The 227764-nt window shown below is 66.5% G+C and carries 208 protein-coding genes, 1 tRNA gene and 2 pseudogenes (1 of these 211 cut by a window edge); 109 read left to right on the top strand and 102 right to left on the bottom strand.

Going from position 1 to position 227764, the window contains the following annotated elements; all coding sequences use genetic code 11:
• The 8 genes from FB548_RS13880 to FB548_RS13845 all read left to right on the top strand — a co-directional run.
• Positions 1-229, top strand: partial view of a nucleotidyltransferase domain-containing protein gene (locus tag FB548_RS13880; RefSeq protein ID WP_255470562.1) — the 3' end only. 413 nt of this gene lie to the left of the window's left edge; 229 of the gene's 642 nt are visible here — the last part of the coding sequence; its start codon lies beyond the left edge, outside the window; the stop codon is at positions 227-229.
• The gene (locus FB548_RS13875; RefSeq protein WP_142125367.1) at positions 213-620 is read left to right on the top strand and encodes a hypothetical protein; all 408 of its coding nucleotides are present in this window, start codon (positions 213-215) and stop codon (positions 618-620) included. Before FB548_RS13880 ends, FB548_RS13875 begins: the two co-directional genes overlap by 17 nt.
• A gap of 79 nt (positions 621-699) precedes the next feature.
• Positions 700-1710, top strand: coding sequence for an amidohydrolase family protein (locus tag FB548_RS13870; RefSeq protein ID WP_142125366.1), 1011 nt, complete (start codon positions 700-702; stop codon positions 1708-1710).
• 163 nt (positions 1711-1873) lie between these two features.
• Entirely contained in the window at positions 1874-3148 is a 1275-nt protein-coding gene (gene kynU, locus FB548_RS13865; RefSeq protein WP_142125365.1) for a kynureninase, read from the top strand.
• 15 nt (positions 3149-3163) lie between these two features.
• Positions 3164-4534, top strand: coding sequence for an NAD(P)/FAD-dependent oxidoreductase (locus FB548_RS13860; RefSeq protein WP_142125364.1), 1371 nt, complete (start codon positions 3164-3166; stop codon positions 4532-4534).
• Entirely contained in the window at positions 4531-5970 is a 1440-nt protein-coding gene (gene sbcB, locus FB548_RS13855; RefSeq protein WP_142125363.1) for an exodeoxyribonuclease I, read from the top strand. The genes FB548_RS13860 and sbcB overlap by 4 nt, the downstream gene beginning before the upstream one ends.
• A gap of 65 nt (positions 5971-6035) precedes the next feature.
• Positions 6036-6722: a DUF2461 domain-containing protein gene (locus FB548_RS13850; protein ID WP_142125362.1), complete on the top strand. Its 687-nt coding sequence runs from the start codon at positions 6036-6038 to the stop codon at positions 6720-6722.
• A 15-nt stretch (positions 6723-6737) separates the two neighbouring features.
• Positions 6738-7280: a DUF2939 domain-containing protein gene (locus FB548_RS13845; RefSeq protein WP_142125361.1), complete on the top strand. Its 543-nt coding sequence runs from the start codon at positions 6738-6740 to the stop codon at positions 7278-7280.
• An 18-nt stretch (positions 7281-7298) separates the two neighbouring features.
• Here the strand turns inward: FB548_RS13845 and FB548_RS13840 are convergent, their stop codons facing one another.
• From FB548_RS13840 to FB548_RS13825, 4 genes and pseudogenes are all read right to left on the bottom strand, one after another.
• On the bottom strand, positions 7299-8207 hold the full coding sequence (locus FB548_RS13840) for a 5'-nucleotidase (RefSeq protein WP_142125360.1): 909 nt from the start codon (positions 8205-8207) through the stop codon (positions 7299-7301).
• 48 nt (positions 8208-8255) lie between these two features.
• Positions 8256-8747, bottom strand: a complete 492-nt coding sequence (locus FB548_RS13835) for a hypothetical protein (protein WP_142125359.1) — start codon at positions 8745-8747, stop codon at positions 8256-8258.
• A gap of 115 nt (positions 8748-8862) precedes the next feature.
• Entirely contained in the window at positions 8863-9630 is a 768-nt protein-coding gene (locus tag FB548_RS13830) for an NAD kinase (protein WP_142125358.1), read from the bottom strand.
• A 156-nt stretch (positions 9631-9786) separates the two neighbouring features.
• Positions 9787-14676 (bottom strand): annotated as a pseudogene (locus FB548_RS13825) (NAD-glutamate dehydrogenase domain-containing protein); the annotation flags it as partial.
• A gap of 482 nt (positions 14677-15158) precedes the next feature.
• Here FB548_RS13825 and FB548_RS13820 point away from each other — a divergent pair.
• The 5 genes from FB548_RS13820 to FB548_RS13800 all read left to right on the top strand — a co-directional run bounded on the left by FB548_RS13820 (position 15159) and on the right by FB548_RS13800 (position 24891).
• On the top strand, positions 15159-15869 hold the full coding sequence (locus FB548_RS13820; RefSeq protein ID WP_142125356.1) for a TetR/AcrR family transcriptional regulator: 711 nt from the start codon (positions 15159-15161) through the stop codon (positions 15867-15869).
• The gene (locus tag FB548_RS13815; protein ID WP_142125355.1) at positions 15866-17047 is read left to right on the top strand and encodes an efflux RND transporter periplasmic adaptor subunit; all 1182 of its coding nucleotides are present in this window, start codon (positions 15866-15868) and stop codon (positions 17045-17047) included. Before FB548_RS13820 ends, FB548_RS13815 begins: the two co-directional genes overlap by 4 nt.
• 15 nt (positions 17048-17062) lie before the next feature.
• Positions 17063-20227: a multidrug efflux RND transporter permease subunit gene (locus FB548_RS13810; protein WP_142125354.1), complete on the top strand. Its 3165-nt coding sequence runs from the start codon at positions 17063-17065 to the stop codon at positions 20225-20227.
• Positions 20228-20508: 281 nt separating this feature from the next.
• Positions 20509-21705: an efflux RND transporter periplasmic adaptor subunit gene (locus FB548_RS13805; RefSeq protein WP_142125353.1), complete on the top strand. Its 1197-nt coding sequence runs from the start codon at positions 20509-20511 to the stop codon at positions 21703-21705.
• Positions 21706-21717: 12 nt separating this feature from the next.
• Positions 21718-24891, top strand: coding sequence for an efflux RND transporter permease subunit (locus FB548_RS13800; protein WP_142125352.1), 3174 nt, complete (start codon positions 21718-21720; stop codon positions 24889-24891).
• Positions 24892-25019: 128 nt separating this feature from the next.
• On the opposite strand, the gene FB548_RS13795 is transcribed toward FB548_RS13800, so the two are convergent.
• Positions 25020-25403, bottom strand: coding sequence for a helix-turn-helix domain-containing protein (locus tag FB548_RS13795; protein WP_142125351.1), 384 nt, complete (start codon positions 25401-25403; stop codon positions 25020-25022).
• A gap of 128 nt (positions 25404-25531) precedes the next feature.
• On the opposite strand from FB548_RS13795, the gene FB548_RS13790 reads away from it, so the two are divergent.
• Positions 25532-26434 carry an SDR family oxidoreductase gene (locus FB548_RS13790; RefSeq protein ID WP_142125350.1) on the top strand — a complete coding sequence of 301 codons (903 nt, stop codon included), beginning with the start codon at positions 25532-25534 and terminating at the stop codon, positions 26432-26434.
• Between the two features lie 60 nt (positions 26435-26494).
• On the opposite strand, the gene FB548_RS13785 is transcribed toward FB548_RS13790, so the two are convergent.
• A complete protein-coding gene (locus FB548_RS13785) occupies positions 26495-28372 on the bottom strand; it encodes a DUF885 domain-containing protein (RefSeq protein WP_142125349.1) in 1878 nt (625 codons plus the stop codon).
• 174 nt (positions 28373-28546) lie between these two features.
• Complete coding sequence (locus FB548_RS13780) at positions 28547-29695, bottom strand: acyl-CoA dehydrogenase family protein (RefSeq protein ID WP_142125348.1); 1149 nt, start codon at positions 29693-29695, stop codon at positions 28547-28549.
• Between the two features lie 128 nt (positions 29696-29823).
• On the opposite strand from FB548_RS13780, the gene FB548_RS13775 reads away from it, so the two are divergent.
• The 4 genes from FB548_RS13775 (at position 29824) to FB548_RS13760 (ending at position 35886) form a co-directional block, all read left to right on the top strand.
• Positions 29824-30753, top strand: a complete 930-nt coding sequence (locus FB548_RS13775) for a metalloregulator ArsR/SmtB family transcription factor (RefSeq protein WP_142125347.1) — start codon at positions 29824-29826, stop codon at positions 30751-30753.
• On the top strand, positions 30750-31835 hold the full coding sequence (locus tag FB548_RS13770; RefSeq protein WP_142125346.1) for a homocysteine S-methyltransferase family protein: 1086 nt from the start codon (positions 30750-30752) through the stop codon (positions 31833-31835). The genes FB548_RS13775 and FB548_RS13770 overlap by 4 nt, the downstream gene beginning before the upstream one ends.
• Positions 31832-34519: a methionine synthase gene (gene metH, locus FB548_RS13765; RefSeq protein WP_142125345.1), complete on the top strand. Its 2688-nt coding sequence runs from the start codon at positions 31832-31834 to the stop codon at positions 34517-34519. The genes FB548_RS13770 and metH overlap by 4 nt, the downstream gene beginning before the upstream one ends.
• 170 nt (positions 34520-34689) lie before the next feature.
• Entirely contained in the window at positions 34690-35886 is a 1197-nt protein-coding gene (locus FB548_RS13760; RefSeq protein ID WP_142125344.1) for an MFS transporter, read from the top strand.
• Between the two features lie 15 nt (positions 35887-35901).
• Here FB548_RS13760 and FB548_RS13755 read toward each other — a convergent pair whose 3' ends face one another.
• The 6 genes from FB548_RS13755 to FB548_RS13730 all read right to left on the bottom strand — a co-directional run bounded on the left by FB548_RS13755 (position 35902) and on the right by FB548_RS13730 (position 40480).
• The gene (locus FB548_RS13755) at positions 35902-36636 is read right to left on the bottom strand and encodes an alpha/beta hydrolase (RefSeq protein WP_221625963.1); all 735 of its coding nucleotides are present in this window, start codon (positions 36634-36636) and stop codon (positions 35902-35904) included.
• Positions 36633-37262, bottom strand: coding sequence for a DUF2058 family protein (locus FB548_RS13750; protein ID WP_142125342.1), 630 nt, complete (start codon positions 37260-37262; stop codon positions 36633-36635). The genes FB548_RS13755 and FB548_RS13750 overlap by 4 nt, the downstream gene beginning before the upstream one ends.
• Before the next feature lie 35 nt (positions 37263-37297).
• The gene (locus FB548_RS13745; RefSeq protein ID WP_142125341.1) at positions 37298-37534 is read right to left on the bottom strand and encodes a SlyX family protein; all 237 of its coding nucleotides are present in this window, start codon (positions 37532-37534) and stop codon (positions 37298-37300) included.
• A complete protein-coding gene (locus tag FB548_RS13740) occupies positions 37524-38876 on the bottom strand; it encodes a UDP-glucose/GDP-mannose dehydrogenase family protein (protein WP_142125340.1) in 1353 nt (450 codons plus the stop codon). The genes FB548_RS13745 and FB548_RS13740 overlap by 11 nt, the downstream gene beginning before the upstream one ends.
• 43 nt (positions 38877-38919) lie before the next feature.
• On the bottom strand, positions 38920-39855 hold the full coding sequence (locus FB548_RS13735; RefSeq protein WP_142125339.1) for an FKBP-type peptidyl-prolyl cis-trans isomerase: 936 nt from the start codon (positions 39853-39855) through the stop codon (positions 38920-38922).
• Positions 39856-39937: 82 nt separating this feature from the next.
• Entirely contained in the window at positions 39938-40480 is a 543-nt protein-coding gene (locus FB548_RS13730) for a glutathione peroxidase (protein ID WP_255470572.1), read from the bottom strand.
• Between the two features lie 156 nt (positions 40481-40636).
• Here FB548_RS13730 and FB548_RS13725 point away from each other — a divergent pair, with 156 nt between their 5' ends.
• From FB548_RS13725 to FB548_RS13685, 9 genes are all read left to right on the top strand, one after another.
• Positions 40637-40897 carry a hypothetical protein gene (locus tag FB548_RS13725; protein ID WP_142125337.1) on the top strand — a complete coding sequence of 87 codons (261 nt, stop codon included), beginning with the start codon at positions 40637-40639 and terminating at the stop codon, positions 40895-40897.
• A gap of 3 nt (positions 40898-40900) precedes the next feature.
• Entirely contained in the window at positions 40901-41263 is a 363-nt protein-coding gene (locus FB548_RS13720; RefSeq protein ID WP_142125336.1) for a GntR family transcriptional regulator, read from the top strand.
• The gene (locus tag FB548_RS13715; protein ID WP_142125335.1) at positions 41263-42138 is read left to right on the top strand and encodes an ABC transporter ATP-binding protein; all 876 of its coding nucleotides are present in this window, start codon (positions 41263-41265) and stop codon (positions 42136-42138) included. Before FB548_RS13720 ends, FB548_RS13715 begins: the two co-directional genes overlap by 1 nt.
• Entirely contained in the window at positions 42135-43133 is a 999-nt protein-coding gene (locus tag FB548_RS13710) for an ABC transporter permease (RefSeq protein ID WP_142125334.1), read from the top strand. Before FB548_RS13715 ends, FB548_RS13710 begins: the two co-directional genes overlap by 4 nt.
• A 62-nt stretch (positions 43134-43195) precedes the next feature.
• Positions 43196-43864, top strand: coding sequence for a hypothetical protein (locus FB548_RS13705; RefSeq protein WP_142125333.1), 669 nt, complete (start codon positions 43196-43198; stop codon positions 43862-43864).
• A 91-nt stretch (positions 43865-43955) separates the two neighbouring features.
• Complete coding sequence (locus FB548_RS13700) at positions 43956-44633, top strand: hypothetical protein (protein ID WP_142125332.1); 678 nt, start codon at positions 43956-43958, stop codon at positions 44631-44633.
• 80 nt (positions 44634-44713) lie between these two features.
• Entirely contained in the window at positions 44714-45550 is an 837-nt protein-coding gene (locus FB548_RS13695; protein WP_142125331.1) for a hypothetical protein, read from the top strand.
• A 15-nt stretch (positions 45551-45565) separates the two neighbouring features.
• Entirely contained in the window at positions 45566-46240 is a 675-nt protein-coding gene (locus tag FB548_RS13690; RefSeq protein ID WP_142125330.1) for a DUF2884 family protein, read from the top strand.
• A gap of 65 nt (positions 46241-46305) precedes the next feature.
• Positions 46306-46731 carry a hypothetical protein gene (locus FB548_RS13685; protein ID WP_142125329.1) on the top strand — a complete coding sequence of 142 codons (426 nt, stop codon included), beginning with the start codon at positions 46306-46308 and terminating at the stop codon, positions 46729-46731.
• A 15-nt stretch (positions 46732-46746) separates the two neighbouring features.
• On the opposite strand, the gene FB548_RS13680 is transcribed toward FB548_RS13685, so the two are convergent.
• Positions 46747-48183 (bottom strand): class II fumarate hydratase, encoded by a 1437-nt coding sequence (locus FB548_RS13680; protein WP_142125328.1) that lies wholly within the window; start codon positions 48181-48183, stop codon positions 46747-46749.
• 139 nt (positions 48184-48322) lie between these two features.
• Between FB548_RS13680 and purB the strand changes: the two genes are divergently transcribed.
• From purB to pilH, 12 genes and pseudogenes are all read left to right on the top strand, one after another.
• The gene (gene purB / locus FB548_RS13675; RefSeq protein ID WP_142125327.1) at positions 48323-49690 is read left to right on the top strand and encodes an adenylosuccinate lyase; all 1368 of its coding nucleotides are present in this window, start codon (positions 48323-48325) and stop codon (positions 49688-49690) included.
• Between the two features lie 23 nt (positions 49691-49713).
• Complete coding sequence (locus tag FB548_RS13670) at positions 49714-50112, top strand: VOC family protein (protein WP_142125326.1); 399 nt, start codon at positions 49714-49716, stop codon at positions 50110-50112.
• A complete protein-coding gene (gene bla / locus FB548_RS13665; RefSeq protein ID WP_142125325.1) occupies positions 50112-51017 on the top strand; it encodes a subclass B3 metallo-beta-lactamase in 906 nt (301 codons plus the stop codon). Before FB548_RS13670 ends, bla begins: the two co-directional genes overlap by 1 nt.
• Positions 51018-51102: 85 nt before the next feature.
• Positions 51103-52347: pseudogene (locus FB548_RS13660) on the top strand (cupin domain-containing protein); the annotation flags it as partial.
• A 2-nt stretch (positions 52348-52349) separates the two neighbouring features.
• On the top strand, positions 52350-53261 hold the full coding sequence (locus FB548_RS13655; RefSeq protein WP_142125323.1) for a GNAT family N-acetyltransferase: 912 nt from the start codon (positions 52350-52352) through the stop codon (positions 53259-53261).
• Positions 53262-53448: 187 nt separating this feature from the next.
• On the top strand, positions 53449-56277 hold the full coding sequence (locus FB548_RS13650) for a 2-oxoglutarate dehydrogenase E1 component (RefSeq protein ID WP_142125485.1): 2829 nt from the start codon (positions 53449-53451) through the stop codon (positions 56275-56277).
• 41 nt (positions 56278-56318) lie between these two features.
• Positions 56319-57545: a dihydrolipoyllysine-residue succinyltransferase gene (gene sucB, locus FB548_RS13645; RefSeq protein WP_142125322.1), complete on the top strand. Its 1227-nt coding sequence runs from the start codon at positions 56319-56321 to the stop codon at positions 57543-57545.
• Between the two features lie 185 nt (positions 57546-57730).
• The gene (gene lpdA / locus FB548_RS13640) at positions 57731-59167 is read left to right on the top strand and encodes a dihydrolipoyl dehydrogenase (RefSeq protein WP_142125321.1); all 1437 of its coding nucleotides are present in this window, start codon (positions 57731-57733) and stop codon (positions 59165-59167) included.
• 131 nt (positions 59168-59298) lie between these two features.
• Complete coding sequence (locus tag FB548_RS13635; protein ID WP_142125320.1) at positions 59299-59892, top strand: TIGR00730 family Rossman fold protein; 594 nt, start codon at positions 59299-59301, stop codon at positions 59890-59892.
• Between the two features lie 250 nt (positions 59893-60142).
• Positions 60143-60436 (top strand): GIY-YIG nuclease family protein, encoded by a 294-nt coding sequence (locus tag FB548_RS13630; RefSeq protein ID WP_142125319.1) that lies wholly within the window; start codon positions 60143-60145, stop codon positions 60434-60436.
• A gap of 111 nt (positions 60437-60547) precedes the next feature.
• Positions 60548-61543 (top strand): YhdH/YhfP family quinone oxidoreductase, encoded by a 996-nt coding sequence (locus FB548_RS13625; protein ID WP_142125318.1) that lies wholly within the window; start codon positions 60548-60550, stop codon positions 61541-61543.
• A 104-nt stretch (positions 61544-61647) separates the two neighbouring features.
• Entirely contained in the window at positions 61648-62040 is a 393-nt protein-coding gene (pilH, locus tag FB548_RS13620; protein WP_093297747.1) for a twitching motility response regulator PilH, read from the top strand.
• Positions 62041-62104: 64 nt separating this feature from the next.
• On the opposite strand, the gene cfa is transcribed toward pilH, so the two are convergent.
• The 3 genes from cfa to FB548_RS13605 form a co-directional block, all read right to left on the bottom strand.
• Positions 62105-63223 (bottom strand): cyclopropane fatty acyl phospholipid synthase, encoded by a 1119-nt coding sequence (gene cfa, locus FB548_RS13615; RefSeq protein WP_142125317.1) that lies wholly within the window; start codon positions 63221-63223, stop codon positions 62105-62107.
• Positions 63224-63230: 7 nt separating this feature from the next.
• Positions 63231-64076 carry a DUF3298 and DUF4163 domain-containing protein gene (locus FB548_RS13610; RefSeq protein ID WP_255470560.1) on the bottom strand — a complete coding sequence of 282 codons (846 nt, stop codon included), beginning with the start codon at positions 64074-64076 and terminating at the stop codon, positions 63231-63233.
• Between the two features lie 68 nt (positions 64077-64144).
• Positions 64145-64438, bottom strand: coding sequence for a GNAT family N-acetyltransferase (locus FB548_RS13605; protein ID WP_142125316.1), 294 nt, complete (start codon positions 64436-64438; stop codon positions 64145-64147).
• A gap of 198 nt (positions 64439-64636) precedes the next feature.
• Between FB548_RS13605 and FB548_RS13600 the strand changes: the two genes are divergently transcribed.
• Positions 64637-64840 carry a hypothetical protein gene (locus tag FB548_RS13600; RefSeq protein ID WP_142125315.1) on the top strand — a complete coding sequence of 68 codons (204 nt, stop codon included), beginning with the start codon at positions 64637-64639 and terminating at the stop codon, positions 64838-64840.
• A gap of 145 nt (positions 64841-64985) precedes the next feature.
• On the opposite strand, the gene FB548_RS18815 is transcribed toward FB548_RS13600, so the two are convergent.
• The 3 genes from FB548_RS18815 to FB548_RS13585 form a co-directional block, all read right to left on the bottom strand.
• Positions 64986-65705 (bottom strand): histone H1, encoded by a 720-nt coding sequence (locus FB548_RS18815; protein WP_185742113.1) that lies wholly within the window; start codon positions 65703-65705, stop codon positions 64986-64988.
• Between the two features lie 80 nt (positions 65706-65785).
• A complete protein-coding gene (locus tag FB548_RS13590; protein WP_142125314.1) occupies positions 65786-66403 on the bottom strand; it encodes a rhomboid family intramembrane serine protease in 618 nt (205 codons plus the stop codon).
• A gap of 9 nt (positions 66404-66412) precedes the next feature.
• Entirely contained in the window at positions 66413-68029 is a 1617-nt protein-coding gene (locus FB548_RS13585) for an MFS transporter (RefSeq protein ID WP_142125313.1), read from the bottom strand.
• A 149-nt stretch (positions 68030-68178) separates the two neighbouring features.
• Between FB548_RS13585 and FB548_RS13580 the strand changes: the two genes are divergently transcribed.
• Positions 68179-69933, top strand: coding sequence for a M14 family metallopeptidase (locus FB548_RS13580; protein WP_142125312.1), 1755 nt, complete (start codon positions 68179-68181; stop codon positions 69931-69933).
• Positions 69934-70006: 73 nt separating this feature from the next.
• Here FB548_RS13580 and FB548_RS13575 read toward each other — a convergent pair whose 3' ends face one another.
• From FB548_RS13575 to FB548_RS13565, 3 genes are all read right to left on the bottom strand, one after another.
• Complete coding sequence (locus FB548_RS13575; RefSeq protein ID WP_142125311.1) at positions 70007-70759, bottom strand: glutathione S-transferase family protein; 753 nt, start codon at positions 70757-70759, stop codon at positions 70007-70009.
• A 50-nt stretch (positions 70760-70809) separates the two neighbouring features.
• Positions 70810-71691 (bottom strand): ZIP family metal transporter, encoded by an 882-nt coding sequence (locus tag FB548_RS13570; RefSeq protein ID WP_142125310.1) that lies wholly within the window; start codon positions 71689-71691, stop codon positions 70810-70812.
• 148 nt (positions 71692-71839) lie between these two features.
• A complete protein-coding gene (locus FB548_RS13565; protein WP_255470559.1) occupies positions 71840-72424 on the bottom strand; it encodes a YdeI/OmpD-associated family protein in 585 nt (194 codons plus the stop codon).
• Positions 72425-72585: 161 nt separating this feature from the next.
• On the opposite strand from FB548_RS13565, the gene FB548_RS13560 reads away from it, so the two are divergent.
• Genes FB548_RS13560 through dbpA form a run of 4 tightly spaced genes read left to right on the top strand, consistent with a single transcriptional unit; the run spans position 72586 to position 75776 of the window.
• Positions 72586-73350, top strand: coding sequence for a YbaY family lipoprotein (locus tag FB548_RS13560; protein WP_142125308.1), 765 nt, complete (start codon positions 72586-72588; stop codon positions 73348-73350).
• 7 nt (positions 73351-73357) lie between these two features.
• Positions 73358-73927, top strand: coding sequence for a ribonuclease (locus tag FB548_RS13555; RefSeq protein WP_255470558.1), 570 nt, complete (start codon positions 73358-73360; stop codon positions 73925-73927).
• Positions 73924-74358, top strand: coding sequence for a barstar family protein (locus FB548_RS13550; RefSeq protein ID WP_142125307.1), 435 nt, complete (start codon positions 73924-73926; stop codon positions 74356-74358). The genes FB548_RS13555 and FB548_RS13550 overlap by 4 nt, the downstream gene beginning before the upstream one ends.
• A gap of 41 nt (positions 74359-74399) precedes the next feature.
• A complete protein-coding gene (dbpA, locus tag FB548_RS13545) occupies positions 74400-75776 on the top strand; it encodes an ATP-dependent RNA helicase DbpA (protein WP_142125306.1) in 1377 nt (458 codons plus the stop codon).
• Positions 75777-76007: 231 nt separating this feature from the next.
• Here dbpA and FB548_RS13540 read toward each other — a convergent pair whose 3' ends face one another.
• Positions 76008-76217, bottom strand: a complete 210-nt coding sequence (locus tag FB548_RS13540; RefSeq protein ID WP_055942770.1) for a cold-shock protein — start codon at positions 76215-76217, stop codon at positions 76008-76010.
• A gap of 309 nt (positions 76218-76526) precedes the next feature.
• On the opposite strand from FB548_RS13540, the gene FB548_RS13535 reads away from it, so the two are divergent.
• The 3 genes from FB548_RS13535 to FB548_RS13525 all read left to right on the top strand — a co-directional run bounded on the left by FB548_RS13535 (position 76527) and on the right by FB548_RS13525 (position 79959).
• Positions 76527-77084 (top strand): YaeQ family protein, encoded by a 558-nt coding sequence (locus FB548_RS13535; RefSeq protein WP_142125305.1) that lies wholly within the window; start codon positions 76527-76529, stop codon positions 77082-77084.
• Between the two features lie 4 nt (positions 77085-77088).
• The gene (locus tag FB548_RS13530) at positions 77089-78270 is read left to right on the top strand and encodes an NAD(P)/FAD-dependent oxidoreductase (protein ID WP_142125304.1); all 1182 of its coding nucleotides are present in this window, start codon (positions 77089-77091) and stop codon (positions 78268-78270) included.
• 69 nt (positions 78271-78339) lie between these two features.
• Positions 78340-79959 (top strand): carboxylesterase/lipase family protein, encoded by a 1620-nt coding sequence (locus FB548_RS13525; RefSeq protein ID WP_142125303.1) that lies wholly within the window; start codon positions 78340-78342, stop codon positions 79957-79959.
• Positions 79960-80065: 106 nt separating this feature from the next.
• On the opposite strand, the gene FB548_RS13520 is transcribed toward FB548_RS13525, so the two are convergent.
• From FB548_RS13520 to FB548_RS13500, 5 genes are all read right to left on the bottom strand, one after another.
• Positions 80066-81049: an LLM class flavin-dependent oxidoreductase gene (locus FB548_RS13520; protein WP_142125302.1), complete on the bottom strand. Its 984-nt coding sequence runs from the start codon at positions 81047-81049 to the stop codon at positions 80066-80068.
• 84 nt (positions 81050-81133) lie between these two features.
• A complete protein-coding gene (locus tag FB548_RS13515) occupies positions 81134-81805 on the bottom strand; it encodes a glutathione S-transferase (RefSeq protein WP_142125301.1) in 672 nt (223 codons plus the stop codon).
• A gap of 192 nt (positions 81806-81997) precedes the next feature.
• Positions 81998-83557 (bottom strand): YdiU family protein, encoded by a 1560-nt coding sequence (locus FB548_RS13510; RefSeq protein ID WP_142125300.1) that lies wholly within the window; start codon positions 83555-83557, stop codon positions 81998-82000.
• Between the two features lie 5 nt (positions 83558-83562).
• Complete coding sequence (locus FB548_RS13505) at positions 83563-84312, bottom strand: sulfurtransferase (RefSeq protein ID WP_142125299.1); 750 nt, start codon at positions 84310-84312, stop codon at positions 83563-83565.
• 34 nt (positions 84313-84346) lie between these two features.
• Positions 84347-84709, bottom strand: a complete 363-nt coding sequence (locus tag FB548_RS13500; RefSeq protein WP_142125298.1) for a DUF6164 family protein — start codon at positions 84707-84709, stop codon at positions 84347-84349.
• A gap of 86 nt (positions 84710-84795) precedes the next feature.
• On the opposite strand from FB548_RS13500, the gene FB548_RS13495 reads away from it, so the two are divergent.
• On the top strand, positions 84796-85230 hold the full coding sequence (locus tag FB548_RS13495) for an FKBP-type peptidyl-prolyl cis-trans isomerase (RefSeq protein WP_142125297.1): 435 nt from the start codon (positions 84796-84798) through the stop codon (positions 85228-85230).
• A 144-nt stretch (positions 85231-85374) separates the two neighbouring features.
• Here the strand turns inward: FB548_RS13495 and FB548_RS13490 are convergent, their stop codons facing one another.
• Positions 85375-86973 carry a serine hydrolase gene (locus tag FB548_RS13490; RefSeq protein ID WP_255470557.1) on the bottom strand — a complete coding sequence of 533 codons (1599 nt, stop codon included), beginning with the start codon at positions 86971-86973 and terminating at the stop codon, positions 85375-85377.
• Between the two features lie 97 nt (positions 86974-87070).
• Here FB548_RS13490 and FB548_RS13485 point away from each other — a divergent pair, with 97 nt between their 5' ends.
• Positions 87071-88333, top strand: a complete 1263-nt coding sequence (locus tag FB548_RS13485) for a TIGR03862 family flavoprotein (RefSeq protein ID WP_142125296.1) — start codon at positions 87071-87073, stop codon at positions 88331-88333.
• A gap of 178 nt (positions 88334-88511) precedes the next feature.
• Here FB548_RS13485 and FB548_RS13480 read toward each other — a convergent pair whose 3' ends face one another.
• From FB548_RS13480 to FB548_RS13470, 3 genes are read right to left on the bottom strand one after another with little or no spacing between them, the layout of a single operon-like run.
• On the bottom strand, positions 88512-88724 hold the full coding sequence (locus FB548_RS13480; RefSeq protein WP_142125295.1) for a hypothetical protein: 213 nt from the start codon (positions 88722-88724) through the stop codon (positions 88512-88514).
• A 3-nt stretch (positions 88725-88727) separates the two neighbouring features.
• Positions 88728-89072, bottom strand: a complete 345-nt coding sequence (locus FB548_RS13475; RefSeq protein WP_142125294.1) for a RidA family protein — start codon at positions 89070-89072, stop codon at positions 88728-88730.
• Between the two features lie 48 nt (positions 89073-89120).
• Positions 89121-89711, bottom strand: coding sequence for a DUF998 domain-containing protein (locus FB548_RS13470; protein WP_255470556.1), 591 nt, complete (start codon positions 89709-89711; stop codon positions 89121-89123).
• Positions 89712-89943: 232 nt separating this feature from the next.
• Between FB548_RS13470 and FB548_RS13465 the strand changes: the two genes are divergently transcribed.
• Positions 89944-91032: a diguanylate cyclase gene (locus FB548_RS13465; RefSeq protein ID WP_142125292.1), complete on the top strand. Its 1089-nt coding sequence runs from the start codon at positions 89944-89946 to the stop codon at positions 91030-91032.
• A gap of 24 nt (positions 91033-91056) precedes the next feature.
• Here FB548_RS13465 and FB548_RS13460 read toward each other — a convergent pair whose 3' ends face one another.
• From FB548_RS13460 to FB548_RS13435, 6 genes are all read right to left on the bottom strand, one after another.
• Positions 91057-92874 carry a GGDEF domain-containing protein gene (locus tag FB548_RS13460; RefSeq protein WP_185742112.1) on the bottom strand — a complete coding sequence of 606 codons (1818 nt, stop codon included), beginning with the start codon at positions 92872-92874 and terminating at the stop codon, positions 91057-91059.
• A gap of 49 nt (positions 92875-92923) precedes the next feature.
• Positions 92924-93199: a hypothetical protein gene (locus tag FB548_RS13455; RefSeq protein ID WP_142125290.1), complete on the bottom strand. Its 276-nt coding sequence runs from the start codon at positions 93197-93199 to the stop codon at positions 92924-92926.
• 143 nt (positions 93200-93342) lie between these two features.
• Complete coding sequence (locus tag FB548_RS13450) at positions 93343-94125, bottom strand: SAM-dependent methyltransferase (RefSeq protein WP_221625970.1); 783 nt, start codon at positions 94123-94125, stop codon at positions 93343-93345.
• 17 nt (positions 94126-94142) lie between these two features.
• Entirely contained in the window at positions 94143-94691 is a 549-nt protein-coding gene (locus FB548_RS13445) for a GNAT family N-acetyltransferase (protein WP_142125289.1), read from the bottom strand.
• A gap of 81 nt (positions 94692-94772) precedes the next feature.
• The gene (gene trxC, locus FB548_RS13440) at positions 94773-95213 is read right to left on the bottom strand and encodes a thioredoxin TrxC (RefSeq protein ID WP_142125288.1); all 441 of its coding nucleotides are present in this window, start codon (positions 95211-95213) and stop codon (positions 94773-94775) included.
• Between the two features lie 32 nt (positions 95214-95245).
• Positions 95246-96604 (bottom strand): M24 family metallopeptidase, encoded by a 1359-nt coding sequence (locus tag FB548_RS13435; protein ID WP_142125287.1) that lies wholly within the window; start codon positions 96602-96604, stop codon positions 95246-95248.
• A 147-nt stretch (positions 96605-96751) separates the two neighbouring features.
• Here FB548_RS13435 and FB548_RS13430 point away from each other — a divergent pair, with 147 nt between their 5' ends.
• Entirely contained in the window at positions 96752-97825 is a 1074-nt protein-coding gene (locus FB548_RS13430) for a tetratricopeptide repeat protein (protein ID WP_142125286.1), read from the top strand.
• Between the two features lie 54 nt (positions 97826-97879).
• On the opposite strand, the gene FB548_RS13425 is transcribed toward FB548_RS13430, so the two are convergent.
• From FB548_RS13425 to FB548_RS13395, 7 genes are all read right to left on the bottom strand, one after another.
• Positions 97880-98317, bottom strand: a complete 438-nt coding sequence (locus FB548_RS13425; RefSeq protein WP_142125285.1) for a hypothetical protein — start codon at positions 98315-98317, stop codon at positions 97880-97882.
• A gap of 181 nt (positions 98318-98498) precedes the next feature.
• A complete protein-coding gene (gene thpR, locus FB548_RS13420; RefSeq protein WP_142125284.1) occupies positions 98499-99092 on the bottom strand; it encodes an RNA 2',3'-cyclic phosphodiesterase in 594 nt (197 codons plus the stop codon).
• A gap of 120 nt (positions 99093-99212) precedes the next feature.
• Entirely contained in the window at positions 99213-101336 is a 2124-nt protein-coding gene (locus FB548_RS13415; RefSeq protein WP_255470555.1) for a M13-type metalloendopeptidase, read from the bottom strand.
• Between the two features lie 226 nt (positions 101337-101562).
• Positions 101563-108105 carry a fibronectin type III domain-containing protein gene (locus FB548_RS13410; RefSeq protein WP_221625962.1) on the bottom strand — a complete coding sequence of 2181 codons (6543 nt, stop codon included), beginning with the start codon at positions 108103-108105 and terminating at the stop codon, positions 101563-101565.
• 257 nt (positions 108106-108362) lie between these two features.
• Positions 108363-109529, bottom strand: a complete 1167-nt coding sequence (locus FB548_RS13405) for a HAMP domain-containing sensor histidine kinase (protein ID WP_142125480.1) — start codon at positions 109527-109529, stop codon at positions 108363-108365.
• Positions 109530-109961: 432 nt separating this feature from the next.
• A complete protein-coding gene (locus FB548_RS13400) occupies positions 109962-110852 on the bottom strand; it encodes a helix-turn-helix domain-containing GNAT family N-acetyltransferase (RefSeq protein WP_142125281.1) in 891 nt (296 codons plus the stop codon).
• A gap of 55 nt (positions 110853-110907) precedes the next feature.
• Positions 110908-111498: a DUF6151 family protein gene (locus tag FB548_RS13395; RefSeq protein ID WP_142125280.1), complete on the bottom strand. Its 591-nt coding sequence runs from the start codon at positions 111496-111498 to the stop codon at positions 110908-110910.
• Between the two features lie 394 nt (positions 111499-111892).
• Here FB548_RS13395 and FB548_RS13390 point away from each other — a divergent pair, with 394 nt between their 5' ends.
• A complete protein-coding gene (locus FB548_RS13390) occupies positions 111893-112186 on the top strand; it encodes a YkgJ family cysteine cluster protein (protein WP_142125279.1) in 294 nt (97 codons plus the stop codon).
• A 28-nt stretch (positions 112187-112214) separates the two neighbouring features.
• Here the strand turns inward: FB548_RS13390 and FB548_RS13385 are convergent, their stop codons facing one another.
• Both FB548_RS13385 and FB548_RS13380 read right to left on the bottom strand, forming a co-directional pair.
• On the bottom strand, positions 112215-112481 hold the full coding sequence (locus FB548_RS13385) for a DksA/TraR family C4-type zinc finger protein (RefSeq protein ID WP_142125479.1): 267 nt from the start codon (positions 112479-112481) through the stop codon (positions 112215-112217).
• Positions 112482-112576: 95 nt separating this feature from the next.
• Positions 112577-113503 carry a M14 family metallocarboxypeptidase gene (locus FB548_RS13380; RefSeq protein ID WP_142125278.1) on the bottom strand — a complete coding sequence of 309 codons (927 nt, stop codon included), beginning with the start codon at positions 113501-113503 and terminating at the stop codon, positions 112577-112579.
• A 149-nt stretch (positions 113504-113652) separates the two neighbouring features.
• Between FB548_RS13380 and FB548_RS13375 the strand changes: the two genes are divergently transcribed.
• Both FB548_RS13375 and FB548_RS13370 read left to right on the top strand, forming a co-directional pair.
• Positions 113653-114495, top strand: a complete 843-nt coding sequence (locus tag FB548_RS13375) for an MnmC family methyltransferase (RefSeq protein WP_142125277.1) — start codon at positions 113653-113655, stop codon at positions 114493-114495.
• An 81-nt stretch (positions 114496-114576) separates the two neighbouring features.
• Positions 114577-115176, top strand: a complete 600-nt coding sequence (locus tag FB548_RS13370) for a DUF1579 domain-containing protein (RefSeq protein ID WP_142125276.1) — start codon at positions 114577-114579, stop codon at positions 115174-115176.
• 15 nt (positions 115177-115191) lie between these two features.
• Here FB548_RS13370 and FB548_RS13365 read toward each other — a convergent pair whose 3' ends face one another.
• Together FB548_RS13365 and FB548_RS13360 are read right to left on the bottom strand one after the other, a co-directional pair.
• Positions 115192-116169, bottom strand: coding sequence for an AraC family transcriptional regulator (locus FB548_RS13365; protein WP_142125275.1), 978 nt, complete (start codon positions 116167-116169; stop codon positions 115192-115194).
• A 2-nt stretch (positions 116170-116171) separates the two neighbouring features.
• Positions 116172-116717, bottom strand: a complete 546-nt coding sequence (locus FB548_RS13360; RefSeq protein WP_142125274.1) for an OsmC family protein — start codon at positions 116715-116717, stop codon at positions 116172-116174.
• A gap of 229 nt (positions 116718-116946) precedes the next feature.
• Between FB548_RS13360 and FB548_RS13355 the strand changes: the two genes are divergently transcribed.
• From FB548_RS13355 to FB548_RS13345, 3 genes are all read left to right on the top strand, one after another.
• Positions 116947-117780 carry a class I SAM-dependent methyltransferase gene (locus FB548_RS13355; RefSeq protein ID WP_142125273.1) on the top strand — a complete coding sequence of 278 codons (834 nt, stop codon included), beginning with the start codon at positions 116947-116949 and terminating at the stop codon, positions 117778-117780.
• Positions 117777-118607, top strand: a complete 831-nt coding sequence (locus FB548_RS13350) for a class I SAM-dependent methyltransferase (RefSeq protein WP_142125272.1) — start codon at positions 117777-117779, stop codon at positions 118605-118607. Before FB548_RS13355 ends, FB548_RS13350 begins: the two co-directional genes overlap by 4 nt.
• A gap of 132 nt (positions 118608-118739) precedes the next feature.
• Complete coding sequence (locus FB548_RS13345) at positions 118740-120569, top strand: PHB depolymerase family esterase (RefSeq protein ID WP_142125271.1); 1830 nt, start codon at positions 118740-118742, stop codon at positions 120567-120569.
• Positions 120570-120590: 21 nt separating this feature from the next.
• Here FB548_RS13345 and FB548_RS13340 read toward each other — a convergent pair whose 3' ends face one another.
• Positions 120591-121910, bottom strand: coding sequence for an alpha/beta hydrolase (locus tag FB548_RS13340; protein ID WP_185742109.1), 1320 nt, complete (start codon positions 121908-121910; stop codon positions 120591-120593).
• A gap of 274 nt (positions 121911-122184) precedes the next feature.
• Here FB548_RS13340 and FB548_RS18810 point away from each other — a divergent pair, with 274 nt between their 5' ends.
• The 3 genes from FB548_RS18810 to FB548_RS13325 are packed head-to-tail and all read left to right on the top strand — an operon-like array spanning position 122185 to position 123135.
• Entirely contained in the window at positions 122185-122340 is a 156-nt protein-coding gene (locus tag FB548_RS18810) for a hypothetical protein (protein WP_185742108.1), read from the top strand.
• Positions 122337-122807: a YaiI/YqxD family protein gene (locus FB548_RS13330; RefSeq protein WP_142125268.1), complete on the top strand. Its 471-nt coding sequence runs from the start codon at positions 122337-122339 to the stop codon at positions 122805-122807. The genes FB548_RS18810 and FB548_RS13330 overlap by 4 nt, the downstream gene beginning before the upstream one ends.
• Before the next feature lie 16 nt (positions 122808-122823).
• Complete coding sequence (locus FB548_RS13325) at positions 122824-123135, top strand: DUF6122 family protein (RefSeq protein ID WP_142125478.1); 312 nt, start codon at positions 122824-122826, stop codon at positions 123133-123135.
• A 21-nt stretch (positions 123136-123156) separates the two neighbouring features.
• On the opposite strand, the gene FB548_RS13320 is transcribed toward FB548_RS13325, so the two are convergent.
• The 5 genes from FB548_RS13320 to FB548_RS13300 all read right to left on the bottom strand — a co-directional run bounded on the left by FB548_RS13320 (position 123157) and on the right by FB548_RS13300 (position 126815).
• A complete protein-coding gene (locus tag FB548_RS13320) occupies positions 123157-123579 on the bottom strand; it encodes a DUF1801 domain-containing protein (RefSeq protein WP_142125267.1) in 423 nt (140 codons plus the stop codon).
• 10 nt (positions 123580-123589) lie between these two features.
• Positions 123590-124009, bottom strand: a complete 420-nt coding sequence (locus FB548_RS13315) for a DUF1801 domain-containing protein (protein WP_142125266.1) — start codon at positions 124007-124009, stop codon at positions 123590-123592.
• Between the two features lie 120 nt (positions 124010-124129).
• Positions 124130-125179 carry an LD-carboxypeptidase gene (locus tag FB548_RS13310; protein WP_142125265.1) on the bottom strand — a complete coding sequence of 350 codons (1050 nt, stop codon included), beginning with the start codon at positions 125177-125179 and terminating at the stop codon, positions 124130-124132.
• Between the two features lie 108 nt (positions 125180-125287).
• Positions 125288-126523 carry a cation:proton antiporter gene (locus FB548_RS13305; protein ID WP_142125264.1) on the bottom strand — a complete coding sequence of 412 codons (1236 nt, stop codon included), beginning with the start codon at positions 126521-126523 and terminating at the stop codon, positions 125288-125290.
• 109 nt (positions 126524-126632) lie between these two features.
• Positions 126633-126815 (bottom strand): DUF2892 domain-containing protein, encoded by a 183-nt coding sequence (locus FB548_RS13300; protein WP_142125263.1) that lies wholly within the window; start codon positions 126813-126815, stop codon positions 126633-126635.
• 157 nt (positions 126816-126972) lie between these two features.
• Between FB548_RS13300 and FB548_RS13295 the strand changes: the two genes are divergently transcribed.
• Both FB548_RS13295 and FB548_RS13290 read left to right on the top strand, forming a co-directional pair.
• Positions 126973-127590, top strand: a complete 618-nt coding sequence (locus tag FB548_RS13295; RefSeq protein WP_142125262.1) for a dihydrofolate reductase family protein — start codon at positions 126973-126975, stop codon at positions 127588-127590.
• Between the two features lie 88 nt (positions 127591-127678).
• Positions 127679-128158 carry a VOC family protein gene (locus tag FB548_RS13290; protein WP_142125261.1) on the top strand — a complete coding sequence of 160 codons (480 nt, stop codon included), beginning with the start codon at positions 127679-127681 and terminating at the stop codon, positions 128156-128158.
• A gap of 12 nt (positions 128159-128170) precedes the next feature.
• Here the strand turns inward: FB548_RS13290 and FB548_RS13285 are convergent, their stop codons facing one another.
• On the bottom strand, positions 128171-128701 hold the full coding sequence (locus tag FB548_RS13285) for a hypothetical protein (protein ID WP_142125260.1): 531 nt from the start codon (positions 128699-128701) through the stop codon (positions 128171-128173).
• A gap of 144 nt (positions 128702-128845) precedes the next feature.
• Between FB548_RS13285 and FB548_RS13280 the strand changes: the two genes are divergently transcribed.
• The 3 genes from FB548_RS13280 to FB548_RS13270 are packed head-to-tail and all read left to right on the top strand — an operon-like array spanning position 128846 to position 131598.
• Positions 128846-129994 carry an SPFH domain-containing protein gene (locus tag FB548_RS13280; protein WP_142125259.1) on the top strand — a complete coding sequence of 383 codons (1149 nt, stop codon included), beginning with the start codon at positions 128846-128848 and terminating at the stop codon, positions 129992-129994.
• 18 nt (positions 129995-130012) lie between these two features.
• On the top strand, positions 130013-131335 hold the full coding sequence (locus FB548_RS13275) for a TFIIB-type zinc ribbon-containing protein (RefSeq protein WP_142125258.1): 1323 nt from the start codon (positions 130013-130015) through the stop codon (positions 131333-131335).
• A complete protein-coding gene (locus FB548_RS13270) occupies positions 131332-131598 on the top strand; it encodes a hypothetical protein (protein WP_142125257.1) in 267 nt (88 codons plus the stop codon). Before FB548_RS13275 ends, FB548_RS13270 begins: the two co-directional genes overlap by 4 nt.
• Positions 131599-131725: 127 nt before the next feature.
• On the opposite strand, the gene FB548_RS13265 is transcribed toward FB548_RS13270, so the two are convergent.
• The 3 genes from FB548_RS13265 to FB548_RS13255 all read right to left on the bottom strand — a co-directional run bounded on the left by FB548_RS13265 (position 131726) and on the right by FB548_RS13255 (position 134535).
• On the bottom strand, positions 131726-132247 hold the full coding sequence (locus FB548_RS13265; protein ID WP_142125256.1) for a hypothetical protein: 522 nt from the start codon (positions 132245-132247) through the stop codon (positions 131726-131728).
• A gap of 255 nt (positions 132248-132502) precedes the next feature.
• Entirely contained in the window at positions 132503-133342 is an 840-nt protein-coding gene (locus tag FB548_RS13260; protein ID WP_221625961.1) for an amidohydrolase family protein, read from the bottom strand.
• Between the two features lie 122 nt (positions 133343-133464).
• On the bottom strand, positions 133465-134535 hold the full coding sequence (locus FB548_RS13255) for a helix-turn-helix domain-containing protein (RefSeq protein WP_185742107.1): 1071 nt from the start codon (positions 134533-134535) through the stop codon (positions 133465-133467).
• A 187-nt stretch (positions 134536-134722) separates the two neighbouring features.
• Between FB548_RS13255 and FB548_RS13250 the strand changes: the two genes are divergently transcribed.
• The 4 genes from FB548_RS13250 (at position 134723) to FB548_RS13235 (ending at position 137856) form a co-directional block, all read left to right on the top strand.
• A complete protein-coding gene (locus FB548_RS13250) occupies positions 134723-135526 on the top strand; it encodes a DUF2306 domain-containing protein (protein WP_142125254.1) in 804 nt (267 codons plus the stop codon).
• A gap of 153 nt (positions 135527-135679) precedes the next feature.
• Entirely contained in the window at positions 135680-136663 is a 984-nt protein-coding gene (locus FB548_RS13245) for a hypothetical protein (RefSeq protein ID WP_142125253.1), read from the top strand.
• 519 nt (positions 136664-137182) lie between these two features.
• Positions 137183-137479 (top strand): autorepressor SdpR family transcription factor, encoded by a 297-nt coding sequence (locus FB548_RS13240; protein ID WP_142125252.1) that lies wholly within the window; start codon positions 137183-137185, stop codon positions 137477-137479.
• Entirely contained in the window at positions 137476-137856 is a 381-nt protein-coding gene (locus FB548_RS13235; RefSeq protein WP_185742106.1) for an ammonium transporter, read from the top strand. The genes FB548_RS13240 and FB548_RS13235 overlap by 4 nt, the downstream gene beginning before the upstream one ends.
• A gap of 274 nt (positions 137857-138130) precedes the next feature.
• Here the strand turns inward: FB548_RS13235 and FB548_RS13230 are convergent, their stop codons facing one another.
• Positions 138131-138961: an NAD-dependent epimerase/dehydratase family protein gene (locus FB548_RS13230; protein WP_142125251.1), complete on the bottom strand. Its 831-nt coding sequence runs from the start codon at positions 138959-138961 to the stop codon at positions 138131-138133.
• 98 nt (positions 138962-139059) lie between these two features.
• Between FB548_RS13230 and FB548_RS13225 the strand changes: the two genes are divergently transcribed.
• Positions 139060-139839, top strand: a complete 780-nt coding sequence (locus FB548_RS13225; protein WP_142125250.1) for a helix-turn-helix domain-containing protein — start codon at positions 139060-139062, stop codon at positions 139837-139839.
• A 432-nt stretch (positions 139840-140271) separates the two neighbouring features.
• On the opposite strand, the gene FB548_RS13220 is transcribed toward FB548_RS13225, so the two are convergent.
• The 3 genes from FB548_RS13220 to FB548_RS13210 form a co-directional block, all read right to left on the bottom strand.
• The gene (locus FB548_RS13220) at positions 140272-141366 is read right to left on the bottom strand and encodes a carboxypeptidase-like regulatory domain-containing protein (RefSeq protein WP_142125249.1); all 1095 of its coding nucleotides are present in this window, start codon (positions 141364-141366) and stop codon (positions 140272-140274) included.
• A gap of 162 nt (positions 141367-141528) precedes the next feature.
• Positions 141529-142059 carry a transposase gene (locus tag FB548_RS13215; protein WP_142125248.1) on the bottom strand — a complete coding sequence of 177 codons (531 nt, stop codon included), beginning with the start codon at positions 142057-142059 and terminating at the stop codon, positions 141529-141531.
• Positions 142060-142415: 356 nt separating this feature from the next.
• A complete protein-coding gene (locus FB548_RS13210; protein ID WP_142125247.1) occupies positions 142416-144692 on the bottom strand; it encodes a hypothetical protein in 2277 nt (758 codons plus the stop codon).
• Positions 144693-144932: 240 nt separating this feature from the next.
• On the opposite strand from FB548_RS13210, the gene FB548_RS13205 reads away from it, so the two are divergent.
• Positions 144933-145808: a type II toxin-antitoxin system RelE/ParE family toxin gene (locus FB548_RS13205; RefSeq protein ID WP_142125246.1), complete on the top strand. Its 876-nt coding sequence runs from the start codon at positions 144933-144935 to the stop codon at positions 145806-145808.
• A gap of 161 nt (positions 145809-145969) precedes the next feature.
• Here the strand turns inward: FB548_RS13205 and FB548_RS13200 are convergent, their stop codons facing one another.
• From FB548_RS13200 to FB548_RS13185, 4 genes are all read right to left on the bottom strand, one after another.
• Positions 145970-146560 (bottom strand): hypothetical protein, encoded by a 591-nt coding sequence (locus FB548_RS13200; protein WP_142125245.1) that lies wholly within the window; start codon positions 146558-146560, stop codon positions 145970-145972.
• Between the two features lie 122 nt (positions 146561-146682).
• Positions 146683-150252 (bottom strand): methylmalonyl-CoA mutase family protein, encoded by a 3570-nt coding sequence (locus FB548_RS13195; RefSeq protein ID WP_142125244.1) that lies wholly within the window; start codon positions 150250-150252, stop codon positions 146683-146685.
• Positions 150253-150373: 121 nt separating this feature from the next.
• Positions 150374-151303: an alpha/beta fold hydrolase gene (locus tag FB548_RS13190; protein ID WP_142125243.1), complete on the bottom strand. Its 930-nt coding sequence runs from the start codon at positions 151301-151303 to the stop codon at positions 150374-150376.
• Positions 151304-151322: 19 nt separating this feature from the next.
• The gene (locus tag FB548_RS13185) at positions 151323-151946 is read right to left on the bottom strand and encodes a TetR/AcrR family transcriptional regulator (protein ID WP_142125242.1); all 624 of its coding nucleotides are present in this window, start codon (positions 151944-151946) and stop codon (positions 151323-151325) included.
• 219 nt (positions 151947-152165) lie between these two features.
• Between FB548_RS13185 and FB548_RS13180 the strand changes: the two genes are divergently transcribed.
• Positions 152166-153266: a Glu/Leu/Phe/Val dehydrogenase dimerization domain-containing protein gene (locus tag FB548_RS13180; RefSeq protein ID WP_142125241.1), complete on the top strand. Its 1101-nt coding sequence runs from the start codon at positions 152166-152168 to the stop codon at positions 153264-153266.
• A gap of 50 nt (positions 153267-153316) precedes the next feature.
• Positions 153317-154489 carry an isovaleryl-CoA dehydrogenase gene (locus FB548_RS13175; RefSeq protein ID WP_142125240.1) on the top strand — a complete coding sequence of 391 codons (1173 nt, stop codon included), beginning with the start codon at positions 153317-153319 and terminating at the stop codon, positions 154487-154489.
• A 74-nt stretch (positions 154490-154563) separates the two neighbouring features.
• Here FB548_RS13175 and FB548_RS13170 read toward each other — a convergent pair whose 3' ends face one another.
• Entirely contained in the window at positions 154564-155352 is a 789-nt protein-coding gene (locus FB548_RS13170) for a DUF2189 domain-containing protein (RefSeq protein WP_142125239.1), read from the bottom strand.
• Positions 155353-155478: 126 nt separating this feature from the next.
• Between FB548_RS13170 and FB548_RS13165 the strand changes: the two genes are divergently transcribed.
• From FB548_RS13165 to FB548_RS13130, 8 genes are all read left to right on the top strand, one after another.
• The gene (locus FB548_RS13165) at positions 155479-156654 is read left to right on the top strand and encodes a thiolase family protein (protein WP_142125238.1); all 1176 of its coding nucleotides are present in this window, start codon (positions 155479-155481) and stop codon (positions 156652-156654) included.
• A 170-nt stretch (positions 156655-156824) separates the two neighbouring features.
• Positions 156825-157169 (top strand): hypothetical protein, encoded by a 345-nt coding sequence (locus FB548_RS13160; RefSeq protein ID WP_142125237.1) that lies wholly within the window; start codon positions 156825-156827, stop codon positions 157167-157169.
• A gap of 164 nt (positions 157170-157333) precedes the next feature.
• Entirely contained in the window at positions 157334-157711 is a 378-nt protein-coding gene (locus FB548_RS13155) for a hypothetical protein (RefSeq protein WP_142125236.1), read from the top strand.
• Positions 157712-157882: 171 nt separating this feature from the next.
• Positions 157883-159490 carry a carboxyl transferase domain-containing protein gene (locus FB548_RS13150; protein ID WP_142125235.1) on the top strand — a complete coding sequence of 536 codons (1608 nt, stop codon included), beginning with the start codon at positions 157883-157885 and terminating at the stop codon, positions 159488-159490.
• A gap of 184 nt (positions 159491-159674) precedes the next feature.
• Positions 159675-160217 carry a polymer-forming cytoskeletal protein gene (locus FB548_RS13145; RefSeq protein ID WP_142125234.1) on the top strand — a complete coding sequence of 181 codons (543 nt, stop codon included), beginning with the start codon at positions 159675-159677 and terminating at the stop codon, positions 160215-160217.
• On the top strand, positions 160214-160579 hold the full coding sequence (locus tag FB548_RS13140; RefSeq protein WP_142125233.1) for a hypothetical protein: 366 nt from the start codon (positions 160214-160216) through the stop codon (positions 160577-160579). Before FB548_RS13145 ends, FB548_RS13140 begins: the two co-directional genes overlap by 4 nt.
• Positions 160580-160645: 66 nt before the next feature.
• Positions 160646-162340 (top strand): molecular chaperone HscC, encoded by a 1695-nt coding sequence (locus tag FB548_RS13135; RefSeq protein ID WP_142125475.1) that lies wholly within the window; start codon positions 160646-160648, stop codon positions 162338-162340.
• Positions 162337-163713: a J domain-containing protein gene (locus FB548_RS13130; protein ID WP_142125232.1), complete on the top strand. Its 1377-nt coding sequence runs from the start codon at positions 162337-162339 to the stop codon at positions 163711-163713. The genes FB548_RS13135 and FB548_RS13130 overlap by 4 nt, the downstream gene beginning before the upstream one ends.
• Before the next feature lie 9 nt (positions 163714-163722).
• On the opposite strand, the gene FB548_RS13125 is transcribed toward FB548_RS13130, so the two are convergent.
• The 3 genes from FB548_RS13125 to FB548_RS13115 are packed head-to-tail and all read right to left on the bottom strand — an operon-like array spanning position 163723 to position 166079.
• Positions 163723-163971: a DUF6587 family protein gene (locus tag FB548_RS13125; RefSeq protein WP_142125231.1), complete on the bottom strand. Its 249-nt coding sequence runs from the start codon at positions 163969-163971 to the stop codon at positions 163723-163725.
• Positions 163972-163974: 3 nt separating this feature from the next.
• On the bottom strand, positions 163975-165837 hold the full coding sequence (gene feoB / locus FB548_RS13120) for a ferrous iron transport protein B (RefSeq protein WP_142125230.1): 1863 nt from the start codon (positions 165835-165837) through the stop codon (positions 163975-163977).
• Entirely contained in the window at positions 165834-166079 is a 246-nt protein-coding gene (locus FB548_RS13115) for a FeoA family protein (protein ID WP_142125229.1), read from the bottom strand. Before FB548_RS13115 ends, feoB begins: the two co-directional genes overlap by 4 nt.
• A gap of 108 nt (positions 166080-166187) precedes the next feature.
• On the opposite strand from FB548_RS13115, the gene FB548_RS13110 reads away from it, so the two are divergent.
• From FB548_RS13110 to yeiP, 8 genes are all read left to right on the top strand, one after another.
• Positions 166188-166991 carry an enoyl-CoA hydratase-related protein gene (locus FB548_RS13110; protein ID WP_142125228.1) on the top strand — a complete coding sequence of 268 codons (804 nt, stop codon included), beginning with the start codon at positions 166188-166190 and terminating at the stop codon, positions 166989-166991.
• 4 nt (positions 166992-166995) lie between these two features.
• Positions 166996-167403 carry a VOC family protein gene (locus tag FB548_RS13105; RefSeq protein WP_142125227.1) on the top strand — a complete coding sequence of 136 codons (408 nt, stop codon included), beginning with the start codon at positions 166996-166998 and terminating at the stop codon, positions 167401-167403.
• The gene (locus FB548_RS13100; RefSeq protein ID WP_142125226.1) at positions 167403-169394 is read left to right on the top strand and encodes an acetyl/propionyl/methylcrotonyl-CoA carboxylase subunit alpha; all 1992 of its coding nucleotides are present in this window, start codon (positions 167403-167405) and stop codon (positions 169392-169394) included. The genes FB548_RS13105 and FB548_RS13100 overlap by 1 nt, the downstream gene beginning before the upstream one ends.
• Positions 169395-169402: 8 nt before the next feature.
• Positions 169403-170017 carry a hypothetical protein gene (locus FB548_RS13095; protein WP_142125225.1) on the top strand — a complete coding sequence of 205 codons (615 nt, stop codon included), beginning with the start codon at positions 169403-169405 and terminating at the stop codon, positions 170015-170017.
• Between the two features lie 14 nt (positions 170018-170031).
• The gene (locus tag FB548_RS13090; protein WP_142125474.1) at positions 170032-170937 is read left to right on the top strand and encodes a hydroxymethylglutaryl-CoA lyase; all 906 of its coding nucleotides are present in this window, start codon (positions 170032-170034) and stop codon (positions 170935-170937) included.
• Positions 170934-173492 carry an EAL domain-containing protein gene (locus FB548_RS13085; protein WP_142125224.1) on the top strand — a complete coding sequence of 853 codons (2559 nt, stop codon included), beginning with the start codon at positions 170934-170936 and terminating at the stop codon, positions 173490-173492. The genes FB548_RS13090 and FB548_RS13085 overlap by 4 nt, the downstream gene beginning before the upstream one ends.
• A gap of 225 nt (positions 173493-173717) precedes the next feature.
• Positions 173718-174488: an SDR family NAD(P)-dependent oxidoreductase gene (locus FB548_RS13080; RefSeq protein WP_142125223.1), complete on the top strand. Its 771-nt coding sequence runs from the start codon at positions 173718-173720 to the stop codon at positions 174486-174488.
• Positions 174489-174590: 102 nt separating this feature from the next.
• A complete protein-coding gene (gene yeiP / locus FB548_RS13075) occupies positions 174591-175157 on the top strand; it encodes an elongation factor P-like protein YeiP (RefSeq protein WP_142125222.1) in 567 nt (188 codons plus the stop codon).
• Between the two features lie 9 nt (positions 175158-175166).
• Here yeiP and FB548_RS13070 read toward each other — a convergent pair whose 3' ends face one another.
• From FB548_RS13070 to FB548_RS13060, 3 genes are all read right to left on the bottom strand, one after another.
• A complete protein-coding gene (locus FB548_RS13070) occupies positions 175167-176981 on the bottom strand; it encodes a DUF4105 domain-containing protein (protein WP_142125221.1) in 1815 nt (604 codons plus the stop codon).
• A complete protein-coding gene (locus tag FB548_RS13065) occupies positions 176981-177280 on the bottom strand; it encodes a DUF2388 domain-containing protein (protein ID WP_142125220.1) in 300 nt (99 codons plus the stop codon). The genes FB548_RS13070 and FB548_RS13065 overlap by 1 nt, the downstream gene beginning before the upstream one ends.
• An 86-nt stretch (positions 177281-177366) precedes the next feature.
• On the bottom strand, positions 177367-178755 hold the full coding sequence (locus FB548_RS13060; protein ID WP_142125219.1) for an FAD-binding oxidoreductase: 1389 nt from the start codon (positions 178753-178755) through the stop codon (positions 177367-177369).
• A gap of 192 nt (positions 178756-178947) precedes the next feature.
• Between FB548_RS13060 and serA the strand changes: the two genes are divergently transcribed.
• A complete protein-coding gene (serA, locus tag FB548_RS13055; protein WP_142125218.1) occupies positions 178948-180189 on the top strand; it encodes a phosphoglycerate dehydrogenase in 1242 nt (413 codons plus the stop codon).
• 30 nt (positions 180190-180219) lie between these two features.
• Here the strand turns inward: serA and FB548_RS13050 are convergent, their stop codons facing one another.
• Positions 180220-180768: an NUDIX hydrolase gene (locus FB548_RS13050; RefSeq protein WP_255470552.1), complete on the bottom strand. Its 549-nt coding sequence runs from the start codon at positions 180766-180768 to the stop codon at positions 180220-180222.
• Between the two features lie 187 nt (positions 180769-180955).
• On the opposite strand from FB548_RS13050, the gene FB548_RS13045 reads away from it, so the two are divergent.
• Both FB548_RS13045 and FB548_RS13040 read left to right on the top strand, forming a co-directional pair.
• A complete protein-coding gene (locus FB548_RS13045; protein WP_142125217.1) occupies positions 180956-182446 on the top strand; it encodes an amino acid permease in 1491 nt (496 codons plus the stop codon).
• Positions 182447-182521: 75 nt separating this feature from the next.
• Positions 182522-183952, top strand: a complete 1431-nt coding sequence (locus FB548_RS13040) for an amino acid permease (protein WP_142125216.1) — start codon at positions 182522-182524, stop codon at positions 183950-183952.
• 78 nt (positions 183953-184030) lie between these two features.
• On the opposite strand, the gene FB548_RS13035 is transcribed toward FB548_RS13040, so the two are convergent.
• Positions 184031-184402, bottom strand: a complete 372-nt coding sequence (locus tag FB548_RS13035) for a high-potential iron-sulfur protein (protein WP_255470550.1) — start codon at positions 184400-184402, stop codon at positions 184031-184033.
• A gap of 74 nt (positions 184403-184476) precedes the next feature.
• Here FB548_RS13035 and FB548_RS13030 point away from each other — a divergent pair, with 74 nt between their 5' ends.
• From FB548_RS13030 to FB548_RS13015, 4 genes are all read left to right on the top strand, one after another.
• Positions 184477-185118, top strand: a complete 642-nt coding sequence (locus FB548_RS13030; protein ID WP_142125215.1) for a methylthioribulose 1-phosphate dehydratase — start codon at positions 184477-184479, stop codon at positions 185116-185118.
• Positions 185119-185215: 97 nt separating this feature from the next.
• Positions 185216-185776, top strand: a complete 561-nt coding sequence (locus tag FB548_RS13025) for an acireductone dioxygenase (RefSeq protein ID WP_142125214.1) — start codon at positions 185216-185218, stop codon at positions 185774-185776.
• 95 nt (positions 185777-185871) lie between these two features.
• Entirely contained in the window at positions 185872-186576 is a 705-nt protein-coding gene (gene mtnC / locus FB548_RS13020; RefSeq protein ID WP_142125213.1) for an acireductone synthase, read from the top strand.
• Positions 186573-187451 carry an EamA family transporter gene (locus FB548_RS13015; protein WP_221625960.1) on the top strand — a complete coding sequence of 293 codons (879 nt, stop codon included), beginning with the start codon at positions 186573-186575 and terminating at the stop codon, positions 187449-187451. The genes mtnC and FB548_RS13015 overlap by 4 nt, the downstream gene beginning before the upstream one ends.
• 164 nt (positions 187452-187615) lie before the next feature.
• On the opposite strand, the gene FB548_RS13010 is transcribed toward FB548_RS13015, so the two are convergent.
• The 11 genes from FB548_RS13010 to FB548_RS12960 form a co-directional block, all read right to left on the bottom strand.
• Positions 187616-188191, bottom strand: a complete 576-nt coding sequence (locus FB548_RS13010) for a YdeI/OmpD-associated family protein (RefSeq protein WP_142125212.1) — start codon at positions 188189-188191, stop codon at positions 187616-187618.
• A gap of 2 nt (positions 188192-188193) precedes the next feature.
• Positions 188194-189774, bottom strand: coding sequence for a calcineurin-like phosphoesterase family protein (locus FB548_RS13005; RefSeq protein WP_142125211.1), 1581 nt, complete (start codon positions 189772-189774; stop codon positions 188194-188196).
• Between the two features lie 192 nt (positions 189775-189966).
• Complete coding sequence (gene hisIE, locus FB548_RS13000; RefSeq protein WP_142125210.1) at positions 189967-190593, bottom strand: bifunctional phosphoribosyl-AMP cyclohydrolase/phosphoribosyl-ATP diphosphatase HisIE; 627 nt, start codon at positions 190591-190593, stop codon at positions 189967-189969.
• Positions 190583-191359 (bottom strand): imidazole glycerol phosphate synthase subunit HisF, encoded by a 777-nt coding sequence (gene hisF, locus FB548_RS12995; RefSeq protein ID WP_142125209.1) that lies wholly within the window; start codon positions 191357-191359, stop codon positions 190583-190585. Before hisF ends, hisIE begins: the two co-directional genes overlap by 11 nt.
• Positions 191353-192090 carry a 1-(5-phosphoribosyl)-5-[(5-phosphoribosylamino)methylideneamino]imidazole-4-carboxamide isomerase gene (gene hisA, locus FB548_RS12990; RefSeq protein WP_142125208.1) on the bottom strand — a complete coding sequence of 246 codons (738 nt, stop codon included), beginning with the start codon at positions 192088-192090 and terminating at the stop codon, positions 191353-191355. The genes hisF and hisA overlap by 7 nt, the downstream gene beginning before the upstream one ends.
• Positions 192087-192689, bottom strand: coding sequence for an imidazole glycerol phosphate synthase subunit HisH (gene hisH / locus FB548_RS12985; protein WP_142125207.1), 603 nt, complete (start codon positions 192687-192689; stop codon positions 192087-192089). Before hisH ends, hisA begins: the two co-directional genes overlap by 4 nt.
• The gene (gene hisB, locus FB548_RS12980) at positions 192686-193759 is read right to left on the bottom strand and encodes a bifunctional histidinol-phosphatase/imidazoleglycerol-phosphate dehydratase HisB (protein WP_142125206.1); all 1074 of its coding nucleotides are present in this window, start codon (positions 193757-193759) and stop codon (positions 192686-192688) included. The genes hisH and hisB overlap by 4 nt, the downstream gene beginning before the upstream one ends.
• Positions 193756-194835, bottom strand: coding sequence for a histidinol-phosphate transaminase (hisC, locus tag FB548_RS12975; RefSeq protein WP_142125205.1), 1080 nt, complete (start codon positions 194833-194835; stop codon positions 193756-193758). Before hisC ends, hisB begins: the two co-directional genes overlap by 4 nt.
• Entirely contained in the window at positions 194832-196145 is a 1314-nt protein-coding gene (gene hisD / locus FB548_RS12970; protein WP_142125204.1) for a histidinol dehydrogenase, read from the bottom strand. The genes hisC and hisD overlap by 4 nt, the downstream gene beginning before the upstream one ends.
• Positions 196142-197056 carry an ATP phosphoribosyltransferase gene (hisG, locus tag FB548_RS12965; protein WP_142125203.1) on the bottom strand — a complete coding sequence of 305 codons (915 nt, stop codon included), beginning with the start codon at positions 197054-197056 and terminating at the stop codon, positions 196142-196144. Before hisG ends, hisD begins: the two co-directional genes overlap by 4 nt.
• Before the next feature lie 8 nt (positions 197057-197064).
• Complete coding sequence (locus tag FB548_RS12960) at positions 197065-197391, bottom strand: YerC/YecD family TrpR-related protein (RefSeq protein ID WP_142125202.1); 327 nt, start codon at positions 197389-197391, stop codon at positions 197065-197067.
• Between the two features lie 158 nt (positions 197392-197549).
• Between FB548_RS12960 and FB548_RS12955 the strand changes: the two genes are divergently transcribed.
• Complete coding sequence (locus tag FB548_RS12955) at positions 197550-199454, top strand: diguanylate cyclase (RefSeq protein WP_142125201.1); 1905 nt, start codon at positions 197550-197552, stop codon at positions 199452-199454.
• A 176-nt stretch (positions 199455-199630) separates the two neighbouring features.
• Here FB548_RS12955 and FB548_RS12950 read toward each other — a convergent pair whose 3' ends face one another.
• Both FB548_RS12950 and hisS read right to left on the bottom strand, forming a co-directional pair.
• On the bottom strand, positions 199631-201520 hold the full coding sequence (locus FB548_RS12950; RefSeq protein WP_142125200.1) for an aromatic amino acid ammonia-lyase: 1890 nt from the start codon (positions 201518-201520) through the stop codon (positions 199631-199633).
• A gap of 1 nt (position 201521) precedes the next feature.
• Positions 201522-202904, bottom strand: a complete 1383-nt coding sequence (gene hisS / locus FB548_RS12945) for a histidine--tRNA ligase (protein ID WP_142125199.1) — start codon at positions 202902-202904, stop codon at positions 201522-201524.
• Positions 202905-203021: 117 nt separating this feature from the next.
• On the opposite strand from hisS, the gene FB548_RS12940 reads away from it, so the two are divergent.
• The 5 genes from FB548_RS12940 (at position 203022) to pgaD (ending at position 209223) form a co-directional block, all read left to right on the top strand.
• Positions 203022-203098, top strand: a tRNA-Pro gene (locus FB548_RS12940).
• 440 nt (positions 203099-203538) lie between these two features.
• On the top strand, positions 203539-205617 hold the full coding sequence (gene pgaA, locus FB548_RS12935) for a poly-beta-1,6 N-acetyl-D-glucosamine export porin PgaA (RefSeq protein WP_255470548.1): 2079 nt from the start codon (positions 203539-203541) through the stop codon (positions 205615-205617).
• A gap of 2 nt (positions 205618-205619) precedes the next feature.
• Complete coding sequence (gene pgaB / locus FB548_RS12930) at positions 205620-207524, top strand: poly-beta-1,6-N-acetyl-D-glucosamine N-deacetylase PgaB (RefSeq protein ID WP_142125197.1); 1905 nt, start codon at positions 205620-205622, stop codon at positions 207522-207524.
• Entirely contained in the window at positions 207524-208771 is a 1248-nt protein-coding gene (gene pgaC / locus FB548_RS12925) for a poly-beta-1,6-N-acetyl-D-glucosamine synthase (protein WP_142125196.1), read from the top strand. Before pgaB ends, pgaC begins: the two co-directional genes overlap by 1 nt.
• Positions 208768-209223: a poly-beta-1,6-N-acetyl-D-glucosamine biosynthesis protein PgaD gene (gene pgaD / locus FB548_RS12920; protein ID WP_142125195.1), complete on the top strand. Its 456-nt coding sequence runs from the start codon at positions 208768-208770 to the stop codon at positions 209221-209223. The genes pgaC and pgaD overlap by 4 nt, the downstream gene beginning before the upstream one ends.
• A gap of 9 nt (positions 209224-209232) precedes the next feature.
• Here pgaD and FB548_RS12915 read toward each other — a convergent pair whose 3' ends face one another.
• From FB548_RS12915 to FB548_RS12865, 11 genes are all read right to left on the bottom strand, one after another.
• Complete coding sequence (locus tag FB548_RS12915) at positions 209233-210495, bottom strand: glutamate-5-semialdehyde dehydrogenase (RefSeq protein WP_142125194.1); 1263 nt, start codon at positions 210493-210495, stop codon at positions 209233-209235.
• A gap of 19 nt (positions 210496-210514) precedes the next feature.
• Complete coding sequence (gene proB / locus FB548_RS12910) at positions 210515-211663, bottom strand: glutamate 5-kinase (RefSeq protein ID WP_142125193.1); 1149 nt, start codon at positions 211661-211663, stop codon at positions 210515-210517.
• 9 nt (positions 211664-211672) lie between these two features.
• Positions 211673-211930: a YciI family protein gene (locus FB548_RS12905; RefSeq protein WP_142125192.1), complete on the bottom strand. Its 258-nt coding sequence runs from the start codon at positions 211928-211930 to the stop codon at positions 211673-211675.
• Positions 211927-213219 carry an argininosuccinate lyase gene (gene argH / locus FB548_RS12900; protein ID WP_142125191.1) on the bottom strand — a complete coding sequence of 431 codons (1293 nt, stop codon included), beginning with the start codon at positions 213217-213219 and terminating at the stop codon, positions 211927-211929. The genes FB548_RS12905 and argH overlap by 4 nt, the downstream gene beginning before the upstream one ends.
• Positions 213216-214178 carry an N-acetyl-gamma-glutamyl-phosphate reductase gene (gene argC, locus FB548_RS12895; RefSeq protein ID WP_142125190.1) on the bottom strand — a complete coding sequence of 321 codons (963 nt, stop codon included), beginning with the start codon at positions 214176-214178 and terminating at the stop codon, positions 213216-213218. The genes argH and argC overlap by 4 nt, the downstream gene beginning before the upstream one ends.
• On the bottom strand, positions 214175-214798 hold the full coding sequence (locus FB548_RS12890; RefSeq protein WP_142125189.1) for a GNAT family N-acetyltransferase: 624 nt from the start codon (positions 214796-214798) through the stop codon (positions 214175-214177). Before FB548_RS12890 ends, argC begins: the two co-directional genes overlap by 4 nt.
• Position 214799: 1 nt before the next feature.
• Positions 214800-216119 (bottom strand): acetylglutamate kinase, encoded by a 1320-nt coding sequence (locus FB548_RS12885; RefSeq protein WP_142125188.1) that lies wholly within the window; start codon positions 216117-216119, stop codon positions 214800-214802.
• A gap of 78 nt (positions 216120-216197) precedes the next feature.
• On the bottom strand, positions 216198-217280 hold the full coding sequence (locus tag FB548_RS12880) for an acetylornithine deacetylase (RefSeq protein ID WP_142125187.1): 1083 nt from the start codon (positions 217278-217280) through the stop codon (positions 216198-216200).
• Between the two features lie 149 nt (positions 217281-217429).
• Positions 217430-218635: an argininosuccinate synthase gene (locus FB548_RS12875; RefSeq protein ID WP_142125186.1), complete on the bottom strand. Its 1206-nt coding sequence runs from the start codon at positions 218633-218635 to the stop codon at positions 217430-217432.
• 74 nt (positions 218636-218709) lie between these two features.
• Positions 218710-219711: an N-acetylornithine carbamoyltransferase gene (locus FB548_RS12870; RefSeq protein WP_142125185.1), complete on the bottom strand. Its 1002-nt coding sequence runs from the start codon at positions 219709-219711 to the stop codon at positions 218710-218712.
• 260 nt (positions 219712-219971) lie between these two features.
• Complete coding sequence (locus FB548_RS12865) at positions 219972-220469, bottom strand: hypothetical protein (protein ID WP_255470547.1); 498 nt, start codon at positions 220467-220469, stop codon at positions 219972-219974.
• A gap of 140 nt (positions 220470-220609) precedes the next feature.
• Between FB548_RS12865 and cysS the strand changes: the two genes are divergently transcribed.
• The 3 genes from cysS (at position 220610) to FB548_RS12850 (ending at position 223831) form a co-directional block, all read left to right on the top strand.
• Positions 220610-221998, top strand: coding sequence for a cysteine--tRNA ligase (cysS, locus tag FB548_RS12860; protein ID WP_142125184.1), 1389 nt, complete (start codon positions 220610-220612; stop codon positions 221996-221998).
• 157 nt (positions 221999-222155) lie between these two features.
• On the top strand, positions 222156-222593 hold the full coding sequence (locus FB548_RS12855; RefSeq protein ID WP_142125183.1) for a SufE family protein: 438 nt from the start codon (positions 222156-222158) through the stop codon (positions 222591-222593).
• Positions 222590-223831 carry an MFS transporter gene (locus tag FB548_RS12850; RefSeq protein ID WP_142125182.1) on the top strand — a complete coding sequence of 414 codons (1242 nt, stop codon included), beginning with the start codon at positions 222590-222592 and terminating at the stop codon, positions 223829-223831. The genes FB548_RS12855 and FB548_RS12850 overlap by 4 nt, the downstream gene beginning before the upstream one ends.
• 72 nt (positions 223832-223903) lie before the next feature.
• Here the strand turns inward: FB548_RS12850 and dksA are convergent, their stop codons facing one another.
• Positions 223904-225010 carry an RNA polymerase-binding protein DksA gene (gene dksA, locus FB548_RS12845; protein WP_142125469.1) on the bottom strand — a complete coding sequence of 369 codons (1107 nt, stop codon included), beginning with the start codon at positions 225008-225010 and terminating at the stop codon, positions 223904-223906.
• 95 nt (positions 225011-225105) lie between these two features.
• Between dksA and yidD the strand changes: the two genes are divergently transcribed.
• From yidD to FB548_RS12830, 3 genes are read left to right on the top strand one after another with little or no spacing between them, the layout of a single operon-like run.
• Positions 225106-225363: a membrane protein insertion efficiency factor YidD gene (gene yidD / locus FB548_RS12840; RefSeq protein ID WP_142125181.1), complete on the top strand. Its 258-nt coding sequence runs from the start codon at positions 225106-225108 to the stop codon at positions 225361-225363.
• The gene (locus FB548_RS12835) at positions 225363-226709 is read left to right on the top strand and encodes a dihydroorotase (RefSeq protein WP_142125180.1); all 1347 of its coding nucleotides are present in this window, start codon (positions 225363-225365) and stop codon (positions 226707-226709) included. The genes yidD and FB548_RS12835 overlap by 1 nt, the downstream gene beginning before the upstream one ends.
• A gap of 44 nt (positions 226710-226753) precedes the next feature.
• On the top strand, positions 226754-227560 hold the full coding sequence (locus tag FB548_RS12830; protein ID WP_255470570.1) for a M23 family metallopeptidase: 807 nt from the start codon (positions 226754-226756) through the stop codon (positions 227558-227560).
• The last annotated feature ends 204 nt before the right edge of the window (positions 227561-227764 follow it).

Raw genomic sequence — 227764 nt, 5'->3', positions numbered from 1 at the left:
CGTCCGCAGCGACATCGACCTGATGCTGATCGCCGACGACGTTGACTACGCCGAGGTGATGCTGGCGCTGCATCCGGTGGCCGAACGGCTTGGTCGGCAGGTCAATCCGACTGTGTACGCGCGCGACGAACTGCGCAGCCGCCTCGACGCCGGCAACGGCTTCGTCACCCGCGTGCTGCAGCAACCGCGGCAATGGCTGATCGGGAGCGACGATGACCTCCCCGCTTGAGAAGCTCGCCACCCACAGCGGCCCGCTCAGCGCAGAGCCTGCGGACAGGAACGAAACCGCCGGCCTGCTGCGCTCAGGGCTGGCCCGGCTCGCCGATGCACACAACGATGCGCTGTCGCTGGAGAGCCGCTTCGACCTGGCCTACAACGCCGCCCATGCACTGAGCCTGGCGGCGCTGCGCCGCGAGGGCTTCCGCGCGCGCCACCGGTACATCGTGTTCCAGGTGCTACCGCATACCCTGGGGCTCGGCCCCGAGGTGTGGCGCGTGCTGGCCAAAGCGCACGATCTGCGCAACCTCGCCGAGTACGAAGGCCACGTGGAGGTGGACCGGCGCCTGGTCAACGACCTGATCGCGGCATGCGAGCGCGTCTCGGACGCGCTGGAACGATGAGCTCCGCTGCTCTGCACGCAAGCCTTCCATCGCGGCACTGCAGCGCGAATCCCCTGCAGGCAGCCCCTACAATCCCATGATGCTGAAGATCGACACCCATGCGCACTTCCTGCCCCGCGACTGGCCCGACCTGGCGGCCAAATACGGTGACCTGCGCTTCCCGGTGATCCACCATGGCGACGACGGCCGCCATCGCATCTACAAGGACGGCAAGTTCTTCCGCGAGATCTGGCCCAAGACCTGGGATCCGGAGGAACGCATCGCCGACTACGCCAAATTCGGCGTGCAGGTGCAGGTCATAAGCACCGTGCCCGTGATGTTCAGCTACTGGGCCAAGGCGCACCACGCGCTGGAACTGCACCAGGCGCTCAACGACCATACGGCCGCCGCCTGCCGCGACTATCCGCGCCACTATGCGGGCATCGGCACGGTGCCGATGCAGTCGCCGCGACTGGCGGTGCAGGAACTGGAGCGCTGCATGGACCAGTTGGGCCTGCAGGGCGTGCAGATCGGCAGCCATGTCAACGACTGGAACCTCGACGCACCGGAACTGTTCGAGTTCTTCCAGGCGGCCAGCGAACTGGGCGCGGCAATCCTCGTGCACCCCTGGGACATGATGGGTGCCGCGTCGATGCCGAAGTACTGGCTACCCTGGCTGGTCGGCATGCCGGCCGAACAATCGCGCGCGGCCTGTTGCCTGATCTTCGGCGGCGTGCTCGAACGGCTACCCGGACTGAAGGTCTGTTTCGCCCACGGGGGCGGCAGCTTCCCTTACACCATCGGCCGCATCGAGCACGGCTTCAACATGCGGCCCGACCTGGTGGCCACCGACAACCATCGCAATCCGCGCGAATACCTTGACCGGGTCTACTTCGATTCCTGGGTCGCCGATCCACGCGCGCTGCATTACCTGCTTGACACGGTCGGCCACGAGCGCGTGATGCTGGGCACCGACTACCCGTTCCCGCTGGGCGAACAGGAACCCGGCGCCGGCATCGCCGCGCTGGGCCTGGACGAGGTGCAGCAGGCGCGCCTGTATCACGGCACCGCGCTGGAATGGCTGGGCTTGCCGGCCGCGAGGTTCCTGTGAGGGTGCTCCCTGTAGGAGCGACGTCAGTCGCGACCGCACGGCACGATCTTGCGAGGACCCTCGGTATTTTCGTGGGAAACCAGCCCATCCAGCGTCATCTCTACCGACACTCCACGGTCGCGACTCACGTCGCTCCTACAACCTACCGACCATCTCCAGCCCGATGACCGACCCGCTGTCCCGCACCCACATCATCGCCCTCGACGCCGCCGACCCGCTGCGTGCGCTGCGCAACGACTTCCTGATCCCGCGCCACAAGCACAACGACCAGGTCTACTTCTGCGGCAACTCGCTCGGCCTGCAGCCGAAGGCCGCGCGCACCTACATCAACGAGGTGCTGGACAAGTGGGCCAACGAAGCCGTCGAAGGCCACTTCACCGGCAATGCGCAATGGATGACGTACCACGAACTGGTGCGCGAACCGCTGGCGCGCCTGGTCGGCGCGGAACCGGCGGAGGTGGTGGCGATGAACACGCTGACCGCCAACCTGCACCTGATGATGGTCAGTTTCTACCGCCCCACCGCGGAGCGCCCTGCGATTCTGATGGAGGCCGGCGCATTCCCGTCCGACCGGCATGCGATGGAATCGCAGGTGCGCTTCCATGGATTCGACCCAGCGACCGATCTGATCGAAGTGGAGCCGGACCTGCCCGATGGCACGCTGTCGATGGCGGCCATCGAGCGCGCCATTGCCGAACACGGCCCACGCCTGGCGCTGGTGCTGTGGCCGGGCATCCAGTACCGCACCGGCCAGGCGTTCGACCTGGCCGAGATCGCACGCCTGGGCCATGCGCAGGGCGCCGTCGTCGGCGTCGACCTGGCGCACGCGGTCGGCAACCTGCCGTTGCAGCTCCACGACAGCGGTGTCGATTTCGCCGTGTGGTGCCACTACAAGTACCTCAACTCCGGTCCCGGCGCGGTGGCGGGCTGCTTCGTGCATGCACGGCATGCGCATACCGACCGTCCTCGCTTCGCCGGCTGGTGGGGCCACGAGAAGGAGACACGTTTCCGCATGGGGCCGGCCTTCGTGCCCACGCCCGGTGCCGAGGGCTGGCAGCTCAGCAACCCGCCGATCCTTGGGCTCGCGCCGCTGCGCGCATCGCTGGAACTGTTCGAGAAGGCCGGCGGCATGGACGCTATCCGGACCAAGTCGCTGAAGATCACCGGGCTGCTGGAAGCGCTGATCCAGGCACGGCTGTCCGACGCACTGCAGATCATCACGCCGGCCGACACCGCCCAGCGCGGTGCGCAGCTGTCATTGCGGGTGATCGGTGGCCGCGAGCGGGGCCGCGAACTGTTCGAATACCTGCTGTCCGTCGGCACCGTCGGCGACTGGCGCGAACCGGACGTGATCCGCATCTCGCCCGCACCGCTCTACAACCGCTACATGGATGTCCACCGCTTCGTCGAGGAAGTCGAGACGTGGCGGGGGTTCTGATCCGGAGAGACGCTCTTGGGCATTGAGCCACAACGACACATCACCATCATCGGCGCCGGCCTCGCCGGCGCGCTGCTGGCCACCCTGATGGCGCGCGCCGGCTGGCGCGTGGAGGTGTTCGAGAAGCGCGGCGACCCGCGTGTGCAGGGCTATGCCGGTGGACGCTCGATCAACCTGGCACTGACCGAACGTGGCCGCCATGCGCTGCGGATGGCGGATGCGGACGATGCGGTAATGCGGCAGGCGGTGATGATGCGCGGGCGCATGGTGCATGCCCTCGACGGACGGCTGCAGTTGCAGCGCTACGGACGCGACGACTCCGAGGTCATCTGGTCGATCCATCGCGGCGACCTGAACATCACGCTGTTGGACCTGGCCGAACGTGCAGGGGCCGTCATCCAGTTCAACCGCCGGTTGGAATCCGTGGATTTCGAAGCGCGCATCGCCCGCTTCGTCGATGAGCGGGATGGTGGCGTCCATCCTGTCGGGTTCACCGCCCTGATCGGTGCCGACGGTGCCGGCTCATCCTTGCGTGGCGCCATGCAGCGACGGGAGGATCTCGGCGAACGCACCGAGTTCCTCGACCACTCCTACAAGGAACTGGAAATTCCCCCCGCCGCCGACGGCAGCTTCATCATGGAGCCGAATGCCCTGCATATCTGGCCGCGCGGCCACTACATGTGCATCGCGTTGCCCAACGACGAGCGCACGTTCACGGTGACGCTGTTCCTGCCCAACGAAGGCGATCCGGGCTTCGACAGCGTGCGCAGCGGTGCGGAAGCGAAGGCCCTGTTCCTGCGTGATTTCGCCGATGCGGTGCCGCTGATCCCGCGACTGGAGCAGGACTGGGACGCCAACCCCACCGGCCTGCTCGCCACGCTGTATCTCGAACGCTGGCACCTGCGGGGCCAGGCCGTGCTGTTGGGCGACGCCGCCCACGCCATGGTGCCGTTCCACGGTCAGGGGATGAACTGCGCTTTCGAGGATTGCGTCGCCCTCGCCCACCACCTGCAATCCACGCAAGACCTCGCGAAGGCTTTCGCCGCCTTCGAAGCCGAGCGCAAGCCAAACGCGCTCGCCATCCAGGAAATGGCGCTGGAGAACTACGTGGAAATGCGCGACAAGGTGGACGACACTGGCTATCTGTTGCAGCGGGAACTGGAGCTGTCGCTGCAGCAACGCCACCCGGACCGCTTCGTGCCGCACTACACGATGGTCAGCTTCATGCGCATCCCGTATGCGGTGGCGCAGCACCGCAGCCACGTGCAGCGCGACCTGCTGGTACGGCATACCGCTGGACGTGAAGCCCTCGATGGGATCGACTGGGCAGCGGTGGACGCCGATGTACTGGCGCGCTTGCCGGTGCTGGAGGAGACGGCCGGGTGAGCGCCAGCTTCCTGTTCTATGATCTGGAGACCTTCGGTGCGGATCCCCGCCGCAGCCGGATCGCGCAGGTCGCAGCCGTGCGCACCACGCCTGCGCTGGAGTTGATGGAGGAGCCGGTCAGCTTCTTCGTACGGCCGGCGGATGACTTGCTGCCTTCGCCCATCGCCACGCTGATCACCGGCATCACGCCGCAGCAGGCGCTGCGCGATGGCGTCAACGAAGCCGAGGCCTTCGCCCGCATTGCCGACGAGATGGGCCGGCCGGAAACCTGCACGCTGGGCTACAACAGCCTGCGCTTCGATGACGAGTTCGTGCGTCACGGCCTGTTCCGCAATTTCCATGAGCCCTACGAGCGCGAATGGCGTGGCGGCAACTCGCGCTGGGACTTGCTGGACGTGATGCGGCTGATGCATGCGCTACGGCCGGACGGCATCGTGTGGCCGAAGCGGGACGATGGCGCAACGTCGTTCAAGCTGGAACACCTGGCGCTGGCCAACCGCGTCCGCGAAGGCGATGCGCACGAGGCCCTGTCGGATGTCTACGCCACCATCGGCCTGGCCCGGCTGATGCGGCAGGCCCAACCCCGCCTGTGGGACTACGCATTGCAACTGCGCGACAAGCGCTTCGCCGCGCGCCTGCTGGACGTGACGGCCATGCAGCCGGTACTGCATGTCTCGCAGCGCTACCCCGCCAGCCGCCTCTGTGCCGCGCCGGTGCTGCCATTGACACGGCATCCGCGTATCGACAATCGCGTGGTGGTGTTCGACTTGGAAAGCGATCCGACCGCGCTGCTGTCCATGGCGCCCGACGAGATCGCCGATCGTCTTTACACCCCGGCCTCCGATCTGCCGGAGGGCGAGCAGCGGATCCCGCTGAAGGAAGTCCATCTGAACCGTGCACCGGCGCTGGTCGCCTGGTCGCATCTGCGTCCTGCCGACATGGACCGGCTGGGCATCGATCCCGCACGCTGCGAGCGCCACGCAGAGGTCCTTCGCGAGGCCGGCCCGACGCTTGCGGAGAAGGTGCGGCAGGTGTTCGCCGGCGAGCGGGAGTTCACTCCCGGGGACGTGGATGCCTCGCTTTACGATGGCTTCCTGGCGGACGCGGACAAACGCCGCTTCACCGAGGTCCGGACCACGCCGCCCGCGCTGCTGGGCCAGCGCGATTTCGGCTTCCGCGATGCCCGCCTGCCTGAACTGTTGTTCCGCTATCGCGCACGCAACTGGCCCGGCTCGCTTTCTCCGGTCGAACGCCAGCGCTGGGACGACTACCGCCGGCAGCGCCTCGCGACCGACAGCGGCATGTCCGAATACAGCTTCACCAGCTTCGATGCCGAACTTGCGGGCCTGCGGGCGGCGCACGCCGCCGATGCGGAACGACTGGCCCTGCTGGACAAGATCCAGCAGTGGCGCGAGGACGTGCAGGCCGGTCTCTAGTGCGAGGTCGACATCGAGGGCAGCCTTGTCGGCCTGATGACGCCGGCTTGTCTAGAATGGCAGCCATGGCCACCTACTTCTCCGATGCCAGCTTCAAGTTCCTGCGCGGGCTGGCCCGCCACAACGACAAGACCTGGTTCAACGATCACAAGACGCAGTACGAGGGTCATGTCCGGCAGCCGTTCCTCCGTTTGCTGACCGATCTCCAACCCGACCTCGCAGCGGTAAGCCTGCATTTCCGCTCGGATCCGAAGACCGTGGGCGGGTCGCTGTTCCGCATCTACCGTGACGCGCGTTTCTCCAACGACAAGTCACCGTACAAGTCCTGGCAGGGCGCGCGCCTGTTCCACGAGCGCCACAAGCAGTTGCCTGCGCCCTCGTTCTACCTGCACCTGCAGCCTGGCGAGTGTTTCGTCGGTGCCGGACTCTGGCATCCCGAGCCGGACACGCAGCGGCGGGTGCGGCAGTTCATCCTGGACAACCCGGGCAGTTGGAAGAAGGCGGCGCACGACGTGCCCTTCCGGCGGCGCTTCGAGTTCGAAGAGAGCGAAAAGCTGGTGCGTCCGCCGCGGGGGTTTCCCGCCGATTTCGAGTTCATCGAAGACCTGAAACACCGCAATTTCGTATTCTGGAGATCGCTGGACGATGCCACCATGACCGGTCCGAAGCTGCGCCAGACCGTGGCGGCCGATCTCAAGGCGCTTGGCCCGTTCGTCGACTACCTGTGCGCTGCGCTGGACCTGGAGTTCTGACCCGGAGGTTTGCCGATGAAGAAGTGGCTCGTGATCGGAGTGCTGGTCGCCCTCCTGCTCGGGTTGGCGGGCTATGTGGCCGCCGGTCCCTACCTGGCCATCCACGGCATCCGTACGGCGCTGGCGGAGCAGGACACCGGCAAACTGCAGAAGCATGTCGATTTCGCTTCGTTGCGGGTGAACCTGCGCGCGCAGGTGGAGGACTCGCTCGCGCGGCGGGCCGGGCCGGAACTCAGCGGCAACCTGTTTGGTGCCGCGGCACTCTCGATCGCCAACAGCGTGCTGGGGCGCGGGGTGGACACGATGGTCACGCCGATGGGCATCGCCGCGATCCTGGAAGGCCGCGCCACATGGAAACGCGCCGTCGGCGACACCGTGGGCGGCGACACCTACGCCCCGCCGACGCCGGCAGATCCACTCAGGCAGGCCAGCCACCGCTACGCGTCGTTGTCCCGTTTCACTGCCACCGTGCACGACGATGATGGCGACCCGGTGGTGTTCGTCTTCACGCGCCAGGGCCTGCGCTGGCGTCTGACCGACATCCGCCTGCCGCTGTAAGGCGGGCCAGCGCACGCCCTACGGGTTCGCCACCCCGTGCGGAACATGACCTGCGGCCACATGGTGGCGTGCGCTGTCGATGTTGTGTTGCGAGTCGTCGAAGAAGATGTCGGCGCCGAAGGCTTCCAGGAACGGCCCCTTGTGGCGGCCGCCGAGGAAGAGCGCCTCGTCCAGACGCACGCCCCATTCGCGCAGCGTGCGGATCACCCGCTCGTGCGCCGGCGCGGAACGCGCGGTGACCAGGGCGGTGCGGATAGGCGAACGCTCATCGGGCGGGAAGACCTGCTGCAACTGGTGCAAAGCCGACAGGAAGTTGCGGAACGGGCCGCCCGACAAGGGCTCGCGTGCACGCTGTTGCTCGTGCCGGCCGAATGCCTCCACGCCCTGTTCGCGGGAAATGCGCTCGCTCTCGTCGCCGAAGATGACCGCGTCGCCATCGAATGCGATGCGCAACTGGTGCTCGTGCCGCTGCTGCGGTGCGCCTGCCGGCAGGATGGTCGCCGCCGCGATGCCGTGCTCCAGTGAGCGCCGCACTGATTCCGGGTTGGCCGACAGGAACAGGTCGGTGCCGAACGGTTTGACGTAGGGCCAGGTTGGCTCGCCGGCCGTGAACGTGGCACGCACGATCCCCAGGCCGTAGTGCTGGATGGAGTTGAAGATGCGCAGGCCGGTATCGGCCGAGTTGCGCGAGAGCAGGATCACTTCGACGCGCGGCGCTTCCGGAGGCGCCCCCACGTTGAGCGCCAGCAGCTTGCGCACGACGGGATAGGCGATGCCCGGCGCCAGCACATCGTCTTCGTGCGTGCGCTGGTAGTCGGAATAGGCCTGTACGCCCTCGCGCTCGTACAGCGCGTGGCTTTCCTCCAGATCGAACAGGGCGCGCGACGTGACCGCGACGGTCAGCAAACGGGGGGTGTTGTCGGCCATGCGTACAGTATCGGCGATCTGTGGCGCACGACGCGAGACGCTGCGCCGCTATCCTCCCGGCGCCGCGGCAATACGTACCTGTGCCGGCGGCCCCCGGCGATTGTCGGGCGTGATGGCGCGCACTTCGACCAGCAGATCGATCGGCGACTGTTCCGAGGGCGGTCCATCGCGCCACAGGAACACGAACTCGCTGCGACGGCCCTCAACGCGCCCCGCCACCGGCTCTCGGGGAAAGATGGCAAGGGCGTCCTCGCCGAGCACGCGAAACTCGAACCCGAGTTCACGCAGCTTGTAGTCCGTGCCGCGAGGCCATTCCAGGCCCAGCGTCAACAATCCGCTGGCATCGCACGACGCGTGCCCGTCCACGCCGCGCGTCAGGCTGACCACCTCCAGCAAGGGCGGCTTCAGGGTACCGTCATCGACCAGCGCCGGCGATGCACCACCGGCTGCGAACGCGGTGGTTCCAGTGGACAGATTGCAGGCCGCCGCATCGGTCACGGCAAGAACGGCGCACAGCGCCAACGCGCACTTCAACTGCATCGTGACCCCTCCCCGGGTGGATGCGAACCGAATCGCCACGGGGCGCTGGATATCATGCGTGGGATGACCCGGCAAGCCGCAATGCGGCGAAATCACGATGTCGCCGGGACAATCCTCAGGTCATGAACTGCTCGCTGAGGATGCGTTCTTCGAGGTTGTGCTCGCGGTCGAACAGCAGCGTGACCGTGTGGTCACGCGACTCGCGGATGGTCACCTCCACCACGTCCCGCACCTCGTGCGAATCGGCGGTGGCGCTGACCGGGCGCTTGTACGGGTCCAGCACGCGGAACCGGATCTCGGTATCGGCCTTGAGGATGGCGCCACGCCAGCGGCGCGGACGGAACGGCGCGATCGGCGTCAGCGCAATGGTGTGCGAACCCAGGGGCAGGATCGGCCCGTGCGCGGAGAAGTTGTACGCGGTGCTGCCTGCTGGCGTCGCAGTCAGCACGCCATCGCAGATCAGCTCGTCCAGGCGGGTTTCGCCGTTGAGATCGATCTGGATATGCGCTGCCTGCCGCGTCTGGCGCAGCAGCGACACTTCGTTGTAGGCCAGCGATGACGTGGACGTGCCGGACTCGGTCAGCGCCTGCATTTCCAGTGGCCGCAGCTTGGCCGGTTCCGCCGCGGCAATCCGGTCGAACAGGCCGTCCGAGCGATAGTGGTTCATCAGGAAGCCCACGGTGCCCAGCTTCATGCCGAACACCGGCTTGCCGAGCGCGCCATGCCGATGCAGCGTCTGCAGCATGAACCCATCGCCGCCCAGCGCGCACAGCACGTCTGCCTGGTCCGGCGCATGCGCGCCGTGCTCGCGCTGCAGGGTCGCCAGCGCCTCCTGTGCCTCAGGCGTGGGACTGGCGAGGAAGGCGATGCGGGGTGTGGACATCCGTGGCTCCATCGTGGCCCGCACAGCGTACAGAAAAAAACGCCGGGAGCGCTTTTTGACAACGCACAGCGTTGGTCCACCGGGTGGCGGCCATGGAGGGCGGCCACAAAAAAAGGCGGCCCGAAGGCCGCCCCGTTTCTCTCGCATGACAGGCAATCAGCCTTGGGACGCCAACTGCCCCAGGCGCTGTACCGCCACTGACGCCGTGGGGTAGTCAAGCGTCTTCTGCGCGGCCAGCTCGTTGAGCATGTTCAGCGTGAAGCGCAGCCCGGCGTCGTCGCGGCCCAGCCAGGCCTTGACCTTGGCGTCGGCGTTGCCGCCCGGCAGCGACAGCAACTGGTTGGTCAACGTGCGCTGGTGCGCTGCCAGCTCATCGCGCAACACACCCCGCGCGACGGCATGCCAGCGGCCATCGACCTTCAACGCTTCGATCTGGTCCTGCAGCCACGGCAGGTGCAGCGCCTCGCCCAGGCGGTAGTGCGCCTTCGACACCTCGACCGGCTTGAGCTTGCGCGCCCGGGCCAGCTCGATGATGTCGCAGGAAGGCTCCAGGTACGGCAGCGCCGCGATCTGGCCGGCCAGCGCAGGCGGCAGACCCTTGTCCTTCCATTCCTGCAGGCTGGCGTTGTACGCCGGACGCAGCGAGTCCGGCAGCACGCCGTCGGCGGCACGGATTTCGTTGAAGCCGTCGTGATACCGCTCCACCGCTGTGGCGATCGCTGGAATCGGCCCCTGGCGGGTCAGCAGCCAGCGGGTGAAGTTGCGCTGCACCTGCCAGATCACCTGCAACGCGTCGATCTGCACCGATTCCGGCACTTTGCCATCCAGCGCGTCGATCTGGTTCCACAGCGCCCGCGCATCCAGCGTCTCGCGGGTGATGGTGAAGGCCTTGGCGACCTCCGCCGGCGAGCGGCCGGTGTCTTCCTGCATGCGCAGCAGGAAGGTGGCGCCCATCCGGTTGATGGTGGTGTTGGTCACAGCCGTGGCGATGATCTCGCGCTTCAGGCGATGCTTCTCCATCTCCGAGGCGTACTTTTTCTGCAGCGGCTGCGGGAAGTAGCGCTGCAACTCCTTGGAGAGGTACGGGTCCTCGGGCACATCGGATTCCAGCAACTGCTGGAACGCCACCAGCTTGGAGTAGGACAGCAACACCGACAGCTCGGGGCGCGTCAGGCCCTGCCCGCGCGCCTTGCGTTCGGCCAGTTCGGCGTCGGACGGCAGGAACTCGATCTGGCGATCCAGCAGGCCCTGCGACTCCAGCGTCTGGATGAAATGCTGCTTGGAGCCCAGGCGCGAGACGCTCATGCGTTCCATCAGGCTGATGGCCTGGTTCTGGCGGTAGTTGTCCCACAGCACCAGGTCGGCCACCTCGCCCGTCATGTCGGCCAGCAGCTTGTTGCGCGCGTCCATGCCCAGCTTCTTGGCCTGCACCACACCGTTGAGCAGGATCTTGATGTTCACCTCATGATCCGAGGTGTCCACGCCGGCGGAGTTGTCGATGAAGTCGGTGTTGAGCAGCACGCCATGCTGCGCGGCTTCGATGCGGCCCAGTTGGGTCAGGCCCAGGTTGCCGCCCTCGCCCACCACCTTGCAGCGCAGGTCGCGGCCATCGACGCGCAGTCCGTTGTTGGCGCGGTCGCCCACGTCGGCGTGAGTCTCGCTGGCGGCCTTGACGTAGGTGCCGATGCCGCCGTTCCACAGCAGGTCGACCGGCGACTTCAGGATGGCGCTCATCAGCTCGTTCGGCGTCATCGACTTCACGCCGTCTGCGATGCCGAGTGCGGCGCGCACTTCCGGGGTGATGTCGATCGACTTCGCACTGCGCGGATGGATGCCGCCGCCCTTGGAAATCAGCTTGGCATCGTAGTCGGCCCAGCTGGAGCGCGGCACCTTGAACATACGGTCGCGTTCCTTGAACGACTTCGCCGCATCGGGGTTCGGGTCCAGGAAGATGTGGCGGTGATCGAATGCGGCCAGCAGGCGGATGTGTTCCGACAGCAGCATGCCGTTGCCGAACACGTCGCCGGACATGTCGCCGATGCCGACGCAGGTGAAGTCTTCGGTCTGGCTGTCGCGGTTCATCGCGCGGAAATGGCGCTTGACCGACTCCCACGCGCCGCGCGCGGTGATGCCCATGCCCTTGTGGTCGTAGCCCACCGAGCCACCGGACGCGAACGCGTCGCCCATCCAGAAACCGTGCGCGATGGCCAGGCCGTTGGCGATGTCGGAGAACGTGGCCGTGCCCTTGTCGGCGGCGACCACCAGGTACGGGTCGTCCTGGTCGTGACGCACCACGTCGACCGGTGGCACGATCTTGTTGCCGACGATGTTGTCGGTGATGTCCAGCAGGCCCTGGATGAACAGCTTGTAGCAGGCGATGCCTTCGGCCAGCACGGCATCACGGTCGCCGCCTACTGGCGGACGCTTGACGAAGAAGCCGCCCTTCGCGCCGACCGGCACGATGACGGTGTTCTTGACCATCTGTGCCTTCACCAGGCCCAGCACCTCGGTGCGGAAATCCTCGCGGCGGTCGGACCAGCGCAGGCCGCCACGCGCCACCGGACCAAAGCGCAGGTGCACGCCTTCCACGCGCGGGCCGTACACGAAGATCTCGCGGTACGGACGCGGCTTGGGCAGGTCCGGCACCTTCGCCGAATCGAACTTGAAGCTGATCGTGTGTGCCGGCTGGCCATCCTTGCCGCGCTGGTAGAAGCTCGTGCGCAGCGTGGCTTCGATCGCGCCCATGAAACCGCGCAGGATCCGGTCGTCGTCCAGGCTGGAGACGCGGTCCATCAACTTGATCAGCGCGCGGTGCGCGGCGTCGATCTGCTGCTCGCGCTTGCCTCCGCGTGCTTCGACCAGCGTGGCCAAGGTCTTCGCTGCGGCTTCGTCATTGCCGGCCAGCGCCTTGAGTTCGGCGGCGAAACGATCCTGGCCCTCCTTGATCTGGGCCTTGCTCTCGCTACCGGTGGCGGGATCGAAACGCGCCTCGAACAGTTCCACCAACAGGCGCGCGAGCAGCGGATACCGGTTGAGCGTTTCTTCGACATAGCTCTGCGAGAACGGCACGCCGGTCTGCAGCAGGTACTTGCAGTAGCCGCGCAGCAGCGCGACCTGGCGCCACGCCAGGCCGGCCCCCAGCACCAGCTTGTTGAACCCGTCGTTCTCGGCATCGCCATGCCATACGCGGGCAAAGGCGTCTTCGAACGCGGGGGCAAGGCGTGCGATATCGAACTCGCCGCCCACCGGCTCCACCTCGAACTCCTGGATGTAGTGCGCGCCGCGCGCGGTCTCCAGGCGGAACGGATGCTCCGAGATCACGCGCAGGCCCATGTTCTCCATCAACGGCAGCGCATCGGACAGGGGAATGTCCGACTCCTGGCGATACAGGTTCAGGCGCAGGCGGCCCTGGCCGGGACGCTTGCGGCGCGATTCGTGCAGGCTCAGGCGCAGGTCATCCGCACCGGACAGCGAGGCGAGGTGTTCGACATCGCGCGCAGCGCCTTCCGGCGATACCACTTCGATGTAACCCGCCGGCAGCGCACGGCCATAACCGCCCGCCAACAGCAAGCCCTTCGACTCGCCGTGGCGCGTGATCAGGGTTTCGCGCAGGTCGTCCTGCCAGTTGCGCAGCAGGTGGGCGATGTCGCCTTCCAGCGCGGAGGTGTCGACCTCGACCTGCTCGCCCGCCTTCGGACGGATGGTGATGTGCAGCTGCGCCAGCGGCGACTCGCCGAGCAGCACGCTGCTGTCGACGTATTCGCCCCGCATGGCATCCTTCAGCAGCGATTCGATGCGCAGGCGCACGTCGGTGTTGAAGCGCTCGCGCGGGATGTAGACCAGTGCCGAATAGAAGCGGCCATAGCGGTCGCGGCGCAGGAACAGCTTGCTGCGCACGCGCTCCTGCAGGCCGAGGATGCCCATCGAGGTACGGAAGAGTTCTTCGTCGCTGGACTGGAACAGTTCCTCGCGCGGCAGCGTCTCCAGGATGTGGCGAAGCGCCTTGCCACTGTGGCCGCTGGGCGACAGCCCGGACTTCTGCATCACGTACTCGTGGCGCTCGCGCACCAGCGGAATTTCCCACGGACGGCGGTTGTAGGCACTGGAGGTGTACAGGCCGATGAAACGCTGCTCCGCGATGGGGTTTCCCTTCGCATCGAACTCGAGCACCCCGATGTAATCCATGTTGCCCGGGCGGTGCACGGTGGAACGGCGATTGGTCTTGGTGAGGATCAGCGCATCCACCGAACCGCCCTGCGGCAGGTAGTGCGCTGCCAGCGTCTTGATGTTGCGCGGTGGCGTGGTATCGCCCTCGCGCAGCAGGCCAAGGCCGCTGTCCTCGACAGCGCCGAGGATGCCGGTGGACTTCTCCACGCGGTACTCGCGGTAGCCGAAGAAGGTGAAGTGGTCGGCAGCGGCCCAGCGCAGGAATTCCTGCGCCTCGCGACGCCCGTCGTCGTCCACCGGCATGCGGCGGGTGGCCATGTCGTCGGCCAGCGACAGCATCTTTTCGCGCATGGCACTCCAGTCGCGGACGATCGCCCGGACTTCCTCCAGCACCGCGCGGATGCGCTTTTCGATGGCCGCCATCTCATCGGGCGGCAGGCGATCGATCTCCAGCAACATCAGCGACTCGGGCTTGCCCTCGCCCACGGCCTGCACCTTGCCCGCCTTGTCGCGCGTGAAGCGCACCAGCGGATGGCCCAGCACGTGTACGCCCACGCCCATCTCGGCCAGCGCCATGCTGACGGAGTCCACCAGGAACGGCATGTCGTCGTTGATGATCTGCAGCACGGTGTGCGGCGATTCCCAGCCGTGCGATTTCTGGCTGGCATTGAATATCCGCACGTTCGCGGTGCCGGGCTTGCGGTTGCGCGCGAATGCAAGCGTGTCCGCGGCGATCGCAGCCCATCCGTCCGCGCTGTGGTGCGGATACTCGTCTTCCTCCATGCGCTTGTAGAACGCTTCCGCGAAGGTCTGCGTTTCGGCCTGCACCGAGGCGCCCGGCACCCGCTTGCGGATCGCTGCCAGGATCGGCGCTAGCGAGAACGGGCCAGCCACCGCCTTCACCTTGCCCTTCTCCCCCGCGGCCTTCGCCGCCTGCACCGGTCGGGCCGCCACCTTCTTGGTGGGGGTCGCCTTCGGGGTCACCGACTTGGTGGCCTTGGAGGCTTCCGGTTTTGGCTTCTGTTTCGAGGCTTTTTTCGGGCTGCGTGCAGCGTTCATGCAGAGAGTGGCTCAACAATTGGTAGTCGAATGGTCATTGTATCCCCCGACGCCATGACAAAACTTGCTGCGAGGCGTCATAAGCAACGCTTGCAATCGCATCCGCGATTGACTAGCCACCCGCGCTTCTCCACCTGACCTGCTCGTACGCCACCGGCAAGAAGTTGCACCGTGCGGCAGCGCATGGAGAAAGCCTGACCTCGTCACGCGATCTTTACCGGCCGGGCAGCCTCTTTGTGCATGGAAATGTCCCGATTTCAAGGCTGTTATATTTCTAAACTGGACGGTATAGTCTAGCCCGCATGCAGCCCGCCACCCCCACCATCGCGCTCGATCAGCGTCGCAGCCGTGTCCATCAGGCTGTGCGCGAGCTCATGGCCGAGCAGGGCTTCCGCATCAGCATGGACGCCGTGGCCGCACGCGCGGGCTGCTCGAAGCAAACGCTGTACGCGCATTTCGGCAGCAAGCAGGAACTGCTGCGCAGCGTGATCGCCGAACACCAGGAACTCGCCACGACCCGCCTGTCGCCCGAGGTCGCGGACCCCCGCCAGGCATTGCTCGCCTTCGCGGAAGAGCATCTGCGGCACCTGTGCGATCCGTCCGTGGTTGCCACGCGCCGGTTGCTGATGGCAGAAGCGCACCAATTTCCGCAGGAAGCGCAGGCGCTCTACCGTGACGCCTGCGATACTCTCGTGCAGCGCCTTGCCGCCTGGCTGCAGCACGCGATGGACCAGGGCAGGCTGAGGCATGACGACCCGCACTACGCCGCGGAGTTGCTGCTCAGCATGATGACGGGACTCGATTTCGACAGGCAGCATTTCGGCGTACCGCATCGCGCCAGCGCGAAGGCGCGCGGCCGCTGGGCCGGATTCGCGGTCGATGCCTTCCTGCGTGGCTTCGCCCCCACGACGCCAGACCACGAAGTTCCCGCGCCTGCCGTGCCCGGCCGACGCCTGCGATCCCTGCATTCCCCTTCCCCGACATCAAGAAAAAGAAACGGAGCTTCCCCATGACCTCCCCCATCCGTTCCCTGGTACTGGCCAGCGCCCTGCTGGCGGCCCTGGCCGCCTGCAGCAAGCCCGAACAGCAGCAGATGCCCCCACCCGAAGTGGTGGTGATGAATGCGACGCCAAAGGACGTGCCGCTGGAGCGTGAACTGGTGGGGCGTCTGTCGCCGTACCGCAGCTCCGACGTCCGCGCCCGGGTGGCGGGCGTGGTGCAGAAGCGCGTGTACCAGGAAGGCAGCGACGTGAAGGAAGGCCAGACCCTCTTCCTGATCGATCCCGCTCCGCTGCAGGCCTCGCTGAGTGCCGCGCAGGCCAATCTCGCGTCGGCGCAGGCCACCTACGCGAATGCGAAGACGTCGGCCGATCGCGCGCGCCAGCTGGCGCCGCAGAAGTTCGTCTCCAGGTCCGACCTGGACAACGCGGAAGCCGCCGAACGCAGCGCCGCCGCGGCCGTACAGCAGGCCCGTGCCAACGTGCAGACCGCGCGCATCAACCTGGGCTATGCCAGCGTCACGGCGCCGATCTCCGGCCGTGCGGGCAAGCAGCAGGTCACGGAGGGCGCCCTGGTCGGCCAAGGCGATGCCACGCTGCTGACCACCATCGACCAGATCGATCCGCTGTATGCGAATTTCTCGATGAGCTCGAGCGAGCTGCAGACGCTGCGCCAGGCGCAGGGCGCAGGCCAGGTGCAACTGGCTGCCGAAGGCCAGCGCACCGTGCAGGTCCTTCTGCCGAACGGCCAGGCCATTGACCAGACCGGTACGCTTGATTTTTCCGACACGGTCGTCGATCCGGCCACGGGCAGCGTCTCGCTGCGCGCCACCGTTCCCAACCCGGACCGCGCGCTGCTGCCGGGCACGTTCGTGACGCTGCGTGCCACGCTGGGCGAACAGAAGGACGCCTTCCTGATCCCGCAGAGTGCGATCCAGCGCGACACCGTCAGCGCTTACGCGATGATCGTCGGCAAGGATGGCAACGTCGTGCGCAAGAACGTGACCACCCAGCAGGCCGTGGGCAACGACTGGCTCATCACCGACGGCCTGGCCGCCGGTGACCAGGTGATCGTCGAAGGACTGCAGAAGGTCAAGGAAGGCGCGCCCGCCAAGGGCATCACCGCCGAGCAGGCCGCAGCCGCCAAGGCGGCGCAGGCCAAGGCCCCCCCGGCGCAAGGCAAGGCCGAGTAAGAAGGACCCTCCCCCATGCCCAAGTTCTTCATCAACCACCCGATCTTCGCCTGGGTCGTGTCGATCCTGATCTCGCTCGCCGGCGTGATCGCGATCCTCAACCTCGGCGTCGAATCCTATCCTTCCATCGCGCCGCCGCAGGTAACGGTCAGCGCGACCTACCCCGGCGCCAGTGCGCAGACCACCGAACGGTCGGTCACCCAGGTGATCGAACAGCAGCTGACCGGCATCGACAACCTGCTGTATTTCAGTTCGAGTTCCAGCTCCTCCGGCCAGGCCTCGATCACGCTGACCTTCGAAACCGGCACCGACGCTGACATCGCCCAGGTGCAGGTGCAGAACAAAGTGTCGCTGGCCACGCCACGACTGCCCAGCGAAGTCACGGCCCAGGGCGTGGTGGTGGCCAAGGCCAACGCCGGCTTCCTGATGGTGGTGGGCCTGCAGTCCGACAATCCCAGCATCGACCGCAACCGCCTGAACGACATCATCGCCTCGCGCGTGCTGGACCAGATCTCGCGCGTGCCCGGCGTGGGCAGTACCCAGCATTTCGGTTCCGAGTACGCCATGAACGTTTGGCTGGACCCGGGCAAGCTGCAGGGCTACAACCTGTCGGCCACCGAAGTGCTTGCAGCGGTTCGCGGACAGAACGTGCAGTTCGCTGCAGGTTCCATCGGTGCGGACCCCGCTCCCGAGGGCCAGGCGTTCACCGCCACGGTGTCGGCGGAAGGCCGCTTCAATTCTCCTGAGCAGTTCGAGCAGATCATCCTGCGCGCCAACAGCGACGGCTCCACCGTGCGCCTGAAGGATGTCGCTCGGGTGGCGTTCGGTGCACAGGGCTATGGTTTCGATACGCAGTACAACGGCAAGCCGGTGGGTGCCTTCGCGGTGCAGCTGCTGCCCGGTGCCAACGCGCTGAACGTGGCCGAGGCCGTGCGCGCCAAGCTGGATGAACTCCAGCCCAGCTTCCCGTCCGGGGTCAGCTGGTTCTCGCCGTACGACACCACCACCTTCGTGAAGATTTCCATCGAGGAAGTAGTCAAGACGCTGATCGAAGCCGTCATCCTGGTGTTCCTGGTGATGCTGGTGTTCCTGCAGAACTTCCGCGCCACCATCATCCCCACCCTGGTCATCCCGGTCGCGCTGCTCGGCACGTTCTGGGGCCTGAGCCTGATCGGCTTCACCATCAACCAGCTGACGATGTTCGCGATGGTGCTCGCCATCGGCATCGTGGTGGACGACGCCATCGTGGTGATCGAGAACGTCGAACGCATCATGGCGGAGGAAAAACTGCCGCCGCGGGAGGCGACGATCAAGGCCATGGACCAGATCACCGGCGCGGTGATCGCGATCACCGTGGTACTGGCAGCGGTATTCATCCCGTCCGCGCTGCAGGGTGGCGCGTCGGGCGAGATCTACAAGCAGTTCGCGCTGACCATCGCCATCTCGATGGCCTTCTCGGCCTTCCTGGCGCTGGGCTTCACGCCGGCCCTGTGCGCGACCTTCCTGAAGCAGCACGAACACGACAGCCACGAGAAGAAGAACATCGTCTTCCGCGTCTTCGAGAAGTACTACGGCAAGGTCGAGAAGACCTACGTGGGCCACATCGGCTCGGCCATCAAGCATGCGCCGCGCTGGATGGTGGTGTTCGCCCTGCTGACCGTACTGTGCGGCTTCCTGTTCACGCGCCTGCCGAGCAGCTTCGTGCCCGAGGAAGACCAGGGTTACGCCCTGGCCATCGTGCAGTTGCCGCCGGGCAACACCCTGCAGAACACCAAGCAGGTGTTCAACCAGGTGCGTGGCACCCTGCAGCAGATGGACGGGTTCGAAGGCGTGATGGAGATCGCGGGCTTCAGTTTCGTCGGCCGCGGCGAGAACGTCGGCATGGCCTTCATCCGGCTCAAGGCCTGGGACGATCGCGACGTGACCGTGCCGGAGTTCATCCAGCAGGCCAACCAGCGCCTGTACGGGATCAAGGGTGCCCAGATCTTCGTGGTGAACCTGCCGACCATCCAGGGCCTGGGCCAGTTCGGCGGCTTCGACATGTGGCTGCAGGACCGAGCGGGCCTGGGCGAGGAAGCGCTGATGGCGGCCCGCAACCAGTTGCTGGGTGCGGCGGCACAGGATCAGAGCCTGATGGCAGTGCGTCCCAACACGCTGGAGAACGCGCCGCAGCTGCAGCTGCACGTGGACCGCGTGCAGGCGCAAGCGATGGGGCTGTCGGTCAGCGACATCTACAACGGCATCCAGCTGATGCTGGCGCCGGTGTACGTCAACGACTTCTTCTACGAAGGCCGCATCAAGCGCGTGAACATGCGCGCCGACGCCGCCTACCGCACCGGCGCCGATTCGCTTTCGCGCATCTACACGCCGAGCAGCCAGCAGACCGATGCCAGCGGCGGTCGCGCGATGATCCCGCTGTCCAACGTGGTGCAGTCGCAATGGGCCTCCGTGCCTCCTTCGCTGTCGCGCTACAACGGTTACTCGGCGGTGAACATCAACGGTTCCGCGGCGCCGGGCGGTTCGTCCGGGCAGGCGATGACCACGATGGAGAACATCGTCACCGACCAGCTGCCGCAGGGCTTCGGTTACGACTGGAGCGGCATGTCCTATCAGGAGATCCTGGCCGGCAACAGCGCCACCCTGCTGATGGTGCTGTCACTGGTGGTGGTATTCCTGTGTCTGGCGGCGCTGTATGAGAGCTGGTCCATCCCGGTGGCGGTACTGCTGGTGGTCCCGCTGGGCGCCCTGGGCGCGCTCGCGTTCACGCTGCTGCGCGGTCTGTCCAACGATCTGTTCTTCAAGATCGGCCTGATCACCATCATCGGGCTGGCGGCGAAGAACGCGATCCTGATCGTCGAGTTCGCGGTGATGGAGCGCAAGCAGGGCAAGACGCTGCGCGAAGCGGTGATCTCGGCCTCGCATCTGCGCTTCCGACCGATCCTGATGACCTCGTTCGCCTTCATCATGGGTGTGGTGCCGATGGCCATCTCGACCGGTGCCGGTGCCAACGCGCGCCATGCGATCGGCACCGGTGTCATCGGCGGCATGTTCTTCGCCACATTCCTTGGCCTGTTGCTGATCCCGGTCTTCTTCATCGCCGTGCGACGCATGCTGGGCGACAAGATGGACGAACCCTCGAAGGAATACCTGCTCGAGCAGGAAAACCCCGCTTCACGCTGAGGGGAATGAAGGAACAGAGAGCCCCGGCCATGCCGGGGCTCTTCCTTTTTGCAGGCCACGACATCGCGGACGCAGAGGTTGCCCGGCTGTCCGCGAAGCCCTCGCCCGGGGCCCGTTGAGCGCCCCTCACGCGCGACGGTCCGTGCCCGCCCACCCGTCATGCCTTCCTGCACTATGTGTGCCGGTCTCAATCCGTGATAATCCGGCGATTGATCATGTCGATCGCGACGCTGCTCGTTCGTCGACCTGACGACTTCCCCCGACTTGACGAAGACCACTCCATGACACGGAAAGATCCGACCGCAAGGAAAACGCCCTCCACCACTCGCCGCATGATCCTGATGCTGATCGCCGTCGTGGTGATCTTCGGCGGCGTGTTCGCCGTCAAGGCGATCATGGGCAAGGGCATGAACGATTTCTTCGACAATATGCCGCAGCCGGCCGCGGCGGTGACCGACTGGACTGCCAAGCAGGAGGACTGGGTCGACGCTCAGCAGGCCGTAGGTACCTTCGTGGCCATCAACGGCACCGACGTGACCACCGAGGCCGGGGGCGTGGTACGCAGCCTGTCCATCGACGTCGGCAAGCCGGTCAAGGCCGGCACCGTGCTGGCCCAGCTCAACACGGCCAACGAACTGGCCGTGATGAAGTCGCTGGAAGCCTCCGCCAAACTGGCGGCGGTGCAGCGCGACCGTTGGCAGGCCCTGGCGCGCGACAAGCTGGTCTCGCAAGCCGAAGCGGAAGAGCGCGCCACCGTGGCCGCCACGTCGCTCGCGCAGGTGGAGGCCCAGCGCGCCCTGATCGCGCAGAAGACCATCCGTGCTCCGTTCGACGGTGTGCTGGGCATCCGCAAGGTCAACCTGGGCCAGTACCTCACGCCGGGCGATGCCATCGTCAGCCTGCAGGCACTGGACCCGATCTACCTCGACTTCACCCTGCCCGAGCAACGCGTGGGCCAGGTGCTGCCGGGTGCGAAGGTCCGTGCAACCGTGGACGCCCTGCCAGGCCAGGTGTTCGAAGGCGAAGTCACGGCGGTGGAACCGCAGGTCGATCCGGCCACGCGCAACTTCAAGGTGCAGGCGACGCTGGCCAACCCGGAGTACAACCTGCGTCCGGGCGCGTTCGCGCACGTCGGCTTCGACACCGGCGACAGCCGGAAGGTGGTGGTGGTGCCGCAGACCGCGATCAGCTTCAACCCCTACGGCAATGCGGTGTACGTGATCCAGGAAGTGCAGCGCGCGGAAGGCGAGAAGGACATGCAAGGCAAGCCGCTGACCGGCAAGAAGCTCGTGGTGCGCCAGCGCTTCGTGAAGACCGGCGCCACCCGCGGCGACCTTATCGCCGTCACCGAGGGCCTGAAGCCAGGCGAACGCGTGGCCACCAGCGGCCTGCTGAAGCTACGCAACGATGCCGAGGTGGTGGTCAACAACAAGGTGCAGCCGGTGACCGAGGCCCAGCCCAAGCCCGAAAACCGTTGACGGAGCGACGGCATGAAATTCACCGACATCTTCATCAACAAGCCGGTGCTGGCGATCGTCGTCAGCCTCTTCATCCTGCTGTTCGGCCTGCGCTCGTTCACCGAATTGAACGTGCGCCAGTACCCGGAACTGCGCAACGCCGTAGTGAACATCAGCACCACCTACTACGGTGCCGACGCCGACCTGATCCAGGGCTTCATCACCACGCCGCTGGAGCGCGAGGTGGCCAGCGCCGAAGGCATCGAGTACCTCAGCTCGACCAGTTCGGCCGGTGCCAGCGTGATCCAGGCTTACATCAAGCTTGACCAGGACCCGAACGAGGCGCTCACCCAGATCGCCGCCAAGGTCAACAAGATGCGCGGCCAGTTGCCGCCGGAATCCGAGGATCCGGTGATCGATCTGCAGCAGGGCCAGCAGATCGCGGCGATGTACGTGTCTTTCGCCAGCGAGACACTGGACAACAACCAGATCACCGACTACCTGACCCGCGTCGTCCAGCCCAAGCTGGTCACCGTGTCCGGCGTGCAGCGCGCCGACATCCTCGGCGCCGGCACGTTCGCCATGCGCGTGTGGCTGAAGCCGGACCGCATGACGGCGCTGCAGGTGACCGCCAGCGATGTGTCCACGGCCTTGTCGTCGAACAACGTGCTGGCGGCGGTGGGCTCGACCAAGGGCCAGATGGTCGCCATCGACATGACCGCGCGCACCGACCTGCGCAATGCCGACGAGTTCCGCCAGCTCATCATCCGCGAGCAGAACGGCGCCATCGTGCGGCTCGGCGACGTGGCGGACGTGCAGCTGGGCTCGGAGAGCTACGGCACATCGGTCCGCATCAACGGCGAAGCCGCCACGTTCATGGGCATCTTCGTGTCGCCGGACGCGAACTCGCTGGACGTCATCAAGGACGTGCGTACGCTGTGGGACAACGAGATCGTCCCCCAGCTGCCGGAAGGCATCAAGGCCACGATCCCCTACGACAGCACCGAGCAGATCCAGGACGCCATCGACGAGGTCGTCAGCACCATCGTGGAAGCGGTGATCATCGTGATCGTGGTGATCTTCCTGTTCCTGGGCTCGCTGCGCAGCGTGCTGATCCCCGCGGTGACGGTGCCGCTGTCGCTGGTGGGCGCGCTGTTCCTGATGCTGTTGATGGGTTTCACCATCAACCTGCTGACCCTGCTGGCGATGGTGCTGGCGATCGGCATCGTGGTGGATGACGCCATCATCGTGCTTGAAAACATCCATCGGCACATCGAGGAAGGCATGTCGCCGTACGAGGCGGCCATCAAGGGCGCACGCGAACTGGCCTGGCCGGTCGTGGCCATGACCACCACGCTGGTGGCGGTGTACCTGCCGATCGGCTTCCAGGGTGGCATGACCGGGGTGCTGTTCACCGAATTCGCTTTCACCCTGGCCGGCTCGGTGCTGTTGTCCGGTGTCATCGCGCTGACGCTGACCCCGATGATGTGCGCCAAGATCCTCAAGCCGCACAGCGAAGGCGGCAAGGGCAAGCTGGAGAAGTGGCTGGACGAGCGCTTCGAGAAGATCAATGCCGGCTACCAGCGCCGCCTGCACGGCACGATGGAAACCAAGTCGGTGATCGGCGTGTTCGGCATCCTGGTGCTGGTGTCGTGCGTGTTCCTGTACATGACCGCGCCCAAGGAGCCGGCGCCGCTGGAGGACGAAGGCTTCATCTTCTCCGTCGCCAGCGCGGACCCCTATTCCACGCTGGACTACGTCGAGCGCTACACCGAGGAAGTGACCGCCATCGCCAAGGGCGTGCCGGAGGTGCAGGACTACTTCCTGTTCAACGGTGGTTTTGGCGGCAGCGGCGGCGGTGCAAGCCCGATGGCAATGGCCGGATTCGTGCTGAAGCCCTGGAGCGAGCGTGATCGTTCGACCAACGCGGTGCTGCAGCAGGAACTGCAGCCCAAGATGAGCCAGGTCAGCGGCCTGAACATCTTCGCCTTGGTCCCGCCCTCCCTGCCCAGCGCGGGCGGCGACGGCGGCGGCGGTGAGTTCGTCATCGGCGGCGTGGGCGACCTGAGCCAGCTGGCGGAACTGGCCGACCAGATCCTGATGAAGGCGATGGAGAGCAAGCGCTTCATCTTCCTGGACAAGGACCTGAAGATCGACAAGCCGCGCATCGAGGTCAACATCGACCGCGACAAGGCCGCCAGCCTGGGCATCGACATGCGTACGCTGGCGGCCGACATGGCGGCGATGCTGTCCGGTGGCTATACCAACCGCTTCGCGATGCAGAACCGCTCGTACCTGGTGATCCCGCAGGTGCAGCGCAGCGACCGCCTCAACGCCAGCGACCTGGAGAACTATTACACCCGCACCCGCGACGGCGAGCTGATTCCGCTGTCCACCCTCGTGACCCTGAAGGAAAGCGCGCAGCCTCAATCACTCAAGCGCTTCCAGCAGCTCAACGCGGTGTCCATCACCTTCGCCCCGCGCCCCGGCGTCAGCAAGGGCGAGGCACTGGCGATCCTCGAACAGGCCGCGAAGGAAGTGCTGCCACAGGGATACTCGGTGGACTACGCGGGCGAGTCGCGGCAGTACAAGCAGGAAGGCGCGGCGATGTTGGTCACGCTGGCACTGGCGCTGATCGTGATCTTCCTGGTGCTGGCGGCCCAGTTCGAGAGCTTCCGCGATGCGCTGATCATGCTGTTGACCGTGCCGATGGCGATCTGCGGCGCGCTGTTGACGGTGAACGTGCTGGCGATCCTCAGCGGCATCCTGGGCATGATGCAGATCGAAGCCTTCCCAGGCATGAGCATCAACATCTACACCCAGGTGGGCCTGGTGACGTTGGTAGGCGTGATCTCCAAGCACGGCATCCTGATCGTGGAGTTCGCCAACAAGCTGCAGATCGAGCGTGGCCTGTCCAAGCGCGAAGCGATCGAGGAAGCGGCCGCCATCCGCCTGCGCCCGGTGCTGATGACCACCGCCGCGCTGGTATTCGCGATGATCCCGCTGCTGATCGCCAGCGGCCCGGGTGCGGCGTCGCGCTTCTCGATGGGCGTGGTGATCGCCTCGGGCATGACCATCGGTACGTTGTTCACCCTGTTCGTGCTGCCGGCGTTCTACCTGTACCTGGCCCGCGACCACGCGCACGACAGCAAGGATGCGGATGATGCGTTGCCATCAGTGGATGCTGAGCCCGTGCACGGGCATTGACCAGGCATGCAGTCGATGGAATGAAGAAGCCCCGGCCATGCCGGGGCTTTTTTTGGAGCAGGGACTTCAGCCCCGACCGTCTACGTGCCGCGTCGGCCTTCCGGGCTGGAGCCCTTCCTGCAAAGCATCTACTTCGGCGCGTTCGCCGCCGGCGCGATGTAGGCCCTGCGCGCAGCGCGGACTTCGTCATGGTGATCGGAGGCCCACTGCGCCAGCATCTCCACCCGCTCGAAGAACGACAGCCCCAGCGACGTCAGCGCGTAATCCACGCGCGGCGGCACCGTCGGGAATACCTCGCGGCTGACCAGCCCGTCCTGTTCCAGGTGCCGCAGCGTCTGGGCCAGCATGCGTGGCGAGATGTCGGCGATGCGCTTGCGAATCTCCGAAAAGCGAAGCGTCCCCGCCGACAGCTCGTGCAGGACCAGAACCGTCCAACGGTCGCCCAGCCGGTCCAGCACATCGCGGATAGGGCAGTTTTCGACGAGGATCAGCGATTGGCGATGCAGGGTCATGGTCCGACTCGAGGGCATGGTTACTGACCGGTAACCCGGTTACTTCAAGCTCCCTGCTTGTGGGTGCGGCAGCCTTTACTACCATATCGTAACCAACGTCCTTTCCGTTACTGAAACAGGAGCCTGTCATGAATGCCCCCGCCCCCACCCTGCTGGTCACCGGCGCTTCCGGACAGCTCGGCAGCGCCGTCGTCCGCCATCTGCTGGATACGCTGCAGATTCCTGCCGACCGACTCATCGTCACCAGTCGCACCCCGGAATCGCTGGCGGACCTGGCGGCGCGCGGCGTGACCGTGCGTTCCGCCGATTTCGACCAGCCGGCCACGCTGGCGGCCGCCTTCGCCGGGGCCGACCGGCTGTTGCTCGTCAGCACCGATGCCTTGATGGAACCGGGCAAGCGCCTCGCCCAGCACCGCGCCGCCGTGCAGACTGCCGCAGACGTGGGCGTCGGGCATGTCGTCTATACCTCGCTGCCGTCGGCCGCCACATCGCACGTGTCATTCGCGCCCGACCACTGGGGCACCGAAGAGGCTCTGTCCGCATCGTCGCTGGGCTGGACGGTGCTCCGCAACGCCTGGTACTTCGAGAACCTCGCCTATTCCGTGCCGGGCGCCTTGGCGTCCGGTGAGTGGGCGACGGCGGCGGGCGAAGGACGCATCGCCTATATCGCGCGCGAAGATCTGGCCCACGCCGCGGCGGTAGCACTGTCATCCGAGGATACGTCGAACCAGATCCTCACCTTGACCGGCGAACAGGCGTGGTCGGCGCGCGACGTCGCCACGCGCGTCTCGGCACTCACCGGCAAGCCGCTTGCCGTCGTCGACATCACGCCAGAGAAGTTGATCGAAGGCCTGAAAGCGCACGGCTTTCCGCCGGTGCTGGCCGACGTGTTCGCCTCGTTCGACGCCGCGACCGCTGCCGGCGATCTCGGCGAGGTCACGGACGACTACCGCCAGCTCACCGGCCGCTCGCCGACCGCACTGGATGCGTGGCTGCCGGCAAACCTCGACCTGCTGACCAAGGCGCACTGAGTCCGAAAACAAGAACCCCGGCGCGACGCCGGGGTTCTTGGTACCACTGGAGATCGACGATCAGGCCGGCTTGGCCGCCTTCTGCTTCGCGATCCACTGATCAACGCGACGCTCCAGCAACGTCAGCGGAAGCGCGCCGCCACCGAGCACGGTGTCGTGGAATCCCTTGATGTCGAACTTGTCGCCGAGTTCGGTTTCCGCCTTCCTGCGCAGGTCCTGGATCTTGATCATGCCGATCTTGTAGGCCGTGGCCTGCCCCGGCATGATCAGGTAGCGCTTCACCTCGGACTCGATCGCCGCCCGCGGCACCGCGCTGTTGGCGTCGAAGTACTCCACCGCCTGCTGCTCGGTCCAGCCCTTGGCATGCAGGCCGGTGTCCACCACTAGGCGGATCGCGCGCCACATCTCGGAACTCAGGCGACCGAACTCGGAGTACGGGTCCTTGTAGGTTCCCGGCATTTCCTTCGCCAGCCATTCCGAATACAGACCCCAGCCTTCCGCATACGCGGTGACGCCGTACTGCGTGCGGAACTTCGGCACGCCGGTCAGCTCCTGCGCGATGGCGATCTGCATGTGGTGACCCGGCAGGCCCTCGTGGTACGCGATGACCTCGAGCTCCGGCTTGGGCATCGCGTTCATGTCGGACAGATGCGCGTAGTACACGCCCGGGCGCGAACCATCGGGCGTGCCCGGGTAGTAGTGCTGCGCCGCGCCGTCCTGCTCACGGAACGGCTCCACGCGCTTGACCACCAGGTCGGCCTTCGGCAACAGACCGAAGTAGTCCGGGAGCACCTTCTTGATGTTGTCGATGGCCGCCGTGGCGTCATCGATATAGGCCTGGCGGCCGGCATCGGTGTTGGGATACTTGAACTGCGCATCGCTGTCGATGAAGGCGAAGAAGGCATCCAGGTCCCCCTTGAAGCCCACCTTGTCCTTCAGCGCCGACATCTCGCCCTTGATGCGCTCCACTTCCTTCAGGCCCAGCGCATGGATCTCCTCGGCCGTCATGCCAGTGGTGGTCATCTGCCGCAGCTGATACTCGTAATACGCCTTGCCGTTCTTGTGCGTGCTGCCGACACCGGTGGCGTTGACGGCGGCCTTCGGCAGTTCTTCCTCGCTCCACGCGATCACGCCCTCGTACGCTGGCTTGAACTGCTCCATCAGCGCCTTGCGCGCTTCATCCTTCAGCGCCGTTGCGCGAGCGGCATCGATCTTGCCGGCCTTGACCAGCGCATCGGCCTTGGCCTGCGCGTCGGCCCAGATCGCGGAGTCCTTGCCGGCCGAGAACGGCGCACCGGTGATGACTTTCTTAGCCTGGTCGATCACGCCTTCGTAGGCGAACTTCGGCGGACGGATGTCCTGCCCGGCGGAGGCGCGCGCGCGATCAAGCAACTGTCCGAAGGCGCGCTGCGTCGCCTTCAGGCGGGCGATGTAGGCTGTGTAGTCCGCCTCTTCATCCACCTTGTGGAAGCTGATCAGGAACGTCGGCCAGAAACCCTGCGCACCGTTCATCTGGTCGAAGGCATAGCCGTCCTGCAGGAACTGCAGGCCATCACGTGCGTTCTCGTACTGCAGCTTCCATAGGTCGTAAGAGAACTTGGTTTCGTCGTCGAGCTTGGCGTAGTCGAAGGTCTTCTCCATCTCCTCGACGCTGGCCTTGGCCCAGGCCACCTGATCGCGCTGCGACTGTTCGGACATGTCGTCCACCTGGTCGTACAGGTCCTTGCGACCCTGGAAGGTCAGCTGGATAGGACTGAACTTCAACTGTTCCTCGTACTTGGTTTCGAACCATGCATTCAGCCGCTGGCTCTCGGCGGCGATGTCGGCGGCGGACGCGGCGACGGCAGGGGTGCCTGCAGCGCCGGTATCCGGCGTAGCGGCGCGGTCGCAGGCGGTCAGGGCAAGTGCGAGGGCACAGGCGATCAGGGTTTTGCGCATCGGGGTCTCCAGGAAGGATACGGAGGACAGACCCCCGCATTCGGACACTTTACCCAACCCGTCCCGCACAGTCCCATGACAAAAGATGGGGGTCGCGATGTGGCCCCGCTCACGGACCTGCGGACAAAAAAACGCCGCCCTTGGGGCGGCGCTCGTTCTCCGGAGGCGCTGGATTCAGCGCAGGCCGGTCTCGTTGCGTGCGATGACCAGGCGCTGGATCTCGCTGGTGCCTTCGTAGATCTCGGTGATCTTGGCATCGCGGAAGTAACGCTCGATCGGCATTTCCTTGGAATAGCCCATGCCACCATGGATCTGCAGGGCCTGGTGGGTGACCCACATGGCGGCCTCGGACGCGGTCAGCTTGGCGATCGCCGCCTCGTTGCTGAAACGCTGGTCCTGGCCCTTCACCCACGCCGCGCGCAGCGTCAGCAGCGTGGCCGCATCCAGCTTGCACTTCATGTCGGCGATCTTGGCCTGGGTCATCTGGAACGTGCCGATCGGCGCGCCGAACGCTTTGCGCTCCTTCACGTAGGCGATGGTGGCCTCGTAGGCAGCGCGGGCGATGCCGATGGCCTGGGACGCAATGCCGATACGGCCGGCATCCAGCACGCCCATGGCGATCTTGAAGCCCTCGCCTTCCTTGCCCAGCACGTCGTCCGCCGTGGCGACGTAGTCGGTGAACTCGATCTCGCAGGTGGCCGAGGCACGGATGCCGAGCTTGGGCTCGGTCTTGCCGCGATGGAAACCGGCCTTGGCGGTATCGATCAGGAAGGCGGTGATGCCACGCGCGCCCTTGTCGGGTTCGCTCATCGCGAACAGTACGATGTACTTGGCCACGGGGCCGGAGGTGATCCAGCTCTTCTTGCCGTTGATGACGAAGCTGCCATCGGCCTGCTTCACCGCGCGGCAACGCATCGCGGTGGCATCGGAGCCAGACTGCGGCTCGGTCAGCGCGAACGCCCCGATCTCGCGGCCTTCGGCGATGGCGCGCACGCAGGTCTGCTTCTGTTCCTCGGTACCGAACTTCAGGATGCCGTTGCAGAACAGCGAATTGTTGACCGACATGATGGTCGAATGGGCTGCATCGCCGGCGGCGATCTCGATCATCGCGAGCACGTAGGCGATCGGGTCCATGCCCGCACCACCGTATTCGGCCGGCACCTCGATGCCCATCAGGCCGTTCTCGCCCAGCAGGCGGATGTTGTCCAGCGGGAACTCGCCGGTCCTGTCGTGGTGCTCCGCGCTGGGCGCGATCTTTTCCTGGGCGATCCGGCGCGCGACGTCCTGGATCATCAACTGCTCTTCGGTGAATGCGAAATCCACGGGTACCCCTCGGCATACGTACTTGAATACCAATTGTAACCCGCGACCATCCGCGGGCGTATGCCGCTGGTTGACCTTGGCGGCGCCGCGGGGGCAGAATATCTCTATATCGCGATAGGAAGATATTTATGGATCTGGAAGCCTGGTCGACCCGGCTGAAAGTGTTTGCCGACGCCACCCGTGTGCGCCTGCTGGCGCTGCTGTCGCGCGAGGAGCTGACCGTCGCCGAGTTGTCGGCTATCACCCAGTTGGCCCAGCCGCGTGTCTCCACCCATCTGGCAAAGCTGAAGGAAGCCGGGCTGGTCCGCGACCGTCGCGCGGGCGTGTCGGCCTACTACCGTTTCGACGAAGACAACCTGGACACGGTACAGCGCGAACTGTGGCGCAGTCTGCGCGACGGCAGCGACGATCCGCTGCTGCGCCAGGATGCCGAGCGCGTGGCCAGCGTGCTCGCCAACCGCGCCTCCGACCAGAACTGGGCCGACAGCGTGGCCGGCGACATGGAGCGCCATTACTCCCCCGGCCGTACCTGGGAGGCGCTTGCCCGCACCGCACTACCGCTGCTGGAAACCGGCGACGTGCTCGACATCGCCTCGGGCGACGGCGTGCTGGCCGAGCTGCTCTCGCCGCATGCCAAGCGGTATGTCTGCATCGACACCAGCACGCGCGTGGTGGCGGCCGCCGGAGAACGCCTGCGCCGCTTCCCGAACGTGGAAGTGCGCGAGGGCGACATGCATGCACTGCCGTTCAAGGACGGCAGTTTCGACCTGGTCGTGCTGATGCATGCACTCACCTATTCCGCCAAGCCAGCCCAAGCCGTCGCCGAAGCGGCCCGCGTCCTGCGCCGCGGCGGCCGCCTGCTGCTCAGCAGCCTGGGCAAGCACGAACACAAGTCGGTCGTAGAGGCCTATGGCCACGTCAATCTGGGCTTCACCGAAAAAGAACTGCGCAGGTTCGCCGAGAAGGCGGGGCTGGACATCGCCAACGCCGAAACCGTCACCCGCGAGCGTCGCCCGCCCCATTTTGAAGTCCTGTCGCTGACCGCTGTGAAGTCATGAAGACCCTTCCCTGGTTGAACCCCACCCGCGCCGGCTTGCTGTCGAAGGCGCTGCAAGAACGCATCCTCATCATCGACGGCGCCATGGGCACCATGATCCAGCGCCACGGCCTGCAGGAAGCGGACTACCGCGGCGAGCGTTTCGCCGAGGGCTGCGACACGCAGCACGCGCATGAACATGGCGCCGGCTGCGGCCACGACCTCAAGGGCAACAACGACCTGCTGTTGCTGAGCAAACCCGAGGTAATCGCCGGCGTGCACACGGCCTACCTCGAGGCAGGCGCCGACCTGATCGAAACCAACACCTTCAACGCCACCTCGATCAGCCAGGCCGATTACCACCTCGAGCACCTGGTCTACGAGTTGAACAAGGCGGGGGCGCACGTCGCGCGCCAGTGCTGCGACGCTATCGAGGCAACCACGCCGGACAAACCCCGCTTCGTCATCGGCGTGCTGGGACCGACCAGCCGCACCGCTTCGATAAGCCCGGACGTGAACGATCCCGGCTACCGCAACACCAGCTTCGACGAGCTGCGCGGGACCTATCGCGAAGCCATCGAAGGCCTGATCGATGGCGGCGCCGATACCCTGATGGTGGAAACCATCTTCGACACCCTCAATGCGAAAGCCGCCCTGTACGCCATCGAGGAAGTGTTCGACACACGTGGCGGGCGCCTGCCGGTGATGATCTCGGGCACCATTACCGACGCCTCGGGCCGTACGCTGTCCGGACAGACTGCGGAAGCTTTCTACGCCTCCGTCGCGCATGGCCGTCCGCTCTCTGTCGGGCTCAACTGCGCACTGGGCGCGAAAGACCTGCGCGAACACGTCGAAACCCTGTCGACCGTCGCCGACGCGTATGTCAGCGCGCACCCCAACGCCGGTTTGCCGAATGCGTTCGGCGAGTACGACGAGACACCGGAGGAAATGGCGGCCACGTTGAAGGAGTTCGCACAGTCCGGCCTGCTCAATCTCGTCGGCGGCTGCTGTGGCACCACGCCGGCACACATCCGGGCCATCGCCGACGCCGTCGCGGGCGTTGCGCCCCGTCGCCTGCCTGCCCTGCTGGAGGCCGCCGCGTGAGTACCCGCGTCCGCCACACCCGCCTGTCCGGCCTTGAACCGCTGGTCATCACCCCGGACCTGCTGTTCGTCAACGTGGGCGAGCGCACCAACGTCACCGGCAGCGCCCAGTTCCGCAAGCTGATCAAGGAAGAGCGCTACGAGGAAGCGGTCGAGGTCGCCCGCCAGCAGGTCGCCAGCGGTGCCCAGATCCTCGACGTCAACATGGATGAAGGCCTGATCGATTCCGAGAAGGCGATGGCGCGCTTCCTCAACCTGATCATGTCCGAGCCCGACATCGCCCGCATTCCGGTGATGGTCGATTCATCCAAGTGGAGCGTCATCGAAGCGGGCTTGAAGTGCCTCCAGGGCAAGAGCGTGGTCAATTCGATCTCGCTGAAGGAAGGCGAGGAAGCCTTTGTCGAGCATGCCCGCAAGGTGCTGCGCTACGGCGCGGCCGCGGTGGTGATGGCCTTCGACGAAACCGGCCAGGCCGACACCTGTGCGCGCAAGGTGGAAATCTGCACCCGTGCCTACCGGATCCTGACCGAGGAAATCGGCTTCCCGCCCGAAGACATCATCTTCGACCCCAACATCTTCGCGGTCGCCACCGGCATCGAGGAACACGACAACTACGCCGTCGACTTCATCGAAGCCACCCGGATCATCAAGCAGACGCTGCCGCATTGCCATGTCTCGGGCGGCGTGTCGAACGTCTCGTTCTCGTTCCGCGGCAACGAGCCCGTGCGTGCCGCGATCCACTCGGTGTTCCTGTACCACGCCATCCAGGCCGGCATGGACATGGGTATCGTCAATGCGGGCGGCCTGCCCGTGTACGACGACCTCGATGCCGAACTGCGCGAGCGGGTGGAGGACGTGATCCTCAACCGCCGCAAGGATTCGACCGAACGGTTGCTGGAGATCGCCGAACGTTACAAGGGCAGGAAAGGCGAAGCGCCGGTGGAGAATCTGGCCTGGCGCGAGAAACCGGTGCGCGAGCGCCTGGCGCACGCGCTGGTGCACGGCATCGACGCCTTCGTCGACCAGGACACCGAGGAGGCCCGTGCGCAGGCGACACGGCCGCTGGACGTGATCGAAGGCCCGCTGATGGACGGCATGAACGTGGTTGGCGACCTGTTCGGCGCCGGCAAGATGTTCCTGCCGCAGGTGGTGAAGTCCGCCCGCGTGATGAAGAAGGCGGTGGCCTACCTGCTGCCCTACATCGAAGCCGAAAAGCTGCGCACCGGCGACGTGGGCAAATCGAACGGCAAGATCGTCATGGCTACCGTCAAGGGCGACGTGCACGACATCGGCAAGAATATCGTCGGCGTGGTGCTGGCCTGCAACAACTTCGACGTGGTGGACCTGGGCGTGATGGTGCCCACGCAGAAGATCCTCGACACCGCGAAGGCCGAGAATGCCGACCTGATCGGCCTGTCCGGCCTGATCACGCCGTCGCTGGAGGAAATGACCCACGTGGCGCGCGAGATGCAGCGGCAAGGCTTCTCCATGCCCCTGCTGATCGGGGGCGCGACCACCTCCCGCGCGCACACCGCGCTGAAGATCGATCCGCACTACGATGCGCCCACCGTGTGGGTGAAGGATGCCTCGCGTGCCGTGGGTGTGGCGCAATCGCTGATCTCCCGCGACATGCGCGCGGCGTTCGTCGCCGCCAACGATGCCGACTACGCGGAAATCCGCGAACGCCACCGCAACCGTGGCGATGCGAAACGGCTGGTCTCGCTGGAAAAGGCGCGAGGCCAGAAGTTCAACGGTGGTTGGGACGACTATTCTCCGCCTGCGCCCAACCAGCCTGGCGTGCATGTCTTCCACGACTACCCGCTGGCGGAACTGGTCGAGCTCATCGATTGGACGCCTTTCTTCCAGGCATGGGAGCTGGCGGGCAAGTATCCCGCCATCCTGACCGACGACGTGGTGGGCTCGCAGGCCAGTGAGCTGTACCAGGACGCGCGGACAATGCTGGGGCGCATCGTTGCCGAGAAATGGTTGACGGCGAAAGCGGTATTCGGCCTGTGGCCGGCCAACAGCGTCGGCGATGACGTCGAACTCCAGCACGAAGGGCGCACCGAACGCCTGTGCTTCCTGCGCCAGCAAGTGGACAAGCCTGCCGAGCGTCCGGACTTCTGCCTGGCGGACTTCATCGCACCGAAGGATTCCGGCAGGCAGGACTGGATCGGCGCCTTTGCCGTCACCGCCGGCATCGGCATCGATGAACATGTCGCCCGCTTCGAGGCCGACCACGACGACTACAACGCCATCCTACTGAAAGCCCTCGCCGACCGGCTTGCCGAAGCCCTCGCCGAGCGGCTGCACCAGCGCGTGCGCAAGGAGTTCTGGGGATTCGCGTCCGACGAAGCACTGGGCAACGAGGCCTTGATCGCCGAACAGTACCGCGGCATCCGTCCGGCGCCGGGCTATCCCGCCTGCCCGGAACATAGCGAGAAAGCCACCCTGTTCCGCCTGCTGGACGCACCCGGCAATGCCGGCATGTCGCTGACGGAGAGTTTCGCGATGCTGCCGACGGCGGCGGTGTCTGGCTACTACTTCAGCCACCCGCAGAGCCAGTACTTCGTCGTAGGCCGGGTGTCGAAGGAGCAGGCGGCCGACTACGCGAAACGCAAGGGCGTGGAGCTGGCGCAGGTGGAAAGATGGCTGGCGTCCAACCTGGACTACGACCCGGAATAAGCGCCATCGCGCGCAGCGGCGAGCCCACCCCCTGTCGACATGCCCGGGAGAGCGGAGCGCAATGCGCGCTCCGCTAGAATGCGTATCCCGCCCGTGCCTGCGTCCCTCATGCCACCCTCGCCCCCTGCCGAAGGCCGGACGTCACCCGTCGCTGCGCATGGAGCAGCGACATGAGGGATGCCATCCCGACGACCGCGTATCCCGCGGCCCGCCTGTCGAGTTTCTACTTTTCGTACTACGCGGTACTGGGCGCCTTTACACCGTACTGGAGCCTGTACCTGGAATCGCGCGGCCTCAGCGTGGCCGCCATCAGTGTGCTGATGAGCCTGTGGTACGCCACACGTATCGTCTCGCCCAGCCTGTGGACCACGCTGGCTGCGCGCTCGCCGAATCCGATCCGCTGGCTGCACCTGGGCTGCGCGCTGGCATTGGGCTGCTTTGCGCTGTTCCTGCTGCCGCTGGAACACGCAGGCCTGTTCGCGGTGATGCTCGGCTTCTGTTTCGCCTACAACGCCGTGATGCCGCAGTTCGAATCGATCACGATGTCGCATCTCGGTACGCGCAGCGACCGCTATGGCCTGATCCGCGTCTGGGGCTCGATCGGCTTCATCCTGGTGGTATCGCTGTTCGGCTGGCTGATCGACGTGCGCCGGCTGGGCGTGGGTGCATTGCCATGGCTGATGCTGCCGGTGCTGACGGGGGTCTTCGCATCCGCTTTGTCGAACCGCTACGCACGCGAGCCGGAACACCACCCGGTCGATCAGCAGGACGGCTTCCGCGCGCGATTGCGCAGGCCACAGGTGATCGCGTTCTTCGTGGCGGCGTTCCTTACCCAGATCTCGTTCGGCCCGTTCTACACGTTCTTCTCGATCTACCTCTCCGAACACGGCTACGCGACCGCGACACAAGGCGTGCTGTGGACGGTGGGCGTGCTGGCCGAGATCGGCGTGTTCTTCCTGGCCAGCCGCATCTTCCGGCGCTGGGATGCCAGCCGCGTGCTCATGGTCGCGCTGTTCAGTGCGTCGGTGCGCTGGCTGGCCACCGCCCTGTTCCCCGACAACACGCCGGTGATGGTGCTGGCGCAGCTGACGCATGCGCTCAACTTCGGCGCCTTCTTCGCGGCCGCCATGCAGTTGCTGGTGCGCTTCTTCCCGGGCCGCATGAATGGACATGGCCAGGGCGTGTTCTATGGTCTGTCGTCCGGCGTGGGCGGCGTAGCGGGCGCGTTGCTGGCAGGCCAGCTGTGGCGCTTCGGGGGCGAGACCGCATTCCTTGCTTCGTCGGTGATCGCGCTGATCGCCGCTTTCATCGTCTGGAACTGGCTGATCCGGCCCGGAACGTCTACGGCGCAGTTGGGCGACGACTGATCGATTCACCTCGGCCTAAGAGCCGTGGCGTGCACCCTCCAGGATGCATACTCTCTTCAGGAATCGCCCGATCTCGTCTGCCGCCGCCACCGGTGCCAACTGGAGCAGGAAGTGCGGTGCATCGATGACGACCTGCTGCGCATTGCGTGCCAGACGAACGATCTCGTCACCTGCCCTTGCTGCTACCAGCCTGTCCCGGCGGGCCTGAAGATGGAGCAGCGGAAGGTCCAGTGCAGCGAGTTGACGACGGACGTCCACGCGCAGCGCCGCCAGTGCCCGTTGGCGCAACACCTCGATCGGGATCGCCTCAAGGACGGCATCCAACTCCCTTCGCAATGGCGCCGGCAGCATGCCACCTGCCAGCACGCGTTCCAGTGCGAACACAGGCAACGATATGGCCGACAATCGATCCAGTACCGCAGCACAAGCGAGGCTGAAAGGGAGCGGTGCGCGGACGAAACTCGCCGCCAGCACCACGGCCCTGACATGGCACGGGTTGCGATGGGCGAGCATCACGGCCAGGGGACCGGCGAAGGACTCGGCAATCAGCACCATATCCGTGTTCCGCCGCAATGCCGGCTCGAGCGCTTCGACCAGCGCCGCATACCCGCTGAAGTACCCGCTGTCATAGGCGAGCACCTCGGCGTCGTGATCGCCCCGGAATGCATCGAGCAAAGGCGTGTAGAGCCGACCGGTGCCATCCAGCCCGGGCAGCAGGCAGAGACGGGGACGACGATCAGTGCGCGTCACCACACCAGGTCGTCGGGCACCTGGTATTGCGGGTCGGCATAGGGATCCTGATCGGCCGGGGCGTCCGGATCGACTTTCAGCGCGACGGCGGGCGCGAAGATCGCTTCGGCTTCTGCGAGCACGGCGGCAGTGACCAGCAGGTAGCGGCCGTTCTGCTGCACCACGCCGAGTTCGCCCGCGTTGAGCGCCTTCAGTTGCGTTGCGTTGACGTAGATGCGCTTGATCTTGCCGCCATACGGGAAGTGGCGCGCGATGTCGGCTTCCGCGTCGTTGAGGCCCTTGTCCTGCAGGAACGCGTCGAGTTTCGCCCTCGCTTCGCGGCGCAAGCGCGCTTCCTCCTGCTTCACACGCTCCGCTTCGATGCGCTCGTCCTTCTCGCGCTGGGCCCGGATGGCGTAGGCCTTGGCGAGGTCGATGTCTTCCTGGCTGCGCTTGGGCCTGGGCTTGCCTCCACTCTGCGGCGGGCGCGGCTTGCCGCCGTGGCCCGGCTTCGGGTGCGCGGTACCCTTGCCGGTCGGCTTCTGCGCATCGCGTCGCTGGTCAGGCCGGCGCTCGGGTTTGCGCTCGGGCTTCGGTGCGGGCTTGAAGCCCAGGCCCAGCAACTGGTCGCGGAGTGAATCGGTCATCGGTCTTTCGTGGGGACTGTTGTGTCCCAAGCGTATCAATAATGCGGCGGTGGCGGTTCGTTGGCAGGATCCTCGAACAGCGAGGTGCGCACCTTTCCCAGCTCCTCCACCATGTGCCGCAGCAGCAGCGCGGTGCGCTGGTTCTCCGCGCGCGCGTCCGCCAGTGCCTCGCTCAGTTCGTTGAGCGAATGCTCCTGGAACGCCAGGCGGGTTTCCATCTCCACCAGGCGGCGTTCAAGCGTGTCGCCCTGCAACGGCAGATCAGTCTGCATGTACGGACCTTCCGCGCCCGATGCCGTAGTAAGCGATACCCATGGCTTCCACCTCGCCCGGCTCGTACAGGTTGCGGCCGTCGAAAATCACCGCGTCACCGAGCGTATCGCGCAGGCGCGCGAAATCCGGGCTGCGGAACTGCTTCCACTCGGTCACCACCACCAGCGCATCCGCACCGTCGACGGCGGCGCGCGCATCATCGCAAAGCACCAGGTCGTCACGTTCACCGAAGATCCTGGCGGCTTCCTCGCCGGCCTCCGGGTCATAGGCGCGGACCTTCGCACCGGCGTCCCACAACTCCGCGAGCAGCCTGCGACTGCTGGCTTCGCGCATGTCGTCGGTATTGGGCTTGAATGACAGCCCCCACACCGCGAATGTCCTGCCACGGATGCCCTCGTCTTCGCCACGGTCATAGTGGCGCTGGATCAGTTCGAACAGATGCGCCTTCTGGCGGTGGTTCACCGCTTCCACCGCCTGCAGCAGTTCGGCCTGGTAACCATGCTGTTGCGCGGTGCGTGCCAGCGCCTGTACGTCCTTGGGGAAGCAGGAGCCGCCGTAGCCTGCACCGGGATAGATGAAATGCCAGCCGATGCGCGGATCGGAACCGATGCCCTGCCGCACATGCTCCACGTCGGCACCGACGCGTTCGGCGATGTTCGCGATCTCGTTCATGAAGCTGATCTTGGTGGCCAGCATCGCGTTGGCGGCGTACTTGGTCAGCTCGGCAGAGCGCACGTCCATGACGACGATGCGCTCATGGTTACGATTGAAGGGTGCGTAGAGACGGCGCAGTTTCTCCACGGCCTGCGGATCCGACGCGCCGATGACGATGCGGTCAGGGCGCATGCAGTCGTTGACCGCATCGCCTTCCTTGAGGAACTCGGGATTGGAGACGACATCGAACGCGATCTCCACGCCGCGCGCCGCGAGTTCGGCGTCGATGGCCGCCCTCACCTTGTCGGCGGTGCCGACCGGCACCGTGGACTTGTTGACCACGATGCAAGGCTGCTGGAGGTTGCGGCCGATGGTGTGGGCCACCGCCAGGACGTACTGCAGGTCGGCGCTGCCGTCCTCATCGGGAGGGGTACCCACGGCGATGAACACCACGTCGCCGTGCGCGATGGCCTCTTCCGCAACGGTGGTGAACCGCAGGCGCCCGGCGGCATGGTTGGCCTTCACCATCGGCGACAGGCCGGGCTCGTAGATGGGGACGATGCCGTGATTGAGGCCATCGACCTTCGCGGGGTCGATGTCCATGCAGACCACGTCATGCCCGACCTCGGCCAGGCAGGTGCCTGTCACCAGCCCGACGTAACCGGTACCGAAGATCGCAACGCGCATGAAAGCACTTCCTGGCCGGGGGAGCCGCGATTACACCAGCGACTTATTGCAGCACGCCCATCAATTCGACGTCGAAGGTCAGCGTCGCATCCGGGCCGATCTTGCCGCCGGGTGCACCATTGGGACCGTAGGCCAGGTTGGACGGAATCCAGAAGCGATACTTGGCACCCACGGGCATCAAGGCCACGCCTTCGGTCCAGCCCGCGATGACCTGGTTCAGGCCGAACTCGGCCGGCTCACCGCGCGCATACGAACTGTCGAAGACCTCGCCGTTGAGCAGCTTGCCTTCATAGTTCACCCGTACACGGCTGGTGGACATCGGCCGCTGTCCGTTGCCCTGGCGCAGCACCATGTACTGCAGCCCCGACGGGGTGGTGACCACGCCGGGCTTGGTCTTGTTGGTGGAGAGGAACTTGGCACCCTCGTCGCGATTGCGCTGCGAAGCACCGGCCTGGCGCTTGGCGATATAGGCCTGCATCTCGGCCTGCGCCTGCTCCACGCTCAGCAGGGGCGTGCCGCTCTTGCTGGTCAGCGTGCGCACAGCCTGGGCGAGCACGGCCGTGTCCAGCTCATCCTTGAACGGCATCAGCGAGGGGCCCACCACATAGGTGCCCAGGAACAGGCCGACCTTGGTCTTGTCGACCGCCGGCGGCGTGCTGCCCGGTGGCATGCCGGGGACCGGCTGGCCATCGGCCACCGCCAGGTTCACCCGCAGCAACTGATCGGTGGCCTGCGCTTCCTGCTCGGAGATCAGCGCGGGCTTGCCGGCGAACGTGTTGATGATCGCGCGCTCGAACGCAGCCACATCGAGGAATGGCCCCACCGGCTGCAGCGAATTACCCACATCCACACCAATCGCGTAGCTCACCTTGTCGCGCTCGGTGACCAGCGCGGTTTTTTCCTGTGCAGACACGCTGCCTCCCAGCATCGAAAACGAGATTGCCAACAACACGGCTGCGCCGCGGACCGACCGCTTCATCCTTTCTGCTCCTGGAACCTGCGCCACGATGGCGGCGCCAAACCCATATTGTGGCATGCCAGCCACCCGCGAAGGCACTGCATCAACGCGCGGCGCGCGGGGCCTTCAATTCGCGCTCGATCGCTTCCACCACGGCGGGGTCTTCAGGCGAGACCTTGCTGGGGAAGTTCGCCACCACGCGACCGTCGCGGCTGATCAGGTACTTGTGGAAGTTCCAGCCAGGCGCGGTACCCGTCGCCTGCGCCAGTGAGCGATAAAGCGGCGTCGCTTGTTCGCCCGTCACCGTCACTTTCTCGAACATCGGAAACTTGACGCCATAGGTCAGCGTGCAGAACTCCTGGATTTCCTTTTCGCTGCCCGGCTCCTGGCCCCTGAAGTCATTGGAAGGAAAGCCGAGCACCGCGAAGCCCTGTCCGGCGTAGCGCTGGTGCAGCGACTCCAGCCCCTCGTACTGCGGCGTGTAGCCGCATTTGCTGGCAGTGTTCACCACCAGCAGCACCTGACCCGCATACTTTTCCTTCAGGTTGACGGGGGCCTTGCCGGCCAGTGGACGGTAGGCGACGTCCAGCAAACCGGCTGCCAGCACGGTCGCGGAGACGCTCACAAGCGCAAGAAATGACAGCATTTTCAATGACTTGAACTTCATGACCTCACCCCACTATTACGAACATGACAAGTATGCCTTCAGTTGGGTGACAAAACCCGCTCACCCCGTTGACGGCCTGTGTTTTGGTGTTATAGTTGAATACAACACCACTCACCCAACTCACGGGGGGATGCCATGAACCAGAAATTGACCCACGCCCTGCCCAGCCTCGCTGTCGGTGGCCTGCTGCTGGCAGTGGGCGCGCTGGCGGCCGTCACCGGCGCACGCACGGCCGAGGTGGAGTCCGTCGCGCTGGTGGGCGCGCTGGAATCCGAAGCCCTCGAGATCGCAGGCGACGACGGCAAGCCCGAAGCCCGGCAGCACAAGCGCCGCGCGCGAGCATCGCTGGCCATGCCCTATTTCTCCTTTGGCCAATCGCTGCGTCCGAGGAGCTGAGCCATGACATCCATCCAATGGAGCGACGGCGCTCCCATCTACCGCCAGCTGAAGGATCGCGTGATCGCGATGATGCTGGACGGCATCCTGAAGCCGGGTGACGCGCTGCCCTCCGTCCGCCAGGTGGCGGCGGAGTACCAGCTCAACCCGATCACCGTTTCGCGTGCCTACCAGGAGCTGGCGGATGAAGCCCTGGTAGAGAAGCGCCGCGGCCTAGGCATGTTCGTCACCGACGAGGCGGCCAAGAAGCTGCGCGGCACCGAGCGCGAGCGGTTCCTGACCGAGGAATGGCCCGCCGTCGCCGAGCGCATCGAGCGCCTGGGCCTGTCCATCGAAGATCTGCTGCAATCCAAGGGGAAGAAGTGATGAATGCCGCAATCGCCAACGCCGTGGTGTCGGCCCACGGCCTGCGCAAGGCCTACAGGAACAAGCTTGCGCTGGACAACACGAGCTTCGAGATCGAAGCGGGCAAGATCATCGGTCTGATCGGTCCCAACGGGGCCGGCAAGACCACCGCGCTCAAGGCCATCCTGGGCCTGACGCCGTTCGAGGGCCAGCTGAAGGTGCTGGGCATGGATCCGCGCAAGGACCGCGACGAGCTGATGAAGGATGTCTGCTTCATCGCCGACGTGGCGGTGCTGCCGCGCTGGATGAAGGTCAAGGAGGCCATCGACTTCGTAGGCGGCGTGCATCCGCGCTTCGATCGCGCCAAATGCGAGCGTTTCCTCGCCAATACCCAGTTGAAGCCCAACCTGCGCGTGCGCGAAATGTCCAAGGGCATGATCGTGCAACTGCACCTGGCGCTGGTGATGGCCATCGACGCGAAGCTGCTGGTGCTAGACGAGCCCACGCTGGGCCTGGACATCCTGTACCGCAAGCAGTTCTACCAGCGCCTGCTGGAGGATTACTTCGACGAACAGAAGACCATCATCGTCACCACCCACCAGGTGGAGGAGATCGAGCACATCCTCACCGACGTCATGTTCATCCGCGACGGCAAGATCGTGCTGACCTCGCAGATGGAGGACATGGCCGAGCGCTACACCGAGGTGCTGGTCAGTGGCGAGGCGGTCGACCAGGCCCGCGCCCTGAAACCCATCGACGAACGCGCCCTGCCCTTCGGCAAGACCGTACTGTTGTTCGACGGCGTGCCGAAAGGACATCTCGCCGCCCTCGGCGAAATCCGTACCCCTGGCCTGGCCGACCTGTTCGTCGCCATCATGAAAGGAACCTACGCATGAACGCCGTGACTTCGACGTTGGGCAAATCCTCCAAGCCGGGCGCGTTCACGTGGTTGCTGAAGCGCGAGTTCTGGGAAAACCGTGGCGGCTTCTTCTGGGCGCCTGTCATCACCGGCGGCATCTTCGTGGTGCTCAACCTGATCCTGGCCGTCATTGGCAGCATCGCCGCACGTGGCCAGATGAACGGCGGTGGCTTCAGCGTCGAGGAGGCGCCGGAAAAAGCCCACCAGATAGTCGGTGGCATCGGCGACGGCATGCTGTTGGGCGGCGTGATCCTGGCCTGCGTGGTCCTGGCCTTCGTGGTCTTCTTCTACGCCTTGGGCACGCTGTACGACGACCGCCGCGACCGCAGCGTGCTGTTCTGGAAGTCCTTGCCGATCTCCGATACGCACATGGTGCTGTCAAAGCTGGCGTGGGCCCTGGTGCTGGCACCGTTGCTGGCGGTGGGGGTCGGCATTCTGATCGGCTTGGCCATGTGGCTGATCTCGGCGCTGACCATTTCCATCAACGGCCTGCCCGCGGGCGGTGCAGTGTTCACCCATTCGCATCCGCTGCGCATCATCGGCGGCGTGCTTGCCTCCCTGCCCGTCTACGTGTTCTGGGCATTGCCGGCGGTGGGCTGGCTGATGTTCTGCTCGGCCTGGTCGCGCAGCAAGCCGTTCCTCTGGGCGGTGCTGGTGCCGGTGCTGGCGTGCGTCATCATCAGCATGACCGACATCCTGCCGGGCCTGGAGGTCCGCCACGATCTGATCTGGTACACCGTGGTCTACCGCGGGTTGGCGAGCGTCATCCCGGGCGCTTGGTTCCCCACCCTGCCGGGGGGAGCCGCCAACCCGCATGCCGACTTCAACTCGCCGGACGAACTGGCCAATGCCATCGACCTGACCCGCAGCTGGCAGGCCTTCGCCACGGCCGATCTTTGGATCGGTGCGGTGATCGGTGTCGCCCTGATCGTCGGTGCGATCTACCTGCGTCGCTGGCGCGAAAGCGAATAAACCTCCCCGGGGCGGCGCCCCAACGCCGCCCGCTTTGATCCGACATGACAAGGGACATCTCCATGCGCAAGAACGCTCTACTGGTCCGCAGCGCCTCCATCGCCGCCGCCCTGTTGCTGGCGGGCTGCCAACCGCCACAGGACAAGCAGGACAACGCGCCCACGGGCATCGCCGCCGAAGCGATGGGCGAAGTGGCCAAGGGCCTGGGCGAGGCCAGCCAGGAAATGGAAAAGGCCCGCGAGGAAATAGCCACCGCGCGCGAACGCCTGGCTCGCGAGAATCTGTCGCTCAACCGCAACGAAAACGAATCCCTGCCCAAGGCCGAGATAACCCCGACCGGCGACCTGTTGATCGAAGGCAAGGCGGTCGCGACCACGCCGGAACAGAAGGCGCTGGTGCTTGCCTATCGCGGCGAGTTGCTGGGCGTGGTCGGCGACGGCATGGCCATCGGCATGGAAGGTGCCCGCGTGGGCATCGATGCCGCGGCCTCGGCCTTGAAGGGCGTACTGGCCGGCCAGTCAGGCGACGAGATCGGCCAGCAGGTCGGTGAACAGGCCAAGGCGAAGATCAAGCCCATGGTGGCGCAGCTGTGCACACGCCTGCCGGGACTGCTCAACGCGCAGCAGGCACTGGCTGCCGCACTGCCCGAGTTCAAGCCTTACGCGGGCATGGACCAGTCCGACGTGGATGACTGCGGCGATGCCAACGGCGACGGCAACTGGAGCTTCTGAGTTTTCCACCGTCGGCCGCATCTCGCGCGGCACGCAATCCCTGAGGGTTTCGCGAATGACGCGTGTATCCCCCATACAAAGGAGAACCGACATGCATTCCACACGCATCCGCCGCGCCCTGATGCCCCTGCTGCTGGCGAGTCTGCTGCCGCTCGCCGCACTGGCAGCGAACACGAAGGAAGGCAGCATCGACCGCGAGATCAGTGCCGACCTGGCGAGCGCGCGCAACGAAGTGCGGGCAGAACTGGCCGTTGCCCGCCGTGAGTTGGAAACCGGCAATCTGCAGCTGGGCGACAACATGCGCTTCGGAGCATCGTCCGGCAACCGCGCCGCCGACAAGGACACATCACTTCCGAAGGCGGAGATAACTCCCCTTGGTGACTTCCTGATCGAAGGCACGCCGGTCGCCATCGACGACCGCCAGCGGCAGGAACTGCTGAGTTATCGCGGCCAGATGATCGACATCGCCAAGGTCGGCATCGACATCGGCGAGCGCAGCGCGCAAGCGGCGTTGGATGTGGTGGACCGGGGCATCTTCAGCCTGGTGTTCGGCGCCATGACCGGCAGCCTGGAGCGCCGCGTGGAAAAGACTGTGAGGGAAACCATCGAGCCGGGCGTTCGGCAGATCTGCCACAGCCTGCCGGCGTTGCGGGACAGCCAGGAGCGCCTGTCCGCCAGCCTGCCGCCATTCCGTCCCTACGCCACGCTGGAAGCGGACGATGTCGAGGACTGCGAGGAGGAAGTCCGCCGCGAGTTTGCCAAGCGGTAACCCCCATCGAGTTCGCCGGGCGCGCCGCCCCTCGCCGCCGGCAGCTTCCGCATGACTGACCTGATTCCGGAGACCCGCCGATGCGTACCGCTCTTATCGCTTCCCCGCTGCTCGCCCTGCTCTCCCTGTCCGCACCCGCGCTGGCGTCGGACAGGTACTGCAAGCACGAAGCGCCACGCCAGCTGACGCTCGACATCGGCGACGCAAAGACCGTGGTGTTCGAGGTCGGCCCGCACGATCTGACGGTGGAGTCGCGCGCCGGTGCGCCTGCCGCGATGGATGGCAGGGCCTGCAGCAGTCACGCCGACCGGCTCGCTCGCCTGAAGATCGAACAGCGGCGTGCCGGCGACAAGCTGATCGTGCGGATGTACCAGGAAGGCGGCTTCAGCGGTCTTTCGTTCGGCAGCAACTACGCCTACATGAACCTGACGGCGACCCTGCCCGACCACCTACCCGTGCAGGTGAAGGTCGGCTCGGGCGAAGCCGAGGTCAGGGGTGCGCCGGTGTTCAGCGCCGATGTCGGGTCCGGCCATGCCGTGGGCCGCGATATCCGCGGACTCGCCGCCACCTCGGTGGGCTCGGGCGACATCGATATCCAGGGTGCCGGCAGCCTGAAAGTTGTGTCGATCGGTTCGGGCGATGTGGAGGCGGACAAGGTGCGTGGCCCGACCCACGTCGGCAGCATCGGGTCGGGCGGCTTCAGCCTGTCGGGCGGCGGTGACGTCGAGATCGGCTCGATCGGCTCCGGCGGCGCGGATCTGCGCGACATCACCGGTGACGTGGTGGTCGGCTCGGTTGGCTCCGGTGGCGTGGAGGTCCGCAACGTCAGCGGTGGCCTGACTGTTCGCTCCGTCGGCAGTGGCGACGTTGACCACGAAGGCGTCAAGGGCGCGCTCGACATTCCCAAGCATCACTGACTTCCAAGGAACGACATGAACCGCATCATTCCGATCGCGTCGGCACTCTCCCTTCTGTTGCTGGCCGCGTGCTCCCGGGGCCCGCAGCCAGGCGACAGCGCCGAAGTATCCGGTGCCTTGTGGGGCCAGAACCTCAAGCTCAACGCCACCGGTCACCCGAAGGCGGAGATCTCGGCCAAGGGCGACTTCATCATCGACGGCAAGACGGTCGAGGTGACCGATGCCCAGCGCGCGCTGCTCGTGGCCTACCATCGTGAACTCGGCGGCATCGCCGATGCGGGCATCGCGACGGGCAAAGAAGGCGCCAAGCTGGCGGGCAAGGCCGTCGGTGCAGCAGTGAAAGGCATCTTCAGCGGCAATCCGGACCAGATCGAGCAGCAGATCGACGCCGAGGCGAAGAAGGTGGAAGCAGAGGCGATGAAGATCTGCGACCGCCTTCCCGGCCTGTACAAGGCGCAGCAGGATCTCGCCGCGGCACTGCCCTCGTTTCAGCCGTACGCGACGATGGACCTGGATGACGTCGAGGATTGTCGCAGCAGCCAGAGCAGCAGCTATGCCGCAGGTGAAGACGTCGGACGCGCGATCGGCGAAACCATCCACGGTGATGCGAAGGACGGCTCGAACGTGAACGCGGCGGCGGAAGCCGATGCGGCCGCAGCCGCTGAGCCGGCGGAATCCCCCTCCCGTTGACGCCTCCCGCGCCGCCCGGGCGGCGCGCCAGCGCCCTAGTGCGCACCAACCCTGCGGGAAACGACATGAAGACGCTATTGCCTATCGCCCTGGCTGTCGCCCTGGGTATCTCCAGCGCGCATGCGGCGGATGTCGCTGATCCAGGGCGGGAACGCGCGTTCCAGGACCACATCGCCTACGTCGCGACGTTCGCGATGCCGGTACTGATCGAGAAATGCGCCACCACCGATGCCACCTACCTGCAGCGTGCGGCGCCGGCGTATTTCCGCTACGTCAACACACACCAGGACCAGATCGAGCGCGGGCGCCTGCTGACACTGGCCGAATTCGAACCCGGCGACACGCTGGCCGGATACCGGGAGCGCACGCTGGCCCAACGACTGGGGCGGCTGGACACCGGCACGCCCGAGCAGAAGCAGCAGATGTGCGAAGGCGCTCTGGCCATGCTGTCGGGGATGAAGATCCCCGGCGAATGGCCGCCGCGCGACTGATCCGCGGCGACACCCTCAACCGCCGCCGCCCCCCGGTTTGCCGTGGATGCCGCCCCTGGCCAGGACGGCCGGGTCCAACAGCGGCTTGAGGGTCTTTTCCGGCAGGCCGGTCACTTCACGCGCCACGTCCAGCACAGGCCGGTTCTGCTTGTAGGCCTGCTTGGCGATGGCGGCGCCCTTTTCGTAACCGATCACCGGGTTCAATGCCGTCACCAGGATCGGATTGCGGTCCAGCGCTTCCTGCACTCGGTCGCCACGCACCTTGAGGCCGGCGATGCAGTCATCCGCCAGCAGCCGCGTCACGTTCGACAGCAGTTGGATGCCGTCCAGCAGGTTGTTCGCGATCAGCGGCAGTGTGACGTTCAACTGGAAGTTGCCGGTCTGGCCGGCCACCGTCACGGCGGTGTGGTAGCCCATCACCTGCGCGCACACCATCACCGTGGCCTCCGGGATCACCGGATTCACCTTGCCCGGCATGATGGAACTGCCCGGTTGCAGTGCCGGCAGCTCCACTTCGCCCAGGCCCGCCAACGGCCCGGAGTTCATCCAGCGCAGGTCGTTGGCGATCTTGGTCAGCGCGACGGCCAGCACGCTGAGCTGGCCGGACAACTCGACCGCATCATCCTGCGCCGCAAGCCCCTCGAACTTGTTCTCCGCGCTCTCGAAGCGCGTGCCGGTCATCGTGGACAACACCTTTGCGACGCGCATACCGAAGCGCGGATCGGCATTGATGCCGGTCCCGATCGCCGTACCGCCCAGCGGGAGGCGGCGCACACGCTTGAGCGTGTCCTCGATGCGCGCCTGTGCCGAGGACAGTTGCGCCGACCATGCGGAGAACTCCTGGCCGAAGGTCAACGGCATCGCATCCATCAGGTGCGTGCGACCGGTCTTGACCACTTTCGCCAGCGCCTTGCCACGCGCGTCGATGGTCTTGCGCAGATGCCTGACGGCCGGCAGCAGGTCCTCCATCACCGCCAGTTGCGCCGCGACGCGCAAGGCGGTCGGGATGACGTCGTTGGAGCTCTGCCCCAGGTTGACGTGGTCGTTCGGGTGCACCGCCGCCTTGCCCGCACGCGTCGCCAGCGTGGCGATCACCTCGTTGGCGTTCATGTTCGACGAGGTGCCCGATCCGGTCTGGTAGACATCGATCGGGAAGTGCGCGTCATGCTCGCCTGACGCTACTTCCGCGGCGGCGGCCTGCACGGCCTTGGCGATGCCCTTGGGCAGCAGGCCCAGACCGGCATTGACGTCGGCTGCCGCGCCCTTCACCAGCCCGAGCGCGCGGATGAACCCGCGCGGCATCGGCCGCCCGGAAATCGGGAAGTTCTGCACGGCACGCTGGGTCTGCGCACCCCACAGAGCGTCAATGGGTACCTGCAGCTCGCCCATGCTGTCGTGCTCGATGCGGGTACGTGCGGTGCGGGCCTTGTCCGCGGTCTTCTTGCTGGTCATCACCGTCTCCTGAAGGGATTCACGGCTTGCACGACGGCAAGGAAGCCGGCGGCTGGCGGGGGCCACAGGATACGCCAGGCCGGATCGCCGCTTTCCCGGGGTAAAATGGAACGCTCCCTTTCAGCCCCTCCCCGCGCCCATGTCGGATTCGTCCCTGCTCGCCCTCTCCCCCCTTGATGGCCGCTACGCCGGCAAGGTCGATGCACTGCGTCCGATCTTCTCCGAGTACGGCCTGATCCGTGCCCGCGTGAAGGTGGAAGTCGAGTGGCTGCTGGCGCTGGGCGCCGAACCGGGCATCGTGGAGCTGCCCGCCTTTTCCGCGGCGGCGACGGCGAAGTTGCGCGCGCTGGCCGACGGCTTCAGCGTTGCCAACGCCGCACGCGTGAAGGAAATCGAGCGCACCACCAACCACGACGTCAAGGCGGTGGAGTACTTCATCAAGGAGCAGCTGAAGGACGATGCCGAACTGGCGCCGGCGCTGGAATTCGTCCACTTCGCCTGCACCAGCGAAGACATCAACAATCTGTCCTACGGGCTGATGCTGGAGCAAGCGCGCCGCGAGGTGCTGCTGCCGACGCTGGACGGCGTCACCGCCACCCTGCGCGCGCTGGCCCATGCGCAGGCCGCACAACCGATGCTCTCGCGCACGCACGGCCAGACGGCGTCCCCGACCACACTGGGCAAGGAGATCGCCAATGTCGTCGCGCGCATCGAGCGCCAGCGCGCCCAGCTTGCAGCCGTCGAACTGACCGGCAAGATCAACGGTGCGGTGGGCAACTACAACGCCCACGTGGCCAGCTACCCCGACGTCGACTGGCCGGCGTTCGCGCAACGTTTCGTCGAAGGCCTCGGCCTGGTGTTCAACCCGTACACCACCCAGATCGAACCGCACGACAACGTCGCCGAAATCGGCGATGCCGCGCGCCGCGCCAACACCATCCTGATCGACCTGGCGCGCGACATCTGGGGCTACATCTCGCTGGGCTACTTCAAGCAGCGCCTGAAGGAAGGCGAAGTCGGTTCGTCGACGATGCCGCACAAGGTCAACCCGATCGATTTCGAGAACGCCGAGGGCAACTTCGGCATCGCCAACGCACTGTTCGAGCATTTCAGTGCCAAGTTGCCGATCAGCCGCTGGCAGCGCGACCTGACCGACTCCACCGTGTTGCGTGCATTGGGCACGGCGTTCGGCCACACGCAGGTGGCGCTGGATTCGCTGGCCAAGGGCCTGGGCAAGCTGGAAGTGAATCCACAGCGCCTGGACGCCGACCTCGATGCCGCCTGGGAAGTGTTGGCCGAAGCTGTGCAGACAGTGATGCGTCGCCACGGCCTGCCGAACCCCTACGAGCAGCTCAAGGCGCTGACGCGGGGCCAGGGCATCACCGCCGAGTCGATGCGCGCTTTCGTCGAATCGCTGGATCTTCCGGCCGAGGACAAGCAGCGCCTGCGCGACATGACGCCGGGCAGCTACACCGGCCTCGCCGAACGGCTTGCCCGGAATATCTGACCTCGAGGCGCGAGGACGCGGCGATGCACGTGCTGATCAACATCGACGTTCCCGATCTGCCTGCGGCGGAAGCGCTCTACATACGCGCCTTCGGACTCAGCACCGGTCGCCGTTTCGGTGAAGATGGCGTCGAACTGCTCGGCGCACAGGCGCCGATCTACCTGCTGCACAACGCGGCCGGTTCTCCGGCCGCAACGGCGGCGCAGCGCGACTACACCCGGCACTGGACGCCCGTGCACCTGGACGTGGTCGTCGAATCCCTTGAACCCGCCCTCGACCGCGCCGTGCAGGCAGGTCTAGTGCAGGAATCCCCCATCCGCGAAACGAACTGGGGCCGCATCGTCCGCCTGGCCGATTCCTTCGGCCACGGCTGGTGCCTGCTGCAGTTCGTCAACCGCGGCTACGACGAGATCGCCATATGATGCTCCGCTCCACCCTGCTCTGCGGTTTGCTTGCCCTCGCGCTTCCGGTCGCCGCGCTCGCCTCCGACACGCCTGCCGCCAAGACCTGCGCCGATGACGCCGGCTGGAACGACCCGGCCACGCCGCTGCAGGTCTACGGCAACACCTGGTACGTCGGCACCTGCGGCATCACCGCATTGCTGGTGACGTCCGACGACGGCCACATCCTGGTCGACGCCGGCACGCCGCAGGCCGGCCCACTGATTCTTGCCAACATCCGCGCACTCGGCTTCAAGCCGGAGGACGTACGCGCCATCGTGTTCTCGCATGAGCACAACGACCATGCCGGCAGCCTGGCCGAGCTGCAGCGCGCCACCGGCGCGCCCGTGTATGCCCGCGCCCCCGCCGTGGGCACGTTGAAGCGCGGCATGCCGGACCGCCGGGACCCGCAGTTGGAGGTCGCGGAACCCATCGCCCCGGTCGAGCGTGTCGTCACGCTTGCCGATGACGGTGTGGTGCGCGTCGGTCCGCTGGCCCTGCAAGCGGTCGCTTCGCCCGGTCACACGCCCGGCGGCACCAGTTGGACCTGGCGGTCCTGTGAAGGCGACACCTGCCACCAGATGGTTTACGCCGACAGCCTGACCGCGATCTCCGACGACGTATACCGCTACAGCGACGACGCAGCGCACCCCGGTTATACGGCCGCGTTCCGCGGGACGCTGGCGCGGGTTGCCGCACTGGACTGCGACATCCTGGTCACCCCGCATCCGTCCGCCAGCGCGCTGTGGACACGGATCGGGCCGAGGGCGAACGCGCCACGGGTGGACCGCGGCGCCTGTCGTGCCTATGCGCAGAAAGCCTCCGGGCGCCTGGACCAGCGGCTGGCCGACGAAGCCGCGATGACCGCACCCTCATCACACCCTTGATTGGCATCAATGCCGCCGGAGCCTCCTTCGGCAACGCTGACCTCCCCTTTCCCTGTACGACGCATTCCTGCGCGGATACGACCCGATGACCAAGAAGACCTCCGCCCGCACCGCGTCGCTTCCGTTCGAGATCGAAGCCACCCACGCGTATCCGCTCGGCATGCCGGTCGAGCGCTTCCTGCGCGATTACTGGCACAAGCGGCCACTGCTGATCCGCAACGCTTTCCCGGACTTCGAAACGCCCGTGCAGCCAGAGGATCTTGCCGGCCTCGCCTGCGAGGAAGGCGTGCTGGCACGCCTGATCAGCCTGGACCGCGACACCGGCACGTGGGATGTCCGCACAGGCCCCTTCCAGGAAGAGGATTTCCCCGGCCTACCGCACCATGACTGGACCCTGCTGGTACAGGACGTGGACAAGTGGGATCCCGACGTGCGCGCACTGCTGGAAAAGTTCCGCTTCCTCCCGCGCTGGCGCGTGGACGACATCATGATCAGCTTCGCCGCCACCGGCGGATCGGTCGGCGCGCACGTGGACCACTACGACGTATTCCTGCTGCAGGCACAGGGCGAGCGGCGCTGGATGATCGATGCCAGCGTCGCGATGGGGAAACCCGCGCCCGATCTCGGCTTCCAGGACGACGTGGCGATCAAGCTGCTTCGCCGGTTCGACCCCACCCATGAGTGGGTGCTCGCGCCGGGCGACATGCTCTACCTGCCGCCGCTGGTGCCCCACCACGGCGTGGCGGAGAACGCGTGCCTGACCTTCTCGGTGGGTATGCGCGCGCCCTCGTCGGCAGAATTGATCGGCGACTACCTCGACACGCTGATCGCCGATGCAGACGACGCCGTCCGCTATCACGACGAAGACCTGACCGCGCCGCACGACCCCAACGAGATCGACGCCCGGGCGATGGAACGCGTGGTCGAAGCGCTGAATGCCCTGCGCATGAACGACCCCGACCTCGTGGGCGACTGGTTCGGCCGCTTCATCACCACGTATCGCGCGTCCGGCGATGTCATGCCCGCACCCGAAACGCCGTCCCGCATCGAGATGGAGTGGGACCTGCAGCAGGGCGCACGCCTGCTGCGTCATCCATTCTCGCGTTTTGCGTGGCGCCGCCGCCGCCAGGGTGCCAGCCTGTTCTGCAATGGCCTGGACTACGCCCTGCCGGTGAAAGACGCCCAGCTGCTGGCAGCGCTGGAAAGACTGGATGGCACCGCTTACGGCGCGCTGAGCGATGCCGGCCGCGACGCGGTGATGGCGCTCGCTGCGCAGGGCCACTACCAGCTGGCATTCGACGACGACGATCCCGACCCGCAGGACGAAGACGCATGAACGCCGCGCAGGCTTACCACGTTGAAGCCGTCGACTATGCCACCGCCTCTGCATCGTTGCACGAGGTGCGGGACGCTGTGTTCGTGCAGGAACAGCAGGTACCGCGCGAGCTGGAACGCGATGCGCTGGACCCGCTCTGCCATCACGTGCTCGCGCGCGACAGCGCGGGTCACGCCATCGGTGCCGCGCGCTTGACGCCTGACCACCGGATCGGCCGCATGGCCGTGCTGCCAACGTGGCGCGGCCAGGGCGTTGGCGAAGCGATGCTGGTCGCGTTGCTGGACGAGGCCCTCCGCCGCCACTGGCCTGACGTGTCGCTGCACGCGCAGGTGAGTGCGGAGGCCTTCTACACCCGTCATGGCTTTCTGCCCGAAGGAGACCGGTTCCTCGAGGCCGGCATCGAGCACCAGGGTATGCGCCGGACGCTGTCCGGGCCGACCACCATCGCCCATCGCGCCGAAGCGGTCGCCATCACCACGGCCATCGTGGCCCAGGCCCGGCGTACGCTGGTGATCTGCAGCCGCGCGCTGGATCCTGGCCTGTGGGATGCCCCACTGGTAATGGACGCAGTCCGCCGTTTCGCCACCCACCAGACAGGCGCACAGGTCCAGGTGCTGCTGCAGGATGCCGGCACCCCCCAGCGCATGCTGGCCCCCCTGATCGGCCTTGGGCAGCGCCTCCCCAGCGTGTTCGCCTTCCGCGAAGTGCAGGACCCGGTGGACCTGCCGTACACCGCCGCCTTCGTTGCCAACGACGACCAGGGCTACTACCACCGGCCATTGGGCCACCGCTTCGACGGTGAAGCAGGCTTGATGCATGCCGGACGCGCCCGCCAGTTGCGGGAAGAGTTCACCCAGATGTGGGAGCGCGCGCGCCCGGTGACGGAGTACCGCGCGCTGGGCCTCTGATCGGGTACCGCCATAACGGCACCGGACAACCTTCATCGGCCCGGGGCCTGCGCCTTTAGTCCAATCCGGTTACGCCCGCTTCCCGGCATGGGGGTATAATTTCCGGGTTTTCGTCCATGCGCGTGACACATAGCGCGATATGGGCCGCAAGCGCCCCCTCGACTACCCACAGCACGCCATCGCCATCGTGGACAATCTCCTGAAGCAGTTCGCGCAATCCTCGCAGCTCAACGGGGGCAACGCCTCCTACGTCGAAGACCTGTACGAGCAATACCTCGTCGCCCCGGACAGCGTGGGGCCCAAATGGAAGGCTTACTTCGACGGATTCAAGGGCCACGAGGCGGGGGATGTCCCGCATTCGGTGGTAATCCAGCAGATCACCGACGCCGCCCGCCAGGCCGCCAACAACGGTCATGTCGTGGCCGCTGGCGGCGATGAGCGCGAGCGCAACGTGGGCCGCCTGATCACGGCATACCGGTCGCGCGGCCACCTGGGGGCGCAGCTCGACCCGCTGGGCCTGACCCCGTCGGTCAATCCACCGGACCTGGACCTGGCTTTCCACAACCTGTCCGAGCGCGACCTCGACAGCGAGTTCAGCACCGGCAACGTGGGCGGCAACACGCGCATGAAGCTGCGTGATCTGTTGGCCCGCCTGAAGGCGGCCTACACCGGCCCCATCGGTGTCGAGTTCATGCATATCCCGGAAGTCGACCAGCGCCAGTGGCTGTACCAGCGCCTGGAGAGCGCCGGCGGTCAATTCGGCCTGTCCGCGGACGCCAAGCGCCGCACACTGGAACGCCTGACGGCCGCCGAGGGCCTGGAACGCTACCTGCACACCAAGTACGTGGGCCAGAAGCGCTTTTCGCTGGAAGGCGGCGACGCGCTGATTCCGCTGCTCGACACCATGATCCGCAGCGCGGGCGAAGGCGGGGTCAAGGACATCGTGGTCGGCATGGCCCACCGCGGCCGCCTCAACGTGCTGGTCAACACCCTGGGCAAGAGCCCGCGCAAGCTGTTCGACGAGTTCGAAGGCAAGTTCGAACACGACAACAGCCTGGCCCATGCCGGCGACGTGAAATACCACATGGGCTTCTCCGCCGATATCGCCACGCCCGGCGGCCCGGTCCACCTCGCGCTGGCATTCAACCCGTCGCACCTGGAAATCGTCGACCCGGTCGTGGCCGGCAGCGTGCGTTCGCGCCAGGAGCGCCGCACCGACGCCGCGCGCCAGACCGTGCTGCCGATCATCATGCATGGCGACGCCGCGTTCGCCGGCCAGGGCGTGGTGATGGAGCTGTTCCAGATGTCGCAGGCGCGCGGCTTCGCCGTCGGCGGCACGCTCCACATCGTGATCAACAACCAGATCGGTTTCACCACCAGCAACAAGGAAGACGCCCGCTCCACGATGTACTGCACGGACGTGGCCAAGATGGTCGGCGCCCCCGTGTTCCATGTGAATGGTGACGATCCGGAAGCGGTGGTCTTCGTGGCGCAGATGGCGTACGACTTCCGCCAGCAGTTCAAGAAGGACGTGGTGATCGATCTGGTGTGCTATCGCCGCCACGGCCACAACGAGGCGGACGAACCCGCTGCCACGCAGCCGGTGATGTACCAGACCATCCGCAAGCACGCGACCACCCGCGAGATGTATGCCGCCAAGCTGGAAAGCGCGGGCATCATCCCCACCGAGGGCGGCAAGGCGCTGGTGGACGAGTACCGCAACAAGCTGGATTCGGGCGAGTACACCACCGAGTTGGCCAAGCAGAAGGGAGACGAGCTGGCGATCGACTGGTCGAAGTACCTGTCGGGCAAGCTCAGCGATCCGGTGGACACCCGGGTCAAGCGCAAATCGCTGGACTCGCTGGCGAAGATCATCACCACCATCCCGGCCGGCGTGGCGCTGCATCCGCGCGTGGCGAAGATCTACGAAGACCGCGTGAAGATGGCCGCAGGCGACCAGCCGGCCGACTGGGGCTTCGCCGAGAACCTGGCCTACGCCACGCTGCTGGCGGAAGGCAACGGCCTGCGCCTGGTCGGCCAGGACGCAGGTCGCGGCACGTTCTTCCACCGCCATGCGATCCTCCACGACCAGAAGACCGACAGCTACTACCTGCCGTTGCGCCAACTGGTGGAACAGCCCGAGCAGGCCACCATCATCGACTCGCTGCTCAGCGAGGAAGCGGTGATGGCGTTCGAGTACGGCTTTTCCACCACCGACCCCAACACGCTGTGCATCTGGGAAGCGCAGTTCGGCGACTTCGCCAATGGCGCCCAAGTGGTGATCGACCAGTTCATCGCCGCCGGCGAAGCCAAGTGGGGCCGCATCAGCGGCTTGACCCTGCTGCTGCCGCACGGCTACGAAGGACAGGGCCCAGAACACAGCTCCGCGCGCCTTGAGCGCTTCCTGCAACTGTGCGCGCTGGAGAACATGCTGGTCTGCGTGCCGACCACACCGGCCCAGTGCTACCACATGCTGCGCCGCCAGATGCGCATGACCACGCGCAAGCCGCTGGTGGTGATGACGCCGAAGTCGCTGCTGCGCCACAAGCTGGCCGTGTCCACGCTGGACGAACTGGCCAATGGCGAATTCCAGCACCTGATCCCGGACGCCGCCGCCGACGCCAAGAAGGTCAAGCGCATCGTCGCGTGCTCGGGCAAGGTCTACTACGACCTGCTGGAAGATGCGCAGAAGCGCGGCCAGGACGATGTCGCCATCCTGCGCGTAGAGCAGTTGTACCCGTTCCCGCGCGCACAGCTCGCCGCCGAGCTCAAGCGCTACGGCAAGGCCACCGAGTTCGTCTGGTGCCAGGAAGAGCCGCAGAACCAGGGCGCGTGGTACCAGATCAAGCATCACCTGCAGGCCTGCCTGTCCGACAAGCAATCGCTGTACTACGCGGGCCGCCCGCGTTCGCCCTCGCCCGCTGCCGGCCATTTCGCCGAGCACGTCGAGGAGCAGCTGAAGCTCGTCGCCGATGCGCTGGTCAACAAGCTCGGCAACGACAACGTTGCCGAATAAGCCCCCATTCCTAGAACAACACCACCAGGACGTCCCATCCCATGGCCACTGAAGTCAAAGTTCCGGTTCTGCCCGAGTCCGTCTCCGATGCCACCATCGCCGCCTGGCACAAGAAGGTGGGCGACGCGGTCAAGCGCGACGAGAACCTGATGGACCTGGAAACCGACAAGGTCGTGCTGGAAGTACCCTCGCCCGTCGATGGCGTGCTGAAGGAAATCAAGTTCAAGGAAGGCGATACGGTGACCAGCCAGCAGTTGCTGGCCATCATCGAGGAAGGCGCCGTGGCCGCCGCCACTCCCGCCGCGGAAGAGAAGCAGCCCGCCGCCGGTGCGCAGGAAGTGCAGCCGAAGGCCGAGGCCGCCAAGGCCGATGCGGCTGCGCCGTCCAGCACCAAGCCGGCCCCGGCTACCGCCAGCACCGACGGCCTGCCGCCGGGTGCACGCTTCACGGCCGTCACCCAGGGCATCGACCCGGCCAACGTCGAAGGCACCGGCCGCAAGGGCGCGGTGACCAAGGAAGACCTGATCAATTACGCCAGCGGCAAGACCGCCGGCGTCAGCGGCGGCGCACGTCCGGAAGAGCGCGTGCCGATGACGCGCATCCGCACGCGAATCGCCGAGCGCCTGATGCAGTCCAAGAACTCCATCGCCATGCTGACATCGTTCAACGAAGTCAACCTGGCCAAGGTCATGGAGATGCGCAAGGAGCTGCAGGATGACTTCGTGAAGGCCAACGGCATCAAGCTGGGCTTCATGAGCTTCTTCGCCAAGGCAGCCGCCAACGCGCTGCAGCGCCACCCGGTCGTCAATGCCTCGGTGGACGGCAACGACATCATCTACCACGGCTACGCCGACATCTCGATCGCCGTCTCCACCGAGAAGGGCCTGGTGACGCCGGTGCTGCGCAATGTCGAGCGCATGGGCTTCGGCGACATCGAGAAGGGCATCGCCGACTACGCCAAGAAGGCGCGCGACGGCAAGCTGGGCCTGGAAGACCTGCAGGGCGGCACCTTCACGATCACCAACGGCGGCACCTTCGGCTCGCTGATGTCCACGCCGATCGTCAACCCGCCGCAGAGCGCCATCCTGGGCATGCACGCCATCAAGGACCGCGCCATCGTCGAGAATGGCCAGGTCGTCGCCGCGCCGATGATGTACATCGCGCTGAGCTACGATCACCGCATCATCGACGGTAAGGACGCTGTGCTGTTCCTGGTGGACATCAAGAACCAGCTGGAAAATCCGCACCGCATGCTGCTGGGCATGTGATGCACCGAGCCCCTCTCCCTGCGGGAGAGGGGTTGGGGTGAGGGGCAACGGAGTCACACCCTCTGGCCTCGCGATAGAACGCGGCAGCCCCACCTCTGATTTGGAGTCTCCCACTCCATCGCCCCTCATCCGCCCTTCGGGCACCTTCTCCCGAGGGGAGAAGGGAAAAGGCAAAGGACACAGAAATGGCAGAACAATTCGACGTCGTCGTCATCGGTGCCGGCCCGGCCGGCTATCACGCCGCCATCCGTGCCGCGCAGCTGGGCATGAAGGTCGCGTGCATCGACGCCGCGCTGGGCAAGGACGGCAAGCCGGCGCTGGGTGGCACCTGCCTGCGCGTGGGCTGCGTGCCGTCCAAGGCGCTGCTGGATTCCTCGCGCCAGTTCTGGAACATGGGCCACCTGTTCGGCGACCACGGCATCAGCTTCAAGGACGCGAAGATCGACGTCGAGGCGATGGTGGGCCGCAAGGACAAGATCGTGAAGCAGTTCACCGGCGGCATCGCGATGCTGTTCAAGGCGAACAAGATCACCCCGTACTACGGCTTCGGCCAGCTGCAGCCCGGCAACGTCGTCAAGGTCAAGCAGCACGACGGCAGCGAAGTCGAGCTCAAGGGCACCAACGTCGTCATCGCCGCCGGTTCGGATTCCATCGAACTGCCGTTCGCCAAGTTCGATAACGAGACCATCGTCGACAACGTCGGCGCGCTGGATTTCACCGAAGTACCGAAGCGCCTGGCCGTGATCGGCGCCGGCGTCATCGGCCTGGAACTGGGCAGCGTCTGGAAGCGCCTGGGCGCCGAGGTCGTGATCCTTGAAGCCCTGCCCGACTTCCTGGCCGCCGCCGACGCGGAAGTGGCCAAGACCGCCGCCAAGGAATTCAAGAAGCAGGGCCTCGACATCCGCTTGGGCGCCAAGGTCAACAAGACGGAAGTCACCGGCAAGGGCAAGAAGAAGGAAGTCGTGGTCACCTACGCCGATGCCGAAGGCGAGAAGACCCTGACGGTCGACAAGCTGCTGGTCGCGGTGGGTCGCAAGGCGGCCAGCAAGGGCCTACTGGCCGACGGTACCGGCGTGAAGCTCAACGAGCGCGGCCAGATCGAAGTGGACGACCACTGCCACACCGGCGTGGATGGCGTGTGGGCCGTGGGCGACTGCGTGCGTGGTCCGATGCTGGCGCACAAGGGCTTTGAGGAAGGCATCGCGGTGGCCGAACTGATCGCCGGCCTGCCCGGCCATGTCAATCTCGACACCGTGCCGTGGGTCATCTACACCGAGCCGGAAATCGCGTGGGTCGGCAAGACCGAGAAGCAGCTCAAGGACGAAGGCATCCCGTACAAGGCGGGCAGCTTCCCGTTCGCGGCGATCGCACGCGCCGTCGCCATGGGCGAGCCGGCCGGCTTCGTGAAGGTGCTCGCGCATGCCGAGACCGACCGCATCCTCGGCCTGCACCTGGTCGGCGTGGGCGTGTCGGAGCTGGTGCACGAAGGCGTCATCACGATGGAGTTCAACGGCTCCGCCGACGACCTGGCCCGCATCTGCCACGCGCATCCCACGCTGTCCGAAGCGATCCACGATGCGGCCATGGCGGTGGACAAGCGCGCGATCCACAAGGCGAATTGAAGCGGTGATTGGGGATTCGTGATGGGTGATTCGTAACAGCGAGCCCTGCACGACCCCAAGCATCACGGCACTGACGCCGGGCACCAGCCCGGCGTTTGCTTTTCACCCATCACGAATCCCCAATCACCGCCATGAAAAGCATCTGCGTCTACTGCGGCTCAAACGCCGGCAACAAGCCCGCCTATACCGAACGCGCCATCGCCTTGGGCGACCGCATCGCGAAGGAGGGCATGCAACTGGTCTATGGCGGCGGCAACGTCGGCCTGATGGGCATCGTCGCCGACGCGGTGCTCGCTGCTGGCGGTGAAGTCATCGGCGTGATTCCCGAACAGTTGGTGGGCTGGGAAGTCGCGCACAAGGGCGTTACCCGGCTGGAAGTGGTCGCCAACATGCACGAACGCAAGAAGCGCATGTTCGATCTGTCGGATGGTTTCGTCGCCCTGCCCGGTGGGTTCGGCACGCTGGACGAGATGTTCGAGATGCTGACCTGGCGCCAGCTCGGCATCGGCGACAAGCCCTGCGCCTTCCTCGACGTGGAAGGCTTCTACACGCCACTGATGGGCATGATCGACCGCATGGTGGAAGAGCGCTTCCTGCACCCTGAGCAGCGCAACGACCTCTGGCATGGCGACGACCTCGATGCGATGGTCGCGTGGATGCGCGCCTATACCCCGGCGCAGGCGGACAAGTGGATGGATGAGAAACGGCGAAAGTCGTTGCGCTGAGCTGCCTCTCCGTCGTCCCCGCGAACGCCGGGACTCTGAAGTCACTGGGTCCCGGGTTTCGCCGGGATGAAGGGTGGGTGGGCTGTGCTGCGTGGTGTAGCCGTCACGGGTATGCAGCAGCGAGGCTCTTCCACCCGCGAATGGATTACATCGTCATCCCGGCGAAAGCCGGGACCCAGCGACTTGGCTTGAAGGTGACACGCACGCAAGAGGAGGATGGCATTGATCTCATCCAGGCAAGGAATGCCCCATGCGAGAACGCACCCCATGCGTCTACATCCTGGCGAGCGAGCGCAATGGAACGCTCTACATTGGCGTCACCTCCCACCTTTCCGCACGCATCTGGCAGCACAAGAACGACCAAGTCTACGGCTTCACTCGCCGCTATCGCGTCCACACGCTGGTCTGGTACGAGGCGCACGAGACGATGGAATCCGCCATCGCACGGGAGAAGGCGCTAAAACAGTGGAAGCGAGGCTGGAAAATCAAGCTTATCGAGGACACGAACCCTTACTGGCATGATCTGTATGGCGAAATCGCATGAACCTGCCTGCCGTACCAATGTCGCGCATCGACGCTTTGGCTTTTATCCCGTGATGACCGCAGAATCCAAGTCACTGGGTCCCGGCTTTCGCCGGGATGACGGAGCAAATGCATGACCCTTTCCACCCCGTTCAACGCCTTCCGCATCCACAACGACGCCGCCGGCTATCGCAGCGGCATTGAGGCGCTGACGCTTGATGCGCTCAACCCGGGCGAAGTGGTCATCAAGACCGCGTACTCGTCGGTCAACTACAAGGACGCGCTCGCCGGCACCGGCGAGGGCAAGATCCTCCGCAAGTTTCCGCTGGTGGGGGGGATCGACGTGGCCGGGCATGTCGTGGCCTCCACCGATCCCGCTTTCCGGGAAGGCGATGCCGTGCTCGTCACCGGCTGCGGCCTGAGCGAGACGCGCGATGGCGGCTATGCCGAATACGCCCGCCTGGAAGCGAAGTGGGTCATCCTCCTGCCCGCCGGCCTCAGCCTGCGCGAGAGCATGATCCTGGGCACCGCTGGATTCACCGCCGCGCTGGCGCTGTTCCGCATGCGCGAGAACCGGCAGACCCCCGACCTCGGTCCGCTCGCCGTGACCGGCGCCACCGGCGGCGTGGGCTCCCTTGCAGTGGACATCTTCAGCAGGGCGGGCTTCGACGTGCACGCGATCAGCGGCAAGCCCGAGAACACGGACTACCTGAAAGCCATCGGCGCCCGCGAAGTGCTGGGGCGCGACGCATTGGCGACGGCGCGACCGATGGAGACCGCGCGCTTCGGCGGCGGCCTGGACAACGTGGGAGGACCGATGCTGGCCAGCCTGCTGGCCCAGACCGTGCCCTATGGCAACGTAGCCACTGCCGGGCTGGCCGCCAGTGCCGACCTGCCCACCACTGTCATGCCCTTCATCATCCGCGGCGTGTCCCTGCTGGGCGTGGCCTCGGCCGGCACCGCGCGCGATATCCGGGACGCGGTCTGGCAGCACCTGGCCAGCGACTGGAAGCCGGCCCACCTGGACACCATCTGCACCCGCGAGACCACCCTGGACGGGCTTCCCGACGTGTTCCGCACCATGCTGGCCGGTGGCTCCTTCGGACGTACGCTCCTGCGAATGGGATGAACGGCAGTGGCGGCACGACAGGCGTCACCGGCTGGCCGTCCCGACCATTTGTCTTGTCCCGAACACGCTCTACAATCGACGGCGGGGACAACTTGGGGAACTCCATGGCAAAAATTCTGATCGTCGACGATTCACCCTCGCAGTTGCTGGGCATCCAGCGCATCGTCGAAAAGCTGGGGCACGAATCCATCACCGCCGAGGACGGCGCCGCGGGCGTGGAAGTCGCCAAGCGCGAGCTGCCGGACATGGTCCTGATGGACGTGGTGATGCCCAATCTCAACGGGTTCCAGGCCACGCGCACGCTCAGCCGCGAAGCCACGACCAAGCACATCCCCGTCATCCTGGTGACCACCAAGGACCAGGACACCGACCGCATGTGGGGCCTGCGCCAAGGCGCCAAGGCCTACCTGACCAAGCCGTTCTCGGAAGACGAACTGGCCGAGGTGATCGAGCGCATCTTCAACGCCCGCGAGCTGCCGTCGCCGCCCTCCGCCTGAACCGGCAGGACATCCACCGACATGCGAAGAGCAGGCCCCGGCCTGCTCTTTCCGTTCCAGCGCTTCATCTCGGCGCCACGTAGCCGCCGGGGACGCCGCGCGGTGACAGCACGACCTGCCAGAGCTGGGACCGGCGGCTGCGGAAGGTGGCCATCGACACTGCAAGATAGAACCGCCACATCCGCCGGAAACGCTCGTCGTAGCGCGCATCCAGTCCATCCCATGCCGACTCGACGTTCTCACGCCACGCCTGCAATGTGCGGTCGTAGTCCGTTCCGAAGTTGTGCCAATCCTCCAGTATGAAGCGCCCTTCGATGGCCTGCGTGATCTGCAGCGCGGAGGGCAACATCGAATTGGGGAAGATATAGCGCGCTATCCAGGGATCGGTGCGGTTGACCGACCGGATTCCGCCGATGGTATGCAGCAGTAACAGGCCTTCCGCCGGCAGGCAACGGCGCACCACATCGAAATAGCCTGCGTAGTTCTTCACGCCGACATGTTCGAACATGCCCAGCGAGAAGGCGGCGTCGAACGACTCGTCCACCTCCCGGTAGTCCTGCAGCCGGATCTCGATCGGCAACCCCGCGCAGAGTGCGGTGGCGTACTCTGCCTGTTCGCGGGAAATAGTGATGCCGACGCCGCCAACGCCGTAACGCTCGGCCGCGAACTTCAACGCCTCGCCCCAACCGCAGCCGATGTCGAGCACGCGCATGCCCGGCTGCAGGCGGAGCTTGCGGCAGACAAGATCCAGTTTGGCTTCCTGGGCAGTATCCAGGTCCTTCGCCCCACGCCAGTAGCCGCAGCTGTAGACCAGTCGGCGGCCCAGCATCGCGCGGTACAGATCGTTGCCCAGGTCGTAGTGGCGTCGCGCCACCTCGCCGCTGCGGCGCGGCGACTGCAGGTTGGTCAGGCGAGCACGCAGCGCATCGAAGACCTCGCCTGCGCGGTGCACGCGTTCGTCCATCCGGGCTGCCAGCAGGCGGAACAGCAGCCCATCCAGCGAGACCGCGTCCCACCAGCCCTCCATGTAGCTTTCACCCAGGCCCAGCGAACCCTGCCCCAGGACGCGCGCATGAAAGCGCGCGTCGTGTACCTGCAGGTCCCAAGGCCGATCCCCTCCGATCAGCACATCCGCTTCGGCCAACAGGTCCGTGATCCTGCGCTGGAAGCGATGATGCGGCATCGTGGCATCAGCGGGCGAACAGCCCCGCGTATTCCGGCGCAACGTGCGGAAGCAGCACGGCAGCCGGCACGTCGACCGCCTGGGTACCGTCCGCGTAAGGGCCCACCTGGTAAGGCGGGAAGACGAACCGCAGCGCCGTGATGCGGCCCGCGGCATCCAGCACGGGTACGAATTCGCTGAAATTGACGGCGTCGGGCTCGGTACCTTCGTCGATCATGCGCGCAGTGCTCTTGATCAGCGCCGCCCGATCCGTCGGCGCCAGTTCGTCCTCATCGGCGCGGGTCACCACGCCGGTGTGGAGCTGCTCCCGCACGTAGTCGCTGATGGCGCGCCAGCCTTCCGGACCGGGCACCAATGCGGCGGCCGTCAGCCTTGCGTCCTGCTGCGGCAGCCACACGAAGCGCGCGATCAGCGGCTGACCGTGCGCACCCCCGGTATAACGGCTGCCGTCCGCCGCGACTGCCACGATCTGCGGCGTATCCACCACCTGCTCGAACGCCAGCGACAATTCATACGGTGCGGTGGGCTTGTCGTTGCCGAAGGCCTCTACCGCTTCCATCAGTTCGGCGCGTTCCGCCGTCGCATAGTCCGACAGCGCCTTGGCCAGGGCCGGATAACGGTTGACCGATGCCGGATAACTGATCCCCACGACATAACGGTCCGTACTTTCGATGACATCCTTCAGCTCGACTGGCAGAGCCGGTGCGTCCACGGGCGTCGCACTGGGCTGGGCTGCCTCTCCTGGGGGTGTGGTCGGGGCGGCGGCGTCCCGCTTGCAGGCGGACAAGGCCAGGATCGCCACCAACAGGAGGCTGGTGTGGCGGAATGGGGGTCGGGAAATGCAGGGGGACACGTTCGGGCTCCTTCCGGGTGTGTGATGGCCGTCATTCTAGGCCGCGCGTTTGCCATCCTCCAGACACATCACGCATCCACCAGATCGGCGTACTCGGGATGCCGCCGAACGTACGCCGCGGAGTACGAACACGCGGGCACGACACGCCACCCCTGCGACCGCGCGTGGTCCAGCGCGGCCTTCACCAGGGCGGCGGCCACACCGCGCCCGCCTATGGCGTCGGGCACGCCGGTATGGTCGATCACCATGCGGCCGTCGCGCAGCGAATACAGCAGTTCGGCTTCCCATCCATCCATCCGGGTGGCGAAGCGACGCGCGCTCGGGTCGTGATGCAGGTCGAGGGAGGGCGGGTCACCGGTCATGGCATCTCCGTGGCGGGGGGCTCAGGGGCATTGTGACCCAATGCCCACCTGCTGCCGCGGCAGAACTGGACGCATCGCGTCACATTCATGCTTGTGAAGGATTTCAAGCCAGCATTAAGCGTGACGGAGTTGGCAAAACACATGTTGGCACGATTGCTGCGTGATACGGCTCAAACGACCCGCAATCCGGAACCCGCCATGAGCCTGACCGAAGAACTGCCCGACGTCTCCAGCGCCAGCGATTTCACCCTGCTGGAAGGCCTGTACCAGCTCACCGTCACCGGCCATACCAAGGACTGGGAGTTCGAGCGCCTGAACAACGCCGTGTACGAGCGCCTGATGTCCACCTACTCCAGCAGCGACACCGCGGGCGTGCATGCCGTTCACTCGCTGGTGGATTGATCGCTCGGCCTTTCTACCGGGTGCTCCGGCGCGGCGCAGGGGTCCGCCTTCGGGTGTGACTGCCGCGCCGGAGTCCCGTCCCGGCTGCATCGTCTGACGCACGCAGCACGGAACTCCCTCCTGACTTTTCTCCTCGCCGTGGCGATCACTCGCCGCGATGGTCGCGCTTGCCCTGATTGCGCCGATCCTGCGTTCCAGAGCTGCCCTGGATGGCTTTCATCCGGCTTTCGGCAGCATGCAGTTCCAACGCCTTGCCCGCAGCTTCAGAAGAGACGAATCCCGCGTCCGGCGCCGCGCCGTGATCATGGTGATCGATCTGTTGCCACGGCGCAGGTTGCCGATCCAGTTCGTGCTTCTGTTCCAGCAACGCGCGTGCCGTTTCCAGCGCTTGCGTCGGCGTGATCCTGCGCGGTGCGCGTTTGCGGGCCGGCGTCTTGCGTGCTGCAGGCTTCCCAGCGGTCCGGGATCCTGCCGCGCTGCCCGCCGTCTTCTTCACGGGTGTTGCTGCGGACTTTCTCGCGACCTTCTTCGCAGCACCCTTGCGCGCGGGCTGGGGGCCGCCAACCTTGCCTGTCGTCTTCTTCGCCGCGACCTTCCTGGTTGCTGCCTTCGTTGTCGTTGCCTTCTTTGTCGCGATCTTCTTCCTGGCGGCGCCCGCCTTCCGGGTACCGACGCGCGGAGTCGCCTGCTTCGTGGCGGCCTTGCCGGTAGTGGTCTTGCGCGTGGCCTTCGTCGTACTGGCGGCGACCTTCGTGGCCACCTTCTTTGCGGTTGCTTTCTTCGCGACCTTCCTGGCGGGCGCTTTCTTCGTGGTGGCCTTGCTCGCGGTCTTGCGGGTTGCCTTGCGTGTCTTTGCGGTTGCCATGCGCTGCTCCACGTGTGAGACGTGGCACCGGGATAACACGCAGAACCTTCAGCGCAGGTGAGCGCTACCGCAATGATGGCTTAACCGAAGCTTGGCTGCGACAACGCTTCCAGGAAATGGCCCAGCACGCGAGGCTCCATCGCCGCGAGGAACAACACGCCGTAAGCAGCACCTGCCAGATGCGCGCCGTGGTTGATGTTGTCGCCGCCACGACGGTCCATCCAGATGCTGTAGGCGATGTAGAGCACGGCAAACACGATGGCGGGCATGGGGATGAAGAACACGCCTATCCGCGCCCACGGGTCGATCAGGATGTAGGAGAACAGCACCGCCGATACCGCACCCGACGCACCTAGGCTGCGGTAGTTGGGGTCGTTCTGGTGCTTCAGGTAGGTCGGCAGGATCGACACCACCAGCGCGGAGAAATAGAACGCCACGAAGGTCAGCCGACTGCCGCTTATCTGGGTGATCACCTGTTCCATCAGTCGCCCGAAGAAGAACAGCGTGAACATGTTGAACAGCAGGTGCCAGAAATCCGCGTGGATGAACCCGTAAGTCACGAGCCGATCGTACTGGCGGTGCCGGTGGATCGCGGGCGGCCACAGGATAAGCCGCATCAACAGTGACGGCGTGCGGAACGCGATGAAGCTGACCACGCAGGTCACTGCGATCAGCAGCAGGGTAATGGGTGCGCTCATCCCTCGTCCTTACGCCGCGGTGCGGTAGTTGTCCTGCATGGGATACGTACGCGCGTACAGCGCGAATGCCAATGCCGCCACGAAAGCGAAACCGGCGAAGAAGAACATCAGGAACGCGTTCTCGGTCCAGCCCTGCGTCTGGATCCAGCCGATCACCGCCGGGTCACGCACGCTGGCGTTGGTCAGCAAGACCCACAGCCCGCCGAAGGTGCTCGTCAGGTACCAGAACGCCATGATCACGCCCTTCATGGCCATCGGTGCCTGGCTGTACGCGAATTCAAGTGCCGTCGCAGACACCAGCACTTCACCGAACGTCAGCAGCAGGTAAGGCAGGGTCTGCCAGGCCAGGGACACCTGTTGACCATCGTCCATCTGCAACTGCAACAGGCCGGCCACGACCCACGACAGCGCGGAGATGGCGATGCCCCATCCCATCCGCCGCAGCGCGGTGACGTTGAAGCCCATCCGGCGCAGCGCCGGATACAGCACCAGGTTGTTGAACGGAATCAGCAGCATGACCATCAACGGATTCAGCGCCTGCATCTGGGTGGCGTCCTTCACCAGCCGGCTCGGCCACCACCACAGGTCATGCGGAATCTGCATCGCCTTGCCCTGGATGACCCAGGTCGATGCCTTCTGGTCGAACAGCGACCAGAACGGCGTCACCAGCGCGAACACGATCAGGATGCGCAGCACGGAACGCACGCCTTCGATGGCCGCGTCAGGGTGCATGCCGCGCGCAGACTCCAGCTGGAGCGATGCACCGAAACCGACGCCGGCGATCACCGCACCCAGCGCCAGGCAGGCGGTGATGACGAACCCCCATGCTTCGGGCCACAGCGCGACACCGGCGAACTTCAGCGCCCACAACAGCAACATCACCCCACCACCGATCACGCCCACAGCGGCCACCAGCGTGCCGATGCCACGCTCGTTGCCCAACAGGGCGCTGCGGACGATGTTGAGGAACGAATCCGGATCGTTGCCGCGTGACGGCGGCACATTGACGTACTTCCTGCGTCCGGCCCAGAAAATCAGCGTGGCGATGAACATCAGGATGCCGGGGATGCCGAAGGCCCACGCCGGACCCCAGCTGTTCAACACCAGCGGCATCAGCAGCGAAGCGAAGAACGAACCGAAGTTGATGATCCAGTAGAACGCATCGAAGACCACCTTCGCCTTGCTCTTGTTGGTCTGGTCGAACTGGTCACCGCAGAACGTCACCACGAGGGGTTTTATCCCACCCGAGCCCAGTGCAATCAGGAACAGGCCGGTGTAGAAGCCGGTCGCGTGGCTTTCGAACATCGCCAGGCAGGCGTGGCCGGCGCAGTAGATCAGCGAGAACCACAGGACGGTGTTGTACTTGCCGAAGTAGCGGTCCGACAGCCAGCCACCGAGCAGCGGGAAGAAGTACACGCCGATGACGAAGCTGTGGAACAGATCCTTCGCCGCGCCTTCGCGCGCCGCCTGGTCCGGCAGGTAGGCCAGCAGCACCGAACTGATCAGGAACGGCACCAGGATGTTGCGCATCCCGTAGAAGCTGAACCGTTCGCACGCCTCGTTGCCGATGATGTAGGGGATCTGGCGGGGCATGCGGCCCTGGCTGGCTTCTGCGGTCGTGCTCATCCGATCTTCCGGTGAAAAAGTCCCGGAAGGTTACCGTATCCGCCCGCGCAGGGTCGAACCACCCGGGTGCCGGGCACGCGGACAACGGGGACTGGGACTGACCGCGATTGCGCGGCATCATTCGCCCCTGCCCTGTTCAGGATTTTTCCATGCTGCGTCCCCTCTACGCCGTGTTGTTGCTGGTCCTTGCACCACTGACGCATGCCACGCCTCCCCTCGCCACCGTTTCAGAGCGCTCGGGGTTCATTGAAACCGGGCGTTACGACGAGGTCATCGCGTTGTGCGACGCGTTTGCGCGCCAGTACCCCAAGGCGGTGCGCTGCCACACCTTCGGCACCTCGCCGGAGGGACGCCCGATGAAAATGCTGGTGGCCACGACCAGTGGCGCGCTGACGCCGGACCTGGCACGCAAGCGCGGACTTCCCGTCGTGCTGGTGCAGGGCGGCATCCATGCCGGCGAGATCGACGGCAAGGACGCCGGCTTCCTGGCGCTGCGCGAGGTGCTCGAAGGCAAGGCAGCGAGCGGTGCGCTGGACAAGCAGGTGTGGCTGTTCGTGCCGGTGTTCAACGTGGACGGCCACGAGCGCTTCGGCGCATGGAACCGTCCCAACCAGCGCGGCCCGAAAGAGATGGGCTGGCGCACCACCGCGCAGAACTTCAACCTCAACCGCGACTACCTGAAAGCCGACACCCCGGAGATGCGGGCGATGCTGCAGCTCGTACAGCGCTGGGATCCGCTGATCACAGTGGACCTGCACGCGACCAATGGCGCGCAGTTCGAGCACGACATCTCCATCCAGGTGGAGCCCGTGCATGCCGGCGACGCAGGGCTGCGGCAGGCAGGCCTGGCCCTCAGGACGTCGGTGATCGGCGATCTCGCCGCGCAGGGTTCGCTGCCCCTCCCCTACTACCCATCCTTCGTCGTCACTGACGATCCGACTTCCGGCTTCGAGGACAGCGTGGCACCGCCCCGCTTCTCGCATGGCTACTTCCTGCTCCGCAACCGGATCGCGATGCTGGTCGAAACGCATTCCTGGAAGGAGTACCCGGTACGGGTGAAGATCACCCGCAACACGGTGGTGTCGGTACTCGAACAAGTGGCCGCGCACGGCAGCGACTGGCTCGCCAGTGCACGGGAAGCCGATGCCGCCGCCGCGCAACTCGCCGGCCACCCCGAACCGCTGACCTATGCGGCCGCGCCCGCCGCACGTACCGTGGATTTTCGCGGATACGCTTACACGCGGACCCGCTCGGATGTATCCGGCGCACTGATGACGCGCTACGACGAAACGACACCGCAGCTCTGGAAGGTGCCGCTGAAGGATGATGTTCGCCCTGCACTCGTCATTTATGCGCCCGGAGCGGGCTACCTGGTGCCTGCCGCGGAAGCCTCCTGGGTTGCCGATGTACTCAAGACGCATGGCGCGGAGTATCGCTTGCTCGGCAGGCCCTGGCAGGGTGACGTGGCCGCGTTTCGCGCCACGAAAACCAGCTTCGGCAGCGGTCCGGTGGAAGCCCGCCAGCGCCTGACGGTGGAAGGCGACTGGAAGCAGGAAGCACGCAGCGTGCCGGCCGGCACGCTGTTCGTGCCCATCGCGCAGGCGAAGTCGCGCCTGGTCATGGCGCTGCTTGAACCACAGGCGCCCGATTCGCTGCTCGCCTGGGGCCGCTTCAACAATGCGTTCGAGCGCAAGGAGTACATGGAAGACTACGTGGCCGAGAGCGTGGCACGCGAGATGTTGCGCGACCCCGCCGTGAAGGCCGAGTTCGAACGCCGGCTGCGTGAAGACAAAGCCTTCTCCGATGATCCCGCTGCACGGCTCGAATTCTTCTACCGCCGACATCCGTCATGGGACGAACGCTATCGGCTCTATCCGGTATTGCGCGTCGATACGAACCCGTGATGCCCCTATGGGATTGCAGGAGCGGGTCGTCACCCCTCGCACCGCTCCTGCAGAAGATGCTGACCGGAGTCCGTCACCCCAGCCGCATCACACCATAGCGCGGCGCCGCATTGCCGCAGGTGGTGTCGGTGAGCGGCGCCCCCATCTCCGCAAGTACCGCACGCTGCTCCGGGAGCGGCGTGCGCAGGGTCCGCTCTTCGTAGGCAGCCAGTGCCAGGAACGGCGGCAACGCCCAGGCACGCGCAAGGAAGGCGGCGGTACGCGGCCATCGCTGGGCATCGACGTGGTACTTCACGAACACCGCATTGCGGAACAGTGCAGCGATGCTGATGTCGGCGATGGAAATGTCACCGAACAGCCAACCGGCGACGGGCAGTCGCGCTTCCAGGTAATCCAGCGCAACCGGCAGTTCCTCGTCCCGGGCCCTCCGGACCACGTCTTCATCGGTGCCTTCGTTGAACAGGAACCGGCGCACGCCCTTCTGGAAGAACATGCGCCAGACGATCACATCGCCCAGGTAGGAATCCGCGTATTCCTCCAGCCAGCGTGCCTGTGCCCGCTTCACGGGATCGGCCGGATACAGCGACGGCTGCGGAAACCTGTCCTGCAGGTACTCGCAGATCACCGTGGAATCGTTGAGCACCAGGTCGCCGTCGCGCAATACGGGAATGCGACGCAAGGGACTGAGGCGGCTGAATTCCGCATCGCCCACGAAGGGCGCGATCGGATCGATCCGGTACGGAATGCCTTTCAGCTCCAGACAGACCAGCACCTTGCGCACGTAGGGCGAGATGTAGTTGCCGATGATCGTCAGCGGTTCGGACATGCCATTCTCCAGCAAGGACAATGGCAGGGTGGGCACGTCGCGCCTTGCGGTCAACCCAATGCCGTGTCCAGCACCATCATCAGGCAGAAGCCAAGCGCGAGCCCGAACGATGCGATGCCGCCGTGGCCATGCCGGTTCGACTCGGGGATCACGCTGTAGCCCACGGCGATCAGCATGGCTCCCGCCGCAAACGCCAGCCCCCACGGCAGCAGCACCGACGAAATGCCGACTGCCCATGCGCTGGGAATCGCGGCCAGGGGTTCGGCCACGCCCGACAGCGCGCCCAGGAAGACCGCCTTGCTCCGCGCCATGCCCGCCGTCGCAAGCACAAGGGCAACCACCAGGCCTTCCGGTACGTCCTGCAGGGCGATCCCGATCGCCAGCCCGGCCGCACCGCTGAGCGCACCACCGGCCGCCACACCCACCGCCATGCCTTCCGGGATGTTGTGCAGCACGATGGCCAGCACGAAGAGCATCACCCGCGAGGGTACGAGGCGACGCTGTGCGTCCAGTGGGTCGTCGACCAGTCCACGGTCGAGCGCGAGCAACGCGAATGCACCCAGCAGGATCCCGACACTCACGAGACCCGCCGCACTCCAAGGCGAGAAACCCTGCGTTTCCGCCGCCGCCAAGCCCGGCAACACCAGCGAGAACGCCGTGGCCGCCAACATCACGCCGGCCCCGAAGCCGAGCAGCCCGTCTGCCAGCCGCTGCGGAATCGTCCGCATCACCAGCACCGGCAACGCACCGATCGCCGTGGCAGCAGCACACAACGCACCGCCGCGCAGCGCGAGTCGCATGCCGCTCCCCTGCCCGGGCGGCACCAGCCACAGCACCCACAACGCCGCACACACCAGCGCGATGACGGCCGCGATGTAGGGCCAGGCCACCGCGGCACGGGTGTAGGCAAAGGGTCGCAGAACGCGATTCATGCCATGGGTCTCCGGCGCGCGCAGGGTCGTGCGCAGTGCGATGACGGGGATTCGCTGGCTTGCGACCGATACTAACCTCCGCAAACCACATCGTCATCGCAATGCTGAATCGCCGCGATGGGGGCGGCCCATGTCGCGCGATGCGGACTCAGCGTGCCTGGTACTTCCAGTGGCGCATCTTGCCTTCCGCCATCCAAGCGACCGCCTGCGTCAGTCTCCGCTCACGCATATCCGTCCGTTTGGCCCCGATGATCCACTCGATGTAGTCGCGCCGGGCGCTGGGGTTGAAGCCATAGAATGTCGCCTTCGCTTCCGGGTCGCCGGCAAGCGCATCGCGGAGATCCGCCGGCGTGCGCAGCACGGGACGCGCAGCGGCCCTGGCTGACGCGGGCGCCGATGACGCCGCAGGAGTATCGATCAGCGCCATCGCCTTGCGCACCCGTGCAATCAGTTCCTGCCTGGGTGGCAGATCTTCCAGCGACACCAGCTCGCCCAGGCTCCCCATGCCGTCGCGCGCCTTGCCGTCCGTGACCTGCGCGTGCTGCCAGAAGCCGAACGATGCGTGCCGCTTGAACGCCGCCATGTTGCACAGGATGCGGCCGCCGTACTGGAACGACGGCATGCTCCACTTGATGGTCTCTTCCACCTGCGGACACGCCTCGTGCACCACGCTCCGCAAGCGGTCGAGGACCGGGCGCGCGAACTCGGCCGCTTTCGCGATGTAGGCATCCACTCTCGGATCGTGCGACGGCATCCCGGCAGCCTGCATGTCCCGGCGCGACGGGCGCGTGGACGCGAACCGGGACCGCACCACGACCATTTCCGCGTTGACGAACCATTACACCGGCCACCGCTAAGCTTGCGGCCAGCCACGACCATCCCTAGGAGCGCGCGATGTTCCGTCCGCTGTTGATCACCGCCTGCCTGCTGGCACTCACTGCCTGCCAGTCGCCGCCCACTGGCAACGCAGCCCCGACCCAGCCCGCTGCTGCGATCCAGGGGCGGGCGATCTATCTCGAACGCATCGCGCCGCCGCCAGGCGCGACGCTCAGCGTGCAACTCGTGGACAACCAGCTGGCCGATACACCCGCCGCAGTGGTCGCGAGCGCCGACTTCAGCGACCTGAAGGGCCCGCCGTTCGCGTTCACCCTCCCCTATGACCCCGCCAAGCTGCGTCCGAACGGCATGTACGGCCTGCACGCTGGCCTTCGGGACGCGCAGGGCAAACTCTGGTTCGTCACCGATACGCGCGTGCCGGTGACGCCCGGCGCGTCTGCACCGGTTGAATTCCGCATGGTGCGGGCTGGTGGAGATCCGGCTCCTCCTGCGACGGGAACACCCTGGGAGCAGGCCAGGGCACGCGGCAGTGTCTTCCGTGGCATCGGAACCGAACCGGGCTGGTCCGTGGAAGTCGGTGCCGGCTCCACGCCGCGCCTGAGCGCCGACCTGGACTACGGCGAACGCAAGATCGATGTCGCACAGTCCCGGAAGACGGCAGAGGGTTATGTCGGCAGCACCGCCGATGGCCTGGCCGTGTCGCTGACGACGAAGAAGGAAGTCTGCAGCGATGGCATGAGCGACAACGAGTACCCGGCCTCTGCGACCCTGACGGTGGGTGGCAAGGTCTACCGCGGCTGCGGCCGCTTCCTGACGGAATGATCCACGCATGAGTCGACGTTCCCGCGCCCGCCGACAGAGTCGGCAGCGTCTCCCCCTGTTCGCCTTCCTCGCGCTACTGGTGCTGGGTGCGGGCGCCTGGTGGTGGTCCCAGCGCGACGAAGCGCCTGCCGCGCCGGCCATCGCGTCGCATGAAACCGCGGATCCCCGCCACACCAGCGCCGAACTTGCGCTGCCACCGGTCGAGCAGACGCGCCCCGGCAAACTCGCGGGTGACGTCCCCGACATCGCGCCACCCGTCGCCGCGCGATCGGGCGGCGACGGGACGGCGCTTCCCGCCTTCCTGCCGGCCGAGGCCCGGCAGACACTGGCGCTGATACAGCGCGGCGGGCCATTCCCGCATCGCCAGGACGGCAGCGTCTTCCAGAACCGAGAGGGACGGCTGCCACGGCAGTCGCGCGGTTATTACCGCGAGTACACGGTCGACACGCCCGGGCTCGACCATCGCGGTACACGCCGCATCGTCACCGGCGGCCAACCACCGCGCGAGTACTACTACACCGACGACCACTATGAGAGCTTCCGCCGGTTCGAGATCGGCAACGGAACCCTGCCATGAGCGAATCCGGTTTCGATCCCGGCCTGGCCGATCCCACGCGCGCGGGCGTCTTCTTCGTTACCGAGGATGATCTCGATCCGCTGGCAGCGGTCGGCCGCGATGCCGGGCTGCTGTCGCGCCGGATCGACCTGTCAGGCTGCGACAGCAAGGGCGCCCTGCTGTTGCGCATCGCCACGGTGCTGGACTTCCCGCAATCCTCCGGGCGCAACTGGGATGCTCTGTCCGACAGCCTGCGCGACCTGTCCTGGCTGGAGGCACCCGGTTACGTCCTGCTCTTCGAACAGGCCCACGAATTGCGCGAACGCACCGAGGCCGATTTCGACACCCTGCTGGACATCCTGGACGAAGTCTCGCAGTTCTGGACGTCCAACGAGGTCCCGTTCTGGTCGTTCATCGCGCTGCCCGAGGAAGATTTCCCCGACCTGCAATAGGTTTTCCCGACGGCAACCGCGCCGATCTGCGAAAATGCCGCATGCTCGATTTCACTTCTCTTCCGCTGGCACCCGGCCTGCAGCAGGGTGTCCAGGCGCTGGGTTACGCCCGGCCGACCCCCATCCAGGCCCGCAGCCTGCCCGCCATCCTCGATGGCCGTGATGTCATCGCGCAGGCACCCACCGGCAGCGGCAAGACCGCTGCCTTCGGCCTGGGCCTGTTGCACCGGCTCGATGTCGCCACGGGGCGCACGCAGGCCCTGGTGCTGTGCCCGACCCGCGAACTCGCCGACCAGGTGGCGCAGCAGGTGCGCAAACTGGCCGTGGGCATCCCCAACCTCAAGGTGCTGACGCTGTGCGGCGGCATGCCGCTGGAACCGCAGCTGCGCTCGCTCGAAGCGCACGACCCGCACGTTGTCGTCGGCACGCCTGGCCGCATCCAGGAACTTTTGCGCAAGAAGGCGCTGCACCTGGGTGGCATCCGCACGCTGGTGCTGGACGAGGCCGACCGCATGCTCGACATGGGCTTCGAGGAGCCGATCCGCGAGATCACCGGCAAGACGCCGAAGGATCGCCAGAGTCTGCTGTTCTCGGCCACCTTCACCGACGCCATCCGCGACATTGCCCGCAACACCTTGCGCGACCCGCTGGAAGTCACGGTGGACGCGCCACAGGAACAGGCGGTCATCGAGCAACGCTTCGTGCGCGTGGAACCGGAGCGCAAGCAGACAGCGCTGGCGGGCCTGCTGGCGCAGCGCGGCGTGGAGTCGTGCGTGGTGTTCTGCAACATGCGCAAGGACGTGGACGAAGTGGCTGGTTCGTTGCAGCACTTCGGCTTCTCCGCGCTCGCCCTGCACGGCGACATGGAACAACGGGACCGCGACGAAGTGCTGGTGCGCTTCGCCAACCGCAGCTGCAACGTGCTGGTCGCCAGCGACGTGGCCGCACGCGGACTGGACATCGAGGATCTGGCGCTGGTCGTCAACTACGACATGCCCAGCGACGCGGATACCTACGTGCACCGCATCGGCCGCACCGGCCGAGCGGGCCGCGATGGCTTGGCGATCAGCCTGTGCACGCCGCGCGAACTGCCGCGCGCCGCCGTGATCGAGGAACGCCTGGGCGCGCCGCTGTTGTGGGACCGCAATGTCCCATCAGCCCCCAAGGCCAATACCGCGCCGCCCGCCGCGATGACCACGCTGCGCATCGACGCCGGCAAGACCGACAAGCTGCGCCCCGGCGACGTGCTCGGCGCGCTGACCGGCGATGCCGGCCTGTCCGCTTCCGTGATCGGCAAGATCAACGTCTTCGCCACGCGTACCTACGTTGCGGTTGCACGCGAGAAGGCCGGCGCGGCGCTGGCGCGACTCAACGCCGGCAAGATCAAGGGCCGCAGCTTCCGCGTACGGAAGCTCTGAACCCGTCGTACGGGCGAAAGCCGGGACCCATCTTGCTGTTGATTTTCCGGCCGAGCGGCCAGAACTGTCTTGCTGATGGTCACTGGATTCCAGCGTGCGCTGGAATGACGACATCGGTTGAAGGTGCACGACCATCCATCGCGCCCGCGTGCATCATCTGGCGAGCACGCAAACAAAAACGCCGGTGCTTGCGCACCGGCGTTTTCTTGAACCGTAGGGTTCAGCGCTGGATTACAGCGGCTGCACCTGGTCGGCCTGCATGCCCTTCTGGCCCTGCACGGCGACGAAGGAGACCGCCTGGCCTTCCTTCAGCGACTTGAAGCCATTGCCCTGGATCGAGCGGAAGTGCACGAACAGGTCGGGGCCGCTCTGCGGGGTGATGAAGCCGAAGCCCTTGGCGTCGTTGAACCACTTGACGGTACCGGTCTGACGATCAGACATCTTTACTAACTCCTGAAACATGGATGAAAGGACCACAACCCCGGGGAAACCGGGACGGGACTGGGTTTGCAGGCGTTGGTAAAGCGGGAAGATGTAGCAGATGTATCTACCGCATCAGGCTCACGATTCACGGTGACCCTGGCAAGCACAGTGCCGGCACTCTACCGGGGTTTCAGGAGAAAAGCGAATCCTTCCCGCCCAAAAGCTGAACAGGGATGTCCGGGCGGTCCGGTTGACCGGCTGCCGGCATTCGGGGGGGGCGCCCCTCCATGCGGCGTATCATGACGCCCCCTTGCCCGAACCCCCACCATGGCCCTCAAGTCCACCGTCGTCAAAGCCGAACTCCAGATCAGCGACATGGACCGTCATTACTACGGTGCCCACGGCCTGACCCTGGCCCAGCACCCGTCGGAGACCGACGAGCGGCTGATGGTGCGCCTGCTCGCCTTTGCGCTGCTGGCCGAAGACCGGCTGGAGTTCGGCAAGGGCCTGAGCAACGAAGAAGAACCCGACCTCTGGCGCAAGGATTACACCAGCCTGATCGAGCAGTGGATCGACCTGGGCCAGCCGGACGAGTCCCGGATCCGCAAGGCCTGCGGACGTGCCCGCGAGGTCGTCGTGGTCAACTACGGCGGCCGCGCGGCCGATCTCTGGTGGGACAGGAACGCGGCGCTGCTGGCACGCCATCGCAACCTGACCGTGCTCGACATAGCGCCCGAGGCGGTAGACGCCCTCACCGCGCTGATGGTGCGCAGCATGCGGTTCAACGTGATGATCCAGGACGGCGAGATGCAGTGGATGACCGACGATCGCGTGGTCAGCGTCATCCCGGCCATTCGCCAGTCGGGGCTCGCGCGGGCCGCCTGAGCGCATGGCGCCCACCCACGACGTACTGGTGATCGGCGGAGGCGCGGCCGGTCTCATGACCGCACTCACGGCGGGCCAGCGTGGCCTGCGCGTGCTGGTCATCGAACATGCCAACAAGGTCGGGAAGAAGATCCTGATGTCCGGTGGCGGGCGCTGCAACTTCACCAATACCGGCACCACGCCTGCCAACTTCCTGTCGGCCAATCCGCATTTCTGCAAGTCGGCGCTGGCGCGCTACAAGCCGGGCGATTTCATCGGAATGGTCCAGCGCCATCGCATTGCCTTCCACGAGAAGGAACTGGGGCAGCTGTTCTGCGACGTGTCGTCCAAGCTCATCGTGAAGATGCTGGTGGACGAATGCGTCGCCGCAGGCGTACGCATCGAGACGGGCTGCAGCGTGCAGCAGGTCCGCCACGACAGCGGCGTGTTCCGCATCGATACGCCACTGGGCCGTTTCGCAGCACCATCGCTGGTGGTGGCCACCGGCGGCCTGTCGATCCCCAGCATGGGCGCCACCGGCTTCGGCTACGAACTGGCGAAGCAGTTCGGACATGCCGTGCTGCCCACGCGTGCGGGGCTGGTGCCGCTGACGCTCAGCGGCAAACACCAGGAGCGGCTGGCCGACCTGAGCGGCGTCGCGCTCCCGGTTGAAGCCCGATGCGGCAAGGCGCGTTTCCGCAACTTCATGCTGCTGACCCACCGCGGTATCAGCGGTCCGTCGATCCTGCAGATCTCCTCGTACTGGCAGCCGGGCGATGACCTGCGACTGGACCTGCTGCCCGACCACGACGCGCTGGACTGGCTGCAGTCGCAGCAGAAACAGCGCCCCGATGCCGAACTGAAGACGGTCCTCTCCGACGCGCTGCCGCGTCGCTTTGCCCAGCGCCTGTGCGAGGTCTGGCTACCCAACCGGCCGATGAAGCAGCTCAACACGCCGCAACTCAAGGAAGCGGCAGCGCTCCTGGCTGGCTGGCCGCTGGTCGCCAGCGGCACCGAAGGCTACCGGACGGCGGAAGTGACCCTCGGAGGTGTCGACACCGATGGCGTGTCCAGCAGCACGATGATGTCGAAGCACGTGCCAGGCCTGTTCTTCGTCGGCGAAGTCCTCGACGTCACCGGCTGGCTGGGCGGGTACAACTTCCAGTGGGCCTGGGCTTCGGGCCACGCGACGGGCATGGCGGTCTGACGCACTGCGGCGTTCCTGTCCCGACCGCCTTTGTTAGCCTTTGGAAACCGGTGTCATCACAGGTATTCCATGCGTCCGTTCCGCCCCGCTCCTTCCTCGCGCCGCGACTTCCTGCGGCAGCTCACCGCTACCTCCGCAATAGCGGGCCTGATCGGCCCCGGGCTGTTCACCGCGCAGGCGGCCTCGCGGTCTTCACGTGCCACTACGCGTAGCGGACGCATTGCCGGTACCGTGGATCGCGGCATCCACGTCTTCCGCGGCGTGCCCTACGGGGCCGACACCGCTATCCGCCGTTTCCAGCGCTCGGTGCGCGAAACCGCGTGGACGGGTACGCGCGATGCCACCCGCTTCGGCGCATCCGCACCCCAGCGCGGCGATGCCGACGGACAGCCCGTCAGCGAGGACTGCCTGTTCCTCAACGTGTACACCCCAGCGCTGCGCGATGGCGGCAAGCGCCCGATCCTGTTCTACATCCACGGCGGCGGCTACAACAACGGTTCCGGCTCCCACCCGCTGTACGACGGGGTGAACCTGTGCCGCCACGGCGATGTGGTCGTGGTGACCGTCAACCACCGGCTCAACGCGTTCGGCTACCTCTACCTGGGCGAGAGCGGCGACGAGCGCCTGCGTGACGCCGGCAACGTGGGCCAGCTCGACCTGATCGACGCCCTGCGCTGGGTGCGCGAACACGCGCACGAGTTCGGCGGCGATGCGGGCAACGTCACCGTGTTCGGCCAGTCCGGGGGCGGCGCCAAGATCGCCACGCTGATGGCGACGCCGGAGGCAGATGGTCTCTTCCACAAAGCAATGACGATGAGCGGCCAGCAGGTCACCGCTGCGGGTCCGCGTGCGGCGGCGCAGCGCACCGCGCTGTTCCTCGCCGAACTGGACCTCGGCCCGCGCGACACCGATGCGCTGCTGGCGATGCCGATGGCACGGCTGCTGGACGCCACGCGCGTGCGCGATCCGTCGCGAGTGGAGAACACCGCGCTCTACTTCGGGCCCGTGCTGGACACCCACAACCTGCCGCGGCATCCGTTCTATCCCGATGCACCTGCGCAGTCGGCGCGCATCCCGATGATCATCGGCAACACGCGCGATGAGACCCGCGCGTTCCTCGGTAACGACGAAGCGAACTTCGCGCTGACCTGGGAGCAGTTGCCGCAGAGGCTGCGCGAGCAGCAGTACGTGGACCTGTCGCCGGACGTGGTGATCGCCGAGTATCGCCGGCTGTATCCGGACTACACGCCGTCCGAGGTGTTCTTCGCAGCCACCACCGCGGGCCGCTCCTGGCGCGGCGCCATCATCGAGGCCGAGGAGCGGGCGAAGCAGGGAGCACCCGCCTGGGTCTACCAGCTGGACTGGCGTTCACCGGCCGAAGGTGGACGCCTGCGCGCCTTCCACACGCTCGACATCCCGCTGGTGTTCGACAACGTGGCGGCTGAGGGGTCGAAGACCGGCGACGACGCGCGTGCGCGCACGATGGCATCGCGCATGAGCGACGCCTTGATCGCCCTCGCCCGCCATGGCGACCCGAACCATGCGGGCCTGCCGGCGTGGGCGCCGTACACCCTGCCGCTGCGGCAGACGATGGTGTTCGACGACAAATCCAGCATGCAGGACGATCCCCGCGGCGCAGAGCGCCGGCTGTACGAGCGCGTGCCGTTCCTCCAGCGAGGCACCTCGTAGGGTGGGCCTTGGCCCACCATCGTGTCGCATCTGCTCGCGCGGAGGATGATCGGCGGCTCGACGCGCGCCGCGTCCGACCCCGTGCGACGGTGGGCCAAGGCCCACCCTACGATTGCATGACTTCCGCAGCGATCTCGAACGAGCGCAAGCGCTTTTCGTGGTCGAAGATGTTGGCCGTCAGCATCAGTTCGTCAGGGCGGTGCCTCTGGATGAATTCGGCGATGCCCTTGCGCACGGTGTCGCGGCTGCCGACGACCGCACAGGCCAGTGCCTGCGCCACGCCGGCTTTTTCGTGCGGCTCCCAGTATGTTTCGATGTCGTCGATCGGCGGTGGCACCAGGCCGGCACGGCCTCGCCGCAGGTTGACGAACGCCTGCTGCTGGGTGGTGAACAGGTATCTGGCCTCCTCGTCCGTTTCCGCAGCGACGACGTTCAGCGCGAGCATCGCGTGAGGTTTCGCCAACCGCTTCGACGGACGGAAGTCGCGGTGATACACCAGCAGCGCCTGGTCCATGGCATCGGGTGCGAAGTGGGAAGCGAACGCGTACGGCAAGCCGAGCGCGGCCGAGAGCTGTGCACCGAACAGGCTGGAGCCCAACAGCCATACCGGCACGTCGAGGCCCGCGCCCGGCACGGCACGCACCGCCTGGCCCTCCTGTACCGGCTCGAAGTAACGCAGCAGTTCCTGCACGTCCTGCGGGAACTGTTCCGCGCTGTCGAAATAGCGGCGCAGCGCACGCGCCGTCGCCTGGTCGGTGCCCGGCGCACGGCCGAGACCAAGATCGATGCGGCCCGGATACAGCGATGCCAGTGTGCCGAACTGCTCGGCCACCTGCAGCGGCGAGTGGTTCGGCAGCATGATGCCGCCGGCACCCAAGCGGATCGTCGACGTTGCACCTGCAACGTGCCCGATCAGCACCGCCGTCGCGGCGCTGGCGATGCCCGGCATGTTGTGGTGTTCGGCCAGCCAGTAGCGGGTATACCCCCAGCGCTCGGCATGCTGCGCCAGATCGCGCATATGCACGAACGCCTGGGTAGTATCGCTGCCCTCGCAGACAGGCGCGAGGTCGAGGAGCGAGTAAGGGATCATGGGGACACCGGCAATGACGATGCCATCGTCATGGGGACGCGGGCGATCCGGTTCCACCCTGTGGCATGGGATGCTGCATCCCGCCTAGCCCAGCAGGTCGAACGGCCCGCCCTGTTCCAGCGCACGCTGGTAGGCAGGCCTGGCGTGGATGCGCTGCAGGAATCCGGCCAGGTTCGGATAGGCCTCCAGTCCGGCGCGTACCGCCGCCGCTTCGACCGGAAAACTCATCTGGATGTCGGTTGCGCTGAACGCGTCCCCGGCGAACCACGGCGCCTTGCCCAGTTCGCTTTCCATGTAGCCCAGGTGGAGTTTCACCTGCGGCCCGACGAACGTCCGCATCGCCTTGTCGGCGATACCGCGCGCGATGGGACGGGCGAAGAACGGCATCGGCGCCTTCTTCAGGCGGGAGAACACCAGGCTGAGCAGCATCGGCGGCATCGCCGAGCCTTCCGCGTAGTGCAGCCAGTAGCGGTAGCGCAGATGCTCGGCGGTGCCCGGCGAGGGCGCGAACCGGCGCGCGGTGTCGTAACGCTCCACGAGGTACTCGAGGATCGCGCCGGATTCGGCCAGCACGTGCTCTCCATCCACCACCACGGGCGACTTACCCAGCGGATGGATCTTCCTCAGCGCCGGCGGCGCGAGCATGGTCTGTGGATCGCGCTGGTAACGCACCACCGTGTAGTCCAGCCCCAGTTCCTCGAGCAGCCAAAGCACACGCTGGGAACGGGAGTTGTTGAGATGGTGGACGGTGATCATGCCGGTGCTCCATGGGGGTGGGCCATGCTACCGCGCCTCTCATCCCTGTTGGAGCGACGTCAGTCGCGACCGCACGGCCAACACTCGCGGGAACGAACACTTAACACCGAGCCCTCGCGCCTGGAGCGGAGTCACGCACGGCCGCTGCATCCGGTCGCGACTGACGTCGCTTCTACAAGGAAACGATGCGACTCAGGAGCTGCACGACAGCATCGAACAACCCGCGCGATCGCGTGCCCAGTCGGGGCGACGCCCGGCATAGCGTTCGCGACCCGGCTGGTCGTCGTACGGCCGGCGCATGACGTCCAGCAGTTCATGGACGCCGGACAGGTCGCCCGCTTCCGCCGTATCGATAGCCTGCTGCGACAGATAGTTGCGCAGCACGTAGCGGGGATTGGCCAGCCGCATGCGCTCGCGGCGCGTGGCGGCGTCGAGCACGTCGTCCGCACGGCGGCGCGCATAAGCGGCAAGCCAGTCGCGCAGCCCAGGCGCGACGGTCTCACGCTTCCTCGCGTTATAGAACGCGTCATCGAAGGCCGACAACGAGGCATCCGACAGGTCCGCATCCATCAGCGCACGGAAGAACAGTGTCATGTCGACTTCGCCTTGCTGCAGCAAGCCCTGCAACACCGTCATGCATTCGATATCGTCGTCACGGCACTCGGCCAATCCCAGCTTGCGCGCGATGGTGTCGTGGTCGGCCCGCGCGTAAGCATCAGCGAAGCGCTGCAACCCTTCCTGCAGGGCCTCCACTCCGTCGAGCAGCGGCGACAGCGCCTGCGCGAAGCGGCTCAGGTTCCAGCCCGCGACGCGGGGCTGCCAGCCGAAGCGATAGCGACGGCCCTGCGCGTCGGTCGTGTTCGGCGTCCAGTCCGGGTCGTAGTCGTCGATCCATCCGTACGGGCCGTAGTCGATGGTCAGGCCGAGCACCGACATGTTGTCGGTGTTCATCACGCCATGGACAAAGCCCACGCGCATCCAGTGCGCCACCATCACCGCCGTGCGTTCGCAGACCTCGGCGAACCACGCGGCGTACAGCGTCTCGCCTTCCCCCGCCAGGTGCGGAAAATCGCGCCGGATCGTGAAGTCCACCAGTGTGCGCAGCAGGTCCGTCTCGCCGCGCGAGGCCGGCAACTGGTAATGGCCGAAGCGCAGGAACGACGGCGCAACGCGGCACACGATCGCGCCAGGCTCGGGTTTCGGATGGCCGTCGTAGAACATGTCGCGCACGACCGGCTCGCCCGTGCCGACTAGGCTCAGGGCCCGCGTGGTCGGGACGCCGAGATGGTGCATCGCCTCGCTGCACAGGAACTCGCGGATCGACGAGCGCAGCACCGCACGACCATCCGCGGTGCGCGAATACGGTGTCGGCCCGGCACCCTTAAGCTGCAGCTCCCAGCGTTCGCCACGCGCACTGACCACCTCGCCCAGGGTGATCGCGCGCCCGTCGCCCAACTGCCCCGCCCAGTTGCCGAACTGGTGACCACCATAGTTGCCGGCATAGGGCTGCATGCCCGGCAGCAACGCGTTGCCGCCGAAGACCCGGGCGAAGTCGGGCGATGCGACATCGGCTTCGCCCAAGCCGACCAGCGCCGCCACTTCCGGCGAATGCGCCAGCAACACCGGCGCGGCAACGGGCGTGGGGTCCACGGCCGACCACAGTGCGCCGCGGACTTCACGGCGTCGCGGGGAGCGTTCCGGATCGCCCGGCAGTTCGTTGACGTAGCGGTTGTCGAAATGCAGCGCGTGCATGCCGCTCACGCGGCGTCGGCCGCGTCGTCCACCAGCGGCGTGAGGTCGGGGCGCACGGCGACGCGCTCATCGAAGACGAAGCACGCACCGTCGTAGCCGAAGCCTCCGACCTGTTCGAAGTAGCCCAGGATGCCGTCGTCCAGCTGCAGCACGTTGTCCATGCCATCAGCCTGCATCCACAGCGCGGCCTTCTCGCAGCGGATGCCGCCGGTGCAGAAGCTGACCACGGTGGCGTCCCTCAGCACTTCGCGATGCGGTTCCAGCGCCGCCGGCAGGTCGGTGAACTTGTCGATGGGCAGCGTCAGCGCACCGGCGAACGTACCGTAGGCGATCTCCTGCTGGTTGCGGGTATCCAGCATCACCACGCGACGGCCGTCATCGTCGTGTCCCTGTTCCAGCCAGCGGGCCAGCGTGGGTGGTTCGACGACGGGGGCCCGCACGTCTTCCGGCGTGGTGCCGGGACGACGGAAGCTGATGATCTCCGGCTTCACCTTGACCTTGAGGCGCGCGAACGGTACCTGCCGGCTGGTGCTGTACTTCACCCGCAGGCCGGTGAAGCGCGCGTCTTCGCGCAGCGGGGCGAGGAAGGATTCGATTGCGTCGGCGTCGCCGGCCAGGAACAGGTTCACACCCTCGCCCGCCACCAACACCGAACCCCGCAGCGAGAGCGCCTCGGCGCGCGCGCGAAGCGTCGAGGCGAATGCCTCGGGATCGTCGATGGGCGTGAAATGGTAGGCCGCGATGTTGGTGATCATGCGCTGATTTTACCGCCCCCCGGCGGCTCGCGCCTCAGAGCAGCATCCAGGGCAGGGCGAGGGTCAGCACGATGATCGCGACCATCGCCGCCAACACCCCCACTACATACAGGGGCCGCGCGCGCACCTGGCCTGCGAAGGTCTCCGCACGCCCTTCGCGCTCCGCTGCAGTGCGGTCCTCACGCGCCTGCGTCCGGCGCCGGGCCTGGTAGTCCGCCATCAGGACCTTGGCCCGCGCCAGCTGGTCGACATCTTCGATCCACAGTCCGCCAGCGGAAATCCCCCACGGACTGGGTTGCGTCTCATAGAAGTCGATCGTGTTCGCGCGCAGCAGGTCGCGCACATCGTCGGCCTCGTCGCCGGGCACGTTGCGCAGATTCAGGAAGAGTTTCGCCATGCTGCCAGTGTAACCGCTGCGATCCAGGCCACCCGGCAGCCGGATGCGTTACCCTGCGCGCCTTTCGCCCCTTGGATGAACCCCCGATGCGTTCCCTGCTGCTCGCCGTTTCGCTGTTCCTGCTCGCTGCCTGCAACGCCCCCGCCCCACCGCCAAGCGGCAGCGTCGCCGAACTGGAACGCATCGACACCCTTGCCGGTACCGGTGCCGTGGCGACCAGCGGCAGTGATGTCACTGTCCACTACACCGGCTGGCTGTATGACGAGAACGCCCCGCAGCGGCGCGGCTTGAAGTTCGACAGTTCCGTGGATCGCGGCCAGCCCTTCACCTTCCTGCTCGGTGCCGGCCAGGTCATCCGGGGCTGGGACGAGGGCGTGGCCGGCATGAAGACCGGTGGCAAGCGCACGCTGCGGATCCCCGCCGACCTCGGCTACGGCAGCAATGGCGCCGGTGGCGTGATTCCGCCCGGCGCATCGCTGGTGTTCGACGTGGAGCTGCTGGACGTGAAACCGCACGAGTGAGCGCCGCGTCATCCCCGTAGGAGCGACGTGAGTCGCGACCGCACGGCTTGACCACCAGGGGCGGGAGTTCGTGCGCGACGTGGAAGGTCTGCTTGCCTTTATTTGTCGCGGTCGCGACTTCCGTCGCTCCTACAGAAACGCGGACTACTCCACCGGTGCCAGCCGCAGGTCGTGGAAATCGAAGCTGAAATCGGTCAGCGGCGAGATCGCTTCCATCCGGGCCTCGTGGATGCCGCCGTCCGGTTCCAGCGAGAACGTCAGGAAGGCGTCGGCGTTGAGCCAGCGCTCGCGCCAGCGCACCACGAAGGTGTCGTGCTGCCACGGCTGCAGGTCGCCCACCAGTTCCGGCGTACGGCTGAAACGCAACACCAGGCCCTCGCCTTCCTGCGTTACCACGACATCGCCATACCACGGGTCGCGCAACGTGCCGGCGTATTTCGCCAACGGCAACGAGGGCTTCGACGTGGCGTCGCGTGCGGCCTGCAGCTTTTGCCAATACTCGTCGGCGTTGCCCTTCGCCTGCGCAACCTGGGCCTGATAGGCAGCCAGCCAGTCGGTGCCACTGTTCGCCAGGTACGCGTCCAGCACCTTCAGCGTGATCGCGTTGAAGGCGGCACCGACTTCCTGGTTGGTGAGAACCACCACGCCCAGCTTCTGCTCCGGCACCAGCGTCACCCGCGAGACCATGCCTGGCCAGCCGCCGGTGTGCCAGACCAGCTTGCGACCCTGGAAGTCGGACACCATCCAGCCTTCACCGTAACCGAGGAAGTTCGGCTTCGCCGCCTTCAGCGCCTCCACCTTCGGCTCGGTGATCGGGATCGGCGTGACCAGCGACCACATCGCCTTCTGGCGGGCGGGCGTGAACAGCGCGTGCTCCCGACCCTGCGCGTCCCGATAGGTGCCGCGGGCGAGCTGCGCGTTCATCCACTTCGCCATGTCGTTGACGCTGGAATAGATGCCGCCCGCGCCGGCGACATTGCGCCACGTCATCCGCGGCGCCGGCTGCAGCGCGGTGAAGTCCGCCTTGGCATGCCCGGTGGCGACGTTGTCGCCCGGCTTCAGTGCGTCGCTGTTGTAGCGCGTCTCGCGCATGCCCAGCGGCTGGAAGAAGCGCGTGCGCAGGAACTGCTCGTAGGACTGGCCACTGGCCTGTTCCACCACCAGCTGGGCCACGCCGTAGAGGATGTTGTCGTAGGCATAGCGCTCGCGGAAACCGCCGTTGAGCGGCACGTCACGCAGGCGTTCGGCTACTTCGCGGTTGCTGTAGGTGGTGGTGGGCCAGTACAGCAGGTCGCCCGCGCCCAGTCCCAGCCCGCTCCGGTGGACCAGCAGATCGCGGATGCGCATCTCGCGGGTGACGTAGGGGTCGGCCATACGGAACCATGGCAGGTGGTCGATGACGCGATCCTCCAGTTCCAGCTTGCCTTCGTCGGCCAGCATCGACAGCGATGCCGAGGTGAAGGCCTTCGTGTTGGAGGCGATGGCGAACATCGTGCGAGCATCGACCTTCGCCGGCTTGCCCATCTCTCGCTCGCCCCAGCCTTTCGCCAGCACGACCTGGCCGTCCTTCACCACCGCCACCGCGATGCCTGGGACATCGAACGCCTGGCGTACGGATTCGACATAGGCGTCCAGGTCCTGCAACGCAGGCGGCGGCGTGGCCTCCTTCGCCACGACGCCGGTGGCCACAAGGCCGAGCAGCCAGAGTGCGCGGCCCGCAGCCGCCATCAGATTCGAACGCATCGCATGCCCCGTATCCAAAGTCCCGCGCGACGATACCGCACGCGGCGCGCGCCATGCGCCTGCCGGAAGCTCCGTGTCGGCGCGGCATACTATGCGGATGCATGCCCCACGCTCCGATGACCCGCCCTCCACACCCTCCGTCGCCGTCATCGGTGGCGGACCCACCGGGCTCATGGCTGCCGAAACCCTGCGTGCCGCCGGTCTGCGGGTGGATCTGTACGACGCCAAGGGGTCGGTGGGGCGCAAGTTCCTGATCGCCGGCAAGGGTGGCATGAACCTGACCCACTCCGATCCGTTCGATGTCTTCGTCGCGCGCTATGGCGACAGACAGGAGGGTGTCACCGCATGGCTGCGCGGCTTCGATGCGGACGCCCTGCGCGACTGGGCGCGCGGGCTGGGCGTGGAGACGTTCGTCGGCACCTCGGGCCGCGTGTTTCCATCCGACCTCAAGGCGGCCCCGCTGCTGCGCGGCTGGGTGCGGCGGCTGCGCGAACAGGGCGTGTGTTTCCATGTGCATCACCGGTGGTCGGGATGGACCGACGACGGCTACCTGCGCTTTGCGACGCCCGACGGCGAGGTCACCGTGTCTGCCGCTGCCACCGTACTGGCGATGGGCGGCGGAAGCTGGCCGGAACTGGGTTCGGACGGCGCGTGGGTGGATACGCTGCGGACGAAAGATGTCGCCATCGCGCCCCTGCAACCTTCCAACTGCGGTTTCGACATCGCGTGGAGCGAGCATCTGGCGACACGGTTCGCCGGCGAGCCCCTCAAGCCGGTCATCGCGCACTGGCAGGATGCGGATGGCATAGCGCGCCAACGCCAGGGCGAGTGCGTGGTCACCACCACCGGCATCGAGGGCAGCCTGGTCTATGCCCTGTCGCCGATGCTGCGTGGCGCCATCGCACGTGATGGCCACGCCACGCTGGTGCTTGACCTGCTTCCCGGCCGCGACGAACAGGATCTTGCGCGGCGACTGGCCAGATCACGCGGCTCGCGCAGCCTGAGCGAACACCTGCGCCGCGAGGCCGGCGTGAGCGGGGTGCGCGCGGCACTGCTGTACGAGGTGCTGGACAAGGCGGCACTGGCGGATCCCGTCAGGATCGCGCGCACGTTGAAGCGTTTCCCGTTCCGGTTGTTGCGTCCGCGCCCGATCGCCGAAGCCATCAGCAGTGCCGGCGGCGTGGCCCTGGCGGCACTGGACGACCGCCTGATGCTGCGCGCCCTTCCGGGCGTGTTCGCCGCCGGCGAGATGCTCGACTGGGAAGCCCCCACCGGTGGCTATCTGCTTACGGCATGCTTCGCCAGCGGCCGCCATGCCGCGCGCGGCGTGATCGACTGGCTGGCGCAACGCAACGCTTGAGTGTGGTCGTCCGCAGGGGCTGCGGCGCGCACCCCGGGAAGTGCGTGCCGCAGCGGCTGCGGAACGTGCGCGCACGATACGCGAGGCATTGTTGAAGTCCGGTTAGCTTTTCGAAGCAGTTTTATTACAGATGCTTACAGCCGGATGTGCATCCTCGCTCTCAAGCGGGGAAACGCACTCACTCCGCCTCGTCACTCGGCCCTTCCGCCGTCGCTCCTTCGCGTTTCGCCTTCGCGGCCACGTACATGTTGTCCACCAGGTTCGGATAGCGCCGGCCTGCCGCGAATGCACGGGCCCTGGCTTCCTGCACCTGTTCGGGCGTTAGTTTCTGGCCGCCCTCGCGACGCTTCGGCGCCGGGCGCCGCCACGGACCGGGTTTGCGCGCCGCCATTGTTCAGACCGCGGCGGTGACCACGATTTCGATCAGCCAGCCGGCACGCGCGAGATGCGCCTGCACGGTCGCACGCGGGGGCGCGTTGCCTTCCGGTACCCAGCTGTCCCAGACGCGGTTCATGCCTTCGAAGTCCTGCAGATCCTTCAGGAATATCTCGGCGCGCAGGATCTTCGATTTGTCGGTGCCCGCGCGCGCCAGCAGTGCATCGATCTCGCTGAGCACCTGTTGCGTCTGTCCGGCGATACCCTGCGTCGCGTCCTCCGCAATCTGGCCGGCGAGGTACACCACGCCGTTGTGGATCGCCATCTCGGACAAACGCGTGCCCACGTCGAACCGCTGGATCATGATGCTCTTCTCCCTGGTTGGAAGCCGCAGCTTAGCGCCGTGCCTGCGTCATCGCACCCGCGCTACGCGCCAGAGCCATGTTCCGGCAAGCAGCATGGCGGTGACGATCAGTGCGATCAGCAGCTTCTGCACCCAGCCCTGCCCAGCGGGTGGCCACAGTGCATGCAGCCATAGCAAGGCCTGGCAGCCGACAGACCACCCCGCCGCGAGGGGGAACCGGGACCGCCAGGCCGGGTCAAGCCGGAACCGCCACGCCTGCAGCACCATGCCACCCGTGACGCAGAGGAAGGCGGTGATCGCGCAGATGTGGTGGAACCAGCGATGGAAATCGGGCGCCACGGACGGCAGCCACGAGTCGCCGATCGCCACGCCTGCCAGCGCGACCGCGCCTGTGCAGAGCAGCAGGAGCGGTGCCGCACTGCGCGCATGTGCTGACAACTGCCGGTAGATGCCCATCGCCAACACCACGATGGTGATCGCCAGCGCGCAGTAGGCAACGCGCAGCAGCAATCCGCCGGGACCGAGCAGGTACTGGCTCATCGTAGCCCGCTGCCACGCAAGATCTGTCCGGACGAACTGCAAGGTGGTGCCTACCATCAGGAACAGCGACGCGCCTGCCATCGCAGCGAGGGCCGCCACGCGAGCGCGTGTTCGGAAATCCGGGGAAACGGGACGGCAGTGGGAATCAGGCATCGAGGCGCCCACGGGAAACAGGCCCCCGATTATCCGACACCGCTTCAAGATTTCCCGGCCGGGGCCGCTGACGTTGGCAGAGCTCCGTGACGTGCCCAGCGTCACGGTTTGGCCTACACTCCGCCTGCCCCCGGCGCACCGGGAATGGCCGTCACGAGCAAGGGGACTCCGCGCGCCAATGCCGTTCACCGCACCGCTTTCCGGCGCCGATCCGGCGCGCCAGAGCCAGCGATTGCCGCGCCGGATCTACCGGCTGCGCATGCTGGGGATGGGGCTGGCTGCGTTGCCGGTGGGGACTGTCCTGCTGGAGAACAATGCCGCCTGGAGCACGTGGGCATGGCTGGTCTTCACCGCAGTGCTGTGGCCGCAACTCGCGCTATGGCTGTCGCTGCGCCACCCCAAGCCTTTTCGGGGTGAGATCCGCAACCTGCTGTTCGATTCCTTGCTGGCCGGCATGTGGGTGCCGCTGATGGCATTCAATCTGCTCCCCAGCGTGCTGCTGGTGACACTGGCCACGGTCGACAAGATCAGCACCGGCATCGATCGTCTCTGGTACTGGTCGCTGCCGTTGATGTTGGCGGGAGCGCTGGTGGCCGGGGCGGCGACGGGATTCGAACTGCGTCCGGCCACCAGCATGCCGGTGATGCTGGCATGCTTGCCGATGCTGCTCATCCACTCCATCGCGGTCAGCCAGGCCAGCTATCACCTGGTCCGCAAGGTGAAGCGGCAGAACCGCCTGCTGGACGAACTGAGCCGACGCGATACGTTGACGGGACTGGACAGCCGCAGGCACTGGCAGGAACAGGCGACGCTGTTGCAGGACCAGTGCGCCGAGACGGGCGAACCGGCCACGCTGATGATGATCGACATCGACCACTTCAAGGCGATCAACGACCGTCACGGCCATGCAGTGGGCGACGACGTGCTGCGCGCGACCGCTGAGGTGATCCGCCACAGCATCCGCGGGCAGGATTGCGCGGGCCGGCTGGGTGGCGACGAGTTCGCCGTGCTGCTGCGCGGAACCGATCTGGTGGCGGCGGAGATCGTCGCCCAGCGCATCCGGGCTGGCGTGGAGGCCTTGCGGGTGCAGTCCGCGCCGGACCTGCGACACACGGTGAGTCTGGGGCTGGCGAAAGCGGACGCCGCGGCAGGCGGCTTGCGGGCCTGGCTGGAAACGGCCGACCGGGCGCTCTATCGGGCGAAGAGCAGTGGGCGCAACCAGCTAGCCATCCACGAAGGACCGCAGCCAGCCCTCGCCGCGCGCTGAGCCAGGCGATGCGGCGCTGCCGCGTCAGGCGCCCAGGTGTTCCGTGCGGCCTTCGCGCTGCGGCAGTTCCAGCACGTTGCTGCCGGCGGCACGCACGTTCTCGTGTTCGTTCTCGTGCACGCAGACGCGGTTGCGGCCCAGGTGCTTGGCGCGGTACAGCTGTTTGTCGGCATGCGACAGCAGCTTGGCCAGGCTGTAGCCGGACTGCATGCTGGAGGTCACGCCGAAACTGCCGGTAATGGCGAAAACATGCCCGGTCTCGCGGGTCTCGATCTGCGCCAGGCGGACGCGGCAGTCTTCGGCCACGCGGGCGGCAGCGCGCAGGTCGCAACCGTACATGAGGATGGCGAACTCCTCGCCACCTAGGCGGCCGAGTACGTCGATGCGGCGGCAGAAGCCCTTGCTGGCTTCGGCCACTTCCTTGAGCGCCCAGTCGCCGGTGCCATGGCCGAAACGGTCGTTGATGTTCTTGAAATGGTCGAGGTCGAACATGATCAGCGCGGCCTGTTCGCCATTGCGGGCGCACTCGGCCAGCGCGCGTTCGGCGCGCAGAGTGAAGTGGTGGCGGTTGCAGATGCCGGTCAGCGCGTCGGTTTCGGCCATCTTCTTCAGCGACAGCTGCACGCGCTTGATCTTGAAAGCCCAGTAGCCGATGGAGGCGACCAGCAGCACCAGCAGGATGACGATCAGCCGCGTGTTCTGCGCGGCCTGCTGGTCGACCGTGCGTTGCAGCTGCAGGACCTGGTTTTCCTGGTCCAGCATGCTGATCTGTTGGGTCTTCTGGAGGATCTGCTGGCGGACGATCTGATAAGCGAGCTGGCGCGTCTTTACGTCGTTGAGGTATGCCTTGTCGGCGTCGGCGTACTGCCGGTAGCGCGACAATGCCGCCTTGGAATCGCCACGCGACTCGGCGATTTCATAAAGTGTCTTGTATGCCACCACAAGTGGCAGCGAGGTCATGCCCACCCCTCGCTCCACCGCTTCGTTGGCGTGCGCATGCGCCGTGCCGATATCGCCCAGCTTCAGATACATGCTGGCCAGCATGGCGTGGTATTCACTGATGACCAAGGGGTAGCCCGTAGCCGTCACGGTGGGGAGGTAACGCTCGAGCAATTCGATCGCCTGATCGACTTTGCCGTCCTCCACCCATTTCCGTGCCAGGTACGTACGCGTCAATCCGCCAAGAATAGGCTCCTTCTGATCTTCGCAGACCTTGATGGTACGAAAGATCATTTCCTCCGAGGGCGCCTTCTTGAGTCCTAGCGCCGCTTCGGCAACCAGGTTGCCGGCGGCGCACTGGTTCCGCCCCTCGGGCGCGTCTGCCAGGACCTGGTTGGCGTACTGCTCGCCGAGCATGTACTCCCCTACCTGGTTGTAAAGCAGACCCGCGACCAGAAGACCCCGGTGACGGACGTCCTTCTTCTCCACCTTGGTGGCAAGTGGAAGGATGTCATTTAGCGTCGTCAGCCCCTGCTCGAACTTCCGCGTCAGTGCGTAGGTATTGACCAGCAGCGAGCCCGTCCAGAACAGCATTTCCGGGTCATCGGTTTCCTGCTGGATCTGGCGGAGTTCGCGTATTGCGGGCTCCGCCCTGCCCTTCATCAGGAAACCATGCGCCCGGAGCAGCCTCAGCTTGAGGCGTTGCTCAGGCGTGGCCTCCTCGACACGCTTTTCGAGGCGTTCCAACACATCATAGAACTTGGCAGGCTGCGACGTCTTGATCGCCTCCGCCTGTTCGATCAGCGCATCGATGCCGGGAGAAACCTGTGCCTGGGCCGGCGCAGCGAGAACGCACGCCAGCGCAGCTGCCACCCACAAGGTACGTCCTTTCCCGAGTCTCATGTCCTTCTCCTGATCAGCCGATGCAGCCGGAGCAAAACGCTCCCGGAGCCTACTCTTTTTCTCCGTGGTCCTCGTCTCCATCCGTCTGCTCGTCGGCCTGGTCGGGCAATTCGTCCTCCTTGCCCTCGTCCGGGGCCAGGATCATGCAAAACATCGTCGGACGGGCGAGCAATAGCCCCGCAAGTGAGGCTGCATCACGGTCGAGCAGTGCGGTCCGCTGAGCCGACTCGACATCGAGCGCCCTCACTGCCGCTTCATAGTCCGACGCCGCACGCAGCGAATCGGACGCCCCCATGGATTCCAGAAAGCGGATTGCATTGGACACGCTGTTTCCCCAAATTGATGAAATACGACACTTCCGCAGCCAGCACCGGGCCCGACAGGCCGGACGAGGCTACCCCCACGCAGGACAATACCCACTTTTCAGCGGCCTTGCCACGACCACCCCCGGGGCCTCATCTGGCACTCTTACCGCCCCATGTCGCGCAACCGCTCTAGCAAGCGCTCGTTGCGACGCAGGGGCCTCGAGGGGGGGATCACCAGCGTGGTCGCCGCCGACAAGACGGCCGTAGGCAGCCGATCGAGCGGCAAACGCTCGATCCGGGGCGACGCAATGGGCAGGGTCGCGGCCTCGTAGGCGACGACCTCATGATCCGGGGGGTAGTCGTCAAGCAGCAGGTCCACCAGCAATTGCTTTGTTCCCGCATTGGTCGACAGGCGCCCCGTCGTGAGGTCGCCGGCCACGCCTATCTGCCAGAGCACCAAGTAGGCCGAAGGATCCACCCTGCGCTGATAGAACATGAACTGGCTTGCCTCGAAATGCTGGCAACCGACGGCGCCAGGATCGATGCCAACATCCGCATACAGGCAATCCTCGGCAGAAACAGCGGCTTCCATGACAGCCTCGTAGCCTTCCTCTCGCGCTTTCATCACGGCGCTGTGCGGTACCTGCGCAAACACCCCGGGATGGCCGTAGAAGGCCCCGCATACCCGGCGCCCTTGACGGACCTCCGCCATCATCAATTCCACCATCTCGCGATAGGTCTCGCGCCGCGGCTTGCCCTCGGCATACAGCGGTTGCAGGCTCCTGACGTCCCGGTTCATGCCTTGGACCCAAAGCTCCACGATCGGATCCGACATGGCACTGAAGACCACATCCGCCTGCTCGATATGGTTGCGCGCGCGCGGCGCTAGGTGGGCCCCCAACGTCATCCCCACACCCACGCATGTGAGCGTACCCCTTCCTGTCATCGCTTCTTCCCGCCCCGTCATTTCATTGCTGGCGGCACCACCGAGTGGCGCTCCTTCCATTCATCACGCACCATCTCCCATCCTCGAAAGCGCGCACCCCCGGGAACAAGCGCCATCTCCCGGAACCCCAACCTGCGCATCACGCCCGCGCCAGCTTCGTTCTCGCGCACGTGCCGACTGAAAGTGCGCAACCAGCCCCCGTACTGGAACAAATAGCCGGACAGGAACCCGATGACCTCTTGGGCAACCTTGCGACCCTGCCACGCCTCGGTAACCATCACCCCAATCTCAGCGGCATCGGGGTGGGGGATCACCGCCAGAAGGCCCACCGTTTCCTGCGCCTCCGCGCCATGGTCGACCACCCAACAACACGCCCGCTGGAGGTCACCGCGCTGATTGGAATGCAGGAAGGCATTGAATGCACGGACTGCATCCTCGTGCGCCATGGGTTCACCCACGAAACGCATCAATGCTTCATTCGTATAGATTGAAACGTACAACGCCTCGTCCTGCTCTACCAGAGGCCGCAGATGAAATCGACGTGTTTCAAGTGCTGGCAGGCTCATACCACCACCGTCCGATGAGCCATGCTCATCAAATTCCAGCCTTGCCAAACTCCGCCCTGCCTGTGCGCGCCCGTCGCTTCCTCACCCCAACAGCCCCCGCGCCCACCTCACGATCGCTTCCGCCGACATCGCCCCGCTCTGCCTGGCGAGCTCGCGGCCGCCCTGCAGCAGCACCATCGTGGGGATGCTGCGGATGCCGAAGCGGTTTCCCAGTCCCGGACACGCTTCCGTGTCCACCTTGGCCAGCCGCATCGCGGGCTCCAGCACGCCCGCCGCCTGCTGGAAATGCGGGGCCATCTGCAGGCAGGGCCCGCACCACGGCGCCCAGAAATCCACCAGCAACGGCAGCGTGCTGCGCAGGGCGTGCCGGTCGAAGTCCGCCTCGCCCAGCGCCAGCGGCAGGCCGGTGAACAAGGGATGGTGGCAGCGCCCGCAGTTGGGCGTCTCGACCAGCCGCGCCGGCGGCACACGGTTCATCGCCGCGCAGTGCGGGCAGGCGATCAGGTGGGCATCGGCGCTCATGCGGGCATCCTACCGCCCGCGCGTCCGGCGCGTCACCGCACCACGTGCCAGACCACCTGGCGCCCCGCCAGATAGACCACCCTCCGGCCATCGAACACGGCCATCTGCTCCAGCTTGACCTGCACGTTCTGCCCGCCCCACTCCGGGACGCGTGCCTTCACGTTGCCCTCGATGGCGTAGACCGTATCGGCATGCAGCGGCCAGTCGCCCTGCCCCGCGGTGGGACCCTGGTTGTCCCACATGCCGACCGTCGGCCCCGGTGCGTGGCCCACGAACCCCACGGGATGCGAATAGGTGGCCGCGCGCAGGTCATGGCGCGCCACCTCGCGCTGCGTCGCCGCCAGGATCTCGTTGCCCGTGCGGCCGGCGACGAACTGGCCGGTCAGCGTGTCCTGCCAGCGGTTGCCCTGTGCCAGCGCCGCACGCAACCCGGCAGGCACCCCGGCTTCGCCCGCATGTGCCACGTAGGCCATTTCCTGCGTATCGGTGCAGAGCTTGAGATAGCACAGCCCCACATCGGTGTGCAGCACATCGCCGGGCTGGATCACGCCTTCTTCGCCACAGAACGGCGCATCGTCGGCGCACGCCGTGCCCGCCCGCTGCAGGTTCACGTCCGGCATGAACCACGGCGCCAGCCCCAACGACTCGAAGCGCTCCCGGATGTACCAGGCCACGTCATTCGTGGTGGTGACGCCGGGCGTGATGACCCGACCCGAGAACGCTTCGGCGATCACGCCGCGTGCGAGCGACACGATATGCGGATACGCCGCGAGCTCTCCCGCCGTGCGGGTTTCCATCCAGCGGACGACCAGCGTCTCCGCCGGCACGAGCCTGGCGTGCAGCGCAGCCGGCAGCACCGACAGCAGGCGCTCGTGCAGCGCGTGCGTCAGGCCATCGGCGACCGCCCACTCGCCGGAGACGTTGATGCCGATCCTGCGCGGGTCGCGCGCAGTGATCAGCGCCCCCAGCGCCTTCCACTGCGCATTGAGGTCTCCGCCGGACCACGCCGTCTCGTAGGGTGCGCCGAACGGGTACCGGTTGATGGACAGCCGCTGCACGCTGCCGTCCGGCTGGCGATGGAACACCAGCATCGTGGTCCGGCGCGCCGCATGGGCCGGTTGCGGCACCAGCGTGAAGTAGACCGGGTCCTCGGCGTACTCGCGCGCGATCACCACCCACATGTCGAGGTCGGCATCACGCATCAACCGTGGCAGCAGGGTGTCGAGCCGCTCGCGGAGCATGCGGTTCTCGGGCTCCACGCGGTCCCGCGGCGACAGCACCGCTCCCACGTCGATCCCGTCCCGCCCCTGCTGCGGCACCGCTGCGGCGTGTCCGCTGGGCGCCGACGCCAGGCCGGCCAGCAACAGGAGCAAGGAATTGGCAACGCGCATGCGGGACGCCTCGGGCGAAAGGGCCCTGACGCTAGCCGTCCCATGATGATCGCGTCAACGCTGCCGGGACGGTTCATGCCGCACTGCGATGCGGGACTACACTCCGGCTACGCGGACGCGTCCCGATGCGGGACCCGGAGGTGGGCAATGTGGACGAAATGGCTCGGCACCCTGCTGCTGGCGTCGTCGGCCCTCTCGGCGCTGGCCCAAGGCGCCCCACTTCCTGCTGCCGCCGACGTGCTGGCAGTACCGGAACCGCTGAAGCAGCAGTTCCGCGAACAGGTCCTCGATCACACCCGCCTCCCGCACGCCCGGCTTGAGCGGATGGTCGACTTCCTCTTCAGCCCCCGGGGGCTGGGCATGAGCTACCACCCCGATGCCAACCACACCGTGGCCGAGGCCTACGCCACGCGCCAGGCAAACTGCATGAGCTTCACCCTGCTGACGGTGGCGCTGGCGCGCGAGGCAGGGCTCGATGCCTACGCGCAGCAGGTCGACGAAACCCTGGCCTGGCGACAGGACCACAACACCCTCTACCGCACCCAGCACGTCAATGCCGGCGTGCGCATTCGCGAGCGTCGCTTCACCGTCGATGTCGCGTGGAACGAGGTCATCACCCGCAAGCCACCGGAACCGATCCACGACGCCCGTCTCATCGCCCACTACTACAACAACCGTGCGGTAGCGTTGCTGGAACACGGCGCGCAGGTCGATGCCTTGCGCCATGCGGAGATGGCCCTGACCCTGGACCCCGGTTACGCCACCAGTTGGAGCAACTTCGGCGTGATCCATCTGCGCGGCGGCGCTGCAGTGCGTGCCGAGCAGGCTTACCGACGTGCGCTCGACCTCGACGCCGACAACCCCGGCGCCCTGTTCAATCTGGTCACGTTCTACCAGCGTGCGGGCGACGTTGAGGCCGCGCGCCCCTTGCAGAAGCGGTTGGATGCCGTGCAGGCCCGCGACCCGTTCCACCATTTCCTGCTGGCCGCCGGCTTCGAGCGCGACGGTGACTTGGTGCGCGCCGCCACCCACTACCGCAAGGCCATCCAGTTGTACGAAGGCGAACACCGCTTCCACTTCGGTCTCGCCCGCGTGTACTTCCTGCAGGGCGACCACCGGCGTGCAGGAAAGGCATTGGCGCGCGCGGGCCAACTCAGCCAGGGCGACACCCGCGCGCTCTACCAGGCCAAGCTGGATACATTGCGCAGGCAGGGGCACTAGGCGCCGGCATAGCGACGCGGGACCACGCCCGAAGGTGCGGACCCGCGCGTGTGGCTACTTCAACTTCAGTTCGCGGACCAGGTTGCTGCCCAGGATCTGGCGCATCTTGCCGCGATCGGCGTAGGCCGTGTTCGCCTGTGCCGTGTTCTGCCCGGTGACCTTGCCGGAGACGGCTTCCGAACGGTCACGCAGGCCATCGAAGGCGGCCATGTTCGGATAGACCACGGTCAGATAGAGGTCCGGCTCATCCGGCCGGCGTGCCTGGGTGGAATAGATCGCGTAGCCGAGGATGATCCCGGCCTCTTTCTGCGCCTCCATGACACGCTTGTACTGGCCCTGCAGGTGCTTCATGTAGTTGTCGAACTGGCCATCCATGATCTTCACGGCCGTGACCTCCATGACCGGGCCCTCGGTATAGCTGCGGTCCTGCGCGGACAGCGGGAAGGACAGCACGCACAGCAGCAGTACCCACAGCAATGGCAAGCGTTTCATGTCAGGTTCCTCGTTCGATGGTCGCCGGATGATTCCGGGTGCCCAGCTGAACGCGGCACAGCGCCCTCCGCCGGCCATGCATTGGGCGGAGTGCGGGGCTGGACCGACGAACGCACGTCGCAGTGACGTGGGATTACATCCGCCGGCCCATGAAGTCGCGCTGCACGGCCTTGCCGGAAGGCTAGCCTGCCAGCGGCCACTCACCCAGGCGTTGGTAGTCCGCCTCACCCTCGATGCTCTGCAGCAGCTGCACCTCCTGCGGATGCAGCACGACAGGCGGCACATCCACCGGTACGGTGCGCGGCGGCACATAAGCCAGCGTCAGGTGCGGCACGAAGCTGCGCCCGACGTGCTGCTTGAAGCCCGCGCGCAGCAGGCGCTGCTGCAGCTCGCGCCAGAAGGCGACCGTCGCGGGCGAAGGGCGCAATGCCGCCAGCGTCAGCGCGGGATTCTTCGGATTGCCCAGGCACAGCAGATGGTCGAGGGTGATGCCAAGGGGCTCCGGCTGCCAGCCCTGCATGGCGTCATGCGCCGTGCGGACCATGTCCTCGCGAGGCCCATCGCTTTCGCCAAGGAAATGCAGCGTCAGGTGGTAGCGTTCCGGCCGCACCCAGCGCGCCTGCGGATACGTCGCCTTGAGATCCTCGGCACGGTGCCGCAGCGCTTCGCATTCGCTCGCAGAGGGCACCAGCGCAAAGAACAGCCGATGCAGCCGGCCCGGTTGCGGGCCGCCGAACAGGTCGCCTTGCGGAGTGGAAGCAGAACGGGATGACATGGCACGCGGGCGTGGAACAATCGCCTCATCATCGGTGCGTGCGTCGGACGATGCAACCCTGCAACGCACTGACAAGGAAGGCGGGAGCACGGGCTCCCACCTTCCCGCAGCGTCATCGGATCACCAGATCCGCACGCGGTCCTGCGGCGCGATGTACAGCGGGTCGCCCTGCTTCACGCCGAAGGCGTCGTACCACGCATCGATGTTGCGCAGCGGGGCGAAGGCGCGGATGTGGCCGGGCGAATGCGTGCCGTTGACCAGCTGCTGGCGCAGGGCGTCGTCGCGCCACAGCGTGCGCCATACCTGGCCCCAACTCATGAAGAAACGCTGGTCGCCGGTGAAGCCATCAATCACCGGCGCCGGCTTGCCGTCCAGCGAACGATGGTAGGCCTCCAGTGCGATGGTCAGGCCACCCAGGTCACCGATGTTCTCGCCCATCGCCACGCGCCCATTGATGTGCATGCCAGGCAGCTGCGGGAACGCATAGGCCTCGTACTGCGCACCCAGCTTGGCGGCCTGCACTTCGAACTTGGCGGCATCGTCGGCCGTCCACCAGTCGCGCAGCAGGCCCTTGCCGTCGGACTTGCGGCCCTGGTCATCGAAGCCGTGGATGATCTCGTGGCCGATCACGCCACCGATGCCACCGTAGTTCACCGCTGGATCGGCGTCCGGATCGAAGAACGGCGGCTGCAGGATGGCGGCCGGGAACACGATCTCGTTCTTCACCGAGTTGTAATAGGCGTTCACCGTCTGCGGGGTCATGCCCCACTCGCCCTTGTCCACCGCCTTGCCGATGCGATTGCGGCGATAGTCCCACTCGAACTGCTGTGAACGCAGGGCATTACCGAACAGGTCGCCGTTTTTCACCACCAGCGCGCTGTAATCGCGGTACGTGTCGGGGTGGCCGATCTTCAAGCCGAAGCCGGCCAGCTTGGCGTGCGCCTCCGCCTTGGTGGCCGGGCTCATCCACGCCAGCGTGTCCAGGCGCGCGCCCATGGCCGCCTTCACGTTGGCCACCAGCGCGTCCATCTTGGCCTTGGCATCCGGCGGGAAATACAGCTTCACGTAATCGCGGCCGATGGCCTCGCCCATCGCGCTCTCCGAGAACGCGACGCCCCGCTTCCAGCGCTCGCGCTGCTGCGGCTGGCCGGACAGGAACTTGTCGCGGAACTCGTACTGAGCGACGGAGAAATCCTTCGACAGCAGCGGCGCGGCGTTGTCGGTCGCGTGGAAGGCTTGCCACGCCTGCAGCGTAGCCACGTCGGTGTCGGCGAAGATCGCGGCGATCTTCGGAATGGCGCTGTCCTGGCGGATCACCGCGCGGCCCGCCCCGTCGACGCCGGCGGCCTTGAAGAAGTCCGCCCACGGGAACCCCGGGGACTTCGTCGCGAACTCGGCCATCGCCAGCGGGTTGTAGGTCTTGTCGCGGTTGCGGCTCTCGGCACGCGTCCAGTGCGCCTCGGCGATACGCGTTTCAAGTGCCAGGATCGCCTTCGCGTTGTCCTGCGGCCTGTCCCAGCCGGCCAGCTGCAGCATCTGCGCGATGTAGGCTTCGTAACGCTCGCGCTGCGGTTTGAAGTTGTCGCGCAGGTACATCTCGCGGTCGCCCAGACCCAGGCCACCCTGGCTCAGGTACAGCGTGTAGCGGTCCGGGTCTTTCTGGTCGTCGGTGACGCTGAGGTTGAAGAAGCTGTCGTTGAAGCTGCCACGGCGGCCCATCAGCCGCGCCAGCGCGTCGTTGTCCTTCGCCGCGCGGATGTCGGCCAGCACCGGCTGCAGGGGCTTCGCGCCCAGTGCCTCGACGGTCTTCTCGTCCATGAACCCCTGGTAGAGCGCGGCGATCTTCGCCGCATCGCCGCCCGTGGACGGGTCACCCAGCGCATAGCCTTCCACCAGCACGCGCAGGCGCGCTTCGGACAGGTCGCGCAGGATGGCGAAGCCGCCATAGCTGGAACGGTCGGCCGGGATCTGCGTGGTATCGGTCCAGGTGCCGCTGACGTAGCGGAAAAAGTCCGCGCCCGGTGCGGCCTTGCGATCCATGCCGGCGGTGTCGATGCCCCAACCGCCGAAGCGCTTGGCGGCGATCGTGGATCCGGCGGCGGGCGTGCCCGTGCTGCCCGCTTCGGCAAACAGCGACCGCACGGTGCAGCCATCGTCCAGGCAACCATCATCTTCGTGCGCAGACAACGGGCCGGCCAGGGACAGCGCCAGCAGGGTGGCGGTAGTCAGCAGGGTCTTCTTCAAGGGCGTTCTCCGGAAACAGGACAGATGCGCGTCGCGCGCAGGCGTGCCCGGGAGCATAGCGGCCCCTTCTGCCATGACGACCGTGCCAGAGGTTGGCCGCAGGTTCGGCAAAGTCCGCGGGCGCCGGACCTGTCCCTGAGCGGCCGCGGAAGGCGGTCCTTGGGCGGCAAAAACGAAACCCGGCGCAAGGCCGGGCTTCGTCTGGATCGGGAGGAGCGTCGGCGGGTCAGCGCGGCGCATCGCCCTGTTCGGGACAGCGGCGACCGCAGCGGCGCCCGGCGTCGCGGGCCATCGTCCCTTCATCGGGCACGAAGCCGCCACTCGACTGACCGCCATACGACAGGCGCAGACCCAGGCTGCTGCCCTGCGTGCTGTTGCTGGCCTGCTCGTGGCCGAACAGCAGCGACAGCAGCCAGCCCGGGCGCAGCTTGATGTCCAGCCCTGCCGACAACGACAGCGCGTCGTCGTTGTAGCTCTGCATGTCCAGGCGATAGTCGGTGGGGTGCGGCCACACGACATAGTTCATCGCGGCCTCTCCCTTGTCCTCCAGCGCCTGGCGATATTCCAGGCTCCAGAACGGACGGTAGCGCCCGTCGTCACCACCGAAGCGGTAGCTGCCCTCCAGGCCCAGCGCGACGGTGCTGTTCTCCACCACCTGGCGCCGATAGGCCAGGTCGTAGATGTCCATCCCGTACTCGCGATAGGCCTCCAGCGTGGTGTGGCTGACATCGAAGCGACCGTAGGTAGTCAGCGCCATGCGCTCGCCACGATGCTCGTAGCCGAAGGCCAGCGAACCGAACCATTGCTTGCCGTCGCGCACCGCCGTGCCCATCGCCCCGGCATCGTCGCTCCAGCGGCGGATGTCGAAGTCCAGGCGCCCTGTGGCCAGCATGCCGTCCACGAACACATGCTCGCCCGCGCGCCACAGACCATAGAGCGCCAGCGAACGCTGGTCGGCCTTCAGGCGCGAAGCCGTGCCGTCCAGATCGCTGTCGTTCCGCGCCAGGCTGCCCGCAACGCCGACCAGCATCTGTTCGCCGATGGCGCGGTCCGCACCCAGCGTGAGGCCATCGGTCTGGAAGTCGTATCCGCCCGCCTGGCCACTCTTGCCGAACGTCGCCGTGCCCGATGCCCACGCCCCCCACCCCTGCGGCAACGCCGGCAGGCTGCCGCCCGTGGCCTGCCCCACGGGCACCGAAAGCCCCTGGCGCTCTTCACCACCGGCATAGGCCAGCGTGACATTGTTGCTCGAACCGTTGGCGCCGCTGCGCACCTGGCGCAGGCGATCGCGGATGTTCGACTGCTGCGCGTTGGCGAAGCGCACGCTCGCATCCACTTGTGCCTGCAACAGGCCGACCACACCCGGGTCCCGGGTCGGATCAGGGCGCACTTCCACCTGCAGGCGCATCTCCACGCTGGCCGCGGAGTAGCTGCCCGCCGCCGCCTGGGTGGCCGTGATGACGGTCGTGCCTTCCGCATGCAGCGTCACCGTGCGGCCGCTGATGCTGGCCACCTCCGGATCGCTGCTGGTGAAGGTGAAGGCACCGCTGCTGGGGCTCTGGGGATTCACCAGGTCGAAGGCGGGCTCGCCGAACACCTTGCGCAGTTCTTCCTGCCATACGAGCGTCGGCACGGCGGCCGCGATGTCCACGTCCAGCCGCACCTGCGGCGCGGCCTCGTGGTTCGCATCACCAGCCTGGTCGGCGGTCAGGCTGCAGCGCCCGGCCGCCAGCATGGTGACGGTCGCACCACTCACCTGGCAGACCTGTGCCGTAGTGCTCGCGAACACCACCGGATTGCCGGAGGCGCCACCGCTGGCCACCAGCGCGAACGTACCGTTCGGCGCGAACACCGGCGTGGCCGGATTCGCACTGAAGCCGGTGATTGCCTGCAGCGCCTGCGCCACGACCAGTTCGTACGCCTGAGCTCCCGTGAAGCCGTTGGCATCACGCGCCTCCACCGTGAAGAAGAAGCGTCCCGACGCCGTCGGCGTTCCCGACAGCACGCCCGCCGCACTCAACGCGACGCCCTGCGGCAGGCTGCCTGCCGTCACCGCGTAGGTGTACGGCGCGGTGCCACCCGTTACCGCCAAGGTCTGGTCGAACGAGCTGGCATGCGTCGCCTGCGGCAACGCGGGCAGCGCGAACGCGATCTGCGGCGCCACCACCTGCAGCGTGTACTGCTGCTGCGCCGTGAAAGGGCCGGTGCCCGTGCTGCTGTCGGTCACCTCCACGGTCAACGTGAAGTTGCCCGCCACCGTCGGCGTGCCAGTGATGCGTCCATCCGTGCCCAGGCTCAGCCCGCTCGGCAAAGCGCCGCCGACAAGCTGGAAGCGGTAAGGCGATGCACCGCCACTGGCAAGGAACGCGTGCGTGTAGGCAGTGCCGCCCGTGCCGTTGCCGGGATTGGCGGCATCCAGCATCACCGTCGGCGCCGTCACGGTGATCGTTACCGTCGCGGTCGCGGTGGTCTGGTAAGCATCGCTGGCCGTATAGGTGAAGCTGTCCGGGCCGGCGTAACCGGCATTGGGCTGGTAGCTGATCGTGGTACCGCTGACCGTCGCGATGCCGTTCACCGGTGCCGTACCCACGGCGACCGACGTCGCGGTACCCGTGATCGACAGCGTCACGGGCGTGGCGCCAGCGCCGTACGGCAACGTGGCGCTCGCCGCCGCGACCGTGAGCGCAGGGATCGGCGTGACCGCATTCGACGGTGCCGAAGGCACGCTGGTGTCCGCTGCATTCTGCGCGGTCACGGTGAACGTATATGCCGTGCCGCTTGCCAGGCCTGTGACGGTGATCGGGCTCCCGGCTCCGGTCGCAGTGGCGCCCCCCGGACTCGCCGTCACCACATAGGCGGTGACCGGAGCACCACCGGTAGACACCGGCGCGGTGAAGGACACCGTGGCCGATGTGGCGGACGCCATCGTCGCCGTACCGATCACGGGCGCATCGGGCGCCACGGCATTCACGGTGAACGTCTGGCTGACCTGAGCCGCCGGCAGATGGCTGGCATCGCCCGCCTGGTCCGCGTTGATCGTGCAGGTGCCGACCGCGATGAAGGCCAGCGTGCCCGTGGGCGTGATGGTGCAGACGGCGGTCGTCGCCGATGCGAAGCTCACCGCAAGCCCGGAATCCGCCGTCGCCGACAGCGTCGGCGCAGTGCCGAAGTCCTGTGCACCGGGATTGGCGAACGTGATCACCTGCGTCACGGCGGTGACGACGGCATTGGACGCGGCCGACGATGCGCCCGTGCCGGCACTGTTGGTCGCGCTGACGGTGAACGAATAGCTCACGCCTGCCGTCAGGCCGGGGAAACGGATGGGACTGCCCACGCCGGTAGTCGTGGCACCGCCGGGGCTGGCCGTCACCGTGTAACCGGTGATGGCGATACCTCCGTTGCTCGCGGGCGCCGCGAAGGCCACATCGACCTCGGTCGGACTGGCGACGGTTGCCGCGCCGATGGTCGGCGCACCCGGCACCACCGGATTGACGGTGAACGTGCGGGTGACCTGCGTGGCGGCGAGGTAGGTGCCGTTCCCCGCCTGATCGGCGTTGATGGTGCAGGTGCCCGCGGTGACGAAGGTCAGCGCGCCGCCGCTCGTGATGGTGCACACGCCGGTCGTGGACGACGTGAACGTGGGTGTCAGGCCGGAATCCGCCGTCGCGGTCAACGTCGGCGTGGTACCGAAGTTCTGCGCACCGGGGTTGCTGAAAGTGATGGTCTGCGTCGCCGCCGGCGTGATGCTGTTGGAGGCGGCTGACGCAGGCCCGGTGCCCGCCACGTTGTCCGCCGTCACCGTGAACGTGTAGGCCACCCCATTGGTCAGGCCGGTGACGACGATGGGAGACGACGCGCCGCTGATCGGTGCCACATCGGCAGGACTGACGGTCACCGTGTAGCTGGTGATGGCCGATCCGCCGATGTTCGTTGGCGCGGTGAACGCGACGCTCGCCTGGGTGTCGCCTGCGATCGCGGTGCCGATGATGGGTGCCGCCGGTACGACGGCATTGACGGAAAACGACCGGCTGACCTGAGACGCGGCCAGGAAGCTGCTGTCGCCCGCCTGGTCGGCATTGATGGTGCAGGTGCCGGCGGCGAGGAAGGTCAGCACCCCTCCGGACGTGGTCGTGCAGACGCCGGGGGTGGATGAGGTGAACGTCACGGCCAGCCCCGAGGTCGATGTCGCGCTGAGCGTCGGCGAGGTACCGAAGTTCTGCGCCCCCGGATTGGCGAAGGTGATCGTCTGCGGCGAGGCCGGCAAGACGCTGTTCGATGCCGCCGATGCTGCGCCCTCGCCGGCCGAGTTCGTCGCGGTCACGGTGAAGGTGTACGCCACGCCATTGGTCAGGCCCGTGACGGTGATCGGCGAACCGGAGCCGGTGCCGGTCGCGCCGCCCGGACTGGCCGTGACCGTATAGCCGCCGGCGATGATCGCGGCACCGCCGGTCGAGGCCGGTGCGGTGAACGTCACGGTGGCCTGGGTGTCGCCCGCCGTCGCGGTACCGATGGTCGGCGCACCGGGCACCACGGCATTGACCGTGAACGTCTGGGTCACCGTGGTCGCCGCGTTCCACGCGGCATCACCCGCCTGGTCGGCGTCGATGGTGCAGCTGCCGGCAGTGACGAAGGTCAGCGTGCCACCGGACGTGATGGTGCATACGCCGGTCGTGGACGAACTGAATGTCGGCGTCAGGCCGGATGTGGCGGAGGCGGTCAACGTCGGCGTGGTGCCGAAATTCTGCGCACCGGGGTTGCCGAACGTGAGGGTCTGGTTGCCCTTGGGCGTGGCTGCGTTCGAGGCTCCCGACGCCACGCTGGTTCCAATGGCGTTGGTGGCGGTCACCGTGAAGGTATACGCCGTGCCGTTGCTGAGCCCGGTCACCGTGGCCGTGCAGGCTGCCGGCCCCGCACAGGTGCCGAATGCGCCGCCGGGACTGGCGGTGGCCGTATACGTGGTGATGGCGGAACCACCATTGCTTGCCGGCGCGGTGAAGGTCACGCTGACCTGGCCGTCACCCGCCGTGGCGGTGCCGATGGTCGGTGCGGCCGGCGCGGTGGGAATGGCGACGGTATGGGTCGAACCGCTGGTGAACGCCGCCGGCCCGCTGTTGCCGGCCGCGTCCGCGATGTCGGTGGACCCGTTGAGATTCACTTCCAGGGTGCCGTTGCCGGCAATGCCGCTAACGGTGACGTCGATCGAGGTACCGCTGCTGGCGGAAACGGCGCTGATCGTGCCCGTGGCCGAACCGGTCGTGACCAGCGTGAAGTCGTCGGTCGAGACGTTGCTGGCCGCTTCGTTGAACGCCACCGTGAAGGTCACGCTGGTGGCGGTGGCCGCGGGCGAACCGCTGACGGTGATGCTGCTGACGGCCGGAGGTGCGCCATCCACCACCAGCGCCTTGTTCGCACCCAGCGAACCGGCGGTGCCCGGCGATGCCAGCGTCAGCGTCGCGTTGTTGGCTGCCCCGTCGCGGATCGTGCCGCCATTGAGGGCGAGCGAACTGGTGGCGACATAATCGAGGTCACTGCTGGCGTCGCCCGACTGCACGGTGTAATTGAATGTCAATGTCCCTGTGCCGCTGCCGGAGGCGTAGTTGACAGCGCGATCGGTGCTGCCGGTCTCCAACGTCAACTGCGGCGTGCCGGTAACGGTCACCGTTTCGCTGAAGTCGACCTGCAGGCTGATCGTGGCGCCCGCTGCGTAGATGCCGTTTGCTGTGGAGGAAGTAACCGACGTGATCGTCGGCACCACGCCATCAATCACCAGGTTCTTGTTGGCGCCAAGCGAGCCCGCCGCACCCGGCGACGGCAGCGTCAATGTGGCGTTGTTGCCGGCCGCATCACGGATCGTGCCGCCATTCAGCGCAAGCGCCGTGGTCGACGTGTAGTCCAAGTCACTGCTGAGGTCCCCAGCCTGTACGGTGTAGGTAAAGGTATGCGTACTGCTGCTGCCGCTGCCGCTGGTGTAATTGACGGTGCGATCCATCGAACCGGTTTCAATCGTCAGCTGAGGGGTACCTATGACGTTGACGTTCTCGCTGAAAGCCACCTGCAGGCTGATGATGTCGCCCACCTTATAGGTGCCGTTGGCCGTACTGGAAGTGACCGAGCTGACGGTGGGAGGCGTGATGTCGGGCGGCACCGCGGGATCGATGACGATGTTGTTCATCGAGTGCCAGCTGCCATCACCCCCGCTGTCGCCGCCCGCGGAGGTGAACATCCTGACGTCGTCCACGTACGAGAACGTTGGGCCCAACGAGACCGTCTGCGGCGTGAAGGTCGGGTCCAGTCCCTGGAAGGTCATGGATGCAACCTGGACACCGTCCCGGTAGCCCACGACGGTATTCGTCATGGGCGACGTCTCGCCCCAGCTGTAATACCGGAACGACGTCAGCTTGAATTCGCTGCCGTCCGCAGAGCGGACCGCCATGCCCTTGGTGATTCCGTTTACGCCATCATCGAAGGTGAGAGCCGAATACCCCGGGTCTCCACTACTGAGAAAGGCGTTGGGTCGCCAGTGGATCACGCCGATATTGCTGCCATTGACGTTGCTGATGTTGTAGATCTGGATGGACAGCCCGGCGATATCGCTCGACCCGCCTTCACCGTCGGCGGCAATACCGTCTCCGAGACCGGTATCGTTTGTGAACGTCAACGTCTCCGCCATTGCGGCGGGGATCGCCATCGCGCTACTGGCGAACACGCTCAGCAGGAACACGCGCGCGAACAGACGTACACGGCGCGTGGCGCCGGAAAGGATAGGCATGTCGAGTCCCCGGAAAACGTGAATGCGTGATGCGTACATCGACCAGCGACACGTCGACAGACGGTCGCCCCCCTCTTGGCCGTGCATGCCAGCCCTCCTCGCGGATGGACTTCCCCGGCATACCCGAATGAGCAGTGTCCCTGGCGACGCCATGGCCAATGCTGATGCGGCATGGTAGCCGCGTAACGCCACTTACTCCAGCGACCGCGACGCCGTCTCCGGTCCTGTCGCCGATGCAAGCCCCGTACCAACCACCCCTAACCCGTCGCGCGTGGCCGCAGCGGCCCTTCCGATGGCGGCATCTGGTGGCGTGGCAGAGAGATGGTGAAGACACAGCCGGTGCCGGGCACATCACGCACGCTCAGCTGCCCCTGGTTGGCCTCCACGCTGCGCTGCGAGATCGACAAGCCCAGCCCAAGGCCACTCTGGTCCGCGCTCTGCTGCACGAAAGGCTGGAACAGGGTCGCGCCATCGCCGGAAGGCAGCCCGCCGCAGCGGTCCTCCACATCGATCAGGATGCGGTCGGCGAGCGCATAGGCGTTCAACGTGATCTCGCTGCCTGGCGCAGAGAACTTGAAGGCGTTCTGCAGCAGATTGCCGGTTGCCGACAGCAACAGGTCGCGGTCGACATCGATGGCCAGCACAGGATCCACCTCGGACACGACCAGTACGCATCCCCTGACCGTGGCCTCCAGCGAGGCTGACAGCCTGATCTCGGCGATGAAATCCGCCAGCGAGTACAGCCGCTTCTGCACCGGCGTGCCGGCCGCCATCCGCACCTCGGCCAGCGAACGATCGATCAGGCTTCCCAGCCCGGCTAGGGCGCGATCCAGGATGCCGGCCGTGGCACCGGACATGCCCACGCTGCCTTCCTTGATGATCGACAGCGCCAGCGTCGCCGTGCACAGCTGGTTGCGCAACTCGTGCGCGAAGAATCCCAGCCGCTCGTTCAACGCCAGGGTTTGCCTGTCGGACTGCACGATCTCGTTCTGGTAGCCGAACTCCGTCACCGCGTGCGCGATGGCGTTGTCCAGGCAGCGGTTGAGCGTGCGGAACTCATCCGTCTCGATCGCCGCACCCCGTTCGAATGCGAGATCGGAAATCGCCTGGCACAGGTCGCCATAGTCGTGCACCACCTGGTCGACGGTGAACCCGTGCGTCAGCAGTTCGCGGCCATGCAGTGCCGCGGACTCGCTGATCTCCGACAGGGCCGGACGACCGCCACCCGCGGGTCCCGATACCTTGCGGCTTCGCATCGGCTCGGCGCCTTCCTCCACCTGCAGTGTCTTGATCAGCTGGTCCAGGAAAACCGTCACGCCGTGGTCCAGTTCCTGGCCAGGCACGCCCGTGGCGGATCGCAGCGCGACCTTGCCACGGCAGCGCGCAATCAGTTCAGCGCGGTTGTCACTGAGGAACCGATGCATCATCCCTCGACCTTACGCGCCTTTTGCCGGCACCGAGGGGTCTTTTGCGCCCGTTCACAGCCGTCCATCGGGCAATCCAGCCTTTTCCGGCCCGACGGCCTGCTTTACCCCGTGACTACACGCGTTACTCATCCCTCCACGTGCACGGTGCACATCCGGCCATCGGCCGGAGGAGACCCGCCATGACATTCCATCCCAAGCCGCCCGCCCGCCACGACGCCTCCAAGGCGATACCCGCGCCCGCCACGCCATCAACCCCATCCCGCCCGCTTCCCAAGGATCATGGGAAGGGCCAATTACCCAATCCCGGCAAGCGCTCCTGATCGCAGGGCACCAAGGACACGGAGCGCGGGAAGGACGGCTCCGCCGCGAATGCGATCGAGCGAACGCGGCGCCTCGGCTCATCCTCGCTCGAGGCGATGGGCCTGGCCTTCAGTCCGTGCGCAGGTGTTTCTCGAACCAGTGGTGCGCGTAAGGGTTGTCGTTATAGGCGGGGATCTCGATATAGCCGTTGCGGTCATACAACGCCCGTGCTTCCACCAGGCTGCTGTTGGTGTCCAGTCGCAACGTGTGCAGTCCCATCGCCACCGCGTGTGCCTCCAGCGCATCCAGCACCCGCTGCGCGATGCCCAGCCCGCGCGCATCCGGCGCCACCCACATGCGCTTGATTTCGCCCGTGCCCTCGGCGATCCGCTTCAATCCTCCACATGCGACCGCAGCGCCCTCCAGCCGCGCGACCACGAAGGCGCCACGGGGCGGCATCAGCTCACCGGGATCGGCCGACACACTGCGGGCGGCGTCGAACCCACCTTCGAAGCGCGCATCGAGTTCATCCAGATAGGCCTGGATGCACGCCTGCGCCTCGACGCTGGCTGGACCCTCCTGCGCGATCTCCGCCGCAGATGCACGCATGAGGCGCTCCACTTCGTCCATCGCTTCGACCAGCCGTTCGCGCTGCCGCGACGACAAGGGCGCCAGCAGGGAATCCGCCAACGCCCGCGAATCCCGGTCGAGCGCATCCACCTCGCGCCGCCCTTTCGCGGTCAGGACCACATGCCGCCTGCGTGCATCAACGGGCGATGCCTGTACCCGCACAAGCCCCTGCGCCTCGAGTGCACGCAACAACCGGCTCGCATAGCCCGAGTCCAACCCGAGGCGGGCACGAAGGTCGCGCACATCTGCCCCTGCATGCCCTGCTTCGAACAGCAGGCGCGACTCGGCCAGCGGACGGCCGTGCCCGAGGTAGTCATCAGTGAGTACCCCGATGCGGCGGGTGACCGTGCGGTTGAAGCGGCGGACCCGCTGGATCTGGTTCTCGTTCATTGCCTGACTTTAGTCAGGTATTCATGCGGAAGCAACCGCGGCCCGCACGATCGGCTCAGGCCGGCTCCCGCCCCGCCTCGCCGCGCGGATCCTCGCCCAGGGGGTACGCGGTACGCAGGGGCTGCCCGTTGGCGCTGAAAAACAGGCCTGGCGCTTGCCCGCGCAGCCTTGCCGCCATGATGCCCATGGCGATACGCGCTCCGGCCGCGAGGAAAGCAAGCGGCGTGCGGCGCACGTCGCCGACGGCGCTGTCGGAGTTCAACACCACGTGGCCCGGCGGGCCGAATGCGGCATCGACGTCGGCCTCCGGCACCAGGCATGCGGCAACCACGCCCACGTAGGCGACTTTTCCATCGCGCGGCGTATTGGCCAGCGGCGTACGGCAACACGCCGCGTACCAGCGCAACAGCCCGCCTTGGCGCAGGCAAAGGCCGGCGATGTGCTCCTCGCCCGCCGTGAAACGCACCGCCAGCGGGTTCATCGCCACGATGTCGGTACCGCCCTGCGCATCCATCACGCCGGGTTGCCCGAGGTGACGCGCATACGCACGGCAATCCCCGCAGTAACACGTTGCACGCGCATACGCCCGGCGGGCATCCACCGTGCCCTGCACCTGCCCGCAGCGGCAACGCAACTCGAGCGTCATCAACGCACCTCCGCTTCAAGACATCTGCGGACAGGGATAACGCACGCGGTATGACTGCAGCGTCAAACCTGGCGTGCCTGCCTGACCCGCAGGCAAACCGATGCGACACCACATGAAGCTCAGGTGACGTACTTCCGCGTGCACGGGCCGCCCCTTGAGATGCATGCTGTAGCATGCGTGCCGCGAGCCAACCGCTTGCTTCGCGCGTTCCGCACGGCCCCCGGCCCTCCGCTTCGCTCCCTTTCCCACGCGACGCATTCCCCACGATGGGATGGTTGCCCCCGGGAGCTTCCATGCCCTGCCCGTCATACCCTCGCCCCGTCGTTGCACATGCCGTGCCTTTCCCTGCTGCAGCGTGCGCTGCCCGGGACCAGCCGATGCAGGTCACGCCGCCATGACCTCATGTTCGCGTTGCGACGCCGTCTGCTGCCGCCTGACCGTGGTCCTGCAACCGGAAGACCACGTTCCCTCACACCTCACCACCCGCACCCCCGCCGGCCTGCACGTGATGGCACGCGACGAGGAAGGCTGGTGCGTGGCACTCGACGGCGCGCGGATGAACTGCGGCATCTACCAGACCCGGCCGGATGTGTGTCGCCGCTTCGTCATGAGCGGGCCCTACTGCCGTGCCGTGCGTACCGATTACCTGGACATGCGCAAGAAGGGCATCCCGCTGACGGTGGAGTGACGCCCGCCGTGCCCGTTACGCGCCCTTGCTAGCGCAACTGGCTGTCCTTGCTGCCCCGCCGGTTGTACAGCCCGGCACCCTGCTCTTCCTGGTCGGCCGCCTCCTGGCATACCACGCACAGGCGCACGCCCGGCACCGCCAGCTGGCGGGCAACCGGGATCGGCTTGTCGCAGGCTTCGCAGTGGGTCAGGCTCGGCCCCTTCGGCAGCGCGCGGCGCGCGCGTTCGATGCCGTCCTTCACGGTCGCATCGATCTGTTCCTGCACGGCGCCATCGCCGGCCCATCCGGTTGCCATGGTCATGTCCTCGCTTCGTGTTGCCGCCGGGACAGCCTACGCCCCGGAAAGCAATCATCTTTCACGAAAGGAAATAGGGCCCCCGCAGGCTCGCTTCAACCCTGCGCCAACGCGTACCCGATCGCCGCCACCACCGCGGCGACCTGCGCATCGTTGCACTGCTGCGGCGTCGCCTTCGGACTGTCGGGATAGACCTCGGTGACGGTGGTGTAGCGTGCCTCGGTGATGCCGGTGCACAGGCCCAGCGACTTCACCGGGTACTGGATGACACCCTCGGCCACCACCGGTGACCCGATGATCTCGCCACGCGCGTCGGCGGGGGCGATATGGGTGACGGCCGCCACCGCCGCGATCACGGCGCGCTGGAAATCGGGCTGTGGATTCGCACTGTCATCCACCAAGTAGAAGCCGTCCGGAATCTCCCCGGGTTCGAATGGCTTTCCGTCGCGCGCGGCAAGTGCAGGACGGAATTCGCTCTCATCACTGTCGGTGGTTTCGTGCAGGTCGATGTGCATCAGTACGCGATCCTTCACCGGCGCGACCAGCGCGATCAACGCGGCGGATTCCTGCGCAGGACTGCCCGCACGGAACGAGCGGTTCGGATCCAGCGCATCGGCGTTCCAGCGGTGGATGCGTTCGTAGCCCCACGGGCTGACGCATGGCACCACCAGCAGGTTGGCCTTGCCGGCATAGTCGGCGGCACGCTCTTCGAGGAACTGCAGCGCGCCATGCACGCCGCTGGTCTCGTAGCCGTGCACGCCGCCCGTGACCAGCATCGTGGGCAGTGCCTCGTTCCAGTCCCGGCTGCGTACCGCCAACAGCGGATAGACCTCGCCCGGACCATAGTCCAGCGTGCCGTACTGCTGCACATCGAAGCGTCCGCGCAGCCCATCGACCACCGCTACCACATCGTCCGCATAACGGCGCTGCACGCGTTGCTGCGCGCGCCATGCGGCTTTCTCCGCCGCCCCCCAGGGCGTACCGGGTGTACCGATGGGATGGAAGCGGGCGGGCGTGTTCATGACGGTGGCAAGACCGGGAATCCGAGGGGTCGGCACTATACCAGCGGGGGCAACATGGCTTCCGCAGACATCCCGGGCTATCGCCCAAGGGGCGGCGGGGGCGAAAATCCCGCTCCTGCGATCACGACGCACTTCAGGACTCCCGCTCCATGCCCCACTACACCGGTCCCCTGCTCACCCGCGACACCGCTGCTGCCCTGCTGGCGGCGCGCGACCGCGGCGACACCGTGTGGCATGGCTCGCTGGACCTTGGACGCACGCTGGCGGACGCGCGGCTGGAAGCCGGAACATGGCAGTGGCGCGATGCGGCGTACCCCTATCCAGGCCGACTGAAGGACCGCACGCTGTACTACTGGGACGGCGAGGACTTCGCGCCGATCTCGCGCTATGCCGGCTCGCTGATCAAGCTCGTGCCCACGGAATGGGGCGTGCCCACGTTCGAGATCGATGGCATCAAGATGCTGCCGACGTCGAAGGAATCGCCGCTGGACGATGCGCGACGCAAGGTCGCGCTGGTCGAGCCGCACGGCAAGGTGGTGCTGGATACGTGCGGTGGGCTGGGTTACTTCGCGGCGTGCTGTCTGGCCGCTGGCGCCGCGCGCATCCTGTCGTTCGAGAAGAACGACGACGTGCTTTGGCTGCGCACGCTCAACCCGTGGTCGCCGGATCCGGACGCACCCGGACACGATGGGCGCCTGCAGCTGACCCACGCCGACATCTCGCAGGCCGTCACGCAGGTGGCGGATGCCTCCGTCGATGCCGTGCTGCACGACCCGCCGCGTTTCGGCATCGCCGGCGAGCTGTATTCGCAGGCCTTCTACGATCAGCTTGCGCGCGTGCTCCGTCGCGGCGGCAAGCTGTTCCACTACACCGGCACGCCCAACAAGCTCACCAGCGGGCGCGATGTGCCCGGCGAGGTGGTGAAGCGGCTGGAGAAGGCCGGGTTCAAGGCGCAGCGGGCGCTGGACGGCGTGGTCGCCGTGCGCCGCTGACCGACCCTCGGCCGACTTTCACGCCGGCTGAGCGCGGCGGGGCGCACAACAGCGCCACCGCCATGCCCGGGAGGGGCCACCATGCAACGCACCACGCTGCTGTCCGTCGCCGTATCAACCCTGCTGCTCGCAGGCCCCGCGTTCGCCCAGGACACGCCGCCGGCGATGACGCCCGAGATGCAGGCCATGATGGAGGCCTACCAGAAGGCCGGCACGCCGGGCATGGAACACGGCAGGCTGGCTTCGATGGCCGGCACCTACGACCTGGTCGTGAAGAGCTGGCACGCACCCGGCGCGCCACCCAGCACCGACCCCGGCACCGCGACACGCAGGATGATCCTCGGCAACCGCGTGATGCTCGAGGAGGTGACGTCTCAGATGATGGGACAGCCGTTCTCCGGCCAGGGACTGCATGGGTTCGACAACGTCACCGGCAAGTACTGGGGCACGTGGAACGACAGCATGAGCACGGGCCTCATGGTCAGCGAAGGCACCTGCGATGCCGAGCTGACCTGCACCTACACCGGCACCCACCACGACCCGGTGACGAAGCAGCCCCAGAGCAGCCGCATGACCACGCGATGGACCGACAAGAACACGGAAGTCTTCGAGATGTACGGCCCCGGCCCTGACGGCAGGGAAACCAAGATGATGGAGATCACCTACAAGCGGCGGCCGTAGACGTCGCACGCGTGATCAGGCGTGCACAGCCTGGCCGGCGTCGGCCAGGTTGCGCCGCCATGCCGCCGGCGGCTGCCCGTATTCGCGCCGGAACGCACGAATGAAGGATGTGTCGTTCTGGTAACCCACCTCTTCGGCCACCCGCGACAGCGGCGCATTGCTGCGGCGTAGCAGGTTGGCGGCCATCAGCATCCGCCACTGCGTCAGGTACTGCATCGGCGACGTGCCGACCAGTTGCTGGAACCGCTCGGCCAGTACCGAACGCGAGGTGCCGGCGACGCGCGCCAGATCGGCGAGGGTCCACTCGCGGCACGGTTGCTGGTGCAATGCGTTGAGGGCCTTGCCGACGACGCGGTCGCCAAGGCCCGCCAGCCAACCCGCATGACCTTCATGCTGGTGCACGTAACGGCGCAGCACCTCGATGAACAGCAATTCCGCAAGCCGGGACAGCAGGCTCGCGCCGCCGGGTCTTGGCGTGCGGGCCTCTGCCAGCGCGTAACGCACGGACGATTCGAGCCATGCACCGGCATCGGAATCACGCAAGCTGATGCGCACCACCGGCGGCAGGCCGTCCAGCAGCAATCGCGCCAGTCGCGTATCGCAGGCCAGGTAGCCGCAGACGATGCGCGTGGGGGCGCCACCACCACCGTAGGCCAGCCGGCGCGGGCGACTGGCGAACAGCTTCTTCAGGTCGGCCGCGCCGCGCGGCGGCGGCATGCCCGGCTCCGACGTCATGCGGTGAGCGCTGCCCCCCGGAAACATCACCACGTCGCCTTCGTGCACCGCCATCGTTGGCGCGCCTTCCATTTCCACCAGGCATCCACCCTCGGTGATCAGGTGGAAGATCACCACCTGCTCCGCGGTCGGGTCCAGCCAGGGCGCCGCCAGCGAGGCTTTCGGCGACTGGTAGCACCAGGGCGCGCTGAAGCGGGCGTTGACGAAGAACGCACCGGACATCTGCACCACGCGCAGGATTTCCGACAACGCATCCATGCTCAGGCCGCTCGCGCGGGCGTCGTCGCCACGTCGACGGTCAAAGGTGGTTGTCCCAGCAGCGCGCCCTGCATGGGCGAGCGACGCAGCGCTTCCTGCACGACGGCATGCAATCGTTCGGCCTCCACGTCCTGCGCATGCAGCACCACGTCCACGCGCATCGACGCAGGGCACGCATCCACCGGGGCGCCATCGGCATCGCGCATGCCGAGCAGGCCGCGCGTATCGGAGCGACTGCCGACCTCTACCTCCAGGTGGTCGAGCGCGATGCCCTGCTCTGCGGCGACCATCGTGATCGCAGTCGCGGTGCACGCCGCGATGCCCGCCCGGAAGAACCAGCCCGGTGACGGCCGGTCGCCGGTGCCACCCAGTTCGACCGGCATGTCGGATTCGATGCGCGTGCCGCTGGCGTGCGCCGCCACGATCCGCGTGCCGTGCTGCCACGAGGCGCGGGCTGCCGCGTCATCGTGCAGCCCCATGTCGGGGCGGCGGGTGAACACGCCGACGGCGCGCTGCATCGCGTGGGCGATGTCCCGGGGGGTACTCATGGGAGGGCAAATTCCATTGAACGGCAGGGGCAGGCGGATTCTGAGCGCAACAACGCAGCCCGTGCAGGTGCGCGGCCAACCGCCGGACGATCGGCAAGGAATCGCGGAGCCCCGGGAAACCTGCACGCAGGCTCGGACGCGCGGCCAGTTCCGGCAGACGCCCCGTCAGGACGGAAGCCCGGTGCGACCGCCACGCTGCGCCCTCCCCAACCCCCGGAGTTTCCCCCGAATGAATGCCGTCGCCGTTTCCCTCCCCACCCTGCCCGATCTGGACGCCCTCAAGCACCGCCAGCAGGCCGCCTGGTCCAGCGGCAACTACGCCGTCGTGGGCACTACGCTGCAGATCGTCGGCGAGCGTCTGGCCGAAGCGGTCGACCTGCGCTGGGACGAACGGGTGCTCGATGTCGCCGCCGGTAATGGAAATGCGACGCTGGCCGCAGCGCGCCGTGGTGGCCAGGTGGTGTCCACCGACTACGTGCCCGCACTGCTGGACCTGGGCCAGGCCCGTGCCGAGGCCGAGCAGTTGCAGGTCGCCTTCGCCGAAGCCGATGCCGAGGCCCTGCCCTTCGCGGATGCCAGTTTCGATGTGGTGCTGTCCACGTTCGGCGTGATGTTCACGCCGGACCACGCGCGTGCCGCTGGCGAACTGGCGCGCGTGTGCCGGCCCGGCGGCCGCATCGGGCTGGCCAACTGGACGCCGGAAGGCTTCATTGGCCAGATGTTCAAGGTGCTGGGACGCCACATCGCACCGCCGGCCGGTGTGCAGCTGCCGTCGCTGTGGGGTACCACCACGCACGTGCAGTCGCTGTTCGGGGACACGGCCGGCGCCATCGGCGTCACCGCGCGCATGTTCAGTTTCCGCTACCGTTCGGCTGCGCACATGATCGACGTGTTCCGCACCTGGTACGGCCCGGTGCAGAAGGCCTTCCAGGCCCTGCCGGCCGACAAGGCCGCCGAACTCGAACAGGACCTGCACGCGCTTATGGAGCGTATGGATTGCGGCAACGGTAACGGCCTGGTCATCCCCAGCGAATACCTCGAAATCGTGGTCGTGCGCCGGTGAAGGACCACGCGCGACTGCAGCGGCGCGTGCAGCGCTACGGCTGGGACCTCGCCGCATCCCGCTATGACGCTCTCTGGCAGGCGCAGCTATCGGAAGCGCACCGTCGGCTGCTGGCGCTCGCGCCGGCGGCCCCGGGCGAATCGGTGCTCGATGTGGCCTGCGGCACCGGCGTGATGGCGCTGGCTGCAGCGGAAGTCGTCGGTAGCAACGGCCGCGTGGTCGGCGTGGACATCGCCGAGCGGATGATCGAGGAAGCCAACGCGCAGGCGCAGGCGCGCGGCCTGCCCCATGCGCGCTTCCTGCGCATGGACGGCGAATCGCTGGACACCTCGGGCGTCGGTTTCGACCTGGCGTACTGCGCACTCGGGCTGATGTACATGCCCGATCCCGACCAGGCCATGCGCGGCATGCACGGTGCGCTGCGCCCGGGCGGCCGCGTGGCCGTGGCGGTCTGGGGCCAGCGCGCACGCTGTGGCTGGTCGCCGGTGTTCCCCATCGTCGACGAGGAAGTCGCCAGCGATGTCTGTCCGCTGTTCTTCCAGCTCGGCCATGAAGGCATGCTCGCCGATCTGTGCGTGCGCGCCGGCTTCGTCGATGCCGAGGAACATCGCGTCGAGGCGGTGCTGGCCTACGCCAATGACGACGACGCCTGCGATGCCGCCTTCGTCGGCGGGCCGGTGGCGATGGCCTGGTCGCGCTTCAATGAGGCGACCCGCCGACGCGTCCGTACGCGCTACCTGCAGGCGATCCGGCCGTGGCGCGTCGGCCAGGGCTATCGCATGCCGGGCGAGTTCGTGGTGGCGACGGCACGGCGACGCACGGGCTGATGGCACGCAGGCCCTGTCGCGGGGCCTGCGTCACGCTTGCGCGATGGTGCGTTGCAGCTTTCCCCTTTGACCAATGCCCCCGCGCGGGGGCGTGTGGCCCACTGCCGGCACTTCACACCCGAGGTGCCGTCGATGTCGATCGCTGCGCTGCTGTGTCGTTCCGCTCCGCGTTCCCGTGCCCACGGCACGGGCCTGGTGCTCTTCTCCCTGCTCCTGCTGCTGGCCAGCGGCCCTGCGCTGGCGCTGACCGAAGTCACCGGCTTCGGCAGCAATCCCGGCAACCTCCGCATGCACAAGGTCGTTCCCGCGGGTCTGCCGGCGGATGCACCGCTGGTGGTCGCGCTGCATGGCTGTGCGCAGTCCGCTTCCAACTACGACGCCGAAACCGGCTGGGAAATGCTGGCCAACCGCTTCGGCTTCGCGCTGCTGCTGCCCGAGCAGCAGACCGGCAACAACAGCAGCCGCTGCTTCACCTGGTTCGAGACCGCCGATACCGCGCGCGGCCAGGGCGAACCGCTGTCGATCAAGCAGATGGTCGACCGCATGATCGCGGACCATGCGATTGATCCCGCACGCGTTTACGTCACCGGGCTGTCCGCCGGAGGCGCAATGACCTCGGTGATGCTCGCGACGTATCCGGACGTGTTCGCTGGCGGCGCCATCGTGGCCGGCATTCCCTACCGCTGCGCGACCACGCAGACCGCCGCCTTCAGCTGCATGAATCCCGGCAGCGACCTGACCCCCGCGCAATGGGGCGCGAAGGTGCGTGCCGCCAGCACCTGGACCGGGCCATGGCCGATCGTCTCCATCTGGCATGGCGACGCCGACTACACCGTGCGCCCCGCCAACCTCACCGAAAGCCTGGAGCAGTGGGCCGATGTGCATGGCATCGACACCGTGGCCGACGCCAGCGACACCGTCAGCGGCTATCCGCACAAGGTCTACAAGGACGCCGCCGGCATCGCGAAGGTGGAGACCTATGTCATCACCGGCATGGGCCACGGCACGCCGGTGGACCCGGGCACCGGCGAAACCCAGTGCGGCACTGCGGGCGCCTACATCCTCGACGTGAACATCTGCTCCAGCTACCACATCGCCCGCTTCTTCGGTCTGGACAACCTGGACGGCGTGCCGCCGACCGTCGTCCTGACCTCGCCCACCAACGGCGCGACCGTCGCCGGCGCGGTGACGCTGGCAGCCACCGCCAGCGACGACATCGGCGTGGCACGCGTGGACTTCCTGCTGGACGGTGCGTTGCTCGGCAGCGATGCCAGCGCGCCCTACAGCCTGGCGTGGAACAGCAGCGGCGCCAGCGACGGCGCGCACGTGTTGCAGGCGCGGGCACTGGACCTCGCCGGCAATACTGGCACCTCCATTGCCGTCAATGTCACCGTCAGCGGCGGGACCGGCGGCGGGTCGCCGGTCACCGTGGTGTTCAACAACGAGGACGCGAACGATGGCTACGTGAAGGCCAGCGCCACCGGCGGCAGTGCGGCCGTGGGCGCGCTGGAGGCCTATTACGGGCTGGCGATAGGCCGCGGCACCGACGGCAACCACAACCGCGCGGTGCTGTCCTTCGATACCTCATCGCTGCCCGACAGCGCCGTGGTCACGTCGGCCACGCTGACGATGGCCTACCGCAGCGCCAGCGGCGATCCGTGGAGCAGCCCTGCGGGCAACTCGCTCGTCGTGGACGTGCGCAACGGCTGCCTCGGCGCCTGCACCATCGAAGCGGCGGATTGGGCAGCCGCCACGACCACCACCAACAGCGCGCAGGTGCCGGCCTTCAGTGGCGGCAACCAGACCAGCACCGTGTTCGACATCGCCGGGCGTGCGGCGATCAATCGCACCGGCCGCACGCAGCTGCGGCTGCGTTTCAACGCCAACCCGACCGCGACGCACTACCTGTGGATCGACAAGGGCGCCACCGCGAAACTTTCGGTTACCTACACGCTGCCATGACGGCGCCATCCTGCCGCCGCGTCATGGCGGCGGCAGGATCTTCCAGAACATCCCCGTGCCCAGCTTCACCGATTGCAGCGGCTTGCGCCGTGCGGCGGGCTGGTGGGCGCGGAACATCTCGCGGATGTCGCCCATCACCTTGTCCGATTCCATGAAGTAGGAATGCGCCAGCATGCTCTGGTCCACGCCGGAGACATCGATGGTATCCACGCCGCTCACCAGTACCACGCCCTCGCTGGTGTCGCCGGCACGGGGGCCGCGATTGACCTGCCTGGACGCCTTCAACGCCATGTCTTCGGACGAGGCGTACAGGGTCACGTAGCCGCTGGCCTGACGCAGGGCGGGCGCGAGCTCCTCGCGGAACACCTTGGCATCGATGTCGGGCGCGGCCAGGATGATGCCGCGGAAGCGGCCGCGCAGTTCCGGCCGCTTCCCCACCAGGTTGCGGATGGCCTGCGTGACGCCGCGCGTACCCATGCTGTGGCCGATGACGTAGAGGTTCTGCGCCCCCGAGCGGTCGGCCATGTCGGCCAGGAAACCCTCGATCAGCGGCACCGAGCGCGCGATGGATTGTTCGTCGGTGAAGTAGCCCGCCAGCGCCGCCTGCGACGGCCAGCTGTAGAACACCGGCGCACCATCGAAGCGCAGGTCGTAGGCCAACTGCGCGGTACGGCGCGCAGCGTCGCGGAAGCTGACGTTGTAGCCGTGCACGAACACGAACGCATTGCTGCCGCGTGATTCACCGACGCGCCCGTACAGCCTGGCAAAGAACGGCGCCTTCGCCAGCCGGTCGACCTCCTGCAGGATGATGTGCTGCTTGGGGTCTTCCTTGAACTCCATCAGGTACCAGCGCGGTGATTCCAGTTCACCGGCGACGTGCACCTTGGGGATGCTGATGCGTGCGGTGCCGTAGGTCAGTTGCCGCGCGACACCCGCGGTGAAGCGGTCGCCCGGCGGCAGCGTGGCGAACGTGGTCGCCGGCATCCGGTTGGTGGCGTAGAACACGTCGACGTTGACGAAATCCGACCTCGGCGGCTGCGCGGCCTCGCGGACGCGGGCGGCGCGCTCGGCCGCCTGGCGGGCACTGTCGGCGGCGCGCTCCTGCTGGGCGCGGGCGGCAGCTTCAGCTGCGGCACGGCGGGCGGCCTCGATGTGCGCGGCTTCCGCAGCACTGCCCTGCGGTGGCGGTGGCGGTGGCGGTGGCGGTGGCGGTGGCGGTGGCGGTGGCGGAGGAACAGGCACCGACACCTGCTCCGGCGGCGGCGGCAACGACTCCTTGACACGTTTCGCACAGCCGGCCAGCACCAGTGCTGCCAGCGTCAGGCAGAGAATCCGCCGCATCGATCACCCCATGTAAGGACGTCATGGCCGCCCCTTCCCCGGAGGCGCCCGACGCGGCGATGGTATAGCAGCGCAGGCGGCGCCCGCGAGCCATGCGCGACGGCATCGCCGGGCCCGCGCGCAGGCGGGCCCGCATCCGTACCGTCGCACGACCCTCGCAAATGGCTGTTTTCATGCCGGTTTCCCGCAGGCAGCAGATGCGGGCTATCGTGTAGGCCTGTGGAACGCCCACCGGCACGCCACGCCCCATTCCCGTCCCCAGGTGACCTTGTCCATGGCAAAACCCAACTATTCGTTCGAAAAACGCCAGCGTGAGCTGGCCAAGAAGAAGAAGAAAGACGAAAAGGACGCGAAGAAGCGCGCCGAACGCGATGCGGCCCAGCCCGGCGCCGATCCCGAGCCGGGTGCTTCCGACACCGCAAAGGAATGACCGACGGCACGGCCCCCGCCCCCCAGGTGTGGGTGGACGCCGATGCCTGCCCGGGGCCTGTCAAGGAGATCCTGTTCCGCGCCGCGGAACGCGCCCAGGTGGCGGTCACCCTGGTCGCCAACCAATGGCTGCGCACGCCGCCCTCCCGCTTCATCCGCTCGCTGCAGGTACAGGGTGGCTTCGACGTGGCCGACGACGCCATCGTCGAGCGTGCCCGGGCCGGCGACCTGGTGATCACCCAGGACATCCCGCTGGCGGCGCGCGTGCTGGCCAACGGCGCGCAGGCCATCGACCCGCGCGGCGAGCGCTTCACGCCGGACAACATCGCCGAACGGCTGTCGATGCGGAACTTCATGGACGAGCTGCGCGGCGCCGGCGTGCAGACCGGCGGCCCGGCAGCCTTCAATGCGCGCGACCGCCAGGCGTTCGCCAACCAGCTCGACCGCTGGCTGGCCGCACGACGCTGAACCCGCCATGCCCGATATCGAAGTCCGTCCCCTGCTCCACCTGCTGCTGCACGTCGTCGTGCCGGTGGCCACCGCGCGCATGTTCTGGCCGAAGGACTGGAAACGCGCGGCCCTGTGGATGCTGGCCGCCTGGGTGATCGATCTCGACCACCTGCTTGCCGACCCGGTCTACGCGCCCGGCCGATGCAGCATCGGCTTCCACCCGCTGCATGCATGGCCGGCGATGCTGGTTTACGGCGCGCTCGTCATTCCCCGGAAGACGCGCTGGTTCGGCATCGGCCTGGTGATCCACATCGTGCTGGACGGCATCGACTGCCTGATGATGTGAAGCACGCGGTGCCTGCGCGGTCTACAGCCTCTCGCCCGGCAGGCTGCTCGCCTGCTTCACCCAGTCGGCGAGCTGCGCTTCGTTGAAATCCCCATCCTCGCGCAGGTGTACGTAGCGTGTGTCCTGCGACTTCGAGGCTTCCGGTGGCACCGGCTGCAGGGATTGGCCGCGGAAGAAGGTGACCTTGAGGTAGCGGTCGAAGCAATGGAACGACAGGAACCACCCCTCGGCATCCGGTGCGCCATAGAAAGGCGAATTCCACTTCACCGCCTTGCGCACGTCCGGCACCTGTTGCCCGATCAGCGCATCAAGGCGTTCGGCGATGGCGCGCTTCCAGCCGGGAATCGCGGCGAGATAGGCCTGCACCGGCGCATCGCCATCGCCTTTCGGGATCTGCGGGTTGCCGCCGGACAGCAGCCGGGACTTGGTGGTCTTGTCTGCCATGGGGGACACCCTACCTGCGGGATTTCCTGCCCGCATTGAAAGCGACCCCGGCACGGAACAGCGCCTTGAACGCAGGACCATCCAGGGTGTCGCGCTCGCGGATGTCGATGGCGCGACGCGTGCCGCCGTCGAGGCTGGCATTGAACAGGCCGTCCGGATCCGCCAGCGACGCCCCATGCGCGAAGGTCAGCTTCACGTACGCCTTGTAGACCTCGCCGGTGCATACCAGACCGTCGTGCGACCAGGTCGGCACGCCGTGCGGATTGGTGGGCTTGACCCACTTCACGGCTTCCACGACATCGGGATCGGCCTGGTGGATCAACGCACGCACGCGCGAGAGCATGTCGCCGCGCCAATCGCGCAGTTCATCGATGCGGGCGTCGATACGGCGCGCGGCGTCGCCGGTGTCCTGCGGTGTGGCCTTCATCATGCGCGAGTCTCCTTTCACCGGCATTCGATGCTCCCATGCACGCCGGGCACGCTCAAGTCGCGCCGCAGCGCGCCTTCGACAGGCATGCGCAATGCACACGCCGACCCGCGACCGCATCTCTCAACTCTGGAACACCGGCTCCAGCATCCGGAACGTCCCCGCGTCCGCATCCATCTCCACCCTGCCGCCGACGGGCACGATGAACTGCTGGCGGATGTGGCCGATCATCGCGCCGCGGTAGGCCGGGATCTTCAGCGGCTTGAAATAATCGTCGAAGATCTGCGGCAGCGTCAGCGAGCCATAGCCGTTGCCCGGATCGCACTCGGTGCATTCGCCGAAGATCACCCCGGCCACCTTGTCCAGGGCGCCCATCAGCCGCAGCGTGCTGAGCATGCGGTCGATGCGGTACGGCGCTTCGGACACGTCTTCCAGGAACAGGATCTTGCCGCTGAAATCCGGCAGGTACGGTGAGCCGGCCAGCGCCACCAGCACGGACAGGTTGCCGCCCACCAGTTCGCCCTGCGCCTTGCCGCCGGTGATGGTGACGGTGCGGTTCCTGCGCTGCACGAGTTCGTCGCCTTTCTCGGCCGTGTTCCGGTACTGCATCTGCTCGCGCTCGAAGAAGACGCGGCGGAACTGGTCGGCGTTGAAGGCATTCCAGCTGCCCGCGCCGATCGGGCCATGGAAGCTCACCAGCCCGGCCTGCGACAGCAACGCGTTGTGCAGCGCGGTGATGTCGGAATACCCCAGCAGCACCTTGGGATTGCGGCGGATCAGACCGTAGTCCAGCAGCGGCAGCAGGCGCGCGGCACCGGAACCGCCGCGCACGCAGATGATCGCCTTGACGTCCTTGTCGCCGAACATGGCGTTGAGATCGCCGGCTCGCTCGCCATCACTGCCGGCCAGGTGCCCGTGCCGGGCCGCGAAGTGCGGTGCCACCTTCACCTTCAAGCCGAGCGCTTCCATCGCTTCCTGCGCCAGTTGCAGGTCGAGGGGATCGTCGGTGGCGCCGGAGGGGCTGACCAGGGCGACGGTATCGCCGGGATTCAACGCGGGCGGAAGCAGGCGCTTGCGCGACGTGGCGGCGAAGGCGCGGTGACTGCCTGCGATGGGCAGCATCAACGCCGTGGCGGCAAGCGCTGCCGTTCCGAGAAAGTTTCGCCTGTGCATTCAACCGCCTGTCTGACCGGATCCGCAGGCAGGGTAGCAATCCGTACCGCAGCCAACAACGCGGGCGGGTGCGAACGGGCACAGGCGCGCACGCTCTGGCCCGCGCACCTAGCGCCTGTCGCGCCTCCGCCGGTCGAGCCGCTCCATCACGTCCTGTGCGCTCAGGCCGTGCAGCAGGATCGATAGCACCACCACCAGGCAGACCACTGCCCACAAGGCCTCGGGATCGGTGAAATCCGCGTGATGGGTGGCGAAGGCAAGGTAGTACAACGAGCCGATGCCGCGCACGCCGAACACCGCGATGGTCCAGCGGTCGCGCGAAGACAGCGACGTGCCCAGCAATCCCAGCCAGCCGGCCAGGGGCCGCACCAGCAGGACGAAGACCAGCGCGAACACCACCTCGCGCCATGACAGGCCAGCCAGGATGCCACTGGCCACCGCGCCGCCCAGCAACAGCAGCAGCAACGCCATCAGCAGCTTTTCGCACTGGTGGGCGAACAGATCCAGCGTGGCGTGATACGCATGGTCGCGTTCCTGCTGGCGTATCACCAGCGCCGCCACGAACACCGCCAGGAACCCGTACGCGTGGCAGAGTTCCGCCACGCCATAGACCAGCAGCGTGATGGCCAGCGCCGTGAGCCCATCGCTGCTGTTGGCCAGCGTCGGCCTGCGTTCGCTGCGGAAGATCAAATGCATCAGCGCGTAGCCGAGCACTGCGCCGATCGCCACGCCACCCAGCCCCCGCCACATCACGTCCAGCGCGAGCCAGCGTCCCCAGTCCATCGGCTCGCCCGCAGCGGCCAGGGCAAGGGCGACCGCCAGCCATACGAAAGGGAACGCCAGGCCATCGTTGAGGCCGGCCTCCGATGTCAGCGCAAACCGCACCGGATCCTCCCCGCCTTCACCCGGCGGGTGCACCTGCACGTCCGAGGCCAGCACGGGATCGGTGGGCGCCAGTACCGCGCCGAGCAGCAACGCAGCCGCCGTGCCGTAGCCCAGCCACGCCTGGCCCAGCCACAGACCGGCCAGGATGGTCAGTGGCATGGTGATGCCGAGCAGTCGCCAGGTGATCGCCCACCGCCGCCAGCCGAAACGGGTGTCGATGCGCAGGCCCACGCCGGTCAGCGCGACCAGGACCGCGAGTTCGGTCAGGCGCTCGGCAACGAGCGGGAAGCGGATCGGGTCGGCGGGCGGCAGCGGCCAGGGCAATGCATACAAACCCGCGCCGAGCAGCAGGTAGACGATGGGGAATGTCAGCGGATGCCGCTTCAACAGATGCGGCAGCCACGCGGCGCCCAGCAACGCCACGCCTACCAGGGCCAGCGCAAGTACGTAGATATCCATCGGGCCAGTATCACCGCCCCGCCGCGCGGCGACGTTGACGCGCGATTCACAGATCGGCACGCGACGCGGCCTGGACGGGCTCACGTCCGCCGCGCATGAAATGCGCGGTTCAGCGCCGGCAGGTGTTCACGCCAATCAACCGGTACAGCGGACAGAAATTGAACAGGCCGGTCGCCAGCGGCACCACCCCGATCCAGGCCCACACCGGGCCGCCGGTCGCGGCCCAGGCGATGAGCAGCGCGCCCACCACGATACGGGCCCCTTTGTCGAAACCGCCTACGTTCGCTTTCATGTGCGTGACCTCGCTGAGGGTGCGGACAGCATGGCGGGCAATGCGGATCACCGCATTGATCGGGATCAATCACCGGCGCGGCAAGGGCTGTCGATTTCCCCCGTTCCCGCTCGTCGTGGAAGAGAGGCGGATACAGGCACCCGCAAGGAACACCGACATGCGCAAGCTCATCGCGGCCGTCATGACGAGTCTCGACGGGGTGATCCAAGCACCCGGCGGGCCGGACGAAGACCGCAGCGGCGGCTTCGCGCATGGCGGCTGGGTATGGCCCCATGCCGGCGATGGCGAGGTGATGGGTGGCGTGTTCTCGCGCCCGTTCGACCTGGTGCTCGGGCGCCGCACCTACGACATCTTCGCCAGCTACTGGCCGCAGGTGCCCCGCGATGCCCCGCACGGCCACATCGCCGATGCGTTCAACAACGCCACCAAGCATGTCGCCACCCATCATCCGGACACGCTCGCGTGGCGGAACAGTCGTGCGCTGGGCACGGATCCCGTCGCCGCCCTGCGCGACCTCAAGCGCGGCGAGGGTCCCGACCTGGTGACGCAGGGCAGCAGCGACCTGCTGCATCAGCTGCTGGCCGCCGAGGTGGTGGACGAACTCCGGCTGCTGGTCTACCCGGTGTTGCTGGGCCACGGCAAGCGCCTGTTCGACGCCGGCACGCGTGCATCGGCGTTGCGGCTGGCGTCGTCCGTCACCACCCCCGCCGGCGTGCTGGTCACGCACTACCTGCGCGATGGCGAGGTGCGCACCGGCACGTTCGCGGAGCACTGAGCAACCGCCCCGTTCGCTTCACCCTGCCTTGCAAACAGCGCCGCGATGATCGCCCTGCCGCACTGCACCCACCCACAGGAGAACGAAGATGATCCCCAAGAACACCCTATGCCTCTGGTACGACACCGACGCGCTGCAAGCCGCGACCTTCTACGCCAGCATCTTCCCGGACAGCGAAGTGAAGGCCGTCCACCATGCCCCGGCGGACTTCCCGTCCGGCAAGGAAGGCGACGTGCTCACGGTGGAGTTCACCGTCCTGGGCATTCCCTGCGTCGGCCTCAACGGTGGCAAGGCGTTCAAGCAGACCGAAGCGTTCTCGTTCCAGATCGCCACCGACGACCAGGAAGAAACCGACCGCCTGTGGAATGCCATCGTCGGCAACGGCGGCCAGGAAAGCGCCTGCGGCTGGTGCAAGGACAAGTGGGGCCTGAACTGGCAGATCACCCCGCGTGTGCTGACCGAAGCCTTCACCAACCCGGACAAGGGCATCGCCAAGCGCGCGTTCGAAGCGATGATGGAGATGCGCAAGATCGACATCGCGAAGATCGAGGCGGCGATCCGCGGCTGAGATAGCCTTCGCTCAAAGACCCAGATGGTCGTGCAGGGCGCGCCGCACGCGCTCTGCGTAGTCGCACGAGCCGTAGCAGCCCGCGTCGAACACGCCGCCCGCACCGGCGGCCGCGGCGAGCCCGGAGAACATCGGCCGGGGCACGATGACCACCTGCCACGGTGCATCGTCGTGGTCGCTGTCCTCGCTCCGGCGCACCTCGATGGCCGCCACGTTCGTGCGCGTGAGGCGCGTCGTCGTCAGCCGGCCCCAGGCGCGGCGCTGGACCAGCACGGTATGCGGCGGATACGTCCAGTGGTCGCCCCACCCCGACAGTCCGGCGCGGATGAACTGCACGCCGACATAGCCTGCACCGCCGACGATGATCGCGAAGAACGGTGAGGCGATGTTCAGCGGCCACAGGCCGCGACCCAGCTCCCACAGCGGCATGACCACGGCGAAGGCACCGGCAAGCACGCAGCCCACGCGCATCGGCCAAGGAAACCCGCGCCGCACCAGCGGCAGGTCGTCGTCGGGGAAGGTGGCGATGTCGTCGGTGGACACGCAGGCGATGGTAGCCAGAAAACCCGACCGCCGTCTGACGCCCCACGCCCATGACCTCCGCGCCATGAAGCCCGCGTATCGCTCTGTATACTCGGTCACGGTTGGCGGGTACCCCTACCCGCCCACGAATCACGGAGCGATGTCATGGGTCTTGTACAGGCGGTGGTGGGTGCGGTCGGCGGCGTGCTGGGCGACCAGTGGAAGGATTTCTACACGGTGCCGGCGGGCCTGCCGGCGACGGCAGCGCTGTTCGCCGCGGTGCCGCAGGGCACCAATGCCGGGCGCGGCTCCAACACCAGCGGTTCGACCAACATCATCACCAACGGCTCGAAGATCATCGTGCCCGAAGGCTACGGCCTGCTGCTGATGCAGGACGGCGCGATCACCGCGTTCGTCGCCGAGCCGGGCGGCTACGAATGGCGTTCGGACGACATCAACTCCAAGTCGATCTTCGCCGGCGACGGCATCGTGTCGACCTTCATCACCCAGAGCTGGGAGCGCTTCAAGTTCGGCGGCCAGCCCGGCTCGCAGCAGGCGGCGTTCTTCGTCTCGCTGAAGGAACTGCCGGACAACCGCTTCGGTACCCAATCCGAGATCTATTGGGACGACGGCTTCCTCAACACCCAGGTCGGCGCGATCACGCGCGGCACCTACACGCTGAAGATCGTCGACCCCATCCTGTTCGTGAAGAACTTCGTGCCGGCGGCGTACCTGCAGCCGGGCAAGGTGTTCGATTTCACCGACCTGGACAACGCGGCGGCCAGCCAGCTGTTCAACGAGGTGGTCGGTTCGCTGGCACCGGCCTTCAGCCTGTACACGAACGATCCTTCCAAGGGCAACCGCATCACCAAGATCCAGCAGGATTCGCTGGGCTTCGCGCAGAGCCTGTCGGCCGCCGTCGAACAGGGCTACCAGTGGAGCTCCAGCCGCGGCCTGGCCATCGTAAAGACCGCCATCGTCTCCATCGAATACGACGCCAACACGCGTGAGCTGCTGAAGACCGTGCAGCGCGCCGATGCGCTGGCCGGTTCGCGCGGCAACTCCAACCTGCAGGCCAGCGTCGCACAGGGCATCCAGTCAGCTGGCGAGAACGGTGGCGCGGCAGGCCTGATGGGCATCGGCATGGCCTCGGGGATGATGGGCGTCGGCGGCTTGCAGCAGCCGGCCACGCCGGCCGCTCCCGCGGCCGAGGATCCGGTGGCCAAGTTGAAGAAGGCCAAGGAGATGCTCGACCTCGGCCTGATCACGCAGTCCGACTACGACGCACTGAAGGCGAAGGCTCTGGGTCTGTAACCGGAGTACGCACCGCCCATGTCCACCCCGCATCGTCCGGCGCCCCCGCCGTTGCCGCCGGCTCCTCCTGCAGGCCCTGGTTCGCCGCAGGAGGTGCCGCCGTTGCCCGGGACGTTCCCGGTCGACCCCGCTACCCTGCCCGACGCCATCCGCGCGGAGATCGAAGCGCCCGATCCGGTCGCCCTCGACACCGCAGCGGCCGAGCTGAAGGACGGCCTGAACCGCTGCCCGAAGTGCGGCGCCACCGACATCCGCCACAAGCCGGGCAGCGACCTGCTGGTCTGCCTGTACTGCCGCAACGAATGGGTGGGTGCGCGGGTCGAGGAAGAATTCGGCCTGGGCGTGGGCCTGGACCAGTTGCGTGGCACGGTGATCGCCAGCGGCGCGCGCGCCATCGACGCCGATGTCGCCAGCCTGATGACCTTCAAGTGCACCGGCTGCGGTGCCGAGGTGATGGTCAATACCGAAAGCACGATGACGGCACGCTGCCACTGGTGCCGCCACGTCTTCGGCGTGAACGAACAGATCGCCAACGGCGCGGTGCCCGATGCGGTGCTGCCCTTCCACATCAGGAAGGACGACGCCATCGCGCGCATCCGCCAGTTCGTGGGCAAGCGGCGCATGTTCGCGCTGAAGGCGTTCAAGGAGCAGTTCACGCCGGAGAATGTCGTCGGCGTGTACCTGCCGTACATGATCGTCGATGGCAACGCCAGCGCGGCGGTCGCCGGCAAGGGCGAGATCCTCACCCGCACGTACACGCGCGGCACCGACAAGAACAAGAAGACCTACTACGACGCCGACGTGTACCAGGTGGAGCGGCAGGTCGACTTCACCGTCGACGACCTGCCGCTGGAGTCGTCCGCCGAGCGCGGCAACTTCGATACGAAGGTCAACACGCAGAACATCATCAACACCATCCTGCCGTTCGACACCAAGAACGCGGTGAAGTGGAATGCTTCGTACCTGGCGGGCTTCACCTCGGAGAAGCGCGATACCGACGTGGAACAGCTGCACCCGCGGCTGGAAGACCAGTTGCTGTCGATCGCCCGCGCGCAGGTCGAGGGCTCGGTGCGCCGCTACGACCGTGGCGTGCGCTGGGAACAGGAACGCCTTGATGTGCACGGCACGCGCTGGGTGTCGATGTATCTGCCGGTGTGGCTGTACTCGTACCACCAGCCGGGCAGCAACGGCGGCCTGCTGCACTACATCGCGGTCAACGGCCGCACCGGCGAAACGATGGGCAGCGTGCCGGTACAGCAATGGAAACTGCTGCTGGCCGCGCTGACCGTGGGCACCTTCCTGGAGGGCATCGCCCTCTGGATCATCTGGGCAGGATCATGAGCGACGACAACGGCCTATGGCTGCTGGCGCTGGGGCCCACCGGGGCCGCAGCGCTGTACTGGGCCATCTACCGCTACTACCGCAACACCGACAAGTCGCACGCCTTCGAGCGCGAAACCGATGTCGTTGCCCAGCCCGTCACCGGCACGGACCGCCAGGTCGACACCGTGACCGGCACCCAGCGCACCCGCATCAACGGCGACAACGTGCAGGCCTACCGCCAGCGCGTGGAGCGGGTGCGCGACGACGGACGCCCATCGTAGGGCGGGCTCCAGACCGCCATCGCACGACAAGGCGGCGGGCCAGGGCCTGCCTGCGCATCCGTACACGAACAGTTTCCGCACATTACCGTCACGCTGCGTGCATGATCCATCTCCTTATGGCTCATCTTCATGGAACGCGGGACAGGCACTCCCGTATCCACGGCTGCGCCTGCACTGCGTAGCGCTCCTCGTCTGGCATGGGCACGGCCTGATGGTCGGCGACGCATGTGCCATCGGCGCGCGTCAGGTCGGCGAGTTTGCCGTCGCAGAGCCGCAACGGCTTGTCGATGCGCTGCCAGCCGTCATCGCATTCGGTTTGCGTTTCGGAACCCGGACGACCGCAGACGTGCGTGCGTCGCGCCTCGACCGATGATGTCGCACGCGCGACGATCCTGCCTTCGTAGACTTTTCCGGAGGCGAAATAGGACCAGGTTCCGCAGACGCGGTCGTCGTGTTGCAGCAGCACGTAGCGGCTGCATTCGTCGGGCGAGTTCGTGCCGTCGCACGCCTCCCATTTCCCCGCGAAAGGGCCGACCGTGGGCGCTACCGGAACAACCCGTGATTCGGGCGGCGCCGACGAACCCGCTTCCATGCCCGCCTGCTCGGCGCCCAGTCCCGTACATCCTCCAAGACCCAACAGCACCACCATCGCGGAACTACGCATCCAGAATCCCTCCCGCCAAGCGTTGCTCCATGCTAAGCCGAGACCAGGTGCCCCCCAACATCAACAGAAGTGACAATGCGCCAGTACTGGGGGGACACGGTACGGCGGCCATGCCGCAACGCGCGAACCACCTCAATGCATGACCGCGGTGGATATTCGTCTTCTCGCGGCCACGATGCTCCGTTGGAGACTCACGCCTGCGATTGCACGTCAGGGGCGGCGGCCTGAGCAGGCCGCACCTCACCGCCCGAACAACGTCCGCGCATTGCCGCTGCGGATCTTCGCTTTCTCTTCGTCGCTCAGGTCCAGCCGCTCGAACGCCTTCACCGTGGTGTCCAGGCTGATCTGCGGGTAGTCCGAGCCCAGCAGCACGTGGTCCATGCCCACGTTGCGCAGGGTCCAGAGGAACTCCTCTTCCACCGGCGAATCAGCAACCACGAGCACGGTGGCGGAGATGTCGAAGTAGAGGTTCTCGAAGCCGAAGCCATCGGCGGTGCGCGCGAGGGCGAGGATGTTCCAGAAGCGGAAATTCAGGCCGCCGATGTGGGCGAGGATGAACTTCGTCTTCGGCACGCGCACCACCAGGTTGAACAGTTTCTCGCTGTCGCCGGGCAGGATGTTCGCGTTGTCCATCAGCACGGTGATGCCGAGCTCGCCGGCGCGGCGCACCAGGGCTTCCACGCGCGGATCGGCGATGTCGAAGCCCTGGGTGTGGGCGTGGATCTTCAGCACCTTCACGCCGGCGGCGGCGACGCGGGCCAGTTCGGCCAGGGCGGCGTCGCCGTCGTAGGGGTGCACGGTGGCGATGGGCAGGACGTCGGGGTGGGCGGCGGCCAGCGCGATCACCTTGTCGTTGCCGGCGCGGATCTTGGCCAGGTCGCCCTGCAGGGCCTGGTGGGGGCCGCCGAACCACATGGCGCCGATGCCGGACAGTTCCAGGCCGGCGGCGTGAACTTGGTCGCGGTATTCGCGCAGGGAGGTTTCGCCATCGCGCAGGTGGACGTGGACGTCGAACACGGGTTCGGCGGCGATGGCGGTGGTGGTGAACAGGCAGAAGGACAGGGCCAGCGTGCGCAGCATGCGTCGTCTCGCATCAAAGGGATGTGCGTAGGGTGCCATGGACACGCAGACGACGCCTGCTTCGAAACGAAGCGTCGGCATCCTTCGCCGCGTTTGCCGGGCCGGCGCAGCCCGCGTCCCGTCTATGAAAACTCCAACCCGGCTCGCGCGCGGTGCGCCGCGCGGTAGGCCGTCGGCGTGCAGCCCGTCGCGATCTTGAACGCGCGATTGAACGGACCCAACGAGGCGAAACCGGCGTCGCCGCTGATGTCGAGGATGGTGGCATCGTCGCCCGCATCCTCCAGCCGGCCGCAGGCATAGGCGATGCGGTGGCGGTTGATCATCTGGTTGAAATTCTTCTCGCCCAGCGCCTGGGTGATCAACCGGCTCAGCTTGTGTTCGGCCGTGCCCAGCCGGTGCGCCAGATCGACCACCTTCAGCTCTGGCTCGCGGTAGACCTGCACCACGTCCAGCTGGTGCTGCAATGCGCGCAGCAGGCGGATTTCTTCCGCGCCCGGCGGACCGGCCGGCGCACGCAGGGCCGGCGGCGCCCCGGTCACCGGCCACGGCACGTGGCGGCGGCGCCACAGCGCGCCGTGAGTGAACAGGATCATCGCTACCGCACACAGCGGGACCACCCCTGCCCGCACCTCCGCCAGCAACGGCCAGGTGGCGGCCAGCGCGCCCATCAGCGTGGTGGTCAGCACGCACGCGGCGAACACCAGCATGAAGGCCAGCCGCAGCCGGCGTTCGGCACGCGGCAACGACGCCCCACCGCCGCGCAATGCTTCCAGGAAGGTCAGCACCAGCAGGGTGGAACTGGCCAGCGTCAGCAGGCTGCCCAGTCCGAACGCCCAAGGTGACGCCGTGCCCTGACCTCCCAGCGTGGCGCCCCGGTACGCGGCAATCAGCAGCGCCACGCCGGCGGCGACCAGAACATGCACCCGGCCCACACCGCCCTCGCCGCGGAACAGCGCCCGCGACACCAGCCAGAAGCCGTTGCACGTCGCGCTGCCGCCGATGGCAACCGCCCACACCATCCAGGTTGGCGCGCCGTCCATCCATGGCGCCATCAGCGAGAGCGCCATCGAGCCGCTGACCACGGCAAAGATCACCTCGGCATCGCGCTTGGGGCGTTGCCACAGCAGCACCAGCAATGAGGCCACCGCCACCGCGACGGCGACGCCTGTGGTGATGGTCGGCCAGCTAGGCATGGTCGCGTCCTCGTGGGGTCCGCCACAGCGTGCGGCCCGGGGCGCCCCGCGCCAAGCGCCATCGGTCACGGCCGCCGCCGGAGGGCGCCGAATCGCCGTGCGCGATCCGGCTGGCCGATTTCCGAATCGGCGAGACGGCCCCCGCAGGCGCCGCGCACGGTGACGCTCCCTTCCCCGGAGTCGTGCCATGCCTGTGTCTGTTCAACTCCCCTCGCCCTCCCGTGTGCTGCCACTCGGCGCCACCGCCTGGTTCATCGCCACCACCTTCGGGCAATGGGCGTTCGTCGCGTTCATCGTGCTGTTCTTCGGCGGGCCGGTTCTGGGCGGCGATCTGTCGCCGCTCAACGCCAAGCCGCACGTCACCGGCTACGTGCCGGGCGATGTCGTGGGCAACCTGCAGTTCGTCGGCCATGCGCTGCTGGCCGGGCTGGTGACCTTCGCCGGCGCATGGCAGCTGGTGCCGGCGCTGCGGCGGCGTTGGCCCACGCTGCACCGGTGGAACGGACGCGTGTTCCTGTCGGTGGCGCTGGTGGTCACGCTGACCGGGTTCTGGCTGGTCTGGGTGCGCGGCTCGCAACTGGGACCGGCCAGCAATCTGTCGATCTCGTTGAACGGGCTGCTGATCGTGGTCTTCGCGCTGCTGGCGTGGCGCAGTGCGCGCGCGAAGGATGTCGCCACGCATCGCCGCCATGCGCTGCGCGCCTACCTGCTGGTGAACGGGGTGTGGTTCCTGCGCATCGGCATCATGCTGGCCGGGCTGGTGCTTACCCCGCTGGGCATCAGGATCGACTACACGGGTGCGCTCTTCATCCTGGTCAGTTTCGGCAGCTGGCTGGTGCCGCTGGCGGTGCTGGCGTTGTACTTCGGCGCGGAGCGTTCGCGCCACGCCGGCGTGAAGGTGGCGATGGGCGCCTCGCTCTGGCTGCTCGCGCTGCTCACCGTGGCGGGCAGCGCCGCCGCGATCGCCTTCATGTGGTGGCCGGTGCTGTAGGCCACGGGCGACACGCGACACGGCGCCGATCGCGCCGTACGCGTCACTGTTACGACGAAGTGAACCCCGCGCGCGCACGACGTACGGTTGGCCGTCGTGTCGCGACCGGGGCGTTGGACGGGATGCACGGCATGTCGCCGAAGGAGTCGCATCATGGCCGACCGTCCCCGCTTTCCCGGCAATACCCTCGGCAATCGCTTCGGCGATCCCGCCCTCGATGGCGAGGTGCTGCCGCCGCCGATCGATCCGGAACGCTTCCGGCATATCCAGTTGCTCAACGAAGCGGTGCTGGTCAACTTCGCGGCGTCGCCCAATCCGCGCACGCCGTGGGGATGGTCGACGCTGGCGTGGGACGTGACGATGCCCACCACCTTCCTGCCCGGCGTGCACGTGGAAGCGGTGCTGTTCGGCGAAGGCGAGCAGATCGTGCCGGCGCAGGGCACGCGGCCTGCGCGGCCGTACAACGAAACCACCTACACGCTGTCGCTGCGCACGCCGCTGGCGCTGCGGATGATGGGCCAGGTGACGCTGGGCATCGATTTCGGCGCGTGCTTCGAGCTGCCGCAACGCAGCGACGTGATCCGCGACCTCATCCGCGAGGAAGTGCGCCGCGCCTTCCCCTCCTCGGGCCAGGTGACATTGCGCGACAGCGAGATCGGCGTGGATTTCGGCATCAACAGTTTTGTCGTCGATATCCCGCTGACGGCGGACGTGCCGAACTGGTTCGATGCCGACATCGACATGACGCTGGGCTTCGAGGTGTTCCCGGTGGATGGACGGGTCGCCGCGCGCTACGGGTTCGCGCGGACCAACGTGTCGTTCGGCACCGCGTCGGCCATCCTCTCGGGCGGGTGTTCCTCGGCCGTGGCGAAGGCGCTGGAAGCGGCCTGCGACGGGTTCTTCGATGGCTTCATCGGCCCGGCCATCGCGCGGCAACTGCGCGACCAGGTGCAGGCCGGCATGAACACCGCGCTCGCCGAGTTCAACCAGGGTCGTTCACCGCCGTACAAAGTGCACGACTTCACGCTGACCGAATTCAACCTGCTGGTGCGCGTGTGTCCAGTGAGCGCGCCACCGCCACCGCCGGACCCGAATCGTCCCGGACGCGATGGCGGTCTGGAACCGCTGCGTAGCTGAGCGCACATCAGCGCACGACCAGCGCCGTAGGCTGGTTTGCCAAACCCAGCGCTCGGAATAGGTCCGCGCTCAGCTGGGTTTGCAACCCAGCTTACGGCTGTACAGGGGACCGATGCAGGTCATCCGCGGGCCCGCTCCTCGCAGGCTGGGTTGATAAACCCAGCGCCTGGGACAGGTCCGCGCGCTGCTGGGTTTGCAACCCAGCCTACGGCCGTACATGGCACCGATGCAGGTCATGCGCGGGCCCGCTCCTCGTAGGCTGGGTTGATAAACCCAGCGCCTGGGACAGGTCCGCGCGCTGCTGGGTTTGCAACCCAGCCTACGGCCGTACATGGCACCGATGCAGGTCATCCGCGGGCGTGCTCCTCGTAGGCTGGGTTGATAAACCCAGCGCCTGGGACAGGTCCACGCTCTGCTGGGTTTGCAACCCAACCTACGCGGCCGTGCACGCGCGAGGCCGCTCCAGCACGCCGACCAACGGCGCTTGACACATTTCGATGTTTAGCTAACTATCGCACCATGAGTCAGGTCTTCCGCGCGCTTTCCGATCCCACCCGCCGCCAGGTGCTGCAGTTGCTGCGCAAGGGGCCGCTGAGTGCGGGCGAACTCAGCGACCAGTTCGACGTATCCAAGCCGACCATGTCGGCGCATTTCGCGGTGCTGAAAGAGGCCGACCTGGTGCATGCGGAGAAGGTCGGCAAATCCGTGATCTACCACCTGAAGCTGTCGGTGCTGGAAGACGCACTGCTCGGCTTCGTCCACTCCTTCGGTGCCGGCAGTGCCGTGCCGAAGAAAAAAAAGGAGTCTGCGCGATGAACAGAGAAGTGCTTACCAGTCTTGCATGGGGTGGCGGCATCGTGGTGCTGGCGCTGTGTGCGACGTTCGCACGCTCGCAGGGTTATATCGACGGGGAGATGGTCGATCGCATCGTGATGGGGGCGGTCGGATTGATGGTGGCGTGGTTCGGCAACCAGATGCCGAAGCGGTTCGTGCCCAGTGCGCGGGCGCGGCAGGCGCAGCGGGTCGCCGGGTGGTCGATGGCGCTCAGCGGCTTGGTCTATGCGGGCTTCTGGATCGCGGCGCCGAAGGATGTCGCGGTCATCGGCGGCTCACTGGCGGTGTTGCTGGGCATCGCGGTGACGGCGGCCTACTGCTTTTCGTTGCGGAACAAGGCGCGGATGTCAGGAGCTTGAGGGAAGCGCATCCGTCGCTTGCCTCTCCCCGGGCAACGAGGAGAAGGAGACAAGCGCGGCTGTCCGTTGTTCCCTTCTCCCCGTAACACGGGGAGAAGGTGCCGAAGGCGGATGAGGGGCGCTTTACCGTCCGCGCACGCGACGCGCGAACGCGCGCACCACCCGGCACATGCCCCATCGTCCACGCTCCCGGGTGCGCCGCGCTTCCGCCGGCTGCGCGACAGCGCGGCGGGATCAACCCGGGCATCACGTCATCCGATCGGGCGTCGATGTTTCAGGCCTGACCGGCGTCGACTGCGTCCGCCAGCCGTGGGTACAGCGGCTGGAAGCCAAGGTCTTCACGCAGACGGCGACCGTCCATGACGGCCGCGAACGCTTTCGCGCGTTCGGGATCGGTGCCATCCGGCGGCGGCTGCCCCACCGAAGCGAACAGCATCGCCAGATCGGGGGCTTCGTCATCCACCACGTTGTAGATGCGGTACGCGGGCAATGTTGTGTCCAGCAAGCGGATCACGGCCTGCGCCACGTCCGCGTGATGCCCGATGGACATGCGTTGTGTCGGCGGGAAGGTGCGCATGAACGGCACCACGTCCTGGATGTGCGGGTCGCCATCGCCGTAGACGAACGGCAGGCGCAGGATGCGCACGTCCAGACCGTCGATGGCCAGCAGCATGCGTTCGGCGGCGAGCTTGCTCTGCGGGTAGGCATCCACGGGGGCGCAGTCGTCGTCTTCCTGCGCCAGGGCCCCACCGTTGGGTCCATAGACCAGGCCGGTACTCATGAACACGAATCGCCCCACCGCGGCCTCGCGGGCGGCATGCGCCAGGTGTTGCGTGCCGAGGTTGTTCACGGCGTGCGCTTCTTCCGGGGTGGCGCCGCGGAAGAACGCCGCGCAGTGCACGACGGTATCCACGCCCTGCACCGCCGCCGGCAGCGAGTCCGGCTGCATCAGGTCGCCGGTGACCAGGTGGATGCCGTGGTCCGACAGGTCGGTCGCACGGGCGGGGTCGCGCACCAGGGCACGCACGCTATGTCCGTGCTGCACCAGTCGCTTGGCGAGTCTGCTGCCTACTTTTCCGGTCGCGCCGGTCACGAGTATGTTCATGCGGGCCACGTTAGCCGCTGCGTGCGCGCTGGCATTGGAAAAAACGGCCATGGGCCGGCGGGTTGCGGCGCGGCGGAACGGCCCACCACAATGACCGCATGCCTGCCGATCCTGACCGCCACACCGTGATGCCCGCCCGTGGCGCATTGCGTCCGATCTTCGCGATGGCGACCAGTCATTACGCAACCGACCGGCAGCGGGTGGCGGTGCCGCAGGTGGAGGCGCAGGTGGTGGTGCGTTTCGGGCCGTCGATTCCGGGCGGCGTCGATATCCATGCGATGGGCGCAAGGCGCCAGGTGCACCGGAAGCTGATCCGCGGCGGCCACCGGGCGGTGCTGGCGCGGTTGCAACCGGGGACTTACGAGGCCGTGCTGGGCGTATCCGCGTCGGAACTGTCGGGCCGCACGGTGCCACTCGACGCCCTGTGGGGGCCCGCGAGCGCGCAGCGTTTGCGCGAGCAACTGGCCGAAGCGCCCGATGCGCATGCGGCGGGTGGACTGCTGGAAGCGGCGGTCATGGCGCGCATGGCGGATGGCAAGGTGGCCGGCACGGTGCCGCCGTTCCTGCCCATCGCATTGGAGAAGTTGCAGGTGGCCAGCGTGGGCACGGTGGCGCGCGAGCTGGGCGTCAGTGAACGCCATCTGCGACGTGTGTTGCACGAGGTGCTGGGCGTCGGCCCCAAGACGTATGCGCGGTTGAAGCGGTTCGGGCAGGCGGTGCGCGCGGGGCAGTCGGGAGCAGACATCAACTGGTCGGCGATCGCGGCGGATGCGGGGTATTACGACCAGGCGCATCTGATCGCGGACTTCCAGGCGATGGCGGGGTGTACGCCGCGGAGCTTGCTGGTGGAGTTGCGGGAGAGTTCCGTCGCGTCGTAGGGCGGGCCCTGGCCCGCCTTGCGGGTGTGCTGCAGGCGGATGGACACCCTACCCGGCGCTGAGCTTTAAGCCTTGTCGGTCGAGCGCTGCGTGTTTTTCGCTCTCGCGTGGATCTTTTCCGGTGTCGCGACACCCTTTCGGGTATCGCGAGGAGCTAAATGAGAGAAGAGAGACCCGTTGGGGGTGTCGCGCCACTCTTTTTCAGTATCGCGACACCCTTTTTGGTGGAACGTTGGACCTTAGTGAGAGACGAGAGACCCTTTTGGGTCAAACGTCGGACCTTACTGTGAGAAGAAAGCCCCTTTTGGGGTGTCGCGAGACCGTTAGTGTGAGAAGAGAGGCCCGTCGAGGGTCTCGCAGACACTTAGGGCGGGCTCAAGCCCGCCTTACGGGTTTACACGCGCCCTGCCGGCTGCCGTGCCCTCCTCCCCGTCAGCGGCACACGAAGAAGCAACCCAGCATCGACTTGTCCAGGCTCACCTGCAGGGTCTCGCCGTCTTTCTTGATGTGCACGGTCTTGGAGAAGGTGACCGAGTTCTTCACGTCCTCCATCCAGACGGACAGGTGGTCGTTGGAGCCGATGTACTGGTTGCCGGCGTACACGTCGGTGCGGCCGGTCACTTCGGTACGGGCGACGGTCTCCTTGTAGGAGAAGTCGACGATCAGCTGGTATTCGCCGGGCGGCAGTCGGGTGAAGCGGAAGCCGCCTTCGTCGTCCAGCACGGTGGTGACCATGAAGTGCCTGGCGATGTGTTCGGGAATGCGGTCCGGCATCTTCTGGCTCTGCTTGACCATCTCGAACCACTGTTTGAACTCGTCGCTCATCCAGATCAGGCCGACGGCCTGGCTGCCCTTGGGCGGGTAGCGTTTCTTGGCCAGCACGGCGTTCTTGAAGAAGGCGGTGCCGGTGATGGTGGAATTGCCGACGGGGCGGACTTCGGCGGTGGCCTCGGCCAGGCTCTTGCCACCGGTGAAGGGCTTGCCGGCCAGGCAGTCGCGCATGGCGTCGCGGGCTTGGTCCAGGCCGTCGTAGGACAGGCGGAATACGTCCACGCCGTCCACGCGCACCTGCATGCCGGTTTCCTTGGGGCGCATGGAGGCCATGGTCTGTTTGAGGTCGCCGACGGGGATCATCAGGAAGCCGCCGCCTTTGGCGCCGTTGGCCGGCATCAGCGCGCCGCGCATGGTCGCGAGCGGCAGGCCGTCCTGCTGCAGTTCGAGGGTGACTTCCTGTGCGGCCGGGGGCGTGGCGATGCGGGGGCCGTGCATCAGGATGGCGGCGGCGGGAGATTTGGCGGTGGGGCCGATGAGGGCCAATTGGGACTGGTCTTTCTTGGCGGAGGTGAAGCGGGCCACGCAGCCTTTGCCGGGCGATGCGTCGGGCTGCTGCAGGAACCAGGCGCCGTCTGTGTTGCGGGTGATGAGGCGGCCTTCGTCTTCGGTGCCGGCGGCGATGGCCTGGGCGGTGAAGCCGAAGGTGGCGGCCAGCAGGGCGAGCAGTGCGGGGGTCAGGCGGCGAGGCGTCATCACGGGCGTCGATGTCCAGGTGCGTGGAATTGTGACGATTCCCCGGAAGGTTCACGAGTGACGTTGGTCCCGTGTTGGGGGGCGTTGGTCACTGCATGCGTCGCGGCGATCAGTCATGCAGTCGTAGGGCGGGCTCAAGCCCGCCATCGTGCACACCCGTCATCACCGCTCCCCCACCCCATCCCACGCGATCGGCTCAGACGCCCAATCGACCGGATACTCCCCCTTCGCAACCCATTGCCGGAAAGACGAATACGGCCAGTCGCCCGCCCGCGCCGCGTGCCCATGCTTCACCGGATTGATATGCACGTAATCGACATGGCGACGCAGGTCGTCTTCGTCGCGGATCAGGTGTTCCCAATAGCGCCGTTGCCAGATGCCCCGCTCGCGGCGGGCGATACGTCGCGATGACCGACGTTCTTTGGCCGGCAATGCCCGGCTGAAGCCGGATTTAATCTGCGCCCAGCGGTTGGCGTTGTCGGCGTCTCCCTCCGGCAGCCGCCACACGCAATGCAGGTGGTCCGGCAACACGACGATGGCCAGCACATGGAACGGTCGCGCCGCCCTCGCCGCCCGGAATGCATCGCGAAGCAGGTCGATGTGCTCGACCAGCAAGCAGCGGCGACGTTCCAGCAGGTTCACGGTGAAGAAATAGGTGCCGCCCGGCACCCAGACGCGGCGGTAATTCGACATGCCGGCAGCGTGCCGGAGCAATCACGCGATCACCGTCGCCGCAGACCCCATACCCATGTCGGAGAAGACCGACCCGCGCAGGCCGCACGCCGGTGGGCCAGGGCCCACCCTACGCAGTCCATCGCCGCTCGGCGCACCCCGGTAACCCCTCAAGCGTAGGGCGGGCTCAAGCCCGCCTTACGGGTTGTGGAAGAGGTTCAACCATCCGGCCAAACGGCGGTGGGTCGCCCACCTACGAAGGCCGCCTCTCCTCCAACTCGACCACGATCTCGCAGAGGACCATAGGGCGCGCTCAAACACGCGTTACGGCTCAAAAAACTAAGATGGCTTGGGGGCTCGAACGCCCCCACCATAGATCAGATAGGCTTATCTAGCTTCTTAATAGGAATTTCGTAGAGCTTACGCAGGTACTCGCGACTACCTTTATGCGCTTGAAATGTCCTCCTCAAATTCCTCTCAAGCTTCTTCACCCGATCTGATACGAGCTTCATTCGATCAGCCTCATGGCCTATCGCAAGCTTGACGGTAATCGGTAGAGAGTCACCGAACTTCTCGATCAAAGTATCGAACCTAAGCTCGCCTCCCGCCTCCTTGTACGCCGTATCCAACAACAATAACGCGATCGCAACTCGCTCGGTAGCAGGGCGCGCTTCAAACTCGAAGACCGCTTCTTCCAACGAATTTTTGAAGTGCTTGTATCCGTACTGAGACTGGAAAGAACTTACAAGCAAGCACAGCATTTGTAGAACTGGAAATTCCGTAAGTGGGCTCTTCGACTGCGGCGCGCACGCCTCAACAAAAAGATCGGCGGCCTCAGAAACAACGCTTACGACAGCATCTTTACACACCGAAGTTGGCGTCAAGTAGCCAGCCAACATTAGGTTTCCAAAATTCAGAACCCTGAAAATTCTATCCGACTCACCCGACAACTCTAGTTCAGACAACGACCTGATCAAATCCGGGCAGTCACGATGAATACCGGCCAGAAAGTAGTAAGAATTTATCCAGTACGGCGAAAATACATTTTCACCCAACTCAACGCTTGAACTTCTATGCATGCTTTTTGCGTAGAAAAACTCGCAAAAAGCCCTGTGTCTGAATCCAACGGCACCCACATCTGAACGAAGGTACATGACTGCGTTTCTACTACACGCCTTATCCACAAGCTCCTTCGCAACTACGCTTAGCGCCCTCTCTGCGCAGTACTTAGATATCCACTGCTCGAGCTCAACACGCCCAATCTCATGAAGCTCGTTCCGCATCATGTATACGGAAAGCCAAATCAAAGCCTCGACCAAAACTTCGTACTCTTGCTGAGAACGAAGACCTTTTGTCATCTCCCATCGACCAAGAACTAGCTCGCTATACTTCTGAAACAGCTCAGTAAGATTCGACGGAAGATCCTGCTGATTCTCCGCAATCAGCCTCCCAAGAAGAATGTAAGCGATGGGGGCCCCATCCAATGCACGCAACAAAACACTGCTACTCAGGTCATCAACGATTCTTGAACGAGAGTCGATATTTCCGGCAACTTTCCCAAGAAAGCTAATTGCTCTAGAGCCCCTAAGAGGTTCTATTTGGTATATATCCAGCGACTGGAGACGAGAACCAAGAACCGAAGCAAGATCGAATGGCCGCGACATCAGAACGGCACTTACGTTGTGCGCGCATGCCGCCTTTATGAATTCGTCAACGAACGCTGATCGCTCTCTATCCGAGATATCAAGCTCGTCAAATCCATCCATAAATATCAATATTTTTGCATCGGTCCCAGTCTCCTTGCGCAGTTTAGAAGCTATCCTCATGAGCTCCGGATCAATACTTTTTTGAAAGTCTTTCGCGTGGACCACAATCGGGACCACCTTTCCTTCAGAGTAATCGGAGCCCTCAAGAAGCTGCCTAGACAGCTCTCTTGCAAGCTTCGACTTGCCTCCGCCGGGACCAGCTTGAATGATGGAAAGCTGAGAATTTAGTACCTCTTTCACCAGGTAGCCGAGAGACTGGACAGCACGCGACGACTTAGGATTTCCATATCCATCGAAATCCCTCCTGATAACGCGAGGCTCTACATAGAAAGCCTCCATTCCCGGCACAATCAGCGAACGCTGATCTTCTGCTTTCATTGAGGAATGCATTGACTCTGCATAGTCCTGCAGCGCTGGCGAAGTAGTTATAAATGCATCTGGCGAGAATCGATCTATGAGACCGGCCAAGTCCTGCGAGGCGATGAACTCAATCTTTCGATCAGAATACAGCTTCGTGAGTACCTCTCTTGCATTTCTTGTTATGTCTTGACTAGAAACAACCCACACCTCTCTTATCTGGATCTCTACGCCATCAGCGGCCTTTCTAGCAATAAAGCATTCTTTTATTTGTCGCTCTACTTCGGTGGTGTTCTGCCGAATTGCGCCCGCTTTTACGACTACGCCTACGCAGCTTGTACGTAGAAGCGCTTCATCGCGCTTATATAGGATGAAGTCCGCACCAAGCTCATTACTTCCTTGGTTGTAGTGAACACGCTCGATTCCAGGAAGTTTTCTAAAAAGAATATTCAGCACAGGATGAAGTTCATTGACTTCATCTTGCATCTCATTCAGGTGCTCAACTGTTTGTTTCTTGCTTGGAATGAACATGCCACCTCCAACGCTTGAGTAAACTCGATCTTCACAGCAATGAGCGCATCGCTGATGCGCAGCGCTACGTACGCATGCCCTCAGCAGTAAGACATCCCCTAGGACATACCATAAGGTAGCAGCGGCTCTGCGATCCCGTCGAAACGATTTTTACTGGCTCGTGCAGCTTTGAAACGCCATGATGTGCACTGATAGGCAAAGCACCCTCCATGAAGTTCCCCTCCCCCGCCCTCACCCCCAATGAGTGACACGCCAGGCCGCACGCGCGCGGCGTCGCTGAGTCCGCTGGACAGGGAAGACCTCCACATCAAACGGCACGAGCGCAGCATCGCCTCCCTGGTGAGCCTGCTCGTGCACGTGTTGTTCGTCCTGGCCCTGCTGCACTCCTCCAAGATCACCCTGTCCCAGCCCGAGAGCAGCAGCTCTGGCGGCGCGCGCGTCAAGGTCGACTTCCTGGGCGACCCCACCGACGCCACTCCCAACCCGCCCGTCCCCCCGACCGGCACCCAGAACCCCAGCGAACGCCCCAAACCCCTCAAGCCCCTCGTCACCACCCCCGTCACCTCCCCGGTGGACACCACCCGCGTGACCGAAGCCGAGAACCCCGTCGCCCCCGACGAAACCCAACCCCAGCCCCCCGCCAGCCAACAAGCCATCGCCCCACCCCAGGACCGCCCCCCGTCCAGCCCACCCGCCTGGCGCCGCTCCGCCCGCTGGGGCCAGCCCCCCGGCATGCTCGCCCAGGAGACCGCCCCCGAGAACTACGGCCCGACGATCGGCACCGGCCAGCGCCAGGGCAACCAGCAGGGCAACGCCGCCACCCCCAGCATGGAAGTGGACGGCCACCAGATCTACTACGACCTGCGCAACGAACTGAAAGTCGCCGAATGGCAGGCCCAGGGCATGAAGGAAGTCTCCTTCCCCCTGCCCGGCCGCCGCGAACTGATGGTCTGCGCCCTGGAAATCGTCGCCACCCGCGGCTCCGGCGGCTGCCGCCTCATGCAACCCAACGACCCCGACCTGGCCACCATCGGCGACGCCCGCGACGTGGTCAACGTAATGCGCATCTACCGCCGCGGCGAACTGATCTGGCGCGGGCCGGGGGCGTACAGGTAAGCGGTGGCGCGCATTCCCTTCTCCCTGCGCAGCCGGGAGAGGGAAAGCCCGAGACCGCCCGCGGGATGCTGGGTCTGTCGACCCAGCCTACAAGAAGCCGACGCCGCCACCCGCAAAGAAAAACCCCGCCGAGGCGGGGTTTTGGTGGGTCGCACGGTGCCTCAGTTGAGCCGCGCGCCTGGCTCAGGGCCGGGCACGCCGCGCGCGGGGTCCATCGCGTCGACGACGGCGAGGCGCTGCGCGAGTTCATCATCGCTCAGCACGCCCTCGCGGTGCAGCCACTTGAAACGGCTACGGTGCTGCTCGGGCGAATCGTTCTCCGGCATGAAGTCGTACTGGCTGCGCATGTAGCTGGCGCGGCGGGAGGCGATCTCGTCAAGGATGCGCTGGCCCTCGGGGCCGTCGATGACCAGCAGGTTGCCGGCCTCGGTCGGAATGATGGTGAAGCGCGTGGAGAACAGGTGATAGGCGCCGTAGCACGCCAGGCCCACCCAGACCCAGAACGAGATCTTCAGCCCCTGCTCGCCGGTCAGGCTCAGGCCCGTCGTCACCACACCGAGCACGATCCACAGCAGGCCCACGTTGCGCAGCCACTGGTTGCGCTCGACCAGGGTCTGCCGATCGCGGCTGATCGCCGAGTAAGGCACCGAGAACGAGCGGCTGCCGGAACTGTCCTGCACGTGGTAGTCCAGCTCTTCGTCACCGAAGACGTAACGCACCCGGTTGGAGTACTTCTTCTGACTGATTTCCATATCGGCCTCCCCGCGGCCTCTCCGATGGCCGGGGACTATAAGCGACCGCGCGTGACACGTCAGCCCTGCCTTGCGGCCCCGAACGAAAAACCCCGCCAAGGCGGGGCTTTTTTTTGACCGGCTTACATGTTCCGCCGGTACTCGCCACCCACGTCGTACAGCGCATGACTGATCTGTCCCAGGCTGTGCGTCTTCACCGCCTCGACCAGCGCCTCGAACACATTGCGGCGTTCGCGCGCGGCGCGCTGCAGGTAGGCCAGGCCGTGGCCGTCGTGCACTTCCGGCGCGGCGTGTTCTTCCAGGGCCGTGGCATGGCTGTGGTCGGTCTCGCCTTCCGGCGCCAGCCCGTTGCGGCTGGCCTGCCAGGCGCGGACGTTGGCGATCTGCTGGGCCTTCTCTTCTTCCGTCGAACGGATCAGCTCGATCTCGGTGGCGATCTCGCCGCCGTGCTCGCGCGGCAGGAAGGTGTTCACGCCCACCAGCGGCAGGCTGCCGTCGTGCTTCTTGTGCTCGTAGTACAGCGACTCTTCCTGGATCTTGCCGCGCTGGTACATGGTGTCCATGGCACCGAGCACGCCACCGCGCTCGCTGATGGCCTCGAACTCCTTGTAGACCGCCTCTTCCACGATGTCGGTCAGCTCGTCGACCACGAAGCTGCCCTGCCACGGGTTCTCGTTGAAGTTCAGCCCCAGCTCCTTGTTGATGATCATCTGGATGGCCACCGCGCGGCGCACGCTCTCTTCCGTGGGCGTGGTGATCGCCTCGTCGTAGGCATTCGTGTGCAGGCTGTTGCAGTTGTCGAACAGCGCATACAACGCCTGCAGCGTGGTGCGGATGTCGTTGAACTGGATCTCCTGCGCGTGCAGCGACCGGCCCGACGTCTGGATGTGGTACTTCATCATCTGACTGCGCTCGTTGGCGCCGTAACGCTCGCGCATGGCGCGGGCCCAGATGCGGCGGGCGACGCGGCCGATGACGGTGTACTCCGGGTCCATGCCGTTGCTGAAGAAGAACGACAGGTTGGGCGCGAAGTCGTCGATCTTCATGCCGCGCGCCAGGTAGTACTCCACGATGGTGAAGCCATTGCTCAGCGTGAAGGCGAGCTGGCTGATCGGGTTCGCCCCGGCCTCGGCGATGTGGTAGCCGCTGATGCTCACCGAGTAGAAGTTGCGCACCGCGTTGTCGACGAAATACTGCTGGATGTCGCCCATCATGCGCAGCGCGAACTCGGTGCTGAAGATGCAGGTGTTCTGCGCCTGGTCTTCCTTGAGGATGTCGGCCTGCACGGTGCCGCGCACGGTGGCCAGCGTCTGGGCCTTGATGCGGGCGTAGGTTTCCTCGTCCACCAGCTGGTTGCCGGTGATGCCCAGCAGGCCCAGGCCCAGGCCGTTGTTGGTGGGCGGCAGTTCACCGTGGTACTGCGGACGCGCGCGCCCTTCGAAGAACGCCTCGATCTTCTGCTGCGCCTCGGCCCAGCGCGCGTCATCGGCCTTCAGGTACTTCTCCACCTGCTGGTCGATGGCGGTGTTCATGAACATCGCCAGGATCATCGGAGCCGGGCCGTTGATGGTCATCGAGACCGAGGTGGTGGGCGCGCACAGGTCGAAGCCGGAGTACAGCTTCTTCATGTCGTCCAGCGTGGGGATGTTGACGCCGGAGTTGCCGATCTTGCCGTAGATGTCCGGGCGCGGCGCCGGGTCTTCGCCGTACAGGGTGACGCTGTCGAAGGCGGTGGACAGGCGCGCTGCCGGCTGGCCGACGGACAGGTAGTGGAAGCGGCGGTTGGTGCGCTCCGGCGTGCCCTCGCCGGCGAACATGCGGATGGGATCCTCGCCGGTGCGGCGGTACGGGTACACGCCACCGGTGTAGGGATAGCTGCCCGGCAGATTCTCCTTCTGCAGGAAGGTCAGCTGCTCGCCCCAGCTGCGATACCGCGGCGGCGCGATCTTCGGGATCTGCTGGTGGCTGAGCGACGTGGTGTAGTTGTCGATGCGGATGGTCTTGCCGCGCACTTCGTATTCGTTGACCGGGTCGGTGACGGCCTTGAGCCGAGCCGGCCACTCGCGCAGCAGCTTGAGGGCTTCGGACGACAGGGATTGGATGGCGTCGTTGTAGCGCTGGCGGAGGGTCAGCAGCGAGCGGTCGACGTTTACTGCTCCTTCCCCCGCATGCGGGGGAAGGAGGCTGTCCGCCGAGTACAACTCCAACGCCTTCGGCAACGCCGGATCGTCCAGATCCTTCAGCGCATTCCAGTAATGTTGCGCGCGGCTGGCGGTTTCGGCTTCGGTCTCGATGCGGCGGTTGATGCCGCGGCCCTGTTCGGCGATCTCGGCCAGGTAGCGCACGCGCGCGCCGGGGATCAGCACGGTGGCGCGCGGTTCCTTAAGGGTGGTGTCGATGACCGGCGTCCACTTCTCCGCCGGCAGCTGCAGCTTGTCGCGCAGCAGGCGGCACAGGTTGGCGAACATCCAGCTGACGCCGGGGTCGTTGAACTGGCTGGCGATGGTGGGGTACACCGGCACGTCGGCATCCGCCGTCTGGAACGCCACGCGGTTGCGCTTCCACTGCTTGCGCACGTCCCGCAGCGCATCCTCAGCGCCGCGCTTGTCGTACTTGTTCAACACGATCAGCTCGGCGAAGTCGATCATGTCGATCTTCTCCAGCTGGCTGGCCGCGCCGTAGTCGCTGGTCATCACGTACATGGGGAAGTCGACCAGGTCGACGATCTCCGAGTCGCTCTGGCCGATGCCGGCGGTTTCCACGATGACCAGGTCGAAGCCCAGCGACTTCAGGAAGGCGATGCAGTCCTTCAGCACGGCGTTGGTGGCCACATGCTGGCGGCGGGTGGCCATGGAGCGCATGTAGATGCGCTCGCTGCGCAGCGCGTTCATGCGGATGCGGTCGCCGAGCAGCGCACCACCGGTGCGGCGGCGGGTGGGATCGACCGAGATCACCGCGATATGCATCTGCGGGAAACTGGCCAGGAAGCGGTTCATCAGTTCGTCGGTGACCGACGACTTGCCCGCGCCGCCGGTGCCGGTGATGCCGATGACCGGGGTGGCGCGGGCGGGGAACGGCGCATGCGGGCCCTTGGCCCATTGCGCGCGCAGCTTCTCCAGTTCGGATTCGGACAGCAGGCCATCCTCGATGGTGCTGAGCATGCGGCCGATGCCGGCTTCGTCAGTGAGCGCGGGCGCGACCGACGTGTTCCATTCGCGCTGGCCGTTGACCGGGTGGCGCGCATCCTCGGCACGCTTGACCACGTCCTGGATCATCTCCACCAGGCCCATCTTCATGCCGTCGTTGGGGTGGTAGATGCGCTCCACGCCGTAGGCCTGCAGCTCGGCGATCTCTTCCGGCGTGATGGTGCCGCCGCCGCCACCGAAGACGCGCACGTGGCCGGCGCCGCGCTCCTTCAGCATGTCGACCATGTACTTGAAGTACTCGACATGGCCGCCCTGGTAGCTGGACAGCGCGATGCCGTCGGCGTCTTCCTGCAAGGCGGCGCGCACCACGTCTTCCACGCTGCGGTTGTGGCCCAGGTGGACCACTTCCGCGCCCTCGCCCTGGATCAGCCGCCGCATGATGTTGATGGCCGCGTCGTGGCCGTCGAACAGGCTGGCGGCGGTGACGAAGCGCAGCGGCGTGGTATCGGCCTGGGCTGCGGGAAACTGGCTGGCGGGTGTGCTCACGCGTGCTCACTTACAGGTGCGGACAGACGCGGGATTGTAGCCGTTCGCGTGTCACGACCTCACCAATTGCACACCAGTGGACACGGCACGCTCACCCTACGGTGGCGTGCGGTGACGCGTGTCAGCAGATCCCGAACGGCAGTGCGTGCGTGGAGACGACGCGCTGGCCGACGGTTTCGCCACGCAGGAAGCGCAATGCGGCGTCGAGCGTTTCCGGCGCGATGGTCACGCGGTGGTGGCCCAGCCCGGTGGTGCTGAGCAACGTGGCCTGCGGCCAGTAGCGCGCATAGCGCTCGCCTTCGCACCACGGCACGTCGGTGTCTTCCAGGTCGTGCACGATCAGGCCCGGGCGCGCGATGCGCGGGGCGGTGGCGTGGGCATGCAGTTCGCGCACGTCGTGGGCGGTCAGTTCCTGGTACTCGTCGAACAGGCGCCGGCTGAGGAACTGCGCCAGCCCCACCATGCCGCCGAAGCGGCGCGCGGCATCGAAGGGATCGGCTGCGGGCGCCAGCAGGATCACACGTTCGGCCTGCATGCCGCGCGCCATCGCGATCGCCGCTGCCGCGCCACCGAGCGAATGCCCCACGACCGCCGCCAGTGGCCCGGTGTGTTCGGCCACCCGCGCCGCCGCCTCGGCGAACATCGGCAGGGTCGCGCGCCGGCCACTGCTGCGGCCATGCGCCGGCTGGTCGAACGCGACCACCGCGTAGCCGGCGCGGCGCAGGGGTTCCACCCACGGCAGGAAGCGCAGGCCGAAGCTGGACCAGCCGTGCACCAGCAACACGGTGGGTTCGCGCTGCGGGTCACCCCAGGTATACGTGGCCAGCCGTTCGCGGCCGAAGGCCAGTTCACCGATACGTGCACCGCCGGTCTCGCTCTGGCGGGCACGGGTGCGGGCACCGGGCATCGGCGTGCAGAACAGCTGGAAGGCCCGGGCCAGCGTGCTGCGCGGGGCCAGCCAGCTGCCTACCGCGAAGCGGGCGCTCAGCAGCGACAGTGCCCATGGTTTGCGAACGGTCGTGCTATTTCGTGGGGCAGAGACAGCGGCCATGACGGCACCTCAGGAGGAATCAGGCGGTGGGGGAAGACGGCGCGGGGGCGCCGTAGGACGCCAGCAGGCGGTCCAGGGAACGACGGGCGAGCAACGGCGCCTGCGCGGCGTCGTACAGACGTGCGTCGTGAAGGCCCTGGGCCACGGCGAACAGTTCGAATGCCAGCAGGACCGGATCGGTCTTCGACGACAGTTCGCCGGTATCGATGCACATGCCGATCGCCTTGACCAGTTGCTGGCGCAGCTGCAACAGCCAGTCGACGATGCGGTCGCGCAGCAGGCCCGGGCGGGCGTCGTACTCATGGGCGGCGGCCAGGATCACGCAGCCGTCGGGGTTGTCGCAGACCCAGCGGAACCAGTTCTCCATGATCGCGCGCAGGCGCGGCAGGCCGCGCGGCAGGCCCACCGCCGGCACGATCACGGCACGCGCGTAGCGCTCGGCGGTCCACTCCAGCACGGTCAGCTGCAGGTCCTCGCGCGACCCGAAATGCGCGAACACGCCGCTCTTCGACATGCCGGCGGCGGTGGCCAGTTCGCCGATGGACAGGCCTTCCAGGCCGTTCCGGGCCGCGATGTCGTAGGCCCGCGCGACGATCATCTCGCGGGTGGCATTGCCTTTGTGGGTGGCGGCCTGGGGTGTCATGGCAACAGGAATAGCACGGTCGTTCGATTCTCACAATAGGCCGAAGCCACCTTCCCTCGCCGCGCCCTTGTCATATCGCCCGTGGCCGATTGGATTAAACTGGCCGCCAGCGACGACCACGGCCGTGTTCCGGAAACGTCGCTTTTTTCTTTTCTGACAACCCGTTAGCCGCTGAAGGCAAGCCCGCGCCGGTCCCCACCCGCGCACCGGAGCCCACCCATGATTTTCGAAACCCTCGATACCTCTGGCCACGAACAGGTCGTCTTCTGCCACAACCCGGATGCCGGGCTGAAGGCCATCATCGCCATCCACAGCACCGTGCTGGGTCCGGCGCTGGGCGGTGTGCGCATGCGGCCCTACGCCGACAGCGCGCTTGCGCTCAACGACGCGCTGCGCCTGAGCCGCACGATGACGTACAAGAACGCGCTGGCCGGCCTCAACGTGGGCGGCGGCAAGGCGGTGCTGATCGGCGACAGCAGCGTGGACAAGACCGAGGTGCTGTTCCGCAGCTTCGGCCGGTACGTGGACTCGCTGGGCGGCCGCTACATCACCGCCGAGGACGTGGGCACCGACGTCAACGACATGGAAAACGTCTACCGCGAGACCGAATACGTGGTCGGCGTGCACCAGGTGCACGGCGGCTCCGGCGATCCGGCCCCGTTCACCGCCTACGGTGCGCTGCAGGGCCTGATGGCCACGCTGAACCGGAAGTTCGGCAACGAGGAGATCGGCAAGTACAGCTTCGCCGTGCAGGGTCTGGGCCACATCGGCATGGAGTACGTGAAGCTGCTGAAGGAACGCGGCGCCAAGTTGTTCGTCACCGACCTCAATCCGGCGCTGGTCGAACACGCGGTCGAGGAGTACGGCGCGGAAGCGGTGAAGCCGGACGAGATCTACGACCTGCCGGTGGATGTGTTCAGCCCGTGCGCGCTGGAGTACGCCATCAACGAACAGACCCTGCCCCGCCTGAAGGCGAAGGTGATCTGCGGCACCGCCAACAACCAGATGTCGCACGTGACCGGCGTGGAAGCGGCCAAGCGCGGCATCCTGTACGCGCCCGACTACGCGGTGAACGCGGGTGGCGTGATGAACGTGTCGCTGGAGATCGACGGCTACAACCGCGAGCGTGCCATGCGGATGATGCGGACGATCTACCACACCGTCGGCAAGATCTTCGATCTGTCCGAGAAGGAAGGCATCGCGCCGCAGTATGCGGCCGACCGCATCGCCGAGGCCCGCATGACCGCCATCGGCAAGCTCAAGCTGCCGCTGGGCCGCACCGCGCCGCGCTTCATGGGGCACCTGCGCGGCGAGCATTGAGGTAAGTTGCAGATACAACCTGGATGGGCCGCAATAGGAGGGAGGACCGAATGCGACCGGATACCGTCAGCGGATTTCCGCTGGGCGAAGAATTGGATGCGCTGCGCGAGGCCGTGCAGCGGTTCGCGCAGACCGAGATCGCGCCGCGTGCGGCGCAGATCGACCACGACAACGCATTCCCGCAGGACCTGTGGCCCAAACTGGGCGAACTGGGCCTGCTGGGCATCACCGTGGATCCGGAATTCGGCGGCAGCGGCATGGGCTACCTCGCCCATCTGGTGGCGATGGAGGAGATCTCGCGTGCGTCCGGCTCGGTGGGCCTGAGTTACGGCGCGCATTCCAACCTGTGCGTCTCCAACCTCTATCTCAACGGCAATGCCGCGCAGCGCGCGAAGTACCTGCCGAAGCTCAGCAGCGGCGAGTGGAAGGGCGCGCTGGCGATGAGCGAGCCGGGTGCAGGTTCGGACGTGGTCGGCTCGATGAGCTGCCGTGCCGAACTCCGTGACGGCGTCTGGGTGGCCAACGGCAACAAGATGTGGATCACCAACGGACCGGAAGCCGACGTGCTGCTGGTCTACATGCGCACCGCGGGCAAGGACGCAGGCAGCAAGTGCATGACCGCCTTCATCGTCGAGCGCGGCATGAAGGGCTTCTCCACCGCGCAGAAACTGGACAAGCTGGGCATGCGCGGCAGCAACACCTGCGAACTGGTGTTCGAGAATTGCGAGATTCCCGCCGAGAACGTGCTGGGCGAAGTGAACCAGGGCGTGCGCGTGTTGATGAGCGGCCTGAACACTGAGCGCCTGGTGCTGAGCGGCGGCCCCATCGGCCTGATGCAGGCGGCGCTCGACATCACCCTGCCCTACGTGCGCGAGCGCAAGCAGTTCGATGCCGCCATCGGCACCTTCGGCCTGATGCAGGGCAAGCTGGCCGACATGTACACCGCACTGCAGTCCAGCCGCGCGTTCGCCTACCAGGTGGCGCGCGGTTTCGACGAAGGCCAGGGGTCGCGCGCCGCAGCGGCAGGTTGCCTGCTGCACGCGTCGGAAGCGGCGGTGCAGGTGACGCTGGAAGCGATCCAGTCGCTGGGTGGCAACGGCTACATCAACGAGTATCCCGCGGGCCGCTTGCTGCGCGATGCCAAGCTCTACGCCATCGGCGCCGGCACCAACGAGATCCGCCGCATGCTGATAGGCCGCGAATTGTTCGACGGGCGCGGCTGATCCACACGTCGTCGTAGGGGGGGCCTCGGCCCACCGTCTGGTTTGTTGGTGGCGATGGCGGGCTGAAGCCCGCCCTACCTCGCGCCAGCCCCCTCCAGGGCAGGCCACGAAGATGCATCCAGCGTTTCCCGGTAGGCGTGCCAACTGGCGTACGCCAGCCACGGCATCAGGATCGCCAGCCCCAGCAGCGCCGTCGCGAAACCGATGGCGGTCAGGGTCACCAGTACCAGGCCCCATACCGCCATCACGCCCTTGTTGCGCATCACCGCGTGCACGCTGGAGACGGCGGCCGTGACCATGTCGACGTCGCGGTCGGCGATCATCGGCAACGAGAACGCGGTCACCGCGAACGTCAGCGTGGCGAAGACCGCGCCGATGGCCGAGCCCAGCGCCAGGAATTCCCAGAACGCGCCCGGGTCGCCGCCATCGAACGGGAAGAACGCGCTGACCATCATCCCCGCGCGCGACCACAGCAGGATGATCACGCCCTGCCCCAGCGCGAACACGCCCGCCTGCCCCAGCACCCGCCGCGCGAGCACGAACGAATCGCGCAGACGCGGCGTGCGGCCCTGTTCCAGCGCGCGGCTCACGCAGTACAGGCCCACGCAGATCAATGGCGCGACGAACACGAATCCGGACAGCAGGGTCGCCAGGAGCGCGAACCGGCCCAGCACGAACGCGAGCCAGGAAATGCCGGCGCTCACCAGCACAATCACCCCGCCGAACAACAACGACAGGCCAGGCGCCCGGCGCAGATCCCGCCAACCGGCGCGCAGCCAGCGCCAGGGCGCGCCCGCCTCCAGGGTCGCACAGGGCACGACGAAGGCACGCGGTACCGGCTCGATCGGTGGTTTGTCTGACATTCGCACTCCCCCGGGTCGAGCATACGCCCTGCCAGAGTGGCTCGCTGCCCTGTACCAACGGCCGATTTGCCCGCTGTCGGGCCGGGGCGGGATAATCGGACCCTCACTCCACGCGGGAAGCCCTCCATGTCCGACATCGTCATCGCCGCCGCCAAGCGCACCGCCATCGGTTCGTTCCTCGGCCAGTTCAATGGCGTCCCCACCCCGACGCTGGGCGCCGCTGCCATCACCGCCGCGCTGGAACAGTCCGGCATCCCCGCCGACGACGTGTCCGAAGTCATCATGGGTTGCGTGCTGCCGGCCAACCTGGGTCAGGCTCCTGCCCGCCAGGCCGCGCGTGCCGCCGGCATCCCGGATGCGGCCGGCGCCACCACCATCAACAAGGTCTGCGGTTCGGGCATGAAGGCGATCATGCTGGGGCATGACCTGATCAAGGCCGGTTCGGCCACGGTGGTCATCGCCGGCGGCATGGAGTCGATGAGCAACGCCCCCCACCTGATCCCCAACTCGCGCACCGGCAATCGTTACGGCAATTTCCAGGCGGTAGACCACATGGCGTGGGACGGCCTGACCAATCCCTATGACGGGCAGGCAATGGGCGTATTCGCCGAGGCTACCGTCGCCAAATTCGGTTTCACCCGCGAAGAACAGGATGCCTACTCGATCGAATCGGTGACCCGCGCCCAGGCTGCGCAGGCGTCCGGCGCGTTCAATGATGAAATCGTCCCGGTCAAGGTCGCCACCCGCAAGGGCGAGGTCGAGGTCAGCACCGACGAGCAGCCGGGCAAGTCCGACGTCGCCAAGATCCCCACCCTGAAGCCGGCTTTCAAGAAGGACGGCACGGTGACGGCCGCGAGCTCGTCCAGCATTTCCGACGGCGCCGCGGCCACCGTGCTGCTGAGCGCCGACGAGGCCGCCAAGCGCGGTCTGCAGCCGCTGGCACGGATCGTCGGCCATGCGACCTACTCGCAGGCGCCGGAGTGGTTCACCACCGCTCCGGTTGCCGCCATCGACAAGCTGCTCAAGCAGATCGGCTGGACGGTGGACCAGGTGGACCTGTTCGAGGTCAACGAAGCCTTCGCCGTCGTGGCCATGGCGCCGATCAAGGAACTCGGCATCCCGCACGCCAAGGTCAACGTCAACGGCGGTGCTTGCGCGCTCGGTCATCCGATCGGCGCGTCGGGTGCCCGTCTGGTGGTGACCCTGATCAATGCCCTGCGCACGCGTGGCGGCAAGCGCGGCATCGCCACCCTCTGCATCGGCGGCGGCGAGGCCACCGCGATCGCGATCGAACTCGTCTGATCTTTTGCGCAGTCGGGGGGGCGAAGCGGCCGGTTTTCGTCCGCCCCATAAGGTTTAACAACGGGTTGACAAAGATAACCGGCCAACCGCTTGACAGCCGTAATGGGCTTGTCATCATGTTGCAGGCGCGCAATTGCGCGTTGCCTAACTAACGACGAGGAAATTCAACGATGACCATGAACAAGGCTCTGATCGCGCTGGCTCTGGGTTTCGCCCTGGCTGCGTGCTCGAACCAGGAACAGGCTGCCGACGCCGCTGCTGACGCCGCTGCGACCGCGACCGAAGCCCAGGCTGCCGCTGACGCCGCCGCTGCCGCTGGCGAAGTGACCGCCGACGCCGCCCAGCAGTCGGCCGACGCCGCTGCCACCGCCGCCGACGCTGCTGCCACCGCCGCGACCGACGCTGCTGCCGCCACCACGACGGAAGCCGCTGACGCTGCTGCCGACGCCGCTGGCCAGGCTGCCGACACGGCCGAAGCCGCGACCGACGCTGCCAAGGAAGCCACCAAGCAGTAATCTGCTGGCGGTTGCCTGATTTAGCGTTAAACTGAGAAAGCCGCCAGCTCGCTGGCGGCTTTTTCTGTATCCGGGCCTGGCTTCCCGGTTCGCCCCCTACCGGTGGACGAACGGACTCGCCCTCCCGGCGCCACCTTCCACACCTACCGATTTGGGGATCCACAATGAAGATCAAGAGCACCGTCCTGCTGGTCGCCGCCGTCCTGGCCATGAGCGCCTGCACCAAGAGCGAGACCACCGACGCCGCTGCTGCCGACGCCGCCGCCGCTGCCGACCAGGCTGCCGCTGCTGCCGGTGACGCCGCCTCCGCTGCCGGCGACGCCGCTGCCGCCGCTGGCGACGCCGCGACGGCCGCTACCGCCGATGCCGCTGCTGCCGCGACCGCCGCTGCTTCGGACGCCGCTGCCGCCACCGAAGCTGCCGCTTCCGACGCCACCGCCGCCGCTGCTGGCGCCGTGTCCGACGCCGCCCAGGCGACGGCCGACAAGGCTGCTGAAGTCGCCGACAAGGCCGACGCCAAGGCTGAAGAAGCCAAGCAGTAATCGACTCGCCTCATCGCGAATCGGACAAGGCCCGCGCAAGCGGGCCTTGTCGTTTTGTGGCACGCCACCGGCAAGCGACATCAGGAACCGCCCCAGGCCGTTTTTGCAGTGCGGTTTGGCGCGCAGGGGGGTTTATGGTCTGATGCCGCCTTTCCCGCTTCGTCGTGCCGCATGCCTGCCATCGCTTCGCAACTCGATCCGCGCTCACCCGATTTCCTCGCCAACAACGCGTATCACCGCGTACTAGTGCAGGAACTCGACCGCCGTCTGGCGCACGCAGCCGAGGGGGGAGGCGAAAAAGCGCGCAACAAGCACACCGAGCGCGGCAAGCTGCTGGCACGGGATCGCATCACCGCCCTGCTCGACCCCGGCTCGCCCTTCCTCGAAATCGCGCCACTGGCCGCCGAGGAGATGTACGACGGCGCGGCACCCGCCGCCGGCATGGTCTGCGGCATCGGCCGTGTGATGGGCAACGAAGTGGTGATCGTTGCCAACGATGCCACGGTCAAAGGCGGCACCTACTTCCCGATGACGGTGAAGAAGCACCTGCGCGCGCAGGAGATCGCCCGCGAGAACCACCTGCCGTGCATCTACCTCGTCGACTCCGGCGGCGCATTCCTGCCGCTGCAGGACGAGGTCTTCCCGGACCGCGAGCACTTCGGCCGCATCTTCTACAACCAGGCCCGCCTGTCGGCCGAGAATATCCCGCAGGTCGCGGTGGTGATGGGCAGTTGCACCGCCGGCGGCGCCTACGTGCCGGCGATGTGCGACGAATCGATCATCGTCAAGGAACAGGGCACGATCTTCCTCGGCGGGCCGCCGCTGGTGAAAGCGGCCACCGGAGAGGTGGTCGATGCCGAAGCTCTGGGCGGCGCCGACGTGCACACCAGTGTGTCCGGCGTGGCCGATCATTTCGCCGAGGACGATCGCCATGCGCTCGAGATCGCGCGCAACGTCATCGGCCACTTCAATCGCCGCAAGACCCTGCCCGTCGCAGTGCGCGACACGCGCGAACCGTTGTATCCGGCCGAGGAGCTTTACGGCATCGTACCCAAGGACACCCGCCGCCCGTTCGACATCCGCGAGGTCATCGCACGCATCACTGACGGCAGCGAGCTGGACGAGTTCAAGGCCCGCTACGGCAAGACCCTGGTCACCGGCTTCGCGCACCTGCACGGCTACCCGGTGGGCATCGTCGCCAACAACGGCATCCTGTTCGGCGAAAGCGCCCTCAAGGGCGCGCACTTCATCGAGTTGTGCAACCAGCGCGGCATCCCGCTGGTGTTCCTGCAGAACATCACGGGCTTCATGGTCGGCCGTAAATACGAGAACAGCGGCATCGCCAAGGACGGGGCGAAGATGGTCACGGCTGTCGCCTGCTCGTCCGTGCCGAAGTTCACCGTGGTCATCGGCGGCAGCTTCGGCGCCGGCAACTACGCCATGTGCGGCCGTGCGTACGGCGCGCGCTTCCTGTGGATGTGGCCGAATGCGCGCATCAGCGTGATGGGCGGCGAACAGGCGGCGAGCGTGCTGGCGACGGTGAAGCGCGACGGCATCGAGGCCGCGGGCAAATCGTGGAGCCCGGACGAAGAGGACGCATTCAAGGCGCCGATCCGCGAGCAGTACGAATCCCAGGGCAGCCCGTGGTACGCCACTGCGCGCCTGTGGGATGACGGCATCATCGACCCTGCCGATACGCGCCGGGTGTTGGGGCTGGGCATCTCGGCCTCTCTCAACGCGCCGATAGAGCCGGCGAAGTTCGGCGTGTTCCGGATGTAGCGCCAGGCGCGTGCCCAGCCCGCGCCCTCTTCATTGTTGTGAGCGCCGCGTGCACAAGCCCGACTCCAGGGTGAACCGTGCACGCTCCGGATGCGCCACGCCGCCAATCGGCTGTGCAGGTCACAGCGCGCGCGCGGACAGGCGGCGATAGTCCGGAGTCCCTGCCACCCGGAGCATCCCCTGCATGTCCATCTGGAAAGACCAAGGCCCCGCGAAGAAAGAGGGCGGCAACCTGCCGCCGGAACCCACCACCCTCCCCGTGCGCGACACTGCCACGGCGGCCGATTTCTCGCCCGCCGTCACCGCACCGCCGGGCACGCGTCCGGTTGAACGCAGCGCACCCCAGGAGGCGCTGAAGGAATCGCTGATCGCCGCCGACCTCACCATCGAGGGCAAGATCGAAGGCACCGGCCACATCCGCATCGCAGGCCGTTTCAAGGGCGACGTGAACGTGCAAGGCGACCTCACCATCGAAACCGGCGCCAAGCTCAATGGTGGCGTGCGGGCGAAGAAGGTCACCATCGCGGGCGAGCTGGAAGGCAACATCGAGTCTGCCGCACGCGTCGAACTGCTGGCATCGGGCGTACTGATCGGTGACGTGAAGTCGGGATCGCTCACGGTGGCTGCGGGGTCCCGCATGCGAGGCCAGGCCGACTTCGGCTGGGATGAACCGGCCAAGGGCGGCAAGGGCAAGGACAACGGCACGGAGCCCGGCGCCGCGGCATGAGCCAACCCCGCCCAGGCAGTGCCGGCGCCACCCGCACCTGCCCGCACTGCAAGGCGACCATCCTGGAGAGCGCGGCTGTCTGCCCGGGCTGCCGCCACCACCTGCGCTTCGAACCCGGCGCAGGTGCCCAGGCCACGCCCGCGCTGACGCCGCTGCGGATCGAAGGCACGCTGCAGCCGCCCGCCGAGGGCGCTGCGTGGGAATACAGCGTGGTGCTGTCCATCCGCAACGACCGTGGGGAGGAAGTCACCCGCCAGGTCGTCGGCGTCGGCGCGATGCAGCCGCACGAGCAGCGCAGCTTCGTGCTGTCGGTGGAACTCAACCCGGCGGCGGGCAAAGCGGCTCGCAAGACGCGCCACTGAACCCCTCCCGGGAACGCGACCGCCCGGCTACACTCGACACCGACATGGATGCCAGCAGGGGGCTGGATGATCGTCGGCATCGATCTGGGGACCACGCATTCGCTGATTGGCTATCACGGACCGGATGGCCCGGTCCTGATACCGAATGCACTGGGCGAGCTGCTCACGCCTTCCGTGATCAGCGTGGATGCGGACGACACGCTGATCGTGGGCCGGCCGGCGGTGGACCGACTGATCACCCATCCGGAGCGCAGCGTCGCCAGCTTCAAGCGCTGGATGGGCACCAACCGCGTCACGCGCTTGGGGAAGCACGCACTGCGTCCGGAAGAACTCTCGGCCCTGGTCCTGCGTGCGCTCGTCGCGGATGCGGAAAGCCATTTCGGCGCATCCGTCACCGAGGCCGTGATCAGCGTGCCGGCGTACTTCGGTGACGCGCAGCGCAAGGCCACCCGCATCGCTGGCGAACTGGCCGGTATCAAGGTCGAACGGCTCATCAACGAGCCGACCGCCGCCGCCATGGCCTACGGTCTGCAGCAGCGCGACGGTGGTGGGCGCTTCCTGGTCTTCGACCTGGGCGGCGGCACGTTCGATGTCTCGATCCTGGAAATGTTCGATGGCGTGATGGAGGTCCATGCCAGTGCCGGCGACAACTTCCTCGGCGGCGAGGATTTCCTTTCCGCGCTGCGCGATGCCTGCCTGCGCGAACTCAAGGTCGAAGCAAAAAAACTGACGGCCAGCGAAGATGCCCTGCTGAGGCGCCGGCTGGAGTCGGCCAAGCGTGAACTGTCGAACACGTCCGGCGGCCCCGTCGACGTCGAGATTCTGCTGGGCGGCGAGTCGCGGCGTTGGCAGATCGACGAGGCGGGATTTTCGCGCCTGTGCGAGCCGCTGGTGCAGCGCATGCGCGCGCCGCTGGAGCGCGCCATGCGTGACGCCCGCCTGGCGCCGGGCCAGTTGGATGACATCGTCCTGGTCGGCGGCGCATCGCGGATGCCACTGACCGCGCGGTTGGTCTCGCGCATGTTCGGTCGCCTGCCATTGCGGCACATCAACCCGGACGAGGCGATCGCGCTGGGCGCTGCGGTCGCGGCTGGCATGAAGGCGCGCGACGAATCGCTGGAAGAGATCATCCTCACCGACGTGTGTCCCCACTCGCTCGGTGTGGACACCGCGCAGGACGACGGACACGGGCAGGTCACCACCGGCCTGTTCTCCCCGATCATCCACCGCAACGCGACGGTGCCGGTCAGCCGGGTCGAACGCTACCAGCCGATGCGCGACCAGCAGACGCAGGTCGAGTTCAATATCTACCAAGGCGAGAGCCCGCGCGTGGAGAACAACGTCAAGCTGGGTACCGTTTCGGTGAAGGTACCGGCGCGCGCCGCGCACGAGAACCCCGTGGACATCCGCTTCACCTACGACGTCAACGGGCTGCTGCAGGTGGAAGCCACCATCGTGGCCACCGGCCAGACCCATGAGGTGGTCCTGCAGCAGAACCCCGGCGTGCTGACCCAGGACGAGATCCGCCAGCGCCTGGCCGCGCTGTCCGAACTGAAGGTGCATCCCCGCGACCAGCAGGAAAATCTCCTGGTGATCGCCCGCGCCGAGCGCCTGTACGAGGAACTGCTCTGGGCGCGCCGCGACCTGCAGGACGCGCTGGTGCGCTTCCGCACGACACTGGACGGCCAGGATCCCCTACAGATCCGCGAACACCGCGCCGATTTCGCGCGGATGCTGGAGAGCATCGAGGCCCAAGGGTGAGTGACTGGCCGTATGCCCTGCTGGACATCGATGAAGACGCTGATGAGCGCGCCATCAAGCGCGCCTATGCACGCCTGCTGAAGACCACGCGGCCGGACGAGGATCCGGCGGGGTTCCAGCGCTTGCACGAGGCCTACCAGGAAGCGCTGGCACTGCAACGCGAGCAGGCGCTTGAGGTAGCCTCCGAAGATGCGCACATCACGCTCCCATCGCTGGAGGTAACGGCGCCGGATGCCACATCACACATGCCGCTGCACAGGGGACATTCCGACGCGCGCCCGGACGAACCTGCCCCACCGCGGATCGACGAAGCCGCGCTGCGCGAGGAGTTGATCGCCCATGCCGGGGGAGACCTGCCTTCGGCATTCCGCCACTACCTCGAACACCATCCGGCGTTGTACGCCCTGGACGTGAAACACCGCATCGGACAGGCCATCTTCGAGAGCATCGCCTACGAAAAGGTCCAGGTGCGACCGGGGACCATGGCCGTCCTCGCGGACTTCTTCGGCTTCACACCGCCCGAGTGGGTGGAACGACGCCAGCAGGTGTTGCAGGCGGTGTCCACTGAGAACGCCGATGCCTTCGACGAGGACCGGCCGCTGACGATCCGGCAGCTGAAGCGCGCCTTTGGATGGCCGCTCGCGCTGGTCCTTGCCTGCGTGCCTGGCTTTGCCTTCCGCGCAGCGCGCCTGTCGCGACGACTGACGGCGGATTACGGCGACGACGTGCCGGGCCTGGATGGTCGGCAGCAAGCCTTTTTCGAACGCATTGCCGACCCTTTCTATGCCGGCCCCTGGCGCTGGGCGACCGTGGTACTCACCGCCGCGTTCGCGACCTTGGCCATCGCCGGGCTGTGCGCGGTGAGCGAGCTCGCGCCCGAACGCCAGCAGCGCATGATGGGCCTGACCTTCGTCGCGGTCGCCGGCATGCTGTGCATCTGGCACGCGATGCGCGCGCTGTGGGCACTGCGTGAACGGCCTGCGACGATGCATTCGCCGTGGATCGCACTGATGCCGGTCTGGCTGGCCGTGGCCGGTTTGCTGGCGGCCTGGTCGCTGCCACAGCTGCCGGCGTTGGCGTTCGCGCTCGTGCTTCCCGCTGCGCTGCTCCATTTCCGCCAGTTCTTCGATGCACTGCGTTTCGGGATCGGCACGAGCTGGCTCGTGCGTGCGCTGCCCATGCCCGACCTGCCCTCACCGTGGCTTCTCGCGTTGGCAGGCGCCGCCATCGGCATGACCGTCTTCGACTGGGCCTACGCTACGCGCCACCGGATCAGCATAGCCGCCGCCACCGGCAACCGCTGGACGACGATCGCGTCGTTCACGGTATTCGTGGGACTGGGAATCGCGGGGCTGGCGATCCGTTACGGTTGAACCCCCGGGTCAACCGCAGCCGTCGCAACCTCCGCAGTCGTTGCCGGCGATCCGTCCGTTCACCAGGCTGCCGGCCGGTGCGATCCACCGCCCCAACGCGTGCTGCCAGCTCGCTCGCCCCTCGTGCAACAAAGGCAGCGCCAGCGCGATACGCACCTTGCGCAGCGGTCCGGGGAACTGCTTCTTCACCACCACCCACGCGCTGACCACCACCGCGACGGCGATGATGGCGTATTGCAGGGCGAGAGATGCGTCCATGGCTCAGCCCGCACCCAGTGCCTTGGCGACCTGGTAAGTCACCAGCGAGGCGAGGTAGGCCAGCGCGAACAGGTAGAACGTGGCAAAGCCCATCTGCTTCCACGAGTTGGTCTCGCGCTTGATGGTGGCGAGCGTCGAGATGCACATCGGCGCGTAGATGAACCACACCAGCAGCGACAACGCGGTGGCCAGCGACCAGCCGTCGCTGATCACGGGCGTCAACGCCTGGATGGCCGCCTCATCGTCGGCCGCCGACAGGGCATATATCGTGGCCAGCGAGGCGACCGCCACTTCACGTGCGGCCAGGCCAGGGATCAATGCGATGCAGATCTGCCAGTTGAAGCCCAGCGGCGCGAAGAACACCGCCATCGCATGACCGATGCGGCCAGCGAAGCTGTAATCGATCGCGGGGCCCATTGCGCCTTCCGGCGGCGCCGGGAAGTTCAGCAGGAACCACAGCAGGATGGTCAGCGCCAGGATGATGCCGCCGACGCGCTTGAGGAAGATCATCGCGCGCTCGTACAGGCCGATGAGCAGGTCGCGCGGGTGCGGAATGCGGTAGGAAGGCAGTTCCAGCAACAGCGCGTGCTCGCCCTTGTCGCGGCGCCACTTCTTCATCACCCATGACACCAGCAACGCACTGAGGATGCCTGCTGCGTACAGGCCGAACAGCACCAGGCCCTGCTGGTTGAAGATGCCCACCTTCTCGTCCGGCACGAATGCACCGATCAGCAGTGCGTACACCGGCAGGCGCGCCGAGCACGTCATCAGCGGTGCGACCAGGATCGTCGCCAAACGGTCGCGCGGGTCCTGGATGCTGCGCGTGGCCATGATGCCGGGGATGGCGCATGCGAAGCTCGACAGCAGCGGAATGAAGGAGCGGCCCGACAGGCCGGCCGATGCCATCATGCGGTCCAGCAGGAACGCCGCGCGGGGCAGGTAGCCGCTTTCTTCCAGTGCCAGGATGAAGGCGAACAGGATCAGGATCTGCGGCAGGAACACGACCACGCCACCCAGACCACCGATGATGCCGTCGACCAGCAGGCTGTTGAGCGGCCCTTCGGGAAGCAGGCCGCCTGCCTGTTCGCCCAACCAGCCCGTGCCCGCTTCGATCATGTCCATCATCGGCGTCGCCCAGGCATACACCGCCTGGAAGATCAGGAACATCACCACGATCAAAGCCAGCAGTCCGAACACCGGATGCAGCAACCAGCGATCCAACGCGTCGTCGATCTTCGCCGTCCGCGTAGGCATGGCGACCGCGAGCGACAGCAGGCGACGTGTTTCCGCGTGCAGGTCGGCGCCTTCCGCCAGGTACGTGCGGGGTTCGTGCGGCTGTGCGGCGACGGCGTCGATGCGCTCGATCAGCGCACGCGCACCGCCATGCTTCACCGCGATGGTTTCGACCACCGGCACGCCGAGTTCGCGTTCCAGCGCCGCCAGGTCGATGGCGATGCCGCGTCGCTGCGCGGCATCCATCATGTTGACCGCCAGGATCATCGGCTTGCCGAGTTCGCGCACTTCCAGCGCGAAGCGCAGGTGTAGGCGCAGGTTGGTGGCATCCACCACGCAGACCAGCACATCCGGTGCCGGTTCGCCGGGATAGAAGCCGCGGCAGACGTCGCGGGTGACGGCTTCGTCCAGGCTGGCGGCGTGCAGGCTGTAGGCACCCGGCAGATCCAGCACCGCGTAGCTGCGCCCCGACGCCGACGAATGCAGCCGGCCTTCCTTGCGCTCGACGGTGACGCCGGCGTAGTTGGCGACCTTCTGCCGGCTGCCGGTCAACTGGTTGAACAATGCGGTCTTGCCGCAGTTCGGATTGCCGACCAGTGCCAGCCGCAGCGTCGATGCCTCGGCGGCGCTCATGACGCGGCTCCGTTGCGCAATCGGACGCGGGCTGCTTCGGAGCGGCGCAGCGCGAACCGGGTGAAACCGACCTGCACCAGCAACGGCTCGGCGCCCATAGGACCCATCGCGACCACTTCGACCTCCTCGCCGTTGACGAAGCCCAGTTCGCGCAGGCGACGGGCGATGTTGTCCTGCGGGCCGTGGTCCTCGACGGTGTCGACGATGGCGGGGGTACGCGAAGGCAGTTCTGTCAGGATCACGCCAGGCTCTCAAATGCGAACTATTCTCATTGTAGCATCGCCGCAGTGCAGGAAGGTCGCAACGCACTGTGCCGCTATCATTCAGCGACTTCGCAGGGAACGGCAGGCATGGCGGCAGCACCACAGGAACATCCCCTCGTACTGGAGCGCTCTGGCGCCGTGGCGCGCATCCGGCTGGACCGCCCGAGCCTCCACAACGCCTTCGATGCAGGCCTGATCGCCACGCTGACCGCCACGCTCGAACAGGTCGGTGCTGAATCCGACATTCGCGCCGTCGTGCTGGAAGGCAGCGGCGCCTCGTTCTCCGCCGGCGCAGACCTGAACTGGATGCGTGGCATGGCCACCGCCAGCGAGGCGGCCAACCGCGAGGATGCCCTTGCCCTCGCCCGCCTGATGCGCACGCTGGACGAACTGCCCAAGCCGACCATTGCGCGCGTACAGGGTGCCGCCTTTGGCGGCGGCGTCGGCCTGGTAGCGTGCTGCGACATCGCCATAGGCGTGCCCGAAGCGAAGTTCGGCCTGACCGAAAGCAAGTTGGGCCTGTTGCCGGCGGTGATCTCGCCATACGTCATCGCCGCCATCGGTGCCCGGCAGGCGCGGCGATGGTTCGCCACTGCGGAGATCTTCGATGCATCCACCGCGCTGCAGATCGGGTTGCTGCATCAGGTGGTGCCGGCAACGCAGCTGGATGAGGCCGTGGAGCGACAGCTCGCGTTGCTGCTGAAGGCGGGGCCACATGCGGCGGCAGGTGCGAAGCACTTGGTCGCGCGCGTGGCCGCTTCGTCCGACCGCGACCGGATGGATGCCGACAACGCGGACCTGATCGCGATGTTGCGCGTTTCCAGCGAAGGCCAGGAAGGCCTGTCCGCCTTCCTCGACAAGCGCGCACCCGCGTGGGCCAACAAGGAGTAGCGACATGATCGACCACCTGGGATTCGATGTCAGCGACTATGCCCGCAGCCGGGCGTTCTACTCACAGGTACTGGCGCCACTCGGCTATGGCGTGGTGATGGAGGTGACCCGGGAGATGACGGGCAGCTACGAGGGGTGCGGCTTCGGCCCGCCCGGCCGTCCCCACTTCTGGGTAAGCAACGGCGACGGCAGCGGTACGCCATCGCGTCGCCTGCATGTCGCCTTCATCGCCCAGTCGCGTGCCCAAGTGGATGCCTTCCATGCGGCCGCCCTCGCCGCCGGTGCACAGGACAACGGTGCTCCTGGCCTGCGGCTGCACTACCACCCCAACTACTACGGCGCTTTCGTCATCGACCCGGACGGGAACAACATCGAAGCCGTCTGCCACCTTCCCCCGGATGCCCGCCCCTGATGTTCTCCAAGATCCTGATCGCCAACCGCGGCGAGATCGCCTGCCGCGTCATCCGCACCTGCCGCCGGCTGGGCATCCGCACTGTCGCCGTGTACTCGGAGGCCGACGCCGATGCGCAGCATGTGCGCCAGGCCGACGAGGCCTATCCGATCGGCGGCCCGCGACCCCAGGAGAGCTACCTGCGGGGCGATGCGATCATCGAGGTGGCCAGGAGCAGCGGCGCCCAGGCCATCCACCCCGGCTACGGCTTCCTGTCCGAGAACGCCGACTTCGCCGATGCGGTCGCCGCCGCGGGCATGGTGTTCATCGGCCCCTCGGGCGCCTCCATGCGCAAGATGGGCAGCAAGGCCGGCGCGAAGGACCTGATGGACGCCGCCGGGGTACCGGTGGTGCCGGGTTACACGGGCGAGGACCAGTCGCCGAACACGCTGTCGCGCGAGGCCGCGCGCATCGGCTTCCCGCTGATGATCAAGGCCGCGCACGGTGGCGGCGGCAAAGGCATGCGCATCGTGCATGGGCTGGAGGATTTCATCGCACAGCTGGAAAGCTGCCAGCGCGAAGCGGCCAATGCCTTCGGTCGCGACCGCGTGCTGCTGGAACGCTACGTGCAGTCGCCGCGTCATATCGAGATCCAGGTATTCGCCGACGCGCATGACCACACGCTGCACCTCAGCGAACGCGAATGCTCCGCGCAGCGCCGCTACCAGAAGGTGCTGGAGGAATCGCCCTCGCCCTTTCTGACGCCCGAACTGCGCGCGGCAATGGGCGATGCCGCGGTGAAGGCGGCGCAGGCCATCGACTACGTCAACGCCGGCACCGTCGAGTTCATCGTCGATCCCGACGGCCAGTTCTATTTCATGGAGATCAACACGCGCCTGCAGGTGGAGCACCCCGTTACCGAGTTCGTCACCGGGCAGGACCTGGTGGAGTGGCAGTTGCGCGTTGCGGCCGGCGAACCCTTGCCGCTCGCGCAGGACGCCATCGCGCAACACGGTCACGCCATCGAAGTGCGCCTGTATGCCGAGGATCCCGAGGCAGGATTCCTGCCCGGCTCGGGCCGTCTGGAAAAGCTGGTCCTGCCGGCACCCTCGGCGCAGGTCCGCCTCGACGCGGGCGTGATCGAAGGTGACACGGTGACCATCTTCTACGACCCGATGATCGCCAAGCTGATCGTCTGGGGCGCGGACCGCACCGAGGCCCTCGCGCGCCTGCGTGCAGCCCTGGCCGAGTGCGAGATCGTCGGGCCGAAATCGAACATCGGTTTCCTGGAACGACTGGTCCACCATCCCGCCATCGTCGAAGGCCGCATCGACACCGGCTACCTGGACCGGCATCTGGACGAGTTCATGCCCGCCGCGGACCTGGATGCCTCGCAGCAGGTGGCGATCGCCGTCGCAGCGCTGCTCCAGCAGGAGGCGGATGCGCGCCAAGCTGCGCCCCAGTCCCCCGACCCGGGTTCGCCCTGGGCCGTCGGCGACGGATGGCGGCTGGGACATGCAGGCGCGCGACCCTTGGCATTCCAGCATCGCGATGAGACCTGGGAGGCTTCGGGCCATGGGCATGCGGGGACTTACCGCATCCTCATGGGCGGCATCACGTACCAGGTGGAAGGCGCCACGCTGACCGGCGATCTCCTCGGTTTGCGTATCCAGGGAGAGGCGCGGCGATTCCGCGTCCTGCGCCATGGCACGCGCCTGACGCTGCATGATGGGGAGCGCCGGGCCACGGTGGAGACGGTACCGGTTTACCGTCGCGTGGCCGCGGCGGGCGTCGAAACGGGCGGCAGGATCGTCGCACCCATGCCGGGGCGCGTGGTGCTGGTCAAGGCGCAGCTAGGGGATACGGTCAAAGCCGGACAGGAGTTGCTCGTGATGGAGGCGATGAAGATGGAACTGGCGGTGAAGGCTCCGCGCGACGGCGTGGTGGCCGAGGTGCGCGCCAGTGCCGGCGACTTCATCGAAGCCGACACGTTGCTCGTGACGCTGGAGTGAGCCCTTCCATGGCGCCCCTGCGCACGACGATCACCCTGCTGTTGACGACCTTCATGCTGGCCGGCTGCGTGATGTTCGAGCGGCCGCCTGCACCGTTGACCTGCGATCCCGCTCTGGTAGGTCGGTGGGTTCCGCTTGCCGACAGCCCGCAGGACAAGGTGCCACTGGGCAAGGACGACTACGCCCAGGTGGACACCCGTTGCCACGTGCGCCTGCGCGACAACGGCCGCACCGACGAACCAGGCTTCGAAGCACTGGGTTTCGAGATCGACGGAGAACGTTATCTGGCACTCGGCTTCAAGGAACTGGAGGGACTGTTCGCCACCGGGAAGACAGCGCCCCCCACCCCCAAGGGCATGCCGGCCAGCGCTGTCACGCTGCTGAAATACCGCATCCGCGACGATACCCTGCAGATCGCGATGCTCGACACGGTGGCCATCATGCAGCGGGTGCAACAGGGCACATTGAAGGCCCGCGAGACCGATGCCAGCACCTACCTGTTCGAAGGTCGTCCCGAACAGTTGCGCGACTTGTTGCGCGCCCATCCGGAACTGTTCGATGCCTTCGATGGCGGCAACAAGACATTGCGCATGCGGCGCGCGGACGATGGGATGAAACCGTGACCCCTTCCCTGCCCCTGCCCACTGCCGACGGCGACTTCGTCAGGATCGTGGAGGTCGGCCCGCGCGATGGCCTGCAGAACGAGAAAACGCTCGTCTCGACGGCCGACAAGGTGGAACTCATCGACCGTCTGTCCGCCACCGGCCTGCTGAATATCGAAGCCACCAGCTTCGTCAGCCCGCAATGGGTTCCCCAGCTGGCCGACGCGGCGGAGGTCTTCACCGCCATCCGGCGCAGGCCCGGGATCGCCTACCCCGTGCTGGTGCCGAACGAGAAAGGCTATGACCGCGCACGTGCGGTCGGCGTGGAGGAAGTGGCGGTGTTCACCGCAGCGTCCGAGGCCTTCAACCGCAAGAACATCAATGCGTCCATCGATGAATCCATCGAACGCTTCCGTCCCGTCCTCGAGCGTGCGGCCGCCGATGGCGTGAAGGTGCGCGGTTATGTGTCCACCGTGCTGGGCTGCCCCTACCAGGGCGACGTACCCGTGGCAGACGTGGTGCGGGTGGCCAGGCAGCTGCACGCGATGGGTTGCTACGAGATATCGCTGGGCGACACCATCGGCGTGGGCACGCCGCGCAAGGCCGCCGGCATGCTGAAAGCCGTGGCGGCGGAACTGCCCATGTCCGCGTTGGCCGTGCATTTCCATGACACCTACGGGCAGGCGCTCGCGAACATCCTCGCCTGCCTCGACGAAGGCGTGCGCGTGGTGGACGCCGCCGTCTCCGGCGCGGGCGGCTGCCCTTACGCCAAGGGCGCGAGCGGCAACGTGGCCAGCGAGGACGTGGTCTACCTGCTGCATGGCCAGGGCCTGCGCACGGGGGTGGACCTGGATGCACTGGCCGACACGGGCCGGTGGCTGGCGGCACGCCTCGGCCGCGAGACCGGCAGCCGCGTCGGCAAGGCCCTGGCGGCCGCATGAACACAGGCCCGGTCAGCGACGTCGACGTGGTGGCGCTGGCCGCGGCACTGGAGCGCGCGGCTGCCGTCGAGGGTGCCGACAGCGCCACGGCGGCCCTGCTCCGGCAAGCCGGCGCGGCGTTGCTGGCCAAGCAGCACGAGGCCGATACGGAGCGGTCGCGCTACCGCAACCTGTTCGATGCCGTGCCCGACCCGGTCAGCATCCTCGCCGAAGACGGCACCATCCTGGACCTCAACAAGGCCGGCATGCTGGCCTACAAGCGGCCGCGCGAAGAGATCGTCGGGCGCAACATCAACGTGCTCAATCCCGATCTTCCGCGAGACCACCTGGTGCCGGTCTGGGAAACCCTGAATCGCGGCGTGACCTATGTCATCGAGGTCACCAACATGCGCGGGGACGGCACCCGCTTCCCGGTGGAAGTCCATTCGGCCAACATCAGTTTCGACGGGCGCAAGAGCATCGTCGCGGTGGCACGTGACATCAGCAGCCGGCGGCTGGCCGAGATGCGCTACCGCGAACTCATGGAAACGCTGGACAAGGGCATCGTGGTGCACAACCGCGAGATGCAGGTGCAGTACTGCAACGGCGCCGCGATGCGCATCTTCGGGATCCGCGAGGACCAGCGCGTCGACCAGGAACTCGCCCTGGAACGCTGGCATGTCGTCGACGAGCACGGCCGCGAGATGGCTCGCCATGAATTGCCCGCGCAACGTGCCCTGGACAGCGGCCAGATGGTCGAAAGCGTCCTGCTGGGCCTGTATCACCGCCAGAAGAAGCAACTGCTCTGGCTGACCGCCACCTCGGTGCCGCAGTTCGCGCCGGGCGCCAGCGTGCCCGCCCAGGTCACCACGCTTTTCAGCGACGTGACGGAACTCAAGCGCGACAGTGCGCTGTTCGACCGCGCGCAATCACTCGCCCATATCGGCGGCTGGGAATGGGACATCGGCCGCGACCGGATGTACCTGACCGACGAAGCACAGCGCATCCTGGGTGCCGCGCGCACGCTGGTCACGCTGGACGACATGCTGTCGTGCCTGCGCGAAGCGGATCGTCGGCGCCTGCGTGGCGCGCTGGATCTGATCACCGCCGGCGGCAAGGGCTTCGACCTGGAACTCCAGGGCACGCAGGCCGATGGCCACCCGTTCTGGATCCGGGTGATCGGTGATGCCGAACCTGGCGATCCGGGGGCATCGCGCGTGACCGGCACCATGCAGGACATCTCGCAGGACAAGCAGGCCGAGGAGATGCTGCGCATCCAGGCGCGCACCGATCCGCTGACCGGGCTGATGAACCGTGATGCCGTGCTGACCGAGCTCGGCGCGCGCCTGGCCGATCCGGAGCGCGCGCGCGCCGCCGTGCTCTACATCGACCTCGACCGTTTCAAGATGGTCAACGATGTGCTGGGCCATAACGCAGGCGACGAGCTGCTGGTGCAAGCCTCGGACCGCATTCGCGGCGCGGTGGGCACCGACGGCATGATCGCCCGCTTTGGCGGCGACGAATTCCTTGTGATCTGCGATGCCGGCCAGAACCCGCACCTGCCGGAACAACTGGCGCACGCCGTACTCGGCGCGTTCGCGGACGCCTTCCGCTTCGGCAAGGACGAGTTCGCCATCACCGCCAGCATCGGACTGGCCATCGCACCCGGCGACGGCCTGCGCCCGCAACAGCTGATCCAGAACGCCGACATCGCGATGTACGACAGCAAGCACCGCGCGCGCAATGGCTGGCAGAGCTTCACCCAGGAACTGGCGCAGCGGCAGCAGGACCGTCTGCAGATCGAGACGCAGCTGCGACGCGCGGTGGACAACGAGGAGTTCCGACTGGTCTACCAACCGCAGGTGGACCTGCGCAACGGCCGCATCATCGCCGGCGAAGCGCTGATCCGCTGGCAGAACCACCAGCTGGGCGAACTGCGTCCGGACGTGTTCATCAGCCATGCGGAAACGACCGGCGACATCGTGCGCATCGGCAGTTGGGTATTGCGCGAAGCGTGCCGGCAGGTGGCCGCCTGGCGCGACCAGGGGCTGGGCATCGTTCGCGTGGCGGTCAATGTGTCGTACCGGCAATTCGCCGGTGACGACCTGGCCGATCGCGTGCGCGCGATCCTCACCGAGTTCGACCTGCCCGGCGCAGCGCTGGAGCTTGAGTTCACCGAACGCGTACTGATCGAGGACGCCCCCGCCACGCTGCGCACCTTCGCCGACCTGCGGCAGCTGGGCGTGGTGCTGACGATCGACGATTTCGGTGAGGGCTACAGCGCGCTCAACTATCTGCGCCGCCTGCCCATCCACGGCCTGAAGCTCAGCCCGCTGTTCACCGAGGGCGTGCCCAGCAACCGGTCCGACGTTGCCGTCTGCCAGGCGGTGTCCGCGATCGCACGCAGCCTGGGACTGGGACTGGTCGCCGAGGGCGTCGAATCCGAGGCGCAGCGCCAGTTCCTGCTCAACCTCGGGGTTCCGGTGGGCCAGGGATTCCTGTTCGCGCCCGGCCTGTCGCCGGACGAATTCGCGCGCCGACTTGCCGACGCGCCGCTGGAGCGGGCGCACGCCTGAGAGGCTGCAATCCTTGTAGGAGCGACGTGAGTCGCGACCGGAAGCCAAGGCGGGCAATGCCCTTTAGCGAGGCGCGAACCATGGCGATTCATTGCGGACCTGCGAAGGAGGACGATGGTGCAGACGCCTCCCGGTCGCGACTTACGTCGCTCCTACAGGGAGCCCAGGGCTCCCAGACACCCGCCATCGCGTAAAATGCCGACTTTTCCGCAGCAGGTTCGCCGCATGCAGCTTTCCGACACCCGCGCCGTCATCACCGGCGGCGTTTCCGGCCTGGGACTGGCCGTTGCCCGCCACCTTGTCTCCCACGGCGGCAAGGCGGCCCTGTTCGATGTCAACGACGACAAAGGCGCCGCAGCGGTCGCAGAGCTCGGCGAAGCCAACGTCCGCTATTTCCGTACCGACGTGACCGACGAGGCCGGTGTCGCGGCGAACATGGCGACAGCCAAGGAGTTCCTCGGCGGCCTGAATGCGGCGATCAACTGCGCCGGCATCCTCGGCGCCGGCCGCGTGCTCGGCAAGGAGGCGCCCATGCCGCTGTCGACGTTCCAGGCCACGGTGATGGTCAACCTGGTGGGCAGCTTCAACGTGGCCAAGGCCGCCGCCGACGTGATGCAGCACAACGCGCCGAACGCCGAAGGCGAACGCGGCGTGATCGTCAACACGGCGAGTGTCGCGGCGTACGAAGGCCAGATCGGCCAGGCGGCGTATTCGGCTTCGAAGGGCGGCGTGGTCGGCATGACGTTGCCGATGGCACGCGAGCTGTCGCGCTTCGGCATCCGCGTGATGACCGTGGCCCCCGGCATCTTCTGGACCCCGATGGTCGATGGCATGCCGGAGGCCGTGCAGCAGTCGCTCAGCGCCTCGATCCCCTTCCCGTCCCGCCTCGGCAGGCCCGAGGAGTTCGCCGACCTGGTCGCCTACATCCTGGGCAATACGTATCTCAACGGCGAGACCATCCGGCTGGATGGCGCCGTGCGCCTCGCACCGAAGTAGGACCGTGATTCGTCACTCGTGAGTGGTGATTCGCAAGAGCCGCCTTCCCGGACGATCACGCCGACTCACCCCATCACCCATCACCAATCGCAAATCACCACCATGAAAGCTTTCGACATCAAGAAGGGCAACGTCGTCGAACACAACGGCGGCGTGTACCAGATCCGCGACATCGAGCGCAGCTCGCCGCAGGGCCGCGGCGGCAACGTGCGCTTCCGCTTCATCATGTACAGCGTACCGGGCGGCAACAAACTGGATGCCAGCTTCGACGCCGATGACAACCTGCCGGAAGTCGAACTGCTGCGCCGTCAGGCGACGTTCTCGTACATGGATGGCGATGCGTTCGTCTTCCTCGACGACGAGGACTACACGCCCTACACGCTGGATGCCAACGTCATCGGCGATGATGCCGGCTACATCACCGAAGGCCTGACCGGCTGCTATGTGCAGGTCATCGACGAACTGCCGGTCGCGCTGCAGCTGCCGCAACACGTGACGCTGGAAGTGGTGGAGACGCCGCCGGAGCTGAAGGGCGGTACGGCCACCAAGCGCCCGAAGCCGGCCAAGCTCAACACCGGCATCGAGATCATGGTGCCGGAGTACATCACCAACGGCGAGCGCATCCTGGTCAACACGACGACGGGCGAGTTCGGCGGTCGCGCCGACTGAGGCCCGCGGTCAAGACGCGCCTGTCGCATGCAGTGTGCGCAGGCGCGCGCCGATCGTTCCCAGATTTGTTTCGATGTCCTGCAGGACCTTGCGCTGGTCGGCAGGCAGCCATCGCTCCAGTTCGCTGCGAAGCACGCCATCCTGCTCGCGCAAGCGTGCCGCGCGGCTTCTTGCTTCCTCCGCAGCGATCGCGCGCTCATCTGCCTGCGGAAGGCCATAGCCCTCCGGCAGCAGTTCGGAGGGACGACTGGCGAAACCGGTATCGCCCAGCCATGTGCGCAACGCCTGCAGCGCCTGCGCGATATCGGCTGGCGCATCGCGGCCCAGGTAGCGTCGCTTCAGTTCGTCGCGCAGCAGCAGTTGCTGGCGACGGAGCGCCGCATTCTCCAGCACCAGCAGCGCCGCGCTCGCACGCAGGTCGGCCTGTGGCAGCCATGTGGCGCGTTCCGCAGGCGACAGCGCCAGCCAGGCGTGCACGTCCTGCTGCGGCAGCGCGAGCGCCTCGCGCGCCACGGAGAACAGGGCGTCATAACGCGCGCTCATCGGCTCGAAGTAGTAACCGAGTCGTCGCGCCTGCCCTGCGTCGTCCAGCACGCGGGTATCGGCGATGCCGCGACGCTCCAGCTTCTTCAGCAGTCCCGTGGGCGTGATGCTGGCGAGCGGCTTCCGGGCCAGTCGTGGCACGCTGTCGTGCAGCAGCTTCCAGGTCTCCACCGCGCAGTTGTTGCTGATGAAGTAGTAGCGTCCGTCATAGCTCCAGTGAAGCTGGGCGGCCCGCTCGACCAGGGACGCGATTTCACCCTGATCGAGCTGCAGCGGAATGGACTGCAGCCCGCGCAGTTCCACCCGGGTGTACTCCTCGATCACCTGGTCCAGCGGCAGCAGGAACAGGCGCGACGGATACGAGCCGGTCAGGCCGCGCCACCCGGAGATCTGCACGTCGCCCACGAACGCGCGGAACGACAGCACGCGATGATGGGCCAGGTCGAAGCGGCACTCGGGCCCCGGTGCGCGACCAGGCGCGCAGACCACCAATCGCAACATGCTGTGGCCCCAGCGGCTCATCGCCTGCGTGTTGCCCTCCGCCAGCAGATAGTCGACCGCGTAGATGCGCGACGGATCCAGCGCGAGCAGCGAGGCATCGCCGGCCTCGGCATCCACATCCAGGAACGGCAATCCGGGCGCGCATGCCTCCGTCGTCATCGGCATCCGGAAGTGCATCGCAAAGTGACGATGCAGGGCCGGGCGCCGGCAGCCGTAGGTGGCATCGAGCACGAAATGCTCGAGGTTCACCGCCACGAATTCGGACGGACGCTCCAACTCGTACGGATCAGGCACCCGTGCGGCGAAATCGTTGCGCGAACGACGCCCCGCGATGGAGAACACGCTGCGCTGCCATCCCGCGAGATCTCGCAGGCGCGGATCGTCGGACAGGATGTCGCGCTGCGCCCGGTCATAGCTGTGAGCCAGTTCGTGCACCAGCGCGCGACGGACGGCGCGCAACGAAGCATCGTCCGCCGGCATGCCATCGCGCGCCTGCCATGCCTGCAACAGGTGGCGCGGCAACAGGATGCGATCACCGACCCGTCGACCGGCCACATGCGCGGGAAGATCGTCGCGCCATTGCAGGACGAGATCGGACGGCAATCCGTCACGCCATACCTGCGGCAGGCGCGGCAGAACATCGTCGACCAGCGCTTGCGTCGCGACGATGTCATCGGGGCCGAGACGCGCGGAGTCGATGTCGAGCGCGGTCGCCGGTCCCAGCCAGGCCCATGCGAGCAGCGCGACGAAGCGCCGGCCGCGGGGCCGACGCGGGGGCATCAGCGGGCCAGGATGGCCTGCGCCAACTGCATGTCGCTGGCCTTGCGTGCGGCTTCGTCCTTCTCGCGCAGGTGGCGCAGCGCGGCCTCGAGTTGCGCGCCACGGATGCGGCCGTTGCTGGCGACAAAACTGGCGGCGTCCTCGCGCGCCTGCACGACGATCTTGTCATCGCCGGACGAGCTGTCGGACGAGGCGGATGAGCCTGCCGAGGAAGCACCGGCGGAACTGCCGGCGAAGCTGCCGGCCAGCGCCGGGACGGAGAACGCCAGCAAGACGCCAGCCAGGAAAATTCGGTGCATGGACACTTCCAGGGAATGAACGGATACCGCGCGCATCGCGGCGCGCCAAGACTACCTGCAATCAGCGATGACTGGATGAATCCGCGTCACGTGTCGAACAGCTTGCCCGGGTTCATCAGGCCGTTCGGATCCAGTACGCGCTTGATGCCTCGCATTACCGAGATCTCTTCGGCGCTGCGCGTGCTCTCCAGATATCCTTTCTTCACCAGGCCGATGCCGTGCTCGGCCGAGATGCTGCCGTGGTGGCGCTTCAGCGAGGCCGCCAGCAGCGTGGTGACCTGCTCGCACTGGGTGACGAACTCCGCGTTCTCCATGCCGTCGGGCTTCAGCACGTTGATGTGCAGGTTGCCGTCGCCGATATGGCCGAACCACACCACATCGAACTGCGGGTACGCCTCGCCCAGCAGGGCCTGGGTCTCGGCCAGGAACGCCGGCATGGCGGAAATGCGCACCGACACGTCGTTCTTGTACGGCACGTAGCGGGCCAGCGCTTCGGTGATGCCTTCGCGCAGGCGCCACAGCTGTGCGGCCTGGGCATCGGACTGGCTGATCACGCCATCGCTGACCCAGCCCTGCTCCATACAGGCCTCGAAGGCCGCCATTGCCGCGGCTTCCCTCGCCTCGTCACCGATCGCGAACTCGGTGACCACGTAATACGGATGCACCTCATCGAACGGCTTCTGCGCGCCATGCGCCAGCACATGCTGCAGCGCGCGGTCGGTGAAGAATTCGAAAGCTTCCAGTTGCAGCCGCTCGCGGAACGCGGCGAACACCTGCATCAGCACATCGAACGACGGCAGCGCCAGCAGCATGACGTTCGTCGGCGGCGGCGGATCGGTCAGGCGCACGGTGGCTTCCACCACCACGCCCAGCGTGCCCTCCGACCCGATGAACAGATGGCGCAGGTCGTAGCCGCTGGAGTTCTTGATCAGCGCCTTGTTGAGCTCCAGCACGTCGCCGGCGCCGGTGACCACCTTCAGGCCGGCGATCCATTCGCGCGTATTGCCGTAACGGATCACGCGGATGCCGCCCGCGTTGGTCGCGATGGTGCCGGCGATGGCGCACGAGCCCCGCGAGGCGAAATCCACCGGGTACACCAGGCCATGCTCGCGCGCGGCGTTGTGCACGGCCTCCAGTGGCATGCCGGCCTGCACCGTCAGCGTGCGGTCGACGGCATTGAAGTCCAATGCCTGGTTCATGCGCTCCAGGCTGAGCACGAGTTCGCCGTTCGCAGCCACTGCGCCACCGGACAGGCCGGTACGTCCGCCCGAGGGCACGATGGCCACGTGATGCCCGTTCGCCCAACGCACGACGGCCTGCACGTCCTCGACCGTGGCAGGCAACGCAATCGCCAACGGTGCCGGCGTCCAGCGCCGGGTCCAGTCGCGGCCATAGTGTTCGAGGTCGGCGGGATCGGTTTTCAGGCGCAGCGCCGGAACGGCGTGCAGCAGGGCTTCCAGGCGCGGATCGGTCATTGCTCTGACAGGACTTCAGGGGGCGCCCAGCGTGCCAGTGATGCCCTGCGGCGTCCAGCCGATCACGCGCTTCGTTTCAGCGGCAACCAAGCCGGAAAACAGCAACCAAGCTTTCCGTTCCGCACCGCACCATCCCAACGCTCCATCTGGCATAGTGACGCCCCTTCCCCCTCCGCTGCGACCTTTCCGGCAATGTCGATCAAGAAGACCTCGTACCCGAAGCAGGACATCCGCGTGCTGTTGCTGGAAGGGGTCAGCCAGACCGCCGTGGAGACGTTCCGCGCGGCGGGCTATACGCAGATCGAGTACCACGAGAAGTCGCTGCCGGAAGACGAACTGAAGCGCCGCATCGCCGAGGCGCACATCGTCGGCATCCGCTCGCGCAGCCACCTGACCGATGATGTGCTGGCCCAGGCACGCCGTCTGATCGCCGTCGGCTGCTTCTGCATCGGCACCAACCAAGTGGACCTGGACGCGGCGGAACTGGCCGGCATTCCGGTATTCAACGCCCCTTATTCGAACACCCGCAGCGTGGCGGAACTGGTCATTGCGCAGGCCATCCTGCTGATGCGCGGCATCCCGCAGAAGAACGCCGAATGCCACCGCGGTGGCTGGAGCAAATCCGCTGCCGGCAGTCATGAGGTGCGCGGCAAGACACTGGGCATCATCGGTTACGGCCATATCGGCACCCAAGTGGGCGTGCTGGCCGAATCGCTGGGCATGCAGGTGCTCTTCCACGACATCGAGACCAAGCTGTCGCTGGGCAACGCACGCGCCGCCGTCAGCCTGGACGACCTGCTGGAGCTCAGCGACGTGGTCACGCTGCACGTGCCCGAGACGGCCGCGACGAAAGACATGTTCGGCGCGGCGCAGATCGCCCGGATGAAGCCAGGCGCACACCTGATCAACGCGTCGCGCGGCACGGTGGTGGACATCGACGCGCTGGCGGAGGCGCTGAAATCCGGCAAGGTCGGCGGTGCGGCGGTGGACGTGTTCCCGGTGGAACCCAAGGGCAATGCGGATGCCTTCGAGTCGCCGTTGCGCGGGCTGGACAACGTGATCCTGACCCCGCACGTGGGCGGCAGCACGCTGGAGGCGCAGGACAATATCGGCGTGGAAGTGGCTGCCAAGCTGGTGCGCTACAGCGACAACGGCAGCACGCTGTCGGCGGTGAACTTCCCCGAAGTCACCCTGCCCGGCCACGAAGGCAGCCGTCGCATCCTGCACATCCATCGCAACGTGCCGGGCGTGCTGTCGCAGATCAACGACATCTTCCGCGACCGCGGCATCAACATCGACGGCCAGTTCCTGCGTACCGACCCGAAAGTCGGCTACGTGGTCATCGACGTCACCGCCGATGAGGAACAGACGGCCAGCCTGCGCGATGCGATGGCAGCGATCGACGGCACGTTGCGGGTGCGCGTCCTGTATTGATATCCGCGGTGCGGTGGGCCAGGGCCTACCCTACGCCGTGTTGCACGCCAGCCATTTGCGGGCCATGCGGCTGAGGGACTCGTCGGTCTCATCGGCGATGGGTGCGATCTCGCGCCACGCCAGGTCCAGCGACTCCTCGCTGACCACGTAATCCTCGCTGCCGTTGGCACGCACCACGTAACGTATGTCGTAGTGCCAGTGGCCCGGCACGTCCTTGCGTTCGGGAATCCAGTGGCGGTCAAGGTCGAAGATGCCGCCTTCCACGGACAGGTCGGACAGCCCGGATTCTTCCTCGGCTTCCTTCAGTGCCACGCGCGCCATGTCCTCGTCACCGTCGGCATGGCCGCCCAGTTGCAGCCATCGGCCCAGCTTGCGGTGGTGGGTCAGCAGCGTGCGTTGGCCATCGGCGCTGACCAGCCAGGCGCCGCCCGTGAGATGCCCTTCCAGGCGCTCGCGGAGCAGCGGGTTGGCCGGATCGTCCAGCAGCTCGAGAAACTGCGCGACCACCGCCTGTTCGTCGGGCCAGCGGTGTCCGTAATCGGCCAGATGTGCGCGAAGGGCAGTGTAAGCGACTGACACGGCGTGTTTTTTCCTTGCGGGCAGGTCGGTGGTGTCGTGATTATCGCCCGGCATGCTGCAACCGCGCTTGTGATCCCCCGCTCGCTTTGGCAAGGTACGGCCTTCCGTGGGGGCGCCTCCCCATGACAGTTGCCACCGCCTGGCGGGTCTTTCCGCCGGCATCCAGTCTTGCAAGGGGACGCTGCGAATGCTCAAAGCTCTGTTCAGGGTCAAGCCGGTCGCACCGGCAGGACATATCGATGCCGGTGAACCTTTCGAAGGCAGCCTGGACGGCGAAAGCAGTCTGAAGCGGACCCTGACCGCCAAACACCTCGTGCTGCTGGGCGTGGGCGCAGTCATCGGTGCAGGCATCTTCGTGCTGACCGGCCAGGCCGCCGCCAACCACGCCGGCCCCGCCATCATGCTGAGCTTCGTGATTGCGGGCTTCGCCTGCGCCATGGCCGGCCTCTGCTACGCCGAGTTCGCCTCGATGATGCCGGTGTCCGGCAGCGCGTATTCGTACTCCTACGCCACCCTGGGCGAGGCCGTGGCCTGGTTCATCGGCTGGTGCTTGGTGCTGGAATACCTGTTCGCATCGTCCACCGTCGCGGTGGGCTGGTCGGGCTACCTGGTGAGCTTCCTCACCGGCACGTTGGGCGTGCCCTTTCCCGAGCAGTTGGCGACAGCGCCGATCACGTGGGCCAATGGCGGATTCGTCGCCACCGCAGGCATCATCAACCTGCCTGCGGTGCTGATCGTCGCTGCGGTCAGTGGCCTGTGCTACGTCGGCATCACCCAGTCCGCCTTCGTCAACTCGATCATCGTCGCGATCAAGGTGGTCGTGATCGCGGCCTTCCTCGGCTTTGGCATCCAGTACATCGACCCGGCGAACTGGACTCCTTTCATTCCCGAGAACACCGGCCCCGGCCAGTTCGGCATGGACGGCGTGTTCCGCGCGGCGACCATCGTGTTCTTCGCTTACATCGGCTTCGACGCGGTCTCCACCGCCGCCGGCGAAGCCAAGAACCCGCAACGCGACATGCCCAAGGGCATCCTCGGCTCGCTGGCCATCTGCACCGTCATCTACATCGCTGTCTGCGCGGTGCTGACCGGCATGACCCACTACACCCTGCTGGGCACCGCCAAGCCGGTGGCCACGGCACTGGAAGAGGTCCTCAAGGCCGATCCCGGGGCCAGCGTGGGCTGGCTCAAGACCGCGGTGGAGATCGGCGCCATTGCCGGCCTGTCGTCGGTGATCCTGGTCATGCTGATGGCACAGCCGCGCATCTTCTATTCGATGTCCCGGGACGGACTGCTGCCACGCCTGTTCGGCAAGGTGCATCCGAAGTTCCATACGCCCTACGTCGGCACGATCATCGTCGGCGTGCTGGCCTGCCTGCTCGCCGGCTTCATGCCACTCAGCGTGCTCGGCGAACTGGTGTCGATGGGGACGCTGCTGGCCTTCGCCACGGTGTGCCTCGGCGTGCTGGTGCTGCGCTTCACCCGTCCTGACCTCAACCGGCCGTTCCGCGTGCCGATGTTCTGGCTGATCTGCCCGGTGGGCGTGCTCGCCTGCCTGTTCCTGTTCCTGCAGTCGTTCATGGAGCACTGGCAGATCTTCGTGGCCTGGACCGTGCTGGGCCAGCTGATCTATTTCGCCTACGGCTTCCGGAACAGCAAACTCAGGCAGAAGGCCTGATCCCCTTCAAGGCCGGCGGACGCACCGCCGGCCTTTTTGGTTGACCTCATCGAACCCGTTCCAGGAACACGCACGATGCTCCGACAGCTCCTCGCCACCAAGCACCCCCATGCCGCCCATCAAGAAGCCGAAGGGCTCAGCCTGCGCCGTACGCTTGGCCCCTGGGGTCTGACCGCGCTCGGCATCGGTGCAGTGATCGGTGGCGGTATCTTCGTCATCACCGGACAGGCGGCGGCCAACCACGCCGGGCCGGCGATCATGCTGTCGTTCGTACTGGCGGCGATCTGCTGCACCTTCTGCGCGCTGGCCTACGCGGAGTTCGCTGCGATGGTGCCGGTCTCCGGCAGCGCCTACACCTACACTTACGCCACGCTGGGCGAACTCACCGCGTGGTTCATCGGGTGGATGCTGGTCCTCGAGTACGGCGTGTCAGCGTCGGCGGTCGCGGTCAGCTGGACCGGCTATTTCCTCAGCCTGCTCGAACACTTCGACATCTTCCTGCCCAAGGCGTTCGTCAGCGCACCACTGGATGCGCAGCTTCGCCCGACCGGTGCCATCGCCAACGTCCCGGCCGCCGTCATCGTGCTGCTGCTGACCTGGTTGTGCTACGTGGGCATCCGCAAGTCGTCGGCCATGAACATGGCGATGGTGGTGCTGAAGACCGGCCTGATCGTGCTGGTCATCATCGCCGGCTGGAAGTACGTCGACCCTTCCAACTGGCAGCCCTTCATCCCCGCCAACGAAGGCCCCGGCAAGTTCGGCTGGGATGGCGTGTTGCGCGGCGCGGCGATGGTGTTCTTCGCCTACATCGGCTTCGAGGCGGTCTCGGTGGCGGCGCAGGAATCGCATCGCCCGCAGAAGGATCTTCCCGTCGGCATGCTGGCCTCGCTGGCCATCTGCACCGTGCTGTACATCGCCATGGCGGCGGTGATGACGGGCCTGGTGCCCTACACGGCCCTGGGCACGGCCGAACCTGTCGTGACTGCGGTTGCGGCCCATCCGGAACTGGGCTGGCTGCGGGTCACGGTGGAGATCGGCGCCCTGATCGGCCTGTCCTCGGTGGTGCTGGTGATGATCATCGGCCAACCGCGCATCTTCATGATCATGGGTCGCGACGGCCTGCTGCCGCCGGTGTTCACCAAGATCCACCCCGAATACCGCACGCCGCACATCAACACCGTGATCACCGGCATCGGCATCGCCCTTCTGGCGGCGCTGTTCCCGCTCGATGTGCTGGGCGAACTGACCTCGATGGGCACGCTGATCGCCTTCGCCTCGGTCTGCATCGGCGTGCTGGTCCTGCGCCGTACCCAGCCCGACCTCCCGCGTCCGTTCCGCATTCCCGCCGCCTGGCTGATCTGCTCGCTCGGCGTGCTGAGCTGCATGGCCTTGCTGTCGGCGATGACGGCCCACAACTGGATGCTGATGGCGGTCTGGACCGCAGTGGGTTTCCTGATCTATTTCCTGTACGGATATCGCCACAGCCGCCTGCGCGGCCAGCGCTGAACCTACCTGCATCGGTGGCAGCATTAAAAAAGCGCGGCCCTGCCGCGCTTTTTTTCTGCACACCGGATGCACACGGGGTCAGGGTTTCTTGGCCCAGGCACTGCACCAGCCCTTTGCGGCCACCGAGTTCTTTGGAAACAGCGTGCACGGACCATAGGCCTGCGTGGCAGGCGCCTTGAAGAAATTGCAGTTGGCGCAGTGGTCGCCCGCCTTGTGCTTGGGGTGCTTCACGGTCGCGGCATTCTCGCTGTAGGCCAGCGCCTTGGCGGTCGGATTGTCGGCTGCCAGCTTGGGGAGGGTGGCGGGCGCGGCGGCATCGGCGCGCATCGCGTGCCAGGCCAAGGGCGCCACGGCGGCGGCGGTCAGGGTGGTGGTCAGGAAACGGCGGCGGGAGGCATCGTGGCTCATCTGGCTGGGCACCTGCGGGAAGAAGTCTGCAGTCTTGGACATCGGACCGACGCGCGCATTGAGCAGGATCAATCCACGTGCAGGACCGGCAAGGCGGTTCCGCTAGAATGCGCGGCATGAACGCCCTGCCCTACGACGCCGACCTGCTGCGCGACCGCGCGCAGTCCATCATCTCCAACGTGCGCGAGCTGTCGCAGCTGGGCTGGACGCCGGCCACCAGCAGCAACTTCTCGCAGCGCCTGGACGAACGGCATGCCGCCATCACCGTCTCCGGCCGCGACAAGGGTCGGCTGGTGGAGGCGGACATCATGGTAGTGGACTTCGAGGGCAAGGCCGTCGGCAGCGACCACCGCCCATCAGCCGAGACGCTGCTGCATACGCAGTTGTACCGCCGCTACCCCGAGATCGGCTGCGTGCTGCACACGCATTCGCTGGTGCAGACGGTGGCGTCGCGGCTGTTCGCCGGCGCCGGGCACGTCCGCCTGGAAGGCTTCGAACTGCTGAAGGCCTTCCACGGCAACAGCACGCACGAGATGGCCATCGACGTGCCTGTGTTCGCCAACACCCAGGACATGCCCACGCTGGCCGCCCAGGTGGACGCGCTGCTCGACAACCAGCCGCTGTGGGGCTACCTGATCGACGGACACGGCCTCTACGCCTGGGGCCGCACGATGGCCGAGGCCCGCCGCCACCTGGAGGCGTTCGAGTTCCTGTTCGCGGCCGAACTGGAGCTGCGCAAGCTGGGCTGCCGCCGCTGATACCCGGCGGTTATCCGGGCGTTCCGTTTCCCACCAGGCCACGCGGACCGGTCTGGTACCCTAGCGGCCCCACCCCGTCGCCTCACGCCATACCGCCATGAGCCGTCTGCGCATCTTCAGCGAATCCGACCCGGCCACGCCGGAGTTCGCCAGTTACGATCCCGACTTCATCGCCACCGAGCTGAAGAAGCTCGGCGTGACCTTCGAACGCTGGAAGGCGACCAAGGCGATCGAACCCGGCGCGCCGCCGGAAGACGTGATCGACGCCTACCGCGCCGACATCGACCGGCTGGTCGCCGAGCGCGGCTTCAAGACCGTCGACGTCGTCAGCATCGCGCCGGACAACCCGCAGCGCGAGGCGATGCGCGCCAAGTTCCTGGACGAGCACTACCACAAGGAAGACGAGGTGCGCTTCTTTGTCGCGGGCTCGGGCCTGTTCACGCTGCACGTGGGCGACAAGGTCTATGAAATCGAATGCGTGCAGGACGACCTGATCGGCGTGCCCGACAGCACGCTGCACTGGTTCGACATGGGGCCGGAGCCGAGTTTCGTCGCGATCCGCTTCTTCACCGAACCGGACGGCTGGGTCGGCCACTTCACCGGCACTACTTTGGCGCAGCAGTTCCCACGCTACGAAGGCCTGACCGACGGGCATTGATCGATCATGCGGCCCGGGCTTGCCCGGCTGCACGACCGTGCCCCGAACACCAGCAGAGGAGCGAGCTCCGCTCTACAGCAACCTTGAAGATCGCCATGCCCGTTTCCGCCATCCTCACCGACATCGAAGGCACCACCAGCAGCATCTCGTTCGTGAAGGACGTGCTGTTCCCGTACGCGCGCCGCGCCCTGCCCGGCTTCGTGCGCGAGCACGGCGACGACCCGGAGGTGCGTCGCTGGCTGGATGTCGTGGCCACCGAGCACGGCAGCATCTGCAGCGATGACGTCATCGTGGAAACGCTGCAGGGCTGGATCGACCAGGATCGCAAGCACACCGCGCTGAAGGCACTGCAGGGCCTGGTCTGGGAAGCCGGCTACCGCGATGCGGATTTCACCGCCCACATCTACCCCGATGCCGCACCCGCGTTGCGCAACTGGCATGCACAGGGTTACCCGCTCTACGTCTATTCATCCGGTTCGGTGCCGGCACAGAAACTGTTCTTCGGTCACAGTGACGCTGGCGACCTGTCGCCGATGTTCTCGGGCTGGTTCGATACCGAAATGGGCGGCAAGCGCGAGGCAGCCAGTTACCGGGCCATCGCCGATCGCATCGGTGTGCCACCCGGGGACATCCTGTTCCTGTCCGACGTCGTGGAAGAACTGGATGCCGCGCGCGATGCCGGCCTGCAGACGTGCCTGATCGACCGGCTGGACGACTACCCCACGCCGCGCGAAGGCGACGCGGCACGTGGCCACGTGCGTGTCGACTCCTTCGCTGACATCGAGCTGCCCATCGCGTGATCGACACCGCTTCGCAGCGCCGTGCCACCCTGGCGGGGCTGGTCGCGATCCTGCTGTGGGCGTCGCTGGCATTGTTGACGACGGCGACGGGCAACCTGCCGCCTTTCCAGGTGCTGGCCATCGGCTTCGGCATCGCCGCCGTACTGGGACTTCTGCGCGCAGGCGTGCGCGGCAGCGCAGGTTGGCGCGAACTGCGCCAGCCGCTGCCCGCATTCGCGCTGTCCACGCTCGCCCTGTTCGGCTATCACGCGCTCTACTTCATCGCGCTGAAGCGCGCACCGGCCGTGGAAGCCAATCTGCTCAACTACCTGTGGCCGCTGCTGATCGTGGTGTTCGCAGGCCTGTTCGGTGGTGTCTCCGTGCGTCCCGGCCAGTGGCTGGGCACCGGCCTGGGCCTGATCGCGGCGGTACTGCTGGTGACCCGCGGGCGCAGCCTGCAGATCGAGCCATTGCATGTCCCCGGCTATGTTGCCGCGTTGGGCGCGGCGTTGATCTGGTCACTGTATTCGGTACTCAACCGACGCCACGCCGAGGTGCCCAGCGCGGCGATCACCGTGGCCTGCACGGGCGTCGCGGTGCTGGGCGCCATCGCGCACCTGCTGGGCGAGGAGACGATCACTCCCACCGCAAGCCAGTGGGCCGTGCTGGTGCTCATGGGCATCGGCCCGGTGGGTGCCGCGTTCTGGATGTGGGACCACGGCACCAAGCGCGGCGATATCGCCTTGCTGGGCAGTCTGTCCTATCTGGCGCCATTGCTGTCGACCTTGCTGCTGGTGGCGTCGGGGCGCGCGCAGGCGCATTGGATACAAGCCGTGGCGATCGCATTGCTCATGATCGGTGCGTGGCTCAGCGTGCATGCGAGCCGTTCGCGTTGATGAGAGCGATTCGCGTTTCCGCATGTCGGGATGTGTTTCCCTAGACTGCGCGCACGTCGCAAGCCAGCCAACGCCAGCCAGCCACGCATGCCTCGCCCGCCAGCCTCCGCTCGCCCGCAAGGACATGGAACGCCTCCCATCGGGAGGCGTTTTCGTTCAAGGCGTCAGGCGTGGATCTTCTCACCGCGCGCCAGCATAGCGACCAGTTTCTCCACCCGCGCCCGTTTCGTTTCGAGCTTCACAGCGGTCTGCACGCGCCAACACACGGCATACCGGTTGGTCCTGTCGAGTGCGTCGAAGAAGGCCTTGGCCTTGCGATTCTTCGCCAACGCCTGGGCGAGTTCGGCCGGCACGTCCATCGATCTGGCGCCGTCGTAGGCCGCATCCCAGCGACCATCGGCCTTGGCCGCCTCGACTTCGCGCATGCCCGCCGGCCGCATCCGTCCTGCCGCGACCAGTACCTCGATCTTGGCGACGTTGATCTTGGACCACGTGCTGCGCGAACGACGCGGCGTGAAACGCTGCAGGAAGCACTGCGCGTCGAAACCCTTCTTCTGCCCATCGATCCAGCCATGGCACAGCGCCACGTCAAGCGCTTCCGCATAGCTCACCGACGCAATGCCCGAGTCCTTCTTCGCGATCCTGAGCCACACGCCTTCGGACGTGGCATGGCGCTCCAGCCAGTGCTCCCACGCGGCGGCGTCCACGAAGTGCTCGATGGGAAGTTCCGTCGCGGCCATGATCAGGGCTCTCCCACCTGCAGGCGATACGACGTGCGGGCCGATTGTTCGCCACGCCAGCGGTCGAAGGCGCGCACCTCGACCGCATGCTCGCCTTCAACCAGGTCAGTGGGCAGCGCGCCGCGCCACAGGTGCTGGGAAGCTTCGGCTTCCGGCGATCGGTCATAGCCACGCAAGGCATCAGCCGTGTCGTCGCGCATGTTCTCCAGCAGCAGGCGCGGATCGGGTTGTTCGACCCGCTTCATCGGCCTCCACTCGCCGCCGTCGACGCGGTATTCCACACGGGTCTCCGCATCCCCCATGTAGACATTGGCGAACACGCCCCACGCCGGATACGCGCCCTTGCGCAGCACACGCGGCGCGTGCAGGCCGATGCCGCTGTCGTCCGCACCGCGCGCCGGATGCCACGACAGCGCGTACTCGCCGCCCGCGTGCACGCGCAACCGCGCGTAGCCATTGGGCGTACCGTCGGCCATCGTCGTGTCGGGAATGCCGTCGGCATCCTTGACACCCGACCAGTAGGCGCCGCAAGTCGCGCCGACGTTGTACTCATGCAGCGGCCGGAGGCCGTGCCAACCGGAGGAAGCGTCGTGGTACCAGTGTCGCTGGGTATGGGTATGCCCACTGAGCAGCAGCACGTGCGGGAAATCCTTCAACATCGCGAAGAGGCGCTCGCGATCTTCCCGACGGAAGCCGCGTGCTCCCGGCTCGTAGAACGGGATGTGCACGCCGATCACCAGAAGCCGGTCCTTGCGCACCGTCGGCAGGTAGGCCTGCAGGAAGGCGAACTGGTCCGCGCGCAGCCCGCCGAAGTACGACGGCGTCTGACCTGGCTGGTAGATCACGTCATCCAGGCCGATGAACGTCGCCGCCTCTTCCTCCCAGGCGAACGTGTCCGGCCCAAGGTGATGGCGGAACGTGCGCAGCGAATCCTCATCGCCGGCGGCATCGAAGTCGAGGTCGTGGTTGCCCGGAATGAACAGCCATGGCACCTGCAGGCTCATCGTCGTGCGCAGTATCTGCGGGTAGAGCGACAGGTCGTCGTTGGTCACGTCGCCCAGGGTCAGGCCCAGCGCGGCGCCGTGCCTGCCGACCAGCGGCTGCACGATGTCGCGCCAGTAGTAGTCCACGTCCTTCGCCGAAGACGTCTGGCTGTCGGCGAACAGCAGTACGTCGAGTGCGCCGTCCTTCGTCGCTGCCTGCGGACGAAGCCCGAAGTGCGTGCAGTCGGGCTGGCGCTGCGGTATGCCGCCGTACTTCAGCGTTGGCCCGGCGTGGTACTGCAGGTTGCGCCAGCGGGCCGGCAAGCCGTCCGGTCGCACCGCCAGATCGTAGCCAGCCGGTTTGATGATGAAGAGCGTGCGCCCGTCCACGTAGCCGAGGCTGTATTCGCCCCGCGCATCCGTGATCGCGATGTCGATGCCGTTGGACACTTTGATGCCCGGCAAGCCCGGTTCCCCCGCATCGCGGGCGCCGTTGCCGTTGCGATCCTCGTACACCTGTCCCCAGTTGCAGGGCGGCGGCAGTGCATGGGCGGGGACCGTCAGCAGTGCCAGGACGAGGGCGATCAACGAAGCGCGCATGGCGACTCCAGCCGGAAGACCGGGAGATTATGGCGCAGCAACAGCATTGCCGTTGTAGGAGCGACGTAAGTCGCGACCGCACGGCTGGATCACCATGGAGATGTGCTGCAAGCGATACCGACGATGGACCATCGCGTTTGATCCAGATCCACGGTCGCGACTTACGTCGCTCTTACAAGGTGCGGGGGAAGCTCACGTGGACGCGTGGCGTTGGCGCAGCACGTCGACGGCATCGGCCAGCGACAGGCCGCGTGCGCGCAGCAGGGCGGTCAGGTGGTACAGCAGGTCGGCACTTTCGCCGAGCAGCGCGGTTTCGTCCTGCGCCACGGCCGCCAACGCTGTTTCCACGCCCTCCTCGCCCACCTTCTGCGCGATGCGGCGGACGCCAGCCTCGAACAAGCGCGTGGTGTAGCTGTCCGCTGGCCGTTCACGCTCGCGCTGCGCGACGAGGGCATCCAGTTCCGACAGGAATGCGGACGGTGCCGACGGGAAGCAGCTGGCGCGCTGCAGGTGGCAGGTGGGCCCCTGCGGGTGCGCGAGGACCAGCAGCGTGTCGTCGTCGCAGTCGGCTTCGACAGCCACCAGTTCCAGCACGTGGCCGGAGCTCTCTCCCTTGGTCCACAGCCGCTGCTTGCTGCGACTGAAGAAGGTCACGCGCCCGCTGGCGAGCGTCGTCTGCAGCGCTTCGCGGTTCATGTAGCCCAGCATCAGCACGCGCAGCGTCGCAGCATCCTGCACGATGACGGGCAGCAGCCCGTCGCCCTTGTTCCAGTCCAGGCCGGCGGGGTCGAACGCCGGTTGCCGGTTGTCAGTCGCCACGTCTCACCTCGATGCCTTGTTGCGCCAGTGCCCGCTTCAATACGGGAATGCGGATGTGTCCGCTGTGGAAGACGCTGGCGGCCAATGCGCCGTCCACATCCGCGTGCCGGAATACGTCGGCGAAATGCTCAAGCTCGCCCGCCCCACCCGAGGCAATGAGCGGCACTTCGCAGACCGTGCGAACCGCCTGCAACTGCGTCAGGTCGTAGCCCCGCCGCACACCGTCCTGGTCCATGCAGTTCAACACGATCTCGCCAGCTCCCAGGCGCTGTGCCTGCACAACCCAGTCCAGCGTGCGCAAGCCGGCACCCTGCATCTTCGACGGGTCGCCGGTGTAGCGGCGCACGCGCCATTCGCCGTCCGCTTCAAGGATGGAATCCACGCCGACCACCACGCACTGCACGCCGAACGCCTGTGCCAGCTCGCCGATCAGGTCCGGACGCTCAAGTGCGGGCGTGTTGACCGACACCTTGTCGGCCCCGCTGTACAACACGCGGCGGGCGGTCTCCACGTCCCGGATGCCGCCCGCCACGCAGAACGGAATGTCCAGCAACCGCGACACGCGCTCGATCCAGGCATAGTCCACCGAACGTCCTTCCGGACTGGCGCTGATGTCGTAGAACACCAGTTCGTCCGCACCTTCGTCGCGGTAGCGCAGCGCCAGCTCCGCGATGTCACCCATGTCGACGTGGTCCCGGAACTTCACACCCTTGACCACCCGGCCTTCGCGCACGTCCAGGCAGGGAATGATGCGCCGGCTCAGCATGCCAGCGCTTCCGGCAAGGCGAAGCGGCCTTCAAGCAACGCACGCCCGAGCACGATGCCGGCGCAACCCGCTTCGCGTGCTTCGATGACATCCGCCACCGCGCTCACGCCGCCCGACGCCTGCACAGCCAACCCTGGCACGGTGGTACGCAGGTGGGCGTACAGGTCGAGGTTGGGCCCGCTCAGCATGCCGTCGCGGGCGATGTCGGTGCACAGCAGGTGGCGCAGGCCGGCGCCCGCGTAGCGCAAGGCAAGGTCGTCCAGCGTCCCGGATGCCGTCTCCGTCCAGCCATGCACCGGCAGACGCCACGTTCCGTCGTCGTCGCGTCGCGTATCCAGCGCCACGGTGATGCGCTCGCTGCCGAACTCGGCCAGCCACGCCACGACGGCATCCGGGTCGCGGACCGACAACGAACCGATGACGACACGTTCCGCGCCTGCATCGAGGATCCGCGCCACATCGTCGCGCCCGCGCACACCACCGCCCGTCTGCACCTTCAACGAGGTCGTGCGCGCGATTTCGCCCAGCAACGGCGCAAGCGTGTAGCCGCCGGCACGCGCCGCGTCCAGATCGACCAGGTGCAGCCATTCGGCACCCTGCGTGGCGTAGCGCTGCGCGACCTCCAGTGGCGTGCCTTCATAGCGTGTTTCGCGTGCATAGTCGCCCTGCGCCAGCCGCACGACGCGGCCATCGCGCACGTCGATGGCGGGATAAACGGTGAAACCTGTCATTGCAGTCCGTACTCGATGAAGTTCTTCAGCAACCGTGCGCCGACGGCACCCGAGCGCTCGGGATGGAACTGGGCGCCGGCCACATTGCCCCGCTGCACCACCGCAGCGAACGCGTGGCCGTGCTCGCTGCTGCACAGGCAGTCATCGTCGACGGCTGCGGCATAGCTGTGGACGAAGTAGGCGTGGTCGCCGTCAGCGATGCCTTCCACCAGCGAGCCGCCGCGTCGCCGCTGCAGGGTATTCCAGCCCATGTGCGGTACGCGGATGCCGGGTGCGGCGCGCAACTTGCGTACGCGTCCCGGCAGCAAGCCCAGGCAGGGGGTGTCCTCCTCCTCGGAATGCGCGAACAACAGCTGCACGCCGACGCAGACACCCAGCAGCGGCTTGTCCAGCGTGCGCAGCACGTCGACCAGGTCCAGTTCCTGCAGGCGCGCCATGCACACGGCGGCGGCGCCCACGCCGGGCAGGATCACCCGGTCCGCAGCGCGGATCGTCGCCACGTCGCCGGTAAGTTCCGCTTCCACGCCGAGGCGCTGCAACGCATATCGCACCGAGCCGATATTGGAGCCACCGGCATCGACCAGGACCACCTTCGTCACAGGGCCCCCTTGGTCGACGGCAGTTCGGCGCCCTCGCGCTTCACCGCCTGGCGCAACGCGCGTGCCAGCGCCTTGAAGCTGGCCTCGACCTTGTGGTGGTCGTTGTCGCCTTCCACCCTCAGGTTGAGATTGAGGCCGGATGCGTCGCATAGCGAACGGAAGAAATGCGGTACGAGTTCGGTCGGCAGGTCACCGACGCGTTCGCGCCGGAATTCACCATTGAAGACAAAGTACGGCCGACCGCTGAAGTCGAGCGCGGCGCTCGCCAGCGTCTCGTCCATCGGCAGGGTGAAACCGTAGCGGCCGATGCCGCGCTTGTCGCCCAGCGCCTCTTTCAGCGCCTGCCCAAGCGCGAGGCCGGTGTCCTCGACGGTGTGGTGCTCGTCTATGTGCAGGTCGCCATCGGCGCGCACGTCCAGTGCGAAACCGCCGTGCTTGCCGATCTGCTCCAGCATGTGATCGAAGAACGGCAGGCCGGTCTTCGCGACGGGCTCCGCCACACGGTCGAGGTCCACCTCGACACGGATCCTGGTTTCCCTGGTGTTGCGCTGGACCACTGCACGCCGTGGCGCATCCGCCAGTTCATGCGCGATGCCGGCCCAGTCCCACTCGCCGCCGAACTGCGCGGTCTTCAGCTGGAAGCCGCGGATCTTCAGATTGTCGGCGAACTGGATGTCGGTCGGCCGGTCGCCCACCATGCCCGACCGCGCCCAGTCGATGCTGCGGTCCCGCAGATAGGGGACCATCAAACCGATACCCGGCTTGCGCGTCGGCTTGTTCTCGTGCGGCCAGCTTTCGTCGATCAGTACGTCGCGGAAGCGGATGCCCTGGCTTTCGAAGACCTGCATCATCAGCGCGTGCGGCCCTTCGAACGAGGCGCGCGGGTACTGCTCCGAACCCAGACCGTCCTGGTTGCTGACCATCACGAACTGGTAGCCCGCGTCGCGCAGCTTCAGCAGCGCCGGAACGACCCCGGCGACGAAGCGAAGCTTCTCGTAGGCATCGATCTGGAAATCCTCGGGTTCCTCGATCAGGGTGCCGTCGCGGTCGATGAAGAGGATGGGTGTCATGGCGTGGGATTCGTGTTCAGGGCCGACAGCACGCGGTCGTTCTGTTCCGGCGAGCCGATGGTGATGCGCAATGCGTCGTCCAACTGCGGCGCGGCGCGCTGGTCGCGCACCACCACGCCGGCGGCGAGCAGCGCACGGAAAGCGCCTTCGGGATCGTCGAAGCGCACCAGCAGATAGTTTCCCTGCGAAGGATAAACGCGGCGTACGCCGGGTATCCGCGCGAGCGCATACAGCAGCCGTTCGCGCTCACGACGCACGACAGCCACGCGTTCCCGCGTCTGCTGCAGCGCCGTATCGGACAGGCCTTCCAGCGCGAGGTCGGCACACGGCGTCGGCACCGGATACGGTGCCTGGCAGCGCTGCAGCACGGCGACCAGTTCCGCGCCACCGATGACCACGCCGATGCGCGCGGCGGCCAGGGCATGCGCTTTCGACAACGTACGCAACACGGCGACGTTGGCGTGCGCACCCAGCAGCGTCGTCGCGGACGCGCCGTCGGCGAATTCGCCGTAGGCCTCGTCCACCACCACCAGCGCATGGCCTTCCAGCGCGTGCGCCAGGGCCTTTATGCCGTCCAGCGGGATGGCCGAACCCGCCGGATTCGATGGCGAGCACAGGAACACCAGCTTGGCCCCCTGACCGAGCGCCGCCTCGCGGATGGCGTCGAGATCGGCGACGAAACCGGCGTCGTCATCGACCAGCGGCACTTCGATGATGCGTGCTCCCTGCAGGCGTGCGCAGACCACGTACATGCCGAACACCGGCGGCGTCACCACGATGGCGTCCCGCCCGGGCACGCACAGCGCACGCACCAGCAGGTCGATGGCCTCGTCGCTGCCGCGCCCGACCAGCAGTTGCTCCGGAGCCACGTCGTAGAGCTGCGCCAGACGCGCGCGTAGTGCCGGTGGCTGCGGATCCGGATAGCGGCGGCTGCGACCCTGCCCGTCGGCCGGATTGGTCCACGGCGATTCGTTGGCGTTCAGCCACACCTCGCCACGCAGGGCTTCGCTGCGGGCCGACTTGTAGCCCGCGAAATCGCGCAGGTCTGGACGCACAAGGGGCAAAACGCTGCTCATGCGGCCGCCTTGCGCAGGCGCAGCGCGACGGCGTTGGCGTGTGCGTCCAGGCCCTCGGCACGCGCGAGCGTCAATGCGCACTCGCCGATGGCGGCGATGCCTGCCTGGCTGGCCGACTGCACGCTGACGAAGTTCTGGAAGCTTGCAACACTGACGCCGCTGTACGCGCGCGCCGCGCCGCTGGTGGGCAGCACGTGGTTGGTGCCACTGCAATAATCACCCAACGCTTCCGGCGTGTAGTCACCAAGGAACACCGAACCGGCTGCCTCCACCTTGTCCAGCCATGCGCGCGGTTCGCGCAGCGCGACGATCAGGTGCTCCGGCGCGTAGCGATTGCTGATGGCGAACGCGTCGTCCAGCGTGGCGACCTTGATCAGGCGCGACGCCGACAATGCCTGTCGTGCGATGTTGACCCGGTCGAGTGCGGCAAGCTGCGTGGCCAGTTCGTCCTGCACGCGCGCGATCAGCGTTTCGTCATCGCTCAGCAGCAACACCTGCGAATCGGGGCCATGCTCGGCCTGCGACAGCAGGTCGGCCGCGACGAACGCCGCCTCCGCGCCGGCATCGGCGATCACCAACACCTCCGACGGGCCCGCCGGCATGTCGATGGCAGCGGCGCCGGACCGCGCGACCTGCTGCTTGGCTTCGGTCACGTAGCTGTTGCCGGGACCGAACAGCTTGTCGCACTTCGGCACGCTGTCCGTGCCGAATGCCATCGCGGCGATCGCCTGCGCGCCACCCAGCTTGAATACGCGGCGCACACCGGTCAGCTGCGCGGCCACCAGCACGGCGGGATCGGCGGTGCCATCCTTGCGTGGCGGCGTGCACAGCACGACCTCGCGGCAGCCGGCCAGGCGCGACGGCACGCCCAGCATCAGGGCGGTCGACGGCAACGGTGCACTGCCCGCGGGGACATACAACCCGACGCGCGGGATCGGCCGGATCATCCGTTCGCAGACCACGCCCGGCGCAGTTTCCACCGCGTAGGGTTGCGCCATACCGGCGCGATGGAAGGCCTCTATGCGCTCGGCGGCCTCCTGCATTGCCTGGCGCAGGCCGGCAGGCACGGCGGTGTGCGCGGCGGAAAATTCTTCCTCGCTGACTTCGAAGGTAGCGAGTTCCACGCCGTCGAAGCGCGCGGTGACCTCGCGCAACGCCGCGTCGCCGCGTGCCTGCACGTCGGCGAGCAGACCGGCCACGGCATCGCGCGTACGCTGCGCGACGGCCTGCACCGGGCGGGCGAGCAACGCGGCGCGCGCGGGTTCGTCCAGCGTGTCCCAGTCGTACCGTGGGGCGGGCGACGCCGTCATGCCAGCGACCTCTCGACCGACAGCACCATCAGGCCTTGCGCACCGGCGCGCTGCAACTCCTCCAACCGCTGCCAAGTGACCGCGCCGTGGCACATCGCCTGCAGCGATACCGGCCCGTCCTCACCACTCGGCAGCGTAACCAGACCCTCACTGTCGGTCAGCAACCGCGACAATGCCGGCACGGTGTCGCGCTCGGCGCGGAACATCAGCAGCTTGCTGTCCTTGAGCTTCAGCACGCCGTCGAGACGGCGCAGCAACATGTCGGCGAGCCCTGCGCGGGCGTCGTCGAACTCGCGTGCCGGACCGGCCAGCACCGCTTCGCTGTCCAGCAGGGTTTCCACGGGCTTCAACTGGTTGGCGGCGAGCGTGGCGCCACTGGAGACGAGATCGCAGATCAGGTCCGCGGTGCCGAGCTTCGGCGCGATCTCGACGGAGCCGGAGAGCTCGACCACAGCCGCATCAATGCTCCGCGCCTGCAGCCATTGCCGCAGCACGGAGGGATAGCTGGTGGCGATGCGCAGGCCCTGGAGCTGCTGCGGGCCTTCCCACTCCCAACTGTCAGGAATGGCCAGCATCAGTCGGCAGCTCCCGAAACCGAGCGGACGCAGTTCGCGGTAAGCCTGCGGCAGGCCGATCAGGGCTCGCTCCCCAGCCTGTTCGTCCAGTTCGTTGCGGCCGACGATGCCGAAATCGCAGACGCCATCGGCGATCAGGCCGGGGATGTCGTCGTCTCGCACCAGCAGCAGGTCGACCGGAAGGGATTCGCCATAGCAGAACAACTTGTCACGGCTTTCGCGCCAGCTCAGGCCGCAGGCGGCCAGCAGCGTGCGGGCCGGTTCTGCCAGCCGTCCGCTCTTCTGGATGGCGATGCGCAGACGCTCGCGCGTCGCGGGGGTCAGGGAGGGGCTCATGGAAGGACTCAGTGGGAGGCGGAAGCCGTCGCCGCCTGCTGGCGGTGGACGGCGGCGGCGTAACCACCGGCACCCCGTTCCAGGGTACGGGCGACGCGGCCGATGGTGGTCACGCTGACCTGGGTGAGATCGTGGATTTCCCGGTAGGGAACACCCTTCAACAGGAGCGGCACCACGCGCCAGCGATCGGCCATGGCCTCCAGCTCGGCGGGCGTACACAGGTCTTCCAGGAAGGCACGCACCTCAACGGCTTCCGAAAGCGCCGCCAGGGCCTCGGCGAGGGCCTGCAGCGGCGCGTTGTCGGCGACTTCATCCTGAGGAGAGCGGCGCTTCATGTCGGGGATGCACGCACTAATGTATTAACGTGTTAATACATTAAACGAACGGTAGAGCGGCCGTCAACCCGGACACTGGCTGGAATGGGGGTCGCTTTCCGTTACTTCCGGCATGGGCACGCCAGGGGACCGACGATGGGCTGGAGCGGGCAAGGACGATGAGTACACTGCCAAGGACGCCGGAAGGCGCCGCGGGTAACCGCCGCGGCGCCCTGACCGGCCACCCGGGGGGGACGGGCATGGGGCGACGGGACGACATCACATGGCATCGGCGGCTGGTGCAGTGGTTCCTGCTGCTGGCGTTATGGCCTCTGGGTACCGCGGCCGCGACGCAGGCGCACATCGCGCACGACGCCAGCTACCTGCCGCTGGCACCGCAGACCACCTACCTGCATGACGCCGGCGGCGCGGCCACGGTCGAGGACGCCAGGCGCCTGCAGGCCGAGGGCCGTTTCGCACCCCTGCCCGATGGCGATGCCTCGTTCGGCTTCCAGACCGGCGCGTTCTGGTTCCGGGTGAGCGTCGTCAACGAGAACCCGCGCGAGCAGCGCTGGCTGCTGGTGCAGCAGTACGCACTGAGCGACCGGATCGACATCTACGCGCACTACCCCGACGGCCGCACGATCCACCATGCCGGCGGCGACACGTTCCCGTTCGAACAGCGCAGCATCCGCTACCGGCATCCGAACTTCTGGCTGGACCTGCCCACCGACCAGCCGGTGGATCTGTTGGTCCGGGTGCAGAGCCAGAGTTCGATGCAGGTGCCACTGTTCCTGTACACGCCCGCTGCATTCGCCGAGCTCTCCCGCGACGGCCAGCTCGGCATCGGCATCTACTACGGCATCCTGCTGGCGCTGTTCTTCTACAACCTGGTGCTGTGGCTGGTGCTGCGCGATGGCAGTTACTTCTGGTACCTGTTCCACATCACCGCGTTCGGGCTGGTGCTGTTCACGCTCAATGGGCTGGGCTTCGAATATTTCTGGCCGCATTCCACCTGGCTCGCAGACAAATCGGTCCCGCTGTCGGTCTGCCTGGCGCAGATCGGCATGCAGCAGTTTTCGCGGACCTTCCTCGACCTCAACAGCCGATGGCGGCTGGGCGACCGCGTCAGCAAGGCGATCATCGCGTTCTTCGTGCTGCTCGGCATCGCCGCCACCCAGCTTCCCTACCACGTGGCCACGCCGATCGCGTCCGCGGCGGTGTTCCCCAGCATCGTATGGATCGCGGTGATCACGCTGGTGGTGGTGCGCAGTGGCTACCGGCCCGCGAAGGTGTTCCTGCTGGCATGGGCAATGTTCCTGCTGGGAACGGGCATCTTCGTGGCACTCGCGTTCGGTCTGCTGCCCAAGCGATTCATCACCGAGTACGGCGTGCAGATCGGCTCGGCGCTGGAGATGCTGCTGCTGTCGGTGGCGCTGGGCTACCGCTATGCCGCGCTGCGCAACGAGAACGAGCGCATTGTGCGGGACGCGAAGAACTCGCTGGAGGAGCAGGTGGTGTCGCGTACCGCCGAGCTCCGCCAGACGATGTCCGAACTTGAGACCGCCCACCATCGCCTGCGTGAATCCAGCCGGCTCGATGGCCTCACCGACCTCTACAACCGCACGCATTTCCGCGAAGCCTTCGAGCACCTGCTGTTGCAGTCGCGCAATTCGCAGCGACCGATCTCGCTGCTGATGATCGACCTGGACCATTTCAAACGCATCAACGACACCTACGGCCACCTGGTCGGCGACGACTGCCTGCGCTGCACGTCAAACACGCTGGCCGAGACGCTACGCCCGCACGGCGCACTGCTGGCTCGCTTCGGTGGCGAGGAATTCATCGCCGCCCTGCCCGGCATGGGGCTGGGCGAGGCCAGCGTCGTGGCCGAAGAACTGCGCCAGGCGTTGCGCGCGCAGCCGTGCCGCAGCGGCGCGCTGGAGATCGCGGTGTCCGCCAGCATCGGCGTGCACTGCGTCGACCTGGAAGCCCGCGACAGCCTGGAATCCGCGCTGCAGGTGGCCGACCAGGCGCTGTACACCGCGAAGGCCGAAGGGCGGGACTGCGTGCGGACGTTGTGAGACATCCGCTTCATCTTGTTGTAGGAGCGACGTAAGTCGCGATCGTGCACCCCAAGAGCACGGGTACGGCAGCGAAGCGGGAAACAGGCCGTCCCACGCGCATCTGCTGCCCACTCATCATGGCAGCATCATTCCTGCGGTCGCGACTCACGTCGCTCCTACAACATGGGAACCCCTCAGCGGTTGCGGACCGCGGCGAGGATTTCCCCCGACTCGACCAGGCGCACGGCGGTGGCGACTTCGCCATCCAGCGCGCGGTCGCGGTCGAGGAAGGGAATCTTCGCTCGGATCGCCGCATGCGCTGCCGCCACTGCGTGCCCCGGATGGAAGGCCTCGCTGGCCGACAGCGCGACACGCAAGGCATCGACTTCGGTCAGGAAGGTGTCGCGTCCTTCGGCGCCCGGCTGCGGACCGCCTGACACCTTCATCGCCAGCCCTTCGGCATCGGTACGGTCCGACAACGAGCGCGCAGCGTTGATCATGTCGCGACGCAGGTCCAAGGCCTGCGCCGCGGTGTACAGCTCCAGCGCCAGCACCTTGCCCAGGTCCTGCACCATCGCCAGCACGTGGCGCGCCTCGTTGGCGCCCATCGACACATGGTCTTCCGCGTTCGCACTGGTCGGCACCGAGAACACGCTGGCCGGATGCGCGCGGCTGGCCAAGTCGTTGACGATGGCCGCGGCGGTGTACTGCACGATCATGTGGCCGGACTCGGTGCCGTCCTCGTTGCCGATCAGGAACGCAGGCAGGCCGTCATTGGTGGATGGATCCACCAGTTTGTTGAGCCGACGCTCGGAGATCGACGCCAGCGTCGGAATCGCCGCCTTCACGTAGCTCATCGCCAGCGCCAGCGGCATGCCATGGAAGTGGCCGGCGGAGATCACCTGCTCTTCGACGTGCTCTGCCTGCTTGTCGGGGAACACCAGCGGATTGTCGGTGACCGCGTTGAGCTCGATCTCCAGCACGCGCCTCGCCTGTTCCACCGCATCGCGCACGGCGCCGTGCACCTGCGGAATGCAGCGCAGCGAGTAGCTGTCCTGCGGCTGGTGCTTCTTGCCGCCACGGAACGGCATGAAGCGGCCATAGAATTTCTCTCGGCCATGGCGCTGGTCCGTCGGCACCCAGTCCCAGCCGATGTCGAAGCGCAGCGCCTGCGCCTCTTCGGTATCCCAGCTGCGCGGCAGCCACGGGCGGAACTTCGGCACCAGGTGATAGGGAATGTCGGCGAGCGTCGAACCCTCGAGAAGATCGCGCAGGCGAGCAGCCACATGCACCTGGCCCGGATGGGGCCGCAGCGCGTGGACCTCTTCGGCGAATGCACCGAGGCGGCCCGCGAACGCATCGATCGTCATGGCCGCCGCCAGATCCGCGGTGTCCAGCAGGTTGTCCAGGCGATAGGTCGCCAGCACGCCCATCGCCAGCATCTGCGCAGTGCCGTTGTTCAGCGCCAGCCCTTCCTTGTATGACAGCGAGACCGGCGACAGTCCCGCGCGCTTCAGCGCGTCGGCACCGGACATGCGCTCGCCTTCATGGAAGGCTTCACCACCGCCCAGCAGCACGATGGCCAGGTGGGACAGCGGAGCCAAGTCGCCGGAGGCACCGACCGAACCCAGCGACGGCACCACCGGCACGATGCCCGCATTGAGCATGGCCGCCAGCGCTTGCAGGGTTTCCACGCGGATGCCGGAGTGTCCCTTCAACAGCGTGTTGATGCGGATGCCCAGCATGGCGCGGACGATCTCCGGCGCCATGGGCTCGCCCACGCACACGGCATGGGTGACGATCAGGTTGTACTGCAGTTCCTCATGCAGGGAGCGGCCGGACTTCACAGCGCCCGGCAGCTCATCGCTCAGCGGATGTGCGCCCAACAGCTTGTCGGCATTGCTGCCGAAGCCGGTGGACACGCCGTAGATCGGCTCTTCGCGGCGGACCTGTTCGGCCAGGAAGTCCGCGGCGCGCGCGACGTCCTTCAGCGCCCCGTTGTCCAGTTCGACACTGGCACCGAACGCGATCTCGACCAGCCGGTCGCGGGTGAGGGATTTTCCATCCAGCAGGATCGGCTTCATCTCAGCGCCCCGCCAATGCGCGTGCCTGTTCCAGCTCCACCTTCAAGCTGCTGGCCAGTTCTTCGCGTTTCACTTCGAACTGCTGCTCGCGCAGCAGGTCCTTCACCGTCACCACGCCGCGCGCCAGTTCGTCCTCGCCCGCCAGCACCACGAAGCGGATACCCGCGCGCGAGGCGTACTGGAACTGCTTGGCCAGCTTGCGGCCCTCCATCTGCACTTCGGTGTTGATTCCGGCTGCACGCAGGCGGCGGGCAATGTCGAGCGACTCGGTCAGCTGCCCCTCGTCCATCAACGCGACCATCGCCTGCACGCTGCTCTCGTCGCTGCCGGCGATCAGGCCGGCTTCGCGCAGTTGCCAGAACAACCGGGTCAGGCCGATCGAGATGCCGACGCCCGGCAGCTTCGATTTGGTGTAGTGGCTGGCCAGATCCTCGTAGCGGCCGCCGGAGCAGATCGAGCCGATCTGCGGGTACCCGTCCAGCTGGGTCTCGTAGACGGTGCCGGTGTAGTAATCCAGACCACGGGCGATGGAGAAGTTCAGGCAGTACGCGCTCTCGGGCACGCCCAATGCCTTCACCAGTTCCAGCACCTCGCGCAGTTCGGCGAGGCCCTGGTTGAAGGTGTCGCTGCCCTGACCCAGCGCGTCCAGCCGCGCGAGCGCATCGGCATGGCCGGTGCTACGCACGGCGACGAAGTCCAGGATCCGGTCCACGCCCTCGGCCGACATGCCGAAGCCTTCGCCGGTCAGCGTCTCGCGCACGTAGTCGGCGCCGCGCTTGTCCAGCTTGTCGACTTCGCGCAGCACCAGCGCCTGCTGTTCGCCGTCGGTGACGCCCTGCGCCTCGAAGAAGCCGCGCATCAGCTTGCGGTTGTTCAGCTGGATGGTGAAGTCGCCGATGCCCAGGTCGCTGAATACGGCATGGATCACCGCCAGGATCTCGGCATCGAAGCGCACGCTCAGTGCGTCCTTGCCGATCACGTCGATGTCGCACTGGTAGAACTCGCGGAAGCGGCCGCGCTGTTGGCGCTCGCCGCGGTAGACGCGCTGGATCTGGTAGCGGCGGAACGGGAACGTCAGTTCGTGTTCGTGCTCGGCCACGTAACGGGCCAGCGGCACGGTCAGGTCGAAGCGCAGCGCCAGTTCGGGCAGGCCCTCGCCTTCCTTCGCCAATGCGCCGGTGGACTGGACGAAGTAGACCTGGCGCTCGGTCTCGCCGCCGGACTTGGTCAGCAGGGTCTCGGACAGCTCGAAGACCGGCGTTTCCACGGGCAGGAAGCCGAAGCGCTCGTAGTTCCTGCGGATGGTGTCCAGCATGCGCTGGAAGGCGATCTGCTCGCGCGGGAGCAGTTCCATCACTCCGGGCGGGGTACGGGGCTTAATCAAGCGAAAAACTCCAACGGACGGCAACAGCGCATTCTAAGTGGGAAGGCCGCATGCCGTAACGGAAACACCGCGCCCTATTGCCGCACGCGCGACGACTGCCTACAATGCGCGGCTCAACGGGGTGTAGCTCAGTCTGGTAGAGCGCTACGTTCGGGACGTAGAGGTCGCAGGTTCGAATCCTGTCTCCCCGACCAAAACACGAAGCCCGGGAAACAAAAGTTTCCCGGGCTTTTTGTTGATTGCCGCTTGCCCCCCGTCGCCTGCCCGCCATATCCACCGCCGGCCGGACCGCAGCAGCGCGCACCCTGCATCCAAGCACACGGGCGACCTGTGGCTCTCTGAAGCGAGAGCTCTGCAGAAAATGTGCTGTGCATCACGAAATAATGACGCTGCACGTCACTCTTTGCCCCCTCCTGCAAGGTGACCCTCATGGACGGGTGCCGACCCGACATCAAACGCATTCAGGACAATCAGGCACTACTTCGCCTTATTTCGACTAGTTTACGCATAATTATTCATGTTTATTTACATAAAATGAATTGAATACAAGTTCGGTTGTCCCTAACTCGGATGACGGGGAGAACTGGCAGAGTTTTTGCTTTAACCAGCGCAACGGACTACGCAACCGCGCCACGTGACAGGCCCCCACTTGAATTTCCGGTTCTTCCCCCTCCCCCTCGCCCTGGCGTGTGCCACGGGCTTGTCCCTGCACCCCCTCGCGCTCCAGGCCGCGCCTGCGGAAACGCGGACGGTATCTCGCCAAGCCCAGATGGACGATGCCACGCGCCTGCGTGACCAGCGTCAATGGCTCGCGGCCCTCGCGATCTATGAGCGTCTGTTGTCCGCAGCTCCCTCGGACGAGGAGGCCTACCGGCTGCGCACGTTGACGCTGGCGGATCTCGGCAACGCCGAACGCGCATGGCAGCTTTATCGCGCTCGCCCGGCCATCTTCAGCGGGGCCGAAGCCGAGCGCATCGAGAACGACCGCTTGGCCCGCACGATCGTCTGGGGAGGCCTCTACGCACAGGACACGGCATCCCGGCTGGATGAAATGAAGCAGGCCGAACGCTTGATGGCGGAGCACCTTGCCAGCCTGACCCCGGCGCAGCGCGCCGAAGCCACGCGTCCGCGCCTGGACACGCTGGTGATCCTCAATACGCTGGAAAAGCACGATGAAGTCGTGGCGGCATACCGTGCACTTCTTGCCGATGGCGTGGAAGTGCCTCCCTACGCTCTGGCCAAGGTCGGTGATTCGCTGCTGGCCACGCGCCAACCGGAGGAAGCCGCCGCGGTGCTCGAGATTTCGCTGGCGGCGATGCCGGGCGAGTTCGATATCCAACTGCTGCTGGCGTATGCCTATCTGGAATCGGAGCAGCACGCGCGTGCGCTGGCGATGCTGGATGCCCTGTCCAAGTCCAACGAGCCTTGGCCACGTGCCGCAGGCGCGCGCCTTGGCCACCAGAACTGGCACCGCTTCGAAGCCGACACCAATCACGCGATGGTGACGGCGTACGGCAACCGCCTGCAGGAAGCCCAGGTGGCGCTCGAAGCGCTCGCATCCGTGGCGCCGAACAACGCCGGTCTGCAATCACGGCTTGGCAATGTCTTCGGCATGCGCGGCTGGAGCGAGCGCGCACTGGAACGCCAGCGCATGGCGATGACGCTGGATCCGCGCAGCACCGAAGCCCGTATCGGCGCCACCGAATCTCTGCTCGCGCTCGACCGCGTGGACGATGCCCGCCTGCTTCACGACGCGCTGCTCGAACAGTTTCCTGGCAACACCCACGTGCAGCGCCTGGACCGCTACTGGAATGCGCACCTGGGTTGGCGCGGCCGTGCATGGGCCGCTGCGGGACGCAGTGACGCCGAAGGCACGACGACTGCATCGCCGCTGGGAAATCGCGACGGCGAGTACGGGGCCTACGTGGAGAGCCCGATGCTGGCTGATCGCTGGCGCGTGACCGCGCAGGCCAGCGATGGCTGGGCTGATTTCCAGGGCGAACGCGTGCATGCCCGCTACGCCGGCATGGGCCTGCTCTACGCACACGACCGGCTGTCGCTGGAAGCTCAAGCGCTGCGCCCGAACGACCGATACCTCGACGACACCGCCGTCGGAATGCGTGCCGGGTGGCGTTTCGGCGACACCGTGTCGGCCAGCGCCGCTGTCTTCCACGCGGACCCGGAAGCATCACTGCAGGCGCGCCGCAGCGGGATCGGGGCGGACAGCTGGCAGGCCGGAGTGGTGTGGTCGCCTTCGGAACAGGCGCAACTGGGTGCGCGCTACAAGCACTGGGACTACGACGACGGCAACCGACGCCAGGAGCTGGGTGTGTACGGCCAGCACAGGTGGATCACGCGACCGCACCTGTTGGTCGACATGATCGGCGACGCGTACGCATCGCGGGGCAGTCACGACGACGCTCCCTATTTCAATCCTTCGGAGGATCGCGCACTCAACGCCGGCGTCCGCATCGATCACATCGCGTGGCGCCGTTACGAGCGCCACCTGCGGCAGCGCCTGGAGATCACCGCCGGTAGCTATTGGCAGGAAGGCCATGGCAGCTCATGGGTACCGCGCGCCAGCTACCGGCACGAATGGAAGTTGGCCATGGGTCACGTGCTGGATTACGGAATCGCCTGGTCGCGCCCCGTCTACGACGGCCAGCGCGAGCAGCGCGTGGCGCTGGACATCGAATACCGGTGGGGAGAATGAGCATGGCAAGCATCCTCGACAACCTGGTCCTGCGGGCGTGCCTGTCGCTGTTCGCTCTACTGCCCTTCGCGGCCTTCGCAGGCGATACCGCACCCGCCACGAGCACCGTGGAGGTGGCCGGAGAACGCTTGCTGGTGCTCAGCTACCACGACATCCGCGACGATGTCGCCCGAAAAGGTGACCCGGATGGCTACGCAGTCAGCACGCAGAACTTTGCCGCCCACCTGGACTGGCTTTCGGGCCACGACTACCACCCGGTCAGCCTGGGGGAGGTGCTGGCGGCCTCACGTGGCGAGCGCGCATTGCCCGACAAGGCCGTGCTGCTGACCTTCGACGATGGACTGCGCAGCGTGTATACGCATGCGTTCCCGCTGCTGCGTGCCTACGGTTACCCGGCCCTGGTCGCGGTGGTGACGGACTGGGTGGACCTGCCGGCTGGCCGGCAGGTGGACTACGGCCCCCGCATGTTCACGCACGATGATTTCCTCACCTGGGCACAACTGCGTGAAATGCAGGCCACCGGACTGGTCGAGGTCGCATCGCACAGCCATGATCTGCACCACGGCCTGCAGTCCAACCCACAGGGCAACATGACCCCGGCGGCGATCACCCGCCGCTACGACGCGACGGCCCGCCGCTACGAGAGCGAAGGCGAATACCGTGCGCGCATCCGTGCTGACCTGGAGGCGAGTGCCGACACGCTGCAGCGCGAACTGGGCGTGCGTCCGCGCGCCATCGTCTGGCCATATGCGGCCTACAACAGCGTCAGCAACGACATCGCCGAAACGCTGGGAATGTCGGTGTCCTTCGATCTTGAAGGCCGCGAACAGAAGGTCGGCAGCGATCTGCACGGGCTGGCACGCCTGCTACTGAGCGACAACCCGAGCATCGGCGACCTCGCCTACGAACTGCGCCATGACGAGGACGTTGCCGGCGTCCGCGCCATGCAGGTCGACCTGGATTACGTCTACGACGCCGATCCCGCGCAGCTGGACCGCAACCTCGATGCGCTTCTGGAGCGGGTCAAGCGCATCGGCCCGACCCATGTGTTCCTGCAGGCCTTCGCCGATCCCGACGGCAACGGTTCCGCCGATGCACTGTACTTTCCCAACCGCCACCTGCCGGTGCGCGCGGACCTGTTCAACCGCGTGGCCTGGCAACTGCGCACGCGGACGGGCGTGAAGGTGCTGGCGTGGCTGCCGGTACTCGGCTTCGAGCCGCAGGACGCAACACAGCGCCGGGCGCTGGCACTGCCGGAGCGCAAGGGCGACATCTTCCGGCTGGACCCCTCCAATCCCCGCGCCCGCGCACTGATCAGCGACATCTACGAAGACCTGGCCATCGCCAGCTACTTCGAGGGCCTTCTGTTCCATGACGATGCCTACCTGCGCGACGACGAGCTCCCGCGGCTCGGCGGTTCCGACACTCGCGCGCAGTTGCTGGTCGACTTCACCCATGAGTTGAAGCGCTCCGCCGAGCGCTGGCGGCCGAAGCTGCTGACGGTCCGCAACCTTTACGCACGCACCGTGCTGGAACCCGAGAGCCAGCAATGGTTCGGCCAGCGCCTGGACACCTTCCTCACGGCCTACGACTACACCGCGCTGATGGCGATGCCGTGGATGGAGGGTGAACATCGGCGGCCGGAGGCATGGATGCGCGAGCTGGCCGACGCGGTGCGCGCGCACGACCCGGCGTTCAGAAAAACGCTGTTCGAACTGCAGACGCGCGACTGGCGCGCCGGCACGCCGATCCCCGGCGACACGTTGCAGGCCCTGGTGCGGCAGTTGCAGGCCGACGGCGTACGGCACCTGGGCTGGTACCCGGACGACTTCATCGGCAACCAGCCGCGCCTCCCGGATGTGCGCGGCACCCTGTCCTCGCGCAGCTTTCCCTACGAGGAACGGTGATGGCCCCGCTACTCGACGTACTGTTCCAGTTCGCGTTCCTGTACCCCATCGTGATGTCCTTCTTCTGGATGTCCGGCGGGCTGTACTACTACTTCCGCCGCGAACGGCATGCGCGTCCGCGCAACGATCCACCGCCGATGACCGTGATGCCGTTCACCACCCTGCTGATCCCCTGCCACAACGAGGGCGACAACGTTGACGACACCATCGGCGCAGCGCTCGCGCAGCAGTACCCCGACTTCGAGGTCATCGCCATCAACGACGGCAGCCGCGATGACACGGGCGAGCGCCTTAACGCGCTGGCCGCCGTGCATCCGCGTCTCCGGGTGATCCATCTGGACCGCAACCTCGGCAAGGCGAACGCGCTGCGCATGGGCGCTCTGGCGGCACGCAGTGAATACCTGGTCTGCATTGACGGCGATGCGCTACTGGACGAATACGCCACCCATTGGATCATCTGGCACCTGACGTCCGGACCGCGTGTCGGCGCGGTGACCGGCAATCCACGCATCCGCAACCGGTCCACCCTGCTGGGGCGCCTGCAGGTGGGTGAGTTCTCTTCGATCATCGGCATGATCAAGCGTGCGCAACGGGTCTACGGGCGCATCTTCACCGTGTCGGGCGTGATCAGCGGCTTCCGTCGCACCGCGCTGCACCGTATCGGCTACTGGGCCGACGACATGGTGACGGAGGACATCGACATCAGCTGGCGCCTCCAACTCGATCACTGGGACATCCGTTACGAGCCAAACGCACTGTGTTTCATCCTGATGCCGGAAACGCTGAAGGGGCTCTGGCGCCAGCGCCTGCGGTGGGCACAGGGCGGGGTTGAAGTATTGCTTCGCCACAGCGTGGGCATGTTCAGCTGGCGCAAGCGGCGCATGTGGGCCGTGCTGCTCGAGTACCTGCTGAGCGTGGCCTGGGCGTACACCATGCTGCTCATCATGGTGTTGTGGGCGTTGGGGAAATTCGTCGCACTGCCGCCTTCGCTGTACGTACACACCCTGCTGCCTTCGTGGCACGGAGTGATCCTGGCGCTGATCTGCATGCTGCAGTTCGCCAGCAGCATCGTCATTGACCGGCGATACGAGACCGCGGTGGGACGCAACTACTTCTGGATGATCTGGTACCCGATGGCGTACTGGATGCTAAGTCTGTTCACCACCGTGGTGGCTGTGCCGAAAACGCTGATGCGTCGTCGGCGTGGTCGCGCCACGTGGGTGAGCCCTGACAGGGGAATACGATGAAGTTCGATTCACGTCTGATCCGCAAACCCATGAAGCAGCCAAGGCTGCAACGCGCAGCCTGGGGCTTCGTCACGCTGGGGTTCTGGATGGTTTACGTCTACCTGTGGACGCCGCTGGCGACGCTGCTGCTTTGGCTGCTCGGTTTCCGCACGGCATTCTTCGAGCTCTACGTTCGCGAGCACGCCATCGAGCCATTCCTGCTCTTCTCCCTGCCGCTACTGGCGGTGGCTTGTGCGCTGATGCTGATCGCGTGGGCCGAGTACAACCGGCTGCGCTTCAGCCGGGTGGACCGCCGCAGCCAGCCGCGCAGCGCTACCCTGCCCGACGTGGCGCAGGCTCTCGGCGCGCCGCCGGCCGTCGCGCGGGCGCTGGTGCAAGGCAAGATCACCGTACTGCACATGGGCGAGGATGCCTGTCCGCACGGCTTCACTGCGATCGCCGATCCAGGCTGATCGACACTATCAGAGCAGGTCCGGGTGCCGCACCTGCCCCTCGCCGCGTACCACAAACCGCTCGATGGTGAGCGCTTCCAGACCCATGGGCCCGTAGGAATGCAAGCGGGTGGTCGAAATGCCGATCTCCGCACCCAGCCCGAGTTCGCCGCCATCGGAGAAGCGTGAGGAGGCGTTGACCATCACCACGGCCGACCGCAATGCATTGAGGAACCGCTCCGCGTGTGCGGGATCGCGGGTCACGATGACTTCGGTGTGATCGGAGGTATGGCGGCGGATGTGGGCAATGGCGGCCTCCAGGTCGTCCACCACGCCGACCGCGATCACCAGGTCGAGGAATTCGGCGGCGAAGTCCTCCCCGGTCGCCAGTGGCGCATCCGGCACCCAGGTCCGCCCGCGCTCGTCCACCCTCGCCTCTACGCCCCGTGCGCGCAGCGCGGCGACGGCGCGTGGCAGGAACGTCGGCGCGAGGTCGCGATGGACCAGCAGCGTCTCCAGCGAATTGCAGGCCGATGGGCGCGACACCTTGCCGTCGAGCAGCAGGTCCAGCGCCAGGTCCTCGTCGGCGCCGGCATCCACGTACTGGTGGCAGACGCCCTTGTAGTGCTTGATCACCGGCACGCGCGCGTGTTCGGCGACGAAACGGATGAGCCCCTCGCCCCCGCGCGGGATCACCAGGTCGACGATGTCGTTCAACTGGATCAGTTCGAGAATGGTCTCGCGACGCAGGTCTTCCACGAGGGTCAGTACGGCCTCGGGCAATCCGGCCTCGCGCAGTGCCCGCTTCAGCGACGCCGCGATGGCGGTGTTGGAATGGATCGCTTCCGAACCGCCGCGCAGGATGACGGCGTTGCCGGCCTTCAGGCACAGCGCCGCCGCGTCCGCGGTGACGTTGGGGCGCGCCTCGTAGATCATCGCGATCACGCCCAGCGGCACGCGCACGCGTTCGACATGGATCCCGCTGGGCCGGTCGTAGGCGCGGGTGACCTGGCCGACCGGATCCGGAAGCTCCGCGACTTCGCGCACGGCGGCGGCGATGCCCTGCAGGCGTACCGCATCCAGACGCAGGCGGTCCAGCATGGCGCTGCCGATTCCTTTTGCCGCCGCAGCCTCCAGGTCGCGCGCGTTGGCGGCCAAGATCGCGCCTTCGTCGGCCAACAGCGCATCGGCCATCGCGCGCAGCAAGGCCGTCTTCGCCTGCGTGGACAACGTGGCGATGGACGTCGCCGCATCGCGGCACTGCAGGGCTTGCTGGGTGATGGCGCCGGTCATGCGGATCCCGTGTTCGAGTTCACACCAGGACGAGGTCGTCGCGATGCACGACGTTTTCGCCATAGGTGTAACCGAGTATGCCTTCGATATCGCGCGAATGGCGCCGCGCGATGCGGCGGATATCGACCGCCGAGTACTGACTGACGCCGCGCGCGATGCGGCGGTCGCCCGTCTCGTCACGCAGCACCAGCTCGACCATGTCGCCACGGCGGAAATCGCCTTCCGCCGTGGTCACGCCGCCCGGAAGCAGCGACGCACCCTTCTGTCCCATCGCGTTCGCCGCACCGGCATCGACCACGATGGCGCCGGCTTCCACCGGCACGTTGCGCAGCCAGTACTTGCGCGCGGCCAGGCGGTTCTGCGCCGGCCGGAAACGCGTGCCGAGCAATGCGCCGCGCGCGAGCGCGGACAGGGTCGAGGCCTGCGTGCCATTGAACAGGAACGTCTCGATGCCGGCCGCCGCCGCCTTGGCTGCGGCCTCCAGCTTGGTGTGCATGCCGCCGGTGCCGACACCGCTGCCGGCGCCACCCGCCATGGCGAAGAACGCCGGCGTCAGCGCCTCCACGTCGAGGATCGGTTGCGCATCAGCCTGGGTGCGCGGGTTGGCGGTATAGAAGCCATCGATGTCGGTGGCGATGAACAGCGCATCCGCGTCGATCAGCGCCGCGACGACCGCGGCCAGGTTGTCGTTGTCGCCCAGCTTGAGCTCGTCGACCGAAACGGTGTCGTTCTCGTTGACCACCGGCAATGCGCCCAACGCCAGCAACTCCTGCAGCGTCGCACGCGCGTTGAGGTAGCGGCGGCGGTTGCGCAGGTCGTCATGGGTCAGAAGCACCTGCGCCACGGGACGGTCGAAGAAACGCTGCCACAGCGCGATCAGCTGCGCCTGCCCCAGCGCCGCCAGTGCCTGACGCTCGGCCATGGCTACGCCCGCCTGCGGCTTGCGGTGCAGCAGGCCGCGTCCGGCCGCGACCGCGCCGGAGGAAACGATCACCACTTCGCGCCCGGCAGCGACGCTGGACGACACGAACTGCGCCAGGTTCAGCGCATGGCGAGGACTGAGCCCCTCGCCTTCCGCCGCCAGCAGGCTGCTGCCCACCTTGAGCACGGCGCGACGCCAGGCCGGCAACGGTTGTTCGGTGAACAGCGGCGGCGTGGCGAGGGTCATGGTGTCAGCTCAGCGGGTGTTCCATTCGTACACGGTGAGATCGGAGGTGCCGGTCAGCGCCAGGGGATCGCGCGCGGCGATCGCCTTCGCCTCATCCAGCGAGACGACATTCACGAGCACGTAGGCGCCGCCCGTCTTGTCGCTGAAGCCACCGGTCATCTCCAGTTGCCCGGCGGCGCGCAGTTCGTCGAGGAACGCGAGGTGCGGCGCGATCACGGCATCGTCGAACGAAGGACGGCGCATCGCCATGACAAGGTAGCGCGTCATAGCGCATCCCAGCGGACGAGCAGTTCATCCAGACGCAGATCGGCAGCGGCGCCGGGCGACACGCGCGCGGCGAGGCTGCCTTCTGGTGTGCGGCCCTGCCCCGCGCTGTCCGCGGACGCCGCGGCCGCTTTGTAGGCTTCGCGGAACGGCACACCGGCCACCGCGGCTTCGACGGCGACGTCGGTGGCGTACATGCCGGAATCAATCGCGGCACGCAGCCTGTCTTCGCGCCACTCCAGGTTCGCCAGCAGCGCCGGCAGCAGCTCCAGCGCCGGCAATCCGCGTCCGAACCCGTGGAAGATCGCGCCCTTGCTGGCCTGCAGGTCGCGATGGTAACCCGAGGGCAACGACAGCAGCTGTTCGATCTCGGTACGCGCGGCGGCGACGCTGGCGTGGGTGGCGCGCATCAACTCGATGACGTCGGGGTTGCGCTTGTTCGGCATGATGGAACTGCCGGTGGTGTACTGCGCCGGCAGCGCGACGAAGCCGAACTCGGCGCTGGTGAACAGCGACAGGTCCCAAGCGATGCGGCGCAGGTCCAGCGTAGCGCCGCCCAGCGCTTCCAGCGCGGCCAGTTCGAACTTGCCGCGCGACAGCTGCGCGTAGATCGGGCTGACCTGCATGCGTGCGAAGCCGAGCGCCATCGTGGTGTGCTCGCGGTCGAGCTTGAGGTTGACGCCGTAACCGGCGGCGGTGCCGAGCGGATTGGCGTCGACCAGCTTCAGCGTGTCGCGCGCACGCACGGTGTTGTCGATGAAGGCCTCGGCCCAGCCCGCCCACCACATGCCCGCGGAAGACACCACGGCCCGCTGGATATGGGTGTAGCCAGGGATCGGCAGATCGCGCTCGGCCTGCGCACGGTCCAGCGCGACCTTGGCGACCTCGCGCGACAGCACGGCCACACGCGCCAGCTTTTCCTTCAGCCACAGGCGCGTGGCCACCAGGATCTGGTCGTTACGGCTGCGTCCGGTATGGATCTTGCGGCCGGCATCGCCGAGGCGTTCGGTCAGCCGCGCCTCGATGGCGGAGTGGCCATCCTCGAAACGCTCATCCAGCACGAAGTCGCCGCGCTGGAAGTCCTCCGCCAGCAGTGCCAGTTCGCGCTTCAATCCCACCAACTCGTCGCCCGACAGGATGCCGATACGCTGCAGGCCCTCCGCATGTGCGGCACTGGCCTGGATGTCGTGCAGGAAGAACTCGCGGTCCAGCACCACGTCATCGCCGGCCAGGAAACGCTGGATCTCCGCGTCCACCGCCACGCCGGGCTTCTGCCACAACAGGTCGCTCATGCCTTCGTCTCCTGCGGAATGCTTGCCAGTTCGTCGAACCCGAACGCCAGGTTGAGGTTCTGCATCGCCTGCGTCGCCGCGCCCTTGAGCAGGTTGTCGAGCGTCGCGACCACGACCAGGCGCTTGCCGCCGGGAGCCAGGGTGAAGCCACCGATCTCCACGCCATGCTTGCCGGCAATGCGGCTGACCCACGGCGCTTCGTCCAGGACATGGACCAGCGGCTCATGCGCATAGCGTTCTCGATAGAGCGCGCGGATGTCTTCCACCTTCGCTGCATGCTGCAGCCACAGGTTCACCGTCATGGTGATGCCACGGAAATGCGGCGCCACGTGCGGCATGAACTCGACCGGCACGCCGAGCTGGCGGCTGACTTCGCGCTCGTGCATGTGATCGGTCAGCGCGTACGGCATAAGGTTGTCGCGAAGCAGATCTGTATTGTTCTTGTCCGACGGCGTGGTGCCCGCGCCGGAATAGCCGGACACGCCGAAGCACTGCGGTGGACCGGCCAGCCGGTCGCGCAGCGGCGCGATGGCAAGCTGCATGGCGGTGGCGTAGCAGCCGGGATTGCTGATGCGCTTCTGGCCGGCGTACTTCCGCCGAGTGAGTTCCGGCAGACCGTAGTACCAGCGCTCGTCGAAGCGGAAATCCGCCGACAGGTCGATCACGATGGTGTCGGGCGCCTGCGCGTCGATGGCCGCCACCAGTTCGGCCGCCTTGCCGTTGGGCAGTGCCAGGATCACCGCGTCGGCACCCTTCGCACCGACCTGTTCGTGACTCAGGCTCTCGTAGCACAGCTCGCCGGCGAAGCCTTCGATATGATCGCTGACCTTCTGCCCGTCAAGCTCGCGCGAAGACACGAACACCAGCTTGAGGTGCGGATGGCGGGCGATCAGGCGGATCAACTCGGCGCCGGTGTGGCCGCGGGCGCCGACGATGCCGACGGTCTTGGTGGTGCTCATGGGGAATCCTGTTCGTGCCGGGCCAGCTTCGCCAGCAGGTTGCGTTTCACCGCCGGCCATTCACCGTCGATGATCGAGAAGACGACGGTATCGCGTGGCGAGCCATCGGTGTGGCGCTTGTGGTTGCGCAGCACGCCGTCCTGCTTCGCGCCCAGTCGGGCGATGGCCGAGCGCGAGCGGTAGTTGAACCAGCTGGTCTCGAACACCACGCTGATGCAGCCCAATGTTTCGAAAGCATGGGTGAGCAGGAGCAGCTTGGTTTCCGTGTTGACGCCGGTGCGCTGCACATCGGGCGAGTACCAGGTGTAGCCGATGCTGAGCTTGGGCACGTCCGCTTCCAGCCCGTAGAAGCGCGTACTTCCAACGATGCGGCCATCCGCGTCACGCACCACGAACGGCAGGACGCGACCGTCGGCCTGCGCCGCCAGCACAGCCTCGACGTAGTGCTCGACGTGCGCCGCCTTGGGCACCTGCGTGAACCACAGCGCAGCCAGCTCATCGCCTGCCAGCGCGGCACGCAGCCCGTCGACGTGGTCGCGCGACATCGGCTCAAGCCGCGCATGGCGCCCCATCAGGACGGGGACTTGCTGCCACGCGGCGGGAAGAAAGGCGTTCGCCATGTCAATCCTTCAGCGTCGGCAATCGCGTGCGGCAATGGACCACGCAACGCTCGATGTCGCCGAAATCCGCGATGCCGTACCAGAACACCTTCCACTTCTCCTGCTTGTAGCAGCCATCAGACTCGGCGTAATAGAAGATGTTGACCGCATTGTTGTGGCGCGAACGCCAGAACAGCTGCGGATTCTCCTCGCGCATGACATGCCAGACAGCCCGACCCAGCCCCTCGCCCTGCGCGTCGTCGAGCACGGCGAACTTGTCCAGGTAGGCGAAACCCTCCTCCTGCGTCAGGATCAACGCAGTGCGATAGTTCTCGCTGACATACACGCGGTAAGGCGCGGTGCGCTCGAAATAGTCGGGCAACAAGGTGCGGCCGAAGCTGGATTCGATCAGCGTACGCAGGCGCGGCAAATCGACACCCTCCCACGAGCCCTCGAAGCGCAGCACGCGTTCGCCGCGCCGGACCAGCGTACCGGAGCCCTTGTGCGTGAACAGCTCCTTGGCCAGTTCCGCCGGCTTGGTGATGGACACCGACGAGGTCAGCGGCAACCGATCCAGCAGGTCCTTGATCTGCTCGATCTTCACCCGCATGCCGCCGTTGATCCACGGCTGCGACATCAGTTCGTCGTATTCGGTGGACAGGTTGATCGAATCGATCACCCGGCCTTCCGCATCCAGCAGGCCGCCGGTACCGGTCAGGAAGATGATCTTGTACGGCTGCAGCACCTGCACCAGCTCGTTGGCGGCGAAGTCGGCGTTGATATTGAGGATCTGGCCACCGACGGTTTCGCCCATGCTGGCGATCACGGGAATGGAGCCGGCTTTCATGCTGGCTTCGATCGGCGCCTGGTTGATGCGGGTGACGTCACCGACCAAGCCATAGGTGGCCTGGTCCTTGTACTCGGCCTCGAACACGCCAGAGACAATCGACGTGGCACGCGCACCGACCTGCTGCAGCGCTTCCACCAGCGCCAGGTTCTGCTGCAGGAACACCTTGCGCACGATGGCCAGCACTTCCGGCGTGGTGACGCGCAGGCCGTTGACGGTCTGCTTGGTAATGCCGGCGGCGGTCATTTCCTCATCAAGCTGCGGCCCCGCACCATGCACGACGATGGGCGTCAGCCCGACTTCCTGCAGGAACGTCAGCGAGGACGTCAGCGCTTCCAGATCGTCGCGCAGGACCGCACCGCCGACCTTGACCACGGCAAAGCGCTTGGCGTCCAGCTGCGAAAAGCGCTTGACGTACTGCGAGATCTCCTTCGCGCTGGCCATGCTGGACAGTAGTCGGATGATGGTCTGGCGGGTTTGCTTGTTCGATTCCATGTTTTCTTGCTTTCGTAGGGTGGGCCCTGGCCCACCGTCGTTGATGCCAAATGGCGGGCCTGGGCCCGCCCTACGTTGTCATTCGAGAATCCGGACCACGCTCTCGGCATACCGCTGCAACTGCTCCAGCGAGACCCACTCGTCCGCCGTGTGCGCCTGCGCGATGTCCCCGGGGCCGTACACGAACGCTGTCAGCCCCGCCGCCGAGAACAGCGATGCCTCCGTCCAGAAATCCACGGCATTGCCGATCGGCAGGCCGAGTTCGTCCGCCAGGTCGCGCGCGGCCAGGCGACGTTCTTCGGCGCGGGCGACATCGCCGGACGGCAGCGATGGGCCGCGGAAGGTCTCTTCGTACTCGGCCAGCGCCTCTGCATTGGCGAAGCTGCGGAAGGTCGCATGCAGCTGGTCCATGTCCTGCGACGGCAGCGGGCGGAAGCCGAAACGGACTTCGGCGCTGGGCGCGATCATGTTGGCCTTGATACCGCCTTCGACCCGTCCGATGTTGAAGCGCAGGCCGGTCAGTCCACCGAAGCGCAGGTGATGCTGGTCCTGCACGAAATCCAGCGCCGACGTGCCCCAGCGCATCGCATTGTGAAGCGCGCTGAGCGACAGCGCGTTCTCGGCAGACGCGTGCCCGGCCTGCCCCTTGAACGCCATGCGCACCGCACTGATGCCGCGGTGCGCGAGCACAGCCTGGCACTGCGTCGGTTCGGCGATGATCGCCTCGCCGAAGCCATGGTCGCGCGCCAGGAAGGCGGCGATGCAACGCGCATCGTTCGCTTCTTCGTCGGTGGTGAACAGGAACGCGGCATCTCCCTGTGTCACCTGTGCCGCCGCGACCAATGCCGCCGCCGCGCCCTTGATGTCGCAGGCGCCCAGGCCAATCGCACGATCGCCCTCGATGCGCAGCACGTGCGGGCTGGCGCTCCACGCGGGCGAGGACGGCACCGTATCCAGGTGCACGTTGAACACACGCTTCGGCTGCCCGCGCACGGCGAAAAACGACACCGCACCCGCGCCGTGGTCGGTCACTTCGATGCGGAAATCCGGCAACTGCGTGCGCAGGTAATCGAAGATCCCGTCGGTGCCGATGTCGCGCGGGGGATTGCGGGTGTCGAAGGACACCAGTTTTTCGAGGTGTTGCAGAACGGCTTGCAGCATGGCGAGTAGTGTCCGTGGACCGTCATCGTGTCAGACGTCATCCCGGCGAAGGCCGGGATCCATCTTGCTCTTGCCTCTGAAGCATCCGAGGCAGAATCAACTTGGATTCCAGATTGCGCTGGAATGACGGCAGGGCTTTTCCTGAAGACTCAGCGATTGATCTCGGCCCACAGGGTCGAGCTCATGCCGAACAGCTTGATGAAGCCCTCGGCTTCCTCGACGCCCCAGTCCGCCGACTGCGCGTAGGTCGCGCCCTTGGCATTGAGGATGTGCGGGGACTTCACCGCCACCGCATCGACGCGGCCGCCACGGGTCTCCAGCACCACCTCGCCGTTGACGGTGGCCTGCGAGGACTGCAGGAACGCCTCCAGATCCGCCTTCAGCGGGTCGTGGTAGAAGCCTTCGTAGACCAGTTCCACCCACTTGCGCGCGATCTCGGGCTTGAAGCGGTTCTGCTGCTTGGTCAGCACGGTCTCTTCCAGCGCGCGGTGCGCGGCCAGCAGCGAGATCAGGCCCGGGGCCTCGTACACGATGCGGCCCTTCAGGCCGATCACGGTATCGCCGGTATATACGCCGCGACCCACGCCGTAAGGCGCGAACAGCGCGTTCAACTTTGCCAGCAGCGCGGCACCGGCGACGGGCTGGCCATTCAGGCTGACCGCTTCGCCGTTCTTGAAGCCGACCGTGACACGCAACGGCTCCACCGGCCACTCGGCACGCGGCGCACACCAGCCACGGGCACCCTCGCCCGGCGCTTCCCACTTGTCGATCTCGCCACCGGACATGGTCAGGCCCAGCAGGTTCTCGTTGATGGTGTAGCTCTTCTGCTTGGCGCGCACGCCGAAGCCGCGCTCTTCCAGGTAGGCCTGTTCGTAGGCGCGGGTCTGGGTGTGCTCCTTCTGGATCTCACGGATCGGCGCCACGATGCGGTAGTCACCGCTGGCCTTCACCGCGAGGTCGAAGCGCACCTGATCGTTGCCCATGCCGGTGCAGCCGTGCGCGATGGCGTTGGTACCCAGTTCGGCGGCGCGCTTCAGCGCGGCATCGACGATCAGGTAGCGATCGGACACCAGCAGCGGATACTGGCCCTGGTAGCCCTCGCCCGCCCACACGAACGGCTTGACGAAGCCCTCCCAGATCGCCGGACCACCATCGACGGTGACATGGCTGGCCACGCCCAGCTCGGCGGCGCGCTGTTCGATGTAGGCGCGCTCTTCGGCATCCACGCCGCCGGTGTCGGCGAACACGGTGTGCACGTTCCAGCCGCGCTCCTTCAGATAGGGCACGCAGAAACTGGTGTCGAGGCCGCCGGAGAAGGCGAGGACGATGTCTTTGGATTCGGGGGGGGTCGTCATCTTGAAGTCTCGTAGGGTGGGCCTTGGCCCACCGGGTTGGTGTGTCTGGTCGGAGTGGCGGGCCGAGGCCCGCCCTACTTGATCAACGCGGCCATGATGGCTTTCTGCACATGCAGGCGGTTCTCGGCTTCGTCGATGGCGATGCACTGCGGCGAATCCATCACGGCGTCGGTGGCCTTCACGTTGCGACGTAGCGGCAGGCAGTGGCTGAAGACGCCGTTGTTGGTCAGTGCCATCTTCCGCTCATCCACCATGAAGTGCTTGTACTGGTCGCGGATGGGCTTCTCGGGCTCCCAGTTGCCGAAGAACGGCAACGCGCCCCAGCTCTTGGCGTAGACGACGTCGGCGCCTGCATAGGCGCTGTCCGTATCGTGGCTGATCGTCAGCGAACCGCCGCTTTCGGCCACGTTCTGCTCGGCCCAGCCCATGTAGCGCTCGTCCAGGACATAGTCCGGCGTGGGGCACAGCAGGGTGACGTCCATGCCCATGCGCGTGGCGATGGTCAACGCGGAGTTGGCCACGGCGGTGTTCAACGGCTTGGGGTGGTAGGTCCAGGTGAGCACGTACTTCTTGCCGCGGAGATCAGACGTGCCGAAGTGTTCCTGCAGCGCCAGCGCATGGGCCAGTTCCTGGCAGGGGTGGGTGATCGTTTCCATGTTGATCACCGGCACCGGCGAGTACTTGGCGAACGACTTGAGCACGATGTCCTCGCGGTCATAGGCCCAGTCGACGAACTTCGGGAAGGCGCGCACGCCGATCAGGTCCACGTAGCGGCCCAGCACCTTCGCCACCTCGGCGATGTGTTCCTCGGTGTCGCCGTCCATCACCGTGCCCAGGTTGAACTCGATGGGCCATGCGTCCTTGCCTGGCTGCAGCACCACCGCGTGGCCGCCCAGCTGGAACGCGCCCAGCTCGAAGCTGGTGCGGGTACGCATGGACGGATTGAAGAACACCAGCGCGATCGACTTGCCCTTCAGCGCGTCGCCCAGCTTGTGCTGCTTGTACAGCGCGGCCTGCGTCAGCAGTGCGTCCAGCTCGGTGCGGCTCCAGTCCTGCGTGTTCAAGAAGTGCTTCATTACGGCATCCTGGTTTCGGGAATGTGGCATTGCGGGTGTCGGAAACGAAAAAACCCAGCCTCTGGCTGGGTTTCCGGTGAACAGGCGACGACGTCCGGGGTACCCAGCTAGATGCAGGATTCCGGTCGACGCGCACGCGACGTCATGCTCGAGGCCTGGCGGGCCGCGCTGTCAGCATGGGCGTGTGCGTTCATCTTCATGGGCGCGAATGCTCGCATGTGCTGCGGCGCAGCGCAAGGCTTCTTTCGGTGGGCGCTGGATCAGGGCGTACTGGCCGACGGCTGCAGCGGCGGCGTGTAAGGCGCCACGGAAACCCGGATGCGCAGGCGGTTGCCAGGATCCTCGGCAAGACGCGAACGGTACTTCACGCCTTTGTAGATGTAATCCACGTCGTAGGCGATGGGCCGCTGGAACTCACGCTCGACGGGCACCATGCGGCAGTTGACCTTCACCGTCGGGACCGGGGGCGCTACCGGTGGCTCTGCGGCCTCGTCACTGCCGAACCATCCGCGCACGGAGCTGACCACCCTCGACCAGCGACTGTCTTCCTCGACAGGTTGTTCGGGTTTCGGCGCCGGCACTTCGTCACACCGCTGTTCGGTGCGGCTGGCCCGCAACGTCTGGTAGACCGGCTCCACGCTCAGCACCTGCGCATAGTCCAGGCGGACGTTCTCCGCCGGGATCACCCGCTCCTGCGCCATGGCTGACGCGGCGAACAGCAGGCAGGACAGGAAAAGGGCGGAGCGGAGGCGGTGCATGTGGCCTGAAAGTGGTATCCCGGTGTCACAGTGTAGGGACCGCGCCTTGAGTGGGGCTGAACATCGGCGCCATGAAACCGCTCCGACCCCAGTCCCGGCGCAGAAGGTAGAATCGACCGGCTCTCTCCTGCCCCGCCTCCATGACCTTGCGCCTGCACAACAACCTCACCCGCCGGGTCGAGGAATTCGAACCACTCGGCCCCGTCCCCACGATGTACGTGTGCGGACCCACCGTCTACAACTACGTCCATATCGGCAATGCCCGCGGGCCGGTGGTGTTCGGCGTGCTGGCCGCGCTGCTGCGCCGGCGCTACGGCGCGCTGCGCTACGCGCGCAACATCACCGACGTGGACGACAAGATCAACGCGGCGGCGAAGGAACTGAGCGTGGCGATTTCGGCCATCACCGATCGCTACGCCGATGCCTACCGGCAGGACATGGCCGGCCTGGGCGTGACCGGTGAATTCAGCCCGGACATCGAACCGGCCGCCACAGCGCACATCCCGCACATCATCGCGATGATCGAGCAGCTGATCGCAGGTGGCCACGCCTACGCCGCGGAAGGCCACGTGCTCTTCTCGGTCGGCAGCTTCCCGGAATACGGCAAGCTATCGCGGCGCGACCCGGAAGAGATGCTTGCCGGCGCGCGCGTGGAAGTGGCGCCGTACAAGCGTGAACCCGGTGATTTCGTGCTGTGGAAACCGTCCACCCCGGATCTGCCGGGCTGGGAGTCGCCGTGGGGCATCGGTCGCCCCGGCTGGCATATCGAGTGCTCGGCGATGGCCGCTGCGCATCTGGGCGAGACCATCGACATCCATGCTGGCGGGGTGGACCTGCAATTCCCGCACCACGAGAATGAAGTGGCCCAGAGCGAGTGCGCACACAAGCACGCCGACGGTTCGCACAAGACATTCGCCCGCTTCTGGCTGCACAACGGCATGCTGAACTTCGGTGGCGCGAAGATGAGCAAGTCGCTGGGCAACATCGAGAAGGTCCATGACCTGTTGCAGCAGCACCCGCCGGAAGCGCTGCGCTACGCGCTGCTTTCCGCGCACTACCGCCAGCCGCTGGACTGGTCGGACGCGTTGGTGGAACAGTCGAAGAACACGCTGGACCGGCTGTACGGCACGCTGCGCGACCTGGGCGAGATCAAGGTCGTGCCGCTCACGCCGCAGGTCATCGAGGATGCGCTCAGCGATGATCTGAACACGCCGCAGGCGCTGGCCGAAGTCGCCCGCATCGCCGCAGATGCCCGCAGGGCGACGACGCCAGAGGATCGGCAGCGCCTGAAAAGCGAGTTGCTCGGCGCCGGCCTCGTGCTCGGCCTGTTGCAGCAGGACCCCGCCGAATGGTTCGGCCGCGGCACATCCTCCGATGAAGACGCGCGCATCCAGGCGCTGATCGACGAGCGCGCCGCCGCGAAGAAGTCCCGCGACTTCGCGCGCTCCGATGCCATCCGCGACCAGCTGGCGGCCGAAGGCATCCTGCTGGAGGATACGCCGCAGGGCGTACGCTGGAAGCGTGCGTGAACCGCTCCTTCCTTCTCCCGCCGGGAGAAGGTGGCGCGAAGCGCCGGATGAGGGTCCGGCGAGATCGGGACGTCGGCACCATAAGGACTCCGCCGTACCCTCACCCCAACCCCTCTCCCGAGGGGAGAGGGGCTTCTGAACCAGGCTTGCTCACCCCATGACCAACACGATCTTCCCGCTTGAACCCACCGCCGCAGACGCACAGGCAGCCATCAAGGACGAATTCGCCTTCTTCGGCGACTGGTCCGAACGCTACCAGTACCTGATCGACCTGGGCCGAAAGCTGCCTGCGTTCCCGGATGAGTGGAAGCGGGAGGAACACCGCCTGCTCGGCTGCCAGTCGATGGTGTGGATCGTGCCCGAGGGCGATGCGACGAAACTCGATTTCCATGCCGTCAGTGATTCGGCCATCGTGTCCGGACTGATCTTCCTGGCCCTGCGCGTGTACTCGGGGCGATCGGCCGACGACATCCTGGCCGCCACGCCCGACTACATCGCCGACATCGGCCTGGCCAAGCATCTCTCGCCCACGCGCAGCAACGGCCTGGCGTCGTTGCTGGCCTTCATCCGCGAGACGGCCGCCAACGCCAAGTGAGCGAAGCCGGGTCCCGCTCCGCCTTCTCGTTGCTGCGCAACCGCGGCTACTCCGCAGTACTGGCCTACCGCATCTGCGCACTGTTGTCGTACCAGATCGTTGCGGTCACGGTCGGCTGGCACATCTACGAACTGACCCGCGATCCGTTCTCGCTGGGTCTGGTCGGGTTGGCCGAAGTACTGCCGTTCTTCTGCGTGGCGCCGTTCGCCGGTTATCTGGTCGACCACCTGCCACGACGACGGATCGGCATGGTCGCCTGCGGCGCACTGGCGACCACGGCGGTGATCCTGGTGGCAGTCTCTGCGGGTTGGCTGCCCTTCCAGGGGACGTGGCCCATCTACGCCGCCATCGCACTGACCGGCATGGCGCGCTCGTTCCTCAGTCCTGTCTACAACGCGCTGTTTGCCAAGGTGCTGCCGCGCGAGGACTTCGTGCGTGCCGCAGGCTTGGGCAGCGTGATCTTCCAGGCCGCGCTGGTCACCGGCCCCGCGCTGGGCGGGCTGCTGGTCGGTTTTGGCGGCAAGACGCTGTCGTACGCGATGGCGGTGGTGTTCGCGCTGATGGCGGCCATCGTGCTGGCGCGGCTGCGCGTGGACGAACCGGGACCGCCGGCGGTCAGCCTGCCGGTATTCGCCAGCATCGCGCAGGGTGGGCGTTTCGTGCTGGGCAACCAGATCATGCTGGGCGCGATGGCGCTGGACATGTTCTCGGTGCTGCTGGGCGGCGTGGTGGCGATGCTGCCTGCCTTCATCCACGACATCCTCCACTACGGACCCGAGGGCCTCGGCATCCTGCGCGCGATGCCGGCGGCGGGCTCGGTCTGCGTAGGCCTGTGGCTGGCGCGCCATCCGCTGCAGAAGCACGCGGGGCGGGTGCTGCTGTTCGCGGTGGCCGGCTTCGGCCTGAGCGTCATCGCCTTCGGCCTGTCGCGCAGCTTCTGGCTGTCGGCGGGGATCCTGCTGTTCTACGGCATGTGCGATGGCGTTTCCGTGGTGGTCCGCTCGACCATCCTGCAACTGTCCACGCCGGACGAGATGCGCGGACGGGTATCGTCGATCAACGGCATCTTCGTCAGCTCATCGAACGAACTGGGCGCGTTCTACGCCGGCACGATGGCAAGATTGCTGGGGCTGGTACCTGCCGTGATCGTGGGTGGTTTCGCGATCCTCTCCGTCGCCGGGTTCACCGCGTGGAAAGCGCCGCGGCTGCGGCGGCTGGACCTGCGCGAGCTGCAGTAGCCGGCAAGGCCTTCCGCCGGGCACAAAAAACCCCGCCGAGGCGGGGTTTTCGGTATGCGGATGACGCCGGACTCAGTCGCCCTGCTGCTTCTGCATGTGTTCCCAGCGTTCCTGGGCATCGATGGTGCGCTCGGCGGTCAGGCGAGCCTCCAGGCGATCCAGACCGATCTCTTCGCCGGTATCGACGCAGTAGCCGTAGTCGCCACCCTCGAGCCGCTTGAGCGTGCTGTCGATCTTGCCGATCAGCTTGCGATAGCGGTCGCGGGTACGCAGCTCCAGCGAATTCTCGGTCTCGCGCGTCGCGCGCTCGGCCTCATCGCCGATGTCGCGGACTTCATCCTTGAGGTTCTCGATGGTCTGCTTGGATTCCTCGACCAGGTCGGCACGCCATTGCAACAGCCGCTGGCGGAAGTACTCCAGCTGCAACGTGCTCATGTATTCCTCGTCAGGCGAGGGCTTGTAGCCGGTCGGCACGATCGGGCGACCGGTGGCTTCATCGGTCTTGTAGGGCACTTCTTTCACCTTGCCGCGCACGACCGGCGCCGCAGGCCGGGCGGCCACGGCCACTGCGACCTTGCCCACGGGGCGGGCAACAGCGGGACGTGGACTCACGGGGGCTTCGACGGAGGTAGAGGCTTTGGCGTTCTTGGTAGTCGGTTTCGGGACTGGCACAGGCTTCGGGGGGGACGGAACCTTGGCGGCGGGCGCCGGGGCCGGGGCAGCCGCCTTGGAGGCGGGAACCGGCACGGGAGTCTTGGTCGCAGCCGCGGTGGGGGCGGACTTTGCCGGAGCCGGCTTCGGTGCAGGCTTCGGTGCGGGTTTGGGAGCGGGCTTCGCGGCCTTGGCCGGCGCCTTCACCGGGGCCGCCTTGGCGACGGGCGCCTTGGTGACCGGTGCGGGCGTAGGCTTCCTGACAACTGCGGGCTTGGTTGCCTTGGCGACCGCTTTCTTGACCGGTGCCGCCTTCTTGGCCACCGGCTTGGCAGCCGGTTTCTTCGCTGGCGCCGCCTTCTTGGCGACGGGCTTTTTGGCAGCAGGCTTCGGCGCCGCCTTCTTCGCCACCGGCTTGGGTGCCGGCTTCTTGGCGACAGCCTTCTTCACGACAGGCTTCTTGGCGACGGTCTGAGCGGGTTTCTTGGCGGCCTTGGCGGCCTTCTTCGCAGGTTTCTTTGCAGCCACGAACAGCGCTTCCTTGTTCTTCCCGAGCATCGGGAAAGCGCGCTTTTATAGCCTACCCGGGAGGCAGCGGCAACCCGACGCGGTATCATCGGGCCATGCTCGCCCGCCTGCTCATCCTGCTGCTGAAGGGCTACAAGCGCCTCATCAGTCCGCTGCTGGGGCCTCGCTGCCGCTTCGTGCCCTCCTGTTCGGAGTACGCCATGGAGGCCATCGGCCGCTTCGGCCCGCTGAAGGGCGGCTGGCTGGCGGTGCGCCGGATCGGCCGCTGCCACCCCCTCCACCCCGGTGGCTATGACCCGGTCCCTGCCCGGGACGGCGCCGACCTCCCCCACTCCTGCACAGGAAACCACTGATGCCCGCCACCGTCATCGTCAACGCCCGCCTGGTCAACGAGGGCCGCGTCACCGAGGGTGACCTGCGCTTCGAGAATGGCCGCATCGCCCGCATCGCCGCCGAAATCGTGCCCCAGGGCGGCGATACCGTCATCGATGCCGCAGGCCGCTGGCTGTTGCCGGGGATGATCGACGACCAGGTGCATTTCCGCGAACCCGGCATGCCGCACAAGGGCGACATGGCCACCGAATCGGCAGCGGCCGTGGCGGGAGGCCTGACTACGTTCATGGACATGCCCAACACCAGCCCGCCGACGCTGGACGCCGCTGCGCTGGAGGACAAGTACCAGCGCGCCAAGGGCCGCGCCTGGGGCAATTACGGCTTCTACATGGGGGCCAGCAACGACAACCTGGAGGCGATCCGCACCCTGGACCCGAAGACCGCGCCCGGCATCAAGGTGTTCATGGGCGCTTCCACGGGCAACATGCTGGTCGACAACCCGGACACACTGGACGCGATCTTCCGCGAGGCGCCCACGCCGATCATCACCCACTGCGAGGACACGCCGATCATCGACGCCAATCTGGCCGCGTTCCAGGCCAGGTACGGCGATGCCCTGTCGGCCGAGCACCATCCGGACATCCGCAGCCGCGAGGCCTGCATCAAGTCGACCCGCCTGGCGATGTCGCTGGCACGCAAGCACGGCACCCGCCTGCACGTGCTGCACATCTCCACCGCCGACGAACTGGCGTTGTTCACGCCCGGCCCGCTGGTGCATGCGGACGGCGCGCGCAAGCGGATCACCGCCGAGACCTGCATCCATTTCCTGCGCTTCGACCGCGCCGACTATGCGGCGCTGGGCAACCTGATCAAGTGCAATCCCGCCATCAAGGACGCCAGCGACCGCGAGGCGCTGATCAAGGCGCTGGTGGACGACGTGATCGACGTGCTGGCCACCGACCATGCGCCGCATACGCTGGAAGAAAAGGAAAAGCCATACGTGCAGGCGCCTTCCGGCCTGCCGCTGGTGCAATACGCGCTGGTCGCCGCACTGGAACTGGTGCATGAAGGCCGCATGGACGTGACCCGCGTGGTGCAGAAGTTCGCGCATGCGCCCGCGCAGTTGTTCGACGTCAAGGAACGCGGCTATCTGCGCGAGGGTTACTTCGCCGACCTGGTGCTGATCGACGACGAGCCGTTCACCGTGAAGCGTGAGGACGTGTTGTCCAAGGTCGGCTGGTCGCCGTTCGAAGGCCGCACGTTCCGTTCCCGCGTCGGCGCCACATGGGTCAATGGCCGCATGGTCTGGAACGGTGAGCACCTGGTGGGTACACCCGTGGGCCAGCGCCTGGAGTTCGCACGTTGAAGCTGGCGGTCGCGGCGCTGTTCGCCGCTGTCTGTGCGGGGTGGATTCCCCTGGTTGCCGCGCAGGATGTGGCACCCGCCGCACCCGTTTCGCAGGAAGAGCGTGTGGTGTTCCCGGGCAGCGTGTCGCAGGGTGCGCTGGTGTTCGGCAAAGTCCCGCCGGGCAGCCAGGTGCGGTATCGCGACCGCCTGCTGCGCACGACGGGCTACGGCACGGTGGTGCTTGGCGTGGGCCGTGATGAAACCGGCCCGCTGCAGGTCTCCGTCACCACGCCCTCTGGCCGCAGCGAATTCGTCAGCATCACCGTGGCTCCACGTGACTGGCCCGTGGAGAACGTCAATGGCGTGCCGCCCAAGACGGTCAATCCACCGCCGGAGATCGCCGCGCGCATCCAGCGCGAACAGGCGCTGGTCACCGCGGCGCGTGTACGCGACGACGAACGCGCCGACTTCGCCCTGCCCTTCCAGTGGCCGGTCCAGGGCCGCATCAGCGGTCGTTTCGGCAATGCCCGCGTCTACAACGGCCAACCCGGCGCGGGGCACTCCGGCATGGATATCGCCGCGCCGAACGGCACGCCCGTGAAGGCACCTGCCGCTGGCGTGGTGACCTTCGCCGCCCCCGACCTCTACCTGACCGGCGGCACGCTGTTGCTGGACCATGGCCATGGCATCAGCTCCAACTTCCTGCATCTATCGCGCATCGACGTGAAGGTGGGGGATCGCGTGGAACCGGGCCAGGTGATCGGTGCCGTCGGTGCGACCGGGCGCGCGACGGGGCCGCATCTGCATTGGGGGATGAACTGGTTCGATGTCCGCATCGATCCTTTGCTGGTCCTCAAACGCGGAAAGTAGACACGAACGTTCACCACCCGGACGCGTTGCGACGCGCCACGATCAGCGGTCGCCTCCAGTTTCAGGAGGCGCGGTTCGATGTCCGCATCGATCCTTTGCTGGTCCTCGAACGCGGAAAGTAGACACGAACGTTCACCACCCGGACGCGTTGCGACGCGCCACGATCAGCGGTCGCCTCCAGTTTCAGGAGGCGCGGTTCGATGT

This window comes from Pseudoxanthomonas sp. 3HH-4, from assembly GCF_006716465.1.
GTDB lineage: Bacteria > Pseudomonadota > Gammaproteobacteria > Xanthomonadales > Xanthomonadaceae > Pseudoxanthomonas_A.
Note: the sequence above shows the minus strand (reverse complement) of the source record. Positions and strands in the feature narration are given on the sequence as shown.

What these genes read in the sequence shown, in the direction of transcription:
- FB548_RS13875 (WP_142125367.1), top strand. Translation starts at nt 213, where the DNA reads ATGACCTCCCCGCTTGAGAAGCTCGCCACCCACAGCGGCCCGCTCAGC.
- FB548_RS13870 (WP_142125366.1), top strand. Translation starts at nt 700, where the DNA reads ATGCTGAAGATCGACACCCATGCGCACTTCCTGCCCCGCGACTGGCCC.
- kynU (WP_142125365.1), top strand. Translation starts at nt 1,874, where the DNA reads ATGACCGACCCGCTGTCCCGCACCCACATCATCGCCCTCGACGCCGCC.
- FB548_RS13850 (WP_142125362.1), top strand. Translation starts at nt 6,036, where the DNA reads ATGGCCACCTACTTCTCCGATGCCAGCTTCAAGTTCCTGCGCGGGCTG.
- FB548_RS13845 (WP_142125361.1), top strand. Translation starts at nt 6,738, where the DNA reads ATGAAGAAGTGGCTCGTGATCGGAGTGCTGGTCGCCCTCCTGCTCGGG.
- FB548_RS13840 (WP_142125360.1), bottom strand. Translation starts at nt 8,207, where the DNA reads ATGGCCGACAACACCCCCCGTTTGCTGACCGTCGCGGTCACGTCGCGC.
- FB548_RS13835 (WP_142125359.1), bottom strand. Translation starts at nt 8,747, where the DNA reads ATGCAGTTGAAGTGCGCGTTGGCGCTGTGCGCCGTTCTTGCCGTGACC.
- FB548_RS13830 (WP_142125358.1), bottom strand. Translation starts at nt 9,630, where the DNA reads ATGTCCACACCCCGCATCGCCTTCCTCGCCAGTCCCACGCCTGAGGCA.
- FB548_RS13820 (WP_142125356.1), top strand. Translation starts at nt 15,159, where the DNA reads ATGCAGCCCGCCACCCCCACCATCGCGCTCGATCAGCGTCGCAGCCGT.
- FB548_RS13815 (WP_142125355.1), top strand. Translation starts at nt 15,866, where the DNA reads ATGACCTCCCCCATCCGTTCCCTGGTACTGGCCAGCGCCCTGCTGGCG.
- FB548_RS13810 (WP_142125354.1), top strand. Translation starts at nt 17,063, where the DNA reads ATGCCCAAGTTCTTCATCAACCACCCGATCTTCGCCTGGGTCGTGTCG.
- FB548_RS13805 (WP_142125353.1), top strand. Translation starts at nt 20,509, where the DNA reads ATGACACGGAAAGATCCGACCGCAAGGAAAACGCCCTCCACCACTCGC.
- FB548_RS13800 (WP_142125352.1), top strand. Translation starts at nt 21,718, where the DNA reads ATGAAATTCACCGACATCTTCATCAACAAGCCGGTGCTGGCGATCGTC.
- FB548_RS13795 (WP_142125351.1), bottom strand. Translation starts at nt 25,403, where the DNA reads ATGACCCTGCATCGCCAATCGCTGATCCTCGTCGAAAACTGCCCTATC.
- FB548_RS13790 (WP_142125350.1), top strand. Translation starts at nt 25,532, where the DNA reads ATGAATGCCCCCGCCCCCACCCTGCTGGTCACCGGCGCTTCCGGACAG.
- FB548_RS13785 (WP_142125349.1), bottom strand. Translation starts at nt 28,372, where the DNA reads ATGCGCAAAACCCTGATCGCCTGTGCCCTCGCACTTGCCCTGACCGCC.
- FB548_RS13775 (WP_142125347.1), top strand. Translation starts at nt 29,824, where the DNA reads ATGGATCTGGAAGCCTGGTCGACCCGGCTGAAAGTGTTTGCCGACGCC.
- FB548_RS13770 (WP_142125346.1), top strand. Translation starts at nt 30,750, where the DNA reads ATGAAGACCCTTCCCTGGTTGAACCCCACCCGCGCCGGCTTGCTGTCG.
- FB548_RS13760 (WP_142125344.1), top strand. Translation starts at nt 34,690, where the DNA reads ATGAGGGATGCCATCCCGACGACCGCGTATCCCGCGGCCCGCCTGTCG.
- FB548_RS13750 (WP_142125342.1), bottom strand. Translation starts at nt 37,262, where the DNA reads ATGACCGATTCACTCCGCGACCAGTTGCTGGGCCTGGGCTTCAAGCCC.
- FB548_RS13745 (WP_142125341.1), bottom strand. Translation starts at nt 37,534, where the DNA reads ATGCAGACTGATCTGCCGTTGCAGGGCGACACGCTTGAACGCCGCCTG.
- FB548_RS13740 (WP_142125340.1), bottom strand. Translation starts at nt 38,876, where the DNA reads ATGCGCGTTGCGATCTTCGGTACCGGTTACGTCGGGCTGGTGACAGGC.
- FB548_RS13735 (WP_142125339.1), bottom strand. Translation starts at nt 39,855, where the DNA reads ATGAAGCGGTCGGTCCGCGGCGCAGCCGTGTTGTTGGCAATCTCGTTT.
- FB548_RS13730 (WP_255470572.1), bottom strand. Translation starts at nt 40,480, where the DNA reads ATGCTGTCATTTCTTGCGCTTGTGAGCGTCTCCGCGACCGTGCTGGCA.
- FB548_RS13725 (WP_142125337.1), top strand. Translation starts at nt 40,637, where the DNA reads ATGAACCAGAAATTGACCCACGCCCTGCCCAGCCTCGCTGTCGGTGGC.
- FB548_RS13720 (WP_142125336.1), top strand. Translation starts at nt 40,901, where the DNA reads ATGACATCCATCCAATGGAGCGACGGCGCTCCCATCTACCGCCAGCTG.
- FB548_RS13715 (WP_142125335.1), top strand. Translation starts at nt 41,263, where the DNA reads ATGAATGCCGCAATCGCCAACGCCGTGGTGTCGGCCCACGGCCTGCGC.
- FB548_RS13710 (WP_142125334.1), top strand. Translation starts at nt 42,135, where the DNA reads ATGAACGCCGTGACTTCGACGTTGGGCAAATCCTCCAAGCCGGGCGCG.
- FB548_RS13705 (WP_142125333.1), top strand. Translation starts at nt 43,196, where the DNA reads ATGCGCAAGAACGCTCTACTGGTCCGCAGCGCCTCCATCGCCGCCGCC.
- FB548_RS13700 (WP_142125332.1), top strand. Translation starts at nt 43,956, where the DNA reads ATGCATTCCACACGCATCCGCCGCGCCCTGATGCCCCTGCTGCTGGCG.
- FB548_RS13695 (WP_142125331.1), top strand. Translation starts at nt 44,714, where the DNA reads ATGCGTACCGCTCTTATCGCTTCCCCGCTGCTCGCCCTGCTCTCCCTG.
- FB548_RS13690 (WP_142125330.1), top strand. Translation starts at nt 45,566, where the DNA reads ATGAACCGCATCATTCCGATCGCGTCGGCACTCTCCCTTCTGTTGCTG.
- FB548_RS13685 (WP_142125329.1), top strand. Translation starts at nt 46,306, where the DNA reads ATGAAGACGCTATTGCCTATCGCCCTGGCTGTCGCCCTGGGTATCTCC.
- FB548_RS13680 (WP_142125328.1), bottom strand. Translation starts at nt 48,183, where the DNA reads ATGACCAGCAAGAAGACCGCGGACAAGGCCCGCACCGCACGTACCCGC.
- purB (WP_142125327.1), top strand. Translation starts at nt 48,323, where the DNA reads ATGTCGGATTCGTCCCTGCTCGCCCTCTCCCCCCTTGATGGCCGCTAC.
- FB548_RS13670 (WP_142125326.1), top strand. Translation starts at nt 49,714, where the DNA reads ATGCACGTGCTGATCAACATCGACGTTCCCGATCTGCCTGCGGCGGAA.
- bla (WP_142125325.1), top strand. Translation starts at nt 50,112, where the DNA reads ATGCTCCGCTCCACCCTGCTCTGCGGTTTGCTTGCCCTCGCGCTTCCG.
- FB548_RS13655 (WP_142125323.1), top strand. Translation starts at nt 52,350, where the DNA reads ATGAACGCCGCGCAGGCTTACCACGTTGAAGCCGTCGACTATGCCACC.
- sucB (WP_142125322.1), top strand. Translation starts at nt 56,319, where the DNA reads ATGGCCACTGAAGTCAAAGTTCCGGTTCTGCCCGAGTCCGTCTCCGAT.
- lpdA (WP_142125321.1), top strand. Translation starts at nt 57,731, where the DNA reads ATGGCAGAACAATTCGACGTCGTCGTCATCGGTGCCGGCCCGGCCGGC.
- FB548_RS13635 (WP_142125320.1), top strand. Translation starts at nt 59,299, where the DNA reads ATGAAAAGCATCTGCGTCTACTGCGGCTCAAACGCCGGCAACAAGCCC.
- FB548_RS13630 (WP_142125319.1), top strand. Translation starts at nt 60,143, where the DNA reads ATGCGAGAACGCACCCCATGCGTCTACATCCTGGCGAGCGAGCGCAAT.
- FB548_RS13625 (WP_142125318.1), top strand. Translation starts at nt 60,548, where the DNA reads ATGACCCTTTCCACCCCGTTCAACGCCTTCCGCATCCACAACGACGCC.
- pilH (WP_093297747.1), top strand. Translation starts at nt 61,648, where the DNA reads ATGGCAAAAATTCTGATCGTCGACGATTCACCCTCGCAGTTGCTGGGC.
- cfa (WP_142125317.1), bottom strand. Translation starts at nt 63,223, where the DNA reads ATGCCGCATCATCGCTTCCAGCGCAGGATCACGGACCTGTTGGCCGAA.
- FB548_RS13605 (WP_142125316.1), bottom strand. Translation starts at nt 64,438, where the DNA reads ATGACCGGTGACCCGCCCTCCCTCGACCTGCATCACGACCCGAGCGCG.
- FB548_RS13600 (WP_142125315.1), top strand. Translation starts at nt 64,637, where the DNA reads ATGAGCCTGACCGAAGAACTGCCCGACGTCTCCAGCGCCAGCGATTTC.
- FB548_RS18815 (WP_185742113.1), bottom strand. Translation starts at nt 65,705, where the DNA reads ATGGCAACCGCAAAGACACGCAAGGCAACCCGCAAGACCGCGAGCAAG.
- FB548_RS13590 (WP_142125314.1), bottom strand. Translation starts at nt 66,403, where the DNA reads ATGAGCGCACCCATTACCCTGCTGCTGATCGCAGTGACCTGCGTGGTC.
- FB548_RS13585 (WP_142125313.1), bottom strand. Translation starts at nt 68,029, where the DNA reads ATGAGCACGACCGCAGAAGCCAGCCAGGGCCGCATGCCCCGCCAGATC.
- FB548_RS13580 (WP_142125312.1), top strand. Translation starts at nt 68,179, where the DNA reads ATGCTGCGTCCCCTCTACGCCGTGTTGTTGCTGGTCCTTGCACCACTG.
- FB548_RS13575 (WP_142125311.1), bottom strand. Translation starts at nt 70,759, where the DNA reads ATGTCCGAACCGCTGACGATCATCGGCAACTACATCTCGCCCTACGTG.
- FB548_RS13570 (WP_142125310.1), bottom strand. Translation starts at nt 71,691, where the DNA reads ATGAATCGCGTTCTGCGACCCTTTGCCTACACCCGTGCCGCGGTGGCC.
- FB548_RS13560 (WP_142125308.1), top strand. Translation starts at nt 72,586, where the DNA reads ATGTTCCGTCCGCTGTTGATCACCGCCTGCCTGCTGGCACTCACTGCC.
- FB548_RS13555 (WP_255470558.1), top strand. Translation starts at nt 73,358, where the DNA reads ATGAGTCGACGTTCCCGCGCCCGCCGACAGAGTCGGCAGCGTCTCCCC.
- FB548_RS13550 (WP_142125307.1), top strand. Translation starts at nt 73,924, where the DNA reads ATGAGCGAATCCGGTTTCGATCCCGGCCTGGCCGATCCCACGCGCGCG.
- dbpA (WP_142125306.1), top strand. Translation starts at nt 74,400, where the DNA reads ATGCTCGATTTCACTTCTCTTCCGCTGGCACCCGGCCTGCAGCAGGGT.
- FB548_RS13540 (WP_055942770.1), bottom strand. Translation starts at nt 76,217, where the DNA reads ATGTCTGATCGTCAGACCGGTACCGTCAAGTGGTTCAACGACGCCAAG.
- FB548_RS13535 (WP_142125305.1), top strand. Translation starts at nt 76,527, where the DNA reads ATGGCCCTCAAGTCCACCGTCGTCAAAGCCGAACTCCAGATCAGCGAC.
- FB548_RS13530 (WP_142125304.1), top strand. Translation starts at nt 77,089, where the DNA reads ATGGCGCCCACCCACGACGTACTGGTGATCGGCGGAGGCGCGGCCGGT.
- FB548_RS13525 (WP_142125303.1), top strand. Translation starts at nt 78,340, where the DNA reads ATGCGTCCGTTCCGCCCCGCTCCTTCCTCGCGCCGCGACTTCCTGCGG.
- FB548_RS13520 (WP_142125302.1), bottom strand. Translation starts at nt 81,049, where the DNA reads ATGATCCCTTACTCGCTCCTCGACCTCGCGCCTGTCTGCGAGGGCAGC.
- FB548_RS13515 (WP_142125301.1), bottom strand. Translation starts at nt 81,805, where the DNA reads ATGATCACCGTCCACCATCTCAACAACTCCCGTTCCCAGCGTGTGCTT.
- FB548_RS13510 (WP_142125300.1), bottom strand. Translation starts at nt 83,557, where the DNA reads ATGCACGCGCTGCATTTCGACAACCGCTACGTCAACGAACTGCCGGGC.
- FB548_RS13505 (WP_142125299.1), bottom strand. Translation starts at nt 84,312, where the DNA reads ATGATCACCAACATCGCGGCCTACCATTTCACGCCCATCGACGATCCC.
- FB548_RS13500 (WP_142125298.1), bottom strand. Translation starts at nt 84,709, where the DNA reads ATGGCGAAACTCTTCCTGAATCTGCGCAACGTGCCCGGCGACGAGGCC.
- FB548_RS13495 (WP_142125297.1), top strand. Translation starts at nt 84,796, where the DNA reads ATGCGTTCCCTGCTGCTCGCCGTTTCGCTGTTCCTGCTCGCTGCCTGC.
- FB548_RS13490 (WP_255470557.1), bottom strand. Translation starts at nt 86,973, where the DNA reads ATGCGTTCGAATCTGATGGCGGCTGCGGGCCGCGCACTCTGGCTGCTC.
- FB548_RS13485 (WP_142125296.1), top strand. Translation starts at nt 87,071, where the DNA reads ATGCATGCCCCACGCTCCGATGACCCGCCCTCCACACCCTCCGTCGCC.
- FB548_RS13480 (WP_142125295.1), bottom strand. Translation starts at nt 88,724, where the DNA reads ATGGCGGCGCGCAAACCCGGTCCGTGGCGGCGCCCGGCGCCGAAGCGT.
- FB548_RS13475 (WP_142125294.1), bottom strand. Translation starts at nt 89,072, where the DNA reads ATGATCCAGCGGTTCGACGTGGGCACGCGTTTGTCCGAGATGGCGATC.
- FB548_RS13465 (WP_142125292.1), top strand. Translation starts at nt 89,944, where the DNA reads ATGCCGTTCACCGCACCGCTTTCCGGCGCCGATCCGGCGCGCCAGAGC.
- FB548_RS13460 (WP_185742112.1), bottom strand. Translation starts at nt 92,874, where the DNA reads ATGAGACTCGGGAAAGGACGTACCTTGTGGGTGGCAGCTGCGCTGGCG.
- FB548_RS13450 (WP_221625970.1), bottom strand. Translation starts at nt 94,125, where the DNA reads ATGACAGGAAGGGGTACGCTCACATGCGTGGGTGTGGGGATGACGTTG.
- FB548_RS13445 (WP_142125289.1), bottom strand. Translation starts at nt 94,691, where the DNA reads ATGAGCCTGCCAGCACTTGAAACACGTCGATTTCATCTGCGGCCTCTG.
- trxC (WP_142125288.1), bottom strand. Translation starts at nt 95,213, where the DNA reads ATGAGCGCCGATGCCCACCTGATCGCCTGCCCGCACTGCGCGGCGATG.
- FB548_RS13435 (WP_142125287.1), bottom strand. Translation starts at nt 96,604, where the DNA reads ATGCGCGTTGCCAATTCCTTGCTCCTGTTGCTGGCCGGCCTGGCGTCG.
- FB548_RS13430 (WP_142125286.1), top strand. Translation starts at nt 96,752, where the DNA reads ATGTGGACGAAATGGCTCGGCACCCTGCTGCTGGCGTCGTCGGCCCTC.
- FB548_RS13425 (WP_142125285.1), bottom strand. Translation starts at nt 98,317, where the DNA reads ATGAAACGCTTGCCATTGCTGTGGGTACTGCTGCTGTGCGTGCTGTCC.
- thpR (WP_142125284.1), bottom strand. Translation starts at nt 99,092, where the DNA reads ATGTCATCCCGTTCTGCTTCCACTCCGCAAGGCGACCTGTTCGGCGGC.
- FB548_RS13410 (WP_221625962.1), bottom strand. Translation starts at nt 108,105, where the DNA reads ATGCCTATCCTTTCCGGCGCCACGCGCCGTGTACGTCTGTTCGCGCGC.
- FB548_RS13405 (WP_142125480.1), bottom strand. Translation starts at nt 109,529, where the DNA reads ATGCATCGGTTCCTCAGTGACAACCGCGCTGAACTGATTGCGCGCTGC.
- FB548_RS13400 (WP_142125281.1), bottom strand. Translation starts at nt 110,852, where the DNA reads ATGAACGAGAACCAGATCCAGCGGGTCCGCCGCTTCAACCGCACGGTC.
- FB548_RS13395 (WP_142125280.1), bottom strand. Translation starts at nt 111,498, where the DNA reads ATGACGCTCGAGTTGCGTTGCCGCTGCGGGCAGGTGCAGGGCACGGTG.
- FB548_RS13390 (WP_142125279.1), top strand. Translation starts at nt 111,893, where the DNA reads ATGACCTCATGTTCGCGTTGCGACGCCGTCTGCTGCCGCCTGACCGTG.
- FB548_RS13385 (WP_142125479.1), bottom strand. Translation starts at nt 112,481, where the DNA reads ATGGCAACCGGATGGGCCGGCGATGGCGCCGTGCAGGAACAGATCGAT.
- FB548_RS13380 (WP_142125278.1), bottom strand. Translation starts at nt 113,503, where the DNA reads ATGAACACGCCCGCCCGCTTCCATCCCATCGGTACACCCGGTACGCCC.
- FB548_RS13375 (WP_142125277.1), top strand. Translation starts at nt 113,653, where the DNA reads ATGCCCCACTACACCGGTCCCCTGCTCACCCGCGACACCGCTGCTGCC.
- FB548_RS13370 (WP_142125276.1), top strand. Translation starts at nt 114,577, where the DNA reads ATGCAACGCACCACGCTGCTGTCCGTCGCCGTATCAACCCTGCTGCTC.
- FB548_RS13365 (WP_142125275.1), bottom strand. Translation starts at nt 116,169, where the DNA reads ATGGATGCGTTGTCGGAAATCCTGCGCGTGGTGCAGATGTCCGGTGCG.
- FB548_RS13360 (WP_142125274.1), bottom strand. Translation starts at nt 116,717, where the DNA reads ATGAGTACCCCCCGGGACATCGCCCACGCGATGCAGCGCGCCGTCGGC.
- FB548_RS13355 (WP_142125273.1), top strand. Translation starts at nt 116,947, where the DNA reads ATGAATGCCGTCGCCGTTTCCCTCCCCACCCTGCCCGATCTGGACGCC.
- FB548_RS13345 (WP_142125271.1), top strand. Translation starts at nt 118,740, where the DNA reads ATGTCGATCGCTGCGCTGCTGTGTCGTTCCGCTCCGCGTTCCCGTGCC.
- FB548_RS13340 (WP_185742109.1), bottom strand. Translation starts at nt 121,910, where the DNA reads ATGCGGCGGATTCTCTGCCTGACGCTGGCAGCACTGGTGCTGGCCGGC.
- FB548_RS18810 (WP_185742108.1), top strand. Translation starts at nt 122,185, where the DNA reads ATGGCAAAACCCAACTATTCGTTCGAAAAACGCCAGCGTGAGCTGGCC.
- FB548_RS13330 (WP_142125268.1), top strand. Translation starts at nt 122,337, where the DNA reads ATGACCGACGGCACGGCCCCCGCCCCCCAGGTGTGGGTGGACGCCGAT.
- FB548_RS13320 (WP_142125267.1), bottom strand. Translation starts at nt 123,579, where the DNA reads ATGGCAGACAAGACCACCAAGTCCCGGCTGCTGTCCGGCGGCAACCCG.
- FB548_RS13315 (WP_142125266.1), bottom strand. Translation starts at nt 124,009, where the DNA reads ATGATGAAGGCCACACCGCAGGACACCGGCGACGCCGCGCGCCGTATC.
- FB548_RS13310 (WP_142125265.1), bottom strand. Translation starts at nt 125,179, where the DNA reads ATGCACAGGCGAAACTTTCTCGGAACGGCAGCGCTTGCCGCCACGGCG.
- FB548_RS13305 (WP_142125264.1), bottom strand. Translation starts at nt 126,523, where the DNA reads ATGGATATCTACGTACTTGCGCTGGCCCTGGTAGGCGTGGCGTTGCTG.
- FB548_RS13300 (WP_142125263.1), bottom strand. Translation starts at nt 126,815, where the DNA reads ATGAAAGCGAACGTAGGCGGTTTCGACAAAGGGGCCCGTATCGTGGTG.
- FB548_RS13295 (WP_142125262.1), top strand. Translation starts at nt 126,973, where the DNA reads ATGCGCAAGCTCATCGCGGCCGTCATGACGAGTCTCGACGGGGTGATC.
- FB548_RS13290 (WP_142125261.1), top strand. Translation starts at nt 127,679, where the DNA reads ATGATCCCCAAGAACACCCTATGCCTCTGGTACGACACCGACGCGCTG.
- FB548_RS13280 (WP_142125259.1), top strand. Translation starts at nt 128,846, where the DNA reads ATGGGTCTTGTACAGGCGGTGGTGGGTGCGGTCGGCGGCGTGCTGGGC.
- FB548_RS13275 (WP_142125258.1), top strand. Translation starts at nt 130,013, where the DNA reads ATGTCCACCCCGCATCGTCCGGCGCCCCCGCCGTTGCCGCCGGCTCCT.
- FB548_RS13270 (WP_142125257.1), top strand. Translation starts at nt 131,332, where the DNA reads ATGAGCGACGACAACGGCCTATGGCTGCTGGCGCTGGGGCCCACCGGG.
- FB548_RS13265 (WP_142125256.1), bottom strand. Translation starts at nt 132,247, where the DNA reads ATGGTGGTGCTGTTGGGTCTTGGAGGATGTACGGGACTGGGCGCCGAG.
- FB548_RS13260 (WP_221625961.1), bottom strand. Translation starts at nt 133,342, where the DNA reads ATGCTGCGCACGCTGGCCCTGTCCTTCTGCCTGTTCACCACCACCGCC.
- FB548_RS13255 (WP_185742107.1), bottom strand. Translation starts at nt 134,535, where the DNA reads ATGCCTAGCTGGCCGACCATCACCACAGGCGTCGCCGTCGCGGTGGCG.
- FB548_RS13250 (WP_142125254.1), top strand. Translation starts at nt 134,723, where the DNA reads ATGCCTGTGTCTGTTCAACTCCCCTCGCCCTCCCGTGTGCTGCCACTC.
- FB548_RS13245 (WP_142125253.1), top strand. Translation starts at nt 135,680, where the DNA reads ATGGCCGACCGTCCCCGCTTTCCCGGCAATACCCTCGGCAATCGCTTC.
- FB548_RS13240 (WP_142125252.1), top strand. Translation starts at nt 137,183, where the DNA reads ATGAGTCAGGTCTTCCGCGCGCTTTCCGATCCCACCCGCCGCCAGGTG.
- FB548_RS13235 (WP_185742106.1), top strand. Translation starts at nt 137,476, where the DNA reads ATGAACAGAGAAGTGCTTACCAGTCTTGCATGGGGTGGCGGCATCGTG.
- FB548_RS13230 (WP_142125251.1), bottom strand. Translation starts at nt 138,961, where the DNA reads ATGAACATACTCGTGACCGGCGCGACCGGAAAAGTAGGCAGCAGACTC.
- FB548_RS13225 (WP_142125250.1), top strand. Translation starts at nt 139,060, where the DNA reads ATGCCTGCCGATCCTGACCGCCACACCGTGATGCCCGCCCGTGGCGCA.
- FB548_RS13220 (WP_142125249.1), bottom strand. Translation starts at nt 141,366, where the DNA reads ATGACGCCTCGCCGCCTGACCCCCGCACTGCTCGCCCTGCTGGCCGCC.
- FB548_RS13215 (WP_142125248.1), bottom strand. Translation starts at nt 142,059, where the DNA reads ATGTCGAATTACCGCCGCGTCTGGGTGCCGGGCGGCACCTATTTCTTC.
- FB548_RS13210 (WP_142125247.1), bottom strand. Translation starts at nt 144,692, where the DNA reads ATGTTCATTCCAAGCAAGAAACAAACAGTTGAGCACCTGAATGAGATG.
- FB548_RS13205 (WP_142125246.1), top strand. Translation starts at nt 144,933, where the DNA reads ATGAGTGACACGCCAGGCCGCACGCGCGCGGCGTCGCTGAGTCCGCTG.
- FB548_RS13200 (WP_142125245.1), bottom strand. Translation starts at nt 146,560, where the DNA reads ATGGAAATCAGTCAGAAGAAGTACTCCAACCGGGTGCGTTACGTCTTC.
- FB548_RS13190 (WP_142125243.1), bottom strand. Translation starts at nt 151,303, where the DNA reads ATGGCCGCTGTCTCTGCCCCACGAAATAGCACGACCGTTCGCAAACCA.
- FB548_RS13185 (WP_142125242.1), bottom strand. Translation starts at nt 151,946, where the DNA reads ATGACACCCCAGGCCGCCACCCACAAAGGCAATGCCACCCGCGAGATG.
- FB548_RS13180 (WP_142125241.1), top strand. Translation starts at nt 152,166, where the DNA reads ATGATTTTCGAAACCCTCGATACCTCTGGCCACGAACAGGTCGTCTTC.
- FB548_RS13175 (WP_142125240.1), top strand. Translation starts at nt 153,317, where the DNA reads ATGCGACCGGATACCGTCAGCGGATTTCCGCTGGGCGAAGAATTGGAT.
- FB548_RS13170 (WP_142125239.1), bottom strand. Translation starts at nt 155,352, where the DNA reads ATGTCAGACAAACCACCGATCGAGCCGGTACCGCGTGCCTTCGTCGTG.
- FB548_RS13165 (WP_142125238.1), top strand. Translation starts at nt 155,479, where the DNA reads ATGTCCGACATCGTCATCGCCGCCGCCAAGCGCACCGCCATCGGTTCG.
- FB548_RS13160 (WP_142125237.1), top strand. Translation starts at nt 156,825, where the DNA reads ATGACCATGAACAAGGCTCTGATCGCGCTGGCTCTGGGTTTCGCCCTG.
- FB548_RS13155 (WP_142125236.1), top strand. Translation starts at nt 157,334, where the DNA reads ATGAAGATCAAGAGCACCGTCCTGCTGGTCGCCGCCGTCCTGGCCATG.
- FB548_RS13150 (WP_142125235.1), top strand. Translation starts at nt 157,883, where the DNA reads ATGCCTGCCATCGCTTCGCAACTCGATCCGCGCTCACCCGATTTCCTC.
- FB548_RS13145 (WP_142125234.1), top strand. Translation starts at nt 159,675, where the DNA reads ATGTCCATCTGGAAAGACCAAGGCCCCGCGAAGAAAGAGGGCGGCAAC.
- FB548_RS13140 (WP_142125233.1), top strand. Translation starts at nt 160,214, where the DNA reads ATGAGCCAACCCCGCCCAGGCAGTGCCGGCGCCACCCGCACCTGCCCG.
- FB548_RS13135 (WP_142125475.1), top strand. Translation starts at nt 160,646, where the DNA reads ATGATCGTCGGCATCGATCTGGGGACCACGCATTCGCTGATTGGCTAT.
- FB548_RS13125 (WP_142125231.1), bottom strand. Translation starts at nt 163,971, where the DNA reads ATGGACGCATCTCTCGCCCTGCAATACGCCATCATCGCCGTCGCGGTG.
- feoB (WP_142125230.1), bottom strand. Translation starts at nt 165,837, where the DNA reads ATGAGCGCCGCCGAGGCATCGACGCTGCGGCTGGCACTGGTCGGCAAT.
- FB548_RS13110 (WP_142125228.1), top strand. Translation starts at nt 166,188, where the DNA reads ATGGCGGCAGCACCACAGGAACATCCCCTCGTACTGGAGCGCTCTGGC.
- FB548_RS13105 (WP_142125227.1), top strand. Translation starts at nt 166,996, where the DNA reads ATGATCGACCACCTGGGATTCGATGTCAGCGACTATGCCCGCAGCCGG.
- FB548_RS13100 (WP_142125226.1), top strand. Translation starts at nt 167,403, where the DNA reads ATGTTCTCCAAGATCCTGATCGCCAACCGCGGCGAGATCGCCTGCCGC.
- FB548_RS13095 (WP_142125225.1), top strand. Translation starts at nt 169,403, where the DNA reads ATGGCGCCCCTGCGCACGACGATCACCCTGCTGTTGACGACCTTCATG.
- FB548_RS13085 (WP_142125224.1), top strand. Translation starts at nt 170,934, where the DNA reads ATGAACACAGGCCCGGTCAGCGACGTCGACGTGGTGGCGCTGGCCGCG.
- FB548_RS13080 (WP_142125223.1), top strand. Translation starts at nt 173,718, where the DNA reads ATGCAGCTTTCCGACACCCGCGCCGTCATCACCGGCGGCGTTTCCGGC.
- yeiP (WP_142125222.1), top strand. Translation starts at nt 174,591, where the DNA reads ATGAAAGCTTTCGACATCAAGAAGGGCAACGTCGTCGAACACAACGGC.
- FB548_RS13070 (WP_142125221.1), bottom strand. Translation starts at nt 176,981, where the DNA reads ATGCCCCCGCGTCGGCCCCGCGGCCGGCGCTTCGTCGCGCTGCTCGCA.
- FB548_RS13065 (WP_142125220.1), bottom strand. Translation starts at nt 177,280, where the DNA reads ATGCACCGAATTTTCCTGGCTGGCGTCTTGCTGGCGTTCTCCGTCCCG.
- FB548_RS13060 (WP_142125219.1), bottom strand. Translation starts at nt 178,755, where the DNA reads ATGACCGATCCGCGCCTGGAAGCCCTGCTGCACGCCGTTCCGGCGCTG.
- serA (WP_142125218.1), top strand. Translation starts at nt 178,948, where the DNA reads ATGTCGATCAAGAAGACCTCGTACCCGAAGCAGGACATCCGCGTGCTG.
- FB548_RS13045 (WP_142125217.1), top strand. Translation starts at nt 180,956, where the DNA reads ATGCTCAAAGCTCTGTTCAGGGTCAAGCCGGTCGCACCGGCAGGACAT.
- FB548_RS13040 (WP_142125216.1), top strand. Translation starts at nt 182,522, where the DNA reads ATGCTCCGACAGCTCCTCGCCACCAAGCACCCCCATGCCGCCCATCAA.
- FB548_RS13035 (WP_255470550.1), bottom strand. Translation starts at nt 184,402, where the DNA reads ATGTCCAAGACTGCAGACTTCTTCCCGCAGGTGCCCAGCCAGATGAGC.
- FB548_RS13030 (WP_142125215.1), top strand. Translation starts at nt 184,477, where the DNA reads ATGAACGCCCTGCCCTACGACGCCGACCTGCTGCGCGACCGCGCGCAG.
- FB548_RS13025 (WP_142125214.1), top strand. Translation starts at nt 185,216, where the DNA reads ATGAGCCGTCTGCGCATCTTCAGCGAATCCGACCCGGCCACGCCGGAG.
- mtnC (WP_142125213.1), top strand. Translation starts at nt 185,872, where the DNA reads ATGCCCGTTTCCGCCATCCTCACCGACATCGAAGGCACCACCAGCAGC.
- FB548_RS13010 (WP_142125212.1), bottom strand. Translation starts at nt 188,191, where the DNA reads ATGGCCGCGACGGAACTTCCCATCGAGCACTTCGTGGACGCCGCCGCG.
- FB548_RS13005 (WP_142125211.1), bottom strand. Translation starts at nt 189,774, where the DNA reads ATGCGCGCTTCGTTGATCGCCCTCGTCCTGGCACTGCTGACGGTCCCC.
- hisF (WP_142125209.1), bottom strand. Translation starts at nt 191,359, where the DNA reads ATGCTGAGCCGGCGCATCATTCCCTGCCTGGACGTGCGCGAAGGCCGG.
- hisA (WP_142125208.1), bottom strand. Translation starts at nt 192,090, where the DNA reads ATGACAGGTTTCACCGTTTATCCCGCCATCGACGTGCGCGATGGCCGC.
- hisB (WP_142125206.1), bottom strand. Translation starts at nt 193,759, where the DNA reads ATGACACCCATCCTCTTCATCGACCGCGACGGCACCCTGATCGAGGAA.
- hisC (WP_142125205.1), bottom strand. Translation starts at nt 194,835, where the DNA reads ATGAGCAGCGTTTTGCCCCTTGTGCGTCCAGACCTGCGCGATTTCGCG.
- hisD (WP_142125204.1), bottom strand. Translation starts at nt 196,145, where the DNA reads ATGACGGCGTCGCCCGCCCCACGGTACGACTGGGACACGCTGGACGAA.
- hisG (WP_142125203.1), bottom strand. Translation starts at nt 197,056, where the DNA reads ATGAGCCCCTCCCTGACCCCCGCGACGCGCGAGCGTCTGCGCATCGCC.
- FB548_RS12960 (WP_142125202.1), bottom strand. Translation starts at nt 197,391, where the DNA reads ATGAAGCGCCGCTCTCCTCAGGATGAAGTCGCCGACAACGCGCCGCTG.
- FB548_RS12955 (WP_142125201.1), top strand. Translation starts at nt 197,550, where the DNA reads ATGAGTACACTGCCAAGGACGCCGGAAGGCGCCGCGGGTAACCGCCGC.
- FB548_RS12950 (WP_142125200.1), bottom strand. Translation starts at nt 201,520, where the DNA reads ATGAAGCCGATCCTGCTGGATGGAAAATCCCTCACCCGCGACCGGCTG.
- pgaB (WP_142125197.1), top strand. Translation starts at nt 205,620, where the DNA reads ATGGCAAGCATCCTCGACAACCTGGTCCTGCGGGCGTGCCTGTCGCTG.
- pgaC (WP_142125196.1), top strand. Translation starts at nt 207,524, where the DNA reads ATGGCCCCGCTACTCGACGTACTGTTCCAGTTCGCGTTCCTGTACCCC.
- pgaD (WP_142125195.1), top strand. Translation starts at nt 208,768, where the DNA reads ATGAAGTTCGATTCACGTCTGATCCGCAAACCCATGAAGCAGCCAAGG.
- FB548_RS12915 (WP_142125194.1), bottom strand. Translation starts at nt 210,495, where the DNA reads ATGACCGGCGCCATCACCCAGCAAGCCCTGCAGTGCCGCGATGCGGCG.
- proB (WP_142125193.1), bottom strand. Translation starts at nt 211,663, where the DNA reads ATGACCCTCGCCACGCCGCCGCTGTTCACCGAACAACCGTTGCCGGCC.
- FB548_RS12905 (WP_142125192.1), bottom strand. Translation starts at nt 211,930, where the DNA reads ATGACGCGCTACCTTGTCATGGCGATGCGCCGTCCTTCGTTCGACGAT.
- argH (WP_142125191.1), bottom strand. Translation starts at nt 213,219, where the DNA reads ATGAGCGACCTGTTGTGGCAGAAGCCCGGCGTGGCGGTGGACGCGGAG.
- argC (WP_142125190.1), bottom strand. Translation starts at nt 214,178, where the DNA reads ATGAGCACCACCAAGACCGTCGGCATCGTCGGCGCCCGCGGCCACACC.
- FB548_RS12890 (WP_142125189.1), bottom strand. Translation starts at nt 214,798, where the DNA reads ATGGCGAACGCCTTTCTTCCCGCCGCGTGGCAGCAAGTCCCCGTCCTG.
- FB548_RS12885 (WP_142125188.1), bottom strand. Translation starts at nt 216,119, where the DNA reads ATGGAATCGAACAAGCAAACCCGCCAGACCATCATCCGACTACTGTCC.
- FB548_RS12880 (WP_142125187.1), bottom strand. Translation starts at nt 217,280, where the DNA reads ATGCTGCAAGCCGTTCTGCAACACCTCGAAAAACTGGTGTCCTTCGAC.
- FB548_RS12875 (WP_142125186.1), bottom strand. Translation starts at nt 218,635, where the DNA reads ATGACGACCCCCCCCGAATCCAAAGACATCGTCCTCGCCTTCTCCGGC.
- FB548_RS12870 (WP_142125185.1), bottom strand. Translation starts at nt 219,711, where the DNA reads ATGAAGCACTTCTTGAACACGCAGGACTGGAGCCGCACCGAGCTGGAC.
- FB548_RS12865 (WP_255470547.1), bottom strand. Translation starts at nt 220,469, where the DNA reads ATGCACCGCCTCCGCTCCGCCCTTTTCCTGTCCTGCCTGCTGTTCGCC.
- cysS (WP_142125184.1), top strand. Translation starts at nt 220,610, where the DNA reads ATGACCTTGCGCCTGCACAACAACCTCACCCGCCGGGTCGAGGAATTC.
- FB548_RS12855 (WP_142125183.1), top strand. Translation starts at nt 222,156, where the DNA reads ATGACCAACACGATCTTCCCGCTTGAACCCACCGCCGCAGACGCACAG.
- yidD (WP_142125181.1), top strand. Translation starts at nt 225,106, where the DNA reads ATGCTCGCCCGCCTGCTCATCCTGCTGCTGAAGGGCTACAAGCGCCTC.
- FB548_RS12835 (WP_142125180.1), top strand. Translation starts at nt 225,363, where the DNA reads ATGCCCGCCACCGTCATCGTCAACGCCCGCCTGGTCAACGAGGGCCGC.